This window comes from Bradyrhizobium sp. Gha (assembly GCF_900113735.1).
In the GTDB taxonomy this organism is placed as follows: domain Bacteria; phylum Pseudomonadota; class Alphaproteobacteria; order Rhizobiales; family Xanthobacteraceae; genus Bradyrhizobium.
In genome coordinates this window covers 226636-452432 of record NZ_FOQM01000003.1, presented here as the reverse complement: position 1 = coordinate 452432, position 225797 = coordinate 226636, and the positions used below count along the sequence as shown (strand labels likewise).

General features: G+C 63.8%; 213 protein-coding genes, 1 tRNA gene, 10 pseudogenes and 1 riboswitch (2 of these 225 only partly in view). Of the genes and pseudogenes, 103 read left to right on the top strand and 121 right to left on the bottom strand.

Translation table 11 applies throughout. The features are described 5' to 3' along the window. From BM222_RS07830 to BM222_RS07815, 4 genes are all read left to right on the top strand, one after another. Positions 1 to 398: the 3' portion of a GntR family transcriptional regulator gene (locus BM222_RS07830; protein WP_092227680.1), read on the top strand. It extends 283 nt beyond the left edge of the window; the window shows 398 of its 681 coding nt (coding positions 284-681); the start codon falls outside the window, past its left edge; it ends in the stop codon at positions 396 to 398. A 472-nt stretch (positions 399 to 870) separates the two neighbouring features. Next, a complete protein-coding gene (locus tag BM222_RS07825; RefSeq protein WP_244547031.1) occupies positions 871 to 1830 on the top strand; it encodes a TAXI family TRAP transporter solute-binding subunit in 960 nt (319 codons plus the stop codon). A gap of 34 nt (positions 1831 to 1864) precedes the next feature. Continuing rightward, on the top strand, positions 1865 to 2428 hold the full coding sequence (locus BM222_RS07820; RefSeq protein WP_092227775.1) for a hypothetical protein: 564 nt from the start codon (positions 1865 to 1867) through the stop codon (positions 2426 to 2428). A 321-nt stretch (positions 2429 to 2749) separates the two neighbouring features. After that, complete coding sequence (locus tag BM222_RS07815) at positions 2750 to 3727, top strand: hypothetical protein (protein WP_244547030.1); 978 nt, start codon at positions 2750 to 2752, stop codon at positions 3725 to 3727. A gap of 122 nt (positions 3728 to 3849) precedes the next feature. Here the strand turns inward: BM222_RS07815 and BM222_RS07810 are convergent, their stop codons facing one another. After that, entirely contained in the window at positions 3850 to 4674 is an 825-nt protein-coding gene (locus BM222_RS07810; RefSeq protein WP_092227677.1) for an NAD-dependent epimerase/dehydratase family protein, read from the bottom strand. A gap of 89 nt (positions 4675 to 4763) precedes the next feature. Here BM222_RS07810 and BM222_RS07805 point away from each other — a divergent pair, with 89 nt between their 5' ends. Beyond that, on the top strand, positions 4764 to 5741 hold the full coding sequence (locus BM222_RS07805; RefSeq protein ID WP_092227676.1) for an SMP-30/gluconolactonase/LRE family protein: 978 nt from the start codon (positions 4764 to 4766) through the stop codon (positions 5739 to 5741). Positions 5742 to 5922: 181 nt separating this feature from the next. Here the strand turns inward: BM222_RS07805 and BM222_RS07800 are convergent, their stop codons facing one another. Both BM222_RS07800 and BM222_RS07795 read right to left on the bottom strand, forming a co-directional pair. Next, the gene (locus BM222_RS07800; RefSeq protein WP_092227675.1) at positions 5923 to 7353 is read right to left on the bottom strand and encodes an aldehyde dehydrogenase family protein; all 1431 of its coding nucleotides are present in this window, start codon (positions 7351 to 7353) and stop codon (positions 5923 to 5925) included. A 186-nt stretch (positions 7354 to 7539) separates the two neighbouring features. Further along, positions 7540 to 9903 (bottom strand): thiamine pyrophosphate-binding protein, encoded by a 2364-nt coding sequence (locus BM222_RS07795; RefSeq protein ID WP_092227674.1) that lies wholly within the window; start codon positions 9901 to 9903, stop codon positions 7540 to 7542. Between the two features lie 135 nt (positions 9904 to 10038). Here BM222_RS07795 and BM222_RS07790 point away from each other — a divergent pair, with 135 nt between their 5' ends. Continuing rightward, positions 10039 to 10500, top strand: coding sequence for an Lrp/AsnC family transcriptional regulator (locus tag BM222_RS07790; protein ID WP_092227673.1), 462 nt, complete (start codon positions 10039 to 10041; stop codon positions 10498 to 10500). 139 nt (positions 10501 to 10639) lie between these two features. Here the strand turns inward: BM222_RS07790 and BM222_RS07785 are convergent, their stop codons facing one another. The 8 genes from BM222_RS07785 to BM222_RS07750 all read right to left on the bottom strand — a co-directional run bounded on the left by BM222_RS07785 (position 10640) and on the right by BM222_RS07750 (position 21128). Further along, positions 10640 to 11719, bottom strand: a complete 1080-nt coding sequence (locus BM222_RS07785; RefSeq protein WP_092227672.1) for a zinc-binding dehydrogenase — start codon at positions 11717 to 11719, stop codon at positions 10640 to 10642. 60 nt (positions 11720 to 11779) lie between these two features. Then, the gene (locus BM222_RS07780; RefSeq protein ID WP_177243074.1) at positions 11780 to 12724 is read right to left on the bottom strand and encodes a DMT family transporter; all 945 of its coding nucleotides are present in this window, start codon (positions 12722 to 12724) and stop codon (positions 11780 to 11782) included. Between the two features lie 185 nt (positions 12725 to 12909). Then, positions 12910 to 13749, bottom strand: a complete 840-nt coding sequence (locus BM222_RS07775; RefSeq protein ID WP_092227670.1) for an aldo/keto reductase — start codon at positions 13747 to 13749, stop codon at positions 12910 to 12912. Positions 13750 to 13998: 249 nt separating this feature from the next. Further along, positions 13999 to 16704, bottom strand: a complete 2706-nt coding sequence (locus BM222_RS07770) for a nitrate reductase (protein WP_092227669.1) — start codon at positions 16702 to 16704, stop codon at positions 13999 to 14001. A gap of 1 nt (position 16705) precedes the next feature. Then, positions 16706 to 17923 carry an NAD(P)/FAD-dependent oxidoreductase gene (locus tag BM222_RS07765; protein ID WP_092227668.1) on the bottom strand — a complete coding sequence of 406 codons (1218 nt, stop codon included), beginning with the start codon at positions 17921 to 17923 and terminating at the stop codon, positions 16706 to 16708. Between the two features lie 10 nt (positions 17924 to 17933). After that, a complete protein-coding gene (locus BM222_RS07760) occupies positions 17934 to 18362 on the bottom strand; it encodes a globin family protein (RefSeq protein ID WP_092227667.1) in 429 nt (142 codons plus the stop codon). A 122-nt stretch (positions 18363 to 18484) separates the two neighbouring features. After that, complete coding sequence (locus BM222_RS07755; RefSeq protein ID WP_092227774.1) at positions 18485 to 19876, bottom strand: MFS transporter; 1392 nt, start codon at positions 19874 to 19876, stop codon at positions 18485 to 18487. 334 nt (positions 19877 to 20210) lie between these two features. After that, a complete protein-coding gene (locus tag BM222_RS07750; protein WP_092227666.1) occupies positions 20211 to 21128 on the bottom strand; it encodes an intradiol ring-cleavage dioxygenase in 918 nt (305 codons plus the stop codon). A 160-nt stretch (positions 21129 to 21288) separates the two neighbouring features. On the opposite strand from BM222_RS07750, the gene BM222_RS07745 reads away from it, so the two are divergent. Continuing rightward, positions 21289 to 22563, top strand: coding sequence for a serine hydrolase domain-containing protein (locus BM222_RS07745; RefSeq protein ID WP_092227665.1), 1275 nt, complete (start codon positions 21289 to 21291; stop codon positions 22561 to 22563). A 242-nt stretch (positions 22564 to 22805) separates the two neighbouring features. Here BM222_RS07745 and BM222_RS07740 read toward each other — a convergent pair whose 3' ends face one another. After that, positions 22806 to 23039, bottom strand: coding sequence for a hypothetical protein (locus BM222_RS07740; RefSeq protein WP_092227773.1), 234 nt, complete (start codon positions 23037 to 23039; stop codon positions 22806 to 22808). A gap of 137 nt (positions 23040 to 23176) precedes the next feature. Here BM222_RS07740 and BM222_RS07735 point away from each other — a divergent pair, with 137 nt between their 5' ends. The 3 genes from BM222_RS07735 to BM222_RS07725 all read left to right on the top strand — a co-directional run bounded on the left by BM222_RS07735 (position 23177) and on the right by BM222_RS07725 (position 26467). Further along, entirely contained in the window at positions 23177 to 23521 is a 345-nt protein-coding gene (locus tag BM222_RS07735; protein ID WP_092227664.1) for a DUF1236 domain-containing protein, read from the top strand. Positions 23522 to 23859: 338 nt separating this feature from the next. Further along, positions 23860 to 25317 (top strand): sensor histidine kinase, encoded by a 1458-nt coding sequence (locus BM222_RS07730; RefSeq protein ID WP_092227663.1) that lies wholly within the window; start codon positions 23860 to 23862, stop codon positions 25315 to 25317. 16 nt (positions 25318 to 25333) lie between these two features. After that, positions 25334 to 26467: a mandelate racemase/muconate lactonizing enzyme family protein gene (locus BM222_RS07725; protein WP_092227662.1), complete on the top strand. Its 1134-nt coding sequence runs from the start codon at positions 25334 to 25336 to the stop codon at positions 26465 to 26467. A 161-nt stretch (positions 26468 to 26628) separates the two neighbouring features. Here the strand turns inward: BM222_RS07725 and BM222_RS07720 are convergent, their stop codons facing one another. The 3 genes from BM222_RS07720 to BM222_RS07710 all read right to left on the bottom strand — a co-directional run bounded on the left by BM222_RS07720 (position 26629) and on the right by BM222_RS07710 (position 28656). Beyond that, a complete protein-coding gene (locus BM222_RS07720) occupies positions 26629 to 27180 on the bottom strand; it encodes a hypothetical protein (protein WP_092227661.1) in 552 nt (183 codons plus the stop codon). 269 nt (positions 27181 to 27449) lie between these two features. Then, positions 27450 to 28181 carry a cytochrome c biogenesis CcdA family protein gene (locus BM222_RS07715; RefSeq protein ID WP_092227660.1) on the bottom strand — a complete coding sequence of 244 codons (732 nt, stop codon included), beginning with the start codon at positions 28179 to 28181 and terminating at the stop codon, positions 27450 to 27452. 208 nt (positions 28182 to 28389) lie between these two features. Continuing rightward, entirely contained in the window at positions 28390 to 28656 is a 267-nt protein-coding gene (locus BM222_RS07710) for a hypothetical protein (RefSeq protein ID WP_092227659.1), read from the bottom strand. A gap of 460 nt (positions 28657 to 29116) precedes the next feature. Between BM222_RS07710 and BM222_RS07705 the strand changes: the two genes are divergently transcribed. The 5 genes from BM222_RS07705 to BM222_RS07685 all read left to right on the top strand — a co-directional run bounded on the left by BM222_RS07705 (position 29117) and on the right by BM222_RS07685 (position 33718). Further along, positions 29117 to 30166 carry a LysR family transcriptional regulator gene (locus BM222_RS07705; RefSeq protein ID WP_092227658.1) on the top strand — a complete coding sequence of 350 codons (1050 nt, stop codon included), beginning with the start codon at positions 29117 to 29119 and terminating at the stop codon, positions 30164 to 30166. Positions 30167 to 30195: 29 nt separating this feature from the next. Then, a complete protein-coding gene (locus tag BM222_RS07700; RefSeq protein ID WP_020608151.1) occupies positions 30196 to 30567 on the top strand; it encodes a helix-turn-helix domain-containing protein in 372 nt (123 codons plus the stop codon). A gap of 401 nt (positions 30568 to 30968) precedes the next feature. Beyond that, positions 30969 to 32381 carry a L,D-transpeptidase family protein gene (locus tag BM222_RS07695; protein WP_244547029.1) on the top strand — a complete coding sequence of 471 codons (1413 nt, stop codon included), beginning with the start codon at positions 30969 to 30971 and terminating at the stop codon, positions 32379 to 32381. A gap of 122 nt (positions 32382 to 32503) precedes the next feature. Continuing rightward, positions 32504 to 33319: an enoyl-CoA hydratase gene (locus BM222_RS07690; RefSeq protein ID WP_092227657.1), complete on the top strand. Its 816-nt coding sequence runs from the start codon at positions 32504 to 32506 to the stop codon at positions 33317 to 33319. Positions 33320 to 33439: 120 nt separating this feature from the next. Next, a complete protein-coding gene (locus BM222_RS07685) occupies positions 33440 to 33718 on the top strand; it encodes a hypothetical protein (protein ID WP_092227656.1) in 279 nt (92 codons plus the stop codon). Between the two features lie 39 nt (positions 33719 to 33757). On the opposite strand, the gene BM222_RS07680 is transcribed toward BM222_RS07685, so the two are convergent. From BM222_RS07680 to BM222_RS07670, 3 genes are all read right to left on the bottom strand, one after another. Next, positions 33758 to 34837 carry an isocitrate/isopropylmalate dehydrogenase family protein gene (locus tag BM222_RS07680; protein WP_092227655.1) on the bottom strand — a complete coding sequence of 360 codons (1080 nt, stop codon included), beginning with the start codon at positions 34835 to 34837 and terminating at the stop codon, positions 33758 to 33760. 151 nt (positions 34838 to 34988) lie between these two features. After that, positions 34989 to 36056 carry an alcohol dehydrogenase gene (locus BM222_RS07675; RefSeq protein ID WP_092227654.1) on the bottom strand — a complete coding sequence of 356 codons (1068 nt, stop codon included), beginning with the start codon at positions 36054 to 36056 and terminating at the stop codon, positions 34989 to 34991. A gap of 83 nt (positions 36057 to 36139) precedes the next feature. Further along, positions 36140 to 37309 carry a CaiB/BaiF CoA transferase family protein gene (locus tag BM222_RS07670; RefSeq protein ID WP_092227771.1) on the bottom strand — a complete coding sequence of 390 codons (1170 nt, stop codon included), beginning with the start codon at positions 37307 to 37309 and terminating at the stop codon, positions 36140 to 36142. Between the two features lie 196 nt (positions 37310 to 37505). Between BM222_RS07670 and glgA the strand changes: the two genes are divergently transcribed. Beyond that, positions 37506 to 38921, top strand: coding sequence for a glycogen synthase GlgA (glgA, locus tag BM222_RS07665; RefSeq protein WP_092227653.1), 1416 nt, complete (start codon positions 37506 to 37508; stop codon positions 38919 to 38921). Positions 38922 to 39090: 169 nt separating this feature from the next. On the opposite strand, the gene BM222_RS07660 is transcribed toward glgA, so the two are convergent. From BM222_RS07660 to BM222_RS07635, 6 genes are all read right to left on the bottom strand, one after another. Continuing rightward, positions 39091 to 40041, bottom strand: a complete 951-nt coding sequence (locus BM222_RS07660) for an oxygenase MpaB family protein (RefSeq protein ID WP_177243061.1) — start codon at positions 40039 to 40041, stop codon at positions 39091 to 39093. A gap of 70 nt (positions 40042 to 40111) precedes the next feature. Further along, a complete protein-coding gene (locus tag BM222_RS07655) occupies positions 40112 to 41254 on the bottom strand; it encodes a patatin-like phospholipase family protein (RefSeq protein WP_092227652.1) in 1143 nt (380 codons plus the stop codon). Between the two features lie 158 nt (positions 41255 to 41412). After that, positions 41413 to 42723, bottom strand: a complete 1311-nt coding sequence (locus BM222_RS07650) for an MFS transporter (protein ID WP_092227651.1) — start codon at positions 42721 to 42723, stop codon at positions 41413 to 41415. A 22-nt stretch (positions 42724 to 42745) separates the two neighbouring features. Continuing rightward, positions 42746 to 43267, bottom strand: coding sequence for a PRC-barrel domain-containing protein (locus BM222_RS07645; RefSeq protein WP_177243060.1), 522 nt, complete (start codon positions 43265 to 43267; stop codon positions 42746 to 42748). A 23-nt stretch (positions 43268 to 43290) separates the two neighbouring features. Then, positions 43291 to 45495 (bottom strand): amylo-alpha-1,6-glucosidase, encoded by a 2205-nt coding sequence (locus BM222_RS07640; protein WP_092227768.1) that lies wholly within the window; start codon positions 45493 to 45495, stop codon positions 43291 to 43293. A 59-nt stretch (positions 45496 to 45554) separates the two neighbouring features. After that, positions 45555 to 47318: an ABC transporter ATP-binding protein gene (locus tag BM222_RS07635; RefSeq protein ID WP_092227650.1), complete on the bottom strand. Its 1764-nt coding sequence runs from the start codon at positions 47316 to 47318 to the stop codon at positions 45555 to 45557. 272 nt (positions 47319 to 47590) lie between these two features. Between BM222_RS07635 and BM222_RS07630 the strand changes: the two genes are divergently transcribed. Beyond that, the gene (locus tag BM222_RS07630; protein ID WP_092227649.1) at positions 47591 to 48661 is read left to right on the top strand and encodes a glycosyltransferase family 4 protein; all 1071 of its coding nucleotides are present in this window, start codon (positions 47591 to 47593) and stop codon (positions 48659 to 48661) included. Between the two features lie 82 nt (positions 48662 to 48743). Here the strand turns inward: BM222_RS07630 and BM222_RS07625 are convergent, their stop codons facing one another. The 5 genes and pseudogenes from BM222_RS07625 to BM222_RS07610 all read right to left on the bottom strand — a co-directional run bounded on the left by BM222_RS07625 (position 48744) and on the right by BM222_RS07610 (position 55028). Beyond that, a complete protein-coding gene (locus BM222_RS07625; RefSeq protein ID WP_092227767.1) occupies positions 48744 to 50675 on the bottom strand; it encodes an alkyl/aryl-sulfatase in 1932 nt (643 codons plus the stop codon). A 237-nt stretch (positions 50676 to 50912) separates the two neighbouring features. After that, positions 50913 to 52196, bottom strand: a complete 1284-nt coding sequence (locus tag BM222_RS42990) for a TRAP transporter large permease (RefSeq protein WP_349509850.1) — start codon at positions 52194 to 52196, stop codon at positions 50913 to 50915. Between the two features lie 234 nt (positions 52197 to 52430). Further along, positions 52431 to 52763 (bottom strand): annotated as a pseudogene (locus tag BM222_RS42985) (TRAP transporter small permease); the annotation flags it as partial. A gap of 276 nt (positions 52764 to 53039) precedes the next feature. Continuing rightward, complete coding sequence (locus BM222_RS07615; protein WP_092227648.1) at positions 53040 to 54041, bottom strand: DctP family TRAP transporter solute-binding subunit; 1002 nt, start codon at positions 54039 to 54041, stop codon at positions 53040 to 53042. Between the two features lie 216 nt (positions 54042 to 54257). Then, on the bottom strand, positions 54258 to 55028 hold the full coding sequence (locus BM222_RS07610; protein ID WP_092227647.1) for a methyltransferase domain-containing protein: 771 nt from the start codon (positions 55026 to 55028) through the stop codon (positions 54258 to 54260). Positions 55029 to 55169: 141 nt separating this feature from the next. Here BM222_RS07610 and BM222_RS07605 point away from each other — a divergent pair, with 141 nt between their 5' ends. The 16 genes and pseudogenes from BM222_RS07605 to BM222_RS07530 all read left to right on the top strand — a co-directional run bounded on the left by BM222_RS07605 (position 55170) and on the right by BM222_RS07530 (position 68229). After that, entirely contained in the window at positions 55170 to 55913 is a 744-nt protein-coding gene (locus BM222_RS07605; protein WP_092227646.1) for an SDR family NAD(P)-dependent oxidoreductase, read from the top strand. Positions 55914 to 56305: 392 nt separating this feature from the next. Next, on the top strand, positions 56306 to 57751 hold the full coding sequence (locus BM222_RS07600; RefSeq protein WP_092227645.1) for a glucan biosynthesis protein G: 1446 nt from the start codon (positions 56306 to 56308) through the stop codon (positions 57749 to 57751). Beyond that, a complete protein-coding gene (mdoH, locus tag BM222_RS07595) occupies positions 57739 to 59880 on the top strand; it encodes a glucans biosynthesis glucosyltransferase MdoH (RefSeq protein ID WP_244547027.1) in 2142 nt (713 codons plus the stop codon). The genes BM222_RS07600 and mdoH overlap by 13 nt, the downstream gene beginning before the upstream one ends. 251 nt (positions 59881 to 60131) lie before the next feature. After that, positions 60132 to 60341 (top strand): cold-shock protein, encoded by a 210-nt coding sequence (locus tag BM222_RS07590; RefSeq protein WP_008134109.1) that lies wholly within the window; start codon positions 60132 to 60134, stop codon positions 60339 to 60341. Positions 60342 to 60736: 395 nt separating this feature from the next. Then, the gene (locus BM222_RS07580; protein ID WP_092227643.1) at positions 60737 to 60970 is read left to right on the top strand and encodes a hypothetical protein; all 234 of its coding nucleotides are present in this window, start codon (positions 60737 to 60739) and stop codon (positions 60968 to 60970) included. A gap of 325 nt (positions 60971 to 61295) precedes the next feature. Next, positions 61296 to 61712, top strand: coding sequence for an NAD(+)--rifampin ADP-ribosyltransferase (gene arr, locus BM222_RS07575; protein ID WP_092227642.1), 417 nt, complete (start codon positions 61296 to 61298; stop codon positions 61710 to 61712). A gap of 326 nt (positions 61713 to 62038) precedes the next feature. Beyond that, entirely contained in the window at positions 62039 to 63436 is a 1398-nt protein-coding gene (locus BM222_RS07570) for an MFS transporter (RefSeq protein ID WP_092227641.1), read from the top strand. Between the two features lie 140 nt (positions 63437 to 63576). Next, positions 63577 to 63819: pseudogene (locus BM222_RS41935) on the top strand ((2Fe-2S)-binding protein); the annotation flags it as partial. Continuing rightward, positions 63813 to 64019: pseudogene (locus tag BM222_RS41930) on the top strand (hypothetical protein); the annotation flags it as partial. The pseudogenes BM222_RS41935 and BM222_RS41930, both read left to right, overlap by 7 nt. Next, a pseudogene (locus tag BM222_RS41925) lies at positions 64010 to 64165 on the top strand (cytochrome C); the annotation flags it as partial. The pseudogenes BM222_RS41930 and BM222_RS41925, both read left to right, overlap by 10 nt. 1 nt (position 64166) lies before the next feature. After that, positions 64167 to 64262: pseudogene (locus BM222_RS41920) on the top strand (cytochrome c family protein); the annotation flags it as partial. A 24-nt stretch (positions 64263 to 64286) separates the two neighbouring features. After that, a pseudogene (locus BM222_RS07550) lies at positions 64287 to 64569 on the top strand (thiosulfate oxidation carrier complex protein SoxZ); the annotation flags it as partial. Continuing rightward, positions 64554 to 65072: pseudogene (soxA, locus tag BM222_RS07545) on the top strand (sulfur oxidation c-type cytochrome SoxA); the annotation flags it as partial. The pseudogenes BM222_RS07550 and soxA, both read left to right, overlap by 16 nt. A 75-nt stretch (positions 65073 to 65147) precedes the next feature. After that, positions 65148 to 66473: an ABC transporter substrate-binding protein gene (locus tag BM222_RS07540; RefSeq protein ID WP_177243058.1), complete on the top strand. Its 1326-nt coding sequence runs from the start codon at positions 65148 to 65150 to the stop codon at positions 66471 to 66473. Beyond that, positions 66470 to 67408 carry a carbohydrate ABC transporter permease gene (locus BM222_RS07535; RefSeq protein ID WP_092227639.1) on the top strand — a complete coding sequence of 313 codons (939 nt, stop codon included), beginning with the start codon at positions 66470 to 66472 and terminating at the stop codon, positions 67406 to 67408. Before BM222_RS07540 ends, BM222_RS07535 begins: the two co-directional genes overlap by 4 nt. After that, positions 67405 to 68229: a carbohydrate ABC transporter permease gene (locus BM222_RS07530; RefSeq protein WP_177243057.1), complete on the top strand. Its 825-nt coding sequence runs from the start codon at positions 67405 to 67407 to the stop codon at positions 68227 to 68229. The genes BM222_RS07535 and BM222_RS07530 overlap by 4 nt, the downstream gene beginning before the upstream one ends. A 57-nt stretch (positions 68230 to 68286) precedes the next feature. Here BM222_RS07530 and BM222_RS07525 read toward each other — a convergent pair whose 3' ends face one another. From BM222_RS07525 to BM222_RS07515, 3 genes are all read right to left on the bottom strand, one after another. After that, complete coding sequence (locus tag BM222_RS07525; protein WP_092227765.1) at positions 68287 to 69954, bottom strand: regulator; 1668 nt, start codon at positions 69952 to 69954, stop codon at positions 68287 to 68289. 10 nt (positions 69955 to 69964) lie between these two features. Next, entirely contained in the window at positions 69965 to 70663 is a 699-nt protein-coding gene (locus tag BM222_RS07520) for a cysteine hydrolase family protein (RefSeq protein ID WP_092227637.1), read from the bottom strand. Positions 70664 to 70866: 203 nt separating this feature from the next. Continuing rightward, positions 70867 to 71823, bottom strand: coding sequence for a hypothetical protein (locus tag BM222_RS07515; RefSeq protein WP_092227636.1), 957 nt, complete (start codon positions 71821 to 71823; stop codon positions 70867 to 70869). Between the two features lie 162 nt (positions 71824 to 71985). Here BM222_RS07515 and BM222_RS07510 point away from each other — a divergent pair, with 162 nt between their 5' ends. Further along, on the top strand, positions 71986 to 75459 hold the full coding sequence (locus tag BM222_RS07510; protein ID WP_092227635.1) for an indolepyruvate ferredoxin oxidoreductase family protein: 3474 nt from the start codon (positions 71986 to 71988) through the stop codon (positions 75457 to 75459). A 136-nt stretch (positions 75460 to 75595) separates the two neighbouring features. Here the strand turns inward: BM222_RS07510 and BM222_RS07505 are convergent, their stop codons facing one another. From BM222_RS07505 to BM222_RS07490, 4 genes are all read right to left on the bottom strand, one after another. Beyond that, complete coding sequence (locus tag BM222_RS07505; protein ID WP_092227634.1) at positions 75596 to 77317, bottom strand: FAD-dependent oxidoreductase; 1722 nt, start codon at positions 77315 to 77317, stop codon at positions 75596 to 75598. Positions 77318 to 77376: 59 nt separating this feature from the next. Next, the gene (locus BM222_RS07500) at positions 77377 to 78396 is read right to left on the bottom strand and encodes a S1C family serine protease (RefSeq protein ID WP_092227633.1); all 1020 of its coding nucleotides are present in this window, start codon (positions 78394 to 78396) and stop codon (positions 77377 to 77379) included. A gap of 91 nt (positions 78397 to 78487) precedes the next feature. Then, positions 78488 to 78937, bottom strand: coding sequence for a hypothetical protein (locus BM222_RS07495; protein WP_092227632.1), 450 nt, complete (start codon positions 78935 to 78937; stop codon positions 78488 to 78490). A 7-nt stretch (positions 78938 to 78944) separates the two neighbouring features. Beyond that, positions 78945 to 80591 (bottom strand): GMC family oxidoreductase, encoded by a 1647-nt coding sequence (locus BM222_RS07490; protein WP_092227631.1) that lies wholly within the window; start codon positions 80589 to 80591, stop codon positions 78945 to 78947. Positions 80592 to 80744: 153 nt separating this feature from the next. On the opposite strand from BM222_RS07490, the gene BM222_RS07485 reads away from it, so the two are divergent. Continuing rightward, entirely contained in the window at positions 80745 to 81533 is a 789-nt protein-coding gene (locus BM222_RS07485) for a thermonuclease family protein (RefSeq protein WP_092227630.1), read from the top strand. Between the two features lie 254 nt (positions 81534 to 81787). Here BM222_RS07485 and BM222_RS07480 read toward each other — a convergent pair whose 3' ends face one another. The 6 genes from BM222_RS07480 to BM222_RS07455 form a co-directional block, all read right to left on the bottom strand. Beyond that, positions 81788 to 82399 (bottom strand): DedA family protein, encoded by a 612-nt coding sequence (locus BM222_RS07480; RefSeq protein ID WP_092227629.1) that lies wholly within the window; start codon positions 82397 to 82399, stop codon positions 81788 to 81790. Beyond that, positions 82396 to 82986, bottom strand: coding sequence for a class I SAM-dependent methyltransferase (locus BM222_RS07475; protein WP_092227764.1), 591 nt, complete (start codon positions 82984 to 82986; stop codon positions 82396 to 82398). Before BM222_RS07475 ends, BM222_RS07480 begins: the two co-directional genes overlap by 4 nt. Before the next feature lie 203 nt (positions 82987 to 83189). Beyond that, a complete protein-coding gene (cyoD, locus tag BM222_RS07470; RefSeq protein WP_092227628.1) occupies positions 83190 to 83579 on the bottom strand; it encodes a cytochrome o ubiquinol oxidase subunit IV in 390 nt (129 codons plus the stop codon). Beyond that, positions 83576 to 84217, bottom strand: a complete 642-nt coding sequence (locus BM222_RS07465) for a cytochrome (ubi)quinol oxidase subunit III (protein ID WP_092227627.1) — start codon at positions 84215 to 84217, stop codon at positions 83576 to 83578. Before BM222_RS07465 ends, cyoD begins: the two co-directional genes overlap by 4 nt. Then, positions 84217 to 86220: a cytochrome o ubiquinol oxidase subunit I gene (gene cyoB, locus BM222_RS07460; RefSeq protein ID WP_092227763.1), complete on the bottom strand. Its 2004-nt coding sequence runs from the start codon at positions 86218 to 86220 to the stop codon at positions 84217 to 84219. The genes BM222_RS07465 and cyoB overlap by 1 nt, the downstream gene beginning before the upstream one ends. Further along, a complete protein-coding gene (locus BM222_RS07455) occupies positions 86210 to 87043 on the bottom strand; it encodes a cytochrome ubiquinol oxidase subunit II family protein (RefSeq protein ID WP_092227626.1) in 834 nt (277 codons plus the stop codon). The genes cyoB and BM222_RS07455 overlap by 11 nt, the downstream gene beginning before the upstream one ends. A 253-nt stretch (positions 87044 to 87296) precedes the next feature. Between BM222_RS07455 and BM222_RS07450 the strand changes: the two genes are divergently transcribed. Next, entirely contained in the window at positions 87297 to 88097 is an 801-nt protein-coding gene (locus BM222_RS07450; protein WP_092227625.1) for an SDR family NAD(P)-dependent oxidoreductase, read from the top strand. Between the two features lie 19 nt (positions 88098 to 88116). Here BM222_RS07450 and BM222_RS07445 read toward each other — a convergent pair whose 3' ends face one another. Then, positions 88117 to 89418 carry a PQQ-dependent sugar dehydrogenase gene (locus BM222_RS07445; protein ID WP_502690874.1) on the bottom strand — a complete coding sequence of 434 codons (1302 nt, stop codon included), beginning with the start codon at positions 89416 to 89418 and terminating at the stop codon, positions 88117 to 88119. 205 nt (positions 89419 to 89623) lie between these two features. On the opposite strand from BM222_RS07445, the gene BM222_RS07440 reads away from it, so the two are divergent. The 3 genes from BM222_RS07440 to BM222_RS07430 all read left to right on the top strand — a co-directional run bounded on the left by BM222_RS07440 (position 89624) and on the right by BM222_RS07430 (position 92939). Continuing rightward, a complete protein-coding gene (locus BM222_RS07440) occupies positions 89624 to 90817 on the top strand; it encodes a urate hydroxylase PuuD (protein WP_177243056.1) in 1194 nt (397 codons plus the stop codon). Positions 90818 to 90962: 145 nt separating this feature from the next. Further along, entirely contained in the window at positions 90963 to 91817 is an 855-nt protein-coding gene (locus BM222_RS07435) for a VOC family protein (protein WP_092227622.1), read from the top strand. 165 nt (positions 91818 to 91982) lie between these two features. Then, positions 91983 to 92939, top strand: a complete 957-nt coding sequence (locus tag BM222_RS07430; RefSeq protein ID WP_092227621.1) for a lytic transglycosylase domain-containing protein — start codon at positions 91983 to 91985, stop codon at positions 92937 to 92939. 48 nt (positions 92940 to 92987) lie between these two features. On the opposite strand, the gene BM222_RS07425 is transcribed toward BM222_RS07430, so the two are convergent. Continuing rightward, positions 92988 to 94094, bottom strand: a complete 1107-nt coding sequence (locus BM222_RS07425; RefSeq protein ID WP_092227620.1) for a DUF1236 domain-containing protein — start codon at positions 94092 to 94094, stop codon at positions 92988 to 92990. Positions 94095 to 94207: 113 nt separating this feature from the next. Between BM222_RS07425 and BM222_RS07420 the strand changes: the two genes are divergently transcribed. The 3 genes from BM222_RS07420 to BM222_RS07410 all read left to right on the top strand — a co-directional run bounded on the left by BM222_RS07420 (position 94208) and on the right by BM222_RS07410 (position 95825). Further along, positions 94208 to 94657: an NUDIX hydrolase gene (locus tag BM222_RS07420; protein WP_092227619.1), complete on the top strand. Its 450-nt coding sequence runs from the start codon at positions 94208 to 94210 to the stop codon at positions 94655 to 94657. Between the two features lie 311 nt (positions 94658 to 94968). Beyond that, on the top strand, positions 94969 to 95565 hold the full coding sequence (locus tag BM222_RS07415; protein WP_092227618.1) for a hypothetical protein: 597 nt from the start codon (positions 94969 to 94971) through the stop codon (positions 95563 to 95565). Next, a complete protein-coding gene (locus BM222_RS07410) occupies positions 95562 to 95825 on the top strand; it encodes an HGGxSTG domain-containing protein (RefSeq protein WP_092227617.1) in 264 nt (87 codons plus the stop codon). Before BM222_RS07415 ends, BM222_RS07410 begins: the two co-directional genes overlap by 4 nt. Before the next feature lie 15 nt (positions 95826 to 95840). Here the strand turns inward: BM222_RS07410 and cax are convergent, their stop codons facing one another. After that, positions 95841 to 96944 carry a calcium/proton exchanger gene (cax, locus tag BM222_RS07405; RefSeq protein WP_092227616.1) on the bottom strand — a complete coding sequence of 368 codons (1104 nt, stop codon included), beginning with the start codon at positions 96942 to 96944 and terminating at the stop codon, positions 95841 to 95843. Between the two features lie 223 nt (positions 96945 to 97167). Between cax and BM222_RS07400 the strand changes: the two genes are divergently transcribed. After that, complete coding sequence (locus BM222_RS07400; protein ID WP_092227615.1) at positions 97168 to 97521, top strand: response regulator; 354 nt, start codon at positions 97168 to 97170, stop codon at positions 97519 to 97521. A 180-nt stretch (positions 97522 to 97701) separates the two neighbouring features. Continuing rightward, on the top strand, positions 97702 to 99219 hold the full coding sequence (locus tag BM222_RS07395) for a CYTH and CHAD domain-containing protein (RefSeq protein ID WP_092227614.1): 1518 nt from the start codon (positions 97702 to 97704) through the stop codon (positions 99217 to 99219). A 126-nt stretch (positions 99220 to 99345) separates the two neighbouring features. Here BM222_RS07395 and BM222_RS07390 read toward each other — a convergent pair whose 3' ends face one another. Next, a complete protein-coding gene (locus BM222_RS07390; RefSeq protein ID WP_092227613.1) occupies positions 99346 to 99798 on the bottom strand; it encodes a cupin domain-containing protein in 453 nt (150 codons plus the stop codon). A 538-nt stretch (positions 99799 to 100336) separates the two neighbouring features. Between BM222_RS07390 and BM222_RS07385 the strand changes: the two genes are divergently transcribed. Further along, on the top strand, positions 100337 to 100927 hold the full coding sequence (locus tag BM222_RS07385) for a hypothetical protein (RefSeq protein ID WP_143105907.1): 591 nt from the start codon (positions 100337 to 100339) through the stop codon (positions 100925 to 100927). A gap of 163 nt (positions 100928 to 101090) precedes the next feature. On the opposite strand, the gene BM222_RS07380 is transcribed toward BM222_RS07385, so the two are convergent. Next, positions 101091 to 102521: a TAXI family TRAP transporter solute-binding subunit gene (locus BM222_RS07380; RefSeq protein ID WP_177243072.1), complete on the bottom strand. Its 1431-nt coding sequence runs from the start codon at positions 102519 to 102521 to the stop codon at positions 101091 to 101093. A gap of 252 nt (positions 102522 to 102773) precedes the next feature. On the opposite strand from BM222_RS07380, the gene BM222_RS07375 reads away from it, so the two are divergent. The 6 genes from BM222_RS07375 to BM222_RS07355 all read left to right on the top strand — a co-directional run bounded on the left by BM222_RS07375 (position 102774) and on the right by BM222_RS07355 (position 109435). Next, the gene (locus tag BM222_RS07375) at positions 102774 to 104018 is read left to right on the top strand and encodes an MFS transporter (RefSeq protein WP_092227762.1); all 1245 of its coding nucleotides are present in this window, start codon (positions 102774 to 102776) and stop codon (positions 104016 to 104018) included. 67 nt (positions 104019 to 104085) lie between these two features. Then, positions 104086 to 105279, top strand: coding sequence for a M20/M25/M40 family metallo-hydrolase (locus tag BM222_RS07370; protein WP_092227610.1), 1194 nt, complete (start codon positions 104086 to 104088; stop codon positions 105277 to 105279). 18 nt (positions 105280 to 105297) lie between these two features. Continuing rightward, the gene (locus BM222_RS07365) at positions 105298 to 106326 is read left to right on the top strand and encodes a helix-turn-helix domain-containing protein (protein WP_092227609.1); all 1029 of its coding nucleotides are present in this window, start codon (positions 105298 to 105300) and stop codon (positions 106324 to 106326) included. A gap of 385 nt (positions 106327 to 106711) precedes the next feature. Further along, a complete protein-coding gene (locus BM222_RS40910; protein ID WP_177243055.1) occupies positions 106712 to 106888 on the top strand; it encodes a hypothetical protein in 177 nt (58 codons plus the stop codon). A gap of 118 nt (positions 106889 to 107006) precedes the next feature. Then, complete coding sequence (locus BM222_RS07360) at positions 107007 to 108095, top strand: mandelate racemase/muconate lactonizing enzyme family protein (RefSeq protein ID WP_092227608.1); 1089 nt, start codon at positions 107007 to 107009, stop codon at positions 108093 to 108095. A 191-nt stretch (positions 108096 to 108286) separates the two neighbouring features. Then, positions 108287 to 109435, top strand: a complete 1149-nt coding sequence (locus BM222_RS07355; RefSeq protein ID WP_092227761.1) for an amidohydrolase — start codon at positions 108287 to 108289, stop codon at positions 109433 to 109435. Between the two features lie 47 nt (positions 109436 to 109482). On the opposite strand, the gene BM222_RS07350 is transcribed toward BM222_RS07355, so the two are convergent. After that, on the bottom strand, positions 109483 to 109707 hold the full coding sequence (locus BM222_RS07350) for a DUF4349 domain-containing protein (RefSeq protein ID WP_092227607.1): 225 nt from the start codon (positions 109705 to 109707) through the stop codon (positions 109483 to 109485). Positions 109708 to 110033: 326 nt separating this feature from the next. On the opposite strand from BM222_RS07350, the gene BM222_RS07345 reads away from it, so the two are divergent. The 5 genes from BM222_RS07345 to BM222_RS07325 all read left to right on the top strand — a co-directional run bounded on the left by BM222_RS07345 (position 110034) and on the right by BM222_RS07325 (position 114435). Then, a complete protein-coding gene (locus BM222_RS07345) occupies positions 110034 to 110483 on the top strand; it encodes an Hsp20 family protein (RefSeq protein WP_092227606.1) in 450 nt (149 codons plus the stop codon). Positions 110484 to 110590: 107 nt separating this feature from the next. Beyond that, positions 110591 to 110932: a hypothetical protein gene (locus BM222_RS07340; protein WP_092227605.1), complete on the top strand. Its 342-nt coding sequence runs from the start codon at positions 110591 to 110593 to the stop codon at positions 110930 to 110932. A 209-nt stretch (positions 110933 to 111141) separates the two neighbouring features. Continuing rightward, entirely contained in the window at positions 111142 to 112569 is a 1428-nt protein-coding gene (locus BM222_RS07335; protein WP_092227604.1) for a sodium:solute symporter family protein, read from the top strand. Then, a complete protein-coding gene (locus BM222_RS07330; RefSeq protein ID WP_092227603.1) occupies positions 112566 to 113750 on the top strand; it encodes a sialidase family protein in 1185 nt (394 codons plus the stop codon). The genes BM222_RS07335 and BM222_RS07330 overlap by 4 nt, the downstream gene beginning before the upstream one ends. A 4-nt stretch (positions 113751 to 113754) precedes the next feature. Then, positions 113755 to 114435: an SDR family NAD(P)-dependent oxidoreductase gene (locus BM222_RS07325; protein WP_092227602.1), complete on the top strand. Its 681-nt coding sequence runs from the start codon at positions 113755 to 113757 to the stop codon at positions 114433 to 114435. A gap of 86 nt (positions 114436 to 114521) precedes the next feature. Here the strand turns inward: BM222_RS07325 and BM222_RS07320 are convergent, their stop codons facing one another. From BM222_RS07320 to BM222_RS07295, 6 genes are all read right to left on the bottom strand, one after another. Continuing rightward, the gene (locus BM222_RS07320) at positions 114522 to 115499 is read right to left on the bottom strand and encodes an ABC transporter substrate-binding protein (RefSeq protein WP_143105906.1); all 978 of its coding nucleotides are present in this window, start codon (positions 115497 to 115499) and stop codon (positions 114522 to 114524) included. Positions 115500 to 115688: 189 nt separating this feature from the next. Further along, on the bottom strand, positions 115689 to 118796 hold the full coding sequence (locus BM222_RS07315) for a DEAD/DEAH box helicase (RefSeq protein ID WP_092227760.1): 3108 nt from the start codon (positions 118794 to 118796) through the stop codon (positions 115689 to 115691). 363 nt (positions 118797 to 119159) lie between these two features. Then, positions 119160 to 119768: a cysteine hydrolase family protein gene (locus tag BM222_RS07310; RefSeq protein ID WP_092227600.1), complete on the bottom strand. Its 609-nt coding sequence runs from the start codon at positions 119766 to 119768 to the stop codon at positions 119160 to 119162. Next, entirely contained in the window at positions 119765 to 120793 is a 1029-nt protein-coding gene (locus tag BM222_RS07305) for an ATP-dependent DNA ligase (RefSeq protein WP_283810225.1), read from the bottom strand. Before BM222_RS07305 ends, BM222_RS07310 begins: the two co-directional genes overlap by 4 nt. A 30-nt stretch (positions 120794 to 120823) precedes the next feature. Next, positions 120824 to 121012, bottom strand: coding sequence for a hypothetical protein (locus BM222_RS07300; protein ID WP_092227598.1), 189 nt, complete (start codon positions 121010 to 121012; stop codon positions 120824 to 120826). A gap of 133 nt (positions 121013 to 121145) precedes the next feature. Further along, positions 121146 to 122333, bottom strand: a complete 1188-nt coding sequence (locus BM222_RS07295; RefSeq protein WP_092227597.1) for a CaiB/BaiF CoA transferase family protein — start codon at positions 122331 to 122333, stop codon at positions 121146 to 121148. Between the two features lie 156 nt (positions 122334 to 122489). Between BM222_RS07295 and BM222_RS07290 the strand changes: the two genes are divergently transcribed. Together BM222_RS07290 and dinB are read left to right on the top strand one after the other, a co-directional pair. Beyond that, positions 122490 to 123377, top strand: coding sequence for a VOC family protein (locus BM222_RS07290; protein WP_092227596.1), 888 nt, complete (start codon positions 122490 to 122492; stop codon positions 123375 to 123377). A gap of 52 nt (positions 123378 to 123429) precedes the next feature. Further along, positions 123430 to 124530: a DNA polymerase IV gene (dinB, locus tag BM222_RS07285; RefSeq protein WP_092227595.1), complete on the top strand. Its 1101-nt coding sequence runs from the start codon at positions 123430 to 123432 to the stop codon at positions 124528 to 124530. A 171-nt stretch (positions 124531 to 124701) separates the two neighbouring features. Here the strand turns inward: dinB and BM222_RS07280 are convergent, their stop codons facing one another. The 14 genes and pseudogenes from BM222_RS07280 to BM222_RS07215 form a co-directional block, all read right to left on the bottom strand. Next, positions 124702 to 125367 (bottom strand): trimeric intracellular cation channel family protein, encoded by a 666-nt coding sequence (locus BM222_RS07280; RefSeq protein ID WP_092227594.1) that lies wholly within the window; start codon positions 125365 to 125367, stop codon positions 124702 to 124704. A gap of 60 nt (positions 125368 to 125427) precedes the next feature. After that, positions 125428 to 126678 (bottom strand): M20 family metallopeptidase, encoded by a 1251-nt coding sequence (locus BM222_RS07275; protein ID WP_092227593.1) that lies wholly within the window; start codon positions 126676 to 126678, stop codon positions 125428 to 125430. A 383-nt stretch (positions 126679 to 127061) separates the two neighbouring features. Then, a complete protein-coding gene (gene mnhG, locus BM222_RS07265; protein ID WP_092227591.1) occupies positions 127062 to 127409 on the bottom strand; it encodes a monovalent cation/H(+) antiporter subunit G in 348 nt (115 codons plus the stop codon). Then, positions 127406 to 127687: a K+/H+ antiporter subunit F gene (locus tag BM222_RS07260; protein WP_092227590.1), complete on the bottom strand. Its 282-nt coding sequence runs from the start codon at positions 127685 to 127687 to the stop codon at positions 127406 to 127408. The genes mnhG and BM222_RS07260 overlap by 4 nt, the downstream gene beginning before the upstream one ends. Beyond that, positions 127684 to 128172, bottom strand: coding sequence for a Na+/H+ antiporter subunit E (locus BM222_RS07255; RefSeq protein ID WP_092227589.1), 489 nt, complete (start codon positions 128170 to 128172; stop codon positions 127684 to 127686). The genes BM222_RS07260 and BM222_RS07255 overlap by 4 nt, the downstream gene beginning before the upstream one ends. Continuing rightward, positions 128169 to 129785 carry a monovalent cation/H+ antiporter subunit D gene (locus BM222_RS07250; protein WP_092227588.1) on the bottom strand — a complete coding sequence of 539 codons (1617 nt, stop codon included), beginning with the start codon at positions 129783 to 129785 and terminating at the stop codon, positions 128169 to 128171. The genes BM222_RS07255 and BM222_RS07250 overlap by 4 nt, the downstream gene beginning before the upstream one ends. Then, positions 129782 to 130123 carry a Na+/H+ antiporter subunit C gene (locus BM222_RS07245; protein WP_092227587.1) on the bottom strand — a complete coding sequence of 114 codons (342 nt, stop codon included), beginning with the start codon at positions 130121 to 130123 and terminating at the stop codon, positions 129782 to 129784. Before BM222_RS07245 ends, BM222_RS07250 begins: the two co-directional genes overlap by 4 nt. Further along, positions 130123 to 133044 (bottom strand): monovalent cation/H+ antiporter subunit A, encoded by a 2922-nt coding sequence (locus BM222_RS07240; RefSeq protein ID WP_092227586.1) that lies wholly within the window; start codon positions 133042 to 133044, stop codon positions 130123 to 130125. Before BM222_RS07240 ends, BM222_RS07245 begins: the two co-directional genes overlap by 1 nt. Positions 133045 to 133281: 237 nt before the next feature. After that, the gene (locus BM222_RS42805; RefSeq protein WP_092227585.1) at positions 133282 to 133626 is read right to left on the bottom strand and encodes an NYN domain-containing protein; all 345 of its coding nucleotides are present in this window, start codon (positions 133624 to 133626) and stop codon (positions 133282 to 133284) included. 23 nt (positions 133627 to 133649) lie between these two features. Continuing rightward, positions 133650 to 133803, bottom strand: a pseudogene (locus BM222_RS43230) (cbb3-type cytochrome c oxidase subunit I); the annotation flags it as partial. Between the two features lie 62 nt (positions 133804 to 133865). After that, positions 133866 to 134636, bottom strand: coding sequence for an amino acid ABC transporter ATP-binding protein (locus BM222_RS07230; protein ID WP_092227584.1), 771 nt, complete (start codon positions 134634 to 134636; stop codon positions 133866 to 133868). A gap of 11 nt (positions 134637 to 134647) precedes the next feature. Continuing rightward, the gene (locus tag BM222_RS07225) at positions 134648 to 135310 is read right to left on the bottom strand and encodes an amino acid ABC transporter permease (protein ID WP_092227583.1); all 663 of its coding nucleotides are present in this window, start codon (positions 135308 to 135310) and stop codon (positions 134648 to 134650) included. Between the two features lie 6 nt (positions 135311 to 135316). After that, positions 135317 to 135979: an amino acid ABC transporter permease gene (locus tag BM222_RS07220; protein WP_092227582.1), complete on the bottom strand. Its 663-nt coding sequence runs from the start codon at positions 135977 to 135979 to the stop codon at positions 135317 to 135319. Positions 135980 to 136043: 64 nt separating this feature from the next. Next, positions 136044 to 136886: a transporter substrate-binding protein gene (locus tag BM222_RS07215; protein ID WP_092227581.1), complete on the bottom strand. Its 843-nt coding sequence runs from the start codon at positions 136884 to 136886 to the stop codon at positions 136044 to 136046. Between the two features lie 134 nt (positions 136887 to 137020). Between BM222_RS07215 and BM222_RS42800 the strand changes: the two genes are divergently transcribed. Beyond that, positions 137021 to 137155 carry a hypothetical protein gene (locus tag BM222_RS42800; protein ID WP_283810224.1) on the top strand — a complete coding sequence of 45 codons (135 nt, stop codon included), beginning with the start codon at positions 137021 to 137023 and terminating at the stop codon, positions 137153 to 137155. Between the two features lie 89 nt (positions 137156 to 137244). Further along, positions 137245 to 137694, top strand: coding sequence for a c-type cytochrome (locus BM222_RS07205; RefSeq protein ID WP_092227579.1), 450 nt, complete (start codon positions 137245 to 137247; stop codon positions 137692 to 137694). 82 nt (positions 137695 to 137776) lie between these two features. On the opposite strand, the gene BM222_RS07200 is transcribed toward BM222_RS07205, so the two are convergent. The 3 genes from BM222_RS07200 to BM222_RS07190 all read right to left on the bottom strand — a co-directional run bounded on the left by BM222_RS07200 (position 137777) and on the right by BM222_RS07190 (position 141261). Further along, complete coding sequence (locus BM222_RS07200; protein ID WP_177243053.1) at positions 137777 to 140068, bottom strand: heavy metal translocating P-type ATPase; 2292 nt, start codon at positions 140066 to 140068, stop codon at positions 137777 to 137779. 15 nt (positions 140069 to 140083) lie between these two features. Beyond that, on the bottom strand, positions 140084 to 140674 hold the full coding sequence (locus BM222_RS42980) for a c-type cytochrome (RefSeq protein ID WP_349509848.1): 591 nt from the start codon (positions 140672 to 140674) through the stop codon (positions 140084 to 140086). A 512-nt stretch (positions 140675 to 141186) separates the two neighbouring features. Beyond that, positions 141187 to 141261 (bottom strand) — tRNA-Gln (locus BM222_RS07190). Positions 141262 to 141502: 241 nt separating this feature from the next. Here BM222_RS07190 and BM222_RS07185 point away from each other — a divergent pair. Continuing rightward, positions 141503 to 143281 (top strand): acyl-CoA dehydrogenase family protein, encoded by a 1779-nt coding sequence (locus BM222_RS07185; protein WP_092227577.1) that lies wholly within the window; start codon positions 141503 to 141505, stop codon positions 143279 to 143281. Positions 143282 to 143397: 116 nt separating this feature from the next. Here the strand turns inward: BM222_RS07185 and BM222_RS07180 are convergent. Next, a pseudogene (locus tag BM222_RS07180) lies at positions 143398 to 144653 on the bottom strand (MFS transporter). A 300-nt stretch (positions 144654 to 144953) separates the two neighbouring features. Between BM222_RS07180 and BM222_RS07175 the strand changes: the two are divergent. From BM222_RS07175 to BM222_RS07140, 8 genes are all read left to right on the top strand, one after another. Next, positions 144954 to 145712: an enoyl-CoA hydratase-related protein gene (locus tag BM222_RS07175; RefSeq protein ID WP_092227576.1), complete on the top strand. Its 759-nt coding sequence runs from the start codon at positions 144954 to 144956 to the stop codon at positions 145710 to 145712. A gap of 49 nt (positions 145713 to 145761) precedes the next feature. Continuing rightward, complete coding sequence (locus tag BM222_RS07170) at positions 145762 to 147420, top strand: bifunctional metallophosphatase/5'-nucleotidase (protein WP_092227575.1); 1659 nt, start codon at positions 145762 to 145764, stop codon at positions 147418 to 147420. Between the two features lie 132 nt (positions 147421 to 147552). Beyond that, the gene (locus tag BM222_RS07165) at positions 147553 to 148482 is read left to right on the top strand and encodes a histone deacetylase family protein (protein WP_092227574.1); all 930 of its coding nucleotides are present in this window, start codon (positions 147553 to 147555) and stop codon (positions 148480 to 148482) included. Positions 148483 to 148555: 73 nt separating this feature from the next. Continuing rightward, positions 148556 to 148807 (top strand): exodeoxyribonuclease VII small subunit, encoded by a 252-nt coding sequence (locus tag BM222_RS07160; protein WP_092227573.1) that lies wholly within the window; start codon positions 148556 to 148558, stop codon positions 148805 to 148807. A 583-nt stretch (positions 148808 to 149390) separates the two neighbouring features. Further along, positions 149391 to 151319 (top strand): 1-deoxy-D-xylulose-5-phosphate synthase, encoded by a 1929-nt coding sequence (gene dxs / locus BM222_RS07155; RefSeq protein ID WP_092227758.1) that lies wholly within the window; start codon positions 149391 to 149393, stop codon positions 151317 to 151319. 183 nt (positions 151320 to 151502) lie between these two features. Next, positions 151503 to 152057, top strand: a complete 555-nt coding sequence (locus BM222_RS07150) for a nucleoside 2-deoxyribosyltransferase (RefSeq protein ID WP_092227572.1) — start codon at positions 151503 to 151505, stop codon at positions 152055 to 152057. A gap of 19 nt (positions 152058 to 152076) precedes the next feature. After that, a complete protein-coding gene (locus tag BM222_RS07145) occupies positions 152077 to 152811 on the top strand; it encodes a TlyA family RNA methyltransferase (protein WP_092227571.1) in 735 nt (244 codons plus the stop codon). Then, complete coding sequence (locus BM222_RS07140; RefSeq protein ID WP_092227570.1) at positions 152804 to 154051, top strand: class I SAM-dependent RNA methyltransferase; 1248 nt, start codon at positions 152804 to 152806, stop codon at positions 154049 to 154051. Before BM222_RS07145 ends, BM222_RS07140 begins: the two co-directional genes overlap by 8 nt. On the opposite strand, the gene BM222_RS07135 is transcribed toward BM222_RS07140, so the two are convergent. Next, the gene (locus BM222_RS07135; RefSeq protein ID WP_092227569.1) at positions 154048 to 154644 is read right to left on the bottom strand and encodes a hypothetical protein; all 597 of its coding nucleotides are present in this window, start codon (positions 154642 to 154644) and stop codon (positions 154048 to 154050) included. The two genes, BM222_RS07140 and BM222_RS07135, sit on opposite strands and share 4 nt — an antisense overlap. A 256-nt stretch (positions 154645 to 154900) precedes the next feature. On the opposite strand from BM222_RS07135, the gene BM222_RS07130 reads away from it, so the two are divergent. Continuing rightward, the gene (locus tag BM222_RS07130; RefSeq protein WP_177243052.1) at positions 154901 to 155959 is read left to right on the top strand and encodes a class I SAM-dependent methyltransferase; all 1059 of its coding nucleotides are present in this window, start codon (positions 154901 to 154903) and stop codon (positions 155957 to 155959) included. 241 nt (positions 155960 to 156200) lie between these two features. Here the strand turns inward: BM222_RS07130 and BM222_RS07120 are convergent, their stop codons facing one another. Continuing rightward, positions 156201 to 157073, bottom strand: a complete 873-nt coding sequence (locus BM222_RS07120; RefSeq protein WP_092227567.1) for a DUF1194 domain-containing protein — start codon at positions 157071 to 157073, stop codon at positions 156201 to 156203. Positions 157074 to 157326: 253 nt separating this feature from the next. Continuing rightward, a riboswitch (Fluoride riboswitch) is annotated at positions 157327 to 157405 on the top strand. 100 nt (positions 157406 to 157505) lie between these two features. Between BM222_RS07120 and BM222_RS07115 the strand changes: the two genes are divergently transcribed. From BM222_RS07115 to clpS, 5 genes are read left to right on the top strand one after another with little or no spacing between them, the layout of a single operon-like run. After that, positions 157506 to 158714, top strand: coding sequence for an MFS transporter (locus tag BM222_RS07115; RefSeq protein WP_092227566.1), 1209 nt, complete (start codon positions 157506 to 157508; stop codon positions 158712 to 158714). Beyond that, a complete protein-coding gene (gene crcB / locus BM222_RS07110) occupies positions 158686 to 159120 on the top strand; it encodes a fluoride efflux transporter CrcB (protein WP_092227565.1) in 435 nt (144 codons plus the stop codon). Before BM222_RS07115 ends, crcB (BM222_RS07110) begins: the two co-directional genes overlap by 29 nt. 6 nt (positions 159121 to 159126) lie before the next feature. Further along, complete coding sequence (crcB, locus tag BM222_RS07105; protein WP_092227564.1) at positions 159127 to 159549, top strand: fluoride efflux transporter CrcB; 423 nt, start codon at positions 159127 to 159129, stop codon at positions 159547 to 159549. A gap of 2 nt (positions 159550 to 159551) precedes the next feature. Further along, entirely contained in the window at positions 159552 to 159887 is a 336-nt protein-coding gene (locus BM222_RS07100) for a DUF190 domain-containing protein (protein WP_092227563.1), read from the top strand. Between the two features lie 48 nt (positions 159888 to 159935). After that, on the top strand, positions 159936 to 160241 hold the full coding sequence (gene clpS, locus BM222_RS07095) for an ATP-dependent Clp protease adapter ClpS (RefSeq protein ID WP_092227562.1): 306 nt from the start codon (positions 159936 to 159938) through the stop codon (positions 160239 to 160241). An 80-nt stretch (positions 160242 to 160321) separates the two neighbouring features. Here the strand turns inward: clpS and BM222_RS07090 are convergent, their stop codons facing one another. The 5 genes from BM222_RS07090 to fabI all read right to left on the bottom strand — a co-directional run bounded on the left by BM222_RS07090 (position 160322) and on the right by fabI (position 165986). After that, entirely contained in the window at positions 160322 to 161503 is a 1182-nt protein-coding gene (locus tag BM222_RS07090) for a radical SAM protein (protein WP_092227561.1), read from the bottom strand. Between the two features lie 563 nt (positions 161504 to 162066). Next, positions 162067 to 163257 (bottom strand): adenylate/guanylate cyclase domain-containing protein, encoded by a 1191-nt coding sequence (locus BM222_RS07080; RefSeq protein WP_092227560.1) that lies wholly within the window; start codon positions 163255 to 163257, stop codon positions 162067 to 162069. Positions 163258 to 163376: 119 nt separating this feature from the next. Further along, complete coding sequence (gene aroC / locus BM222_RS07075; RefSeq protein ID WP_092227559.1) at positions 163377 to 164465, bottom strand: chorismate synthase; 1089 nt, start codon at positions 164463 to 164465, stop codon at positions 163377 to 163379. Between the two features lie 87 nt (positions 164466 to 164552). Beyond that, positions 164553 to 165152 carry a histidine phosphatase family protein gene (locus tag BM222_RS07070; RefSeq protein ID WP_092227558.1) on the bottom strand — a complete coding sequence of 200 codons (600 nt, stop codon included), beginning with the start codon at positions 165150 to 165152 and terminating at the stop codon, positions 164553 to 164555. Between the two features lie 12 nt (positions 165153 to 165164). Continuing rightward, positions 165165 to 165986: an enoyl-ACP reductase FabI gene (gene fabI, locus BM222_RS07065; RefSeq protein ID WP_092227557.1), complete on the bottom strand. Its 822-nt coding sequence runs from the start codon at positions 165984 to 165986 to the stop codon at positions 165165 to 165167. Between the two features lie 173 nt (positions 165987 to 166159). On the opposite strand from fabI, the gene BM222_RS07060 reads away from it, so the two are divergent. Then, positions 166160 to 166648: a sigma-70 family RNA polymerase sigma factor gene (locus BM222_RS07060; protein WP_092227756.1), complete on the top strand. Its 489-nt coding sequence runs from the start codon at positions 166160 to 166162 to the stop codon at positions 166646 to 166648. 106 nt (positions 166649 to 166754) lie between these two features. Further along, complete coding sequence (locus tag BM222_RS07055; RefSeq protein WP_092227556.1) at positions 166755 to 167525, top strand: anti-sigma factor family protein; 771 nt, start codon at positions 166755 to 166757, stop codon at positions 167523 to 167525. 314 nt (positions 167526 to 167839) lie between these two features. Here the strand turns inward: BM222_RS07055 and BM222_RS07050 are convergent, their stop codons facing one another. Together BM222_RS07050 and BM222_RS07045 are read right to left on the bottom strand one after the other, a co-directional pair. Continuing rightward, complete coding sequence (locus tag BM222_RS07050; protein WP_092227555.1) at positions 167840 to 168799, bottom strand: DnaJ C-terminal domain-containing protein; 960 nt, start codon at positions 168797 to 168799, stop codon at positions 167840 to 167842. 109 nt (positions 168800 to 168908) lie between these two features. Next, complete coding sequence (locus BM222_RS07045; RefSeq protein WP_177243051.1) at positions 168909 to 169316, bottom strand: RT0821/Lpp0805 family surface protein; 408 nt, start codon at positions 169314 to 169316, stop codon at positions 168909 to 168911. Positions 169317 to 169429: 113 nt separating this feature from the next. On the opposite strand from BM222_RS07045, the gene pdxH reads away from it, so the two are divergent. Then, positions 169430 to 170071: a pyridoxamine 5'-phosphate oxidase gene (gene pdxH, locus BM222_RS07040; protein ID WP_092227554.1), complete on the top strand. Its 642-nt coding sequence runs from the start codon at positions 169430 to 169432 to the stop codon at positions 170069 to 170071. A 51-nt stretch (positions 170072 to 170122) separates the two neighbouring features. Next, positions 170123 to 170875, top strand: a complete 753-nt coding sequence (locus BM222_RS07035; RefSeq protein WP_092227553.1) for an SDR family NAD(P)-dependent oxidoreductase — start codon at positions 170123 to 170125, stop codon at positions 170873 to 170875. Positions 170876 to 171040: 165 nt separating this feature from the next. On the opposite strand, the gene BM222_RS07030 is transcribed toward BM222_RS07035, so the two are convergent. Next, positions 171041 to 171259: a hypothetical protein gene (locus tag BM222_RS07030; RefSeq protein ID WP_092227552.1), complete on the bottom strand. Its 219-nt coding sequence runs from the start codon at positions 171257 to 171259 to the stop codon at positions 171041 to 171043. Between the two features lie 203 nt (positions 171260 to 171462). Beyond that, positions 171463 to 172440 (bottom strand): magnesium transporter CorA family protein, encoded by a 978-nt coding sequence (locus BM222_RS07025; RefSeq protein ID WP_092227551.1) that lies wholly within the window; start codon positions 172438 to 172440, stop codon positions 171463 to 171465. Positions 172441 to 172773: 333 nt separating this feature from the next. Here BM222_RS07025 and BM222_RS07020 point away from each other — a divergent pair, with 333 nt between their 5' ends. Beyond that, a complete protein-coding gene (locus tag BM222_RS07020) occupies positions 172774 to 173454 on the top strand; it encodes a L,D-transpeptidase (RefSeq protein ID WP_092227550.1) in 681 nt (226 codons plus the stop codon). 37 nt (positions 173455 to 173491) lie between these two features. On the opposite strand, the gene BM222_RS07015 is transcribed toward BM222_RS07020, so the two are convergent. Continuing rightward, positions 173492 to 174571, bottom strand: a complete 1080-nt coding sequence (locus BM222_RS07015) for an extensin family protein (RefSeq protein WP_092227549.1) — start codon at positions 174569 to 174571, stop codon at positions 173492 to 173494. A 65-nt stretch (positions 174572 to 174636) separates the two neighbouring features. On the opposite strand from BM222_RS07015, the gene BM222_RS07010 reads away from it, so the two are divergent. From BM222_RS07010 to BM222_RS07000, 3 genes are all read left to right on the top strand, one after another. Next, positions 174637 to 176265, top strand: a complete 1629-nt coding sequence (locus tag BM222_RS07010) for a fatty-acid--CoA ligase (RefSeq protein WP_092227548.1) — start codon at positions 174637 to 174639, stop codon at positions 176263 to 176265. A gap of 150 nt (positions 176266 to 176415) precedes the next feature. Continuing rightward, positions 176416 to 177621, top strand: a complete 1206-nt coding sequence (locus BM222_RS07005; RefSeq protein WP_092227547.1) for an ABC transporter substrate-binding protein — start codon at positions 176416 to 176418, stop codon at positions 177619 to 177621. A 218-nt stretch (positions 177622 to 177839) separates the two neighbouring features. Further along, a complete protein-coding gene (locus BM222_RS07000; RefSeq protein WP_092227546.1) occupies positions 177840 to 178694 on the top strand; it encodes a DUF1499 domain-containing protein in 855 nt (284 codons plus the stop codon). Between the two features lie 66 nt (positions 178695 to 178760). Here BM222_RS07000 and BM222_RS06995 read toward each other — a convergent pair whose 3' ends face one another. The 3 genes from BM222_RS06995 to ribB all read right to left on the bottom strand — a co-directional run bounded on the left by BM222_RS06995 (position 178761) and on the right by ribB (position 182266). Beyond that, complete coding sequence (locus BM222_RS06995; RefSeq protein ID WP_177243050.1) at positions 178761 to 179678, bottom strand: MBL fold metallo-hydrolase; 918 nt, start codon at positions 179676 to 179678, stop codon at positions 178761 to 178763. Between the two features lie 166 nt (positions 179679 to 179844). Then, positions 179845 to 181059: an acyl-CoA dehydrogenase gene (locus BM222_RS06990; RefSeq protein ID WP_092227544.1), complete on the bottom strand. Its 1215-nt coding sequence runs from the start codon at positions 181057 to 181059 to the stop codon at positions 179845 to 179847. A gap of 130 nt (positions 181060 to 181189) precedes the next feature. Further along, complete coding sequence (gene ribB / locus BM222_RS06985; protein WP_092227543.1) at positions 181190 to 182266, bottom strand: 3,4-dihydroxy-2-butanone-4-phosphate synthase; 1077 nt, start codon at positions 182264 to 182266, stop codon at positions 181190 to 181192. A gap of 358 nt (positions 182267 to 182624) precedes the next feature. Between ribB and BM222_RS06980 the strand changes: the two genes are divergently transcribed. The 4 genes from BM222_RS06980 (at position 182625) to BM222_RS06965 (ending at position 185455) form a co-directional block, all read left to right on the top strand. Then, a complete protein-coding gene (locus BM222_RS06980) occupies positions 182625 to 183152 on the top strand; it encodes a DUF3124 domain-containing protein (protein WP_177243049.1) in 528 nt (175 codons plus the stop codon). Between the two features lie 233 nt (positions 183153 to 183385). After that, positions 183386 to 184618, top strand: a complete 1233-nt coding sequence (locus BM222_RS06975) for an aminotransferase-like domain-containing protein (RefSeq protein ID WP_092227541.1) — start codon at positions 183386 to 183388, stop codon at positions 184616 to 184618. 60 nt (positions 184619 to 184678) lie between these two features. After that, a complete protein-coding gene (locus tag BM222_RS06970; RefSeq protein WP_092227540.1) occupies positions 184679 to 185131 on the top strand; it encodes a hypothetical protein in 453 nt (150 codons plus the stop codon). 105 nt (positions 185132 to 185236) lie between these two features. Continuing rightward, positions 185237 to 185455 carry a hypothetical protein gene (locus BM222_RS06965; RefSeq protein WP_092227754.1) on the top strand — a complete coding sequence of 73 codons (219 nt, stop codon included), beginning with the start codon at positions 185237 to 185239 and terminating at the stop codon, positions 185453 to 185455. A 156-nt stretch (positions 185456 to 185611) separates the two neighbouring features. On the opposite strand, the gene BM222_RS06960 is transcribed toward BM222_RS06965, so the two are convergent. The 10 genes and pseudogenes from BM222_RS06960 to BM222_RS06920 all read right to left on the bottom strand — a co-directional run bounded on the left by BM222_RS06960 (position 185612) and on the right by BM222_RS06920 (position 194418). Further along, the gene (locus BM222_RS06960; protein ID WP_177243048.1) at positions 185612 to 186205 is read right to left on the bottom strand and encodes a hypothetical protein; all 594 of its coding nucleotides are present in this window, start codon (positions 186203 to 186205) and stop codon (positions 185612 to 185614) included. 406 nt (positions 186206 to 186611) lie between these two features. Beyond that, positions 186612 to 187607 (bottom strand): ABC transporter substrate-binding protein, encoded by a 996-nt coding sequence (locus BM222_RS06955; RefSeq protein ID WP_092227539.1) that lies wholly within the window; start codon positions 187605 to 187607, stop codon positions 186612 to 186614. 122 nt (positions 187608 to 187729) lie between these two features. Further along, the gene (locus BM222_RS06950; RefSeq protein WP_092227538.1) at positions 187730 to 188152 is read right to left on the bottom strand and encodes a cupin domain-containing protein; all 423 of its coding nucleotides are present in this window, start codon (positions 188150 to 188152) and stop codon (positions 187730 to 187732) included. Between the two features lie 316 nt (positions 188153 to 188468). Beyond that, a complete protein-coding gene (locus BM222_RS06945; RefSeq protein WP_092227537.1) occupies positions 188469 to 189287 on the bottom strand; it encodes an aldo/keto reductase in 819 nt (272 codons plus the stop codon). 319 nt (positions 189288 to 189606) lie between these two features. After that, positions 189607 to 190026: a hypothetical protein gene (locus BM222_RS06940; RefSeq protein ID WP_092227536.1), complete on the bottom strand. Its 420-nt coding sequence runs from the start codon at positions 190024 to 190026 to the stop codon at positions 189607 to 189609. A 107-nt stretch (positions 190027 to 190133) separates the two neighbouring features. Further along, positions 190134 to 190619 (bottom strand): annotated as a pseudogene (locus BM222_RS06935) (NAD(P)H-dependent flavin oxidoreductase); the annotation flags it as partial. A 287-nt stretch (positions 190620 to 190906) separates the two neighbouring features. Further along, positions 190907 to 192526 (bottom strand): DHA2 family efflux MFS transporter permease subunit, encoded by a 1620-nt coding sequence (locus BM222_RS06930; RefSeq protein ID WP_092227535.1) that lies wholly within the window; start codon positions 192524 to 192526, stop codon positions 190907 to 190909. Continuing rightward, the gene (locus tag BM222_RS06925; RefSeq protein ID WP_092227753.1) at positions 192523 to 193680 is read right to left on the bottom strand and encodes an HlyD family secretion protein; all 1158 of its coding nucleotides are present in this window, start codon (positions 193678 to 193680) and stop codon (positions 192523 to 192525) included. The genes BM222_RS06930 and BM222_RS06925 overlap by 4 nt, the downstream gene beginning before the upstream one ends. Before the next feature lie 180 nt (positions 193681 to 193860). Further along, on the bottom strand, positions 193861 to 194019 hold the full coding sequence (locus BM222_RS40905) for a hypothetical protein (RefSeq protein WP_177243047.1): 159 nt from the start codon (positions 194017 to 194019) through the stop codon (positions 193861 to 193863). Positions 194020 to 194043: 24 nt separating this feature from the next. After that, entirely contained in the window at positions 194044 to 194418 is a 375-nt protein-coding gene (locus BM222_RS06920) for a PRC-barrel domain-containing protein (protein ID WP_092227534.1), read from the bottom strand. Between the two features lie 153 nt (positions 194419 to 194571). Here BM222_RS06920 and BM222_RS06915 point away from each other — a divergent pair, with 153 nt between their 5' ends. The 6 genes from BM222_RS06915 (at position 194572) to BM222_RS06890 (ending at position 197916) form a co-directional block, all read left to right on the top strand. Beyond that, entirely contained in the window at positions 194572 to 194799 is a 228-nt protein-coding gene (locus tag BM222_RS06915; RefSeq protein WP_092227533.1) for a hypothetical protein, read from the top strand. An 88-nt stretch (positions 194800 to 194887) separates the two neighbouring features. Further along, positions 194888 to 195439 carry a DUF4142 domain-containing protein gene (locus tag BM222_RS06910; protein WP_092227532.1) on the top strand — a complete coding sequence of 184 codons (552 nt, stop codon included), beginning with the start codon at positions 194888 to 194890 and terminating at the stop codon, positions 195437 to 195439. 122 nt (positions 195440 to 195561) lie between these two features. Continuing rightward, complete coding sequence (locus tag BM222_RS06905) at positions 195562 to 196452, top strand: SDR family oxidoreductase (protein WP_092227531.1); 891 nt, start codon at positions 195562 to 195564, stop codon at positions 196450 to 196452. Positions 196453 to 196532: 80 nt separating this feature from the next. Further along, entirely contained in the window at positions 196533 to 197108 is a 576-nt protein-coding gene (locus tag BM222_RS06900) for a phosphatase PAP2 family protein (RefSeq protein WP_092227530.1), read from the top strand. After that, positions 197105 to 197452 (top strand): DUF3147 family protein, encoded by a 348-nt coding sequence (locus tag BM222_RS06895; RefSeq protein ID WP_092227529.1) that lies wholly within the window; start codon positions 197105 to 197107, stop codon positions 197450 to 197452. The genes BM222_RS06900 and BM222_RS06895 overlap by 4 nt, the downstream gene beginning before the upstream one ends. After that, complete coding sequence (locus BM222_RS06890) at positions 197452 to 197916, top strand: DUF3147 family protein (protein ID WP_092227528.1); 465 nt, start codon at positions 197452 to 197454, stop codon at positions 197914 to 197916. The genes BM222_RS06895 and BM222_RS06890 overlap by 1 nt, the downstream gene beginning before the upstream one ends. Here BM222_RS06890 and BM222_RS06885 read toward each other — a convergent pair. Continuing rightward, complete coding sequence (locus BM222_RS06885; protein ID WP_092227527.1) at positions 197910 to 198104, bottom strand: hypothetical protein; 195 nt, start codon at positions 198102 to 198104, stop codon at positions 197910 to 197912. The two genes, BM222_RS06890 and BM222_RS06885, sit on opposite strands and share 7 nt — an antisense overlap. Further along, a complete protein-coding gene (locus tag BM222_RS40900; protein ID WP_177243046.1) occupies positions 198088 to 198246 on the bottom strand; it encodes a hypothetical protein in 159 nt (52 codons plus the stop codon). The genes BM222_RS06885 and BM222_RS40900 overlap by 17 nt, the downstream gene beginning before the upstream one ends. Positions 198247 to 198419: 173 nt before the next feature. Here BM222_RS40900 and BM222_RS06880 point away from each other — a divergent pair, with 173 nt between their 5' ends. Continuing rightward, positions 198420 to 198656 (top strand): hypothetical protein, encoded by a 237-nt coding sequence (locus BM222_RS06880; RefSeq protein ID WP_092227526.1) that lies wholly within the window; start codon positions 198420 to 198422, stop codon positions 198654 to 198656. Between the two features lie 142 nt (positions 198657 to 198798). Here the strand turns inward: BM222_RS06880 and BM222_RS06875 are convergent, their stop codons facing one another. The 3 genes from BM222_RS06875 to BM222_RS06870 all read right to left on the bottom strand — a co-directional run bounded on the left by BM222_RS06875 (position 198799) and on the right by BM222_RS06870 (position 199622). Then, the gene (locus BM222_RS06875) at positions 198799 to 199005 is read right to left on the bottom strand and encodes a hypothetical protein (RefSeq protein ID WP_092227525.1); all 207 of its coding nucleotides are present in this window, start codon (positions 199003 to 199005) and stop codon (positions 198799 to 198801) included. Positions 199006 to 199092: 87 nt separating this feature from the next. Then, a complete protein-coding gene (locus BM222_RS42795) occupies positions 199093 to 199224 on the bottom strand; it encodes a hypothetical protein (RefSeq protein WP_283810223.1) in 132 nt (43 codons plus the stop codon). 119 nt (positions 199225 to 199343) lie between these two features. Then, positions 199344 to 199622: a hypothetical protein gene (locus BM222_RS06870; protein ID WP_502690872.1), complete on the bottom strand. Its 279-nt coding sequence runs from the start codon at positions 199620 to 199622 to the stop codon at positions 199344 to 199346. Positions 199623 to 199630: 8 nt separating this feature from the next. On the opposite strand from BM222_RS06870, the gene BM222_RS06865 reads away from it, so the two are divergent. Then, a complete protein-coding gene (locus BM222_RS06865; RefSeq protein WP_092227523.1) occupies positions 199631 to 200143 on the top strand; it encodes a DUF4142 domain-containing protein in 513 nt (170 codons plus the stop codon). A 5-nt stretch (positions 200144 to 200148) separates the two neighbouring features. Here the strand turns inward: BM222_RS06865 and BM222_RS06860 are convergent, their stop codons facing one another. Continuing rightward, positions 200149 to 200445, bottom strand: a complete 297-nt coding sequence (locus BM222_RS06860; protein WP_092227522.1) for a hypothetical protein — start codon at positions 200443 to 200445, stop codon at positions 200149 to 200151. A gap of 294 nt (positions 200446 to 200739) precedes the next feature. Here BM222_RS06860 and BM222_RS06855 point away from each other — a divergent pair, with 294 nt between their 5' ends. Together BM222_RS06855 and BM222_RS06850 are read left to right on the top strand one after the other, a co-directional pair. Beyond that, positions 200740 to 207033 carry a HAMP domain-containing protein gene (locus BM222_RS06855; RefSeq protein ID WP_092227521.1) on the top strand — a complete coding sequence of 2098 codons (6294 nt, stop codon included), beginning with the start codon at positions 200740 to 200742 and terminating at the stop codon, positions 207031 to 207033. Positions 207034 to 207046: 13 nt separating this feature from the next. Continuing rightward, positions 207047 to 208540 carry an HWE histidine kinase domain-containing protein gene (locus BM222_RS06850; RefSeq protein WP_092227520.1) on the top strand — a complete coding sequence of 498 codons (1494 nt, stop codon included), beginning with the start codon at positions 207047 to 207049 and terminating at the stop codon, positions 208538 to 208540. Here BM222_RS06850 and BM222_RS06845 read toward each other — a convergent pair. Further along, on the bottom strand, positions 208537 to 208830 hold the full coding sequence (locus BM222_RS06845; RefSeq protein ID WP_244547024.1) for a hypothetical protein: 294 nt from the start codon (positions 208828 to 208830) through the stop codon (positions 208537 to 208539). The genes BM222_RS06850 and BM222_RS06845 overlap by 4 nt on opposite strands. 71 nt (positions 208831 to 208901) lie before the next feature. Here BM222_RS06845 and BM222_RS06840 point away from each other — a divergent pair, with 71 nt between their 5' ends. Further along, positions 208902 to 209159, top strand: coding sequence for a hypothetical protein (locus tag BM222_RS06840; protein ID WP_092227519.1), 258 nt, complete (start codon positions 208902 to 208904; stop codon positions 209157 to 209159). 73 nt (positions 209160 to 209232) lie between these two features. Next, the gene (locus tag BM222_RS06835) at positions 209233 to 209466 is read left to right on the top strand and encodes a hypothetical protein (RefSeq protein WP_092227518.1); all 234 of its coding nucleotides are present in this window, start codon (positions 209233 to 209235) and stop codon (positions 209464 to 209466) included. A gap of 53 nt (positions 209467 to 209519) precedes the next feature. Here BM222_RS06835 and BM222_RS06830 read toward each other — a convergent pair whose 3' ends face one another. The 3 genes from BM222_RS06830 to BM222_RS06820 are packed head-to-tail and all read right to left on the bottom strand — an operon-like array spanning position 209520 to position 210221. Then, positions 209520 to 209720: a hypothetical protein gene (locus BM222_RS06830; protein WP_092227517.1), complete on the bottom strand. Its 201-nt coding sequence runs from the start codon at positions 209718 to 209720 to the stop codon at positions 209520 to 209522. A gap of 35 nt (positions 209721 to 209755) precedes the next feature. Continuing rightward, positions 209756 to 209965, bottom strand: a complete 210-nt coding sequence (locus tag BM222_RS06825) for a hypothetical protein (protein ID WP_092227516.1) — start codon at positions 209963 to 209965, stop codon at positions 209756 to 209758. 34 nt (positions 209966 to 209999) lie between these two features. Further along, positions 210000 to 210221, bottom strand: coding sequence for a hypothetical protein (locus tag BM222_RS06820; protein WP_092227751.1), 222 nt, complete (start codon positions 210219 to 210221; stop codon positions 210000 to 210002). A gap of 115 nt (positions 210222 to 210336) precedes the next feature. On the opposite strand from BM222_RS06820, the gene BM222_RS06815 reads away from it, so the two are divergent. Further along, positions 210337 to 210531, top strand: a complete 195-nt coding sequence (locus BM222_RS06815; protein ID WP_092227515.1) for a DUF3072 domain-containing protein — start codon at positions 210337 to 210339, stop codon at positions 210529 to 210531. A 70-nt stretch (positions 210532 to 210601) separates the two neighbouring features. Beyond that, on the top strand, positions 210602 to 210898 hold the full coding sequence (locus BM222_RS06810) for a DUF6496 domain-containing protein (RefSeq protein WP_092227514.1): 297 nt from the start codon (positions 210602 to 210604) through the stop codon (positions 210896 to 210898). An 11-nt stretch (positions 210899 to 210909) separates the two neighbouring features. On the opposite strand, the gene BM222_RS06805 is transcribed toward BM222_RS06810, so the two are convergent. The 8 genes from BM222_RS06805 to BM222_RS06775 all read right to left on the bottom strand — a co-directional run bounded on the left by BM222_RS06805 (position 210910) and on the right by BM222_RS06775 (position 216750). After that, positions 210910 to 211272, bottom strand: a complete 363-nt coding sequence (locus tag BM222_RS06805; protein ID WP_092227750.1) for a hypothetical protein — start codon at positions 211270 to 211272, stop codon at positions 210910 to 210912. A gap of 274 nt (positions 211273 to 211546) precedes the next feature. After that, positions 211547 to 213070, bottom strand: a complete 1524-nt coding sequence (locus BM222_RS06800; protein WP_092227513.1) for a Do family serine endopeptidase — start codon at positions 213068 to 213070, stop codon at positions 211547 to 211549. 148 nt (positions 213071 to 213218) lie between these two features. After that, positions 213219 to 213431 (bottom strand): hypothetical protein, encoded by a 213-nt coding sequence (locus BM222_RS06795; RefSeq protein WP_092227512.1) that lies wholly within the window; start codon positions 213429 to 213431, stop codon positions 213219 to 213221. Between the two features lie 170 nt (positions 213432 to 213601). Beyond that, complete coding sequence (locus tag BM222_RS40895) at positions 213602 to 213751, bottom strand: hypothetical protein (protein ID WP_177243045.1); 150 nt, start codon at positions 213749 to 213751, stop codon at positions 213602 to 213604. Positions 213752 to 214055: 304 nt separating this feature from the next. After that, positions 214056 to 214253: a hypothetical protein gene (locus tag BM222_RS06790; RefSeq protein WP_092227511.1), complete on the bottom strand. Its 198-nt coding sequence runs from the start codon at positions 214251 to 214253 to the stop codon at positions 214056 to 214058. A 136-nt stretch (positions 214254 to 214389) separates the two neighbouring features. Then, entirely contained in the window at positions 214390 to 214809 is a 420-nt protein-coding gene (locus BM222_RS06785; RefSeq protein ID WP_092227510.1) for a DUF4118 domain-containing protein, read from the bottom strand. Between the two features lie 137 nt (positions 214810 to 214946). After that, complete coding sequence (locus BM222_RS06780; protein WP_092227509.1) at positions 214947 to 216140, bottom strand: MFS transporter; 1194 nt, start codon at positions 216138 to 216140, stop codon at positions 214947 to 214949. Between the two features lie 55 nt (positions 216141 to 216195). Continuing rightward, positions 216196 to 216750, bottom strand: coding sequence for a TetR/AcrR family transcriptional regulator (locus BM222_RS06775; protein WP_244547023.1), 555 nt, complete (start codon positions 216748 to 216750; stop codon positions 216196 to 216198). A 369-nt stretch (positions 216751 to 217119) separates the two neighbouring features. On the opposite strand from BM222_RS06775, the gene BM222_RS06770 reads away from it, so the two are divergent. Both BM222_RS06770 and BM222_RS06765 read left to right on the top strand, forming a co-directional pair. Next, positions 217120 to 217344, top strand: coding sequence for a hypothetical protein (locus tag BM222_RS06770; protein WP_092227507.1), 225 nt, complete (start codon positions 217120 to 217122; stop codon positions 217342 to 217344). Positions 217345 to 217549: 205 nt separating this feature from the next. Then, on the top strand, positions 217550 to 217876 hold the full coding sequence (locus BM222_RS06765; RefSeq protein ID WP_092227506.1) for a hypothetical protein: 327 nt from the start codon (positions 217550 to 217552) through the stop codon (positions 217874 to 217876). A gap of 127 nt (positions 217877 to 218003) precedes the next feature. On the opposite strand, the gene BM222_RS06760 is transcribed toward BM222_RS06765, so the two are convergent. The 6 genes from BM222_RS06760 to BM222_RS06735 all read right to left on the bottom strand — a co-directional run. Then, positions 218004 to 219275: an MFS transporter gene (locus BM222_RS06760; protein ID WP_092227749.1), complete on the bottom strand. Its 1272-nt coding sequence runs from the start codon at positions 219273 to 219275 to the stop codon at positions 218004 to 218006. Positions 219276 to 219561: 286 nt separating this feature from the next. Next, positions 219562 to 220920, bottom strand: coding sequence for a sigma-54-dependent transcriptional regulator (locus BM222_RS06755; protein ID WP_092227505.1), 1359 nt, complete (start codon positions 220918 to 220920; stop codon positions 219562 to 219564). After that, the gene (locus BM222_RS06750) at positions 220917 to 222704 is read right to left on the bottom strand and encodes a sensor histidine kinase (protein WP_092227504.1); all 1788 of its coding nucleotides are present in this window, start codon (positions 222702 to 222704) and stop codon (positions 220917 to 220919) included. The genes BM222_RS06755 and BM222_RS06750 overlap by 4 nt, the downstream gene beginning before the upstream one ends. Positions 222705 to 222960: 256 nt before the next feature. Beyond that, positions 222961 to 224091, bottom strand: a complete 1131-nt coding sequence (locus BM222_RS06745; protein WP_092227503.1) for an ABC-type transport auxiliary lipoprotein family protein — start codon at positions 224089 to 224091, stop codon at positions 222961 to 222963. A 3-nt stretch (positions 224092 to 224094) separates the two neighbouring features. Beyond that, complete coding sequence (locus BM222_RS06740) at positions 224095 to 224874, bottom strand: ABC transporter ATP-binding protein (RefSeq protein ID WP_177243044.1); 780 nt, start codon at positions 224872 to 224874, stop codon at positions 224095 to 224097. Between the two features lie 2 nt (positions 224875 to 224876). After that, a protein-coding gene (locus tag BM222_RS06735; RefSeq protein WP_092227501.1) for an MlaE family ABC transporter permease crosses the window boundary here: on the bottom strand, positions 224877 to 225797 show its 3' portion. It continues 216 nt past the right edge of the window; the window shows 921 of its 1137 coding nt (coding positions 217-1137); its start codon lies beyond the right edge, outside the window — the gene reads right to left on this strand; the stop codon is at positions 224877 to 224879.

Sequence of the window (225797 nt, the reverse complement as noted above, 5' to 3'; positions counted from 1 at the left end):
TGCTGACGCGGCAGGCCGCGCTGATGATCGCCCTGCCCGCGCCGCAAGGCCTGATCGACGAACTGACCTCCTTGCAACGCGAGTATTGCGCCAGGGCTGACGTGAGCGACTTGCGCGGCATCCACGAAGCCAATGACGCCTTCCACCTCGCGCTGTTCTCCGCCTGCGGCAATCCTTATCTGGTGCGGTCGCTGCAGGACTACATGAACCTGACGTTGCCGATGCGCGCGAAAAACCTCGCCGACCGCGAGGGGCTCGCGCAGTCGCGCCGCCAGCACGAGCTGATGATCGAGCTGTTGAAAGGCCGTGATAGCTGGGCACTGGCGCAGCTGTGCGTGGACCACATGCAGTTCAGCAAGAAGGATTACCTGGCGCGGATTGCGGGGGAAGAGAGCTAGCGCGGCCCTCCCTTCCCCTCTTCTCGTTTGCGGGGACAGGGAGCGCACCTGCGGCGCGAGCGACCTGACGATCGGGATTGTCGGCAAACCTCCTGCGGTAGCCATCCATCACGGAACGCAGTTGCTCCGGGCGCGTTGGAAGGCGAAACCTCAGCCCTCGGTCTTGCTTCGGACGCGGCAGGTGGCAGTTTCCCCAGCCATGTCACGTCTTAGGGACTTCGACCGAGCAGCTTGAACAATGAGGGTCTGCGGAGCGATGCGGGCCGGTTTGTTCATCGCACTGCTTGCAGCGGCCTGGCTCGGCGGACAGGTCCAGGATGGCCTCGCGCAAAATCGGCGGTCCGCTGCTCCGAGCGAATCCGCGAAGCTGTCTCCGAGTAAGGAAGCCCCCCTAAGGAAGGAAACGGGTCGATCTGCGGACCCATTCACGGTGGGATTCGTAACCGGGACTCCGCAATGCACCGAATTCGCGATGACCCAGGACATTGCAGCCACGCTCGCCACCGGCCAAGAGACAGGCCCCCATGGCGAGGTCGCCTTGCGGGTTCTGCCGATCGTGGGAAACGGCGGCATTCGCAACGTCGTTGATGTGCTCACGCTCCCTGGTGCCGACGTGGCGATTGCGCCTGTCGTCCTCGTTGACCGGCTCCGGGAGGCCAGGACCTTCGGAGGTATCTCCGACAGGCTGACCTACATTGCCCCGCTCCATATCGAAGAGTTCCATGTTCTCGCGCGGCCGGAGATCGGAAGCCTGACCGAGCTAGCGGGCAAGAGGGTCAATCTCGGGGAGGACGGCAGTGCCAGCGCCATTCTCGGTCGCGACGTGTTCAACCGTCTGGGTGTCAAGATCAGCGAGTCGAACCTGGCGCCGGAGGCCGCGCTGGATGGTCTGAGGAAGGGAGATCTCTCCGCCGCTCTGCTGGTCTCGGGAAAGCCGGTGAGCTTGCTGACACAGGTCTCGCAGCTCGATGGTATTCGCCTCCTGCCCATCCCCTACTCCAAAGAGCTTCTGCAACAAGAATACCTGCCATCGACGCTTCGCCATCAGGATTACCCGAATATCATCGCGGCCGAAGCCAGCGTCGACACGATCGCGCTTAAATCCGCTCTCTTCGCCTACAACTGGCCGATCGGCAGCGAGCGATATCGGTTGCTGGATTTGTTCGTCCAGACATTCTTCGCGCGGTTTCCCGAATTTCTCGGCGGCGCGCATCATCCCAAATGGCGCGAGGTGAACCTGGCCGCGCAGCTGCCCGGATGGCAACGATTCCGACCCGCTGAGCGCTGGCTCCAGCAACAATCGGGAGGCGAGGCCGCGCTTCGCAAGGCGTTCGGCCGGTTCCTCGACGAAAAGCCAACTGCCAATCCGCCCGACCGCGAAGAATTGTTCCGGGACTTCCTGCGCTGGAGAGAACGCAATCCGGCCAAGTGAGCAGACTTGGGCAGCCAAAGCTCGGGAGATGTCGATGCGCAAATCGATCGTGAGCGCGGCCCTGATCGCGTTACTCGCCTTGATCGCCGATGTGAGGCGTCCCGCCGCCCAATTTGCTCCCTTCTGGCCATCGGCGCCGCAGCAGCTCCCACCGGCCGCCGCGGCACCGGCCGGCAATGTCGAGCAGACCAGGACAGCTCCTCATCGAGGCCGCAAGTCGCACAGAAAGCATGAAGTCGTTCGTCCGCCGCCAAATCAGCGGGAGGTCGCGGAAAGGAACGGATACAAGCGGGTCAGCGATCTCGTGAACTTCCCGAAGTTCTTTCCGGGTCTTGGTATCATCTTCGTCAAGCCCGACACTTTGCCGCTGGGTCCGTTCCTGTGCTTCGACCGCAGGGATCGTCCGGTCGCGACCGTGTATATGGTTCCGGTCAAGGACATCGACGATCACAAATCATTGGAGGCGGCGGGGTCCGCGTGGCCCGTCGACCACGTCAGCTTCTACTTCAACGCGGGTCACCCCGGTGTGGATGTGCCGCATTACCATGTGGTGCTCTGGCATGTGACCAAGAAGCAGGAAGCGCGCGTTGCGAAGTGACGACTGGTCCTTCTCGCCAACGTCGCCTCGGCGTCGCTGAGTGTTGCGGCCTGCGCCGATCCTGATACGAGCGCCGCGAGCATTACGACGACTGACGATTTGAATTTCATTGTCGTGATTCTCAATTCCGGGTCGTTACGAATCGAGAGCCAGACGACGTCAAGGCTGTCACCGCAATGATGTGAGACGAGCGATCGCGCGTCCACTTTCACCAATCCTCTCCACGAGCGAAGCTGGTCGGGCAAATTGTCGCAGTCGCCCGCCGATTAACCGCTCGTTAGAGTCCGCTACCCCAAATGGTTTCAGTTACGAATAACAACCATGCCGGGTTCCATTGCCCGGAACAATCACATGAATGTACCCGGTTTCCTGATCGCAGCGGCCTTCGGTGGAGCATTTTTCGCCATCGAGTACGGGCTGTACTACCAGCCCGACTTCATCAACGCGGACGTTCTGATCAGCACGTTCTCCACGGAACACAAGCGGGCCCGAGCCGCGGTCCGACATGCGCTGATCAATCCGGACTCGGCTCAATTCGGCACATTGCGTTCGGTCGACGCCGACGCGGCGCGGTATGTCTGCGGCACCGTCAGCGCGAAGAATAAGTCCGGACAATCCGTCAACGCCGCTTTCGTCTACACCGTGGCCGCCGATTTTGCGCGCATCGACGACGACGGACGGATCACGCAGTATCAGTCGGGATACAGGCCGTGCCCCACCGGAGAGCCCAAGGTCGCGCAGCAGCTGCCGGCCGGATCGCCCAGCCTGACGTCGGTCGCAACGGCCGTTCAGAAAGTCGCCCCTGAAGCACTGACGTCGGTTGCACCCGCGCTGACGATGCCCGCGTCTTCGACGGCCGGGTCGTCGTCTGGTGGAACGATGGAACAGCAGGTTCGCGAACTGGCCGCCCGAACCGTTCCGCCGGATGCGGCCAGGAGGCAGCAACCAAATCCGAGCGCCACGCGTGAGCTTGCCAACACGCATGAGATTGCCAAGGAGAGTGAGTGGCAGGCCGAGCGGCCTCCTGCCGCGTGGCCCAAATTCCCTCGGGATCACGCGCTTGCAAAGCCAACCCGGAAGCGAACCCCGTCCGAAGCGCTGAAGCTCGCGAGAGACGTGGAGGAGCGCTGGAAAAAGGCGGAGGCGTCGACGGACGTCTCGATGCGTCCTTCGGCGGACGACGTCGACGAGGCCTGCCGCGCGCTGCTCGCGATCGATCCAAAGGACAGCGAATATCCGAAGGCGTGGGCAGCTTTCACGCGATTGCAGAAGATAAGACGCGATATCGCCGCCGGTTGATGTCGATAGCTTGCGGAAATTCAACACGTCATTGCTAGCGGAGCGACGCAATCCAGAGTCTTTCCGCGGAGAAATTCCGGATTTCGTCGCTGCGCTCGCAATGACGGCTCACACGTCAAAGGCTACCGCTTATTCCAATCAACGATCCGGCCCACATCGCCGTCGAACTCGTTGCTGCAGAACGCGCCGCCCTGGAAATGGTCGCCGACTGGATCGGGCTTCAGCTTGGCCTGCTCGGCCATGGCGTGCGCCACGTGATCCTCCGAGCGACCGATGGGGCGATAGCCGAATTCGTAGGCGCGATGGTTGTCCCACCAGGCGCGCTCGTTCAGCGACACACCATAGAAGATCTCGAAATGAATGTCGGGATGTTCGAGGCCGATCCGGCAGAGCTGCACCAGATCTTCCGGCATCAGCCACATCGCGATGCGGCGGTGGTCGAGCGGCCGCTCGTCGCAATTGCCGATGCGGAGGCAGGTGACCTTCAGCCCGTGCTTGTCGGCATAGAGCGAACCGACGGCTTCGCCGAACACCTTGCTGACGCCGTAGCGTCCGTCGGGGCGCACGGTGACGTCGGTGTCGATCCTGCGGTGACGCGGATAGAAGCCGACCGTGTGGTTGGACGAGGCGAATACCACGCGCTTGACGCCCTTGCGATACGCGGCCTCGAACAGATTGTAGCCGCCGATGATGTTGGCCTGGAGAATGTCGTTCCATGGGCCTTCGACCGAATAGCCGCCGAAATGGATGATGCCGTCGATGCCTTCGCAGATCGCTTCGCACTGCGCGAGGTCCGACAAGTCCGCGGCCTTGAACTGCTCGTTCGGCCCGAGATCCTTGGGCGGACGGATGTCGCTGAGCAGGAGGTCCGGATAGATCGGCGGCAGCAATTTGCGCAGGCGCGTTCCGATCCCGCCCGAAGCTCCCGTCATCAAGATGCGCGACATGTTTTTCCTCGTCTTTGGCGACCGATTTGCGGTCACGTGTCCCTAATGATAGCAGGATTGTCCAGAGGGAACGAAACGAGAGAACCGACATGAATGGGGCATCGTCCCACACCCAGGAGCGGCCAGGCTGGCGGCCGGCGACCTATTACCCCGATCCCGCGATCAAAGCGCTCGATCCCCGCTTCGAGAAATACTGGTTGAAGCTTTCCGCCGTGGAGCGGCTGGCGACCGGCCTGCGCTGGGCCGAGGGCCCGGTCTGGTTCGGCGACGGACGATATCTGCTCTGCAGCGACATCCCGAACCAGCGCATCATCAAATGGGAAGAAGAGACCGGCGCGGTCTCGAACTTTCGAAAACCCTCCAATTTCGCCAATGGCAACACCAGGGATCGCCAGGGCCGGCTGGTCACCTGCGAGCACGGCGGCCGTCGCCTCACCCGCACGGAACATGACGGCGAGATCACCGTGCTGATGGATCGATTCAACGGCAAGCGTCTGAACTCGCCGAACGATGTCGTTGTTAAATCGGACGGCTCGATCTGGTTCACCGATCCCACCTTCGGCCTGCTCGGCAATTACGAGGGCTACAAGGCGGAGAGCGAGATCGAGCCGAACGTCTACCGGCTCGATCCCCTGACCCGCAAGGCGAGCATCGTCGCCGAGGGCGTGCTCGGACCGAACGGGCTGTGTTTCTCACCCGACGAGAAGATTCTTTACGTCGTTGAATCGCGCGGCGTGCCGAACCGAAAAATCCTCGCTTATGACGTCGCGGCTGATGGCACCACGATCTCCAACAAGCGCGTTCACATCGATGCAGGTCCGGGCACGCCGGACGGCATGCGCTGCGACGTCGACGGCAATCTCTGGTGCGGCTGGGGCATGGGCGATCCCGAGCTCGACGGCGTCGTCGTGTTCGCGCCCGATGGTGTCATGATCGGGCGTATCGCATTGCCAGAACGATGTGCCAATCTCTGCTTCGGCGGCGTCAAGCGCAACCGCCTGTTCATGGCGGCGAGCCAGTCGATCTACGCGTTGTACGTGAATACGCAGGGCGCGGTGGGGGGATAGGCGCGCCGCAAACACCGCAACTTTCTCCTCGTCATTGCGAGGAGCTCTTGCGACGAAGCAATCCAGATTATCGCTGTGGAGAGATTTCTGGATTGCTTCGCTTCGCTCGCAATGACCGGGAAAAACAAAAAACGCCGGAGCGGTTTTCCGCTCCGGCGTCATTTTGTTCAGCCGCTAAAACCTACGCCGCGTTGAAGCCGGCGACGGCCTTCACCTCGAGGAAGTCCTCCAGGCCGTACTTGCCCCACTCGCGGCCGTTGCCCGACTGCTTGTAGCCGCCGAAGGGCGCGGTGCGATCGTTCGGCACGCCCTGAAGGTTGACGTTGCCGGCGCGGATCTGGCGACCGACGCGCTTGGCGTCCTCCACCGACGGGCCCGAGACGTAGCCCGCGAGACCGTAGGGCGTGTCGTTGGCGATCTTGACGGCGTCGGCTTCGTCCTTGGCGCCGAGGATGGTCAGCACCGGTCCGAAGATCTCTTCGCGGGCGATGGTCATCTCGGGGGTGACATCGGCGAAGATGGTCGGGCGAACGTAGAAGCCCTTGTTGACGCCTTCGGGCAGGCCCGGGCCGCCGGCGACGAGCGTTGCGCCCTCGTCGATGCCCTTCTTGATCAGCGCCTGGATCTTGTCCCATTGGCCGCGGTTGACGACAGGGCCGATGGTGGTGCCTTCGGCGCGCGGATCGCCCGCCTTGGTCTTGTCGGCGACAGCCTTCGCGATCGCGGCGACTTCCTTCATCTTCGACAGCGGCACGATCATGCGCGAGGGCGCGTTGCAGGACTGGCCGGAGTTGTTGAACATGTGCATCACGCCGCCGGTCACCGCCTTCGTGAGGTCGGCGCCTTCGAGGATGACGTTCGGCGACTTGCCGCCGAGCTCCTGGCTGACACGCTTCACGGTGGGAGCGGCGCGCTTCGCAACATCGATGCCGGCGCGGGTCGACCCGGTGAAGGAGATCATGTCGATGTCGGGGTGCTCGCTCATGGCGGCGCCGACCTCGGGGCCGAGCCCGTTGACGAGGTTGAACACGCCCTTCGGCACGCCGGCTTCATGGAGGATTTCCGCAAAAATCAAAGCCGAGGTCGGCGTGAACTCGCTGGGCTTCAGGATCATGGTGCAGCCGGCGGCGAGCGCGGGCGCGACCTTGCAGGCGATCTGGTTCAGCGGCCAGTTCCAGGGCGTGATCATGCCGACGACGCCGACCGGCTCGCGCAGCACCATGGCGGTGCCGATGGGTTCCTCGAAATGATAGTTCTTGAGCACGTCGAGCGTGGTCATGAGATGGCCCAAACCAGCGCCGGCCTGGAGCTTCTCCGCCATCGGCAGCGGCGCGCCCATCTCGTCCGAGACGGCGGCGCCGATCTCCTTGAGACGGCCCTTGTAGACTTCGATGATCTTTGAGAGCAGCGCGACGCGCTCCTCGCGGCTGGTCTGGGAGAAGGTCGCAAAAGCGCGCTTGGCCGCAGCAACGGCCTTGTCCACGTCGGCCTTGGAGCCGAGCGCAACCTCGTACATTGCCTCTTCCGTCGCCGGATTGACGACCGGAGTTGACTTCTTGACGGCGGGATCGACCCAGGCGCCGTCGATATAGAATTGCATGCGATTGACCATCGTTAACCTCTTTTTGGGGCTTGGGGCGTTTCGGCAGGCATCCTTGCACGAAAGCGCCAGCAATTGAACCCGCCATATGCAGGGCCAGCGTTGCGGCGGACGGAGGCTATATGAGCCGATGGCGGGAACGCGGCAAGGTGACCCTGCCGCCATTCCGGGCGCGCATGATTGCTCCGGTTACCTCGACTACACCGCCATCTTGCGATGGAGCACCGGTGCGCCGGTGGTGAGGCTTTCGGCCGCATCGATGATCGCATTCGCGTCGATGCCGTGGTGGCGGTAGAGGTCGGCAATGGTGCCGGTCTGGCCGAACTGCTCGACACCGAGCGCCTCGACGCGGTGGCCCCGGACGCTGCCGAGCCAGCCGAGCGCGGAGGGATGGCCGTCGATCACGGTCACGATGCCGCAGTCGCGCGGCAGCGGCGCGAGCAGCTTCTCGATGTGGCTGAGATGCTGCACGCCGCGGCGGTCACGCCGCAGTTTCCGCGCGGCAGTCCAGCCCGAGTGAAGGCGATCCGCAGAGGTGATCGCGAGCAGGCCGACGTCGCGCCTGTCCTCGCCGATGAACCCGGTCGCCTCGATCGCTTCGGGCGCCACTGCGCCGGTATAGGCGATCACGACTTCGGCATTTGGGCCGGGCTCGCGCAACCAATAGGCGCCGTCGGTGATGCCTTGTTGCAGTTCCGGGGTCATGATCCGCTGCGCCTGCTCGATTGAGCGCGTCGACAGGCGGAGATAGACCGAGCCGCCCTCGCCCGGATCACGCTGCATGTGCTCGAAACCCCAACCCATGATCACCGCGAGCTCGTCGACGAAAGCCGGCTCGAACGAGGCGAGCCCGTCCTGCGCCATGCCGATCAGCGGTGTCGCGATCGACTGGTGCGCGCCGCCCTCGGGCGCCAGCGTGATGCCTGACGGCGTCGCCGCCACCATGAAGCGCGCATCCTGGTAGCAGGCGTAGTTGAGCGCATCGAGCCCGCGTTCGATGAAGGGATCATAGAGCGTGCCGACCGGCAGCAGCCGCGCGCCATTGATCTGATGCGACAGGCCGAGCGCCGAGAGCATGATGAACAGGTTCATCTCGGCGATGCCGAGCTCGAGGTGCTGGCCCTTCGGCGAGAACTCCCAATTGAAGGTGGACGGAATTTTCTCGCTGCGGAATAAATCCGCCTTCTCGCCGCGCGCGAACAGGCCGCGCCTGTTCACCCAGGGACCGAGATTGGTCGAGACCGTGACGTCGGGCGAGGTCGTGACGATGCGTTGCGCCAGCTCACTGTCGCCGCGCGCGATCTCGTTCAGCACCAAGCCAAAGCCCTGTTGCGTCGACATCTGCGGCGACGGCTTGAACGCGAGCTGCTGTGGGACGTCGACAACGGGCGCGGTGAGCCTGCGGCCGTCCCTGTTGAACGGTACGCGCGCGAGGAAGGCGTCGAGCTCAGCGGCGTCCTGCGTCAGGCCTTCGTACTTGTCCCATTCGTGGCCGGGGCGGATGTTCTGGCTGTCGCGATATTTCTCCATCTGCGTAACAGTCATCAGGCCGGCATGGTTGTCCTTGTGGCCTTGGAACGGCAGGCCGACGCCCTTGATGGTGTAGGCGATGAAGCAGACCGGGCGATCGTGGTCGATGGACTCGAACGCCTCGACCATGCTCGCCATGTCATGGCCGCCGAGATTCGACATCAGCGCCAGCAGCTCCTCGTCGCTGCGCTTGTCGATCAGCGCGGTGATCGGCCCCTGGTCGCCGATCTCGTCGTGCAGATGCTTGCGGAAAGCGGCGCCGCCCTGGAAGCACAGCGCGGCGTAGAGCGCGTTCGGGCAATTGTCGATCCAGCCCTTCAGCGCCTCGCCGCCGGGTTCGGCAAACGCCTCGCGCATCAGCCGGCCGTATTTCACGATGACGACGTCCCAGCCGAAATTGCGGAACATGGTCTCGAACTTTTCCCAGAGGCCTTCGCGCACGACGGCATCGAGCGATTGCCTGTTGTAGTCGACGACCCACCAGGTGTTGCGCAGGCCGTGCTTCCAGCCCTCGGCGAGTGCCTCGAAGATATTGCCCTCGTCCATCTCGGCGTCGCCGACGAGCGCGATCATCCGCCCCTCGCCGCGATCCTTCATCCAGCCATGGGCCTTGACGTAGTCCTGAACCAGGGAAGCAAACAGCGTCTGCGCGACGCCGAGACCGACCGAGCCAGTGGAGAAATCGACGTCGTCGACGTCCTTGGTACGCGACGGATAGGACTGCGCACCCTTGAAGCCGCGGAAATTCTCCAGCTTCTCGCGGCTCTGCCGGCCGAACAGATATTGAATGGCATGGAACACCGGGCTCGCATGCGGCTTCACCGCGACGCGATCTTCCGGGCGCAGCACATGGAAATACAACGCCGACATGATCGTCGCGAGCGAAGCCGAGGAGGCCTGATGGCCGCCGACCTTCAGCCCGTCCGTGTTGGGCCTGATGTGGTTGGCGTGGTGAATGGTCCAGGACGACAGCCACAGCGCCTTGCGGGCCAGCGCGGTCAAGGTATCGAGACGGGCGGAATCAACGGGCATGGCAAATGCTCCCGGAAAACAGGTCAGGCGATGATACGCCTGTGGGCGGCACCAGATTTTTCAATTTTTCGCGCCGTACGCGCAAATATTGGGATAGCATACCAAGAACTGCGCCAAGCCAAGGGTTTTATTCTAATGACTGAGCTGGACACCATCGACCGCAAGATCCTCGCTTTGCTGCAGACCGACAGCCGGCTGACCATGCAGGAACTCGCCGACAAGGTCGGGCTTTCGGTCTCGCCCTGCCATCGCCGGGTGAAACTGCTGGAGGAGCGCGGCGTGATCTCGCGGTACATCGCGACCGTGGACCAGAAGGCGCTGGGACTGCATGTCAGCGTCTTCATCTCGATCAAGCTGGCGCGACAGAAGGAGGAGGACCTCAACCGCTTCGCGCGCGCCATCTCGAAATGGGACGAGGTGCTGGAGTGCTATCTGATGACCGGCAATCGCGACTATCTCTTGCGCGTCGTCGCGGCGGACCTCGCCTCCTACGAGACCTTCCTGAAGACAAAACTGACCCGGCTCGACGGCATCGCCTCGATCGAGTCGAGCTTTGCGCTCAGCCAGGTCAAATATTCGATCGCGCTGCCGGTATGAGGCGACGCTCCCTCCTCGTCATTGCGAGCGCAGCGAAGCAAATCCGGACTGTGTCCGTGGAAAATTTCTGGATTGCTCCGTCGCACCAGCGCAAAATGGCTACGCGATTTTGTCGCGGGCTCCTCGCAATCACGGTGCACTACCGCCACGGCTGCACGATGATCTTGGTGTGCGCCTCGGGATTGGCGAGATCGGCGAAGGCCTTTGCGACGCCATCGATACCCACTTCCGCCGTCACCATGGCGGCGGCGTCGACCTGCCCTTCCGCGATCAGGCGCAGCGATGCCGCAAACTCCTCCGGCGTGTAGCCGAGCACGTACTGAACGTTGAGCTCCTTCATGATGCCGAGCATGGGCTCGTTGGTGTCGCTCTCCATGCAGACGCCGACCACGACGATCTTGGCATCGCGGGGCGCGCCCTCGAACACCTGTTGCAGCAGGCCGGGTACGCCGACACATTCGAAGATCACCGCAGGCTTCAAGGCCGGCAGCATGGCCTGGAACGGCGGCCGCGCCGCCTTCTCCGTCTCCGACATCTGCGCGTGCTCGGCCCAGGTCGCATAGGGCTGCGACACCCCGGGATCGACGACGATATCGGCACCGAGCTTTGCGGCAAGCGCACGCCGCGCCGGCGAATAGTCGGCGGCGACGATCGGGTGCAGGCCCTTGATCTTCAGCGCCGCGATCACCGCAAGCCCGACCGGGCCGCAGCCGATCACCAGCGGCACCTCACCGCCTTGGATATTTGCCTTCGCCACCGCGTGAACGCCGACGGCGAGCGGCTCGGTCAATGCGGCATGTTCCGGCGCGAGGCCGTTGGGCACTTCCAGCAGCAGCGCCTCGCTGAGCAGCATCGCTTCCGCATAGCCGCCGACAAAGTCGTTGGAATAGCCGATGCCTTTGATGCCGTCAGGCGTCAGCAGCGCCGGGAGCGAGCACACATGCGTGCCCGGCTTGAGGTTTCGCGCCGTACCCGGGCCGTAGTCGACGATCTCGCAGCAGAACTCGTGGCCGAACACGACGTCGCGCGACAGATCCATCGGCGTACGTCCGGTCTTCCTGGCCATCTCCACCATCCGCGGCGCATGCTGGCGCGCGTGCAGGTCGGAGCCGCAAATGCCGCAAGCGAGCGTCTTGACCAGCACCTGGCCGGGGCCGGGCTTCGGCTCGGCCATCTGGCCAACCACAATCTCACCGTTCCTGAAAATCGCAGCCCGCATCCGGCTCCTCCCGTCACGTTGGAGCCGTTGATAGCACGTATCAGGACGCGCAATCTTGCGTCAGGGGTTTGGAGAACGCGCAGCCTGCACCAGGAGCTGGGCACGGCGAATGCGCTCGCGATGGGCGATGTAGAGACCGCTGGCGACGATGAAGGCGGCGCCGGTGACGGTCCAGACATCAGGCACTTCACCGAACAGGAAGAAGCCCAGAATACTGACCCAGAGCAATTGCGTGTAGGAGAACGGCGCCAGCACCGAGGCGTCGCCGTAGCGATAGGCGAGCACGATGATCCACTGGCCGACGGTGGAGGCAACGCCGATCACGATGCCCAGGCCAATGCCGGTCCAGGTCGGCGTCACCCACACGAACGGCACCATCACGCTGAGGATCGCAACGCCCGTCAACGCCGAATATGCCATCGTCGTGAGAACGGCTTCGCGCCCGCTCATCATGCGCGTCATGATCAACGCGGCAGCCCAGCAGAAGGCAGAGACGATCGGAAAGAAGGCCGCAACATGGAACGCGCTCGAGCCCGGCCGCAGGATGATCATCACGCCCACGAGGCCGATCGCTGTTGCGATCCAGCGCCGCATGCCGACCTTCTCGCTGAGGAAGATGATCGAGAGCGCGGTGACGAACAGCGGCGAGACGAAACCGGTGGCAGAGGCCTCCGCGATGGGAAGGAAACGCAGACCGGTGATGAAGAACAGCGAGGAGCCGAGCAATGCGACACCGCGCATCAATTGCAGCCCCGGGCGTTCGGTGCGCATCGCATGCAGCGGCGAGCCCGGCAGCATCACCGGCACGAACATCAGCGCGAATGTCAGGAAGCGTATCCAGGTGATCTCGATCGACGGCAGGCTCGACGAAAGATATTTCGCTGTGACGTCGGAGCAACCGAGGAACACGGTTGACAGCAGCACCAGCGCGATACCTTTGAAGGGATGGTCGACGCGCCCAGGCGCACGGCGAGCCTCCTGCTTTTTCTCCGGCACGGCAGGCATGGCAATACTATCGAGCCTTGCGGCTGCGGCGGGCGGCGGTGTCACGGCTAAACCTGGGAATTTCGATTCGGGAACGATTGTAAAAAACGACAAATGGGCCGCTTTCACAACTTCCGAAAACAGGATGCCGATATGCGCTCACGTCCGCGCGCGTCAATACTCCATTAATAATGCAGGATTGTGCACTACAGCATGGGCAGGCTGCGCGGCTTCGGACCGCGCCGAAACGCCGCATCCAGCGCCGAAATCTCTTCTTTCGTCAAAACGAGATCGCCGGCGGCCGCATTTTCGCCGGCGTGTTCCGCGGACGACGCCTTCGGGATCGCAAACACCGTAGTGGTACGGGTGAGGAAACTCAGCGCGACCTGACGCGGGGTGGCGCGACGCGCCTCCGCAATGCGCGCCAGCACCGCGCCGCCCTTGCTGCGCTCGTCCGGAAAATCATCGTGCCCGAACGGCGAATAGGCGACGACCGCGACACCGTTCCGCTCGCACCACGGGATCACCGCATGCTCGATCGCGCGCTCCCTCAGGTGATAGAGCACCTGATTGCAGGCGATCTTGCCTTCGCCCGAAACCTCCAAGATTTCGTCGAGGTCGTCGGCGTCGAAATTCGAGACGCCCCAGGATTTGATCTTGCCTGATGTCACCAGCTCCTCGAATGCGGCGACGGTGTCTTCAAGATCATACGAACCGCGCCAGTGCAGCAGATAGCAGTCGAGCCGATCGGTGTTCAGCCGCTTCAGCGAGCGCTCGCAGGCCGTGATGGTGCCGCGGCGCGAGGCGTTGCTCGGCAACACCTTCGAGACCAGGAACACCTCGTCGCGGCGGCCCGCGATCGCATCGGCAATGACGAGCTCGGCATCGCCATACATCTCGGCGGTGTCGATATGGGTCATGCCGAGATCGAGCCCGCGCCGAAGCGCCGCGATCGCGCGTTTGCGGTCACCGTGATCGAGATACCAGGTCCCCTGCCCGATCACGGAGACGTTGGCGCCTGACTTGCCGAAGGGGTGCGTGTGCATGTTTGTCTCCGATCTCAGCTGCCCACGTCGTCCTGGTGGAAGCCAGGATCCACGGTAGATAGTGACCACACTGCGCTTCGACAACGCGGATCGGGGTAATGGGTCCTGACTTACGCACGACGATCGGCAGATCGCATTCACCTGCCTCAGCACCGTCATTGCGAGCGCAGCGAAGCAATCCAGAATCTTTCCGAGGTGGGACTCTGGATTGCTTCGCTGCGCTCGCAATGACGATGAAAAGAGCTGGGCCTACCCTGCCGCACCAGCGAGCTTGGCCTCTTTCACCGGCATCGCCTCGCTCGCTCCGATCAGGCGCTTCAGCTCGGGAATGCAGGAGCCGCAATTGGTGCCGGCGTTGAGCTTGGCTCCGATCTCGGCGGCGGTGCGCGCGCCTGCTGCGATGGTATCGCAAATGGTGCCACGGCCGACGCCGAAGCAGGCGCAGACGACCGGGCCGGTCGCCGCGGCGCCCTCGCCGGACTTGCCTGACAGCAGCAGGCGGCGCTGATCATCGGTGACGCGATCGGCCGCAAACAGGCTCTTGACCACCTCCCAGTCGCCCGCATCGTGCGCGGGGCCGACGAACAGGCAGGTCTCGATGCGATCTCCGGCGAATGACGCCGCACGATAAACGCCGCCGCCGAAATCTCGATAGTCGGCCACGTCCTCGCCAGCGAGGCCGTCGAGCCAGGCCGGCCAGCGCGACAGGTCCGCGTTGTCGGCGAAGATATAGCCGAACCCGCCGGCGACAGTCGCGCGGGTCCATAAAACGTTCGGCGGCAGCTGGAGCTGCTTCCGCGAGAGCGCAAAGCCGCGGAACACGAATTCATAGGGCGCGATCGCGGCCGGCGTGGCCTTCGATTCCGGCTGCCCCGAGAACGGATCGGTGAATGATGCGACCAGCGCACCGACGCGGCCGTGCGAGGCGTTCGTCCCGCTCCAGTGGATCGGCACGAACAAGGTACCGCGCTGCTGCCGTTCGCTGACGACGGCCTTCAGGATGCACTGACCGAAATCGGTGGTGACGCGGGCATAGCCGTCATGGGCAATGCCGTATTTGCTGGCGTCGTCAGGATGAATCTCGACGAACGGCTCGGGCAGATGCGCCCCCAGCCGCTGGCTGAGGCCCGTGCGCGTCATGGTGTGCCACTGGTCGCGGATGCGCCCGGTGTTGAGCCTGAGGGGACGCGACGGCCCGGTCTCGCTGCGCAGCGCCGGCACTTCAGGCGCGACGAAGCGGCCTTTGCCGTCGTTCGTGAAAAAGCCCCCCGTCGCAAAGAAGCGTTCGCCCGGAGCCTCGCCCTCGCGCGCGGGCCATTGCACCGGTGTCAGGGCATCGAAGGCTTCATCGGACAGCGACGTCAGCGCGCCAATGTCGAAATCGCGGCTGCCATTGTTCTCGAACGCCGAGAGCGCGGCGTGCTCGCGGAAAATCTCGGCGGCGGATTTGTAATTGAAACTGTCGCCGAAGCCGAGCCGCTTGGCGGTCTCACTCAAAATCCACCAGTCCGGCCGCGCCTCTCCCGGCGCCGGCAGGAACGAGCGCTGGCGCGAGATGCGGCGTTCGGAATTGGTCACGGTGCCCGACTTCTCGCCCCAGGCGAGCGCCGGCAGCAGCACATGCGGGCCGGCTTCGACCGTGTCGTTGGAGACCACGTTCTCGGAAATGACGAACAACTCGAGCTTCTTCAAGGCAGCGCGCACCATGTCCGCGTCGGGCAGCGACACCGCCGGGTTGGTGCCCATCACCCACAGCGCCTTGACCTCGCCGCGATTGATCGCCTCGAACAGCTGCACCGCCTTCAACCCCTCATGGGTGGCAATGCGGGGCGCCTTCCAGAACCGCCTGACGCGGTCGATGTCCGGCGGCGTGAAGCCCATATGCGCGGCCAGCATATTAGCGAGGCCGCCGACCTCGCGGCCACCCATCGCATTGGGCTGCCCCGTGAGCGAGAACGGCGAAGCGCCCGGCTTGCCGATGCGTGCCGTCGCGAGATGGCAGTTCAGGATCGCGTTGACCTTGTCGGTGCCCTGCGCCGACTGGTTGACGCCCTGCGAGTAGAGCGTGACGACGCGCTCGGTGTCGCGGAACATCCTGAAGAAGGTTGCGACGTCCTGCTCGGAGAGGCCTGTCGCCAGCGCAGTCGCCGTAACGCTGCCGGCGATGTTGCGCGCGCGTGCGAGGGCGTCGTCGAAGCCCGACGTGTTCTTCGCGATGTAACCGTGATCCAGCGCGCCGCTGTCGGCGAGGTGGACGAACAGGCCCGAGAACAGCGCGGTGTCGGTTCCGGGCTTGAGCCCGAGGAACAGATCGACGTCGCTCGCAGTATCGGTGCGCCGCGGATCGATCACGATCATCCGCGCGCCGCGCTCTTGCCGGTTCTTCAGCATGCGCTGGAACAACACGGGATGGCACCAGGCCGCATTCGAGCCGACGAAGATCAGCAGATCGGCCTGGTCGAGATCCTCATAGCAGCCCGGCACGGTGTCTGCCCCGAAGGCACGGCGGTGGCCGGCGACCGAGGACGACATGCAGAGCCGCGAATTGGTGTCGACATTCGCGGTGCCGACAAAGCCCTTCATCAGCTTGTTGGCGACGTAATAATCCTCGGTGAGGAGCTGGCCGGAGAGATAGAACGCGACCGCATCGGCGCCGTCGCGCGCGATGATGTGCTGCATGCGATGGGCGACGTGATCGAGCGCATCGCTCCAGGCAACGCGTTCCAGCACGCCCTTGCAACGGATCATCGGATGCAGCAGCCGGCTCTCGAGCCCGACGGTCTCGCCGAGCGCGGAACCCTTCGAGCACAGCCGGCCGAAATTGGCGGGATGCTCAGGGTCGCCGGCGATCGCCGCACCGCCGGCGCCGTCGGGCGTTGCGAGCACGCCGCAGCCGACGCCGCAATAGGGACAAGTCGTCTTGGTGGCGCGGAGCGCCGGATCGATCGCCGTCATGTCAGGCAGCCTTCGAAGGAATCGCGAGCGCGCGGCCGAACATCATGTCGGCGCGGAACCTCGCGATCTTCTCGCGGGTGCGGATCAGCTCGAGATACCAGAGTGCTTCCGCAGTATCGCCGATCAGCACGGCGCCGGTCAGGCATCCGTCGGCGATGACGAGCTTCTTGTAGGTCCCGCGCCTGCGGTCCGACAGCACGAGGCTCTCGCTGCCGTCGGCGCCCATGAAGTCGCCGGCGGAGAACACGCTGACACCGGACACTTTCAGATTGGTCGAGACCACGCTGCCCTGATAGGCGGCGGGCCGGCCACCGAGATGCCGGGCCAGCACGCGCGCCTGCTCGTAGGCGGGCTCGACCAGGCCATAACAGGTGCCGCGATGCTCGGCGCATTCGCCGAGCGCGTAGATGTCGGCAGACGCAGTCTGCATCACGTCGTTGACGACGATGCCGCGGTTGACCGCGATGCCGGCTTCCTTGGCGAGCGCAATGTTGGGCCTGATGCCGGCGGCGAAGATCACGGCGTCCGCCTCGATCCGGCTGCCATCGGCAAGCTCGACGGCCTCGACCTGGCGCTCGCCATCGATGCGGGCGGTCGAGGCGTTGAGCATGATGCGGATGCCCTTGCGCTCGACCAGCATCTTGAGCAGACCGGCAGCCGGCCCATCGAGCTGGCGCTCCATCAGCCGGTCCATCAGATGCAGCAGCGTCACGGGCGCACCGGCCTTGGCAAGACCGTAGGCCGCCTCAAGGCCGAGCAGCCCGCCGCCGACCACGACGACGCGCTTCTTCGCCGCTGCAAGCGTCAGCAGCAGGTCGACGTCGCGGGTGTCGCGAAAGGTGTGTACGCCGGCGAGATCGGCGCCCGGCACGTTCAGGCGCAGCGGCGTCGATCCCGTGGCGAGAACGAGCTTGGAATATTCCATGCTCTCCTCGCCGGCGATCTTGAGCTCGCGGCGGCCGGTGTCGATCTCGGTGACGCGATAGCCGTAGCGCACGGTGACCCCGCGATGACGCCACCAATCGGCTGGCCGGAGCTCGATCTCGTGCGAGCCGGTCTCGCCGGCCAGCACGGAGGAGAGCAGCACGCGGTTGTAAGCGAGCCGCGGCTCCTCGCCGATCACAGCGACCGCATAGCGGCCGAGCGCAGTCTTGGCGAGCTCGTCGACCAGACGCGCTGCCGCCATACCGTTACCGACGATGACCAGCGGTTCGCTCACAAGGCATCTCCTATTCGGCGGCCTGCGCCTCTGAGCCGTAGGCCTCGGATATCATGTAGCCGGACAGCACGTCGTAAGCGTCGGTCCAGGCGGTGGCGAGCTCGGGCGTCCAGGCCTCGCCAAGGCCCTTCTCCAGGGTCCACAGCAAGGTCGCGCCGACCACGGGATAGTGCTCGGCCTTGGCGCCGTAGGCGACGTGACGCTTGGCGAGCGCCGACGCCGCCGGAAGAATCGTTTCGAGATTCGACAGGCCGCCGACGACGGCGGCGAGCATGCCCATCAGCTTCTTGCGCTGCTCGGTCATGTCCTCGGGAAACATCGCGCGCACCGAAGGGGCAACTTCGAACAAGCGATCGTAGAACAGCTGCGAGGCAGCTTCTGAAATCGGCGCGACCTTGGAGAAGCTTTGCTGCACGAGGGCGATCTGCTGAGGAGTCATGATGTTGTCCTGTCTGTTTCGGTCTGCCTTCGTCCGCGCCGTTGCGGAAAAAGTTCATTGTTCAAACGTCATCAGAGCGGCTTCTCCCCGCGTGCGGAGAGAAGCGATTTTCGTAACGAGTGTCAGACGCGAGCCTCGGCGAGGCTTGGCGCGCCTGCAGCCTGCGGGCTGCGACGCAGATAGAACCACCAGGTCAGTCCAAGGCAGACGGCGTAGAAGGCGAGGAAGATGGCGAGCGCGACCTGCGGTCCGCCCGTCATCGCGATCGACTTGCCGAAGCTGCTCGGGATCAGATAGCCGCCGACAGCACCGACCGCACCGATGAAGCCGACAGCGGCGCCGCTCTCGATGCTCGCGGTCTTCAGCGCCATTGCCCGCGCTGCATCGCCCTTGCCGCGCACCTTGAACAGGTTTTGTTCGCGGAAGATCGAGGGGATCATGCGGTAGGTCGAGCCGTTGCCGATTCCCGTCGTCAGGAACAGGATCAGGAACATCGCAAGGAAGCCGGTGAAGTCCTTCTGCCCGACGAAGTAGAGCACGCCGATCGTAGCGGCCGCCATCGCGATGAAATTCCAGAAGGTGATGATGGAGCCCCCAACCTTATCGGCGAGCCAGCCGCCGAACGGACGCGACAGCGAGCCAACCAGCGGACCGAGAAACGCGATCGAGATCGTGACCGTGGGAAACTGCGTCTTGATCAGCAGCGGAAACGCGGCGGAGTAGCCGATGAAGGAGCCGAACGTTCCGATGTAGATGAAGGCCATGATCCACGTGTGCTTGCGCTTGACGATGGCAAGCTGGTTCTTGATCGACGACTTGGCCGAGGTCAGGTTGTTCATGAAGAACACCGCGCCGAACACCGCGATCGCGATCGGCAGCACCCACATCAGCCCTGCGTTCTGGAGATAGACGCCGCCGACCGGCGCTGCCTGGAACAGGTTGATGACGGCGAGCGTCATCAGGATCGGCGTCAGGAGCTGCACGCTGGAGACGCCGATATTGCCGCCGGCCGCATTCAGGCCGAGCGCCCAGCCCTTCATGCGATCCGGGAAGAAGAAGGAGATGTTGGTCATGCTGGAAGCGAAATTGCCGCCGCCGAGACCGGCGGTCGACGCAACGAGCAGCATCAGCCAGAACGGCGTGTCGGGGTGGCTCACGAAGTAAGCAAGCGACAAGGTCGGAATGAACAGGATCGCCGCGCTGAAGATGGTCCAGTTGCGACCGCCGAAGGTGGTGACCGCGAAGGTATAGGGAAAGCGCATCAACGCCCCGATCAGGCCGGGGACGGCGACAAGCTGGAACAGTTCGTCGGTCGAGTAGTGGAAGCCTGCCTGCGGCAGCTTGGTCGCGACGATGCTCCAGATCAGCCACACCGAGAAGCCGATATGCTCGGCCACGATTGACCAGATCAGGTTACGCCGGGCGACGGCTTTGCCGCCCGCATTCCAGAACGCCTCATCTTCGGGGCGCCAGTCAGAAATCCACGTCTGATTCAGAGACGGATCCTTCGTCATTGATAATCCCTTTTGGTCGCGCCGCTGCGTCGTTGCAGTCTGGGCCTCCGCGCGCGGAAGCATGCTCCGAGGCTTCACCCCGGCGGCGAGTTCACGATGCTGATTGATGATGTCGAGTGACGGCGTCGGTGGCGTCAGAGCCTGCTATTCAAGCTCTGTGCCAGCTCTCTCACTCTTAAGAAACCACCGAAAAACAATGACTTAGATTGTATGATGAAATATTGGGCGCGCCCAAAATTGCATCAAAAAGGCGCGGCGCGCCCAATTCTTGAATGACGATTCGCTCACTCCTTGTGCCACGCACAACAAATGAGCGAATGCCTAAAAAGTGTCGTCAGGCCGGCTCGGCCGCCTTGGTCCCAAGCGGCCGGGGCGCAATGCCGCCGCCCGGCTTGAGACGGAACTCATAGCTCATCAGATGCCATCGCCCGTTCGCCTTGGCACCGTCGGGCATCTCAGGGTCATTGCGCGGCTCGATCTTGGCGATGAGATCGTCCTTGACCCCGAACACGACGTCGGAATCCAGATATTTGTCGCCCTCCATGAAGACGTGCGTGATCAGCGGCTCATAACCGTTTGCATTGACCAGGAAGTGCACATGCGCCGGGCGCATCGGGTGGCGCCTGGTCTGCACGATCATCTCGCCGACCGGCCCGTCGGTCGGGATCGGATAGCTGCACGGCAGGATGGTGCGGAAGAAGAAGCGGCCGTCGCTATCGGTGATGAAGCGCGCCCGTGCCGAGGCACCGACCTCGTCATAGTTCGCCTTCTGTGAATCGTAGAAGCCGTCATCGTCGGCATGCCAGACATCGACCGGAACGTTCGCAAGCGGCTTGCCGTGAAGATCGGTAACGCGGCTCTGCACGAACATCCGCTCGCCCGTGAGATTGTTCGGCGAGATGTCGGTGCCGTGCGCGGTCACCTTGTGCTCGCCGACATAGAACGGGCCGAGCACGGTGGTCTGGGTGGCGCCGTCGCGGTCGCGATGGTTGACCGCGTCGACCAGCATGGAGACGCCGAGCACATCGGAGAGCAGGATGAACTCCTGGCGGGTGTCGGTGCATTTCTGGCCGGTGCGGGTCAGAAAATCGATGGCGTATTCCCATTCCTCGAAGGTGAGACCGGTCTTGCTCACGTAATCGTGCAGCGATTTCACCAATTCCTGGAGCAGGAATTTCGCACGCGCATCCGGGGTGTTGTCGAAGCTCTTGATGACGGCGTCGGTGAGTTCAGTCTCGTTGAACTGGGTCATGGTGCGTTTGCCCTCGGTTTTCTCGTTGGCCCGGTCGGGCTCCTTGGCGTCCCCGGCTGAAATCTACACCATCAGGCAGCCCAGCGTTAAGCGCGACCCGCTTGGAATGGGGCCATCATTTCGGCTATCAACGTCCGAGAAAAACTGCCCGGAGGAACTGATGCTCGCCCCGACCCCCGCCTCGCCCGAATCCGTGGGCCTGTCCAAGGCCGCGCTCGACCGTGTCGATGCCCATCTGAAGGTCAGGTACATCGATGCCGGCCGCTTCCCGGGCACGCATCTCCTGGTCTACCGCCGCGGCAAGATCGCCCACAGCTCGGTGCAGGGCCTTGCCGATGTCGAACGCAAGGTGCCGGTCAGGGACGACACCATCTATCGCATCTATTCCATGACCAAGCCGCTCACCAGCGTCGCTTTCATGATGCTGGTCGAGGAAGGCCTGGTCGCGATCGACGAGCCCGTCTCCAAGTACATTCCGGAATGGAAGAATTTGGGCGTGTACGTCGCTGGCACCCACCCCAACTTCCTGACCCGCCCGCCGTCCCGGCCGATGCTGATCGTCGACCTGCTGCGCCACACCTCCGGGCTGACGTACGGCTTCCAGCAGCGCTCCAATGTCGATGCCGCCTATCGCGCTGAGAAGATCGGCGAGGTCGAGAAATCGGGCACGCTCGATGGCATGATCGAGAGCCTCGCAAAAATTCCGCTGGAGTTCTCGCCGGGCGAGTCCTGGAACTACTCGGTCTCGACCGACGTGATCGGCTATCTCGTCGGCAAGATCTCGGGAATGCCGTTCGAGCAATTCCTGAAAACACGCATCCTCGATCCGCTCGGCATGACCGATACCGATTTTCATGTGCCGGCCTCGAAGGCGCATCGCTTCGCCGCCTGCTACAACGCCGATCCTAGCGGTGGCTTTACATTCCATGCCGGCCAGCGCCGCGAAGGCCTGACGCTCCAGGACGATCCGACCAAGAGCTCGTTCCTGTCCCCGCCATCCTTCATCTCCGGTGGCGGTGGGCTGTGCTCGACGATGGCCGACTATCTCACCTTCTGCCGCGCCCTGCTCAACGGCGGCGAGCTTGGCGGCGTACGCTTGATCGGACCGAAGACGCTGGCGCTGATGACCAGCAATCACATTCCCGGCGGACAGGCGCTGCCTGATGTGTCGCGCTCGCTGTTCTCGGAGGCGACCTACAACGGCATCGGCTTCGGCCTCGGTTTTGCGGTGACGATGCGTCCCGCCGAGACCCTGATCGCCGGCAGCCCCGGCGAATACAATTGGGGCGGCGCGGCGACGACCTCGTTCTGGATCGATCCGGCCGAGGAGCTGATCACCATCTTCATGACGCAGGTGCTGCCGTCGAGCGCCTACCCGCTCCGGCGCGAGCTGCGCAGCATGGTCTACGCCGCCATCACCGAGAGCAATCTCTGAGAGTCCAACATTCGTTGCAACAGGCGTTGCGAGCGATCGCAAAGCCTGTTGCTATTTGCCTAAAGCGCGATGAGATTGGGTCGAATCGTCATCGCGCTTTAGCTCCTTGTTTGCGTATGATTTTCGGAAAACTTTTCCGGATCATGCTCTAGTGGAAATGGCCGATCAAATAGATGCCGCCGCCGATCACCAGCACGGCGGGGACGGCCCACAAAATCAACACTGGCATTTTGTCGTCCTCCTCAGTTTGACGTGCAGACCTTGACGGTCTTCATGCTGCTCTCAGCCTCCGAGCGCGACTTGTAGACCGCGCCCGAGGGGCTGACGACGGTCATGCTCGTGTCGGTCGGCTTCTTGTCGACGACCGTGCACTTCTTGGTCTTGACGTCCTGCACGACGTAGAATTCGTCGGCCGCGAACGCCGGCACGGTGAATGCAGCAATCATCACGGCTGCGGTTGCGATCCTCAACTTCATTCTCTCCTCCTCCAATTGCCGGACATTCGGCGCCCGGTCCATCTACAAACAGGAAAAACTAGCAATTTGTTCCTATCGGCCGGGAACGTCAGCTGCGGTGAGCTGTTAGTGCGGGGCTTATTCGTGAGGAGGACAAAATGAAGAAGCTGTTCCTGCTGTCCGCAGCAGTGATGATGATCTCGACCGGCGCGTTCGCGCAATCGACCGTGGTGACGACGACCGGAACCAGTCATGCCGCGGCGGTTCAAATCGAGCCGCAATACCGGACGCGGATCAAATCCTACGTCACCGAACATCATCTGCGGCCGGTGACGACGAAGGAGAAGATCGTCGTCGGCGCCACGGTTCCGAGCGACGTCACGCTCGAGGCGGTTCCGGAAGATTGGGGTCCGTCCCTGACAAAGTATCGCTACGTCTATTCCGGCGATCGCGTGATGCTGGTGGATCCCGGCACGCGAGCGGTCGTGCAGGAAATTGATTAAGGCGTGACGCACGGGCGGCCGCCCCGAGAGGGCGGTCGCTCCTGCGGAGTTCATCACATGACATCGCATCGAGAAGCCCGCATCGCTGGGCTGAGCCTGGCGGCGGTGTATGCCGTGTGCCTGCTGCTCACCGCCATCAGCATGAGCTGAAGCGCCGGCGACTGCGCTGCAAAATGTCCCCGATCCGCTCCCCGGACACGAAAATCGTGGCGCAGCTCAGATACTGCCCGTATGGTTTGACAAAACCATAATCCGGCGCCGCAGCGCCGGAACCGGGACGCCCGCGTTTGTCAAAGCTCTCCCTGCCGGTCCGGCTCGCTCTCCTGGTCACGGGAACGATGTTGCCGCTGATCGCCTTTGCCGTCGGCCTCGCTTATTCCAACTATCGTCAGGACCGCAGCGATGCGACACGCCGGGTGCTCGAGACGGTGCGAAGCATGCGCCTCGTGCTCGATTCCGAGGTGCAGCGGATGACGGGCGGACTGCAGGTGCTCGCGCTCAGCGAGTCCTTGCGCAACGGAGACTTCGACGGCTTCCGCCGATTGGCCGTCGGCTTCATCAGTCAGTATGGCGAGGACAGCGTCCTGCTGCTGGCCGACAGGTCCGGGCACCAGCTGTTCTCGACGGCGACGACCGAAACGACGAACCTGCCGCCACGCAACAACCACGAGATCGTCGAGCGGGTGTTCGCGAGCAAGGCGCCGCAATATTCCGATCTGTTCATCGGGGCGACGAAGAAACGGCCCATTGTGACGGTCGAAGTCCCCGTGCTGCGCGATGGCGAAGTCGTCTATGCGCTGTCCTTCAGTCCACCCATTGCGATATTCCAGAAACTTGTCGAGCGGCAGCGGCCGAATGATCGATGGACCGTGTCGCTTCTGGACGCAAAAGGCCTGATATTTGCTCGGGCTCCCAACCCGGCCGAGACGTTCGGCAAGAGGGCGTCGGGCGCGCTGTACGACATCATGTTTCGCACGCCGGAAGCCACCCTCTCGACCGTTTCGCTCGATGGTGTCGCATTGTCCTCCGCCTATACGCGGTCGCAGCTGACGGGCTGGACGGTCGTTGCCGGCGTCACCGAGAGCTCGCTGATCGCGCCATTGTGGCGCAACATCGCGATCACCAGCCTGATCGGCGGCGTGCTGCTGCTTGTCGGCCTGACCTTTGCGGTCCGGATGGCGACAACGATCGCGCGCGGGGAGATGCTGCACAGTCTCTTGATCGAGGAGCTCAACCACCGCGTCAAGAATACGCTCGCCTTGATGCAGGCCATCGCGGTGCAGACGTTTCGCAGCGCAAGCCGCGACGAGCGAACGAAGTTCGAGGGCCGCCTTGGCGCGCTCGCCGAAGCGCACAATCTCCTCAGCCAGGAGAAGTGGGCCGGCTCGGAGCTGCGGGACGTGATCGCGCGCGCGCTCCGGCCGTTCCTGCTCGCAAATCCCGATCGAATCCGGATCGCCGGCCCCGCGGTGCCACTGTCGCCGCGACTTGCCGTGGTGCTGTCGATGATCGTGCACGAGATCGCCACCAATGCCGCGAAATACGGCGCGCTGTCCAACGAGATCGGCCGAGTGACGCTGGAATGGGAGGTCATGTCCGATGCGCCGAAGCCGCGGTTGCGGCTGATCTGGACCGAGCTCGGCGGCCCGTTGGTGACGGCGCCCGTGCAGCGCGGCTTCGGCTCGCGCCTGATCGAGCGCAGCGCACGCGATCAGCTCGGCGGCGAGGCAACGGTGGACTTCTTGCCGCGCGGCGTGATCTGCACGGTAATTTGCGCTCTGGATGGGGAGCGGTGAACGGAGGATATCGGCGATGAAGATCACGGCGGTTCGCAGCCACATCCTCGAGGCGAAGCTCTCGCAAGCTTTTGCCTATTCGCGGGCCTGGTACGACACCCGCACCGCGATGCTGGTCGAGATCGAGACCGACACCGGCCTGACCGGCTGGGGCGAATGCTACGGCCCGGCGCGGATGACGGCGGCCGTGGTGAACAACGTCGCATCCTGGCTGATCGGCGAAGATCCGCTGCGCACCGATGTGTTGTGGCAGACGATCTACGCGCGTTTACGCGACCACGGTCAGAAGGGCGTCGTGATCCAGGGCCTCAGCGGCATCGACATCGCGTTGTGGGACATCAAGGGCAAGCATTTTGGCGTGCCCGCGCATCAGCTGCTGGGCGGCGCGGCGCGCAATGAGGTGCAGGCCTATGCCACCGGACTTTACCGGCGCAAATCCGGCAATCCGCTCGTATACCTGCCGGATGAAGCGGCCTCCTATGCCGCGGAAGGCTTTCGCGCCGTGAAGCTGAAGGTCGGCTTTGGCATCGCGGAGGATGCCGCGGTTACGCGCGCCGTGCGCGAGGCGATCGGCCCTGATGTCGCGCTGATGGTCGATGCCAACCACGCCTATGACGCCGTCGCTGCGATCCGGCTCGGACGGCTGATCGAGGCCCACGACATCGAATGGTTCGAGGAACCGGTACCGCCGGAGGACGTTGCGGGCTATCGCGCGGTGAAATCCGGGCTGACGATCCCGATCGCCGGCGGCGAGTGCGAGTTCACGCGCTTCGGCTTCCGCGATCTGTTCGCCTCGCACGCGCTCGATATCGCCCAGCCCGACACCTGCGCGGCCGGCGGTCTCAGCGAATGCAAGAAGATCGCCGACATGAGCGAGGCCTTCGGCATCCGCTACAATCCGCATGTCTGGGGCACCGGCATCGCGATCGCGGCCTCGCTTCAGCTCCTCGCCGTGCTGCCCTCGCACACCCCGACCTCGCTGGCGCCGCTCGAGCCGCTGCTCGAATTCGACCGTACCGAACATCCGATCCGGCAGGAAATTCTGAAACAGCCGATCGAGCATGTGAAGGGCGTCGTTCGTGTGCCCGACGGTCCCGGGCTCGGCGTCGAGATCGACCGCAAGGCGCTGGCGCGGTTCGCGGTGAATTAGAACTGGGCTTAACGCTCTTCGTGTCCGCAGTTGTCGCAACAGGAGACATCATTCGGATACGAAGGCATGTCGTCCTTGGGCCAGAGGACTATCTGCCGAGTTGAAGTGGCACCCGGCCCACTATGAGGGCTGCAAGGGAGGTCAGATTGACCGAATTGCAATCATTTTTGAGGCACGACGCTTTCGATCGCACTCTTTGCGGCACTGAGGTTACTGATCACCTTTGTACTTTGCGCTGCAGCCGTCGTTCCTCTGCCACCCCAGATAGGAACTCCAGACGAGCCGCCCGAACAGTAGTTCCCGGTGAGTATAGTATTTACATCTTGCAGGTTCTTGATCGACTCCGGAATGACGGCTGCAATTCCAGACATAACTTGATGTGCGCGCGCCAAATCTTTCTCTAGGGCAAGCGATTTTTGTTGACATGCATCAGCATAACTCCTCGCCTTCTGCAGCTCTTGCTCGGTGGCGGGCTTACCTTGATTTGCTTGCTGCAATTCAACTTGCAGAGTGTTCACCTGCCTCTGCAGAGATCGCGCGTCGAACGCCATGTACTGCAATATGGCGCCGACCAAGACGAGGGCAAAGCAGAAAAACATGAAAACGTAAATAGGCGTACCTCTCGCGCCACCTCGTAGCAGGAGATAGGTCAAAAACGCTAAAAGAAAACCTAGGCCGATGGCACCGGCGCTCAATATCGCTGGAATGTCCATTAAAAGTAATCCTTCGCAAGGAGTCTTTGAAATGGCTCGCGCGGGACCGCAGAGGCTTGGCAGCGAATTTCCGCTCAAAGCAGTTTGCAACTCGTAACAGACTAAATCTACTACAGGTTGTATCGTGCTGCAAAGCTTGGCAAGCGGGAATGTGACCCTTCCGATAGTCAGGTTGATGGCGTCGGCTTTGGGCCCACAAGCCGACAATAACGATCGCCCGAAGCGCTTCGCTTTATTCTCGGAACGCGGCCCATGAGGAGCCGCGCGCCCTATCCGATCGTCTGCAGCGCCGGAAACGTCTCCAGCAGCCAGATGCTCACATTGGAGACCGCGCCGGTGAGGAAGCCGATCCCGGTGATCACCATCAGCACGCCCATGGCGCGCTCCACATTGACGAGCTGGCCCTTCATGCGGGCGAATAGTTTCGAGAATTGCTCGATCATCAGCGCTGCGATGAGGAAGGGAATGCCGAGGCCTGCGGAATAGACGGCGAGCAGCCCTGCGCCCTTCGTCACCGTCGCTTCGGCCGCGGCGATCGAGAGGATCGCGGCGAGGATCGGGCCGATGCAGGGCGTCCACCCGAATGCAAAGGCCAACCCCATCACATAGGCGCCCCACAGCCCGACGGGTTTTGGCGCGGTCAAGCGGCCCTCGCGCATCAACAGGCCGATCCGCGTCAGCCCGAGGAAGTGCAGGCCCATGATGATGATGACGATGCCGGCGAGGATCGACAGTTCCGCCGACCAGGCGCGGATCAGGGCGCCGATCAGGGAGGCGCTGGCGCCGAGCGCCACGAACACCGTGGAGAAGCCGAGCACGAACAGCAGCGCCGCCATCATGATCGCGCGCTTCGAGGCCGTATCTGGCTCATTGCTCTCGACATGCTCGATCGTGGCGCCGGTGAGATAGATCAGATAGGGCGGGACGAGGGGCAGGACGCAGGGTGAGAGGAAGCTGACGAGACCGGCAATCAGCGCGGCCGTAATCGAAACATGTTGCATGATGCAGTCGGAACCATCCCGGGCCCTCGGGCCGGGCGCGGGGAACGCGCGCGGGACCGGAGCCGAACCGGCTCTGGTGTAGCCGATGCCGGGGATTGCGCAACAGAGGCGCGATCAAACCAGGGCTCCTCCCGATGCCATCTGCGATCACAGATACGGCATCGGGACGCGCACAAATCTCGCCAAAAAGCGAGATCAGGCGGCGCGGCTATTTCACCACGCGGAGCAGCGGACGCCGGGGCTGGTCCTGCGTCTGCTTGGAGGGGGATAGCGGCTCGCTGGCAGCGCTCCGCAGCATTTCGTCGCACAGCGCCTTGAGGTCGGCACTGTCAATTCCTTTGAGCTTCATTCTCACGTCGAGGATGACGATCGAAAGCAGCTCAGCCGATTCACGGCTGTTGCTCTCGTTAAGAACTTTGCGGCACTCCTCGAGCGTCTCGAGCACCGACTGCAATTGTTGGTCTGAATGCGACACCGGAGTTCTTTCCGTTAGTTCGGGCTGCGAGACGTGCTTGAAGCGATCCCCTCGGCCCCCAAAGCGAACCGAGGATAGCACGGAGAGTCCGTGCCCTCGAAGACGATTTCAATGCGTTTTCGCGTCGAAACTGCGGTTCCAGACGGCATCGCTCTGCGGTTGATGCGGCGAAAGCCGATTACAGAGATGCGATGGATGCATTCCGGGGACACGCGCAAATCCCGCACGCCACCCTGCGGTCCGTAGGGACCCCGCAATTCCCGCAGCCATTCCAGGGCTCGCAATGGAATGCACGTCTACCCCTCTTCCGGGCAAGAATGAGCCCGATTCCCAGCTCCAGACACACCCAAATACCATCTCGGGCGCGGTAAGTATGGCGTTCAAAACTCGCCACCCCGCAACCCGCCGTGGTTGTGGTTTGCGCTAGATTCTGCCAGTTTAGCAAGCCGAAGGGACTTGTATGCACTCCTTAGCGGAAAGGGGCGTTCCACGGGAAGAACGCCTAAAGACAAACATCAGCGGCCTCTCCGATTGGGACGCGGCCCGCATTTTCCTGGAAGTCGTTCGATGCGGAAGTTTTCGCTCGGCGGCCGAACGCCTGTCCCTGTCGATCAATGCTGTGCGCCGGCGCATCGATGATTTCGAACGCCAGACCGGCACAACTCTTTTCACCCGCGACGTCCACGGCACCCACCTCACCGATGAAGGCGCACTGGTCGTCTCCGCCGTCGAGCGCATGGAGGCGGCGGCCTTCGACGTGCTGCGCACCAGCGATTCGACCGCCAACGCGCTCACCGGCGAGGTCCGCGTCGCCGTCACGGAAGGCTTGGGCACGTTCTGGCTCGCCCCGCGGCTCGTCGAATTCCAGCAGGCCTATCCGAATGTCCTGGTCGACCTGCACTGCGCGATGCGCTCGGCCGACGTTTCCCGCCACGAGGCCGACGTCGCTATCCATCTGTCGCGTCCCTCGGCGCTCGACGTCAAGCTGGTGCGGCTCGGCCGCATGCATTTGATGTTCTGGGCCTCCAAGGGTTACGTCGAGAAATATGGCGCGCCGCGCTCGGCTCTGGAATTGATCAAGCATCGCCTGGTGCTGCAATTCGCCGATCAGATCGCCGCGAAGGAAAGCTTTGAGAGCTTCTTCCCGGGCGTTCCGGAACGTGACCTTCTGGTCATGAAGACCAACGTCTCGAGCGCCAACTATTGGGCTGTCGCGAATGGCGCCGGAATCGGCGTATTCCCGAGTTACGCCATTGCGCTTGGCGGGAAACTGATTCCACTGGAGGTCGAGTTGAACCGACCGCTGGATATCTGGTTGTCGTACCATCCTGGTAGCGGCCGGATTCCCCGCGTGCGGCACATGATTGACTGGCTGATCGAAGCTTTCAATCCGGCTCGCTTCCCGTGGTTTAAGGAAGAATTCGTGCATCCGCATGAGTTCAAGGACTCGTATATGGGCGAACCCCTGACCCAGCTCTTCGGGGGATTTTCAACCGAAGAACAAAGGTGAAAACGAAAATGAAAGCAGCGGCGAAGAGAATGAAGCAGCGCAGCGCCGGCAAGCCGGACATCGAGCTTGGCAAGCGCATCCGTCTGCGGCGTGTCGAGATGAAGATCTCGCAGGCCGAGCTCGGCGAAAAGCTCGGGGTGAGCTTCCAGCAGGTCCAGAAATACGAGAAGGGCGTCAATCGCGTCGGCGCGGCTCGGCTTCAGCAGATCGCCTCCGCCCTCGATGTGCCGGTGACCTTCTTCTATGACGGCGACAACAAGGCCCGCGAAGTCGAAAGCCTCCTGTTCCTGGACTCGGCTTTCAGCCTCCGCCTGCTGCGCGCCTACAGCAAGATCAAGGATCAGACGGTGCAGCGTCAGCTCGTCTCGCTGATGGAATCGATCGCGGCCAACGAGAGCTGAGCCGGTCGAAGGTCCGGCCTTCATGGCCGATGTTCAATCCGCCGCGTCGCGGGCGCGGCTGGATTGGGCGAGACCTGATGCCTGGGACATGATGTCTGGGAGCATGATGTCTGGAAGTTGACGAGATCAGATTTGGTCTGCGCGCCACCTGTGCGCGAGCTTTGCTTCTTGGGGCGGCGTGGCCGCCCATTTTTTTTGCCTTCATTGGCTTTTTGACGGCCGTCGATCGCTGATTTCGCGAACCCGTCCCAGCCTTGCTGCGACCCAATCGAGAGAGCCCCCGGCGCAGCACGCGCGGGGCTTCGAGACGACTTGCTTAGTGGGACCGTAACCCCGATGCCCTAGCGTCCCGCCGATTTCAGCGAATCAGCGTCGGTGGCAAGGGCTGCCGAACATTGCCGATGCGAGCGCCCGTCGGGGGCCTCGACCTCACGGGAAAGACCAGACAGATGCCGAAATGCCATGCCTTGATCATTGCCATGAATCTGTTCGCGATGGGCCTCCTCCCCAGCGCGTCCGCATTCGCGCAGTCCGAGACCGCGGGTCAGGCCGGGCCCAAGGCCGCCGCCCCGTCCGGCACTGTCCCGGCCGCCGCCAACCCGGCCCACGCCGCCGTCCCGAAGGCCGCGGCTGCGGCAGCGGCCTCAACGGCCGAGAGTCGCTCGGCCGCAGCGCTGGCGCTGACCCATGAGCCGACGTTTGACGAGGGCACCGCCCAACGGATCAAGGACGCGGCGCTGAGCTATTCCGATCTGGCGGTGCGCGGCGGTTGGCCGACGATCCCCGCGGACGCCAAGTTCGCACCCGGCGTCCAGGGCCCCAATGACGATCTGCTGCGCAAGCGCCTGATCCTCACCGGCGACCTCGCGGCCGACAAGGCGAGCGGCGCCTTCGACCAGGATCTCTCCGATGGCGTGAAACGCTTCCAGGTCCGCCACGGACTTGCGCCGACCGGCACGATGACGCCGCGCACCCTCGCCGCGATGAATGTCCCGGTGCAGAAGCGCATTCGCCAGCTCGAGGCTTCGCTCGAGCGGCTCGAGAACACCAATTTCAGCTTCGGCCAGCGCTATGTCGTGGTCAACATCCCCGCGGCCTTTGCCGAAGCGGTCGAGAACGACGTCGTGGTGCGGCGCTATCGTGTCATCGTCGGCAAGACCGAAAAGCCCTCGCCGACGCTGACGGCGGAGATCACCGGCGTCGTCCTCAACCCGACCTGGACGGTGCCGTCCTCGATCACCAAGACCGAGATCTCCGCGCATATGCGCAAGGACCCCACCTATCTGTCGCGCATGCACATGGAGGTGCTCGACGGCCACGACAATCCGATCGATCCGCATTCGGTCGACTGGTCGGGCGCGCACACGCCCAATTTCACCGTGCGCCAGCAGAACGGCAGCTTCAACGCGCTAGGCGCGGTGAAGATCGACATGCCGAATTCGTATTCGGTCTATATGCACGACACCAACCAGCGCAGCCTGTTCAGCGACGATTACCGCTTCGATTCCCACGGCTGCTCCCGTGTCGACAATGTGCGCGATCTCGCCGCCTGGCTGCTCAAGGACCAGCCGAAATGGACGCGCGCAGCGATCGACGCCGAGATCGCGACCGGTCAGCATCAGGAGGTCGCCATGGCCAGGAAGGTGCCGGTGGCCTGGATTTATCTGACGGCCTGGATGACCAAGGACCAGACCATCCAGTTCCGCAACGACGTCTATAATCAGGACGAGCAGTTGCTGGAGGCGACGGCCGAAGAAGCGGCCTTCTTCAGCAATGCCGGCAACCATCCGCTGACCGCGCACATGGCCCAATAGGATGGCGCAGTAGGCATGCAATCGCGGGACGGGCGGATGCAAGCCTGCATCCCCCGCCACGATTGACCCGGGCCCCGGCCTGACAGCACATTACGCCTCGCCAACCGACGAGCGAGCGCGCGATGCCTGATCTGTCCCAAGAAACTCCCTATGCTGACGGCAAGATCCTCAAACAGGTCACCGACGGCGTCGGCATCATCACCTTCAACAATCCCGACAAGCGCAACGCGATGTCGCTGGAGATGTGGGAGGGATTTGGCGAAGCGCTGACGGCCTTGCGCGACGACGACGCGGTGCGCGTCGTGATCCTGCGTGGCGCCGGCGGCAAGGCGTTCGTGTCAGGCGCCGACATCAGCCAGTTCGAGAAGGTCAGGCATAACGCGGCGGCGTCCGAAGAGTATGGCAGGCGCAGCGCCGCCCAGCGCGCGCTGCTCGCCGATTACCCGAAGCCGACGATCGCATGCATCCAGGGCTTTTGCCTCGGCGGCGGCATGCAGCTCGCGATGCTCGCCGACATCAGGATATCGGCGCATGACAGCCAATTCGGCATTCCCGCGGCGAAGCTCGGCATCGCCTATGGCTATGACGGGTTGAAGCACCTGGTGTCGCTGGTCGGTCCGTCCTGGGCACGGCTCCTGATGTACACGGGCATGCGCATCGATTCCACGGAGGCGCTGCGCATCGGTCTCGTCGAACGCGTGATCCCGGACGAGCAGCTCTGGGGCGAGACCATGGCGATCGCCATCACGATCGCGCAGAACGCGCCGCTCGCGATCAAGGCCGCCAAGATCACCATCGCGCAGGTGCTGAAGGACGAGAGCGCTCGCGACATGGACGCCGTCAAGGCGATCGGCACGGCCTGTATGGACAGCAGCGATTTCCGCGAGGGCCGGCAGGCCTTCATGGAGAAGCGCAAGCCGCAGTTTTCGGGGAAGTGACGCTGAGGCGCGGGAAGCTGAACCTTCATTCACGAAGATTAAATTCCTCGCCGGACAGCGCTGCGACTGCAACCAACTGATTTGCCGCAAGTTCTCCCGGCACCAACGAGGGAGATCGCGATGAAACTCAAATTGGCTGTTCTTGGTCTGGCTGCCCTCGGCAGCGTGGCGCTGGCGTCGGGACAAGCGCTCGCAGCGATGCCGAACGGCATTCCGCAGGCCGACAAGGTCGCAAGCGGTCCGGCCGCCCCTGTCGATCAGGTGCGCTGGGTTTGTAATCCATGGGGCCGCTGCTGGTGGCGCCCGAACTATTACGGCGCTTATGGCTTCTACGCCCCTCGCCGGTTCTACGGCCCGCGTCCGTGGGGCTGGGGCCATCGCCACTGGCGCCGCTGGTGACGACGAAGGGGCCGCGAGGCCCCTTTCTCTTGCGGGGGGCTACAGCGCCGCGAGCACTGCCTTCGTGATGTCGGCCGTGCCGTTGCTGCCACCAAACTCGATCGGCTTGAGACCGTCGGCATAGACCCGATCCACCGCGCGCTCGATTCTTTCGCCCGCCTCCGTCGCGCTCTCGGCGCCGTGCTTGTCGGCAAGCCAGTCCAGCATCATCGCCGCCGACAGGATCATGCCCGTGGGATTGGCCTTGCCCTGTCCCATGATGTCGGGCGCGGTGCCGTGGCAGGGCTGGAACACGGCGTACTTGTCACCGATGTCGGCTGAGGGTGCCATGCCGAGGCCACCGATCAGGCTCGCGGTGATGTCGGAGACGATGTCGCCGAACATGTTCTCCATCACCATTACGTCGAAATCCCAGGGACGCTTGACCAGCATCGCCGAGCAGGCGTCGACATAGAGGCGATCGGTCTTCACATCAGGATGTTTCTTCGCGATCTCGTCGAAGATGCCGCGGAAGAAGGCGAACGCCTTGAACACGTTCGCCTTGTCGACGCAGGCAAGCGCGCCCTGCTTGCCGCGCGCCTTGCGCCGCTCGGCAAGGCGGAACGAGAAATCGAACAGCCGCTCGGAGGTCTTGCGCGTGATCACCATGGTCTCGCGCGCATCGTCATGCGTGACGACGCCTTTGCCCATCGAGGCGAACAGGCCCTCGGTGGACTCGCGGATCACGACGAGATCGATACCGCGCTTGTCGGCGCCGACGATCGGGCTCGGCACGCCGGGTATCAGCCGGGCCGGCCGCACGCCGGCATAGAGATCGAAGATGAAGCGCAGCTCGATCTGCGGCGCGATCTCTGTATTGTCGGGGTAACGCACCGACGGCAGGCCGCAGGCCCCGAGCAGGATCGCATCCGCCTCCTCGCAGAGCTTGATGGTCGAGTCAGGCATCGACTTGCCGGTCGCCACATAATTGTTGGCGCCGGCGGGCGCCTCGGTGAAGCGGAAGCGCAAGTCCGACTTCGCCTCGATCTTGCGCAGGACTTCGAGCGCGGGCGCCATGACTTCGGGACCGATGCCGTCACCGGCGAGCACGGCAATGTGGAAGGCGTTGTTTGCGGACATTTAAGAGGCCTCGAGGAAGGGAATTAGCCACGTCGTCTTGCGAGTCGTCATTGCGAGGAGCTCTTGCGACGAAGCAAATCCAGACTGCCCCCGCGGACGCATCTCTGGATTGCTTCGCTTCGCTCGCAATGACTGAGGAGAGAGCGCCGAACTACGGCGTCAGCACCGTGCGCCCGACCACCGCGCCCTGCTGCAGCTGCACCAGCGCCTCGTTGGCCTTGTCGAGCGGCGCCGTCGTCACCGGGATCGGCGCGATGTTCTTGGTGCGCACCAGATCGAGCAGTTCCTGGGTCTCGCGCAGATTGCCGACATAGCTGCCCTGGATCGTCACGGCCTTGATCGGGATCAGCGGCAACGCCCAGGTGGCACCCCCGCCGAACAGGCCGACGATGACGAGCTTGCCGCCTTTGGTCAGGCAGTCGAAGCCGAGCTGCGTCGTTGCGGCATTGCCGACGAGGTCGATCACGGCGCGGATGGGACCGCCCGCTTTCTTGGCCAATTGCTCCAGCGCGTCGCCCGCCTTGGGATCGACGGTCGCAAGCGCACCCGCCTTCTCGGCGGCTTCCCGCTTCCTGGCGTCGATGTCGACCACGATCGCGCCCTTGCCGCCCATTGCCTTCAGCAGCGACAGCGCCATCAGGCCGAGGCCGCCGGCGCCGAACATCACGATGGGCGTGTCAAAGTACTGCTCGACCTTCTTGAGCGCGCTGTAGGTGGTGACGCCCGAGCAGGCGTAGGGCGCGGCCGACGCCGGATCGAGCCCTTTGAGATTGAGCAGATAGCGCGGATGCGGCACCAGCATGTGATCGGAATATCCGCCGTCGCAATAGACGCCGAGCGAGCGCGGCGTCAGGCACATGTTCTCGTCACCGGCCAGGCACGTCGTGCATTTGCCGCAGCCGATCCAGGGATAGACCAGGCCGGTATCGCCGAGCCTGAGCTCGCCTTGATCGGTCGGCTTCACGTCCGGACCGAACGCCAGCACCTCGCCGACGGTCTCATGCCCCATGGTCAGCGGCAAATTGATGCCGCGATCTTTCAGCGACAGCGGCTTGCGGCCATGGCCGAGATCGTAGCCGCCTTCCCAGATGTGGAGATCGCTGTGGCAGACGCCGGCGGCCTTCACCTTGATCAGGACCTGCGTGCCCTGGGGTTGCGGCGTCGCCTCGTCGAACTCCTGCAGCGGCGCCTTGAAATCGGCGACCTTGAAACTCTTCATTGGAATCCTCCCGGCATGCTTCTCGTTATCGCTGCCACCATGCCATGGCCGGCGGAACGAGACAAACCCGCTAGCCGCGTCGCTTAAAGTGGCGCGGCCTCGCCGAGGCCGATCTCCTCGCGCAGTGCGCGCGTGTGCTCGCCGAGCTCGGCCATGGTCTTGCCTGGCGTGGTGTCGGCTCCCGTCATCCGGAATGGCAGATTGATCACCCTGAAGGCGCCGCCTCCATCCTCCACCGATGAGAGTGCCTGCCGGTGCGCGAGCTGCGGATCATCAAGGGCTTCCTTGATGGTGCGATAGGCCGAGGCCGGCACGCCGGCCGCGCTCAGGGCGACAAGACATGCGTCGGTCGACAGTTGTCGCGACCACGCTTCGACGCCGTCCATCATGTCGGCCCAGTTCTCGCGCCGCGGGGCATAGGAAGAGAAGCGTGGATCGGAGATCCATTCGGGCCGGCCGATCACGCCCATCAGGGACCGGAACGTCTTCTCGCTGGCGACCGTGATCATGACAAAACCGCTGGCGGTCTCGGTCGGGCCGAACATCGGGCGCGGCGGCGGCTTTACCGCGAATTGCGAGCTCTGCAATTCGATCACCATCAGCGTCAGCATCGATTCCAGCATGGAGACGTCGATGTGCTGGCCGAGCCCGGTCGCCGTGCGCTGATAGAGCGCGGAGGCGATCGCGCCAAAGCCGTATGTGCCAGTGACGACGTCGGCATGGTAGATGCCGCAATAGTCCGGCCTGTCACGGCCGGGCTGGTGGGCGAGATGCGCCATGTCGTAGCCGGAGGCCGCATGAATCACCGGCGCATAGGCCGGCAGCTCGGCGGACGGACCGCTCTGGCCGTAGCCGGAGATCGAGCAGTAGATCAGCCTCTCGTTGGCCGAACGCAGGCTGTCGTAGTCGAGCCGCAGGCGGCGCATCACGCCCGGGCGAAAATTCTCAACCAGGATGTCTGAAGTCGCCGCCAGCCGGCGCACCGCCTCTCGTCCGTCCTCGGACTTGAGATCGAGCACGACGCTCTTCTTGCCGACATTCAGCTGGCCGAAGACGGTGCTGCAGCCGTTACGCAGCGGGGGCCGGGTCCGCATCGTCTCGCCGCCATCGGTCTCGATCTTGATGACCTCGGCGCCCATGTCGGCGAGCATCCGCGCGCAGTGGGGGCCGGCGATGGTGGTCGAAAAATCCAGGACCCTGAGGCCCGCAAAGGGCTTTGTCGTCGTCCCCTCGTGCTTATCTGCTGGCTGCATGCCGGCCACGTCTCCCCTGGCGTCCCCGTAGGAACTATCGATGTGCCCTGTCGTTGTTGCCCGACCCTAGAGGGCGGCGGCTGAGTAGGAAAGTCTTTACCGAACCGATGCGTCTCGTGGGGGGCTTGAGATTTCCAGGGGCAACTGGACCCGATCTTGCATAGCAGCATTCGGGATCAGCAGAGGGCATTCGTTCTTGAGGGTCTTATTCGTCACGACAGAGATGGACGACTTCGTCCGCGTCGGCGGGCTCGGTGCCGTATCTGCTGCCCTTCCCCGAGCGCTACGCCCCTTCGCCGATATCCGGATCATGCTGCCCGGCTATCGCGACATCATCGAACAACTCACGCATATTCAGGTCGTTGGCCGTTGTCCGGCGTTTGCGGAGATGCCGGCCTGCTCGCTCGGCCGGGCCGCGACCAAGGACGGAATGCCGGTCTATGTGCTGTTGTGCTCACAGCTCTACGACCGCCCCGGCAACCCCTACGGCGACGAGTCCGGGCGCGACTGGCCCGATAACGATATCCGTTTCGCGCGTTTTGCCTCGGCTGCCGCCGAGCTTGCCATGGGCAAGCTGGACAAGAATTGGGCAGCAGACCTGATCCATGCCAATGACTGGCAGGCTTCGCTCGTGCCGGCCTATCTCGCCTGGCGCGGCAGCAATCTGCCGTCGATCCTGACCATCCATAATCTCGCCTATCAGGGGCTCTTCCCGAAGGAGTCGCTGCGCCGGATCGGCGTCCCCGAAAGCTCATTCCACATCGACGGCGTCGAGTTCTACGACCAGCTCTCCTTCCTCAAGGCAGGGCTGGTCTATGCCTCCCACCTCACCACCGTCAGCGGCACCTACGCCCGCGAGATCACCACGGCGGAATTCGGCTGCGGCCTCGAAGGCCTGCTGCGCGTCCGCTCCGATGCGGCCGAACTGACCGGCATCCTCAACGGCATCGACGAGAGCTGGGACCCGCGCTCCTGCGCCCAGCTCGCACAGCAATTCGGCGCCGGCGACTGGGTCGGCAAGCAAGCCAACGCCGATTATGTGCGCAAGCAGTTCGGGCTCGCTGTCTCGCGCGGGCCGATGTTCGCGATCGTCGCGCGCCTCGTGCACCAGAAGGGCATCGACCTCGTGCTGTCGGCCGCGGACGAGATTGTCGATGCCGGCGGGCAGATCGTCGTCACCGGCTCCGGCGAGCCCGCCCTCGAGCAGGCGCTGGTGGAGGCCCATCGCCGCCGCCCCGACGCGATCGGCGTCACTATCGGCTTCAACGACGCCCACGCGCGCCGCATTTTTGCCGGGAGCGATTTTACGCTGATGCCATCGCGCTTCGAGCCATGCGGCCTGAGCCAGATGTATGCGCAGCGCTTCGGCTCGCTGCCGATCGGCCACCAGACCGGTGGCCTGGCGGAAACCATCACCGACGGCGAGACCGGCTTCCTGTTCAAAAAACCCTCACACGAATCTTTCCTGGGCGGCGTCCGCCGCGCCTTCGAGGCTTTCATGGCCCAGGACCAACTCGACAGCATGCGCCGCAGCGCCATGGGCCGCTCGTTCTCGTGGAGCATCTCGGCGGGACGCTATAGCAAGCTGTATCGGAAGCTGTCGACGGCGTGAGGCTGGGACGAGATCCGTGCCTCAGACTCCGTCATTGCGAGCGAAGCGAAGCAATCCAGAAACCCCTCCGCAGAGGCAGCCTGGATTGCTTCGTCGCCAGCGCAAAATTGCGTTCGCAATTTTGTCGCGGGCTCCTCGCAATGACGATGTGGAAGCACTGTCTCGAACCTCACCCGTTCCCGCGCTGATCCATTTGCGGCCGGCCGATCCAGGCGCGGTTCAGGCAACGTGTCATCCAGTCTGGACGCGGCTCGCCGCGTAGCCGCGCCAGCGCTTCCTGGTAGGGGCCGACGTAACGCAGCCGATCCGGCAATTTCGGATAGACACGCTTGATCCATCGCAGCGCGTTGTCGGCTGCCCTCTTGTCGCACGCGTCGAGTTCAAATCCAAAACCCGCTCGCAGGCGTTCCGGCAAGAGGCTTGCAGTCAGCGCGCGGTACCATCGCGGCGGCCGCAGCCACGGTCGCGCGCCGCCAAAAATCTGCGCGGCGATCTCGCGCGCGGCCGGGCTGACGGTCAGCGTGTCCGACTGCGTCATCGCTGCGGTGTACGCTGCGAAGCCGGACCAGTCGGCGGGCAGATCATTCGGCGTCAATCCGAACAAGGCGCCAAACGTCCGGCTCTCGATCCAGTAGCGCTCGCGCTCCTCGGCCGTGAACGGCGGCAGGACCAGATCGTGCGCCATCAGCGCGGTCTCGACCAGCGTTGCGTGAACCCAGCGCAGCGACGGGATGTTGTTGGCGCAGTAACGCGAGCCGGCCGCGAATGGGCCAACAGTCTCCGGAATCTCGCCGACTATCATGGCGTGGCGCCGGTGCAACTGCCGCGACGACAGCATGGCCCGATCGAGCGAACCGAACACCATGGCGAAGACGATGTCGAAGGTGCGATGGAAGCGGCCGATCGGATCGGCAAAGGTCTTGGAATGCTCGGTGATGGCAGCGGCGACCCAGGGATGCGCGAGTTGCAGCAGCAGCGCACGACCGGCGCCGAGGAAGATCACGGCCTCCCGATCGATCCGCCAGGTCACCGTGTCGGGACCGAACACGCCCGGCAGCGGCCCTGCCGCATGAGCGCAGACCTGATCGAGAGCCGCTTCCAGATCGTTCGCGGATACCACTTGCAGAGTCTCTCCACGGCGGATCGGCCCCGACGATCCGCAAGGCCTTGGCAATTCAATGAAGCGGACGCTATTCCGCGGCCAGCTTCATCTCGTCGATGTACTCGTGCAGCACCACGCCCGACAGCGGATCGAATTCGCCGATCCACGGCGCGCGCGCCAGCACCGACCTCGTATGCGCGTAGCCGGCGTCCCAGCGCTGCATGATGCCGGACGGGCTGAAGTCGATGTCCTTGGTGTGGGTCTCGCGGTCGAGCTGCGGGGCCAGCATTCGGACCACATGCATGCGCGTCGAACAGCCATAGCCGATCAACTCCCTCACCGCGGGATCATTGCGCTCGCCCTCGGGCAACCGCGCCGCAAGCTGGTTGATGACGTGGCGCAGCCGATGAGCCTGCTGCTGGCGCTCGATCTGGCTTGCAATCCGGCTGGAATATTGCACGTCCTTGTGGCGGGTCAGCACCTCTCCCATCGTGGTCGGCTCGGCGCCGGCGGGATTCCACAGATGCACCGAGAAGATCAGCGAATCCCTGCGCGGATTGTCGTCGAACACGGCTTCCGTCGGTGAGTTCGACAGGATGCCGCCATCCCAATAGAGCTCGCCATCGATACGCACCGCCGGAAAGGCCGGCGGCAGCGCGCCCGAGGCCATCACGTGCTTCACCGTCAGCTCGCCATCTCGGCTGTCGAAATAACGCATCCGGCTGGAGCCGACATGCGCAGCACCAACCGTCAGGCGCGGCGCGCCGCAATTGGCGAGGCCGAAATCGACGAGCTCGCGCAGCGTGCTCTCCAGCGGCGCCGTCGAATAATAGCCTGCGCGATCGGCCCCGAGCGGGAAGGACCAGCCGGCATGCGCCAGCGGATTGGGTTGGAAGAAGCCGGCAATGCCGTGGGCGATGGTCGACCAGCATGCAAGCATGTCGTCGAGACCGGGAATGCCTGTCGGCAAGAGCCAGGCCGGCCTCTGCTCCATCCGTTTCCAGAATTCCCTCAGGCGCGCGAGCCGATGTCCGGGCGTATTGCCTGCGATCAGGCTCGCATTGATGGCGCCGATGGAGGTGCCGATCACCCAGTCGGGCTCGATGCCGGCCTCGTGCAGGGCCTGGTAGACGCCCGCCTGATAGGCGCCGAGCGCGCCGCCGCCTTGCAGCACCAGGACGATCTGGCCGGGCAGGTTGTTGGGCCTGCCCACCCCGGCATTTGCCTGCATGCCTGTCGCACTCCTGCTCCTGAGAGCCTTACGCAAGATCCTCGGGCATTGTTACGCCGGAGGAGGATCGGCCGTCCAGCAGACATCGTCCGGGAGGGGGTGCAGAAAGCTACGGAACCGAGGATGCGTTAGGTGAGACCGGCGCCGGCTGACCTGGCTCAGCCGGCCATTTCTTTTGTCGCGATACCCATGCGCCGCGTCTCCGGCATGACGAAAAGGATCAGCAAAAGCCCGGCGGCTGCGATGCCCGCCAGCCCCAAGAAGGCGGTGGCATTGCCGAACTTGTCGCTGACATAGCCGCCGAGCGCGGTGCTCAATGACGCACCGATGCCGGTCGCCGTGCCCACGATGCCCTGCGCCAGATTGAAGTGCCCGCTGCCGAAGGCGATATCAGCCACGACGAGCGGTATCATCACCGCGAACACGGCGGCCGTGAACCCGTCGAACACCTGCACCAGCACCAGCAGATACGGATCGCGCACCGTCGCGAACAGCAGGCCGCGGATCGTCAGCGCGCCGAGCCCGATCAGCAGCAGCGGCCGCCGACCCCAGAGCTGGGCCTTACGCCCGACCGACGGTGACAGCAGCGCCACGATCGCCTGGGGCACGACGATGCAGAAAGCGACCAGCACCGTCGCCCACTGGCTCGACCGCGCCGTCACCGCGCTTGCCATCAGCGGCATCATCGAGGCGTTGGCAAGCTGCAGTAGCAGAACGCTGAGCGCAAAGACGATGAGCGGCCGCTGTCTGACCAGATGCCAGACATTGGTGTCGCCGGGAATAGGCGCCTCGCGCGGCATCTCGCCGTGACAACGGGCGACGTCGACCTCCTCCTCGCGGATGCGCGACAGCGCGATCAGGGTCGGGATCGCGAGCACGAAGGTGACCAGGAACACCGAACGGCTCGAGAGCAGATAGCCGGCGGTGCCCATGACCGCGGCCGCGACGCCGTTTCCGAGCGAGGCGAAGCGCGCATTGCGGCCGAGCCTCTCACCGATCGCGAGCGGGCCGACCAGGCCCAGGCTGATCGCCGCAATCGCCGGCCCCAGCACGCAACTCGCCGCCGCATGCAGCGCGGCTGCGGTCACCACGACGGGGAAGATCGGCATCGCCGCATAAGCGAGCGCGCAGCAGCCGATGGTCACGATCGCGAGACCTGCGACCAGCCGCTCGGATTTCGCAGCGTCGATGATCGCCCCGCCTGGCATCTGCCCGATCAGCCCGACGATGCCGCCGATCGAGAGCACGAGTCCGATCTCGACCTGGGTCCATTTCTGCGTGGTCAGATAGACCGCAATGAAGGGGCCGAAGCCGGTCTGCACATCGGCGAGAAAGAAGATGAACCAGTCTAGGCCGCGGAGACTCCGGCGGGACGGCGCCGGAATGCCCGCAAGCACGGCCGCGGCGACGTTGTCCTGTTCAACGCGTCCCTGGTGCTTTTCATGATCAGGCTTTCTCGACAAGAGCACAGGCGGTCAGCCCTCCCCCTCCTCACTGGATGGCTTGCAGCGGTTGAAGACTGCCGGACGCCCCTAGCACGACCATCGGCGTGTCTTCCTTGTACTCCGGCGCGGCCGCGACCTGGGCCTTGGTCAATTCCAGCGTGATGCTGTCCTTCTTGTTGGCTATCTTGCCGAAACGGAGCGCATTCCAGTCGACCACGATCTTGCGACTGCCGACGCCGAGGAAGCCGCCGAAATCGATCACGGCGGCACGGACATGCCCCTCGCGATCGACGATGACGTCGACGATGCGTCCCATGTCCTCGTCCGCCGCGCTGCGCACGTCGCGGCCAAGCACGCCGTGGGCATCGCTGGCGCCAATGATGGTCACGGACGGCGGCGGCGCGGCATCCTTCGGCGTCACCGGCACGACCGAGGCAGGCGGCTGCACTGGCGTCGGCGCCTTCGCCTCGCTTGTGGCCGCAGGCGGCTCCTCGGCGGCCCGCGATACCGTAACTGTCGATCCCGCGACCATCGCCGCGCTCAAAGCCAACCACCCGGCGGTACGCATGACCTCCTCCTCGCGGCGCGCCGCTAGCGCGCCAGCACGATCGACACCTGGATCTGGCCGCGCGTACGCAGCACCTCCAGCGCCACGTCATGGCCATGGCGGCTGACGCGCAAATCGACGCTGGACTCGCTCAGCCGCAGATCGCGCAAGATGACCTCGTTCAAGAATGCCGGCAGATGCGGATTGCGGAGCCGGATCTCGCAGCGCGCGACGTCGAACTCGATGCCGAGCGCGGCCTCCAGAAGCGTGAACGGCGTCGCGCTGGCCCAGGCCTGCGGCGCGCAGGCCACCGGGTAGAGTGTCGGACCGCGCCGTTTCTCGCGGCGGAAGCCGCAGAACAGTTCGGGCAGGCGGCGCAGATCCATGTAGGTCGCGGCGTCGAACAGGCCCTTGAAGACATGCGCGACCGAGTGCTTGAGTCCGTATTGGGCAAGCCCAAGCGCGATCAGCGCGTTGTCGTGCGGCCAGACCGATCCGTCATGATACGACATCGGATTGTAGCGCACCTCGCCGCGCGCGACCGTGCGAATGCCCCAGCCCGAGAAGAAGTGCGGCTGCATGAGATCGGCGGCAACGAGACGGGCGCGGTCCTCGCGGATCATCCCGCTGAACAGCACCTGCCCGGCATTCGAGGTCCGGACCTCGCACCGCTGCTTCCTGCCGTCGAGCGCGAGCGCATAGGTGCCGAGCTCCTCGCACCAGAACGCCTTCTCGAACCGCTCTGCCAGCGCCTTGGCCTCCGTCTCGAGCTTCCTGGCAATGTCAGGCTTGCCGAGCCGCAGTGCGCATCGCGCGGCGAGTTGCTTGGCCGCGTAGACGTAGCCCTGGACTTCGGCGAGCGCGATATTGCCTTCGGCGAGCTTGCCGTCGGCATGGAAGATCGCGTCGTAGGAATCCTTCCAGCCCTGGTTGGCGAGGCCCTTTTCGGTGGCGCGCTGGTATTCGACAAAGCCGTCACGGTCGGGGTCGCCTGGTCCATCGATCCAGGCGAGCCCCGCCTCGATCGCGGGCCATAGCTCGACCAACGTCTTCTCGTCGCCGGTGCGCTCGAAATAACGCCCGGCAAGCATGACGAACAGGGCCGTGGAATCCACGCTGCCGTAATATTGCGAGAACGGCACTTCGCCCAGCGCGGCCATTTCGCCGCCGCGCATCTCGTGCAGGATCTTTCCCGGCGCCGCATCCGCTGACGGATCGACGGCCCTGGCCTGGAAATGCGCGAGCCGCCGCAGCACACCCTTGGCGACGCGGGGATCGACCCACAGCATCTGCAGCGCGGTGATCAGGCCATCGCGGCCGAAGGTCGTCGAGTACCAGGGAATGCCGGCATAGGGATAACGCCCCTGCGGCGTCTCGGTCATCAGCATGTTGAGGTCGGCCATGGCCTGGCACAGCACCTCGTTGAAGATGTTGTTGGAGGTCTCGATGCTGGCCGTACCGATCGTGGACTGCCGCATCTCGCGGCGATGCGCCAGCAGTCCCCTGAAGAAGCGCGCCGGCTTCTCCCCGACGGGGCGGTTGCAGGACACCGCAACGAACAGCGATTTCGACTCATGCGGCTCCAGCTCGAGCTGCCAGGTCGCGGCATTGACCGAAAGCCGCGTCGGACGCGGATCGAAATGCAAGCCGGTGGTGCGTTCGGCATCGTCGAGACCACGATACTCGAACAGCACGTCGGTCGGCCCGAGCAGCTTGCTGGTGCCGGTGCCGCGGCGCGGCCGCCGCTCGCCGCGCACTTCGAACAGATCGGCAAAGTCGTTGTCGAACAGCAGCGTCAGCTCGAAGGCTGCCGTCTGCTCGCCGTGGTTCTGCAGCCCGATGCGTTGATAGGCGGTGCCGCGCCACAGGAAGATCGTGCGCACGATGTGCAGCAGATCTTTTTGCAGGACGATCCGGCCGTCGCGATAAATATCAGGGTTGGTGAGATCGACGGTCAATCCCGAATTGTCGTCGCGCAGGTTCGACCCGAGCAGCAACGGCTGGAGATCGTCGAGCACGAGCTCCAGCCGTGCCAGATAGCGCGTGTCGTGGTTGAAAAGGCCATCCGGGCCGCCGGCGGAGGCGCCGATGTCTCCATGACTGTCCAGCACGATGAAGGTGTCGTCGTGCTTGAGCGACCGCCGCGGTCGCGCGGCGGGACCGGTCATCGGAATGTAGAACGGCTGTTCCGCGACGGGCTCCATCGTCTGCGGCACGGATTTGATCTTGGTTGCGGCTTCGGCTGCCATGAGCTGCTCCCCTGCGGCTTGTTTTTCGAACGCGACCAACGCAAACGCGACTGTTGGGTTTACGCGGCGAACTTCGCGAGCCGGCTCATTTCCTGCATCACCAGTTCACGATACGGACCATGAGCCTGCATCAGCCGGTCAGGCGCCCCGTCCTCGATGATCTTGCCGTGCTTGAGCACGATCACCCGGTCGAAATTGCGCAAGGTCGCCAGGCGGTGCGCAATCGCGATCACGGTGCGGCCCCGCATCAGCCGCGTCAGCGCCTCGCGGATGGCTTCCTCGGACTCACTGTCGAGCGCAGCCGTCGCCTCGTCAAGCAGCAGGATCGGCGCGTCCTTCACGAAGGCGCGCGCGATCGCGATGCGCTGGCGCTGGCCGCCGGACATCTTGACCCCGCGGTCGCCGACCATGGTGTCGAGACCTTCCGGCAGGCTGTCGATGAAATCGCAGCGGGCTGCGATTGCCGCCCGCAGCACCTCGTCGTCGGTCGCATTGGGCCGGCCGTAGCGGATGTTCTCTCTGATGGAGCGATGGAACAGGGAAATGTCCTGCGGCACCACGGAGATCGCCTCGCGCAGGCTCTGCTGCGTCACCATCGAGATGTCCTGGCCATCGATCGTCACGCTGCCCTCGTCCACATCGTAGAACCGCTGTAGCAGCGTGAACAGGGTCGACTTGCCGCCGCCGGACTGGCCGACCAGGCCGACGCGCTGGCCAGGCTGCAGCCGCAGGCTAAACCGCTCGAAGATCTTCTCGGCCCCGGGATAGCCGAACGTGACATTGTTGAACGCAATCGCCGCGCCGGTCTTGACCAGGGGGCCAGCCGCGGGATGATCGCGCAACTCGTGCGGAACGAGCAACGTCGCGATCGCCTCGGTCAGTCGGGCGACATGCTGGGTCACGTCGACCAGCGCCACGGCGAGGTCGCGCGTTGCATTCAGAATGGAGAGGCCGAGCGTGCAGACCAGCACGACATCGCCGGTCGTCGCCTCGCCGTCCTGCCAGAGCACGATGGCCCAGGCCATCAGCGCTATCGTCAGCACGACCGTAACGGCTGCATGCGTCAATCGCAGCTTCTCGAGATAACGCAGACTGCGGCTGCGCGCAGTGAGTTCCCGGTTGACGGTAGCGTCGAACCGCTCATGCTCGTGGCCGATGCCGCAGAATGCGCGGACCAGGGGCATATTGCTGATGACGTCGATCATCTCGCCGTCGACGACGGCGGCCTTGTCGGCGAAATCGTCATGGAGCGGTTTGCCGGCTGCGGCCAGACGGAACATCGCGAATACCATGCCACCGGCGATCACAATCAGGCCGAGCGCCATATAGGGACTCACGGTTCCGATCAGCGCAATGGCCGCCACCGTTGCGATGCAAGGCGGCAACACATTCCAGACGAACATGTTCTCGACCGTGAACACGGCGTTGGAGGTGGCCGTGATGCGGCTCGTCAGCATGCCCGGCATGCGATCAGAAAAATAACTCGGTGCGTGTCCGGTCAGATGACGGAATATGTCACGGCGTAAATCGCCCGTGACACGGACGAATGTGAAGCTCGCGGTCCAGCTCGCGATCCGCCACAGAAAATTGTCGGCGGCGATCAGCGACATGAGCAAAATGAATGCCAGCCATACGCTGCCGCCATGCGAAGTTCCCGCAGACAAGCTGTCGACGAGAGATTTGACGCCATACTGCGTGCCCACGGAACAGGCAACGGCGGCGACGACGGAGCCGAGGATCACCAGATGCGACGCCGATCGACGTCGCAGGTAGCGCAACACAAAGGCAAATGGCCTGCGCGCATATCCAGAAAGATGATCCATGTGACACTGACCCCGTCGTGATGATTCAACTGTTCTGCTGATCGACTGAACATCGACCAGTTCGGCTCGGTTCCCGGGCGAGCTCATCACGACATGCGGATGCGGACGATCTGAGAAGATCAGATGGCAGCATCGAGACATGCGCGCGATGTACGAATAAGTAACGTTTGAGGAAAGGAACTTCGCAACTGCGGGAACGTTCCCTTGTCGGCATGCCGGTGCCGAGACACGGCGGGGGTTTCAACCTTTATGATCGCAGAGGAGATGGTGAGATGCGCATCGCGCAGGTAGCTCCGTTGACGGAGGCTGTTCCACCCAAGCTGTACGGCGGCACCGAGCGGGTGGTGCATTGGTTGACGGAAGAGTTGGTTGCGCTCGGACACGACGTTACCCTGTTCGCCAGCGGCGACTCGCAGACCTCCGCAAAGCTCGATGCATTATGGCCGCGGGCGTTGCGCCTCGACGGTTCCGTGCGCGATCCCAACGCGCTGCACATGGTGCTGCTGGAGCACGTGCGGCAGAAATGTGACGACGAGGAGTTCGACTTCGTCCACTTCCATCTCGACTATTATCCGTGGTCGCTGTTCTACCGGCAGCCGACGCCGTTCCTGACCACGCTGCACGGAAGGCTCGATCTGCCGGAGCATCAGCCTGTTTTCAACACCTTCTCCAAGATGCCGGTGATCTCGATCTCGAACGCACAGCGGCGGCCGGTGCCGCAGGCCAATTGGGTGTCGACGATTCATCACGGCCTGCCGGAGAGTTTGCTGACGCCGAAGCCGGCGAAACAGGAATATCTCGCCGTGCTCGGCCGCATCGCGCCGGAGAAGGGCGTCGACCGCGCCATCAAGATCGCGATGCATTGCGGCATTCCGCTCAAGATCGCGGCCAAGGTCGACCGCGCCGACCAGGACTATTATGACGAGCTGATCAAGCCGATGATCTCAGGCAATCCGCTGGTGGATTTCATCGGCGAGATCGGCGACCACGAGAAGTCGGACTTCTTGAGCGGTGCGCTCGGCCTGCTGCTGCCGATCGACTGGCCGGAGCCGTTTGGTCTCGTGATGATCGAAGCCATGGCCTGCGGCACGCCGGTGGTCGCCTTCAACCGCGGTTCGGTACCCGAGATCATCGACGAAGGCCTCACCGGTTTCGTCGTCGAGGACGTCCTCAGCGCCGCCGGCGTCGTCGGTCGTCTCGCGCAATTGGACCGCTCTGCCATCCGCAAGCAGTTCGAGCAGCGCTTCACGGCGCGGCGCATGGCGCTGGATTATCTCGCGGCGTATCGGAGCCTGACCGAGGTCCAGGCGCCGCGGATCAAGCTGGTGAGCAGCGCCGAGTAAGGATCTCGACCCGCCACTCTCGTGTCCCGGACGCGCAGCAACGCCATTCGCGTTGCTGCGCTGCGTCCGGGGCACGCGCGCCCTACACCACCACCGACCGCTTCGGCTCCACGATCTCGAACATCCGCGGAAATTCGTCCATCAGTCCCATGAGCTCGGCGAGCTTCATCGGATTGCCCGACAGCTTGACCTTGCCGGCGGCGACCGCTTCCGGAAAGCTGGTCAGCTTTGCGATCACCTCGTCCAGCGTCGCCCGCGCGAGCGTGAAGCTGGCGTCGGCGTTTCCGGCCTGCACACCTTCGGTGTAGGTCAGCGCGCTGTTTTCGAGGTTCAGCACGAACGTCTCGCCGGTATCCGAAAAGCGCCAGTTCAGCACGATGTGCTTGCCTTCCGCCTTCGGTCCGTTGAGGCGGATGCCGAGCACGTCCCAGAGCTGCGAGGTGCGAAGAGCGGCCAGGGTCTCGCGCGGCATCGGTGCGCGCGGCGGCGTCTGGGGCATGCCTTGGCGGAGCTCCTGGGCGCCGAACAGATAGGCGTTGCGCCAGGTCGAGCTCTCGGCGGCATAGCCGAGCTGCTCCATCGTATCGGCGAGCAGTGCGCGCGCCGCCGCATTGTCCGGCTCAGCGAAGACGAGATGGCCGAGCGCCTGCGCCACGAAGCGGAATTCGCCCTTGTCAAAATCCACGCGCGCACGCGAGAGGATTGCATCCGCGCCGCCCATATACTCGACATATTTCTTGCCGGACTCGGCCGGCGGCAGTGGATCGAGATTGACCGGATTGGCGTCGTACCAGCCGAGATATTTCTGGTAGATCGCTTTCACATTGTGCCTGACGTGACCGTAATAGCCGCGGCCGTGCCAGGCACCGTCGAGGCTGCCCGGCAACCGGATCGCCTCGGCGATCTCGGCGGCGTTCAGGCCGTGATTCATCAGGCGAATGGTTTGGTCATGCGTGAATTTGTAGAGGTCGCGCTGCTCGCGGATCATGGTGTCGATGCGCTCGCGCCCCCACACCGGCCAGTGATGCTGGCCGCACATCGCCTCGGCCTTGCCGCCCCAGAGATGCAGGGCTTCGTTGAGGTACTTCGACCACGCCAGCGCATCGCGCACATCGGCGCCGCGGAACGGCAGCAGATTGTGGAAATTATGCGTGCAGTTCTCGGCGAGGTTCAACAGCTTGTAGCGCGGCAGGAAGAAGTGCATCTCGGCCGGCGCTTCGCTGTTCGGTGCCATCTGGAATTCGAACGCGACGCCGTCGATCACGCGCTTGTCGCCGGTCGCCATGATCAGATCGGTCGGGCGCAGCAACGCGACCGCGCCCGCGGCCATGGTCTTGCCGAGGCCGCAATCGACATGGCCGCGCACGCCCTTGGCGAGGAACGGTCCGAACTGGTATTGCGCCCGGCGCAGCATCGCGGGACCCGCGATGATGTTCTCGGAGACGGCGTGCTCCATGAACAGATCAGGTGCGATGATGGGCACGCTGGCCCTGGCGAGCGCATCCTCGTCCAGCACGCCGCGCGCGCCGCCCCAGTGATCGGTGTGGGTGTGGGTGAAGATCACGGCTGCGACCGGCCTCATGCCGCGGTGCTTGTAGTAGAGATCGAGCGCGGCGCGCGCGCCTTCGATCGAGGTCAGGGTGTCCACGACGATGACGCCGCTGTCGCCCTCGATCAGCGTCATGTTGGCGATGTCGAGCCCGCGGACCTGGTAGACCCCCGGCACCACCTCGAACAGCCCGTGCTGCATGTTGAGCCGCGCCTGCCGCCACAGGCTGGGATTGACGGTCGGCGGCGCCTGATCTGTAGACAAAAAGCCATAGGGCTCGAGGCTCCAGACCGTCCGCCCCTGCGGGTTCACGATCTTCGCGTGCTCGATCGTGCCGAGAAAGCCGCGCGCAGCGTCGTCGAAATCCCGTGTGTCGGAAAACGGCAGCGCATTCAGCACCGCCTGATGCTGCGCAATGACGGAAGGCGTTGCGCCCTTCGGCTCGCTGCTGGAGATTTCGGTCATCATGTCCTCCCGGCCTGATGCGTGGCATCTAACCGCATCGCGCGGTCGATTGCTACGCCGGGGCGGGAGGCAACAATGGTATCCTTCCCTTCTCCCCTTGTTGTGGGAGAAGGTGGCGCGAAGCGCCGGATGAGGGGTATGTCTCCACGCGGTGGACTGTTCGTGAGGAGAGATACCCTTCACCCGGCTTCGCTATCGCAAAGCCACCCTCTTCCACAAGGGCAGAGGGTTGCACCGTCAATGCATCCCCAGCACCCGCGGCAGCCACAGCGTCAGATCGGGCCAGTAGGTCACGATGACGAGGAAGCCGAGCATGGTGAGCAGCCACGGCATCACCGCGCCTGCGAGATCCGTGATGCGCATGCGTGCGATCATCGAGGCGACGTAGAGGTTCAAGCCGACGGGCGGATGGCAGAGGCCGACCTCCATGTTGACGTCCATGACGATGCCGAAATGGACGAGGTCGATGCCGAGCTTCTTGGCCGCCGGCGCCAGGATCGGCGCCATGATCAGGATGATCGAGTTCGGCTCCATGAAATTGCCGGCGAGCAGCAGCAGCACGTTGACGACCAGCAGGAAGCCGACCCAGCCGAGATTTTGCGCCGCGATCCAGTCCGCAAGGATCGTCGGGAGGTTCTCGTTGGCGAGCACGAAGGAGAACAGCACCGCGTTGGTGACGATGTAGAGCAGCATCGCGCTGGTGTTGGCGGCGCGCAGCAGCACCCGCGGCACGTCCTTCATGCCGATCGCCTTGTAGACGAACACCGCGATGACGAAGGAATAGACCGCGGCCATCGCGGCGGCTTCGGTTGCGGTGAACAGGCCGCTATAGATGCCGCCGATGATGATGACGACCAGCATCAATCCCCAGACGCTCTCGCGGAAGGCACGGATGGTCTCGCCCCAGGTCGCCTTCTTCAGCCGCGGATAATCGCGCGTTCGCGCGAGCCACCAGGTGACGATGCACAGCATCGACGTCAGCAGGATGCCGGGCAACAGGCCTGCGACGAACAGCGCGCCGATCGAGGTGTTGGTGGACACCGCGTAGACGATCTTCGGGATCGACGGCAGCATCAGGATGCCGAGCGAACCGGCGACGGTGATGATGCCGGCGCCGAAGCGCATGGGATAGCCGTGGCGGACCATCTCGGGCAGCACGATGGCGCCGATCGCAGCGACGGTGGCCACGCTCGAGCCGCAGACCAGGGCGAACATCGCGCAGGCCACGATGCCGGCGAGCCCAAGGCCGCCATGCCAATGACCGATCAGCGAGGTCGCGAAATTGATCATGCGCCGGGCCACGCCGCCATGGGTGAGGAAGTTGCCGGCGAGGATGAAGAACGGGATCGCCATGATCTCGAAGCCTTCGATGCCCGTGAACAGCTTCATCGAGACGGCTTCGATCGGAACCGCGGTCAGCGTGAACAGGAACGTCATCACGGTGAGACCGAGCGCGATCGAGACCGGGATGCCGGTCAGCATCAGCGAGATCAGGAGCCCGAACACCGTCGCAGCGCGCATCCATTGCGGCAGAGCGAACACGCCGAACTTCTCGGCAAGGCACATCGCGAAAATCAGGACCGGCGCCAGGATCAGGATCACGCCGAGCGGCGAGACTTTTCGGGAAGCCGCTCTGGTTGCGGCGCCGGCGGGCTGCGGATGCAGCGCCGGAGAGACATCGGCCTCCACGCCCTCGACGTGGGTCTCGTCATGATGCGGCAGCTCGCCGGTCCAGAAGTAGGACCATGAGACCTGGAGGAAGCGGAAGCACATCAATCCGGAGCCGAGCGGGATCGCCAGGTAGACGAACCACATCGGCGCTTCCAGATCGTTGGACTGCTGCCCGGTGTGGAACATCTCTCGCACGAAGGAGGCGCCGAAGGCGGCGATCATGCCGGTGAACAGCGCGCCGCACAGCAGCGAGAACAGGATGACATGCTTGCGCGAATGTTCGGGCAATCGGTTGACGAGCAGATCGACGCCGACATGGATGCCGGTTCGCACGCCATAGGCCGCGCCGAACTTCGCCATCCAGATGAACATGTAGATGCAGAGTTCCTGCGCCCAGGACAGATCCAGCTCGGACATGAAGGTGAACACGGCCATCGACGCCGATGCCAGCCAGGTCAGCCCGTGAGCGGCGGCCCATCGCGACAGATTGATCGATTCGCCCGCACCATAACGGTGCACGACGGCAATGAAGATCAGTCCGGTTGCAGCCGCAATGAGCGTCGCGATCAACCATTCTTCGAGATGATTGAGCAACTGGTTGAGCACGCGCAGCAAATCAGAATCCCCCTATCGACACGAAACGGTCGGGAGCCTTCACTCCCGACCGTTGGTACTGTTCTCCACGAAGGCGCGTCAGTTCATCTTGACGTCGAGTTCCTTGGCAATGACATCGAGCACCTCCTGCCCGACGCGGCCCTTTGCCCATTTATAAGTCGGCTGCATCGCTTCCTGCCATGCCTTGCGGTCGGCGTCGCTCAGATAATGCAGCTGCGTCTTGCCGGTCTTCTTGATCTCGGCCAGCGCGTCCTCGTTCTCCTGGTGCGCGATCTGGTTGGTGTAGTCGGTTGCGTCCGCCATCGCCTTCTCGAGCTGGGTGCGGATATCAGGCGGCAATCCGGACCAGAATTTCGAATTGACGATGACGGCGTATTGCAGATGCGCGTGATAGGACACGGTGATGTCCTTCTGCACCTCGTAGAATTTCTGGGTCAGATAGTTCGACGCGGTGTTCTCGCAGCCGTCGACCACGCCGGTCTGCAGCGCCTGGTAGACTTCGGAGAATGCCATGATCTGCGGGATCGCGCCGAGGATGCGGAAATACTGGTCCGCGATCTTGGATCCGGATATCCGGAATTTCAGGCCCTTGAAATCCTCCGGCTTGATCAGCGGTCGGTTCGACGACACCATGTGGAAGCCATTGTCCCAATAGGCGAGCCCGGTGATGCCCTTGGTCTCGAGCTTCTGGAACAACCACTTGCCGACCGTGCCCTTCATCGCGGCGGAGTAGGTCGCTTCGTCCTTGAACAGCCAGGGCAGGTCGAGTGCCTCGAACTCCTTGATGCCGAGCGGGGCGAATTTCGCAGTCGAGGGCGCGAGCATCTGCACCGAGCCGAGCTGGAGCGCCTCGATCTCCTCCTTGTCCTTGTAGAGCGAGGAGTTCGGATAAACTTCGACCTTGACCTTGCCGTCCGTATATTTCTCGGCGAGCTCCTTGAACTTCAGTGCGCCCTTGCCCTTCGGCGTATCATTGGCGACGACGTGGCTGAACTTGATGATGATCGGGCTCTGGGCCTGGGCAACCGCCGGGGCCAAAGCGAACGCGGCCGCAGCGACCGCAAAGAGCAATTTGCGCATGAAGGACCTCCCCAACAACCCTGGAAACCAGGTTCTTTTTTTGTTTGTGCAGGTCAGTAGTGGCAGCAATCGGCACCCCGAACAACTAGACCTAAGCCCAATTTGCCACAGCGAAGCTATGCCGCAGGGAAGCTATCTTGCTCGTGGTCGCATGCGCAACCCGGCGCCCGCTCCACTGACGGGAGCGAGCGCTTATGTCGCATCGCCGAAGGGCAGTTAACCTTTGCGCTGGGCGACCATGAACAGCCGCCGGAACGGGAACAGCGTCTGCCCCGCGCCATTCTTCGGATAGGCCTTCGCAACGCGCTCTCCATAGGCGGCTTCGAATGCAGCCTTCTCGTCGCCCTCGAGCACGTCGAGATAGCGCGTCAGCCAGGTGCCCTTGGTCCATTCCTTCACGGGATTTTCGCCTTCGAGCACCTGGAGATATTCGGTCTCCCAGATGTCGATATTCGTAGACAGCGGCGCGAGTACATCGTGATAGAAGGCGGGCCCCTCGACCGGCGGCGGCGTGACGAGGTGCTCGACCTTGGACCGCCAAGGCCCGTTCAGGGCCGTCTCGCCGATCAGCACGTGCGATGGCGCCAGGAAGTTGCGTGGCATCTGCACGGCAAGCATGCCGCCGGGCGCGACCTTCTCCATCAGCGAAGGGAAAAGTGCCGCGTGATGGGGCAGCCAGTGCAGTGCGGCATTGGAATAGACGACGTCATATTGCCTCGCGGGATGCCAATGGCCGAGGTCTTCATGTGACCATTCCACATTCGGCGCGGCCTTGCGCCCGGCAGCGACCATCTCGGCGGAGCCCTCGACACCCGTGACCGCAGCGGACGGCCAGCGCTCCTTGATCAGTTTTGTGACGTTGCCGGCGCCGGCGCCGAGATCGGCGACCGTGCGCGGGCCGATGTCGGGAATGCGCATCAGCAGGTCGACGGCGGGCCGGAGCCGGTGACCGGAGAATTTGAGATATTGCTGCGGATCCCAGACCATTGGTCGAGCCTTTTCTTTTTGGTGTTTCCTTTGCGAGGGGTCTTGGTTACCACTGCTCGTCCCGCTCAGGCAATTCGCTGGAGCCAGGACGGGCGGGAAGCGAAAGCAAAAAGCAAGAACCAATCAAGAGAGCGTGTGACCATGGATCTCGGGCTGAAATCGAAAACCGCTGTTGTCACCGGCGCCAGCATCGGCATCGGGCGCGCCATCGCCAAGGGCCTCGCTGCCGAAGGCGTGCGCGTGGTGGGCGTGGCGCGACGCACCGACCTGCTCGTCGAGCTGGTGAAGGAGGTCGGGGGCGGCCTGATCACGCCGTTCGAGCAGGATGTGATGGCGGAAGACGCGGCGGAGAAGATTTCCGCTTTCGCGCTGAAGGAGCTCGGCCATGTCGACATCCTCATCAACAATGCCGGCGGCAGCCGTCCCCTCCCCATCGATGCGCCCGACAGCAAATGGGACGAGGCGATCGCGCTGAATTTCACCAGCTACCGCCGCATCGCGCATGCGCTGCTGCCGCAGATGATCGAGCGCAAATGGGGCCGCATCGTCAACATCACCGGCAAGTCGGAGCCGGAAGGCCTCAACGCCGCGTTCGCAGCGAAGGCGGCGGTGCATGCCTGGGCCAAGGGCCTGTCGCGCGAGATCGGCGAGCACGGCATCACCATCAACTGCATCCCGCCCGGCCGCATCATGAGCGAGCAGATCCGCCGCAACTACGCGCCTGACTATCGCGAGCGCTTTGCCGAGGAAGAGATTCCGGTCGGCTACTGGGGCGAGCCGGAAGACCTCGCCGCGCTTGCGGTGTTCCTGGCGTCACCGGTGGCGCGCTACATCACGGGAACGGTGATCCCGGTGGATGGCGGGTTGAGACGGTATCAGTTCTAGGAGGCTGCTGATTCCGATGCGGCCCTAACGAGAGTCCGCTTAGACGTCGGGCGGAACAGATCGTTCGCAAGGCAATTGGTCCGCCACTGGCCACCCCAACATGACGCCAGCCGCGACTTGCGGCTCGCCGATATCCCATCACGCGACATCGCTGGCTTAACTTGATCGGTGATGGAGCAGACGGGCGGCTGCTTCGGATCCAAAGACGACCCCTGAATTCGCCCGATCATCCGCCAAAATTATCGCCGTCGCGCCACGTCGCCCAAGCGGAACTCCGGGGAACATGGGTCGTTTCCTCCCTTGGTTCGAACCGGGGAGATCCAAGCGTGAACCGCCGTCAACTTCTTCGCGCGTCGGCTGCTGTTTCAGCTGTCACTATACTGCCGCGTGCAATGGCGGGCGAGACGGGCTCCGCTCAGTCCTTCAGTCCTTCCTACGTACGCGAGCTTGCCCGCGCGCTTGCGGCCAAGCCGTTCGCGCCTGCCGACGAGAAGCTGCCGGATGCGCTGATGAATCTCAACTATGACCAATACCGATCCATTCGTTTCGCGCCCGAGAAGGCGCTATGGCGTGATGAGAAGCTGCCGTTCGAGGTGCAGTTTTTTCATCGCGGCTTCTTCTACAAGAACAGGGTCGAGATCTTCCAGGTCGCGGACAAAAGCGTCACGCCGCTTCCCTATCGGCGCGATGACTTTTCTTTCGGGGAAGGCCTTGGGCAATGGCCGGATCTCGACATCGGCTTTTCCGGATTCCGCGTCCACGCTCCCATCAACCGGCCGGATTATTACGACGAGGTTTGCGTATTCCTGGGCGCGAGCTACTTTCGCGCCGTCGCAAAGGGGCAGACATACGGCCTGTCGGCGCGCGGACTGGCGATCAATACCGGCGAAAGCAAGGGCGAAGAGTTTCCGGTGTTCAAGGCGTTCTGGCTGGAAAAGCCTGCGCCGAATGCCTCCTCCCTCGTGGTGCATGCGCTATTGGACAGCAAGAGCGCGGCAGCAGCCTACCGGTTCACCATTCGACCCGGCCAGACCACGGTCTTTGACGTCGAGATGGCCCTATATCCGCGGGTCGACCTCGAGCATGCCGGACTCGCGCCGATGACCAGCATGTTCTTCTTCGGGCCGAACGACCGCAAGGATTTTGACGATTTCCGCCCGGCGGTTCACGATTCGGATGGACTTGCGATCTTCAACGGCAGGGGTGAGCAGCTCTGGCGCCCGCTCAACAATCCGCACGATCTGCAGGTCAGCAGCTTTGCCGATCGCAATCCAAGCGGCTTCGGCCTGATGCAGCGGGAGAGGAATTTCGCCGCCTATCAGGATCTCGAATCCAGCTTCGAAAAGCGCCCAAGCCTCTGGTTCGAGCCGATCGGCGATTGGGGCGAAGGTGCCGTGAAACTGTTCGAAATTCCGACCAAGGAGGAGGTTCACGACAACATCGCCGCGCTTTGGCAACCCAAGCAGCCGTTGACGGCCAAGAGCGAGCACATCTTCACCTATCGGCTCCACTGGGGGCCCGACGCGCCGAAACCCGAAGCGCTGGCGCGGTTCACGCGAACCGGGATCGGCAGCCGGGGCGACGACAGCAAACTGTTCGTCCTGGAACTCATGGGCGATCAACTCAAGGCCGCGGATCCCAAGACCATGAAAGGAGTGGTGACCGCTGAAAAGGCCGAGATCAGCAACGTCGTCACCCAACCGAATCCCATGACAGGCGGATGGCGTCTGAGCTTTCAATGTGCGGTCAAGGGGCAGACGGCGATCGAACTGCGAGCCTTCCTGGCGCAGGGCGATGCGCCGGTCTCCGAGGTGTGGATCTATCGATGGACGCCCTGAAGCAGTTCCCATCGCCACCGCAGAGCGCCCTCGGCCGCCCGTTCCTGCCGCCGGAAAGTCCACTCCCGATGTTGCCGTGTCGGCTGGGCCGCGCGGCAGACTCCGGCCGGGATCCGGTTCGTCCCGGGGCCGCCCTGATAGTTCGACGCCTCTTCATCTTCGTCGGTACGGCTTTGCTGACGGCTGCCGGCGGCTACGGCATGTACGACGTGGTCGAAGTGGGTGGCGTGACCTTTCTCGAAGCGGTGCTGCTCGGCCTCTTTCTCGTGCTGCTCGCCTGGGTCGCGTTCTCCTTCATGTCCGCGCTTGCCGGATTTTTCGCGCTGCTGACGCGTCGGCCTGCCGGACTGCCGCTCGACACCACCGGCTCCTTGCCTGAGGTGACGTCGCGCACGGCGATGCTGATCCCGACCTATAACGAGGACCCGCATCATGTGATGGCGCGGCTGCGCGCGATGTATGAATCGGTCGACGCGACGGGATATGGGGAGAAGTTCGACTGGTTCTTGCTGAGCGACACGACTGACCCGGACATCTGGATTTGCGAGGAGATGACCTTCATCCAGCTGCGCCGCCCCTGCGGCTTGGATCGGTTGTACTACCGCCATCGCTCCGACAATACCGCACGAAAATCCGGCAACATCGCCGACTGGGTCAGCAGGTTCGGCGCAGGCTACGATCACATGATCGTTCTCGACGCAGACAGCCTGATGGAAGGCGATACCGTCGTGCGCCTTGTCCACGCGATGGAAACCGATCCCGCTGCCGCGCTGATCCAGACGCAGCCGGTCATCGTCAACGCGCGCACGCTGTTCAGCAGGTTGCAGCAGTTCTCGGGGCGCGTTTACGGCCCGATCGTCGCTGCCGGCAATGCCTGGTGGCACGGTGGCGACAGCAACTACTGGGGCCACAACGCCGTCATCCGCGTGCGGGCCTTCGCTGCGGAGGCAGGCTTGCCGGAACTGCGCGGCCGCAAGCCTTTCGGAGGCCACATCCTCAGCCATGATTTTGTCGAGGCCGCGTTGATGCGCCGCGCCGGGTGGAGGATCTATATGGCACCGAACATTGGGGGCAGCTTCGAAGAGGTCCCTCCGTCGGTGCTGGACTTCGCGGGGAGAGATCGTCGCTGGTGCCAGGGCAACCTGCAGCACCTCGCGGTCCTGCCGGCGCGCGGGCTATACTGGGTGTCCCGGCTGCATCTGCTGACGGGCATCGGCTCTTATCTCACCGCGCCGCTGTGGCTTCTGTTCCTGGTGCTCGGCCTGCTCATCTCGTTGCAGGCGCACTTCATCCGCCCCGAATACTTTCCGAAGGGCTTCAGTCTGTTTCCCACCTGGCCGCAACAGGACCCGGTGCTCGCGGCCCGGGTCTTTGCCGCCACGATGGGACTTCTGATCTTGCCCAAGCTGCTGGCCTATGTCTTGGTGATTAGCCATCGCGAGGGACGCATGGGTTTCGCCGGAAGCGTTCGCCTGCTGCTGGGGGTGTTTTGCGAAACTGTCCTCGCGGCACTGATCGCGCCGTGCATGATGATCTTCCAGAGCAAGGCGGTCGTCGAAATTCTCGTCGGGCGGGACGCGGGATGGCAGGTGCAGCGCCGAAGCGATGGAGAGCTTGCGCTCGGCGAGATCTATCGCAAGTTCGCCGGACCCACCCTGTGCGGCCTGGTCCTTGCGCTCAGCGCCTATGCGGTCTCTCTGCCGCTGCTGCTTTGGATGTCGCCTGTGGTGCTGGGTCTCCTGCTTGCAATTCCGCTGGGAATAATAACGTCGGTACGGTTGAAGGCGCCCGGAGTTTTTGCAACGCCGGAAACCAATAATCCGCCCGCCGTGGTGCTCCGCGCGAATGAATTGGCCGCATCGGAGCCCATCGAAATGGCCAAAGCCCTGCACCAGCTCAGCCGGGATCCGGAGTTGCTGGGCGAGCATCTGGATTCGCTCTCGCTTGCGAGCCCTCGCAAGTTTGGCCCTGTCCATGTGCCTCTGGCGACGGCACGCGCCAAGGTCGAGGAATGCGAAAGCTTCGAGGATGCGGCCGCGTGGCTCGACAAGTCTGAATTGCGGGCGGTTCTCAGCCATCCCACGCTGCTCCGGAGAGTCCTGGAGATGCCTCGTGGCAGGCAGGGATAGGGCGATGGCGAGATCGGCGAGCACGGCATCACCATCAACTGCCCTTTTCGGTGCGACATCGCGGCGGCCTGACCGAAGCAAATTCGCTTGCTCCTTGCAAAAGCCTGGAGTTGATATATATTGGTGGAGTTCGATCAGCCGCTGTGCCTTGTTGAATGCGCCCGCGGGCTCCTTTTCCAAAGACATCGTCGAAGTTGAAGATAATCGCGCGATTGTCGCGCGACATGCGCTTGCGCGCTTTGGAGAAGAGAATGCCGACAGGCACCGTTAAGTGGTTCAATGGCCAGAAGGGCTTCGGATTTATTCAGCCGGACGACGGCGGCAATGATGTGTTCGTGCACATCAGCGCGGTCGAACGAGCAGGCCTGGCGGGCCTCGCCGAAGGCCAGAAAGTCAATTTCGAGGCCAAGACCGACAAAATGCGAGGCAAAGTCAGCGCTGAAAATCTCTCGCTGGCTTGATATCGTGGCTCCGTTCCACGGATGTACTGGAACGGCGTCAAAGCCCGCTTGATCTTCGGATCGAGCGGGTTTCCTCTATCGAGGAGCAGCATGAACGATGAGCGCCAGGAAATCGGCCGGGCCTACGCCTGAGGCTATTGCGCGTTCCGACCGCAAGCGCTTGGCCGCCGAAGAGGGAGCGCAGGCTTTGGCTGATGTCGAAAGGCAGGCCCTTGCCGTCCGCGCGAACATGGCGCGGCTTCGAGAAGCGCGCGAGGCCAAGGAAGCGGCGGACGCAGTTCTTCAGCATACCTCGCGGCGCCCGCGCCCAGGAAGCGATCGAGAAAACCGCCGCGATAGTCATCTTCGAAGCCCTTCAACGGAATCCGTGGGCCGTCACATGCCGGAAAGCGCGGATGGTGCGTAGAATCAAATCGGACGGCGGAACGATCATTTTCTTTCTCGCCTTCGGCGCAAATCGGCAGATGTGCCGGCTCGCAACGACGTTTGCCACGCAGAAGCAGGCTTTGAGCTACCTGCAGAAGCATCGGACCGAGTTCGAGCGTGTGGCGCGTGCGCGCCTTGCTTCAGGAGAGCTCGAAGACGGGATTGTCGTGCTGTCGATGCTTGAGGCAGATCCGCCAGCTTGACCATCGTCGCATTGCTGGCACATGAATTCACCGCATGAGACAGGCGCGATCGTGCACCACCCTCAGTCACTGATGCCCGAAATCCGTACCGGCGATCCAGTCCAACTGGCAGACATCGACATCTGTTGCATCGGTAGATCGCGAACGGCAAAATAATCCCGCCCGGCTTGGCGCCGTTCGGTGAGAGCTATTGTGGAATTGCCTCTGCATTCCGCCGGCGGCATCTAGGTGCAGCGGGTGCTCGCTGTCGTGTTGGGCTTGGTCGTGACGGCACGACCCTCTCCCTTTCGCTGTGAGATCGCGCCACGAATTTGGGAATCGCCTTATGTCGACTGCCGCAACCATGTTCACGCAATCGTTCTTCCACGGCACACGCGCCGATTTGAAACCCGGCGACCTCATCGTCGTCGGCCACGCCTCCAACTTCACCGACATCGAGCCGCTGTCCTGGGTTTATTTCACGGCCACGCTGGACGCCGCGATCTGGGGCGCGGAGCTCGCCGCAGGCAGCGGGCCGGGGCGGATCTACGTCGTGGAGCCGACCGGGCCGATGGTCGACGATCCGAACGTCACGGACAAGAAGTTTCCCGGCAATCCGACGCTGTCCTATCGCTCCCGCGATCCGCTGCGGGTGATTGCCGAGGTGACGCGGTGGCAAGGCCATGCGCCCGAGCGGCTGCAGCAGATGACCGACAATCTCGCCCGCCTGAAGGCGGAGGGCATCAACAACATCATCGACTAGCCTCGCGAGACCAGTGGCCGCTCCGCACCAGCTGGCTTTGCCGCCATGATGACATCGTGCCGGTGTTTTGCCCGACGTGTCAACTTATCCGGCGCCGCGGAGGTCGCAACCGAGCCGGCTGAAAAACCCCTTCTCCATCAAGGGGCCTTCTACGGTGCATGGGGTTGTTTTCGGGCGCGCGGCTCACGCCGCCTGCAATGTCTCCGCGATCGCGGCGCCCGACCTTCGCGCATACAATGCATGCAAGCATATGCCTGTGGAAGGCGCCGCAAGCGTAGTAGACGCCAGAGATCGTCGAGGCCAGATCGCCGGAGCAAGCGCAAGGCATGACCATCACGTTACCTGCCGCTGCGCGCGAGCCCGATCATCCCAAAGCCGATGGCCTGCCGGCCGAGCAGCGCCGCTGGGCGATCGCGGCGATCTTCACGGCCCTGGCGATGGCCTCACTCGACACCGCGATCGCCAACATCGCGCTGCCCGCCATTGCCGCGGATCTGCATGTCAGCCCGGAGCAGTCGGTCTGGGTGGTCAACGTCTACCAGATCGCGCTGGTGGCCACGCTGCTGCCGCTCGGGGCGCTCGGCGAGATCGTCGGGCACCAGCGCATCTATCTCGGCGGTCTCATGCTGTTCACCATCGCCTCGCTGTTCTGCGCAGTGGCGTGGTCGCTGGACAGTTTGCTGGTCGCACGCACGCTGCAAGGCCTGGGCGCCAGCGGCATCATGAGCGTCAACACGGCGCTGGTGCGTTTCGTCTATCCCGGCCGGATGCAGGGCCGCGGTTTCGGCCACAATGCGCTGGTGGTCGCAACCGCCTTCACCTTCGGTCCCTCGATTGCGTCTGCGATCCTAGCGGTCGGCCCATGGCCGTGGTTGTTCGCGGTCAACATCCCGTTCGGCCTCGTCGCAACAGGCATCGGCCTTGCGATGCTGCCGAAGACGCCGCGCGCCGATCACGGCTTCGATTTCCTCGGCGCGCTGCTCGCTTCCGCCTGCCTCGGCCTGTTCATCACCGGCATCGGCAGCGCCGCGCACGATATGTCGCCGCTCGTCGTGGCCGTCGAGCTCGTCACGGCGCTCGCACTCGCCTTCGTCCTGACGCGGCGTCAGGCCGATCATCCCGCGCCGATGCTGCCGATCGATTTGTTCGCCAGGCCGATGTTCGCGCTGTCGGCGGCGACCGCGGTCTGCTCCTTCGCGGTGCAAGGCCTCGCTTTCGTCTCGCTGCCGTTCTATTTCGAGGACGTGCTCGGACGCTCGCAGGTCGAGACCGGCTTCTTCATGACTCCGTGGCCGCTGGTGGTCGGCGTCATGGCGCCAATCGCGGGCCGCCTCTCCGATCGCCATCCGGTTGGCCTGCTGGGCGGCATCGGTCTCATTCTGCTCGGCCTCGGCATGGCGCTGCTCGCATGGCTTCCGGCGAGCCCGAGCATCCCTGACATCGTCTGGCGGATCATGATCTGCGGCATGGGGTTCGGTTTCTTCCAGGCGCCGAACATGAAGGCGATCATGGGAAGTGCGCCACCGCATCGCGGCGGCAGCGCCTCGGGCATCGTCGCAACTGCGCGACTGACGGGGCAGACGACCGGTGCTGCGCTCGCCGCGGCCTGCTTTGCCATGGCGGGCCACAACGGCGCCGCGGTGGCGCTGACGTTGGGCGCAGGCTTTGCCGCACTCGGCAGTGTCATGAGCTTCCTGCGGCTGGCGGTGAAGTCAGACTCTTGATTTGAACCGTTCCAGTCTGGCGGACACATTGCGCCGCTGGGTCCATCGGTGGATGGGCCAATCAGGGGACGTGCGATGGCAAACCCAACAATCAACGGAAAAACCTTCACACTCGACGTCGAGCCGGATACGCCGCCGAGGGCAAGAAGATCACCACCATCGAGGGACTCGCGTCCGGCGGCACGCTGCACGAGGTGCAGCAGGCCTGGATCGCCAAGGACGTTCCGCAATGCGGCTCTTGCCAGAGCGGCATGATCATGGCCGTGGCGGCACTGCTGAACGACAAGCCGAAGCCGACCGATGCCGACATCGACGAGGCCATCACCAATATCTGCGACTGCGGCACCTTCCAGCAGGTGCGCGAAGCGATCCACACGATCGCGGCCAAGGCTCACTCACCGGCCTCGCCCAGCTCGTTGCCGAGGAGCTCGAATGCGACTGGTCGAAAGTCACGACCGAATCTCCGACACCTGGCCAGAGCGTCGCCCGCAAGCGCGTCTGGGGCGATTTCTCGACCGGCGGCAGCCGCGGCATCCGCAGTTCGCAAGACTATGTCCGCAAGGGCGTCACCGCGCGCATTATCTGAAAACGAAGAAGCCGCGCTCCAAAATCTTGATTCTCGATGCGAAGGACAATTTCTCGCAACAGCGGCTGTTCGCGAGGGCATGGAAGGAGCTCTACGGCGACATGATCGAACGCATCGCCCTGTCGCAAGGCGGCCGCGCCACCTGACCTCGCGCCGGATCTCACCGGCGCCGGGAACCGCTGGACGGTGAGCCAGTTGCGGCTTCGAATGGTTGACGCCTCGCGTTTCAACCCGGACACCCGCCTGCACTGACGAGATGAACTGATGGCCGCGCTCATCAACGTTCCCTCGAAGGCCAAACGCGGCGAGATCATCGAGATTCGTACGCTGACGCCACACCATGGACGGTGCAGTGGTGGCACGCGATATCATCACGAGCTTCAGCTGCCGCTACAACGGCACCGAGATCTTCCGCGCCGACCTGTTTCCGGCGATCGCTGCCAATCCCTATTTGTCCTTCTTCACGGTAGCCATGGAGAGCGGCAAGTTCGAGTTCGAATGGATCGGCGACAACGGCTATTCGTCGGCCGCGTCGCTGCGCGCTACCCCGCCTTCGACAAGGCGCTGGGGCGGCCCGTCACGCTCGATCAACGCATCAATCTCTGCCGCACGGATCAGCAGCAGGCGAGCCCGCTGCCCTACGAGAGCCGCGACATCCTGGCGCTATCCGCCTTCGTTGCCCATCAGTCTCGCGGAATCGCGATCACGGCAGGCGACGATCCGCAGCTTAAGCGTTTCGTCGAGCAGGGTCGCAATCTGTTCAGGCAGCGCGAAGGTCAGCTCAACCTGAGCTGCGCCAATTGCCATGACGACAACTTTGACAAGCACCTCGCGGGCTCGCCGATCACGCAAGCGCAGCCGACCGGTTATCCGCTGTATCGCCTGGAATGGCAGAGCTTGGCATCGCTGGAGCGGCGCTTGCGCAGCCGCATGACCGGCGTCCGTGCCCAGGCCTACGAGTACGGCGCGCCCGAGCTGGTCGCGCTCGAACTCTATCTGATGTCGCGGGCCCGCGGAATGCCGATGGAAACGCCGGCGGTGCGACCGTAACGCCCAAATTAGGGCTAGGCAGGCGTCGAACGGTCGCTAGTATCCCCCCAAATTGAGTCACAGGGAGGAATTAACGTGGCTGACCACAAAATCTCGCGCCGTACGCTTTTGACCGGCACCGCGGCAGCTGGCGCGCTCAGCCTGACAGGATTGCCGGCGCGCGCCGAGGTCAACTGGAAGAAATATGCCGGGACCAAGCTCGAGGTGATCCTCGCCAAGGGCCCACGCGGCGATAATCTGCAGAAATACGTCAAGGAATTCACCGAGCTCACCGGTATCGAGGTCGAATCCGAGCAGATTCCCGAGCAGCAGCAGCGCCAGAAATGCGTCATCGAGCTGACCTCCGGCCGGCCGAGCTTCGATGTCGTCCATCTCAGCTATCACGTGCAGAAGCGGCAGTTCGAGAAGGCCGGCTGGCTCGCCGACATGACGCCCTTCATGAAGGACCCGACGCTGACGGCGCCCGACCTCGTCGAGAGCGATTTCTCGGCCGCCGGCCTGCAATACGCCAAGAACGAGAAGGGCCAGATGCTGTCCCTGCCCTGGTCGGTCGATTATTTCATCCTCTACTACAACAAGGAGCTCTTCCAGAAGAAGGGCGTGGCCGTCCCCAAGACCCTCGACGAGATGGTCGCGGCTGCGGAGAAGCTCACTGACCCCAAGGAGGGAATCTACGGATTCGTCGGGCGGGGTTTACGCAACGCCAACATGACCTTGTGGACCAACTTCTTCCTCGATTATGGCGGCGAATTCCTCGATGCCAAGGGTAACATCCTGACCGACGGCCCTGAAGCGGTCGCCGCGACCAAACTCTATCAAACGCTGCTGACGAAAGTCGCGCCGCCCGGCGTCGCCGGCTTCAACTGGATGGAGTCGATGGCTTCGTTCACGCAGGGACGTTCGGCGATGTGGATCGACGGGGTCGGCTGGGCGCCGCCGCTGGAAGATCCGGCCGCATCGCGCGTGGTCGGCAAGGTCGGCTACACCGTCGTGCCGGCCGGACCGAAGGGCCAATATTCGGCAACCTATGGCGACGGCGTCGGCATTCCCGCTGCGAGCAAGAACAAGGAAGCCGCCTATCTGCTCTGCCAGTGGATTGTTTCCAAGAAGCAAGGCGCGCGGCTGTTGCAGGCTGGCGGCGGCGTGCCGTTCCGCAACTCGATCCTTGGCGATGCCGAGGTCCAGAGCGGTGTCAAGATGCCGAAGGAATGGCTGCAGTCGGTGATCGATTCCAGCAAGATCAGCAAGCTTGGTCTTCCCGTCGTGATCCAGGTTGCCGAATTCCGCGACATCGTCGGCGCGGCGCTCACTGCAACCTTGTCCGGCGCCGATCCCGCAGCCGAACTGAAGAAAGCGAACGATCAATTTCGTCCGATCCTGGAGCGTAGCGAAAAGGCGTGAGTGCGTTGACACAATCGACTCCGGCCGCGGCACGGTTTGATGCCGGGCCGGAGAAAGAGCTGCGGCCGCCGTCCTATTGGCCGTTCGTGGTGCCGGCGTTGCTCGTCGTGCTCGCGATCATCATCTTCCCCTGGGTATTCACCATCTGGATGAGCCTGAACGAATGGAAGGTCGGCTCGCCGACCACCTTCGTCGGATTCTCCAATTATCTGCGGCTGACCAGCGATCCCCGTTTCATCGAGGCGATCGGACACACGCTGGTCTACACTGTGTTGTCCGTGCTGCTGCCGCTCGTGTTCGGCACTTTCGCGGCTGTGGTGTTTCACCAGAAATTCGCCGGACGCGGTTTTCTGCGCGGTATCTTCATCATGCCGATGATGGCGACGCCGGTGGCGATCGCGCTGGTCTGGACCATGATGTTCCACCCGCAGCTCGGCATACTGAACTATCTGCTGTCGCTGGTCGGAATCCCGGCGCAGCTCTGGGTATTTCATCCGGCAACCGTCATTCCGTCGCTGGTGCTGGTCGAAACCTGGCAATGGACGCCGCTCGTGATGCTGATCGTGCTCGGCGGCCTCGCCGCGATACCGACCGAGCCCTATGAAAGCGCGCAGATCGATGGCGCCAATCTCTGGCAGGTGTTCCGCTTCATCACGCTGCCGCTGATCATGCCGTTCCTGTTCATCGCCGGCATGATCCGCATGATCGACGCGGTGAAGAGTTTTGACGTCATCTTCGCGATCACGCAGGGCGGGCCGGGAACGGCGTCGGAGACGATCAATATCTATCTCTACAGCGTCGCCTTCACCTATTATGACCTCGGCTACGGCTCGGCGATCGCGGTCGTATTCTTCCTGCTGATCGTCCTGCTTGCGGCGATAATGCTCTATGCCCGCCAGCGTATGTTGTGGACCGAAATCGCGAGCGACGCATGACACCACGTCAAATCATCGGCAAGATCAGCCTGTGGTTCGCGGTGCTCGTCATCGTGTCGCCGGCGATCCTATTCTTTCTCTGGATGGTGTCGCTCTCGCTGAAATTCGAGGTCGACAATGCGGCCTACCCCCCGGTGTTCATTCCCGAGCACTTCGCCTGGAAGAACTATGCCGACGTGCTCGCCTCCAACCGCTTCGTCACCTACTTCTTCAACAGCCTGATCGTTACCGGCAGCGCGACCGCGCTCGCGCTGATGGTCGGCGTCCCCGCCGGCTATGGCATCGCGCGCATGGCCGCCCACAAATCCGCGATCGTGATCCTGATCGCCCGCATCACGCCCGGCCTGTCCTATTTGATCCCGCTATTCCTGCTGTTTCAATGGCTGGGACTGCTCGGCACGCTGGTGCCGCAAATCATCATCCATCTGGTGGTGACGGTGCCGATCGTGATCTGGATCATGATCGGTTATTTCGAGACCACCCCATTGGAGCTGGAAGAAGCCGCGCTGATCGACGGCGCCACGCGCTGGCAGGTGTTCCGGCATGTCGCGCTGCCGATCGCCAAGCCCGGCATCGCGGTCGCCTTCATTCTCGCGGTGATCTTTTCCTGGAACAATTTTGTGTTCGGCATCGTGCTGGCCGGACGCGAGACCCGTACCCTGCCGGTCGCCGTCTACAACATGATCTCGTTCGACCAGCTGAGCTGGGGCCCGCTTGCCGCCGCCGCGCTGATCGTCACCCTCCCGGTGCTGTTGCTCACGGTGTTCGCCCAGCGGCAGATCGTGGCCGGGCTTACGGCAGGCGCCGTCAAGGGGGGTTAGAAATGAAACAGCCGGGCGATCAAACATGGCCCGGCTGCTTTTTATGTTTTGCCTCCGCTACTCCGCCGGTGCGGCCTGCATCTCCGGGTGCGCACCATAGTCTTCGGTGGCGCCGAGCTTGCTGGCTGCGAACAGGCCCGCTGCCATCACGGCATAGGCGAACGCCACCGCGGGCGTCACACCGAAGCCGCCACCGATGCCAACAGCTTCACCATGCATGAAGCCGAAATAGGTCAGCACCGCGCCGACGAGTGCGAAGGCTGACGCCTTTTCGAAGTCACGCTCGATGATGAACACGCCGATCGCCCCCAGAATGAGCCCGCCGAGGATGGAGCCGCCGCCCATGACCTCGAGCCCGTGATAGAACACGCCCTGCTGCGGCAGAGCGGCAATCGCTGCACTCTTCACTGCGGCGGCCTTGTCGGCGGCCATGCCGCCGACGGTAGCCGCCGCATTCATGGTCGAGCCGAGCATGGTGTCGATCTGGAGCTTGGCCCATGCGGCGAGATGCGGTGTAAAGGCCAGCGCCACGGCGGGCGCGTGCTTCGACGGCGTGGTCTGGAACGCCTGGGCGGTCATCAACATGCCGATATAGAGCAGGATCGGCGAGATCGCGACGACAGGCACCAGCGCCAGCAGCACCGAAATGACACCGAACCAGGACAGCACCACAACCATGATGCCGGTTGCGGCCGAATAGCCGATCCGGCCGCCCATCGCCTTCCAGCCGGGATGGCCGATATAGACCGCGTTGATGAAGGGATTGCCCATCAGGCAGCCGATCAGGCTGACGACGCCGTCGGCGGTCAGCACACGCGTGGTCGGATATTCGTCGCCCGCGGCCTCCGCGCTCTCGACGTTATCCATGGCCTCGACGAGATCATAGATGCCGAAGGGAATCGCGGTCACCAGGATGACTCCGAGATATTCGAAGCCGGAGAAGACGTAGTTCACCGCAGGAATCGGCACCGAGAAGCCGAAATTGGCGAAGGCATCACCGACGCCCTTGACGCTCAATCCTCCGAGGCCGAGACCAAACAGGTTCGAGCCCCATGCGATGATCATGCCGACCACGATCGCGATCAGACCGGCCGGAACGCTCTTCGGATATTTCACGCCGCCGAACCAGCTCACCAGAATGATGGCGAAGCAGACCAGACCGATCTGCGGAGTCATGTACATCTCGAGCGCCGGGCGCATCGCAATGAAGGTCAGCGAGACGCCTGCAAGCGTGCCGAGCAGCGCCGCGCGTGGCGTGATCTTGCGTATGAATGGTGCGATAAAGCCGCCGATCATCAGGATGAAGCTCTGGAAGAACACCCAGACCAGCCCCGCCGACCAGCCCTTGAGCGGATCGCCGGTCTTCAGCGTAACAGGCAGCATGATCACGAACGTGACAATGAACATGTGCGGCACGCTGACGCCGGACGGCAACGCGCAGACATCGCTGCGGCCGGTCTGCTGCGCGAGCCGATAGGCGAGGTATGCGTAGTAGAAAGTGGAGAGGCACATCATCAGCCCGAGCGCGGGCAGGATACGGCCAAACACGAGACTGTCAGGCATCTTCAGGACGAAGCGGAGCAAGCCCGTGAGCACCAGCATGTTGACGAGGATGTTGGTGCCGAAGCCGAAAAACGCGTTCCAGTCACCCGATGTCCAAAGTGCCGGCTTGAACTCGGACTTGTCGATCTCAGATTTGGCGGCCGTCCCCTTCAACGTGCTCATGGTCATACCCCTATGTGGTCGAAATCTTCATCGCCTCCAGAACTGCGGCCGAGTCTGCGACCCAGCCGAAGATGCCGCCCTGGGCCTTGATCATCTTCAGGCCCATCTCGTGAAATTCGGGGAAATAGGACGCGCAGCCGTCCGAAATGACGACGCAGCGATAGCCGCGATCATTGGCCTCGCGCACGGTGGTGTTGACGCATACCTCCGTGGTGACACCGCACACCAGCAAGTTCTCGATGCCGTATTTCTCGAGCACGTCTGTCAACTCGGTGGCGTAGAATGCGCCCTTGCCGGGCTTGTCGATCACGACCTCGCTGTCGAGCGGATAAAGCTCGGGGATGATGTCGTGACCGGCTTCCCCGCGAATGAGAATGCGGCCCATCGGACCGGCATCGCCGATGCGCAACGACGGCGCGCCGCGCTCGACCTTTGCAGGAGGCGCGTCGGAGAGGTCAGGCAAATGGCCCTCGCGCGTGTGAATCACCAGCATGCCGGTGTCGCGCGCGGCCTTCAGCACCGCACCGATCGGCTTCACGGCGCGCGCAAGCTGGCTGACGTCGTTGCCAAGCGTTTCGCCAAAGCCACCGGGCTCCATGAAGTCGCGCTGCATGTCGATGATCACAAGCGCTGTCGACGACCAATCGAGCTTGATCGGCTCGGGCTCGGCGCTGATGACGCCCAGTGTCGGCTTCGTTGAGTTCAACATGACGAGGCCCCGCGAGAACTCTCTTTGTCAGGAGTTCTGCAAGCGCCGTGCCATTGTGTACAATCGCGTGAGCGTCAGGGCCGCAAGGGAAATCGTTGTGCACTCAGAAGGTTACGTCAGAGATCGACTCCTGCTTATTCCCTGTGCGTCGGCTTTTGCGACGTGCATTTGCTTAAAGGATGAGCGGCCGTGAGGCGCACTTCTTAGCGGCCAGTATCACCATACAGCCGCCGATACTCCTCCTCATACGGCGCATAGGAGTCCTTCAGCGTCGCCATGTTGAGCAGCATCGTTGCGACCATCGCGCCCGCCTTGTCGAACACGCGCGTCTTCACCCAGGCGCTCTCGGTGCGGCGGCTGCCGGACAGCGCGACCACCTCGCGCTCCACCTCGTACTCCTCGCCGACGAAAAGTGGTCCCCTCACCAGCCGGATCTCCTGGTCGGCGAACAAGCCGACGGCCGGCCCCTTCGCCGGCAGCGGATCTTCCTTGGAGCGGTACTGGAACAGCACGCTCAGCATCTCCATCGGAATGATGGCTTGTCCCCAGGGATTGTCGGCGCCCGAATAGTAGGCCGAGTTCTCGGTGATGACAGCGAGCTTCTGCCTCAGCGAAAACGGATAGAGGTCGCCCATGTTCTGATCGAACGCCATCCGCACCGTCTGTCGCTTGCTGGTCTGCGCCACCTTGACGTCGCGCAGGATCACGGGATCGACGAGCGGCTTGAGCTCGGTCAGGCGCGCCTCGAGCGCTGTGGCATTGCCGGGATCACCGACCGACGCCGTGCCCCGCAGCACCTCGGTGCCGTCGCGCTTCACCATCTGGATCTGGCACTGGCTCGTTCCGGACAAAGGTTTTGACAGGATCGCCTGCACCTCCTCGCCCTCATAGCAGACGCTGCGATAATGCGCGGAGAGACAGCCGCTCTCAAACCACGCCTGCCCCCAGAGACGCGCACCGAGCGGCGCGAACTGGCTGAAATGCGTCGGCCCCTCGATGGTGCCACCCTTGAACCCGAGCTTCTGCGCGGTGGCATCGTCGTGGATGGACGCGTGTGCGTCGTACACCTGCGCGTGCAGCATCTGGCGCGGCTGACGCCACGGCCCGATCAGGGCCTCGGCGGTCTCGGTGATCTCAGTATTGAACACACTTGCAGTCATGGGCTCCTCCGCAGGCAGCCATGACTAGCAGGCCCGCCACGGATGCGGCCAGCGATATTGACTTCGGTGCCCCATGCTTTTGACTGGCAACACCCGCTTCGCAAGTCGCCGCTCTTTCCGTGGCGCAAAATTCCTACCGGACACGAGACAAGGACGCCTGAAATGACGCTGTTGCAGGTCGAGCTGGACGATAAATACCGGCTCGGATCGAAGCGGATATTCCTGTCCGGCACCCAGGCCCTGGTCCGCTTGCCCATGTTGCAGCGCGAACGCGACCGGCGCCAGGGGCTCAACACCGGCGGCTTCATCTCGGGTTATCGCGGTTCCCCGCTCGGCATGTACGACCACGCGCTGTGGCGCGCCAAGTCGCACCTCCAGCAGCACGACATCGCTTTCGTCCCCGGCCTGAACGAGGACCTGGCTGCGACCGCCGTCTGGGGCAGCCAGCAGGTCGGGCTGTTTCCGGGCGCCAAGGTCGATGGCGTGTTCGGCATCTGGTACGGCAAGGGCCCCGGCGTGGACCGCTCCGTCGATGCGCTCAAGCATGCCAACGCAGCCGGCACCTCGCTCAATGGCGGCGTACTGGCGCTCGCCGGCGATGACCATGGCTGCCAGTCTTCGACGCTGGCGCATCAGAGCGAGCAGGTGTTCGCTGCGGCAATGATCCCCGTGATCAATCCGGCCACGCTGCAGGATTACCTCGATCTCGGCCTCTACGGCTTTGCGCTCTCGCGCTTCTCCGGCTGCTGGGTCGGCTTCAAGGCGATCAGCGAGACGGTTGAAAGCTCGGCCTCGATTGAGAGCGACCCTGAACGCATCAAGATCGTGCTCCCCGACGATTTCGAGATGCCGCCGGGCGGCCTCAATATCCGCTGGCCCGATCCGCCGCTGGAGGCGGAGAAGCGCCTGTTCGGCCCGAAGATGGCGGCGGTGCAGGCTTTCACCCGCGCCAACCAGCTCGATCGCATCGTGCTCGATTCCAAGCCGGCGCGGCTCGGCATCGTCGCGACCGGCAAGGCATATCTCGATCTGCGCCAGGCACTCGCTGAATTAGGCATTACCGACAAGGATGCCCGGGATCTGGGCTTGCGCATCTACAAGGTCGCGCTGACCTGGCCGCTGGAGGAAAGCGGTGCCAAGCGTTTCGCCGAAGGGCTTCAGGACGTGCTGGTGGTCGAGGAGAAGCGCGGCTTCATCGAAGACCAGCTGATGCGCATCCTCTACAACATCGACGCCTCAAAGCGTCCGACGGTCACAGGCAAGCGCGACGAAAGCGGCGCGCCGCTGCTCCCGAGCGAAGGCGAACTGACGCCGACGATCGTCGCGGGCGCGCTGGTGGCGCGCTTGCGCAAGCTCGGGCATCACAGCCCGGTGCTGGAGCAGCGCCTCGCCCGGCTCGAGGCCTTCGACAATCCCGTCACGTCAAGCGCGCAGATCAAGCTCGCGCGTACGCCGTTCTTCTGCTCCGGCTGCCCGCACAATTCCTCGACCCGCGTGCCCGAGGGAAGTCGCGCCATGGCCGGCATCGGCTGCCACGGCATGGCGCTCAGCATGCCGACGCGCCGCACCGATCTGATCTCGCATATGGGCGCCGAAGGCGTGAACTGGATCGGCCAGTCGCCCTTCACCACCGAGAAGCACATTTTCCAGAATCTCGGCGACGGCACCTACACGCATTCCGGCTTGCTGGCGCTGCGCGCGGCATCGGCCGCCGGCATCAACATCACCTACAAGATCCTCTACAACGACGCGGTGGCGATGACCGGCGGCCAGCCGGCCGAGGGCGCCTTCAACGTTGCGCAGATCGCGCATCAGGTCTGGGCGGAGGGCGTCAAGCGGCTCGCGATCGTCTCGGACGACCCGACCAAATACCCTGAGGGCAATTACTTCCCGCAAGGCGCGACCATCCATCACCGCCGCGAGCTCGATGCGGTGCAGCGCGAGCTGCGCGATATCAAGGGCCTGACGGTCGTGATCTACGACCAGACCTGCGCCGCCGAAAAGCGCCGCCGCCGCAAGCGCGGGCTCTATCCCGATCCTGCCAAGCGCGCTTTCATCAACGAGCTCGTTTGCGAGGGCTGCGGCGATTGCTCGCAGGCCTCCAACTGCGTCTCGGTGCAACCGCTGGAGACCGAGCTCGGCCGCAAACGGCAGATCGACCAGTCGAACTGCAACAAGGACTTTTCCTGCGTCGAAGGCTTTTGCCCGAGCTTTGTCACCGTGCATGGCGGCTCGCTCAAGCGCATGAAGAGTTCGGCGCTCGATTCCGGGCAGCTCTTCGCGGACCTGCCGCTACCACCGGCGCGTGAGCTTGACGGTCCCTACAACATCCTCGTCACCGGCATCGGTGGCACCGGCGTCATCACCATTGGCGCCCTGCTCGGCATGGCCGCTCATGTCGACGGCCGCGGCTGTTCGGCGCTGGACTTCACCGGTTTGTCGCAGAAGAACGGCGCGGTGATGAGCCATGTCCGCATCGCGCCGAAGCCGGACGATATTTCGGCGGTCCGCATCACCACGGGCGGCGCCGACGTCATCCTCGGCTGCGACATGATCGTCTCGGCCGGCCCGACTGCGCTGAGCCGCGCCGAGCGTGGCGCGACCAGGGCCTATATCAACGCTGATTTGCAGCCGACCGCGAGCTTCGTGCAAAATCCAGACATCGATTTCGAGATGGGCGCGATGCAGACCGTGCTGCGCGACGCCGTCGGCGACAAGAACCTCGACATCATCGACGCCACAGGCATTGCCGCGGCGCTGATGGGCGACAGCATCGCGACCAATCCCTTCATGCTCGGCTTCGCCTTCCAGAAGGGCGCGATCCCGCTGTCGCTGGAGGCCCTGCTCCGCGCCATCGAGATCAACGGCGCCGCGATCGAGATGAACAAGCTCGCCTTCACCTGGGGCCGCCTCGCGGCCCACGACATGTCGCGGGTGCGCAGCGTGCTCCAGTTCAAGAGCCGCGCGTCGGTTTCGACTAGGTCGCTCGACGACATCATCGCGACGCGCGCGGAATTTCTGACCGGCTATCAGGACAAGGCCTACGCGGGTCGCTATCTCGCGGCCGTTGCCAAGGTCCGGAAGGCGGAGAGCGCGGCCTCGGCGTCCACGGAGCTGACCGAGGCGGTGGCGAAGAACCTGTTCAAGCTGATGTCTTACAAGGACGAATACGAGGTCGCGCGGCTCTATACCGACGGCAGCTTTGCCAAAAAGCTGTCGGAGAAATTCGACGGCGATTTCACGTTGAAGTACCATCTCGCTCCGCCGATTTTTGCGAGGCGCGACAAGACGAATGGCCGGCTTCAGAAGCAGGAGTTCGGCGGCTGGATCATCCATGCCTTCCGCATTCTAGCAAAGCTGAAATTCTTGCGCGGCGGAGCGTTCGACCCGTTCGGCCGCACCGAGGAGCGCCGCAGCGAGCGGAAATTGGTCGCGGATTACCTTGAGATGATCGATCAGCGGATCGTTGGGCTGAGGCCCGAGCAGATTCCGCTGCTGGCGCGGCTCGCCCGCGTGCCGGAGACGATCCGCGGCTTCGGCCACGTCAAGGAAGCCAACATCAAGCTGGCTGCGGCGGAGAAGGCGCGGCTGGAAGCAGAGCTGGAGAACAGCCGGTTTGCGGCGGCAGCGGAGTAGCGGTGAGGGACGCAAGTCTCCCTCCACGCGTCATTCCGAGGAGCCCTTGCGGCGAAGCAATCCAGGCTGCCTCCGCCGAGAGATTTGTGGATGCTTCGCTACGCTCGCAACGACGCGGATATAGCCGGGACGATTGTCAGACGGACACCTTCGTGGGACTCGTCGCTGCTGCCACCCCCTCCGCCAAATGCCGTCCCGCGATATACCCGAACGTCAGCGCCGGCCCGAGCATGATCCCCGGCGCCGGTTGGTTCCCGTTCATGATCGAGCCCATGTCATTGCCGCAGGCGTAGAGCCCCGCAATCGGCGTGCCGTCCTGGCGCAGCACCCGCGCCTGCGCATCGACCTTCATGCCGATCGCCGTGCCGAGATCGGCGGGGTAGATTCGCAGCGCGAAGAACGGTGCCCCAAGGATCGGCGCGACGCATGGATTGGGCTTGTGGCTGATATCACCGAGATGCCGCTGATAGAGGGTGCTGCCGCGGCCGAACTCGGGATCGCGCCCCTCCTTCGCATCGGAATTGTAGCTCGCAATCGTCGCGGCGAGCACGCTCGGCTTGATGCCGGTCTTCGCCGCAAGCTGCGCGATGTCGGGCGCCTCGATCAACTCGCCCTTCGCCACATAGCGCCGGAGATTGCGCGTGAACGGCTTGATGCGACCAAGGCCGTAGGTCCACAGGAACTGGCGATCGCAGACCAGATAGAACGGACGGTCCGGTTCGCCACTGCCATCGCGTAGCATGGCGAGCACGAACTCGTGGTAGGACAGCGCCTCGTTGACGAAGCGGCGGCCAGCGGCGTTGACAGCGATCACGCCGGGCTTGGCGCGCTCGGTGATCGTGTGCGGAAACACGCCGCGGCTGCCGTCGGCGCGACGGAACAGCGAGACGGGCACCCAATAGGCCGGGCTCGTCGCGTCGACGTTCAGCGCTGCACCGACTGCCGTCGCGAGGCGAAGACCATCCCCCGTGGCCGAGGTGTTCGTTGCCGAGACAAATCCAGCAGCAGGCGGGAAGAAGCGCTTGCGCAGGGTCGCGTCGTGCGAGAAGCCGCCAGTTGCGACCACCACGCCGCGGCGCGCCGCAATCCAGCGGTCACGTGCGCCATGGCGGATCACCACACCGCGGACGCCATCGCCCTGCACCGACAAATCCTCGACATCGGCGCTAAAGAGGATCTCGACCCGCCGCGTCAGCAGCGAGGCATAGAGCCGTGCCGCGAGCGCATTGCCGAGATGCAGTGTCGTTCCCCGCGGGCTGCGCAGCCGCTGCAGCGCGTACCCGGAAAGGAGCCGCGCCGCGCGCAAGGTCGGGCGCAGCGATTTTCCGGCCCCGCGCAGATGCAGGATGTCACGTCGATCGACCATCATTCCGCGGAATATTGTCAACTCCGGCATCGGCGCGCGCAGTCGCGCGAAATGCGCGCCCAGCCGGGTGCCGTCGAAGACGACCGGCTCGAGCACACGCCCCGACCTCGCGCCCAGCAGCTCCGGATAATGATCCGGATAGGCTTTTACCGGTTGAAGGCGCACTTCGGTGTTGGCCTCGAGCCAGGCGACCGCCTCCGGCCCGCGGGCGAGGAAGGCAGCGCGCAAGCCGGCATTGGTCGGCTCAGGCACCGTGCTCGACAGATAGCGAACGGCATCCGTAATGCTGTCAGACAGCCCCGCCTCTTTCATCTTTGGATTGGCGGGAATCCAGACCATGCCGTCGGACCACGCCGTGGTGCCGCCGACAAAGGCAGTCTTCTCGATCACGAGCACGCGCAGACCTTCGGTGGCGGCGACCGCCGCAGCCGTCATGCCACCGGCGCCAGCGCCGATGACAATGACGTCGTAGGTCTCATGCGCCGGCATCATGCGGCGGGTTTCCGAGGACAACGCATGGCACCGTCATACCTCGCCCGAGGGCACCCACGCTAGCGGGCCGGCTTGCGCTCGATCGGATCGATATCGATCGCCCGCAGGCGGCCGAGCCGCAGCACGTCCATGGCGAGGCGGCGGCCGATCCGGTCGCGGTCGAGCGCGCGGATCAGATCGTCGACGCCGTTGATGTCGACACCATCGAGCTTGATCACGACGTCACCGGGCAGCAGACCCGCCTTCGCCGCAGGTCCATCCGGCTCGATCTGCATAAGGAGCGCGCCCATCTCGTTCTCGACGCCGGCCAGCATCGCATGGCGGCGCGGCACCGGCGCGGTCTGCCCGGCAACGCCGATAAAGGCGCGGCGAACGTAGCCGTGACGGATGATCTCCGACAGCACGAATTGCGCCGTGTTGCTGGCGACCGCGAAGCATATGCCTTGCGCACCGTTGATGATGGCCGTGTTGATGCCGATCACCTCGGCATTCGACGACACCAACGGTCCGCCGGAATTGCCGGGATTGAGCGCGGCGTCGGTCTGGATCACGTCCTCGATGGTGCGGCCGCTGACCGAGCGGATCGAGCGCCCGAGCGCCGACACCACGCCGGCGGTGACGGTCGATTCAAAACCGAGCGGGTTACCGATTGCGATCACGAGCTGACCGCGCCGCAGCGTCTTGGAATTGCCAAGCGCGGCATAAGGCAGGTCGCGCACGCCGTTGGCGCGCAACAACGCGAGGTCCGTATCAGGATCGACGCCGAGCACCCGGGCGTCGCCCACATTGCCCTCGACGTCGCGCAGCCTGATCTCCCTGGAGGCGCCAACCACATGGCTGTTGGTGAGCACCAACCCGTCCGGCGAGATCACGATGCCGGAGCCGAGCCCGCCGCGCTCGCGGCCGTTCGGCACCTTTGGCCCGGTCTCGACACGCACGACCGCGGGGCCGACGCGGTCGGTCACGTCGATCACGGCATTGGAATAGGCGTCCAGCAGGGCCCGGTCATCGAGCGGAGCAGACGCTGTCGTTCGCGATGACGGCGCGTCATCGACGATGTCTGAAGTGAAATCCAGCATGGTAGGAGTCCTTGAGGCTCACACAGATGGTGGCCTGTTCCCTCTCGCGCAAGGTGCCTGCCCCGGACCCCGGGCTGGACTGCCCAGATGGCTAGGGCGCTCGCCGCAGCGATCCGCCCCTCGCCTTGACGGGATCGAGCAGCGACCAGTCGCCGTCCGGGAGCACATGGCCCCTGGGGAACGGTGCGCGCAGCTCGAGGCCGAGCGAGCGCAGCACGCGGTCGTCGCGATAGTAGCATTGCAGAACGACGCGAACGAGCGTTGCCGCGGCCGCGCCGCCGTGCTTGCGAAACTCCTGCGCCACTGCATCGCGCTTCGTAGCCTCGAGCTCCGCGAGCGGCCGACCTGCGAGCCGCGCCAGATGGTCCAGCGCCGTCGCGACCAATTTGGTGTCGCGGCCGAGCGTCGCAAGGATATCGGCCTGGATCGCGGCGTCGTCGGCGCCGGGCACCTTGTACTCGTCACTGGCGGGAACGATCATCCCCGCGACGGTGCGGAGGTCGTCGCGCTGCGCGCGCGTGAGCTGAAGACTTTCAGACATGAGGGCCTCAGTCGAACAAATTGGCGAGACGCTGCTTCATCTGGTCGGCGATGTAGAGCGCGAGGGCCTGGATGGTGGACGTCGGGTTCACGCCGCCCGAGGTGACGAAGATGCTGCCGTCGACGATGAACAGGTTTTTGACGTCGTGCGTGCGGCCCCACTCGTTGACGACTGAGCGCTTGGGATCGGTGCCCATCCGCGCGGTACCGAGCAGATGCCAGCCGCCCCAGGGGATCGGCGAGTTGACGCAGATGTCGGTTGCCCCCGCCGTCTCGAGGATCTCGCGTCCGCGGGCGAGCGCATGGTCCATCATCCTCTGGCTGTTCTCGCTGATCGTGTAGTTGATCTTCGGCGCAGGGATGCCGTGGCTGTCCTTCAGCACGGGATCGAGCGTGACCTGGTTGTGCTCCTCCGGCAGATCCTCGCAGATCGCGGAGAAGCCCAGCCGATGGCCGTTGAGCTTGCGGAAAACGCGGTGATGATCCTCGCCCCACGGCAGAATACCCTTCTGCTCGCTGACCACAGCCTCGAACACCGGCCCAGCCCCGCGCACGAACTGGACGCCATAGCCGCGCACGAAGCCGCGCGACAGGTCCGTGTCGTACCACTCCTTGCTCCACAGGCAGGTCGGCGGTGCACGGTTGGAGTCGGTCGGCTCCTTCACGTAGCCGTAGATCTGCGCGTAGGGATGGAACATCAGATTCTTGCCGACGAGGCCCGACGAATTGGCAAGACCGTTCGGAAAGCGATCGGACTTCGAGTTGAGCAGCAGCCGCGGCGTGCCGACGCCGTTGCAGGCGATGATCACGACATGCGCCGGCTGGAACTGCTCGATGCCGTCCTTGTCGTAATAGACCACGCCCGTGGCCATGCCGTTCTCGTCCGTGGTGATCTCGCGCACCCGGCAATGCGTGCGCAGCTCGACGCCGGCGCGGATCGCATGCGGCCAATACGTGATGTCGGTCGAGGACTTTGCGCCTTGCGCGCAGGCCGGTGTGCAATGACCGAGATTGATGCAGCGCGCCCGGCCCTCATAGTCCATCGTCGCCACCGTCGTGTCCGACGGCCACCAGTGCCAGCCGAGCTTGTTCATGGCCTTGGCAATGATGGCGCCGGACAGTCCCAGCGGCTGCTGAGGCATCGGCGGATGCGTCAGCGGGGATCGCGGATCGCCTGACAGGCCTGATGTGCCCATCATGCGGTCGTTCTCTTCGAAGAACGGCGTCAGCGTGTCATAGTCGATCGGCCAGTCGTCGGCGACGCCGTCGAGCGTCTTCACCTTGAAGTCAGAGGGATGCAGCCGCGGCCAGTGCGCCGTGTACATCACCGTCGAGCCGCCGACCGCGTTGTAATTGACGACCTTGATCGGCGAATTGTCGTCGTTAACAGGATAGTCCTCGGGCCGGCGACGGACGTTCGGGCTCGACGACCACTCGCCGTAGAACTTGGCCTCCCAGTCCCGGCCCGTACTGGGGTATTCCGCCGGGTTCATCCAGCCTCCCTGCTCCAGGCAGAGAATGTGCATCTTGGTCTCGGCCAACGACCACGCCACCGCGGCGCCCGAAGCGCCGGCGCCGATGATGAGGACGTCCACGGGGTCTTTCTTCAAAATGCCTTCCTCCCGCCCTCGCCGCTTCCCGGGCGATTCGGCCATTACGGCTCACAAAGCGGGGCAAACGATAGGGGCAGAGCGGCCGGCGAGTAAAGGCTCGCGCGCGAATGTCGCACTTCGCACAGCGCAGACCATTGGTCTCGCGACGCCCGGATGCTAGGAACGAGGGGCAAGAGCAATCGATAGCGAGAAATTATGTCCTCGAGGAATTCATTGGCCACCGCCCACGCGTTCGCGCTTGTTTCATTTCTCGCTCTGTCCGGATTCCTGATGACTTCCAGCCCCGCCGCCGCGCTGACTGCGGCTGCGACGGTTCGGGATGGCAATTCGATCCAGCTCGGCGATGTCACCTACCGGCTCGACGGCGTCGACGCGCCCGAGCTGGACCAGGTCTGCATCGACGACCACGCCGATCCCTGGACCTGCGGCATCGAGGCCCGCGACCAGCTCACCAAGCTGATCGGTGGCAAGCCCGTGCGCTGCGACGATGTCGGTCCCGAGAAGAACTTTGGCAAACGCCATCGCGCGATCTGCACGGTCGAGGGTGACAAGGTCTCGTTGAACGAGCAGCTGCTCAAGCTCGGCTTTGCCATCGCGCGCGAGCCGATCAAGGCCAACGTCAAGCCGGCGGCCGCCGAGGCGAAAAACGCGTCAACCGGTATCTGGAAAGGCTGCTTTATTGCACCGCAAGAATTCCGCACTGGCAAGAAGGACGGCCAGCTGCTCGGCAGCGCCTGCCGCTCCGATCGCGACAAGGAGATTCGCGCAGTCCTGTTTCCGGAGGACCTTACGGCCCCGCCGAGCTGCGCCATCAAGGGCAAGCTCGCAGTGCGGGCGCGGGTCACCGGCAATATCGGCATCTATCATTTGCGGGGTTGTCCGAGCTATGCCGCGACCACCAAGCCGGACCGCTGGTTCTGCTCGGAGGATGACGCGCAGGCCTCGGGCTTCCGCAAGGCCTACAATTGCCGTCGGCCAAAGTGAACATTTGGTTCACGCAACCGTGAGTGGTTGTCCGAGACCGTATTGATCCGGAATTGAACTCAAAGGCGAGTTGCTGCACCTATATATGTACGCTAGCGCTTTGCGCGAGCGTTTCCTTGGCGACGATCCGGCTTCGGTCCGATTGTTTTGCTCAGGCGTTTCCTCCCTAGACTTGGGCCGCTTGTCACGAACAAGCGGCCTTCCTTTATGGCCCGGCGCATCGCGATCGATCCCAGCCATTCGGCTGTCGCGGCTCAAGCCCGGCCGCGGATGAAGCGGAATGCGAGAGCAAACATGACCTCGACGACGACAATGCCGCTGATGGCGGTGGAGGCCGCCGTCGACGGATCGATATGACTTTCGCGCAAACCATAGCCCAGCATCAGAAATGGCGCGTTCCAGGCAAGAGCCCCGACGAAGGTCGCCGTCGTGAAGCACGTCAGTGGAATGGCCATCACCCCGGCAGGAAAAGCCATGTAGACGCGGACCAGGGGAATGACCTGGGAGCTCACGGTGATCCAGAACTGGTTGCGGTGGTATGAGCCCGTCAGTTGGCGATATTTTTCGACCCGAAGGCTCAGATAACATCCCGCGCGTTGCACCAATGCCTCACCGCGCTGAGGGCCGAACCACCTCCCCGCCGCGTACCAGATCAGCGAGCCGAGCGTAGAGCCGGCTGTAGTTGCCGCAAGGGCCCAGGGCAAACCGGCCACGTCCGGAACGACGAACATGCCGAGCACGATCAGCACGCCGTAGGACGGTACGATCGGGACAAGCTTTTCCATGGCCGCACACAACGTCAAGCCAAGAACCCCCCAACCGGCCAGATCGGAGACGAAGGCCGGCAAATCGGACAGGCCGGTCATATTCCACCCTCGCGCGATGTCAGCCGTTTGCGCCGGACGATCTTGTAGACCTGGGCGGGCGGAAAATTCCGCAGCACCCGGCCATGGAGACTCGCCTTGAGGCCGAGACGGTCGAGCAAGCGCCGCGGCACCGGGCAACGAACGCCATAGGTGAACTGGTAAAGTGCGCCGCCGTTGCGCAGCAGAGAAAACACGCCGATCAGGATGGCAGTGACCTTTCTGGCCGACATGTTCAGCAATGGCAGTCCGCTGATCGCGCAACCCAAAGATGCGTTGCCGAGCAGGCGGCTGACGCCTAGCCGCGCTGCATCCATCCGGAGCACGCGGGCTTCGGGGAAGCGCAATCGGAGGACACGGGCAAAATCGGAGCCGGATTCGATAAGCGTCAAATCGGTCTGACGGACGCCGCGGGCGAGCAGGGCCTCGGTAAAGACTCCGGTGCCGGGCCCGAGTTCAAGGACCGGTCCATCCGACGGATCGACCTCCCTCGTGATGAGATCTGCAAGCACCGGCCCAGAGGGGGCGATGGCGCCGACCATCAACGGATTGGACGCGAGCGCCCTGAAGAAGAGAAACGTATTGGACATGGAACTCCATCCGCGCACGCCGATCGATTCGGCAGCCTCAGCCAATGAGGGTTAAGGTGCGCGGATTGTGAGAACATTGCGCTTCTGCGCCACTTCGCCAGCCGGCGTCTCCAGCGCCCCGATCTGAATTGTCGAGCCGGACCGCGCTCCCGCCCCTTGTCGTGGGCCGGAGAGACGACATTGCGGATCGCCACGACTTAAGTTCAGCGCGGCATCTGCATGATCTGGTCCATCGGCGGCATGTTCTGGTTGAGATGCGCCATGATCCAGACAGTGCCCCCGACCACCAGGAAGACGACCAGAAGCCCGAAGGCCAACGCCAACACGTTGTTGGTGTTGTCGGGCCCCGTGGTGATGTGCAGGAAGAAGACGAGGTGCACGCCCATTTGCGCAATGGCCAGCACGATCAACGCGACGGGAATCGAAGGCTGCCAGACCAGATTGGTGCCGGCAATGAAGAACGAGGTTGCGGTGAGCAGCAGCGCGAGGCCAAGACCGACGACATAGCCGAGAATGCGCTCGCGGACACTGTGTTGCTCTTCATCGCCAGGCGCGATGTCGTGTTCGACGTGCATGTGCGTCTGATCGCTCATGCGCCACCTCCAAGCAGGTAGACGACGGAAAAAACCCCCACCCAGATGATGTCGAGCGCATGCCAGAACAGCGCAAAGCACATCATCCGGCGCAGGACGTCGGCCCGAAACCCCTTTGCGAACACCTGGGCCATCATGGTGAGCAGCCAGAGCACGCCAGCCGACACGTGCAATCCGTGGCACCCGACCAGCGAGAAGAATGCAGTCAAGAAGGCGCTACGCGAGGGGCCATAGCCGCGGGCGACGAGGTCGGCGAATTCCTTGAACTCGATGGCCAGGAAGATGAGGCCAAGCACGCAGGTGACGGCCATAGCCAGATAGAACCAGAGCCGGTTGCGAACGTCGGCCGCGATGCCGGCCATGCCGCAGGTGAAGCTCGAAAGTAGCAGGCAGACGGTCTCGATCGCGACGTTGCGCTGCTCGAAGATCTCCGAGCCCTTGGGGCCGCCGGCGGTCTGATCGACCAGCACGGCATAGGCCGCAAAGAAGCAGGAGAACATCACGATGTCCGAGAGCAGGAACACCCAGAAGCCGTAGGCGGTGACGATCCGCTTCGGCGCCGGACCCGGATGCTCGGTGGCGCGGCCAATATGATGCGGGTCGGCGTGAGCGTGCCCGAGGGTCGCGGTCATCGTCATCAGAGCGTCCCCGCCAGGCTTACGAGGTTGCGACGCTCCTCGATGTTGATGCGATCAATCCGTTCGACCTCGGCTGCCGGTATGACGTATTCGTCGTGATCACGCCACGCGAACACGACAAAGGTCGCGAACGCTCCGACACCGCCAAGAATGACCATCCACCAGATGTGCCAGATCAACGCAAAGCCCATCACGGTGGCAAAGAATGCGCAGACAAAGCCGGTCGGCGAATTCTTGGGCATCTCAATGTCCTGGTATTCCGGCCCGGAATGATCCTCGAGCTGCTGCTGCTTGGCGTGGTGCTTCAACGCCCAATAGGCATCCTCGCCACGAACATCGGGATCGAAGGCGAAGTTAAAGACCGGTGGCGGGGACGACGTCGCCCATTCGAGTGAACGGCCATCCCAGGGATCCCCGGTGCGATCCCGCAACGCTTCCCGGTTCCGGATACTGACGACGATCTGAGTGACCTGCGCAAGCACGCCGATCGTCAGTAACAACATGCCGAACGCGGCCACCAGCATCCAGGGCCGCCACTCCGCCACGTCGTAATGCTGCATGCGCCGGGTCATGCCCAACATGCCGGCGATATAAAGCGGCATGAACGTGACCCAGAAGCCGACAAAGGTGAACCAGAACCCCACCTTGCCCCAGCGCTCGTCGAGCCGGAAGCCAAACGCCTTCGGGAACCAGTATTCGAACCCCGCGAAAGCGGCGAAGAGGACGCCACCGATGATGACGTTGTGGAAATGAGCAACCAGAAACATGCTGTTGTGAAGCATGAAATCGGCTGGCGGTACCGCGACCAGAACGCCCGTCAGTCCGCCGATGATGAAGGTCACCATGAAGCCGACAGACCACAGCATCGGCGTCGCGAAGCGGATTCGACCGCCATACATGGTGAACAGCCAATTGTAGATTTTCACGCCCGTGGGCACCGCGATGATCATGCTGGCGATGCCGAATATGGCGTTGACATCAGGCCCAGCCCCCATCGTGAAGAAGTGATGCAGCCAGACCATGAAGGAGATGATGCAGATCGCCATGGTGGCGAGCACCATCGAGCGATAGCCGAACAGTGGCTTGCTGGAGAAGGTCGATACGACCTCGGAATAGACACCGAACGCCGGCAGCACCAGAATATAGACCTCGGGATGCCCCCAGGCCCAGATCAGGTTCATGAACATCATGACGTTGCCGCCAGCTTCGTTGGTGAAGAAGTGGAAGCCGAGATAGCGATCGAGCAGCAGCATCGCAAGCGTCGCGGTGAGGATCGGGAAGGCCGCAACGATCAGGAGGTTCGAGGCTAACGTGGTCCAGCAGAACATCGGCATGCGCAGATAGTTCATGCCCTTGGTGCGCAGCTTCAGCACGGTGGTGACGAGATTGATGCCGGCGACGAGCGTGCCGACGCCGGAAATCTGCAGCGACCAGGCGTAATAGTCGACGCCGACGCCCGGTGAGTAGGACAGCTCCGAAAGCGGCGGAAAGGCGAGCCAGCCGGTCCGGGCAAACTCACCGATCACGAGCGACAGATTGACCAGCAGCGCACCGGTCGCAGTCAGCCAGAAGCCGACGGAATTCAATGTCGGAAACGCGACATCGCGCACGCCGAGCTGGAGCGGCACCACCAAATTCATCAGCCCGATCACGAAGGGCATCGCCACGAAGAAGATCATGATGGTGCCGTGCGCCGAGAAGATCTGGTTGTAGTGCTCCGGCGGGAGATACCCCTGTGACTGGTAGGCAATCGCCTGCTGGATCCGCATCATGATGGCGTCGCTGCCGCCGCGCAGCAGCATCACCGAGGCCAACAGGATGTACATGACGCCGATGCGCTTGTGGTCGACGCTCGTGATCCATTCGTGCCAGAGATAGGGCAGATGCCCCTTCACCACGACCCAGGCCAACACGCCCAGGATCACAAGGAGCACCACGCCGCCCGCCGCAAGAGGAATGGGTTGATCCAATGGGATGGCCGACCAATCGAGCTTACCGAGCATCGTGGCCTCCACTGTGGGGACGGCCGGCATCGGAGACGAGCTCCGGCCCCGGTCCCGGCGGGATGTGCTGGGTGGCGATAAGGTCGAACAGGCGCGGGTCTTCCAGGCGATAGGTCGGTCTGCCCTTCTCGATTCCCTGCTGCATCAGCTTCTTGTAGCTGTCTTCGTTCAGCACGGCGTCGGTCTTCGCCGTGGTCGTGACCCAGTCTGGAAAGGCCAGCGGCGAGACGACGTTGACGTCGAACATCATGTCCGGAAAGCCGTCGCCGGAGAAATGCGCTGACAGGCCCTGCAGCTTGCCCTGATTGTCGGCGCGCAGGTTCAGCTTCGTCACCATGCCGTTCATGGTGTAGATCATGCTGCCGAGCTGCGGGATGAAGAACACGTTCATCACGCTGGACGACGTCAGCTGGATGTTCAGTTCGGCGCCGGCCGGCACCGTCAGCGAGTTGACCGTGGCGATGCGCTGGTCCGGATAGATGAAGAGCCATTTCCAGTCGAGCGAGACGGCCTGGATGCGCACGGGGCTGCCTGTGCCGGGAACGGGCGCTGCGGGATCGAGTTGGTGCGAGCCGATCCATGCGACGCCACCGAGCAGGATTACGGTGAGCGCGGGGATCGCCCACACCACCATCTCGACGCGGCCGGAATAGACGAAGTCAGGCCGGTAGCGCGCTTTCGTGTTCGAGGCCCGAAACCAGAACGCAAAAGCCAGGATCGCGAAGATGGTCGGCACCACGATCGCGAGCATGATGAAGACGGAATCAACCAATATGGTGCTGTTGGCCGCAGCCACGGGGCCTTGTGGATCAAGCAGATTCATCGGCAAGCCACTGGTGGTTGGGAATCCCCGGGACGGAGCCTAGCGCAGGACAGGCTCCGGCAGCAAACGCGGTCGCCTGAAGTCGGTTCCTGCGCGGCAGCAAGTCGTTGGCCCAGCATGTGCTTTCGCCGCCGTGCCACAGCCATGCAGGTTCAGTCGGACGGCGTGCGCCTGGCGGCCATCCCGCCGCATGATCCGTCTTCCGCCGCGATCGGCCCGTGCTATCGTGATGAAAAGGCAGGGAGAAAACGTAATGCGTCTGAGAGACAAGGTTGCGATCGTCGTCGGTGCCGGCCAGAGTCCGGGCGAAGGCATGGGCAACGGCCGCGCCACCGCGCTCACCTTCGCGCGCGAGGGCGCCAAGGTGCTGTGTGTCGACCATCATCTGGAGTCGGCCCAGGAAACCGTCGATCTGATCGCTGCCAATCAAGGCACCGCCGTGGCCTTCAAGGCCGACGTGACGAGCTCGGCCGACATCAAGGCGATGGTCGCCGATGCCACATCGCGCTGGGGCCGCATCGACGTGCTGCACAACAATGTCGGCGTCAGCCTGTCCGGCGGTGATGCCGAGCTGCTTCAAATCACCGAGGAGGCGTTCGATCGCGTCGTCGCCATCAATCTGAAGAGCTGCATTCTCGCGGCGAAGGAAGTCATTCCGATCATGCGCGCGCAGAAGAGCGGCGCCATCATCAACATCTCCTCGATGGCTGCGATCACGACCTATCCTTACGTCGCCTACAAGGCGACGAAATCAGCCATGATCGCCTTCACCGAACAGCTCGCCTATCAGAACGCCGAATACGGCATCCGCGCCAACGTCATCCTGCCCGGCCTGATGAACACGCCGATGGCGGTGGACACCCGCGCCCGCGAATGGTCCAAAACCCGCGCCGAAGTCGAAGCCGACCGCGACAGCAAGGTGCCGCTGCGCAAGAAGATGGGCACCGGGTGGGACGTCGCGAATGCCGCGCTGTTCCTGGCGTCGGATGAAGCCAATTTCATCACGGGCGTGACGCTGCCCGTCGATGGCGGCGCGAGCGTCAGGCGGGGGTAAGACGTTTCCCTCGCCCTCGCTAGTGAGTCACCCGCCAGATCGTGCCGCCGGTATCTTCCGAGATCAGCAGGGCGCCATCCTTCGCGACCGCGATGCCGACCGGGCGTCCCCACACCTGGCTGTCGTTCACGACGAAGCCCGTCACAAAGTCCTCATACTCGCCGGTCGGCTTGCCATCTTTCATCCTGATACGGATCACCTTGTAGCCGGTGCGCTTCGAGCGGTTCCAGGAGCCGTGTTCGGCGGCGAAGGCGTCGCCCTGATATTCCGATGGAAACTGCGTGCCCTGGTAGAAGGTCATGCCGAGCGAGGCCGAATGCGGTTGCACCAGCACATCGGGTATCGTCACCTTGTCCTTGAGGTCTGGCCGCGCGCCTGAAAGGCGCGGGTCTTCGTTGTTGCCGATGTAGAACCAGGGCCAGCCGTAGAAGGCGCCCTCCTTCACGCTGGTGACATAGTCGGGCACGAGATCGTCGCCGAGACCATCGCGCTCGTTGGTCGAGCACCAGGGCAATCCCGTCTGCGGCTGGATTGCAAGGCCGACGCAGTTGCGGATGCCGGTGGCGTAAAGCTTGCGATCCTTGCCTTCGGGATCGAATGATAGCACCGCCGCACGCCCGGCCTCATATCCCCAGGATGCACCGAGCGCCTGCGTGCGCGACCAGGCCTCTATGCCGCCTGGTGGGCTGCCCATGCCTTCGCCGACATTGCTGGCGGAGCCAACCGACACCAGCATGCGTTTGCTATCAGGCGTGAACACGATGTCGCGGGTCGAATGGCCCGATGCCTGCGCAAGGTTCGCGACGACGAGGTCAGGCTTGGCCGACGCCTTCAAGTCACCGGTGCGATAGGGAAAGCGAACGACATTGCTGGCAGTGGCGACATAGATCCATTGCGGATTGTCGCCGTTCGGGAAGAAGGCGATGCCGAAAGGACGGGTGAGCCCGCTGGCAAAGACATCGTTGGTCGCAAGCTTGCCGCCCTCCCCGAGACGCAGCGCGCGAATGCGCCCGGGTCCGGTCTCGGCAACGAAGATGTCGCCATTCGGCGCGACGCGCAGCACGCGTGCATCGGAGAGGCCCTCAGCCAACAGCTCGACCTTGAATCCCTCCGGCACGAGCGGCGTCATACGTCCGCGTGCGGTCACCCGCGCGGGGTTTGAGACCGATCGCGAGGCGCCGGGCTTGGCCAGATCCTGTGGGCGGATCAGCCTGACCGTGCCGGGCTTGTCGGCCTGCCAGCTGCCATAGGCGTCCTCGCCCTGCAGAACGGGTTCGGCTTGCGCGCCGGCGCTGGCGACCAAGAGCCATACGGGCACCATCATGTGCGAAACACGAGATATCACGTCGCCTTCCTCCCGGACTTCCCTGCCAAATCCCACGTCAGCTCGTGCCCGCACGATGTGCATTGGGGATGGCCCATCGTACTGGAAAATGGCGCGGATCAGTGCAACACATTGTGAGGGCACGGTCGCCGGCTGCATCATCGACGCTGGCGCATCGACACCACGATTTGATGGGGTGATCATGTGGGGATCGATCGTATCCGAATGGGCGAGCCTGCTGCTGCGCTGGGTGCACGTGGTCGCTGCGATCGCCTGGATCGGCAGCTCGTTCTATTTCATCGCGCTCGACCTCGGCCTCAAGCAAAAGAGCGACCTGCCTGACGGCGTGCAGGGCGAGGCCTGGCAGGTCCACGGCGGCGGCTTCTACCGGATCATGAAATATCTGGTGGCACCAAGCCGGATGCCTGACGAACTGACCTGGTTCAAATGGGAGGCCTACACCACCTGGCTGTCCGGCTTCGCTCTGATGGTGGTGGTTTATTATCTCGATGCCGATCTGTTCCTGATCGACAAGTCGATCCTCGATCTCACGCCATTCCAGGCCGGACTGTTCAGCTTCTCGAGCCTCGCGCTGGCCTGGCTGCTCTATGAGGCCGCCTGCCGCACCGGGTTGGCGCAGCGCGAGCTACCCTTTGCCATCGGCGGCTATCTGTTCCTGGTGGCGCTGACCTACGCCTTCGCCCATGTGCTGAGCGGGCGCGGCGCCTTTAACCAGATCGCGGCGATCATCGGCACCATCATGGTCGCCAATGTCTTTGCGCTGATCATCCCGAACCAGAAGAAGATCGTCGCCAGCCTGATCGCGGGACAGGCGCCTGATCCCAAACTCGGAAAAGCCAGCAAGGAGCGCTCGGTCCACAACAACTATCTGACCTTGCCGGTCGTCGTGCTGATGATCAGCAACCACTATCCCCTGCTCTACGCCACCCGCTTCAACTGGGCCATCGTCGCGATCGTGCTGGCATTGGGGCCCGTGATCCGGCATTTCTTCAACGAGGGCCATGCCGGCCGCAAATCGCCATGGTGGGTGTGGGGCGTGGCAGCAGCGGGCGCGATCGCGATCCTCTTCCTGTCCGCGGCCGGGCCGCGCGAGGTCAAGACGGGCGCGCTGTCGGCGCAGCCGACGCTCGCCGACGTCGAGGAGATCGTGATGTCCCGTTGCAGCATGTGCCACGCGGCCGAACCGGTATGGGCCGGCATCGTGACCGCGCCGAAAGGCATCTTGCTCGACGCGCCCGAGCACGTCCACCGCAACATCCGCCTGATCGGCCGTGTCGCCGCATGGTCCAATGCGATGCCGCCGGGGAACGTCACCGAGATGACCGGCGAAGAGCGCGCCGTCCTCGCCGCCTATATCGGCCAGCAGGATCGCTGACCCCACAACGCGCCGCCCGGCGTTTTCGCGGAATGAAATTCCCTGATCTCCCACTGAATTGAAAATGACTTGATCGCCTATCCGGCGTAGACAGGACAGCGGCCGCCCAGGCCGTCCAAAGTCATTTGCATTCGGGGAAATCACAGTGGCCCTCAAGAACGTCATCGGTATCGACCACGCCGTGGTCATGGTGCGGGACCTCGACAAGGCCGCCGAAAACTACAGGCAGCTCGGTTTCACCCTCTCGCCGCGCGGCACCCACAGCGCGCATATGGGCACCGGCAACTACACCATCATGTTCGACCCTGACTACATGGAGCTGCTCGGTGTGCTGGCGCCAACCGAACACAACGCACCTGCTCGCGCCTTTGTCGAGCGGCAAGGCGAAGGCATCGAGCGCGTCGCCTTCACCGCGATCGATAGCGCCGCCGGCGCCGAAGAAATCCGCGCACGCGGCCTGACGCCGATCGGTCCGACCGATTTCGAGCGGCCGGTGACGCTGCCCGATGGCACGGTCTCGGCCGCCAAATTCCGCACCTTCATGTGGCCGACCGCGGAGGCGCCCGGCGGCGCGCGCATCTTCGCCTGCCAGCACAAGACGCGCGAGACGGTGTGGATCCCCGAGCTGATGAGGCACGCCAATGCGGCGAAGCGGATCAGCGAGGTGCTGATCGCAACGCCCGAGCCCGCGAAGGACGCAGCGCATCTGGCGCGGCTGATCGATCGCGAGCCGAAAGCCGAGGCCGACGGCGCGGTGACGGTGCCATCGGGCGGCGGCCGCGCCGCCTTCGTCTATCTGACGCTGGACCAGCTCGGCAAACGCTATCCCGGAGTGCCGCTCGCAGGCCTGTCCGAACGCGGCGGCGCGGCGCTGGTGCTCGCCAGCGGCGATCTCGCGGCAACCGAGAAAGCGCTGGGTTCAGCGGGTGTCCGCAGCGGAGCCGCGATCGTGGTGCCGCCGGCCAGGGCCAATGGGACCCTGCTCGCCTTCATTGCCTGATGATTTGAACCAATTCTTTAACGCGCGTTTACCCGCCTGCGCCGGGAACACCGTACTAACACCGGCGGCCTCCCGAAATCGCAGCTTCGCCGCAATTACAGTTAAGAAGTCCTTGTTACCGGCGCTCCGCCGGTCGTTCCCCACAGTTCGAGGACTTTCACCGAGATGCGATTTCTCGTCGCGGCTTGCGCTGCGTTCCTGATTCTGATGTGCGACGTCAGCGCACCGCCGCCCCCGCAAACCTCCTCTTTCGATAATGCGACAGCAAAGTCCGATCGCGCGCCCTCGCTGGTTCCGCTCGTCGAACTGTTCCTCGCAAGCGTGCAGGCCATCGAGCTTGCCAATGCGCGCGCCTCGTACGAGGAGACGATCGAGCCGCCGCTGGCAACTGAAACCGCCGAGCAGGCGCCGGCGTCACCTTCGGAGCAATTCTGCCGCGCGTTGAAGCAAGCGGCCGAGGAGAGCGGCATTCCGGTGCCGTTCTTTGCCCGCCTGCTCTGGCAAGAGAGCCGGTTCAAGTCCAACGAGGTCAGCCAGGCCGGCGCGCAAGGCGTCGCGCAATTCATGCCCGAGACAGCTGCCGAGGTCGGGCTCGATGACCCCTTCGATCCCATGAAGGCGCTGCCGGCGTCGGCAAAATTCCTGCGCAAGCTCCGCGACGATTTCGGCAATCTCGGCCTCGCCGCGGCCGCCTACAACGCGGGTCCCGGGCGCATCCAGAAATGGCTCGCCAAGGAGAGCGACCTGCCGCGCGAGACGCGCGACTATGTCCGCATCATCACCGGCACCAAGGCCGAGGACTGGACCGAGCGCTCGGACGCGCTGGCGATCCGGATCGACCTGCCGCGCGAGGCGCCGTGCGAGGGTGTCGGCAGCCTGTCCAAGACCAAGGACGTCGCTTGGGTCCCGGTGAACCTCACGCCCTCGACCGCGACAATCATCCGGAAGGCCGAACAGTTGGCGGCGCGGCTCTCGGCCAACCGCGCCCGCAAGCGCCTCGTTGCCCTGCTGCACAAGAACGGCACAGCCCACGGCAAGGCGCGCAGCATGATCGCCGCGCGCGCAAAGGGTGCGAAGGTCCACGCTATCCGGGTCGCGGCGCGCGAGCGCTCTTCGGGCTGATGGAGCGACCAAGAAGCCGCTCGATGGAGCGGCTTCTTGCGGCGGCGGCTAATCGATTTCCTCGATCACGCGACGCTCGTGCGGCTCGACGACATAAGTCCTGCTGTCGCGATGGATGTAGCGGTACTCCCGCAGGTCCGGCGCATCCCGGTAGACGGTGCTCGGGAGTTCCTCGACTTCGACACTCTCGGGAACGCGATCACCGACATGGATCTCGGTGCGCGCGCTGCTGCCGGTGGTCCGCGGTTCGCGCCGCTCCTCTATGCGGGCCCTGGCATGCTTGCGGATCACCTCGCGATCGCGATCCGAGAACTTGCTGGCGCTGCGCTCGCGGGTCGTCGTCGTCGCGGTGGACTGCCCCGAATATGGAAGCACCGTTACGATCTTGTAGGTCGAGGGATCGACCACGACGATCTCGTCCTTGACCAGCGCAAAGCTGTAGCCGCGATATTGCGGCACGATCTCGACGACATCGGGCGGCAGCGTCGACAGCTGCACGTCGCGCGGCACCACCGTGCCGACGCTCAGCGAGAAATTCACGTTGGTCAGCGGCCGTACGTTCAGATGCGAGATCGAGGCACTGATCTTGGTCTCCTGCTGCCGATCGAGCTTGGCGTCGGGGCGGGCAGCCATTTGCGAATTGGTCCCTGTCCGTTCGCCCTGCGCCTGGTTGGTGGCCGGCGCCTGCTGGGTCTGATTGGCTCCGGTCGCGCTCGGCGCCTGTTGCGCCTGATTGCTGGTGGCGGGCGGTTGACTGGAGCGATCTTGCGCCTGGTTCGTGTTCGTCGCGGCCGGCGGGTTGGCGCTTTGCTGGGTCGCGGGTGGATTGGTCGTGCTCGAGCTTGCCGTACCGTTCTGCGGCCGTGACTGATTGTCAGCGCTGTTGGCGGCATTGGTGCTGGAACCGCTGGGTCCTGACGATGGTGCGGTGCTCTGCGTGTTCTGCGCCGATGGTCCCGAGGATTGCTGCGGCTGGGACGTGGTGGTCTGCTGCGACTGCGCCGCACCCGAGGGCGCGGTGGTCGACGGCGTTGCGGATTTGTCCTGGGATGGCGAGGATTGCTGAGACGTCGTGTTCGCGCTCGGCGGCGATTGCGCGAAGGCGGCGCTCGCCAGCACAAGTCCCAATGCGGTGGTTGCCAGCAGGCGGATCATGGTTCACTCCCTTTTGTTCGATCAAGCGTTCGCTACTAACCTGCGCTAAGAGGCGCGGTTCCAGATTTTTCCCGAACGAGAAGTTTGACCCTCTGCCTGCACGGAACCTTGCGATGCCATCGAGAAGCGCCGGAATCCTTGCCTATCGAAAACGTCGCACATGCGAGGTGCTCCTCGTCCATCCCGGCGGGCCCTTGTGGCGCAACAGGGATCTCGGGGCGTGGTCGATTCCCAAGGGCGAATATGCCGACGAGAACGCAGAGCTTGCGGCACGACGGGAGTTTGCCGAAGAGCTCGGAGTTGACGTGTCCGTGCCGCTGATCGCGCTCGGCGAGGTCAGGCAGCGCGGCGGCAAGATCGTCACTGCCTTCGCGGCCGAGCTGGATGTCGAGGCGGCCCAAATCCGCAGCAACACTTTCGAGATCGAATGGCCGCCGCGCAGCGGCAAGCGGCAAACCTTTCCCGAGGTCGATCGCGCCGAATGGTTCACCCTCGAGGAGGCGTACGCCAAGATCAACGAAGGCCAGCGCCCGCTGCTCGCGCGCCTGCCCCGCGGCAAGTGAGCGCGGCCGATCAGCCCAAACGACGAAAACAACCCCATGCACAGTAGCCGCGCCAGCCGGAACCGCGGCTTGGCCCGGTGAGGATGCTGAATATCAGAAATTTTGGTTTGACCCGTCGGGCAAAACAGGCGCATGATGGCATCATCGCGCGGTCAGCCGGTGGTCACCGACGCCCTCATGGGCGCCTTGACCTGGCTTGCACGAAAATTCCTTCCCGAGATCTGAAAATCAAAACCGCCGCGTCAGCAAGCGCGCGATCGGCTTCGCTCACAACGAGCCTTCGCGCTTTGCGCCGGCAAAGGACCCATCGCATGACGACATTCCTGACAACCACCGAGGCCATGCCCATTCCGACCGACGATCGCGGCCCGATCACCGCAGTCCCAAAGGTCAAACTCCGTCGCAGGCGCGTCGTGATCGACCACCCCGATCCGCACAGCGGCGAGAAGCTGCTGGGCGAGGCGCTCGGCGCCGCCGACCGCGACGCGCTGCACGGTCTCCTGAGCCAGCTCGTGAAAGCCAGCGCCGTCGCGCTCAAGCCCGACCAGGGCAATCTCTCCTTCATGATTTCGATGCTGAAGAGCATCGCGCCTAGGGATTCGCTCGAGGCCATGCTGGCGACGCAGATGGTGAGCATTCAGGTCGCGACAATGCGCTGCGCCTGCCGCCTCGCCTGCACCAACGAGGTGACGCAACAGGAAAGCCTGACGCGCGCCCTGACCCGGCTATCGCGCACCTTCGCGAGCCAGATGGAGGCCCTGAACCGCCATCGCAGCAACGGCGCGTGCGCGATCACGGTGCAGAATCTGTCCGTGCAGGATGGCGGCAAGGCCGTCGTCGGTCATTTCACACAGCACGCGAACATGATCGCTGCGCAGCAGGGCCTTGTGGACGCCGTCGGCGCATGAGCCATGCCCGCAACACCGGACCGATGCAAGAGAGCCCGCGCTGCGGCGCGCAAACACGCAACGGTGAGACCTGTCGCGCGCCGGCACTGCGCGGCAAGGCGCGCTGCCGCATGCATGGCGGGGCATGGGGATCGGGAGCGCCTGATGGGAACGGCAATGCGATCAAGCACGGCTACTATACCGGCGAGGCCATGAGCGAGCGCAGGCAAATCCGCGACTTGTTGAGCGAGACGCAAAAACTTCTGCGGGAGCTGAAGTGAGCGGCGCCTGAGGTGTTAGATGGGCCCGTGGGAGCCTGGAGGCACCATGTAGAGTGTCATCGCGAAGATGGCATAGATGCACAACAAGAGCGCACCGACAAACCAGGCCGACCGTCCACCGTTGGTGACGAAGCATGCGACGACGCTGGCGATCATCACCATGGTCACGGCTCCCGGCCAGAATTGCAGATCCATCGGCTTCGGTCCCACAAGATAGCTGAGGAGCACGAGGAGGGGCGCAACGAACAAGGCGATCTGGGAGGCACTCCCCAACGCGATGCTCACGCTCATATCCAGCCGGTTCCGCCGAGCGGCCGAGAATGCCACCGCCATCTCGGCTGCCGCGCCGACCAGGGCAACGACGATGAAACCGACGAACGCCGGTGTCATACCCAGTGTCTCGGCCGCCTTCTGGACCGACTCGACGAATATCTCGCTCACGAGCGCGACCAGAACGGTCACGACCAAAAGCGTCGGAACAGCTATCGAGATCGGCAGCACCAGGCCCGCCGCTTCGGCGTGCTCGCCGCTCACAAACAGCTCCTTGTGCGTGCGCAGCGAGAACAACAGGCTGAGACCGTAGGCGACAATCAGGAGAACAGCCAGCGCTGCACTCAGGCGATGAACGGCGGCCTCGATTCCCTGAAAGTTGAGGTCGGCCACCGCGGACGGCGAAAGCAGGGCAATCGTGGCCATCAGGAGCAACGCGGAGTGCAGCCGTCCCCCTGCGCGGTTGTAGTCCTGCACGTGATGCCTCAGTCCGCCCAGAAGCAATGATGCTCCCAGCATGAACAGCGAATTGGTGACGATGGCGCCGGCAATGGACGCCTTGACCAGCATGTACTCACCGGCACGCAAGGCCGTCACGGCAATGATGAGCTCCGTCAAGTTCCCAAGCGTCGCGTTCAACAGCCCGCCGACGGCGTCACCGGTCTTCTCCGCGACGGCCTCGGTCGCGTGGCTCAACAGGCTTGCGAGCGGAACGATGGCGATCACCGCCAGCACGAACAGCAGCGTGTGCGCGTTCGGCATGAGGTGGGCCAACACGATGACCACGGGAACGAAGACCAGCAGCCACAGCAGTGGACTGTGCCGGATTTCCTTGAGCAGCAGGTTCATGGACCGCCCTCCAGCCCTATCCTGACGACAGTGACCCGCCTGACGTTGATCTATCTCAAGCGGCGCATGCCGGAGATTCCGAGTGACCGGGATGCCCGTCAATCGGACGGCCCGTGGTCGCGTAACCCCCAAAGGCGAAACCGAGAGCGGAACACGGCACACCGCAGCCGGAACAGAATCACTGGCTTTGCACTTAACAAATGATATGAAGTGAGGTGCAACCATGGGCCAATCAAAGCCGATCCGGCCGACCGCAATCGTCGTCGAAGATGACGACATTCAGCGCGAAATGCTGGCGATGCTGCTCGAGGACAACAACTTCGAGGTGCTCCAATGCGAGGATGCGGAGACCGCCGCTCTGGCGGTGAAGGCACGGCACCCCTCCCTGATCGTCACGGACATCAGTCTGGTCGGGAAGATGAATGGCGTCGATCTCGCTCACTTTGCTCAACGGCAGGACGCCGATGTCCGGATCATCGTCATTTCAGGGCGGCCGCTACCCCGCCCTTTGCCGCCCGGGGCCAAATTCTTGGCCAAGCCGGTCTACCCGACAGCGCTGCTCGCCGAAGCGGCATGATCGCGCGACAGGCGAGCTGAGCTCTTTGCGGAAAATCCATCGTGGCCGCAAGGCATCAATGGGTTTCGCTTGTCTGCTCACAAGCGCCGCTTCGGATTGAGAACCCCCCATCGAAATGGCGGCCGCGGGCGGAACTTCCCGCGACTGCGCCACTTCTCAAGGGCAACGGGAAGTCGTCCGATGAGCGCAGAAACGGAACTGAAATTCCAGCTTTCACCGCGGAAATTGTCGTCCGTGCTGCCCAACGACGGTTCGCGTCAGCGGCGCCGCGACACGTCGCGGCACACGCTCGTGTCGACCTATTTCGACACGCCCAAGCGCAAGCTCAGGCGACATGGCCTGACGCTGCGGGTCCGCGAGGTCGACGGCCAGTTTGTGCAGACCGTGAAAGCGGGGGGCTCCGCTGGCATGACGCGCGGCGAATGGGAGGATGAAATTGCCGGCACGAAGCCGGACCTCGCCAAGACGAAGAATTCACCGCTCGGCGACCTCGCCCGCAGCAAGAAACTTGCTCGCAAGCTGAAGCCGGTGTTTCGGACCAATGTTCATCGTACGACCCAGGCAAGACGGGTCCGAAGCAGCCGGATCGAGCTTGCCATCGATCACGGCCGCATCGAGGTCGGAGGCCGCTCGCGTCCCGTTTCCGAGCTGGAGCTGGAATTGAAGTCCGGACAGGTCGCCGATTTGTTCCGTCTGGCGCGGACTCTCGAACGCAGAACGGGTGCGGAACTGGATCTGCGCTCGAAGGCTGATCGCGGCTTCCAGCTCGCGACGGGAACTGGTTTGGGTGCGCAGCGCGCCGAGCCGATCACGCTGGAGCGGGCGATGTCCCCTCGCGAGGCGTTTTCCGTGATCGCACATTCGACGATGCGTCAGATCACGGCGAATGCCGATCCGGTGCGCACGATGCAGTCCGAAGGGGTTCACCAGATGCGTGTCGGCTTGCGACGGCTGCGGGCCGCCATCTCCCTGTTCAAGGACGTGCTGCCGCGCGCGAGCACCGCGCGCATCAAGGCCGAGCTCAAATGGCTCACGAACGAGCTGGCGCCGGCGCGCGAGATCGACGTATTTCTGAAGGAGAGCATCGAGCCGGTCGCCGACCAGGGCGTCCCGAAGCGGGGCCTTCGTGCGATCCAGCGGAGGTTCGCCGGGCAGAGATCGGAAGCCTTCGACCGCGCGCGCAACGCGCTCGCATCGCCCCGGTACCGCCGCATGCTGATCGACGTGCTGCAATGGATCGAGGCCGGACGTGCTCACGCGGGCGATGACCGACCGATCGTCGCCTATGCCGCCGACGTGCTTGACCGGCGGATCCGGAAGGCGCGGAAGCAGGGCAAGCAATTGGGCGATCTCGACCCGCGACAACGCCACAAGCTGCGCATCCGAATCAAGAAAATCCGCTATGCCCTCGATTTCTTCGAGAGCCTCTATCGCGATCGCGACCAGAACGAGCTCGCTTCTCTCTCGGGTGTGTTGAAGCGCATCCAATCCGCGCTGGGATCGCTCAACGACTTCATGGCACACCGCGAGCTGGCGACGCAGGCGGCCTTGACCGCGCCGCCGGCGAACCGGCGCGCGCAGGCTTTTGTGTCAGGCTTCATCGCCGGCGAGGAACATGAGGCAGCACGTGGCCTGATGAAGGATGCCGCAAAGGAGCTGCATCGGTTGCACCGGCTGCGCATCGCGCCGGGCGGATGATCTTGGAGAACCGGCATGGCAAGAGCAGGTACGTCATGGGCAGGTACTTCATTGGCGGGACGTCATCTTGGCAAGAAAGGATATCCGGCGACGCCCACCGTCGGGCCAGCAGCCGAAGTGCGATCTTTACTTCGAAATGGCGACGGACGAAGCCGCGACGATCTTCGGCACGTTCCGCGTGATTAAGGACTTGACCTTGTTGACGACATGCATGGCGATACCGATCGGGGAATGGCGGAGGAAGGCGATCTTCCTCACATAGCCCTGGACGTGCCATTTGGCGTGCGCGCCTCTGCGAAAAATGATCACATCGCCAACGCCATATCGCTTCGGCGGCATCCCCTCGCTCTCGAGCATGATCCATCCTTCGAGGATCACGCTCGTCTCGTCACGATCGTAGTACCAGTTGAATTTGCCCTCGGTGCACGACCAGATCACGGTTTTGGCAGTGTTGCATGCACTTGCCGACAGCAGGCGCAAGCGAGCTTCCGGATTGCCTTCAATGATCCAGGATGGCTCAATCGGCGACGGCGCCAGATCATCCATTCTCCAATTCCAAATTTCAATTGGCACAGGCATTGGTCCAACACCTCCGAATTCCACGGCTTCAAACATGCCCGTAGCGCTGGTTGCCGAGTTTTGCCGGGCGCCTCCATAATTGAATTTTAGGCGGAAGGCGTGAAGAGCCAAGTTGTCGCAAGAGAGCCTTTCATTACGCTCAAAAGAGGTAGTCATTCTCCGCTGCAAAAAATAGGAACCACGACAAATCCGTTTCGCCGAGCCGAGGCAGAAGATGGGCCGCGGCCTGCTCTGGGTGGATCATCACCTTGGAACTCGCGTCTGCCAGAGCTCCATGCTCGTTCATGTCCGACTTGGATATGCCTGAGCGGATCACAACCGTGGATTTAGTCGCGTGCGGAGCTCGAAGAACGGCGAAGTCCGTCGTCTGTCGTGTGTACCTCTCGATGGGGGGTACTCCTTCTGGCCGGTCATTCCCTCGCGACTTTGCAGTAGACTCTTTGAGAACTGGAGATGGGCCCTGTGAGTGCGGGCCCGTTGTGGCGGGCGTTCGGGCTACGTGCGAACTGAAGCGACGTCGGGTGCCCAGGTGCAGAACATGCGATCCAGACCGGCAAAATCGTGGATCGGCTTGGCTTTTGCAGCCAGCCTGTTTTTGGCGGCTATCATACTCGTGGTCCGCGGCGCTGACGTGCACGGCACCAATGCCGCACTTTTCGCGACAGGACGCCTCCAGTTCCTTTGGTTCTGGGCGGCATATGCCGGAGGGCCATTGACGACGCTGTTTGGTGCGACGTTTCTGCCGTTGAAGCAGCGTGGGCGCGAGCTTGGCCTTGCCTTCGCAGCCGCACTCATTGTTCATCTCGGCCTTGTCAGCTGGCGTTGCTGGATTGGCGCAGTCCCGACCGTCGCTGTGTTCCTCCGTTTCGGAGCCGCTGCGGCTCTAACCATTCTTCTTGCCATTCTCTCCTTTGGAAACCTGCACGAGCTGCTCGGTCCAAAGAGCTGGAAATTACTGCGAATAATCGGAATGAATTACATTCTCTACGTGTTTCTCGTCGACTTCCAGAATCCGTTGGAACGAGGAATTATCCTATATTTGCCCTTCAGCGTGATGGCTGCCGCCGCCGCCTTGCTGCAGTTGGCGGCCTGGGGCGTCCAGCTACGCTCCGCTCGAACGGCGGTTTGAGCCGTGACGCGGGACCCGGCACAGTCTCGATGACATTGCTCGGTCGGACGGTCTTGGTACGTCAGCGTGCACTGCCCATCGGCGCAGACCGCTCTCGCCGAGGCCGACAGACTCGTCGGGCCTCGCGGAATTGGCAAGCCAAAGGGAGTCCCGACAGGCCGGTTTACGTGCCGCCTGATCCTCGCGACGCCGTCGTTGCCGCTCGAACCGTCTCGACATTGGCACGTGGCAACGTCGCCCGCCTCTCGGCGATGGCGTTGCGCAACAGATCGAGAACCAGCCCGAAAGCCGCGAGCTCCTCTTGCTCGATTGCACCGTCGTCGTAGCACGCGAGGGTTTCACGGATGATCTCGTCGGCCTCATGCTGGAGACCCAGAAGCTGCTGGTTGGACTCCGCGGTCCGCGCACTGGAAACCATCGCCAGGATTTTCTTGCGATGGCTGGTGTTTTCCTCCCTTTCGTCGCGGTTCAGATAGCGGCGCAGCCAAGCGGCGGCCGAGCCGACGCCGGAGAGAAGCAGGAGCCCGAACCAGAAGTAATCGCCGTAGCGGTCGAGAAACGTGCGTTCATTGCCGTCGATCACGGCCGCCGCTCCCCGATGGACCGGCAACTCGGTGTCCTTCTCGAGGTCCGGCTTGGTGATGTGAGAGGCGCCGGGAACCTGCTTCGCGATCGTCTGACGAACGGCAAAGAGCTGCCGGAAGAAAGCGGCAACGGTCGTTTCGGACAGAGTCTTTCTCGCCACGATGAGGTGGCTGACGCTGACCGTCTCGACCTTGTCGTCCGGCCAAGCCGGGTCCGCATTGAAGACGCTGGGCGGAATTTCCTCGGATTCATACCGGGGATGCTTCAAGGCGATCGCTTCGGATGTCTCGATGGCGAGAAACTTCGGCTCGCCTCGTATCCGCGCCGTTGCAGCGATGGCGTCAGATGTGATTTTGCTGTCGAGCGGCCCGACCGCCATGAAGGCATCGAGCTGGAGGTCGCGCGCCAGCTCGTCGAGGTGGTCCGTGCCGAAGTGCGTCACGGTGACCTTGTCCGCCTCAATCCCAGAGGCGCTCAGGATCACCCGCAGCAACGCGGCATTCGCCGCGGTCTTCCCGATGATACCGATATGACGCCCCGCGAGATCGGCAACCTCCTTGATTTTCGGCGTCTGCTTTCTTTTCGAGGTCTTGGTTGCACGTCCGGACGGTGTCCACAGAACGACGAAGTTCTTGCGCAAGACCGCGACGGTCTGTGCTTCGGCAGGCATCTCCAGGTCGCCGCGGCCAACGGCCAGATCGGCCTTGCCGGCGCCAAGCAGGGCAAGAGCCTCCGCCGCTCCCGCCGTTTTGATCGGCGACAGCCTGATGGTCCGGCTCTCGGTACGGAAGGCATCGGCTATCGCCTGAATGACCTTGTCGTCGTCGCTGCCAGGCGGTCCAACGGCGATCCGGAGCGTGTCCGGCCGCAACACGAAATAAAGTGCAGCCGATGCGACGGCAAAAACAAGAAATCCAACCCCGAGAACCAACAATAGGGAATTGCTTCTTCTCCGCACTCGGCGGGCCGCGTCACTGGTTGTCTGGCTTGTTCTCTCGGACACAGACATCACCGCTGCCGATCGCAGATGCTTCCACGTTCTCCCGAGTACAACGTCTTGACGGCCGCCGCGGTTCATCGGCCTGACGCCTGGAATGGCCGCCACCCGGATGAAGGCACGTTGTGGACGGCTCCCAAGCCCTCGTCATCGTGGTCTGCCTTCAGGGCTGGTCGGCCCTGCGCCAATGCCTCGCCCCCGGCTGTTGGCATGGGCCGTCCGATCGTGTAACGGCACAAAAAAACGCGTTGGGACGGGATGCCGATGAGTGCGGTTGCGACTGAAGAAGTGGGAAATGGCACCCGCGCGCTGATCCTTGCGCTGCTGGCGCTGGCCTGCGGGCACATGCTCTCGACGTTGCTGCGCACGATTCCGGCGGTCAGCCTCGACCTGATGGCCGCGGATTTCCGGATGGAGCCGCAGGCACTGGCGAGCCTCACCTCGGTCTATCCGTTCGCCTTTGCCGCCGCGCAGATTCCCGTGGGCGCTGCGATGGACCGCTTCGGCGTGCGGCCGGTGTCGCTGAGCCTGCTTGCGGGAACCGTGATCGGTGCGATCGCCTCGGGCTTTGCCACGGGGCCTTCGAGCTTCGCGATCGGGCAAGTGCTGCTCGGCATCGCCACCTCGGGCATGCTGATGTGCCCGATGACGCTGGCGGCCAAGCAATTGTCGGCCGCGCGATTCGGGCTGTGGTCGGGCGCGATCCTCTCGATCGGCAATGTCGGCATGCTGTTGTCGTCGAGCCCGCTGGCCTTCGTGGTCGATCATTACGGCTGGCGCGCCGGGTTCTGGATCGCAGGCCTCGGCGGCGTCCTCGTCGCGCTCGCCGTCTTCACGCTGGTGCCGAGCCAGCCGGCCGAGCACAAGGACGATTCCTCAGCCCTGTCGCAGATGATCGCGGTGCTCAGGCTCGGCCTGTCGCGGCCCCTGCGCGGCCTGATCGCGCTGGCGCTGGTGTCGCTGTCGACCTCGCTGGTGCTGCGCGGCCTGTGGGGCGGCCCGTGGCTGATGGACATCAAGGGATTGTCGCGGGTCGAGGCCGGCAACCAGCTCGGCGCGTTTACACTGGCGATGATCGCCGGTCCGCTTCTCGTCGGCATGATCGACCGCAAGCTCAGTCGTCGCCGCGAGCTGGTGGCGGGCTCGCATATGATCGGAGGTTTGCTGCTGGCTTTGATGGCGCTCGGCGCGCCGCATGATCTGGTGTCGATGCTGTTCGGCGTGCCCGTAATGCCGCCGCTCTATGATCTCGTGCTGTTCGTGCTCATTGGCATCGCGACCTCGGCGCAGCCATTGCTGTTCGGCATGTCGAGGCAGCTGGTCGACGCGCAAACCGCAGGCAAGGCGCTCGCGGCGATCAACCTCGCCTTCTTCCTCGGTGCCGCATTGATGCAATCGGTCACCGGCGCGGTGGCGGCGTTCGCGGGGCTGCCGGCGGTGCTGCTGTTCATGGCCGCGGCGCTGCTGCTGGGTGCAACGATCTTCCTCGCATATACGCGCAGCGTCTGAGGCCCTTGCACAACGCATCGGCGCGGGAGATGCTGGCGCGCAACCGTCCAGCAAGGGAATGATTTTGATGCCTGTCGACACCAAAGCCGCGACCGACCGCCTCATGCGCTTCCTCTCGGTGGAAGGCGTCACCGGACTGGAGGCGGCGATCGGGCGGGAGCTCACGGCCGCATTGAAGGAGAGCGGCGTGCCGGCGAAGGCGATCCGGCTCGACGACGCCAACACCCGCATTCCCGTGCCGACCGAAACAGGCAATCTGATCGTCGACCTGCCCGGCCGCGGCGCGCTGCACAACCAGCCGCGCATCATGTTCATGACCCACATGGACACCGTGCCGCTCTGCGCCGGCGCCAAGCCGAAGAAATCCGGCCGCAGAATCGTCAACTCCGCCAAGACCGCGCTCGGCGGCGACAACCGATGCGGCTGTGGCGTGCTGGTGACGTTGGCAGCGGAGCTGGAAAAGCAGAAGCTCGATCATCCGCCGATCACGCTGTTGTTCTGCGTGCGCGAGGAAAGCGGGCTCTATGGCGCGCGGCACGTCAAGCTGGACGAGCTGGGGTCACCGGTGATGGCGTTCAACTATGACGGCGGCTCGGCCTCCAACGTCGTGATCGGCGCCGTGGGCGCGGACCGCTGGACGGTCGAGATCATGGGCCGCGCCTCGCATGCCGGCGTCGCGCCCGAGCGCGGCATTTCCGCGACCATGATCATGGCGCTCGCGCTTGCCGACGTGAAGGCCGGCGGCTGGTTCGGCAAGGTGGTGAAGGGCAAAAGGCAAGGCACCAGCAATGTCGGCCCCGTCACCGGCGGCGCAGGCCGTCCCGCGGGCGATGCCACCAACGTCGTCACCGACTACGTGCATGTGCGCGGCGAAAGCCGCAGCCATGACGGAAAATTCTTCAAGGAGATCACCAAGGCCTACAAGGCCGCCTTCGAGAAGGCGGCGAAGAAGGTGACGAACGTCCAGGGCAAGTCCGGCAAGGTCAAGTTCAAGGCCGAGACCGATTATTATCCGTTCCGCATGAAGGACGGTCAGCCCGTCATCAAGCGCGCGGTCGAGGCCGTGTCCGCGGTCGGCGGCACGCCGAACGTCCGCACCGCCAATGGCGGCCTCGATGCCAACTGGATGGTTCGCCACGGCATTCCGACCGTGACCTTCGGCGCGGGGCAGAACGAGGCGCACACCATCGACGAGTGGATCAATCTCGACGAATATGACCGGGCGTGTGCGCTGGCCGTGCAGCTCGCGACGATGCGGTGAGCTGCCCGAGAGGCCGTCATGCGCAGCCGATCGGCGAACGGCTTGAGCTCAATCCTCAGCGCGACCGGCGGTATCGCCCGGCTCGCCTGCGCCCATCTGCGCCGCAAAGGCAGGGATCCGGCGCCGGTGCTCGCGCAAGTGGGCCTCACGCTCCAGGACATCGCGGATCCCAAATGCCGCGTCGCCGCCGCAGCGCAGGTCAGGTTGCTCGAGCTGGCAGCCGCGGAGCTGGAAGACACGCATTTCGGCTTGCACCTCGCGCGCGACTTCGAGCTCGGCCAGATCGGCCTGGTGTATTACGTCATGGCGTCGTCCGAACATCTGGCTGACGCGCTTGCGAACGCTGCACGCTATTGCGCGATCAACAATGAGGGCGTGCGATTGGAGGTGTCCGCCGGTCGCACGCTTTCGATCGGGCTGGAATACCTCGACCTCGATCGTTGCTCCGATCGTCATCATGCTGAATTCTGGGTGGTGACCCTGGTGCGCATCGCGCGTGCGCTGACCGGCGGCAGGCTCTCACCAGAACAGATCAGGTTGAGACACCGCAGACCACGGGTCCGCCCCGGCATCGACCTTGGCTGCGCCATCGACTATGGCGCCAATCGGGACGAGATCGCGTTTCCCGAACAGAGTGCCGCACTGCGGGTCACGAGTGCTGACACCCATCTCAACCGGATACTGCTCGAGTATGCCGACGACGCCTTGGGCCGCCGCAAGGCGCAGCGCAGCAGCTTGCGCGCGCGCATCGAGGACCAGCTGGTCCGGCTACTCCCCAACGGCAAGGCCAACGTGCTGGAGGTGGCGCGCCGCACAGGAATGAGTCGTCGCACGCTTGCCCGCGCTCTCTCGGACGAGGGCACGAATTTTTCCGCTGTGCTTTCCGACCTGAGACAAGCCCTCGCCAAACGCTATCTGCGCGATCAGGACCTGCCGGTCTCGGAAATCGCCTGGCTGCTGGGCTATCGGGAAGTCAGCTCCTTCAGCCACGCCTTCAGCGGCTGGACGGGAGTGACGCCGCGGCAATTCCGGAGTGCGGGTTCCTGATGGCGCGCCGCTTGGCGCGAAATCCCAAAGGATTGGCCCGAATCGACAAGCAAGCCCGCAGTGAATGCTCTAGTGAGTTGGCCGCATTTTGAGGTCAACGGCGCCGCGGGTTCATGCACCAATCTCTCGAAAGAGCGCCGCCGCGATGTTCCCGCTGCGGCTCCGAAACGCTCCGTCTGATCGTACGCTACAGCGATCCGCGGACGGACCACGTCGTGCGCCTGTTCAAGTGCCGGTGCGGCAACGAAGTTCGAGACGAGGTGGCTTCGACATGAGGTCCTGGGACGTCTGGTTCACGGCCTCGCTCGTGTGGCTCTTGCTTCTGCTCGCCATGTTCATCTGGATCGCAGCAGTCTGACGAAGCGGAACGTATCGAGATGGGCTTATGAAGGATTTCGTCGCTGCACTGGAAAAGCTGCGCAAGGACGCTGCCGAGGCCGCGCTGATCCGCGACCTCACCACCCGATCGTCCAAGCGGGACGTGTTCGACCGGCTGCATCGACACTACAGCCGTCTGGCCGACGAAGTCGAGCAGGCGATGAATCAGGCGGGCCTGCCGTAATGGATCCAGGCGCCCGCGCGATTCCCAACGTGCATGACGACGCAGCAGCATTGCCGCGAACGCAGTTGCCCGAGGCTCCATGTCAGCCTAGCCTGCAACGAAAATGCAGGGAGCAAACATGCCACGCATCGCGACGATCGAATCCGCGCTCTACCGGATCCCCCTCCCCGTCACGTTGTCCGACTCCACCCATGGTGACATGTCGGCTTTCGAGCTGATCACCTGCCGCGTCCGCGATGCCGATGGCGCGGAAGGCACTGGCTACACCTACACGGTCGGACGCAACGGCGGCGCCGTCGCAGACATTCTCAAGCGCGAGATCCCGCCGCTGGTCGACGGGCGCGAGGCTGAGGACACGGAAGCCCTCTGGCATCACGTCTGGTGGGGCCTGCATTATGGCGGGCGCGGCGGGCCGGCGGTGCTGGCGCTGTCCGCGCTCGATATCGCGCTGTGGGATTTGAAGGCGCGGCGGGCCAAACTGCCGCTGTTCCGCCTGCTCGGTGGTTTCGATGCGCGCGTGCCGTGCTACGCCGGCGGCATCGACCTCGATCTCCCGGTCGAGGCGCTGTTGAAGCAGACCGACGGCAATCTCGCCAAGGGCTTTCGCGCCATCAAGATGAAGGTCGGCCGGCCCGACCTCAAATCCGACGTCGCACGCCTGGCGGCGATGCGCCAACATCTCGGCGATGGCTTTCCGCTGATGGCGGACGCGAACATGAAATGGACGGTGGAGGAAGCGATCCGCGCCGCCCGCGCCTTCGCAGCTTACGATTTGACCTGGCTGGAAGAACCCATCATCCCCGACGATGTCGCCGGCCACGCGCGCGTCATGCAGGCCGGCGGCGTGCCGATCGCGGCGGGCGAGAATCTGCGCTCGCTGTGGGAGTTCAAGACCTACATCGTCGCGGGCGCGGTGTCCTATCCCGAGCCCGACGTCACCAATTGCGGTGGGGTCAGCGCCTTCATGAAGATCGCGCGGCTGGCGGAGGCCTTCAACCTGCCGGTCACCAGCCACGGCGCGCACGACATCACCGTGCATCTGCTCGCCGCCTGCCCGAACCGCTCTTATCTCGAGGCGCACGGGTTTGGGCTCGACAGGTACATCGAGCATCCGCTGCTGCTCGAAGACGGCAAGGCGCTGGCGCCGGACCGCGCGGGACACGGCATCAGCTTTGACTGGCAGGGGCTGGCGAAGTTGGCGGCGTAGGGCGGCTCCGCGGCCCGGAGGTGCGCCCTGTCTCCCGCTTGCGGAGAGGTGAAGTCGAGTACGCGGCGCGGTCGTCTGCCCGGCAATCATTGAACCTGTCGATGCACGCGAGGCATTCCGAGGCAATTGATGCGGCGCGCCGATAATCGGCTAGAGTGGTGACAGCCGTCATCATCCGAGAGATTCCTGCCTTGACCCCGGAGCTGCACCAGACACTGACCGCGTGGCGCCAGCATCTGCATGCCTACCCCGAACTGTCGTTGCAGGAAAAAGCGACCGCCGCCTTCGTGCAGGAGCGGCTCACCGAGCTCGGCATTCCCTTCGAGGCCAATATCGGCGGCCACGGCGTGGTCGCGACGCTGACGCGCGGATCGGCGCAAGGGCGCGTCGGCTTGCGTGCCGACATGGATGCACTGCCCATCACCGAGCATACCGGGCTGGCCTACGCCTCGAAAAATCCGGGCGTGATGCATGCCTGCGGGCATGACGGGCACACGGCCTCGCTGCTGGGTGCGGCCGCGCTGCTGGCGGCGGACACGGACTGGAGCGGCACCGTCCATTTCATCTTCCAGCCGGCCGAGGAAGGTTTTGGCGGCTCGCGCGCACTGGTCGCCGCCGGACTGTTCGAGCGCTTCCCGATGGAGCGCGTGTTCGGCTTCCACAACTGGCCCGGATTGGAGGCTGGCACCATCGCGGTCCACGACGGCGTGGTGATGGCCTCGGGCGGACGCGTCACCATCACCATCGAGGGCCATGCCGGACATGCCGGCATGCCGCATCTGACGCGTGATCCGGTGATGGCGGCCGGCCATCTGATCGTGGCGATGCAGGGGATCGTGTCGCGCAGCGTCGATCCGCTCGACACCGCCGTGCTCTCGCTGTGCACCATCGAGGGCGGCACCGCGCCCAATCAAATCGCGGGCAAGGTGGTGATCCGCGGCACGCTGCGGCATCATCGCAACGACGTCAAGGACGTCATCCTGGCGCGGATCGGCGAGATCTGCGCCGGGATCGCCACGAGCTTCGAGGTCAAGGTCACCCCTGATATCGTTATGGGCGTCGGCGCCACGGTCAATTCGACGGAGGAAGCGGGCCTCGCGCGCATGGCCGCACAGAAGGTGCGGGCACCGGTCAGGCGCGATCTCGCGCCCAGCATGGCCGCCGAGGATTTTGCGTTCTATCTCCAGCAGCGCCCCGGCGCGTTCGTGTGGATCGGCAACGGGCCCCTGCGCGACGGCGCCGAACTACACGGCCCGCGCTATGATTTCAACGACGCGATTCTCCCGGTAGCATCGAGCTGGATGGCGGAGGTCGCCAAGACGGCGCTGTCGGCGAATTAGAGCGGTGCGTTCTCACGCCGGTGCGGATAGGAGATTGCATACGTCGTTCACCGTTCGGCTCCCCGAAGGGCGGGGACCGCCGAGTCTCTCGGCAGTGTGAATGCGGCGGGAAGAGCGTCGGCAGTGAGAGCTTCGAGGGCAGCCTGCTCCTCGGCAAGGCGCCGCTCGATGAATCGACGTTCAAGCTCCGACAGCTTCGTCTTCAGCAGGCGTCGATAGCGGGAGATGTTGTTTCGGTGCGTGCGAATGCGGGCCAATTCCAGATCGAGCATCGTCGTCGCTCCTGACGGTCTTTCAAAGTCCTTTCGATTGTCCGGGGTGGAAGCGCAGACTTCCGGCGCAAAAAATATTCGCGCCTCTCGTGCTGTCAAGATTCTCTCACATCGCTGGTCCGGGTTCCCAAGCCGCCTCTCAATTTTTTTTACTGCCCCCTCTTGCAAGGCTCCTCCATCGCTCTAAGTCGTTTTTCGCCGCGAGAGCGGTGTGCCGGATGCCCGCCAGGGGTCCGGTGCGGGCGCCGGGCCAGGGTTCTTCGGATTCGGTCTGAACCCCCGTCTTGCGCTCCTTCTTAACCATCTTGCTCCTAGGAGGACTTGGTATGAGGACCAGCTTTGATTTCGCGCCCCTCTGGCGCTCCACCATCGGCTTCGACCACCTTGCCGACCTCGTGGACAGCACGTTGCGTCAGGCCGGCGAAGAGAACTATCCCCCCTACAACATCGAACGCTTCGGCGAAGACCAGTACCGGATCACGCTTGCCGTGGCAGGCTTTGGCGTCAACGACATTACGGTGACCGCCGAACAGAACACGCTGACCATCGAGGGCAAGAAGCCCGAGGCGGCCTCCGGCGAATATCTGTACCAGGGTATCGCGGCGCGGCCGTTCCGTCGTGTGTTCAATCTCGCCGACTACGTTCAGGTCAAGCAAGCCGCTTTCCAGGACGGTCTCCTGATCATCGAACTCCTGCGCGAGATTCCCGAGGCCATGAAGCCGCGCCGCATCCAAATCGCGAACACGCCACCGCAGATTGACCAGAAGGCGGCCTGAGCGTCGAAAGCTCTGGCCATTATTGAGACCAGCATGGCGGACGGCGGCGGCTCGCCGTCCGCCGGTAACGGCATCCCTTTTTGAAAGGAGTGGTGAGGGAGACGACAATGAATGCCAAAGCGAACGTGACCGGTTTCAAGCCGCTCTTCCATCCCGCAGCACACTATGCCTCTGCGAGCGCCGTTCTCGACGACCCCGGTCTTTCGACGCCGGAAAAGCGGATCATCCTGTCGTCCTGGGCTTCGGATATGTACGCCGTCGAATCCCAGCCCGCGCTACGCGAGATCCCCGGCATGGACCGTCCGATTCGACTGACGGACATCCTCGCCGCACTGCGCAAGCTCGATGATGATGACGATCCGCCGCCGCGCGGCGGCGCGGCGATGCGGTTGCGGCGGCCAGCGGCCGCCGCCTCGGGCCCTGAGCCCGCTCACGTCGGCACGACGTAACATCCTCCTCGCTGGAACCCCCTCAATATCACGACGAGATGACCGTTCGCGGGGTCGCCGTCCCGCGGACGCGCAGGCGTGCGCTTGACGCGCAGGCCGCGGGCGGGTTTAATGATCTTTAACAACAATTGTTCGCATTCCGAACATTTGCCGTCGGGCGAAAGCGGGCCTCAACACCGCGTCCCGCGCCACCAGAGGAAACGTTGGAGATGCAAGCTTTGCTCAACGGCGAAAGCACGCTCATCGTCACGATGATCGTCGCCTACATCGCCTTCACGTCCTGGCTCACGCTGAAGCTGCGCAGCCGGACCAGCGACCAGTTCATGACCGCCTCGCGCGCGATGCCCGCCGTCGTCGTCGGCGTGCTGATGATGAGCGAATTCGTCGGCGCCAAATCGACCGTCGGCACGGCACAGGAAGCGTTCCAGTCAGGCCTGGCGGCCGGATGGGCCGTGCTCGGCGCCTCGATCGGCTTCCTGCTGTTCGGCCTCCTGATGGTGAAGAAGCTCTACAATTCCGGCGAATACACCATCTCGGCTGCGATCGCGCAGAAATACGGCAAGTCGACCATGCTCACCGTCTCCGTGATCATGATCTACGCGCTGCTGCTGGTGAATGTCGGCAATTACGTCAGCGGCGCGGCTGCGATCGCCACCGCGCTGCATGTCAGCCTGCCGGTCGCGATGTGCATCATCGCCGTGGTCTCGACCTTCTATTACGTGTTTGGCGGGTTGAAGGGCGTCGCCTGGGTGACGATCCTGCACAGTGCCTTCAAGGTCGTCGGCGTCATCATCATCTTCGCGGTCGCGATGTCGCTCACCGGCGGCATCGCGCCGATGCAGGCCAAGCTGCCAGCCTATTATTTCAGCTGGGACGGCAAGATCGGCTTCACCACCATCTTCGCCTGGACCTTCGGCACCGTCGGAGCGATCTTCTCGACGCAATTCATCGTGCAGGCGATCTCCTCGACACCGAGCGCCGATGAGGCCCGCAGGGCGACCTATTACGCGGCGGCGTTCTGCCTGCCGCTCGGCTTCCTGCTCGCGCTGATCGGCGTTGCCGCAAAATATCTCTACCCTGACATGAACAGCCTCTACGCCCTGCCGGTGTTCTTGGAAAAAATGCCGCCGCTGGCCTCCGCCTTCGTGACGACGTCGCTGGTCGCCTCGATCTTCGTCAGCGTCTGCACCGTCGCGCTCGCGATCGCCTCGCTGGTGGTGCGCGACTTCTACGTGCCCTATTGGCAGCCGACGCCGGAGCGCGAGCTGAAGATGACGCGCGTGTTCTCGATCGTGATCGCGATCGTGCCGCTGCTCTTCGTGTTCTTCATCCCGGAGATCCTGAAACTGTCGTTCTTCACGCGCGCGCTGCGCCTGTCGATCACGATGGTGGCGATGATGGGCTTCTATCTGCCGCTGTTCGCCAGCAATCGCGGCGCCACCGCGGGCCTGATCGGCGCGGCAATCTCGACCACGGTCTGGTACCTGCTCGGCAATCCCTTCGGCATCGACAACATGTACGTCGCCGCCGCGACGCCGCTGCTGGTGATGGCGATCGAGCGCGTGGCGATGGGCCAGGCCCCCGCCACCCCGCAGGCCACGCAACCCAATGCATTCGTTGAAAGGACTTCGACATGATGGCCGACCTCGAGATCGCCGCCGACGGCGCCGTGCGTCAGGCGACCGGCGACCCTGACAGGTTCGAGGCTTTCATTCCCTCGCCTTGCGTGCAGAACCATGCCGCCAATCTGATGCCGCTCGCCAATGGCGATCTCGCCTGCGTCTGGTTCGGCGGCACGCAGGAGGGCATGTCCGACATCTCGGTGTATTTCTCGCGGTTGCCGCGCGGCGCGACAGAGTGGTCACCGGCGGAAAAGCTGTCCGATGATCCCGGCCGCTCGGAGCAGAACCCCGTGCTGTTCCCTGCCCCCGACGGCACGCTGTGGCTGATGTGGACGGCGCAGCTGGCCGGCAACCAGGACACCGCCATCATCCGCCGCCGCCTCTCGCGCGACAACGGCCAGAGCTGGGGCCCGATCGCGACGCTGTTCCCTGAATATCGCGGCCGCGGCACCTTCATCCGCCAGCCGATCGTCGTGCTCGACAATGGCGACTGGCTGTTGCCCGTATTCTATTGCCACAGCACACCGGGCCGGAAATGGAACGGCGACGGGGACACCAGCGCGGTGAAGATCTCCTCCGATGCGGGCGCCACCTGGCGCGACATCGAGGTGCCAGGCAGCCGCGGCTGCGTGCATATGAGCATCGCGCGCCTCGACGACGGAACGCTGCTGGCGATGTATCGCAGCCGCTGGGCCGACAACATCTATCAAAGCCGCTCCACCGATCACGGCCGCAGCTGGTCGGCGCCCGAAGCGACCGCACTGCCCAACAACAACTCCTCGATCCAGCTGACGCGACTCCACAACGGCCATCTCGCGCTGGTCTTCAACGATTCCAGCGCCAAGGATGCAACCGGCCGCCGGGTCTCGCTCTATGACGAAATCGAGGACGATCTTCCGCCCGTGCTCGCCGGCGACGGGAGCAAAGCGGGCGGACGCACCGCGTTCTGGGGCGCGCCAAGAGCGCCGATGACGCTGGCGATCTCGACCGACGGCGGGCGCTCCTGGGCCAAGCGCGACGTCGAGACCGGCGACGGCTATTGCATGACCAACAATTCGCGCGACCAGACCAATCGCGAGCTGTCCTACCCCAGCGTCAAGCAGACCGCCGATGGCGCGATCCACATGGCCTTCACCTTTCATCGCCGCGCGATCAAATATGTGAGGGTGACCGAAGCATGGGTGAAGCAGGGCTGAGGCGATGGAGAAGAGGCCGCATGCGCTCGTCACCGGCGCCAGCTCAGGCATCGGCGCGGCGATCGTCGAGCGCCTGCTGCGCGATGGCTGGCGCGTTACCGGTATCAGCCGGCGCGCTGTAACGTTCGATCATCCGGCATTCGAGCACCTGTCGCTCGATCTCGCCGATGTCGAAGCGATTGCAGCCGCCGTCGCCGATCTCGCGCCGACCGCGCTGGTTCATGCGGCCGGCATGCTGAAAGTCGCCCCGCTCGGATCGCTCGATCATGACGAGGGCGCCGCGATGTGGCGGCTGCATGTCGACGCGGCCGAACGCCTCGCCGATGCGCTGGCGCCACGCTTGCCGCAAGGCGGCCGCATCGTGTTCATCGGCAGCCGCACCGCAGCTGGCGCAGCCGGCCGCGGTCAATATGCCGCGACAAAAGCCGCGCTGGTCGCACTCGCGCGATCGTGGGCAGGTGAACTGGCGTCCCGCGGCATAACAGTGAATGTCATTGCGCCCGCCGCGACCGAAACGCCGATGCTCAACGATCCGGCGCGCGCCAACGTCACACCAAAGCTGCCACCGATCGGCCGCTTCATTCGGCCGGAGGAAGTCGCGGCTGCCGTCGCCTTCCTGCTTTCGGCGGATGCGGCCGCCATCACCGGGCAGCAACTCGTGATCTGCGGCGGCAGCTCGCTTTGAGCCAAGGCATGTACGACCGATATCCGGTCAATTTCCCGCACCGGACCGAGACCGGACATTCTCCGAGGTCGCAAACAGTCGCTGGCCTATTCGATGACTTCGTCCGCGAGCGCGGCCAGGGTCGACGGAATTTCGAGCCCTATCGACTTCGCGGTCTTTAGATTGATGACGAACTGGTAGCGTGTCGGCTGTTCTACCGGGAGGTCGGCTGGTGTCGTACCCTTGAAAATGCGATCGACCATCGCTGCAGCGCGTTCGAAGGATTCGCTTGAATCGGCTCCATAGGACATCAAGCCGCCGTCACGAACGATCGATTCTGCCTCGTAGATCGCCGGCAGCCGGTGTGTGGCGGCATAGTCGATCACTCGCTTGCGGTTGAGGAGAGTCAGTGAATCCGAAACCATCAAAATGGCATCGGGCGGATCGCGCGTCATCGCCTCGAAAGCTTCGTTGAAGTCATCAGGTTCCCGAACGCCAAGCGGCTGAACTGTAATCCCGAGCCCCTGAGCAGCCTTTGCCGATGTCTCGTAACGCATGGACATGCCGAGATCATCCTTGTTCCAAATCATCGCGACGTGGTGCAGTCTGGGCAACAAGGCCGTCAGCAGAGAAAGCCGTTTGGTGGAAAGGGTCGATGCGTCATCCGCTATTCCGGTCACGTTCCCGCCCGGATGCGCGAGACTTTCGACCAAGCCGGTCTTGACCGGATCGCCCGAGCCGGACGCGAGGACTGTCGGAACGCCCGATATTTTGGCGGCGGATGCGGCCGGATAGCTGATCGTGACAACAACGTCCACGCCCGCGGCCTTCAGCTCCTGCATCAGCTGCGGAACCAGCTCAAGCTTGCCCGACGCGCCACGCGCCTCGTGGACCAAATTGTGTCCAACCACGTAGCCACGTTTCGCCAGTTCGTCGAAGAAGACCTTACCACGATCCGCCGCAGCAGAGATCGGGGGGCCCGCAGTGAGTGTCCCAACGCGATAAACCCTCGCGGTCTGAGCACGCGCGGCAACGGGGCAAGCTGCCACGCAGCTTACAAGAGCAAGGAATTCCCGTCGTCGCATCTCCGCCTCCAAGGCAAGAACGGCCGGTGTATCCGTCTCAACTTAGCAGGTGCGGTAGCCATCGCGCGAAATAAGTTTGGTGGTCGCCGACCTTCGAGTTGAGGCAAAACCAGTAAAACTCAAACCCGGGCAGACGTTTTCTGCCTGGCCGTCAGCCGCCGCCATCACCTTTATGAGCACACGCCCGGCTCACGATTCGTCGAGAAGCTCCAGCAACTCGTCGACCCGCTCGAACGGCGCATCCCGCATCGGGCTGTGATAGACGACGCGATCGCCATCGCGTTGCAGCGACTTGCCCTTGGACTTCCGCAGCCGTCCCGGCAGGAACGTCGCGGCGACAGCGCTTTGGCCGACGTCCAGGCGAATGATGCCCCGGCGTTTGCAATCGAGCCTCAGCCGCGCGGCCGCAAAGACATCGCGGGCGGCCTGCGGCAATGGCCCGAAGCGGCGGGCGGTTTCCTCCTCGAGGTCGTCGAGCTCGTCCTCGCTGGCGCAACGCGCGGCGCGGGCATAGAGCTCGAGCCGTACGGGCGCGGATTGCACGTAGCTTGCGGGAAGCATGTCGGCGACCGGCAGGTTGAGATCGGGCACCCACACCACGGACATGCCGTCCTCGACCTTCTCCGAGGCCATCTTCAGGAGATGGCTGTAGAGCACGGGGCCGAACACCTGGACGTGGCCGGATTGCTGCTCCGAGAACAGATCGCCCGCGCCGCGGAGATCGAGATCGCGCTCGCTGATGGCGAAGCCCGCGCCCGGCCGGCTGAACTCCTCGAGCACGGCCAGTCGCTTCTCCGATTGCCCCGAGGTCGATTCCGTCAAGAGATAAGCGAAGGCGCGGATGCCGCCACGGCCGACGCGCCCGCGCAGCTGATGAAGCTGGGCGAGACCGAAATTTTCCGGCCAGCACACCACGATGGTGTTGGCGCGGGGGATGTCGAGGCCGCTCTCGACGATGTTGGTGGCAAGCAGCACATCGGCCTTGCCTTCGACGAACGTCATCATGCGCTCGTCGATCTCGTCCGCCGGCAATTTGCCGTGCAAACAGACGATCTTGAGATCGGGCGCGACCGCCTGTACGCGCGCCAGCATCGGCTCCAGATCCTGGATGCGCGGGCAGATCAGGAAACTCTGCCCATGCCGTCGCTGCTCGCGCAGCAAGGCCGAGGCGATGGCGGCATCCGACAGCGGCGCGATCTTGGTCGCGACCGGAAGACGGTGAACCGGCGGCGAGGCAATGACGCTGAGATCCCTGAAGCCGGCAAGGCCCGCGGCGAGCGTGCGCGGGATCGGCGTGGCGCTCATCCAGAGCGTATGGAGATTCCTGGCGAGACCGGAGAGCTTTGCCTTCTCGGCGGCGCCAAAATGCTGCTCCTCGTCGATGATGACGAGGCCGAGATCGTCAAACTTGACGTCCTTCGAGGTCAGCGCCTGCGTGCCGACCACGACCTTGATCCGGCCGCTGCGCAGGCCTTCCTTGGTCTCCCTGACCTCGGCAGCCGATGTCGCGCGCGACAGGCTGCCCACCTCGATATCAACTGGCGCGAAGCGCTTGCGGAAGGTCGCGACGTGTTGCCGCGCCAGCACTGTCGTCGGCACCGCGATCGCCACCTGCTTGCCTGACAGCACCACGGCCGCCGCCGCACGAAGCGCCACCTCGGTCTTGCCGAAGCCGACGTCACCGCAGATCACCCGGTCCATGGGATGGCCGGATGCCAAATCATCGAGCACGTCGTTGATGGCCTTGGCCTGATCGATGGTGGTGAAATAGGGAAAGCGTGCCACGAATTTTTCGTAGGCCGAGCCAGGCGGCACCAGCTTTGCCGCCTTCCGCCGCTTGCGCTGGCTGATGTGCTTGGCAAGCACCTTGCCCGCGACCTGAATCTCCTGCTCAGCCTCGCTGCGGCGGGCCCACCATGTGCTGCCATCCGCCTTGTCGAGCGCGAGCTTTCCGAGTTCCGTCGAATAGGGCCACATCAGCGCCAGATCAGGCGGCGGCACCAGGACCGCGTTGTCTCCCGCGAAGGACAGCCTGACCATCTCGCGCAAGGCGCCGCCGCCGGTGTTCACGGTCTGCAAGCCATCCAGCACGGCGAGACCGCGCTGAAGATGCACGACCACTGTTCCCTGTTCCGGCACGTCGGCATGATCGAAGGCCGCGCTCCAGCTTCGCGCCATCGGTTGCGGATGATGCGCACGGCTGCCGAGCACGTCGGTTGCCGTCAGAACGACGGTGGCTTTCCTGCCTGGAATGACGAAGCCGCCGTCGAGATCGGCCAGCAGCGCCACGTCGCGATGGCGGGCGTCCTCGGCCTCCGCCCAATCCGCGACGCGCTCCACCCGCACGCCGCTCATGCGCTCCATCGCGCGCAAATCCTCCTCCTGCGCCGCGGCGAAGATCAGGCGCGAACCGTCGTGCCTGACATCCTCGACGAAGGCGCGAAGCGCTTTCCTGGCGGATGACAGCTTTGAGAATTCAGGCGTCGGCTGGAACGGAGCATTGCGCGGCAGCACCTTCATGCCACGGGTCGCCTGCTTCCAGTCAGTGCGTCCCAGATATTCGCGCTCCCTGTCGGCGCGGCCGGCGGCCTCCTCGATCGTGCTCAGCCAGGCATCGGCATGATCAGACACGCCGGCATCCGCGATCCACTTGGCCTTTCCGCAATAGTCGAACAGCGTCGCGCGCCTGGCCCGCGCGCCTGACAGGGCTGTTCGTTCCGACATGGGATCGACCAGAAGCTCCCCGGTCTCGAAGATGATGTCGTGCTCTTGCGGATCGAACGCCACGATCCGCTTGATGGTGCGCGCCGAATGCTCCACCCGGAACGGACCCAGTGCTCCGGCCGGAAATATCTCGAAGGTCTGGCCGTGAAACAGGGCGCCGCCCGGATAATCCGGCTCGTCGTCGAGGTCATAGCCCAATTCTTCGAGACGAACGCGAAGCTCGCTCTCGGAGAAGGTGCCGCCGACTTTCAGCGCCGTGTTCAGCCGCAACAGGCTCGCGGGCGGCGGCAAGCGCTCCATCACGGCTTCCGCGGTCGAGACGAGAAAGATGGGATGCTTCGATTTCGCAAGCCGCCGCAGCACCGAGGCTCTGCGGCCGGCGATCTCGCGCGATGGTTCCAATTGATCGAACGGCAGGGTGTTCAGCCGCGGAAACACCAGAACTTCGCAGGACGGGTCGAGCGCATGAATAACGCTGCCGAGCCGCTCCGCCCTGTTCTCGCTTTCAGCGAGGAACACGAGACCGTTGCGGCCGGACTCCTTCCACTGCGCCAGCAGATGCAGCGCCATCATGCCGAGGGGCGATGACGATGCGATCGCGGCGCGTTGCGAAGCCTTGCCTGGCTTCGGCGCAGCCTTGCCAGGCGCGCGCCTGCTTGTCGAGCTCTTGGCCGGCGAGCGCTTCTTCGGCGATCGCCTGACCGACGAATTCTTCTTGAGCGCGCTCTTGTTCGGAGCACCTTTGGCCGCTGGCCGCGCTTTTTTGGAATGCCGCACGTTAATCCGTTTCTGGTCGCATACAGGCGTCGAAAGGCGAGCCGGATCCATCGCGATTCGGCTGCGCCTCGTCATCCATAGGGGATTTGCCGCGCGAACGCACGTGTCCAGACTTCACATCCGAACCCCAAAACCCCCGCGGACTTGGCCGGGCACCTTCTATTCTTGCCAAAACTCCGTCAGCTCCTCCGCGGTCGCGAGATCGACCTGACCGTGGAATCGGGTGCGGTACATCGTCATGAGTGCGTCGTGGCCGACGTCGGACGAGCTGCATAGCGCGTCCTGCACGATCACGACCCTGAACCCGAGATCGACGGCGCTCAGCACCGTCGAGAGGACGCAGACATCCGTCTCCGCACCGGTGATCACCACCGTGCCGACGTTCTTTTCCATCAGCAGGCTGCGGAGGCCTGGATTGCTGAACGCGGAATAGGCCGGCTTGTCGACCACGCGGGCCGGAGGAACGTAGCGCGCGAGCGCCGGCACCAGCTCGAGCGCGGATGCCGGCAGCTGCCGGCGGGTTGCCTGCCGCCAGCGCCGAAAATAACTCTGCCACTGTCCCGGGCGATCTTCGGGATCCTGCGGCGTGATGAAGCGCGAGAAGACGGTCCTGATCTGATGGCGGGAAACGATCGAGACGATCGTCGGCAACACCCTCTCCATCCACGGCGTTTGCCAGAGGCCGCCGGGCGCAAAGATATTCTGCATGTCGACGCAGAGGTGAACGGCATCACTGATGGGGGCGATCTCCGAGGTGCTATCTCTCATCGCCCTCCACCATTCGCTGATTTCTGCGCAAGCTGATCCATGCGGCATTGCGAGGGCTTCTTGTCGGGGCGCCAGCGCACGATTTTCGTGCCGTGGCGAAACCGGCCGCCGGTGACGTGGTCATAGGAAACCTCGACGACATGAATGGGGCGCACCGGCTGCCACTCGGCCGACCGCTTCGTCGACCATCGGCTCGGACCGCCGGGCGTCTTGCCGGTAAAGCTGCTGTCGCTCGCGATGGCCTCGAACGTCTCGGTCAAGCCCGGCCGATCGGCCGTTTTGATGGCCGAGGTGAAGCCGACATGGTGCAGCAGTCCGGAATCGTCGTACAGTCCGAGCAGCAGCGAGCCGATCACCTTTCGCCTGCCCTGCTTCTTCTCGCCATACCTGAAGCCGCCGACCACGCAATCGGCCGACCGCATCAGCTTGATCTTCTGCATTCCGTCGCGCGCGCCGCCGCGATAGGCGAGATCGAGACGTTTCGCGACCACCCCGTCGTGGCCTTCTTGGACGGATTGCAGCCACTTTTTCGCACCCGCGAGGCTGCGGCTGGCCGGCGACAGCGCAAACACGCGGGAGCCCCTGAAATAGCGCCGCGCGAATTGCTCGAGTGCGGACCGTCGCTCGTCGAGCGGAAGCGCGGTGAGGTCCCTGTCCTCCGATCGCAGCAGGTCGAAAGCCATGAAACTGGCCGGCGTCTCCCCGGCCAGGCGCTTCACGCGGCTGGCCGCCGGGTGGATGCGTTGAAGCAAGGCATCGAATGAGTATCCGCCCTCGAGCTCAATGATCAGCTCCCCATCGAGGATGAACGAGCCGGCGGATAGAGCTGATGCCGCGGATGCGATTTCAGGAAAATACCGCACGAGATCGCGATCACCCTTCGACTGCATGCTGACGCGCGTGCCGTCACGGATCAGCAGGCAACGGAAGCCATCCCATTTCGGCTCGTATTGCCATTGCGTCCCGCGGGGAAGCTCGGCGACGGACTCGGCTTCCATCAACTCCATGTTCGACACTCGAGGCAGGCTTGAAACGTCAACGCGCGGTCGCCTCTCTCAGGACGGCTTGGCGGGATGGGCGGTCCGCGGATGGCGATCATGCAGCAGCCGCGCAAGGGCTTCGCGATCGGAGGCGCGGCCTTTCATGGCCGTCTCGAACAGCGCCTCCTGGACCTCGCGCGGCATATCGCCCCAGACCTCCATGGCCGCGCGGCCCAGCAATTCGGCAAAGCGGTCGTCGGCCATGTCGATACTCCCTGTCCGCGCGCGCGCGCCCCGAGAGTAGGAACGGCAAGCGGCCGCCTGTGTTCCATCGCTTATCGGGCGATCGACGGACAGAGCGGCATTGGCGGGTCCGCAAGCGGCGCCGCTCGTGCGGCTAGATGATGCCGCTCCGCCGGAGCGCCGCGATCGCCGCCTTGTCGTAGCCGAGTTCCGCCAGGATGGAATCGGTGTGCTCGCCGAGCGTCGGCGGACGCGATGCGATCTCGCCCGGCGTTTCCGACAGGCGGATCGCAGCGCGGGCGACGGGCGCCTGTTTCGGCAGACCGGGATAGTCGACGTCCTGGAGGAAGCCGGCGGCGCGAACGTGCGGATGATCGAGCGCCTGCTGCGGGCTCAGAACAGGCCCGGTCGGAATCATGGCCTTGCCGAGCGTGTCGACCGCCTCCTGCGTGCTGCGCTCGGCGCACCAGCGTGCCATCCGCTCGCTGATGACAGGGCCATTGTTGCCGCGGCTGATGTCGTCGGCAAAGCGGGGATCGTTCAGCCACATCTCCTCCTCGCCCATCAGCCTGGCCCAGCGCTTGAACAGAGGATGGCCGGTGACCTGGCACAAGACCCAGCCATCTTTGGTGCGGTAGATATCCGCAGGCGCCGCAGTCTGGCCGAGATTGCCGGTCGGGACACGATTGACGTTGATGACGGCCTGCTCGATCAGCGTCGCATTGGTGAAGGACAAAGCGGTCGCCAGCAACGCGCCCTCGACGATCTGCCCGCGGCCGGATTTGCCGCGCTCGATCAGGGCCGCGAGCGTTCCGAACGCGCAATGCAGCGCGGTGCCGAAATCGACCCAGTTCACCGCCGCACGGTAAGGCGGGTCGCCGGCACCGGTCATGTAGACCGAGCCCGACATGACCTGGCCGACGCCATCGAAGCCGACGCGATCGGACCAGGGGCCCGGACCGCCGAACGCGGTGGCGGTGGTCAGGATGATGTCCGGCTTGATCGCCCTCAGCGAGTCGTAATCGAGCTTCATCGCGTGAAGCGTCTGCGGCGGCAGATTGGCGACGACGACATCGGCGGTCGCCACCAGCTTGCGCATCACCTCCTGGCCCTCCGCCTTCATCGGATCGAGCGTGATGCACTTCTTGTTGCGGTTGACCTGGAGGAACAGGGCGCCCTCGCCGCCTTCACCGACCGGCGCCACGAAGCGATCCTCGCTGCCGTCGCGCTTTTCGACCCTGATAACCTCGGCGCCGAACTCGGCCAGCAAGGTCGCGCAATACGGCCCCGCGATATAGCGCCCGAAATCAAGGACGCGCACGCCCTGCAGGACTCCCCCCATCGACCTCATTCCCTGTCTGTTTCTGCCGAGATTACAGGGAATGGCTGCGACGGCAAGGTGGCCCGCCCACGAGATGTGATCGGCCTAATGTTTCGGCTGGCGGAAATTCTGCTCTAGTATGGCGCGAGCAGTCCCTCCAGCGAGAAGCGCACAGCCATGCCGCAACGATTCGATCGATCCGCAGAAGATCTCGGCAACGCCATCCATTTCGAGCACGTCAACATCACCGTTCCGGACCAGCGCCTCGCCACGCTGTTCTACGTCACCGGACTCGGGCTGACGCGCGATCCCTATCTGATGGTGTCGGACACCAACATGTGGGTCAACGCTGGCCGGAGCCAGTTTCATCTGCCCCAGGGCAAGCCGCAGGTGCTGCGCGGCCATACCGGGCTCGTCATCGAGGGCCGCGAAGCGCTGCTGGCGCGGCTGGCTTCAGTCAAGAGCAAGCTCGAAGGCACAGCCTTCGCGTATGCCGAGCAGAACGATTACGTCGAAGCAGTCTGTCCCTGGGGCAACCGCATCCGCGTCCATGAGCCCGATGCGGCGCGCTTCGGACGCATCGCGCTCGGCATCCCCTATGTCGAGTTCGACGTACCGCCCGGATCGGCGCGGGCGATCTGCGCCTTCTATCCTGAGATCATGGGCATGCCCGCGCGCCTTCGGAACGGTGACGGCAAGGTTGCGGCGGTGCAGACCGGCCGCGACCAGCATCTCCTGTTCCGCGAGACCGATCGGCCACAGCCCGATTACGATGGGCATCATGTGCAGATGTACATCACCGATTTCTCCGGCCCCTATCGCAAGCTGCTGGCGCGCGACCTGATCTCGCGCGAGGACAATCAATATCAATACCGCTTCTGCGACATCGTCGATCTCGACAGCGGCAAGCCTCTGTTCACGGTCGAGCACGAGGTGCGCAGCGCGACGCACCCGATGTTCATGCGGCCGATGGTCAATCGCAATCCTGCGGTCAACAACCGCAACTATGCCTATGGCCACGATCAAGCATCATGGGCGATGGGGCCGGATCAATACGAGGGGTAGCTGTCCCATAGGCGACCTCGCGATTCTCGCGGCCCGATTGTAATATCCGCCCATGAGAGTCACCGAGACCGTGGAAGGCGAGGCAGCGCGCGTTCGCAAGATCATCCATATCGACATGGATGCCTTCTACGCGTCGGTGGAACAACGCGATCATCCGGAGCTGCGCGGCAAGCCGGTCGCCGTCGGCGGCTCGGCCGAGCGCGGCGTGGTCGCGGCGGCGAGCTATGAAGCGCGCAAATTCGGCGTTCGGTCCGCGATGCCGTCGGTCACCGCGAAACGGCAATGTCCCGACCTGATCTTCGTGAAGCCGCGCTTCGAAATCTACAAGGCGATCAGCCGGCAGATCCGCGAGATTTTCGCCGAGCACACCGAGATCATCGAGCCGCTGTCCCTCGACGAGGCCTATCTCGACGTGACGGAGAACCTGCAGGGCATTCCCCTCGCCCGCGATATCGCGCTGCGGATTCGCGAGAAGATCAAGGCCGAGACCGGCCTCAACGCGTCGGCGGGCGTCTCCTACAACAAGTTCCTGGCCAAGCTCGCCTCCGATCACCGCAAGCCAAACGGCCAGTTCGTGATCGCGCCCGAGATGGGAGCCGCCTTCGTCGAGACGCTGCCCGTCGGCAAATTCCATGGGATCGGACCGGCGACGAGCGCGAAGATGAACGCGCTCGGCCTGTTTACCGGTCTCGACATCCGCAACCAGACGCTGGAGTTCATGAACGCGAATTTCGGCAAGTCGGGCGCCTATTACTACTGGATCTCCCGGGGCGTCGACGAACGGCCGGTGCGGGCCAACCGGATCCGCAAATCCATCGGCGCGGAGACCACGTTCTCGACCGACCTCGACGACTTCGACGCGCTGGTCGTCAAGCTCAGTCCTCTCGTCGACAAGGTCTGGCGCCATTGCGAGACATCAGGCAGCCGTGGCCGCACCATCACCTTGAAGATCAAGTTCGCCGATTTCGAGATCATCACGCGCAGCAGGTCCGTGCCTGCACCGGTCGGAGGCCGGGACGAGTTGGAGCGCCTCGCCTGCGGCCTGCTCGAAATCGAGATGCCGTTGCCGAAGCGGGTCAGGCTCCTGGGGGTGTCGCTGTCGTCCCTGCAGGTCGGAGACGATGCCGAGCCGCAACTCACCTTCGGCATTTGAGCGAGACCGAGGCGCCAGGCGCAATCGTGCTGCATCGGCAGAACTGCCTTCGATGTGGTTCGAGTCATAGTGCAATGGAGCTATGACACCGGCACGTTTGCGTGGCGAACGTACCCTACTTGGCCGGCGGCCGTAGCGGGCTGTCCGCCCAGACACCGCCAGCGATGCCGTCTAGCGACGCCCCGCAGCCTTCGAGTCTTCCTTCTGGATCTCGACGTCCTGCCGTTCGACTCCTTTCGCGACCGGAAGCTGCCAACCACGTCTGATCGCCAAGACCCGAAGCAGGAAGCAGGAAATAAGCGCGAATGTCGTCACCGCGGCGACCGGCAGCTGCAGCATCTGGCCGATCACCACGATGGCAGCCGCCACTAGCGCCGCGACCGCGTAGAGGTCGGCGCGCAGCACGGTCGGTATCTCGGCGAGCAGCACGTCGCGCACCATGCCTCCGCCGATCCCCGTAACCATTCCAAGCACCGTAGCCATCACCGGATTGAGCCCAAACGACAGCGCCTTCGAGGAGCCTGTGACGGCAAACAGGGCGAGTCCCGCCGCATCGAAATACAGAACCGCGTTCGACATCCGCACGATGAGGGGTGAGAAGTAAAAGGTGATGCCCCCCGCCAGGAGCGAGACGCCGAGATAGCGCCAGTCGCCGACTGCTCCGGGAGGCACCGCGCCGATCATGAGGTCTCGGGTGATACCTCCCGAATTCCCCGCGGCGAAAGACAGGACCATGACCCCGAACAGGTCCAGACCGCGCTTGGTGCCCGCCAATGCCCCGCTCAATGCGAAGACGAAGGTCCCGGTCAGGTCGAGCACGATCGGCAGCTTGTCCATCACTCGGCTTTCCTTGCCTTAACCCTCAGGGCGCGAGCGCGGTCGGGCGCTTAGCATTCACTATGTCGGAAGCCAAGCGCGGGCCGCAACGACCAGCGCTTCGACGCCGGTCCGCAGTGTCGGATGCAGAACGGGCGCGAATTTCGGACTGTGGTTCACCGGAAGTTCATTTATCCTGTTCGACTTCTTGGCCTTCGCGTAGATTTCGGGATCGGTGCCGCCGACGAACCAGAAGACCGAGGGCACGTGCCATTCTGACCCAAACGAGCCGAAGTCCTCGCTGGCAGGGGCCGGCCCTGTCGCCCGGACACGATCGGCGCCAAAGTGTCCCCGGAATGCGACCACTACCCTGCTGGTGGCGTCCTGGTCGTTCACGTTCAGAGGGTACCGATCGATGGTCGTGATCTCCGGCGGCCGCGGCGCACCAGAAGCGGCTGCTTCGGCATTGACGATTCGCTCGATGGCAGCCAGCATCCGTGAGCGCACGCCGGCATCGAAGGTCCGGACGTTGAGCTTTATGATGGCCTCGTCTGGGATGACGTTTTCCTTGGTACCTGCCTGCAGGACGCCTACCGTCAGCACCGCAGCGTCCGCGGCGGCCAATTCGCGCGATACGATGGTTTGCAGCCTCAGCACGGTCGATGCCGCCATCACGACCGGATCAATGCTGGCCTGCGGCATCGAGCCGTGCGCGCCTCGTCCGAACAGGCGTATCTGCAAGCTGTCCGCCGCCGACGTGATCGCGCCGGCGCGGCCCGCGACCGTCCCGGAAGGACCAACCATGACATGCTGGCCCAGGATGACATCCGGTTTCGAAAAGCGCTTGAACAGACCGTCGGCAATCATGGCTTGCGCGCCTTCGCCCGTCTCCTCCGCGGGCTGGAAAACCGCCATGAGCGTGCCCCGCCAAGAGGTCTTGGCTTCCGCCATCAGTTTGGCGGCTCCCGCGAGCCAGGTGACGTGCATGTCGTGGCCGCACATGTGGGACACCGGCACCGTATTGCCCTCCTTGTCCGTGGCCGTCGCGTTGCTCGCGTAAGCAAGGCCGGTCGCCTCTTGGATCGGAAGCGCGTCCATGTCGGCGCGCAACATGACCGTGGGTCCCTCACCGTTTCGGAGAAGTCCAACGACACCGGTTTTACCTAAACCGGTCGTCACTTCGTAGCCGGCGGCGCGAAGCCGGTCTGCCGCCAATCCCGCGGTGCGAGTTTCCTGCATTGAGAGCTCTGGATGCGAGTGTACATCCTTATAGAGAGCTTCCAGATCGGGAAGCATTCCGTCCAGGGTTTGCAGAGCCTTGGTCTCGCTCATGGTTCCGATCCTTGTGAGATTTCGCCCAGTCGTAGCTTACCGCGGGCCGCGACAGTCCATGTCCCTTTTCCGTTACCGCTTGGTGTTGGCTACGATCCACGCTCCAAAACTGCTGCAGGAAATTGCGCGTCCCATCGTTGACGAGTTGCCATCGGCGTCGAGGATCCTCTGTTTGGAATGCCGCAGAGCTTCGAGCGACATCCGCAAGCTCGGGCCGCCGGCGAGGGCCGACGATCGGTGGCTGAAGTCGCGGCGAACGTGCACGCCGTTCAGCATCATGCTACAATGGACCTAAGTTTGCGCCGCGGAAGATCAATTGCGACATTCAGCCGGCCTTGCGCGGCAGCGCACCGTCTGGAACCGGCGCGTGAGCAGCTGCCGGCCTACTTGTCCTGTGGCTCCGCCGGCTGTGCCCGTTCGGCGGTGTCACGAAAGCGGGCTGCGCCGACGAGAATGGTCAGCGCGATCGGCGTGGTCACGATGCCCAGTACGACGATCAGGATTTCGTGCAGCACCGCTCTTGTCTGCAGAACCGAGAAGCAGATCATCGAAGCGGCGGCGATGAAGACAGTGCCGAGCGTCGTTCCGAGCGTCGGCGCATGGACCCGCTCGTAGAAGGTGCCGAGCCGCAAAAGGCCCAGCGAGCCGATCAGCGTGACGGCAGCGCCGGTCAACAGGAATACCGCTGTGAGGACGGCAGCCCAAGGCGGCAAGTGCTCGATGCCCTTCATTCGATCAACTCCCCGCGAAGCAGGAACTTGGCGAGCGCAACCGTCCCGACGAATCCGAACAGGCCCATGGCCAAGGCAGCCTCGAAATAGAGCGCCTCGCCGGTTCGAATCCCAACCGTCAGAAGCAACAACATCGCGTTGACGGACAACGTGTCGAAACCGAGAACGCGATCCTGCGCGCGCGGTCCTAGGAAGATGCGCAAAGCGCCGCAGCCGATCGCCAATTCCAGCAACGCTTGCGCGACAACGAGCGAGTAGGTCAGCATGAGCTGGCTCATTCGAATATCTCCAGCAGATGACGTTCGTAGCGGTCCCTGATCGTACGGACCCACTCCTCTTCATCGACGAGGTCCAGCACGTGGATGGTCAGCGCCCCTCTTTGGGCGTCGAAATTCACCCACAGAGTCCCTGGGGTCGACGTAATGATGCAGGCGAGCGAGGCCAGTCCGTACGGGTTGCGTATGTCGAGGGGAATCTCCACAAAGCCCGGCCTGCGCTGTCGGCGCCCAAAACCGAGAACAATTCGCCCTACCGCCAGGTTCGAGCGGACGATGTCCATCGTAACCAGCCCGAGCAACCGCAGAATGACGCCGGGTCGCCTGACCCGCACGGGCGGCAATTCCAAGACGGTCAGGATCCGTCCGCCGACAAGCGCGACCACGCAGCCAAGCAGGATGTGCCCGAAGCTGACCGCTTGATTGAGCAGCAGCCACAGCGCGAGCAGGCAGACGCTGACGATGGGAAAGGGCAGCAAGCGTGTCATTTGCCCTCCGCTTGTCGGCTGCTGGCGCCGGTGTCCAGGACGTCGCTGATGTAGTCCGCCGGCGAGTGGAGGGAATGCGCCGCGGCCTGCATGAAGCGGATCACCGGACCGGCCCAGACGGTTTGCGCAGCACAGATGAACAGCAGGAACATGATCGGCGCCATCTCGATCAGGCGCACGCGCGGCACAGTGCGATCGGGCGAGGCCCAGAAGATCCGAATCCCCGCGCGTGCCATCGCGACCAAGGTCGCGATGCCCGAGAGGATCAGCACCGCGAGGAGAGCCCATCCGCTGCCGGGAATGGCCCCTCCCGGCTGATCGGCCGGATGCAGCGCCGCCGCGAGCAGCGCGAATTTGGCGATAAATCCGGACAGCGGCGGCAAGCCGGCGATGACCAGCGCACAGCCGATGAAAGCGACGCCGAGCAATCCCATGGTGGCCACGATAGCGGTGCCGACGTCCTCCTCGACTTCGTCCCTCTCGTCCTCCTCTCCATAGGCTTCCCGCGTGACGGCGATCATGTCCGCTCCGGGTTCTCGTCCGCGCTCGATCAGCTCGACGAGGAGGAAGAAGGCGCTGATGCCGAGCGTCGAGCTGACCAGGTAGAAGAGCGCGCCACTGGTGACGCCGACCTGTCCCATCCCGGTGGCGGCGAGCACCGTTCCAGAGGATATCAGCACCGAGAAACCGCCGAGTCGGGCGGTGTCTTGCGAGGCCAGTGTGCCGATGGCTCCGAACAGGATCGTCGCCAAGCCGGCCAACAACAAGAACTCCCTGCCAAAGCCGGCCGATGCGCCGGCGTCCTCGCCGAACAGCAAAAGCGACAGGCGCAGCACGATATAGACGCCGACCTTCGTCATAATCGCGAAGATCGACGCCACTGGCGGACTTGCGGCGGCGTAGGCGGTCGGCAGCCAGAAGTTCAAAGGCCACATTCCCGCCTTGAGCAGGAAGGCAACCGCGAGCACGCCCGCACCTGCTTCGAGCAAGCCGCGGCTCTCGGCGCCGACCGCCGGCACGCGTGCCGCGAGATCCGCCATGTTGAGCGTTCCGGTCACGCCGTAGATCAGGCTGACCCCGATCAGAAACAACAGCGAAGCGGCGAGGTTGACGACGATGTAATGCAGCCCTGCCTTCACCCGTGCAAGGCCGGATCCGTGCAGCAGAAGGCCGTATGATGCCGCCAGCAGCAACTCGAAGAACACGAACAGGTTGAAGAGATCGCCCGTGAGGAAGGCGCCGTCGAGGCCCATCAGCAGGAATTGAAACAGCGAATGGAAATGCGCGCCTGCGCGGTGCCAGCGTGCAAGCGAGTACACAACCGAGGCCAGCGCGAGGATATTGGTCAGCAGCAGCATGAGAGCCGACAGCCGGTCGAGAACGAGGACAATTCCGAACGGCGCGGGCCAATTGCCCAGACGATAGACGTCCCTTGTGCCGGCATCGGAGATTCCGAGCAGGATCGTGGCGATGCAAACGAGGGCAACGGTTGCGCCGACGTTGAGGCTGGCGACGATCGGGCGGTGCCTCTCTCCGTTGAGCAGCAGCATGCAGGCACCTGCCAGCAGGGGCAGCAGGATCGGAGCAATGATCAAACTAGAGGCGCCGCTCACGCTTCCGGCTCCTGGCCGTCGACATGATCGGTCCGGGCCAGGCCGCGGGATGCCAGCAGCACCACGAGGAAGAGCGCGGTGGTCGCGAAACTGATGACGATTGCAGTCAGTACCAGCGCCTGTGGGAGCGGATCGGCATACCGCGCAGGATCTCCGGCCTCCTTTGCAATGAGCACCGGAGCCCCCGTCCGCACTCGCCCCATGGCCACGATGAACAGATTAACCGCGTAGGAAAGCAACGACAGCCCGATGATAACCTGAAAGGTGCGCGGCCTGAGGATCAGCCAAACGCCTGACGCGGCAAGCGTTCCGATACCGATTGCCAGCACGAACTCCATCAGACCAGTTCCTCCCTCGATGGCTCACTGGCCAAGCCTCGGCCGCTCTGAGGCGGAACTGCGTAGCGACGCCGCGATTGATGCGCGATCGCGATGAGCATCAGCACCGTGGCGCCGATCACGAGTGAGAACACGCCGACGTCGAAAAGGAATGCGCTCGCCGTGGGGACGAGGCCGACCAGCGGCAGCTCGGCATACGCAAAGTACGAGGTCAGGAACGGATATCCGAAAACGCAGGCGGCGGCTCCCGTGCAGGCGGCGAGCAGAAGCCCGATCCCCATCCAGCGTACCGGCATGACGCGCAGACGAGCTTCCACCCATGTCGTGCCGCGGGCCATGTATTGCAGGATGAACGCGGTCGCCATGGCGACGCCGGCCACGAAGCCTCCACCCGGAAGATCGTGCCCGCGCAACAGCAGGAAGACCGCCACGACACCGATCACGGGAAACATCAGCCTCATCATCAGCGTTGCCGTCTCCGTCGTATCCTTGGCGGTGTCACCCTTCTGTCGGTCGGGATGCGCCTCGTCGTGGCTGTCCTGGGCGTGCTGCTGTTCGGGCACGGGGATGCTCTCCGGCGCCGGACGGAAGCGGCGCAACAGCGCGTAGACGGTGAGCGCAACGACGGCGAGAACCGTGATCTCACCCATTGTGTCGAATCCGCGGAAGTCCACCAGGATGACGTTGACCACGTTGGTTCCGCCAGCTTTGGTATAGGCGTTTTCGACGAAGTAGCGCGAAATGCTGTTCGTATCGGGATGCTGCAGGGCTGCAAACGCGAGCGTCGCCAATCCGATGCCGACGGAGAGCGCGATCGCGAAGTCACGCACGCGGTGCCATCGAATCCTGCCGGCCGGCGCTTCCGCCCCGGCCGGTGCGATACGTTTCGGCAACCACCGCAAGCCGAGTAGCAGGAGCACCGTCGTGACCGTCTCGACGACGATCTGCGTCAGGGCCACGTCGGGAGCCGACAGCCACACGAAGGTGATGCAGGTCACGAGACCGGCAGACCCGAGCATGATCAGCGCGACGACGCGATGAAATTTGGCCTGGATCGCGGCGCCGACCGCGCAGGCGGCGCCGACCGTCCAAAGCAAAGCGAACGCAAGGTCAAATGTAGTCCGCAGGGGATCCGCCAGCGGGACGCCCCGCGAATAGAGCGGCAGCAAGGCGGCGAGGAACGCCGCACCGGCCAGGACTCTCAATTGTGGCTGGAGACGTCTCGTTCCGAGCTTGCTCTCGAGCCAGCGTGCAAGACGCCAGGACAGCGTCACCATCGTCCAGTCGAAGATCTGCTTCCCGCTGAACCGGCCGAGCAGAGGCGGCCCCTCGTGAACGAGAAGGTAGGAGCGCAGCATCACATAGACGCCGACGCCACCAACCATCGCAAGGCCGCTCATCAGCAATTCGGGCGTGAAGCCGTGCCAGATCCTGAGACTGTACTCCGGCATGTTCGAACCGAGCACGGCGCCAGCGGCGGTATCGAGCACCGGTGCAACGGTCAACGCCGGGGCGATGCCCACCACGACGCATGCAAGCACGAGAAGCTCGGCTGGAAGCCGCATCAGGAGGGGCGGCTCGTGAGGCGTGCGCGGAAGGCCGACAGCGGCGGGACCGAAGAACACGTCGCGAATGAAGCGGAGAGAATAGGCAACGGTGAAAGTGCTTGCCGCGGTGACGATGTAGGGAAGCGCCTGATCGACGAATGAATTGTCATGGACTTCGATTGTCTCGGCGAAGAACATCTCTTTCGAGAGGAAGCCATTCAGCAGCGGCACGCCGGCCATCGAGCCGGCCGCAACCATGGCCAGCGTCGCGGTGATCGGCATGAACGCGTAGAGACCGCTCAAACGCCTGATGTCGCGCGTGCCGGTTTCGTGGTCGATGATGCCCGCAGCCATGAACAGCGAGGCCTTGAAGGTGGCATGGTTCATGATGTGAAAGATCGCTGCGATCTGCCCGAACGGCGTGTCCAGTCCAGTCAAGAGTGTGATCAAGCCGAGATGGCTGATGGTCGAGTAAGCCAGCAGCCCCTTGAGATCCTGCTGGAATACCGCGAGAAACGCGCCCAGCAGAAAGGTAATCAGACCGGCCGATCCCACCAGCCACAGCCATTCGTTCGATCCGCCGAGGGCGGGCCAGAGCCTGACCAAGAGAAACACACCCGCCTTCACCATCGTTGCCGAGTGCAGATAAGCGGATACGGGAGTTGGAGCCGCCATCGCGTGCGGCAGCCAAAAATGGAAGGGAAATTGGGCGCTCTTGGTCAGGGCACCGAGCAGGATCAGCACGAGCGCGGGAACATAGAGCGGATGCGAACGGATCGCCTGTCCTGACGCCATTACCTTGTCCAGGTCGTAGCTGCCGACGATGTGGCCGATCAGCAAGACGCCGGCGAAGAGGCAGAGCCCGCCGCCCGAGGTGATCACCAGCGCCATCCGAGCGCCGTCACGCGCAGTCGAATTGTGATGCCAGTAGCTGATCAGCAGGAACGAAAACAGGCTGGTCAGCTCCCAGAAGAAAACGAGCTGGAGCAGATTGCCGGAGAGCACGATCCCCAGCATCGCCCCCATGAAGGCGAGCAGGAGAGAAAAGAACCGCGGAACGGGATCGCTGGGCGACATGTAATAGCGGGCGTACAGCACCACCAGAAATCCGATGCCGGTGACCAACATGGCGAACGCCCAGGCGAAGCCATCGAGTCTTAGCGCGAACGAAAGCCCAAGTTCGGCAACCCACTCCGTGCGCCAGCCGACGACCCCGCCGTGCGTCACGCTGGGATAGGCCACAGCAATGATGCAAAAGGCTGCAAGTGCAACTCCTCCGGCGAGCCATGCCGCAGCATTGCGCGCATGGGCCCGCAGGAGCGCCGCAATGAAGCTCCCGACGAAGGGAAGGACGAGAACGGCAAGGAGGAACATGCCTTCGCTGCCCCGGCTGCTAGATGGAGTTTTCGCGACCCAGCTTGCTTAGCCGAGACAGACGCACATCGCCACTGTAAGGTTGGCGCCGTTGTGCGAGGTCGACCGTGCCCCGGGGCCAGCCGCCGGCACTCGTTCACAATCGAACGGTTCAGATCCAATGGGGGAAAGAGCCGACCAAGGCAGCAATCGCGGCCGCAAGAGCGCCAAAAACCGCGTACAATCCGCAGAGCGCGATCACCCGCCAGCCGAAAGGAAAACTTCATCCACTCGCGGGGCGATCTCGAGCGCGTCAATGGCAAGGTCTATACCAATGCCGCGTCTCGACCTCCTGGTCTCATCCTCATGGCGCTTGATCAACTTCGTGCGGACGGTGAACCGATTGACCTCGAGCCAGTCAGTGAGACGCTGAACGCCGCCGGCCGCGCTCTCTCTTGTCGCCAAGTAGAAGTAAGAACGGACTGTGACTCCGGATTTTTCGAATTCCAGCAGCAATCTTGTGTAATCGATCTCGTAGCCAAGGTTTCTCGCTGTTCGATCCAGATTGGCTCCATCGATGAAGAGCGCTCTTCGTCCTGTCATGCCTCTTGCTTTCGCGGCGATCTGAATCCGACTGCCCACAGCATCGGCGTCCGAAAGGTTATTGGGCCGCCCCACATCGTCGCTATCCAGGAAAAGATCTTAATGCCCCGTCGGCACAGCGATAACCATGCTGAGCAAGGCGAAATACGCCTGCGCGCTGCTGGACATGCCGACGGTCGCGACACAACGGATGTGGAGGCCGGCTCCATAGCGCTTGAGAGCCATGCTGTATGTAGTTGTCAGTTGAAGCGGGAGGATTGGAGAAATGCGGCGAGGCGCTCGGTCTTCGGCGCGGCGAACATCTCGCGCGGGTTCCCCTCCTCGCCGATGCGCCCGCCGTTCATGAAGATGACGCGGCTCGACACCTCGTAGGCGAAACGCATTTCGTGGGTGACGAGAAGCATGGTCATGCCGTCCTCGGCGAGCGAGCGCACCACCTGCAGGACCTCCGCCACGAGTTCAGGGTCGAGCGCCGAGGTCACCTCATCGAACAGCATCAGGCGCGGGCTCATGGCGATGGCGCGCGCGATGGCCACGCGCTGCTGCTGGCCGCCGGAGAGCTTGGCGGGGTAGTGGTCCTTGCGCTGGAGGAGACCGACGCGGTCGAGCCAGTTTTCGCCGAGGGCCCGCGCCTCCTCGCGGCCCATCTTGCGCACGAGCGTCAGGCCGAGCGTGACGTTCTCCAGCGCCGTCATGTGCGGGAACAGGTTGAACTGCTGGAAGGCCATGCCGGTGAGCGCGCGCTGGCGGGCGATCTCCTTCTCGGCCTTGCGCTTGCGCTGGCCGCCGGCGGTGGAATAGCCGATCTCCTCGCCGTCGATGCGGATCGTGCCGCCCTCGAACTCCTCCAGCATGTTGACGCAGCGCAGAATCGTGGTCTTGCCGGAGCCCGACGAGCCGATGATCGAGATCACCTCGCCAGCCCGTACGTCGCAGTCGACGCCCTTGAGCACCTCGACCGGACCGTAGCTTTTGTGCAGGTCCCGGATTTCCAGAAGGTTCGCGGTCATGGAATCGCCTTTCACGCGAGGCTCACGCGGCGCTCGACGTACCGGCCGAGGCGCTCGATGGCGAAGTTGACGAGGAAGTACAGGAAGCCGGCGAGGAGATAGAACTCGAGGCTGTGGAAGGCGCGGCTGATGACCTCCTGCGTGCGCAGGAGAAGCTCGGCAACACCGATGACCGAGAGAAGCGTCGAGGCCTTCACCATCTCGGCCGCTGTGTTGATGAGCGGCGGGAGAGCCAGACGCAACGCTTGGGGGCCGAGCACGTAGCGAAAGGTTTGCCCGAACGTCAAGCCGATCGCCTTGGCCGCCTCCGTTTGTCCCTTGTGCAGGGTTTGCAGCGCCCCGCGTGTGATCTCGCCGACATGCGAGGCGCAGAACAGGGTGAGCGCAAGGACGCCAGCTTGGAAGGCGGACAGGTCGAGGCCGACCGTGCCGAGAATGTAGAAGCTCGCCAGCACCAGGACGAGGACCGGCGTTCCCCGGATCACGTCTGTGTAGACGCGGGCGATTCCTCGCACGGAGCGGTTGCCATAGGTCAGAGCGAGGCCAAGGCCGGTGCCGAGCACCGTGCCGCCCAGAATGGCGAGGGCGGAGATCGCGACCGTGGTGCCGAGGCCATAGAGCAACGGCCAGCGTGCGAGCCAGACGATGTCGAAGAAGGAGAGCGGAGGGTTCACGGGGCCTTACCTCGAAACGGCGAGCCGCACTTCGGCGCGGCGCAGAAGGGCGGCCAGGATCGAGCAGGTCGCGATGTAGAGCCCGCTCGCCACGATCCACGTCTCGATCACGCGGAAGGTCTCGACGTTGATCTTGCGCGCCTCGAAGGTCAGCTCGGGCACCGCGATCGCGGCGGCGAGCGAGGTGTCCTTGAACAGGCCGATGAAGGTGCTCCCGAGCGCCGGCAAGACGGCTCGGAACATCACCGGCAGGATGAGGCGCCAGCGGATCTGCCCTTCCGTCAGGCCGATAGCGAGGCCCGCCTCGCGCAGGCCCTTGGGCACGCCCAGAAGGCCGCCGCGGAACACCTCGGCCAGATAGGCCGCCGAATACAGGGCCAGCGCCAGCACGAACGAGTTCCCCTTCGACAGGCGCAGCCCAAGCTGGGGCAGCGCGAAGAAGGAGAACAGGACGATCACGAGAAGCGGCAGGTTGCGGAACAGGGTGACGTAGGCGCCCGAGGGCACTGACAGGAGCCGCGACCGGCTGATCCGCCCGAAGGCGAGTATCAGGCCGAGGGCGCAGCCGATCCCGATCGCCACAAAGGCCAGGGTGAGGCTGAGGCCCAGACCCCAGAGGAGGTCGTCAAAGTTCCGCCAGACGGCGTTGAAGTTCAGGGTGTATCCCATCGGGATCACTCGCTCGGGCGTGGAGGCGGTGCGGGCGCGGAGCCTGGACCGCCGGCTCAGTCGGTTACTTGAACTCGACCGGGAAGCCGATCGCCGGGGGCGGCAGATCCTTGCCGAACCACTTCTTGAAGGAGGCCGCATAGGTGTCGAACTCGACGCCGGTCATCGCCTCGTGCAGAGCGGTGTTGACGAAGTTCAACCAGTCCTGATCGCCCTTGGCGACGGCGCAGGCATAGGTCTGCGGGCTCCAGCCGTAACCGGCGTCCTTGTACTGGCCCGGGTTCTGCGTGACGTACCAGGCGATGGACGACTGGTCCGTGGCGGCGGCGTCCGCGCGGCCCGACTGGAGCGCCTGGTAAAGCAGGTCCTGCGACTCGTATTGGTCGACGCTCGCCTGGGGAAGCGCCTTGTGGACGAGTTCCTTGGCATAGACGTTCTGAAGAACGGCGATGGTCGCGGACGAGCCGGCCGCCTTCAGTGCGGCGTAGTCGGCGTATTGGCCGCCTTCCTTGAGCATCAGGCCAACGCCCTCGCGGTAGTACGGGATCGTGAAGTTGACCTGCTGGGCGCGCTCGCCGGTCACGGTCATGAATTGGCAGGTCATATCGACCTTGCCGGTGGTGATGTTGGGGATGCGCGCGTCAGACGACTGGTTGACGAACTCGACCTTCTTCGCGTCGCCGAACAGTGCCTTGGCGATGATCTTGGCCATGTCGATGTCGAAGCCCTGAAGGGTGTCGGACGCGTCCTTGAAGTGCCAGGGCGGGTTGGTCGAGCCGGTGCCCACCACGAGCTTGCCGCGCGCCAGCACGTCGTCGAGCTTGGCCGCCACCGCGCCGCTCGGGAGAAGGGCGACGGACGCGGTCGCCATGAGCCCCAGCACTACTGCCTTCACATTGATCGCCATACGTCACACCTCTATGTCCGTTATAGTAGACACAATACCGCTACAGCAGATTGCCTTATCAATGGTCATGCCTTGATCTTTGTCAACTGCTTTGGGCGCACACGGTAGAAGCTGAACTTGAGACCCGGCCGTGGGTGATCGATCTCGCCGTCGCACTGCTCCTGGAGGACTTTTGTGATCGCCTGCGCGAGAAGATCAAATCGCGCGGCTTTAGGACTCTCATCCTGCTCTTTGCGCTCGGCGCACTCAAACATCCGGCGCGCTGTTGAAAGCGTCGCGCTTGGTTGATGTGCATCAAACTGTCGGGATGCGAAGCCGCTAATAGTTTACATCTTCCCAGCCAGCGTCGGAGTGCGACATGGTAAGCTTTGGCGGAAAATGTTTGGTAGTGGCCGGTCTGACCGCTGGTTTCGCCGCCGCAGCCCAGGCTGAAGACCTCGATATGGGTAGGTCAGAGTTTCGATCTTCGTGCGCCAGCTGTCATGGTGCGGATGCGAGGGGCAAAGGACCGGTTAGCAACCAACTTAAGATACCGCCTCCAGATTTGACGATGTTGGCCAAGAATAACAACGGCGTATTTCCCACGAACGCTGTTTATGAAACCATAGAAGGATCGAAGACAATTCCAGCTCACGGCATTCGTGAAATGCCAGTCTGGGGAGAGCGATTCAACCCCATCGTCAACTTGCCTCACTATGTTGATCCGGATTATTGGAAGATGGCTGGACCTGAGCAAAGTCCGGAAGTCGTCGTACGAAAACGCATCCTCGCTGTTATCGATTATCTCAGCCGCATTCAGCAAGAGTAGCAAGCGACAGCCGCGCGGCACGTGCGCCCACGAAGAAGGCCTTCTTACTTCGGGCGCTCAGGTTGCGTAAAGCTCGCCAAGCTCATTGCTGCGCGGCCACGGATTCGTAAATGTCCTCCTCTTGGGCAGTATGCATGCGCACCAGCGTTTCGATCGCCTCGATTACACGTTGGGCGTCTCGGACAAAATAGCGGTCGATTTTTTCTGACGGCAGATCAGCCGAGATCCGCGCGAGCAACCGCGCAAGGTGCAAGATCTCACGATGCGCGCGGCTCATGGCCGAAAGGCCGTGGCGTTCACGCAGCACCTCTGCAATCTTCGGATAGACGCTGCCCTCGTCGTCGCGCTCGTGCGTCACTACACTGCCCTGAACCAGGCGATCAGCCTCTTCGATCAAGGCCGCCGCGGTGTTCGGTGGCACATCGTCGATCGCATCGACGATCTTGCGCAGCCGGTCGAGATCCCTGAACAGCGCCTGATGGTCGTGATGCAGCGCCTGGCCCTGCTCTGCGGATATCCGGCGACCAGCGCTCCCATGAGCCGGAGCAAGCGCACGCAGCGCGTTCAGGATGACGGCAACGTCAATCACCTCCTGTACGATCGCTGCCGGCACGGGATCGAGCCAGCCGACGGTGGCGGCCACCATGGCCGCTATCGACAATCCCATACCGACAGCGATGCTTTGAACGGCGATACGCCGTGCCCGCTGCGCAATGATGATCGCTTCGCCAACGCGATCGAGCCGGTCGGCCAGGATCACCACATCCGCGGCCTCCGACGAGGCGCTCGCGCCGCGCGCACCGAGCGCGACCCCGATATCGGCCACGGCCAGCGCCGGGGCGTCATTGATGCCATCGCCGACCATGATGGTCGGATGTAGCCGCTGCTCCGTGCGCACGGCCTCGACCTTGTCCGAGGGAACGCGGTCGGCCAGCACGGCATCGAGATCGAGCGCTGCTCCGATGGCTTGCGCCGCCGCGGCGCGATCGCCGGTGACCATCACCATTCGCGCGATGCCCGCATCGCGCAGCAGCCGGATCGCTCGCGGCGTATCAGCCCGGAGCTCGTCCGCCAGTAGCAGCGCACCGATCGGACGGCCGTCCACTGCGACAAAGACGGTCAGCGCCGAGCGCCACGATGCGCGCCGGAGTGCTCGCAGCTCCCACGGCGACAGCTCGGCACTCGACCGGAGCAGCTCTCGCGAGCCAGCGGTTATTCGCCGGCCGTCGATCAGGCCAGACAAGCCGGTGCCCATGGTCTCTTTGACCTGCTCTGGAGCTTTCAGCTTGAGGCCGCGATCAACGGCCGCAGCAACGACGGTCTTGGCGAGCACGTGATGCGAGGCCTGCTCAAGCGATGCCCCAAGCGTGAGGACCTCGTCCGGATTTTCCCCCGGCGCGACTTCGACCGAAAGCAACCGCGCACCTCCAACCGTAAGGGTGCCGGTTTTGTCGAACAGCACGGTGTGCGCGCGCGCCAGCGCCTCCAGTGCCCCTCCGCCCTTAGCCAAGATGCCGCGACGGGCCGCTTGCGCCACCCCGGCGATGAAGGCAACGGGTGCGGCCAGAATCAGCGGACAAGGCGTTGCCGCCACCAGCACAGCGAGGCTGCGGGTCAGATCACCCGAGATTAGCCACGCCAGGAAGGCGATGACGAGCGTCACCGGCAGAAAGATCAGCGCATAGCGATCGGCCAACCGCACAAAGGGAGCCTTCGCCGTTTGTGCCGCCGTCACCATGCGCACGATACCAGAGTAAGTACTCTCCCCAGCCGGGGCGGAAACGGTCAACTCGAACGTCTCACCCGCATTCAGCGAACCGGAAAAAACGGCGCTGCCGCGTGTCTTCTCGACGGGGATCGGCTCTCCCGTCACCGCGGACTCGTCGATCGTGGCCGTGGCCGAACAGACGATGCCATCCACTGGCACGATCTCGCCGGCCCGTACCAGGAGCTCTTCGCCAACCAAGACCGTCTCGATCTGAACCTCTTCGATCCGCTCGCCGGTCTTGCGCTGTGCCCGGCGCGGCGCACGATCGACGAGTGACCGCAGATCGTGCTCAGCCCGCGCGATCGCGATATCCTCCAGCACATTGCCGCCGGAATACATCAGCGCGACGACAGCCCCGGCAAGCGGCTGGCCGAGGGCCAACGCCGCGCTCATCGAAAGGAGTGCGATCGCGTCCACTCCCAGGCGGCCGCGCAGCAAATCTCTGACGATCGAGACCGCCAGTCCTCCTATCACGGGCGCCGTGCCGATTGCCCATGCGAGGCCGGCCAGATCAGGCCGCCCCGCGGCTCGCGCAAGAATACCCGCGCTCAATCCCGCGATTGCGATCGCAACCAGGGCCCAGCGCAGAACCCGCTCAAACAACATGGTCTCATGCCGCAGCTACTTGCGTCCCGGTTTAGGCGGTTCCTGAATTGATTTCATGTAGTTCAAGACTGCTACTGCATCATCCGTGTTGAAGCGGAAGGTCGGCATCGAGGGATGAATGCTGCTGTAGCCCTCCTGTAGTCGCTCCAGGAAGTCGCTATCGTAGAGCTTGGTTTCGCTAAAGCTGCGAAAGGGCGGCGCCTGCCTGTTAGGACTTGTCCCGGTCCTGCCAACTGAGTGACAGCGGGCGCACATTTTTTGCAGCAGCTCTTTGCCATGTTGCTGTTCCTCGTCGAGCGCGCGGGCGCCGGTGCTCCACGAGAGAATTATTGTCGAAAGTATCAGCAAGCATCGCATCGACGCAGTCGTTCCCGCGAAACAGTTCACCAGCGCGAGGTTGCCTTGCCGTAGACATAGAGAACAACCAACCCGACGGTCACCGCCGTCGAGAATATCAAGATGCTGCGATCCCAATCGACTCGCTCCTTCTCGGTTCTTCTGAAAGCCAGAGCCGAGAACAGAGCCTTCATGGCAAATCGGCGCATCGAAGCGGCCTCCTACCCGCACGATGTCACCGCCGTTGAAAGCCAGCTTGATGCAGCTCAAAGCGTGAGCCCGTTGTGATCGGGCTCGCTATGGCGACGCGTGATTGCCCTCAAGCGTATGGTGGCCGGTTGCGCCCAGGCTTGGCGGCCGTTCCTCCACATTGACCCGTCTCAAAACGTGCACGCTACTTCGGGGCTAAACTGACGGAGACAAGCGATGTTCAGGCGGAAAATCCTTCGGCTTCGTGATCAGCACCGGACCACCAGGATCGCGACGTTACGATCTGACGGCTGCCCTCGTCGATCCGTCAACGGAGAGCCAGGTAGTATTCTACCGGCTCGCAGCCTCGATGTTCCCTCCCTCTCAGTGATCGCGATGACAATTCAGCAAAGCATCTCCGGGGGTGCGATCGTGTGCGCTTCGCGCGCGCTAATCTCGCCCGACGGGACGAGCGCATCGGCCCCTCCTTCGAGCACGAGCGTGGCGCAGCGGATCCCAGAACATTGGCAAGCGCGCGCGGCGCTCGACGCCGCCATTAATGCACGAGAGTGATTCAGGCAGAGCGGGCAATCTGGCTGGGGCGGGAGGGATCGAACCTCCGAATGGCGGAATCAAAATCCGCTGCCTTACCGCTTGGCTACGCCCCATCGGGCCAGAAGGGCACTGCGGACGGACTGACACCCGCAGAATCCCTCTGGTCGCAGCCGGTCTATAGGGTGCGACGCGGCATTTCAACCGCCAGGAGGGGCAAAATACCACGGGAGCCGAGACCGGCCCAGCCACACTCATCATCGCCCCGATGCCGCGCCGCCCGCCTGCCTTCCCGGCCATTGAGACATCCCCCATTTCATGGGAATACGGCGCCAAACCTGTCCTCGGGAGTGAGCCATGACCTACCGCGCGCCGATTTCTGACATGCTGCTGTCGCTCAACCACGGCGCCGGCCTCAAGGCCGCGATGGACGCGGGCCATTACGGCGATTTCGACGGCGATATCGTCGCGGCCGTGCTGGAGGAAGCCGGCAAATTCGCGACCGACGTGCTGGCGCCGCTCAACAAGATCGGCGACGAGCACGGCATCAAGCTCGATGACGGCAAGGTCACGACCGCGCCGGGCTGGCCCGATGCCTACAGGCGCTGGACCGAGGGTGGCTGGAACGCAGTCTCCGGGCCTGAGGATTTCGGCGGCCAGGGCCTGCCGCTGGCGATCAACGCCGCCTGCACCGAAATCTGGAGCGCCTCCAACCTCGCCTTCGGCCTCTGCCCGCTGCTGACGGCCTCGGCGATCGAAGCGCTCGAGGCGCATGGCAGCGACGAGCTCAAGTCGATCTATCTCGAGAAGCTCGTCTCCGGCGAATGGACCGGCACGATGCAGCTCACCGAGGCGCAGGCCGGCTCCGACGTCGGCGCGCTGCGCACCCGTGCGGAAAAGCAGGCCGACGGCAGCTATCGCATCAAGGGGACGAAGATCTTCATCACCTATGGCGAGCACGACATGACCGACAACATCGTGCATTTCGTGCTGGCGCGCCTGCCGGACGCACCCGCCGGCACCAAGGGGATCTCGCTCTTCCTCGTGCCGAAATTCATGGTCAATGGAGACGGCTCGCTCGGTGCGCGCAACGATATCTTTGCGAGCGGCGTCGAGCACAAGCTCGGCATGCACGCGTCCCCCACCTGCACCATGACCATGGGCGATCATGGCGGCGCGATCGGCTTTTTGATCGGCGAAGAGAACCAGGGCATGCGCTGCATGTTCACGATGATGAACCAGGCCCGCCTCGGCGTCGGGCTGGAGGGCGTTGGCATCGCCGATCGCGCCTTCCAGCAGGCGCTGGCCTATGCGCAGGAGCGCAAGCAGGGCCGCGCCATCGACAAGAAGGGCAACGGCTCGGACGCGATCTTCGTGCACCCCGATGTCAAGCGCATGCTGATGCGGATGCGGGCGCAGACCGCCGCCGCCCGCACCATCTGTTACGCCACCGCCGTCGCGCTCGACGTCTCGCTGCGCGCGAAGGACCCCAAGGTGCGGGCTGACGCCGCCGCGCGCGCGGCGCTGCTGACCCCGATGGCCAAGGGCTATTCCACCGATATCGGCAACGAGGTCGCCTATCTCGGCGTGCAGATCCATGGCGGCATGGGCTTCATCGAGGAGACCGGCGCCGCGCAGCATTATCGTGATGCCCGCATCACGACGATCTACGAGGGCACCAACGGCATCCAGGCCATCGACCTCGTCACGCGCAAGCTCGCAGCCAATGGCGGCGCATCGGTGTGGACGCTGATCGAGGAATTGTCGGCAACCGTGAAGCAGGTCGAAGCCTCAAACGATCCCGCCTTCGGCACCACGGGCGTGAAGTTGCGCGAGGCGCTGGAGGCGCTGACGCGCACCAGCAAATGGCTGCTCGAACGCGTGACGACCGCACCGAACGAGGCGCTCGCCGGCGCGACGCCTTATCTGCAACAGTTCGGCGCGACGCTCGGCGGCTGCATGCTGGCCTCCGAGGCACTCGCCGCGAAGTCCGACGGCAACACCCATGCCGCACGCTACGTCGCGCTGGCGCGCTTCTTCGCCGAGAACATCACCGTACAGGCTGGCAGCCTCGAGCGCACCGTGACTGAGAGCGCGGAGTCGGTCGCGGCGGCGGATGCGGTGCTGCTGGGGTAAGAGGAATTGGTAGCGAGCGTCGGGTGGGTCAGCGCAGCGTAACCCACCGCCTGATATCCACGGAAACAGAAGTGGTGGGTTACGCCGAGCAGATGCGCGCGGGCGCATCTGCTCGTCTAACCCGCCCTACGATCCTGCTCAGGCGCTAGACCCCGCGAGCCTGCTCTCCCCGGCCGCCACAGCACTATGCCGGCCGCGATCACATCCAGCACCACGCACATCGCAAACGCCGTCCTGTAACTGCCGGTCATGCTGTGCACGAGGCCGACGATGCCCGGGCCGAATGCGCTGACCTGCCGCTGATCGACGTCCCCAACCCCATCGCGGCCGCGAAGGTCGCGCTGCCGATCTCGCGCTGGATGATCAAGGGTGGAAACGTGATCATGTTGCCGATCGAGAAGCCATAAGCGGCGCAGCAGGCGAGCAGCACGATCGGGCTCTCACTTTGCAGGAGAACGAACAACGCGGCCGCCTGGCTCGTCATCGAGGCGGCACAAGCGAGCCGCGGATCGAGCCGGTCCACGAACAAGCCGAGCGTCAGCCGGCCGACCACGGCCATCGTCGCCATGACGGTGACCGCGAGACCTGCACTGGCGCGGCCGATCAGCGGCTCGAGGAACGACACCTGATGGATGATGAAGCCCATCTGCGCCAGCAGCGCGATCGCGATCGGCAGCACCATGGTCCAGAAAGGCGCGCTGGCGAGCAACGCCTTGCGCGAATGTCGCGCTGCTTGGTCCCCGGGGACAGTTGCCGCCGCATGCCGGGGCGCCTCGACCGGCCAGCTGGTGAAGACCACGATCACGGGCAAGACCAGCACCACCATCACGACGGTGGCTCCCAGCATGGCGGAGCGGAAGCCGATACTGGCGCTCAACGCCAGCAGCGCCGGAACCAGGATGATGCCGCCGCAGGTGGCGCCATTGAAGGCAAGGCTCAGCGCGAGCCCGCGGCGCCGCTCGAACCAGGAATTCAGCACGGTCGCGATCACCACCGAGCCCATTCCGGTCCAGCCGACCGACATCAGCGCATAGGCGAGATAAAGCTGCCAGGGCGAGTGCATCAGCCCCAGCAGCGCAGTCGATGCACCGAGCGCCGCCAGCCCGAACAGGATCAGCGCCCGCAGCCCGAGGCGGGCGAGCAGATCGTCGGTGAAGATGACGAGCACGGAGGTCAACAGGAAGGAGAATGTGCTCGCCGCCGACACCAGCGTGCCGGGCCAGCCATGAGCGCGCTGCAGCTCGGCGAGATAGACGCCCTGGCCGTAGAGGCCGAAGCCGAACATGAAGAAGGCCATCAGGAAACAGGCCAGCACGACGCGCCAGCCGCGATAATGCAGCGAGGATTCGTCGGCCTCCGTTGCGACAATCATCGATCAACTATCGGCATAATGGAACGAGACGGCTGATCGTGCCGCACAACCACCGGTTTTTCAAATGAAAGATGTAGCCGATTGTTGCAGCGCGCAAAACGTCACGGAGAGATGCGACCTCGGTTCGAGCCGCAATTCCCCGCACGAAATGCAATATTCGCGCGGGTGTCATGCAACCGCTCACCGGTGTGACGGCCGAAATGGGTCAGCCGCAGGATTGGCACGCCTGACGGATCATGTAGGCTCAACATCGCAAGACTCGCCGTTGGCAGGCGCCGCGGCGGCCCGCAGGGAGTGCTCATGCCGAACGGCAACATCATCGTCACGGAGGACCGCGCGACCCGCGTGATCACCCTGCGCCGGCCGGGCAAGAAGAACGCGATCACGCAGGACATGTATCGCGAGATGAGCCGCGCGATCGATACCGCGCAGAACAATCCCGACATCCGCTGCATGATCATCACCGGCGGCTCGGGCGTGTTCACGGCCGGCGACGACGTCGACGATTTCATGAGGGCCGACGCCTCGCGTCCCGAAACGTTGTCGGACGGCGTCAAATTCCTCTATTCGCTGGCGCTCAACGTCAAGCCGATCATCGCAGCGGTCGACGGCGCCTCGATCGGCATGGGCACCGTGATGCTGTTTCACTGCGACTACGTGCTCGCCTCCAACGCCGCGACGTTCTCGGCGCCCTACATCAATCTCGGGCTGGTTCCGGTCGGCGCCGCCAGCCTGCTGATGCCGAGCACCATGGGCTACCAGCGCGCCTTTGCCATGCTGGTGATGGGCCGCAGCTTCACGGCCGCGGAGGCCCATGCCGCCGGCTTCGTCAACACCGTCGTGTCGCCTGGTCATACCGAGGTCGAGGCCCGCAAGGTGGCACGCGAGATCTGCCGGCTGCCGGCCGAGGCGGTCGCGACCTCGCGCAAGCTGCTGCGCGCTCCGCCGGAAGAGCTCACCCGCCGCATCGACCGGGAAGGCCATCTGTTCGGCGAGAAGCTGAAATCGGACGAGGCCGTCGCTGCGTTCAATGCCTTCGCGAACAGGAAGAAGCGGTAGGCAACGAGAACTTCGTGAAAACTTCGCGCGGAACGACTAATCTGGTTCCATGCGACATCTTCTCCGCCTGTCCGGCTTCGCCCTCGCGCTCGCCGCCCTCCCCGCCGCGGCCCAGACCGCAGCGCCCGTCGAGTTGCGCATTCTCGCGATCAACGATTTCCACGGCAATCTCCGTCCGCCGCCGGGCGGCATCCGCATCAATGACCCTGAAGACAAGAGCAAAAAGGTCATGGTGGCCGCCGGGGGCGCCGAATACATGGCGACGCTGGTGAAGCAATTGCGCGAAGGACACAAGAACACGATCTTTGTCGCGGCCGGCGACCTGATCGGCGCGAGCCCCTTCCTGTCGGCGATGTTTCACGACGAGCCGACCGTCGAGTCGCTCTCGATGATGGGGCTTGCGATCACGGCGGTCGGCAACCATGAATTCGACGAGGGTAAGGCCGAGCTGCTCAGGATGCAGAACGGCGGCTGCCATCCGGAGGACGGCTGTCAGGGGCCGCATCCGTTCGCTGGCGCCAAATTCCACTATCTCGCGGCGTCCACCGTGGAGGCCGCGACCGGCAAGAGCGTGCTGCCGCCCTACGAGATCCGGGAATTCGAGGGCATCCCGGTCGCCTTCATCGGGCTGACCTTGAAGGAGACCGCCGGCATCGTCTCGCCCAAGGGTATTGCGGGACTGGAGTTTCGCGACGAGGCCGAGACGGTGAATGCGCTCGTGCCGCAACTGAAAGCCCGCGGCGTCGAGGCCATCGTGGTGCTGATCCACCAGGGCGGCGAGCCGTCAGGCGACTACAATGAATGCCCTGATATCACCGGTCCGATCGTCGACATCGTGAAAAAGTTCGACCGCGCGGTCGACGTCGTCGTCAGCGGCCATACGCATCGCGCTTATGTCTGCAATATAGACGGGCGGCTCGTCACCAGCGGCGACAAATACGGCACGCTGGTCACCGCGATCGACCTCACACTCGATCCCATGACCCGCGACATCGTCGGCGCGAGAGCCGAGAACATCATCGTCGCCACGGCCTCGCTCGCCAGGAATCCCGAGCAGACCGCGCTGATCGAGGCCTATGACAAGCTTTCGGCGCCGATTGCCAACCGGCCGGCCGGATCGGTGACGCAGACGCTGTCCCGCGTGCCTGATGACGCCGGCGAAAGCGCACTGGGCGACGTGATCGCCGATGCTCAGCTGGCCGCGACCAGGGACGCCAAGGATGGAAGCGCTGTCATCGCGTTCACCAATCCCGGCGGCATCCGCACCGACCTCGTCCCGAAGGAGAACGGTGCGGTGTCCTACGGCGATTTGTTCGCGAGCCAGCCCTTCCGAAACCGGCTCGTCACCATGACGCTGTCAGGCAGCCAGCTCAAGGACATGCTCGAGCAGCAATGGCTCGATCCGAAGCGGCCGCGGATCCTGCAGGTGTCGAACGGATTCAGTTACACCTGGGACGCATCGAAGCCGTTCGGCGAGCGCGTCATGGCCGAGAAGATGATTCTCAACGGCAAGCCGATCGAGCCGGCCGCAGGGTATCGCGTCACCCTCAACGACTATCTGGCCGTCGGCGGCGACGGCTTTACGGTCGCGAAACAGGGCGCCTCGCCGCAATATGGCGGCTACGACGCCGACGCGCTGTTTGCCTTCTTCAAGGCACACGGTCCGATCGGTCCGCTGCCGCCGACCCGCATCCTGCGCGTGAATTGATCCGGATCAACGGGCCGTTGCGGACCAGTCTTTGCCATTCGCGTGGGAAGGCCTAGATTGGGAATGGCATTGCGTTTTGACGCCGGATGCGCCAAGCGAGGTCGAGAGTTCGTTCCCAGTGAGGCCGCCCTGATGAGCACGCTTCTTCTCTCCCACAAGGCTTGCCTCGACCATCTCACGCCGGCGGGACACCCTGAGAGGCCCGACCGCCTGCGCGCGGTGGAGGAAGCGCTGTCGCACGAACGCTTCCAGTTCCTGGCGCGCGACCTCGCGCCTGAGGGCGACCTCGATCTGGTCACGCTCTGCCACAACGAGCATTACGTCACCGAGCTGCGGCACATCGCGCCGACCAGCGGCCAAGTCTATGTCGACGGTGACACCTCGATGTCCCCCGGGACGTGGGAAGCGGTGATGCGCGGCGTCGGCGGCGCGGTGGCGGCGACCGAAGCAGTCATGAATGGCGAGCACCGCAACGCCTTCGTCGCGGTGCGACCGCCCGGCCATCACGCCGAGATCGGCAAGCCGATGGGCTTCTGCTTCTTCGACAATGTCGCGATTGCCGCCCGCCACGCGCAGCGCAAATACGGCATCAAACGTGCGGCCATCGTCGATTTTGACGTTCATCACGGCAACGGCACGCAAGACATCTTCTGGTCGGACCCATCAGTGATGTACTGCTCGACGCACCAGATGCCGCTGTTTCCGGGCACCGGCGCCAAGGGCGAGCGCGGCGATCACGACACCATCGTCAACGCACCGCTCGCCTCCGAAGACGGCGGTCCCGAGTTCCGTTCCGCGTTCGAGGATCTGATTCTGCCGCAATTGACGAAGTTCAGCCCGGAGCTGCTCATCATCTCGGCCGGCTTCGACGCGCATTACCGCGACCCTCTCGCCTCGCTGAACCTGCGCGCCGAGGATTACACCTGGGTCACGCGGAAGCTGATGGAGCTCGCCGACAAGACCGCGGGGGGCCGTGTTGTTTCTGTGCTGGAAGGCGGCTACGACCTGCAAGGATTGAAAGAATCTGTTACGGCGCATGTCGGCGCCTTGATGGGCGCTTGATCGACCCGCCACATTAAGCCCGCAAAACCCTGCTGTTTGGCAACAGTAGCGAAACGGGCAATCGGAAACTTATATGGCCGAAAACACCCAAATCGACGTCTCCAGGCTCACCTTCGAGCGCGCGATCGAGGAACTCGAAACGATCGTGAAGCGGCTCGAAGAGGGCAAGGTGCCGCTCGAGGAATCCGTGACGATCTACGAGCGGGGCGAAGCCCTGAAGCGGCGTTGCGAGGAGCTTTTGCGCCAGGCCGAAGCCCGCGTTGACAAGATCACCACCGATGCAAGCGGCCAGGCAGCCGGCACCGCGCCACTCGACGTGCAATAAGGACGCGAGCGGCCACCCGTCCTGCGCATCGGCAGCCCGCAATTTTTCGAGATCGCAGCCAGGCTTCTGGGCCCGGACGGGGCGAGCCGGCCTCAGGATTGAAGAATACCGTCGCGGGCGGCCTTTATCGTTGCGAATACCATCAAAAATGCTGTTCTTTCCCCCAGAATCCTGTCAAGGAACCGGGCAGGATTGGAACTTCCCTTCCGGCGCCGCGATTAACCAAGTTGGCCCGCCGGTTGCACGCGCATACCCGTAGGCGGCCGGGCGGGTTGGCTTTGGGCAAAGCTTTGGTGTAAAGCTGCGCGCAGTGTGGCTTTTTGTTAGCCTTGCGTAGGCATTGAACTCCGACGACAAGCGCTTCAAATTGCTAATGAAAAGGGCTGGGACGGACGAAGCCGATCTAAGTGACAGAGATCACAGAGACTGAACCGAAGCGCACTTCAGCCCACCTAAGCTTGAAGACGGGGCTCGACCCCATTGCAGGTGGCTCCGACGGTTTAAGGACTCGCGCTGCGCCGGTATTGTACAAACCCATCGCGCACCGGAACGAACTTCCGGCGCTGACAAATTGGAAATCGCTGTGAACGCATACAGTAAAACGCCGCTTCTCGACACCATCCGGACACCGGAAGACCTGCGCAAGCTCAAGATCGAGCAGGTTCGCCAGGTCGCCGACGAGCTGCGTCAAGAGACCATCGACGCCGTCTCGGTGACCGGCGGTCACTTCGGCGCGGGCCTCGGCGTGGTCGAGCTGACCACCGCGATCCACTACGTCTTCGATACCCCGCGTGACCGGCTGATCTGGGACGTCGGCCATCAGGCCTACCCGCACAAGATCCTGACCGGACGCCGCGACCGCATCCGTACACTGCGCACCGGCGGTGGCCTGTCGGGCTTCACCAAGCGCACCGAGAGCGACTACGATCCGTTCGGCGCCGCGCATTCCTCGACCTCGATCTCGGCCGGCCTCGGCATGGCGGTCGCGCGCGACCTCTCCGGTGGCAAGAACAACGTCATCGCCGTGATCGGTGACGGCGCGATGTCGGCGGGCATGGCCTATGAGGCCATGAACAATGCGGGTGCGATGAACTCGCGCCTGATCGTGATCCTCAACGACAACGACATGTCGATCGCCCCGCCGGTCGGCGCGATGAGCGCGTATCTGTCGCGCCTCTACTCCGGCAAGACCTATCGCACGCTGCGCGATGCGGCCAAGCAGATCAACAAGCGCTTGCCCAAGATCCTCGCCAACCGCGCCAACCGCGTCGAGGAATATTCCCGCGGTTTCATGATGGACGGCGGCACGCTGTTCGAGGAACTCGGCTTCTATTACGTCGGCCCGATCGACGGCCATAACCTCGACCATCTTCTGCCCGTGCTGAAGAACGTTCGCGACATGGAGACCGGCCCGATCCTGGTTCACGTCGTGACGCAGAAGGGCAAGGGTTACGGCCCGGCGGAAGCGTCCACCGACAAGTACCACGCCGTCGCCAAGTTCGACGTCGCCACCGGCACCCAGGCGAAAGCCAAGCCGAACGCGCCGGCCTACCAGAACGTGTTCGGCCAGAGCCTCGTCAAGGAAGCGCAGAAGGACGACAAGATCGTCGCCATCACCGCGGCGATGCCGTCAGGCACCGGCGTCGATATCTTCAACAAGGCCTTCCCCGACCGCACCTTCGACGTCGGCATCGCCGAGCAGCACGCGGTGACCTTCGCCGCCGGCCTTGCGACCGAGGGCTATAAACCGTTCTGCGCGATCTACTCGACCTTCCTGCAGCGCGGCTACGACCAGATCGTCCATGACGTCGCGATCCAGAACCTGCCCGTGCGCTTCGCCATCGACCGCGCCGGCCTCGTCGGCGCCGACGGCGCGACCCACGCCGGCTCGTTCGACAACGCCTATCTCGGCTGTCTGCCCAACATGGTGATCATGGCTGCAGCTGACGAAGCCGAGCTCGTGCACATGGTGGCGACCCAGGTCGCGATCAACGACCGTCCGAGCTCGCTGCGCTATCCGCGCGGCGAAGGCCGGGGCATCGAGATGCCCGACGTCGGCGTTCCCCTTGAAATCGGCAAGGGCCGCATGATCCGCCAGGGCAACAAGATCGCCCTGCTCTCCTTCGGCACGCGTCTGGCCGAATGCGAGAAGGCGGCCGACGAGCTCGCCGCACACGGCCTCTCCACCTCGATTGCCGACGCGCGCTTCATGAAGCCGCTCGATACCGAGCTGGTGCTCAGGCTCGCCCGCGACCACGACGTCCTCATCACCATCGAGGAAGGTTCGGTCGGCGGCTTCGGCTCGCATGTCGCGCAGTACCTGACCGATCAGGGCGTGCTCGATACCGGCCTGGTCAAGTTCCGTACGATGGTCCTGCCCGACGTGTTCCAGGATCACGACACGCCGGCCGCTATGTACGCTCGCGCCGGCCTCGACGCCAAGGGCATCGTCGCCAAGGTGTTCGAAGCGCTCGGCAAGGACGCCAAGGCCGAGACGGTCAAGCTCGCCTGAGAGTGAGTTCACCTCTCCCGCTTGCGGGAGAGGTCGGCGCAAAGCGCCGGGTGAGGGCTTTCTCCTCTTGGGGGGTTCTCGCGAGCGGAGATACCTCCCCCCGACCCTCCCCCGCAAGCGGGAGAGGGAGCAGAGCACGCGATGCGGCTCGCACTTTGATCCAAACTTGTCCGGCTTAGCTCCATGAAAATCTATCTGGCAGGTCCTGATGTGTTCCTGCCGGATGCGGTCGAGATCGGTCGCCGTAAGGCCGCCATCTGTGGCCGCTACGGCCTCACCGGCCTCTATCCGCTCGACAACACGGTCGACCTCACTGCGCCCGACGCTTCGCGGCAGATCTTCTGCGGCAACGAGGCGATGATGGATGCGGCCGACGCCATCATCGCCAACCTCACCCCGTTTCGCGGCGCCGGCGCCGATCCCGGCACGGTTTACGAGCTCGGCTACATGGCCGGCCGCCGCAGGTTTTGCCTGGCCTATTCCAACGATGGCGCCACCTATGCCGACCGCGTCGGCCGCTTCATGGATGTCGCCTCCGAGGAGGGGCGGCTGGTCGATGCGCAGGGGCTGACGGTCGAGGATTTCGGCCTCGTCGACAATCTCATGATCATCCATGCGCTGGAGCTGCATGGCTGCCCGCTTGTGACGCCGGCCAGGCAGCCGGTCGACATCTGGCACGATCTCGCCGCGTTCGAGACTTGCGTCCGGATGGCAGCCGCGCGATTGATCGCACCATAAATCGTTCGTCGGAGATCCGATGTCCCCTGCCCGCAAGCGCGCGGATGTTCTGCTGGTCGAGCGCGGCCTGTTCGAGAGCCGGGCGCGGGCGCGCGCGGCGATCGAGGCCGGGCTGGTCACGGCTGACGACAAGCAGGTGGCAAAGCCGTCGGAGACGATCGCCGAAGATGCCGTGATCCAGGCTGAGCCCGCGCACCCCTACGTCTCGCGCGGCGGCGTCAAGCTCGCCGGTGCGCTGGAGCGGTACCCGATCGAAATCGAGGACCATGTCTGCCTCGACGTCGGCGCCTCCACCGGAGGCTTTACCGAGGTGCTGTTGGCGAATGGCGCGAGCCTGGTGTTTGCGGTCGATGTCGGCACCAGCCAGCTGCACGCTTCGCTCCGCGGCCATTCAAAAATCGTGTCGATGGAAGAGACCGATATTCGCAGCTATGAAGGCAAGCGGCTGCCGGCGCGGCCCGATGTCGTCGTCATCGACGTCAGTTTCATCTCGCTCAAGGCAGTGCTGCCGGTGGCGCTATCGCTGGCTGCCGCCCCGATGAGCCTGTTGGCGCTTATCAAGCCGCAGTTCGAGGCTGACCGGAAGCACAACAAGAAGGGCATCATCCGCGACGCCGCCGTGCACAAGCAGATCTGCGACGACATCGCGGCCTTTGCCGCTTCGCTTGGCTGCACCGGTATCGAGGTGTTTCCCTCCTCGATATCGGGGGGCGACGGCAACATCGAATTCTTCCTGGGCGCGCGCCGTGGTTGAACGCGTCACGATCGATCACGTCGGCCATCGCGGCGACGGCGTCTCGCTCACGACGGGCGACGCGGTCTATGTGCCCTATACGCTTCGAGGCGAGACCGTCGAGGTCGATCACGTCGCCGGTCATCATCCTGACCGCCGCAAGCTGTTGGCGGTCGACGTCGCGAGCCCCGAGCGCGTTGAGCCGTTCTGTCCGCATTTCGGCATCTGCGGCGGCTGCGCGATCCAGCATTGGGCCGCGGAGCCGTATCATGCCTGGAAGCGCAACATCGTGGTCGAGACGCTGGCGCAGGCCGGCATCGAATGCGAGGTGACGCCGCTGCTCGATGCCCATGGCGTGGGCCGCAGGCGCGTCACGCTGCACGGACGGTTCGGCACGCATGACGTGCTCAAGGTCGGCTTCTCGGCCGCGAGCTCACACGATGTCATCCCAATTCATCGCTGCCCGATCCTCGATCCTGCGCTCGAAGGCGCCCTCGATGCCGCCTGGGCCCTCGCCGAGCCGCTGACGTCAAAAATGGCGGTGACGAAGCCGCTCGACATCCAGGTCACCGCGACCGCCAACGGCCTCGATGTCGATCTGCGCGGCTCCGGCCCGCTGCCGACACCGATGGTGACGGCGCTGTCGCGCGTTGCCGAGCAGCATCGCCTGGCGCGGCTGACGCGGCATGGCGAGCTGGTGCTGGAGCGCCTGCCGCCGACGGTGACGATGGGCCGCGCAGAGGTGACGCTGCCGCCGGGCTCGTTTTTGCAAGCAACCATTGCGGGCGAAGTGACGCTGGCGGCACTCGTTGCCGAACGCGTCGGCAAGGCCAAGGACGTCCTCGACCTCTTCTGCGGTGTCGGTCCGTTCGCGCTCAGGCTCGCAGAGAAGGCGCGCCTCACCGCATACGACAACGATGCCGGCGCGATTGCCGCGCTCGCAAAAGCTGCGCGCACGCCCGGGCTGAAGCCGATCAAGGCCGAGCCGCGCGATTTGTTCCGCCGCCCGCTGGTGCCGCCGGAACTACGCGATTTCGACGCCGTGGTATTCGACCCGCCGCGCCAGGGCGCGCAGGCGCAGGCGCTGAAGCTCGCGGCGAGCAAGGTGCCCGTGGTGATCGCCGTGTCCTGCAACGCCGCCACCTTCGCGCGCGACGCGCGGCTGCTGATTGACGGCGGCTATGAAATCGAGAGCGTCGTGCCGGTCGACCAGTTCCGCCACACGCCGCATGTCGAACTGGTGGCGAAGTTCACGCGCTAGCGCCGAAGCACGCCAAGCGCCGGCGACTCGCCGGGCAGCATGTCTGACCTGATATCGCTGTCCATGCGGCCCGAGTCCCGCTGGGTGAATCCGGCACCGAACGACAGGCTGAGGTTGGAGGTCGGCTTGAACTCGACGCCCCCAAATGCGCCGTAGCCCGGCGCGGCCGCGGAGGTCAGCGGCGCGACCGAGCTGCCGATGCCATTGCCGTATTTCATGGTGTCGACCCCGGCAAAGAACGTCACCGGCGAGCCGCCCGCGGTCTTCATGTTGTAACCGAACCGCGTGCTGTCGTAGGAGAGCGCGCTGAAATTGCCCGAAGATCCTGCCTGGCTGAAACCGCTCAAGCCGAGATTGCCGCGTTGGCTTCCGACAAAGAAGCCTGGGCGGAATTCATAACCGCTGTTGGCGTCGCCCGTATTGAAGCTCGGAAAATTACCGTAGGTGTCGGCGCTGCCGCCATAGCCGAATGCCCCGCCCGGAATCCAATATTGCAGGGGCGCGACCTGCGCGTGAGCTGGTGTTCCACCGAGGCAGAAGCTGAGCACTGCGAGAAGGGCTGCAAGACCGCAGGGACGAATAAGGCCGGGCATTCAGGTAACCGTCGGAATGAGCGCGAATTATACTCTCAGCCCCGTGCGAATGCCAGCGTTTGCGATCATGCCGATCAACGCCTCAGGTTCCAGATCGGTTCTTGCTGGCGCCTTGAACCTGCTTGCGGGCCGGACTGACACATCGAAAGGACGTGCAAGCTGAGGCCGCGGCTTCGACCGCAGAGGGCCTCTCACAGTCCGACCACGCGCAATTGCGCAGACCTTTGAAAATGCCTGACATTGCATGGAGGCTGTCATGGAGGTCAATTCCGACAGGTTGAATGCCTTTATGGGCAAGATGGTCACCGAAGTCGGCGCGGCGATGAACGCATCGCTGGTTCTGCTCGGGGACAAGCTTGGCCTGTACCGCACTCTCGCCGCCAAGGGGCCGATGAGTTCGGCCGAACTCGCGAGCGCCACCGGAACGGCGGAGCGCTATGTCCGCGAATGGCTGTCGAGCCAGGCGGCATCCGGCTACATCGAATACGATTCCGCATCGCGAAAGTTCTCGATGCTGCCGGAGCAGGCGATGGCGCTCGCCGACGAGGACAGTCCGGTCTTCCTCGGCGCCTTCGGCAACCTCATTGCTTCGACATTTCTCGACGAGCCGAAGATCTCGGATGCATTCAAGAGCGGCAAGGGCGTCGGATGGAACCGGCGCAGCGAATGCCTGTTCTGCGGCACCGCCCGCTTCTTCCGCACCGGCTATATGCATCACCTGGTGCAGGAGTGGCTGCCCGCGCTCGACGGCGTCGTCGACAAGCTGAAGCGCGGCGCCAAGGTCGCCGATGTCGGCTGCGGGCACGGCGTCTCGACAAGATTGATGGCGGAGGCTTTCCCGAACTCCCGCTTCTACGGCTTCGATTATCACGAGGGCTCGATCGAGGCGGCACGCAAGGCGGCGAGCGAGGCCAAGCTCGGCGATCGCGTCAGCTTTGCCGTGCATTCGGCCAAGACCTATCCGGCCGAGGGCTACGATCTCGTCTGCTTCTTCGACTGCCTGCACGACATGGGCGATCCCGTCGGCGCCATCAGCCATGTGCGCCAAACCATGGCGAAGGACGGCACCTGCATGCTGGTCGAGCCGTTCGCGGGCGACCGTCTCGAGGACAATCTCAACCCGGTCGGGCGGGTCTATTACGCGGCGTCGACGATGATCTGCACGCCGGCCTCGCTCGATCAGGAGGTGGGCCTCGCACTCGGCGCCCAAGCCGGCGAAGCAAGGCTGCGCAAGGTCGCCAGCGAAGGCGGCCTGTCGCGCTTCCGCCGCGCCGCGGAGACACCGTTCAACCTGATCCTGGAAGCACGGATCTGATCCCACCGGACGCCGCGGTCTGACCATGTCAGGCCGCGGCGTCCGTCCTCATCCCGAACGTGATCTGATTGCCGTCGGCATCGACCGCGCCGAAGTCGCGCATCCCATAGTCGCGATAAGGCCGCCCGGGGCAGAATGATTGAACCCACACAGCCTGTGCCGCCGTGGATCGTCGATGCCGCGTGGCTTTCGGTTGACGGACACAGGCACGATGAGGCGAATGGTCCAATCGGGAGGGGCTTCAGCGACCCGAGCGGTCCGACCAGATCTTCTCGCCGATCAGGCAACTGACGCGCGGCTCCTTGTCTGCGACGCGCATCACCGGTCGCTCGGGCATGCGCCCGGCAACCTCCATCAGCAGCTTGGTGCGGATCGCCTCCTTGAACTTCTCGCGATCCTTGATCGGAATCACGAAGGAGCCGGGACCGCCGATGACGCAATCCTCGTAGTAGTAATCGAGATTGTCGATATCCATGGTCGAATAGGACGGCTCCTTCACCATGATCGGCAGACCGTTGATGATGATGCCCTTCTCGATCGCGAGATCGCGTGCGACGGTGACCGGACCGCCACTGTTGTTGGGGCCATCGCCTGAAATGTCGATGACGCGACGGAGCCCGTGATAGGGATCCTCGTCGAACAGCGGCATCGCAAATCCGATCGCACCTGATATCGAGGTGCGCGAGGCGCGGCGGATCGGCGTCTTCAAGATCTCACCGGCAACCGCGTCCGCGCTCTCCGGTCCGTCGATGAGCCGCCAGGGGATGATGATCTTCTGGTCGCTGGATGCGGCCCATTCGAAATAGGTCACCGCGATCCTGCCGGTGGGCCCGGCCTTCAGCGCCTGCAAGAATTCCTTGGACTGGATCGCCTGCGCGTAACCCTCGCGCTGGACCGCAAGCTCATCCATGTCCATGGAGTAGGAGACGTCGACTGCGAGGATCAGCTCGATATCGACCGACTGCGCATCAAGCTCGGCTGCCTGTCGCTGCTGATTTGGCGGTTCGAATTTCGGCGGTTCAAGTTTAGGACTTGGTGCCGCGATGCCCGCGACGTCCCCTCCGGCAAGCATGCCGGCCAACAGCACAGCCCCGATCGAGAACAGCAACCGCATCGCAGTCTCCCGTCGTATGACGCGATGGTGACATGCAATTGCCTTGCCGCAAAGCGCGAAGATCGCCCGTGCTTCACATTCGAGTGCATCGCTGCCGCACGTTGCCGTCGTTTGGCCATAGCGATGACGCGGAAACATGCGGGCAAAACAAGAGCAGCGCAACTGCGGGAGCGATGCGCCTCCTCAAGCCGAACGACGCGCGGAGGCAGATCCCCCGCCCATTTGTTCTGCGCCAATTCCATGCTAGGCTGACGATACGGATGGGGATGGAGTCCCCCGACAACCGCCCGATGGTCGAATGACTGTGATGGGCTGATGACTCCTGCTCGAGGTGAGGCAGTCGGCCTCTGCCTTTGGCGGGAGCATGGAAAAACCCGCAGCTGGCGGGTTTTTTGTTGCCTGGAGGCGAAGGCGAAGGAGAAGTCTGCGAACGTGACGATCACATCGAATGCTGCGCGCAGGGGGCTGCCGAGAGCAATCTGGGTGCTCGGCTTCGTCTCGATGCTGATGGACATCTCTTCCGAGATGATCCACGCACTGCTGCCGGTCTATCTCGTCACCGTGCTCGGGGCCTCCACCCTCGCTGTCGGTTTCATCGAAGGCATCGCGGAGGCGACCGCCTCGATTACGAAGATCTTCTCCGGAGCGCTCTCGGACTGGCTGGGCCGCCGCAAGCTGCTCGCCACGCTCGGTTACGGGCTGGCTGCGGCGACGAAGCCGCTGTTCCCGCTCGCCCCCAACGTCGGCTGGCTGGTCGCGGCGCGCTTCATCGATCGCGTCGGCAAGGGCATTCGTGGCGCACCCCGCGATGCGCTGATCGCCGATATCTCCCCTGCCGGCCTGCGCGGCGCGAGCTTCGGCTTGCGGCAGTCGCTCGACACGATCGGCGCCTTCATTGGGCCGCTCGCCGCGATCGGCCTGATGTGGTGGACATCAGATCATTTTGCGACCGTGTTCTGGCTCGCCGTGCTGCCCGCATTCCTGTCCTTCGGACTGATCGCGTTCGCCGTGAGCGAGCCGGAGCCGGACGCGAACCGAGAGCCTGCGAAGAACCCGCTCAACACCGCCGCGCTGCGGCAACTCGGGCCCGTCTACTGGCGCGTCGTCGCGGTGGGTGTCGTCTTCACGCTCGCTCGTTTCAGCGAAGCCTTCCTGATCCTGCGCGCACAGAACATCGGCCTCAATGCGATGTGGGTGCCGGCGGTGCTGGTGCTGATGAACGTGACGTACGCGCTCTCGGCCTATCCGGCGGGCGTGCTGTCGGACCGGATCAACCGGACCGCCCTGCTCGCGCTCGGCCTCGTCTGTCTCGCCGGCGCCGACCTCGCGCTGGCGCTGCTGCCGAACCTGCACGGCCTCGCGTTCGGTGTGGTGCTCTGGGGCCTGCATATGGGACTGACGCAGGGCTTGCTCTCGGCGCTCGTCGCCGATACTGCACCGTCGGCGCTGCGCGGCACCGCGTTCGGCTATTTCAACCTGTTCACAGGCCTTGCGATGCTGGCCGCGAGCGTGATCGCCGGCGCGCTATGGGATGCCTTTGGTCCGGCCGGCACGTTTCTCGCCGGGCTCGGCTTCGTACTGACCGCGCTCGCGGGACTGCTTGCCGTCGGCAATGGGCTGGCGATGGAGAACAAGTCATGATGGGAGACTATTCATCGTGCTGACCGGATTGATCGCCATCGTGATCGGCAGCGTGCTGGGCGGCTGCGCCCGCTATTTCGTCTCCGGCGCGATCGCGCGCCGGCTGGGCGAGACGTTTCCCTGGGGCACCATGACCATCAATGTCACCGGCGCCTTCCTGATCGGTATCTTTGGCGCCCTGGCGACACATCCCGGATCTGCGTTCGCCTCGCCCAATCCGTGGCTGTTCGCGGTGACCGGCTTCCTCGGCTGCTACACCACGGTATCCTCGTTCAGCCTGCAGACGCTGACCCTGGCGCGCAACGGCGAGCCGGTGAACGCACTCGGCAACCTCGTGTTCTCGGTCGGACTGTGCCTCGCGGCCGTGAGCTGCGGCTTCCTCCTCGCCGACAGGCTTGGAGGCTAGAGGCAGATGACTCCTCCAGCAGACCGCCGGCGCACCGCGATGCTCTATGCCTGGGTTTCTGCCGGCAGCATCGTCGGCGCGCTGACGCGCTATCTGGTCGGACTTACCCTCGATACCGGCCCCGGCTTTCCCTTCGCGACGCTGTTCATCAACGCCACGGGCTCGTTGATCATCGGGTTCTACGCGACGCTGACCGGCCCCGACGGCCGCGTGCTGGCACGGCCGGAGCACCGGCAGTTCGTGATGACCGGCTTCTGCGGTGGCTACACCACCTTCTCGACCTTCAGCCTGGAGACCTTCCGCCTGTTCCACGGCGGCATGAAATTTACTGCCCTCGCCTATATCGCGGCGTCCGTCGTCTGCTGGCTGGCGTCGGTATGGGCGGGGCATATGATGGCGAGCCGCTACAATCGCTTGACGAGGAGCTGACCATGCAAATCCCCAATCAGGCTCTTTCGCTCCGGATCTTCATCGGCGAGAGCGATCATTACGGCGGCAAGCCGCTCTATGAAGCCATCGTGACAACGGCGCGCGAGCGGCATCTCGCCGGCGCCACCGTGCTGCGCGGTCCCATGGGCTTCGGCAAGTCGAGCCGGCTGCATACCTCGAAAATCCTGCGGCTCTCGGAGGACCTGCCGCTGCTGATCGAGATCGTCGACAGCGAGGACAACATCAACGCATTCCTGCCCATCCTGGATGGCATGATGTCGAGCGGGCTGATCACCTTGGAGAAGGTGCAGGTCCTGCAATATGGTGCGAGGCCGTGAGCTGATCGCGCCGGCCCGGAACCGAGCCTGCCGTATCAAGGAGGCGGAATGAACGACACCGTCACCAAGCCGAAAACCAGGACCAAGACCAAGGTCGAGCGGCCGAAGCTGCACAAGGTCATCCTGATCAACGACGACTTCACGCCGCGCGAATTCGTCACGATGATCCTCAAGGCCGAATTCCGCATGTCCGAGGATCAGGCCTACAAGGTGATGATCACCGCCCACAAGCTGGGCGCCTGCGTGGTCGCCGTGTTCACCAAGGACGTCGCCGAAACCAAGGCGACGCGCGCCACCGATGCCGGCCGCGCCAAGGGATATCCGCTGCTCTTCACGACCGAGCCGGAAGAGTAGGCCTCAGGCGTCTCTCGACTGCCACAGATCATCAGCAACACAGTAAAGCCGATGCGGGCCGGCCAACGCAGCCACGTCCACTAGGCGCCCGCCGGCGTGTCGCGCACGTTGACACGATTACCGTCCGGCTTGCTGACATAGAGATGGCTCTCCAATACGGATTGCATGTTCTCAAACATCGAATAGAGATCGTCGCAATATGCGGACGGATTGTCGTAGCCGTTTTTCTTGGAGAAACGATGCGGAAGATAGCCTCCCCCGCAGGCGTCCTTGAACTTGCATTGGCGACACTTCGCACAAAGGTTGATTGAGGCATGGCGTGCGGCTTTCCAGCGCGGCTCATTCCTGACCTCATCGATCGCGTGATCGAAGATGTTGAAACCGGTGTTGGTGAAGCCGTCGCCTGCGATCCGCAGCACATCGTGGGCCTCCACGGTGCCGTCGGTCATCACGGTGCAAAGCTCGACAGGCTTGTGGCCCACGCCCTCGGTCGGTGAATTGTTGCCAAGCAGGGCGGTGATCATGTCCGAGATGATGCGGATATCGGTCGTCGGCGTCGAGCGATTTGCCTCCAGCCACAGGTCGAACAGCCCCTTGTAGAACGCGGCAATGGACGGCGGCATCTCATCCACCGTCGCGTCGGGGATCATGATGTCGTAGTTGGAGATTCCACATGCGGCGAAAAAATCGACGTATTCCTGCGGCGTATAAGCGGGATTGCAGACGGCCAGGGCAATGACCCCAATGTTGCGCGACACCAGCATGCGAACGGCACGTTCGACGCTGGCATGAGTGCCCGTACCCTGAAACGTCTTGCGATGGAGGTCGTGAATATGGGCCGGCCCGTCAACGCTGATCGCAACCGAAATGTTGCGGGCCTCGAAGCACGCCAGCCATTCCTCATCGATCAACACACCATTGGTCGTGACCGCGAGAGGTATGTCGCATCCGGTCCGTGATGAAATGGCCTCGCAGGCCTCGGCAAAGCGGTGGAAGTTCTCGACGCCCCACAGCAACGGCTCTCCGCCGTGCAGAATGACAGGAAAATCAATCAGGGAAAATCGGACGACGTGCTCCTCGATGCGCTGCAGCAATCGATGCTGCACGTCAGGGCTCATCAGCTTCGGCTTGCTGTAAACGGACGCGTCGCGAAACCAGTAACAATAGGAACAGTCGATGTTACATCTCGTCGCGACCTTGACCAGCAATTGCGTGATCGGCTGATCCTGGAAGGCGACACAATCTAGACCGTCAGCCGACATGCCGACACCGAGACGAGCTGGAAGAAATTGATCTAGTACCCTCGAACGAATCCGCCTCGCCGGAACGCCCCGGCGCCCGGAGCGTATCCTCCCCTGCGAAAGGCGCCTGCGTTGGCGCCTTTGGCAAAAGCGCCCCGTCTGAAAGCAGCCTGGGTCACCACGGGTTCATCGGAGACAACGCCTTGCTCCGTACCCTGCCCACGAAGATCGTTCAGCAACGCGTCGATACCCTGATGGTCGCTCTGAATGGTTGCGCCAGGCCCATGCAATTGGATGAGGCTCGCCAAGACCTTCAGCGTCGTAATCGGCATGATTGTGCTCCTCTTTTCGCGACGCAGTGCAGAGATCGAACGAAAGACCGGCATATCGAGCCAGCTGAGCAATGACGAACACTATACCTTTTCCATTGTTGCGGCAATGTGCCGGGCGGCCTGGAGTCGACGGACCAATACAGACTTGCCGGGCTTGTCGGTGCCGGATCGAGATGTTTGCAGCCTCACTCCGAGCCCAAGGTGTCAGTCTGATCCATCTCAACGAGCAGACATGCGTCCTGGACAGATGCCCTAAGCCATCACCACCGGTGTCTCCTCCGCGAGCCCGTACACACGCTGCGCCTTGGAAAATCCCGCGATCGGGAATTCGCCGAGCGCGTGCCAGCCTTCGCGGCAGACATTGGCAAAGCCTTCCGAGGCGACGACGGTCCGACCCAGGCGCCCCGTGATCTTCTCCAGCCGTGCGGCGAGATTGACGGCGGGGCCGATGCAGGTGAAGTCGAGCCGGTTACCGCCGCCGATATTGCCGTAGAGGATGTTGCCGACATGGAGCGCGACGCCGAAGCGGAACCGCTCGATCACGCCGCTGACCGGAAAGGCCAGTGCCTCGACGCTTGCGCGGGATTCACGCGCGGCTTCCAGCACGCGCGTGCAGACATGGGCGACGTCGCCGACATATTCGTCGATCGGAAACACCGCGAGCAAACCGTCGCCCATGAACTTCAGAACCTCGCCGCCATGGCCGCGGATCGCCGTGACCTGACAGTCGAAATAACGATTGAGGATCTCGACCACGGTCTCGGCCGGTAGCCGGTCCGACAGTGCGGTGAAGCCGCGCAGATCCGACAACCAGATCGCCGCCTGCATGGTGTCGTTGTGGCCACGGCGGATCTGGCCGCCGAGGATGCGCGCACCGGCGCGGTTGCCGACATAGGTGTCGAGCAGCATCTCGGCGGTGCGGCGCAGGCTGACGATCTCGCTGACGCGGGCGAGGGGCGCCATGATCATCCTGATGGAAGCGATGTCGTCGTCACCGAAGCCGCCGGGCCGCCGCGTGACCCAGCTCGTCGCGTGGATCGAGCCATCGAGAAACGGCATCGGCATCGCAATATAGTCGGTCACGCCTTCGGCACGCATGTCGTCGAGAAACGGGAAGCGCCTGCTGTCGGGGTCGTCCATGCGGCTCCGCACTTCGATTCCCTGTTCGAACACGATACGAAGCGGGCTCCTTGCGAATTCGGGCGTCTGCAGAATTTCGAAATCGACCGTGCCCTCCTCGACCTTCTGGCCCTGCCGCCAGATGAAGTTGCGGCCGAAGATTTCCGGATGCAGCGTGCGGATGAACATGCCGAACCGCGTCAGCGGCAGGCCGGCCTCGACCAGCTTCTCGCAGACGGCGGCGATCATGTCGGCCGAAGTCCCCGAGGTCCTCCCGCCGTCAATCAGCCAGTTCAGGACACGCTGGAGGCCGGAGCTTTCCATGCCTGCATTTGCGGACGAAGACGTGGAATCGTCAAGCCGTGCGGTGGGCTAGTACCGCGACATTATATCTGGCGCATGATCTCTTCGGAAAACCGCTTCCCACTTTTCCGGAGCATGCGCTAGCGTCCCACCTGCCCGCGGTGGCGCAGGAAGTGGTCGGCGAGCACGCAGGCCATCATGGCTTCGCCGACGGGGACGGCGCGGATGCCGACGCAGGGGTCGTGACGGCCCTTGGTGAAGATCTCGGTATCGGCGCCCTTGCGATCGACGGTGAGGCGCGGCTGCAGGATCGACGAGGTCGGCTTCACCGCGAAACGCACCACGATCGGCTGTCCCGTGGAGATGCCGCCCAGAACGCCGCCGGCGTGATTGGACAGAAAGCGCGTGCCGTCATTGCCGGTGCGCATCTCGTCGGCGTTCTCTTCGCCGGTGAGCTCGGCGGCGCCAAAGCCGGCGCCGATCTCGACGCCCTTCACCGCGTTGATGGTCATCATCGCGCCCGCCAGATCGGAATCGAGCTTCGCATAGATCGGCGCGCCAAGTCCCGCCGGCACACCCTCGGCGACGATCTCGAGCACCGCGCCGATCGAGGAACCGCTCTTGCGGATGCCGTCGAGATAGGTCTCGAAGAACGCCGCCTTGTCCTTGTCAGGACAGAAGAACGGATTTTTCGCAATCTCGTCCCAGTCCCACTTCGCGCGGTCGATCTTGTGCGGGCCGATCTGCACCAGCGCGCCGCGTACCTTCACGTCGGGCAGCACCTTTCGCGCGATCGCACCGGCCGCGACGCGCATCGCGGTCTCGCGCGCCGAGGAACGACCGCCGCCGCGATAGTCGCGCAGGCCGTACTTCGCCTCATAGGTGAAGTCGGCGTGACCGGGGCGAAACTTGTCCTTGATCTCCGAATAGTCCTTCGAGCGCTGGTCGGTGTTCTCGATCAGGAGCCCGATCGGCGTGCCCGTGGTCACCTGCACGCCGGTCTCCGGATGCGCCATCACGCCAGACAGGATCTTGACCTGGTCCGGCTCCTGGCGTTGGGTCGTGAAGCGCGACTGGCCCGGCTTGCGGCGATCAAGGTCCCGCTGAATGTCGGCCTCGGTGAGCGGGATCATGGGAGGGCAGCCGTCGACCACGCAGCCAATCGCCACGCCATGGCTCTCGCCAAAGGTGGTGACGCGGAACATGTGGCCGAAGGTGTTGAAGGACATTGCTGCTCGCTGGCTCGTAAGTCAGTTCTGATTTGTGGTAGCGCCGGGGAACACGGCGTTCAACCCCTAGCATGACGGCCAATTGAGTTAGCTAAACTTCTCCAGCCGGCCGTCACGGAATACGTAGACGACGCCCTGCTCGATATAGAGCTCGGCGGCGCTGGCCGGCGTCTCCAGGCCGAGCGAGACCATCAGGGCGCGGCAGGTGCCGCCATGGGCGACCGCAACGGTGTCGGTCCGGATTTCGTCGTACCAGGCGCCGACGCGGAGCTGGACGTCGGCATAGGTCTCCGCGCCCGCAGGACCCACCGTCCATTTATCGGCCAGACGTCTCGCGTAGATTTCGGGATCCTGCGCTTCGCTCTCGGCGAGCGTCAGCCCTTCCCAGACGCCGTAGCCGATCTCGCGCAGGCGATCGTCCAGCGCATAATCGGTCACCGGCAATTCGAGCTTGCTGCGCGCGAGCTCCATGGTCTGGCGCGCACGGCCGAGCGGGCTCGACACATAGCGCAGCGCCGCCTTGTCGCGGCCGTCGCGCTCGAGGAGATCGGCCAGAATGAAGCCCGCCTGCAAGGCCTGGCCGCGGCCGCGCGCGTTCAGCGGAACGTCCCTGGTGCCCTGGAGCCGTCCGAGCGCATTCCACTCGGTCTCGCCGTGGCGAAGATAATAGATCGTGGGCACGGGCATTGCCGATGGTGGTCAGTCCTTGCCGCCGAGCGAGACATCAGGCGCGTCGGGCCGCTTCATGCCGAGCACGTGGTAGCCGGCATCGACGTGATGCACCTCGCCGGTGACGCCGCGCGACAGGTCGGACAAGAAATACAGCGAACTGTCGCCGACCTCCTCGATCGTCACGTTGCGGCGCAGCGGCGCGTTCACCTCGTTGTATTTGAGCAAAAGGCGCGAATCCGCAATGCCGGCGAACGCCAGCGTCTTGATCGGGCCCGCCGAGATCGCGTTGACGCGGATCGCCTTCTCGCCGAGATCGGCAGCCAGATAGCGGACGCTCGCCTCCAGCGCCGCCTTGGCAACGCCCATGACGTTGTAGTTCGGCATCCACTTCTCGGAACCGTAATAGCTCAGCGTGATGATCGAGCCGCCGTCGGGCATCAGCTTCTCGGCACGCTGCGCCACCGCAGTCAGCGAGTAGCAGGAGATCAGCATCGACTTGGAGAAATTGTCGGCGGTGGTGTCGACGTAGCGGCCCTCGAGCTGATCCTTGTCGGCGAACGCGATCGCGTGCACGACGAAATCGATCTTGCCCCATTTCTCCTTCAGCACGTCGAACACCGCATCGATGGTCGCGGCATCGGTGACGTCACAATGGCCGAGCATGAGCGCGCCGAGCTCGGCGGCGAGCGGCTCGACGCGCTTCTTCAGCGCATCGCCCTGATAGGTGAGCGCGATCTCGGCGCCGGCCGCCTGGCATGCCTTGGCGATGCCCCAGGCGATCGAGCGGTTGTTGGCAACGCCGAGAATGACCCCGCGCTTACCCTGCATCAGACCTGAATTCTGCGCCATTTCTTCATGTCCCGTCGAGCTGGATTGAGGTTTGGAGGTACACCAGCCCTCCCCTGCGGTACAGTCCTAATACGCGGCGTTAACGCTGTTTCCAGCGCCGGAATAGGCGTTCCGTTCGGGTGTTATGATCGCTATGGGCGCTCGCGCCTGATGTGAAGGACGTCATCACGGCAATGAGTGCGTTTCGCCAGAGCGTGGAAGCCATGATCCCGGCGTTGCGCCGCTACGCCCGCGCGCTGACGCGCGACGCGGATGCGGCCGACGATCTGGTGCAGGACACGCTGGTGCGCGCATTGCGCTCGGAGCGATTGTTTCTCGGCGGCGACGTCAGGAGCTGGCTCTACACGATCCTGACCAACCTCAACAAGAACCGGCGGCGCTCGCTGGCAAGGCGCCCGCAATTCATGCAGCTGACGGAGAACAATCCGGATGCCAGCGGGACGGAGGCCGAAGGCCGCGATATCGAACGGGCACTGTCGACGCTGGTCGAGGAGCAACGCTCGGTGCTGCTGCTGGTGATGCTGGAAGGCATGAGCTACCGCGAGGTCGCCGACATCCAGGCCGTGCCGATCGGCACGGTCATGTCGCGCCTGGCGCGCGCCCGCGCCCACGTCAAAGCCTCTCTGGAGGGTGAGCGCCCCGCGCTCAGGCGGGTGAAATGATGGCAGGATTGATGCGCCGCGCACGCCGCATGCGCTGCGCGAAGCGAGAAGCAGCGCAGCTGAACCGCGTGGAATATTTTGGGCCACAGAGCCAGAGACGACCGATATGAACGACCAGAGAATTTCAGTGACCGAGGACGAACTCCACGCCTATATCGACGGCGAGCTGCCGGCCGAGCGCCGCGCGGACGTCGAGGCCTGGCTCGCCGCCCATCCGGAGGATGCCGAGCGGGTGCAGTCATGGCGCGCCATGGCCGAGATGCTGCACGCGCGTTACGACAGCGTGGCCCAGGAGCCGGTACCAGTCCGGCTTGAGCTGGAACGGCTGGAGCGCCGTCCGCGGCAATGGTTCTTCGGCGTCGCAGCCGCCGTGCTCGTCGCTTTCGTCGCCGGCGGCACGGCCGGCTGGGTGGCGCATGACGTGAAGGCCGCCCCGTCGACCTTTCAGAGCTTCACGGAGGATGCGCTCGACGCTCACCGCCTCTACGTCGTGGAGGTCCGCCACCCCGTCGAGGTGCCCGGCAATGAGCGCGACCATCTCCAGGCCTGGCTGACCAAGCGGTGCGGCTGGACGGTGTTCGCGCCGAACCTCGAGGCGAGCGGGTTGAAGCTCGTCGGCGGCCGGTTGCTGCCGGGGCCGAGCGGCCCGGCGTCGTTTCTGATGTATGAGGGTCCCTCGGGCGAGCGTTTCACGATCTACACCGCCAAGACCGAGAGCGGTGCCACCCAGATGCGCTATGCCAAGGAGGACAAGGACGGATCGCTGTTCTGGGCGGATCGCGGCGTCGGCTATGTCGTCACCGGCGGCGCCGATCGCGATCGCCTGACGCAGGTGGCGCAGTCCGTGTACGACCAAGCCGAGAAGAACGGCGGCTAGACAACTGCGCAAGCGCGGTGCCCTGATTCCGTCATCGAAAATTTGGAATCAAGACATGTATGCGTCTCATTATCGCACCGGGTGCTCACGCGATTATGAGTGGCGTTCGATCCGCCGATCGACGCGGGCGGCCTCGATTGGGGTTTTTGGTACCGCGCTGGTCCCCCTCTCGAGGCCGCACCTTTTTGTCGGCGGCCCCGCCGGACAGCCGATAGGTCGAGCACATGAAGCGCTACCACGCTTCAGGCACATGATCAGCATCATCTCCGGGACGATGCGCTAGCTCTTTAGGAGAACCCCTTCGGTCGATCTCGTTAGCCAAGCCCGCTACGTGGATTGTAGGGGTGTTGGTTCCGCCACTTCTCCATCAATGCTTCAAGCTCGGCGTCGTTCCCATCCGGTAGCATAATCCTGACGGTGACAAAGAGATCCCCGGTTCCGCCGGATTTCGGCAAGCCCTTACCTTTGAGTCGGAAGGTCCGGCCGCTGGAGGTGTTTTTCGGGACCGACAGTTCCACGGCATTGCCGAGCGTGGGCACGCGGACCTTGGCCCCGAGGACGGCCTCGTAGAGCGTGACCGGCAGTTCGATCCTGAGATCGGCGCCCTCGGTCTTGAAGAACGCGTGCGGCGCGATGCCGATGGTGATCAGGAGATCGCCCGGTGGATGGCCCTGCGCGGTCTCGCCCTGCCCTCGCAACCGGATCTGCTGACCCTCGATGACGCCGGCCGGGATCTTGACGTTCAGTTCCTTGCCATTCGGCAACCGGACGCGCTTCTCGCCGCCCTTGACCGACTCTTCCAGCGAGACGGACATCGCGACGTTGACGTCGAGATCGAGACCGATCCCGCCGGTATCGAATTCGAAATGGGCGCCGCCGGCCCCGGGGCGCGCACCGCGCATGCCGGCGCCGAACATGCTGTTGAGGATGTCCTCGAACGCGCCCGCGCCCTGGCCGGGGCCCGCGCCGCCGCCACGGAAATTGTAGCTTTCGAACCCGCCGGGACCCGCACGCCCGCGCGGGCCGCCGCCCGGAAAGCCCTGGAAGCGTGGCTTGCCCTCGGCGTCAATCTCGCCGCGATCGAACTGCTTGCGCTTGTCCTCGTCGCCGATGATCTCGTTGGCCGAATTGATCTCGGAGAAGCGCTCTGCGGCCTTGGGATCACCCTTGTTACTATCGGGATGATGCTTCTTGGCCAGCTTGCGATAGGCGCTCTTGATCGCGGCAGCGTTCGCGCTCCGCGGCACCCCCAAGACCTCATAGGGGTCGCGCATCCGTCACGTCTCCTTCAAGAAATCGAATTGTTCAAAGGGCTCGCCGCCCCACCTGCGATCCATGTGGGGTTGGAGTGGTATTTTTGCAACTAGTCAGTCGAGCCGAATCCTAGCTGCGCCACGGCTTTAGCGTATGAATCTCCCAACGGCCATGGCTGCTTTGGCAGCCCGCGCCCTCGAGCCAGCTTTCGGTGTTGCCGTTGACGTAGCTCGCCAGGAAGTCGCGGCACTTGCGACCGTCCTCGGCGGCATAGGACTGCGCGATCGGCGTCACCGAACCGCGCGCGCCGGTTTCCGGATTCTCCCAGTGCTGGCTGGCGTCCTTGTCGCCCATGCTCAGCACGTCGGATGCGGCGTTGCGGGCGAAGGCGAGATCGCTCTCGGTCGGCGGAGTATCCTTCGCCGGTCGGGAGATCGAGCCGGTGAGGTCGTGGTCGTCGGTCTTGGCGTAGGCATTGATGTCCGGGCGGGACAGGCTGCAGCCGCCGGCGCCGAGCCCGACCAGAATCATCGCCATGGCAAGGCTCGAAAGCCGCATCGCCGATAGGCCAACGCGTTCCCATGCCCTATATAGGGCAGTAGCAGACAACAGCGCGCTTTGGGCCGCGGGACGCAATTCGGACTCCAGGCATGACCGACACGACCCCGATGAAACACCAGACACCCTTAACATCCGGTGATTTTACCGCCGCCGACGAGCCGTTCGCGCTGTTCGAGGCCTGGCTGAACGAGGCGATCAAGAGCGAGCCGAACGATCCCAACGCAATGGCGCTCGCAACCGTCGATCCGGACGGCCTGCCTGACGTGCGCATGGTGCTGATGAAAGGCTTCGATACCGAGGGTTTCGTCTTCTACAGCCATATCGCGAGCCAGAAGGGCCGCGAACTCGCCGCAAATCCTAAGGCAGCGTTACTGTTTCACTGGAAGTCGCTGCGCCGTCAGGTCCGCATCCGCGGCAACGTGACGCCGGTGACCGATGCCGAGGCCGACGCCTATTTCGCAACGCGGCCAAAGCAGGCGCAGATCGGCGCCTGGGCCAGCAAGCAGTCGCAAGAGCTGGAGAGCCGTTTCGCCTTCGAGCAGGCCATCGCCAAGGTCGCGGCCAGGCACGTGATCGGCGAGGTGCCGCGGCCGCCGGGCTGGAGCGGCTGGCGCATTGTGCCTTCGCGCATCGAGTTCTGGCACGACCGCCCATTCCGCCTGCACGACCGCATCGAATTTCGTCGTGACGCGGCCGGCCAGAAATGGTCCAAGACACGGATGTATCCCTAGAGCCTTCTCTCGATCCTTATCTTGATCTTTGGGCCGACCTGAAAGATATCCATGCCGCATTCGTCCAATGCGCCGCGCCGCACGCTGCTCCTGACCGGAGCGAGCCGCGGTATCGGCCACGCCACGGTGATCCGCTTCTCGTCGGCGGGCTGGCGCGTCATCACTTGCTCGCGGCATCCGTTCCCGGAGGATTGCCCGTGGGATGCAGGCCCCGAGGACCACATCCAGGTCGACCTCGGCAACCCCGCCGACACCGCTCGCGCGATCTCCGACATTCGCAGCCGGCTCGAAGGCGGCATGTTGCACGCGCTGGTCAACAACGCCGCGATCTCGCCGAAAGGTCCCGGCGGCTCCAGGCTCGGTTCAGTCGACACCGATCTCGATACCTGGACTCATGTCTTCCACGTCAACTTCTTCGCGCCGATCATGATCGCGCGCGGATTGATCGATGAATTGAAGGCGGCCAAGGGCTCGGTCGTGAACGTCACCTCGATCGCCGGCTCGCGCGTGCATCCCTTCGCGGGCGCGGCGTATGCGACCTCGAAGGCCGCGCTCGCATCGCTGACGCGCGAGATGGCCTCGGACTTCGGCCGCATCGGTGTCCGCGTCAACGCGATCGCGCCGGGCGAGATCGATACCTCGATCCTGTCGCCGGGCACCGAGAAGATCGTCGACCAGCAGATTCCGATGCGCCGCCTCGGTACGCCCGACGAGGTCGCCAAGATCATCTACGTGCTGTGCACGGACACCAGCTCTTACGTGAACGGCGCCGAGATCCACATCAACGGCGGCCAGCACGTCTAGGATCCGGTCACTGCGAACGAAGCAAAGCAATCCAGACTGCCTCAACGGAGACAGTCTGGATTGCTTCTCACTACTCGCAATGACGAATAGTGACATGGTCGGGGAAGCAAGGCGATCCAGACAGCGCCGCCGCAACACTGGATCGCCTCCCCTTCGTTCCGCTCCTCAATCCAGGCGAATGCGACGCCGCCGGTCGCGCAACCGCGGCGCGGCTGCGTTGAATGCGGTCGAGCAGTCGTCATCGTTCTCGCCATCGAGCAGCGGAGCACCACAGTGCCGGCACATGCGCGCCGACAATGACGGCGCCTTGCCGCTCGCCATGACCTGGCGATAGCTCGTCAGATCGATGACGTTGCGGGGCGTCGTTATTTGTTTTTCAACCATGGCTGTTCCTCGCGGCTAACCCGCTGCTTATCGCAGACAAGTTTCGCACAAACGTTCAGCCCACCACTCAAATTTTACCGGAGGAATTGGGGCACGGCACACACATCACGGCGCAGCCGCAATGACGCTCTATTCTGCGACACCATCCGCCCTGTCTCTGCAACCGGTGTAAGGTCTCGCTCACTATTTCCGAAAGCGCGCGCTCACAGCCACTTCTTCCACTTGAAGATCCAGTACGGGACGATCGCGGCAAACACCATCAGCACCAGCGCGAACGGATAGCCGTGTGCCCATTCCAGCTCCGGCATCGACTTGAAGTTCATGCCGTAGATCGAGGCGATCAGCGTCGGCGGCATCAGGACAACAGCCATGACCGAAAACAGCTTGATGATGTTGTTCTGCTCGAGATTGACGACGCCGAGCATGGCGTCGAGCACGAAGGTGATCTTGCTGGAGAGATAGGAGGCGTGGTCGGTCAGGGAAGCGACGTCGCGCTGCATGGTCTTGAGCTGCTCGCGCATGTCCTTGGACCATTTCACGCCCTCCACCACCGCCGACAGGAAGGTGACGACGCGGCCGATCGAGACCAGGCTCTCGCGGACCTTGGAGGTCAGATCGCCCTTGCGGCCGATCGAGATCAGGATCTGCGAGTATTGCTTGGCGTGGCCGTGGCGCTCGCTCTCGGGCTCGAAGATGTCGTGGCTGACCTGGTCGATCTCCATGCCGCAGCGTTCGAGAATATCGGCGCAACGGTCGATCACGGCATCCAGGAGCTCCATCAGCACCATCTCGCCGGTGATCGCGGGGGTGCAGGACCGCGCCAGCTTGTTCTCGACCAGGGCGAACGGCTTCGGCTGGTCGTAGCGCACCGTGACCAGGCGGTGATCGCCGAGGATGAAGGTCACCGCCGTGGTGCGGGGCATGTCGGTATCGGAGTGGCACATCAGCGTCGCGGTCATGTAGCGCGCGCTGTTCTCGATATAGAGGCGGCTGGAGATCTCGATCTCCTGCATGTCCTCCCGGGTCGGGATCGCGATCCCCAAGAGGCGCTCCACGGCCTTGTCCTCGGCCGCGGTCGGGTTGACCAGATCAACCCACACGGCGTGATCAGGCACGGCCTTGAGATCGTCGACGACGGCCTTCTTCAGGGAGGAGTCGGAGGGAACGAACACAGAAAACATGAACAACTCCAGGAGAGGGCCTGCGCCAGAATGACAGCCCTTAGCGCGATTCTGACAAGTTCATGATGACAAGCACATTAACGGAGCGGTTGCATTTGTGGCCGCAAAGCGGCTCGACTGTGGCAGGGAATCGACAACTAGGCTTTTCGCGCCAAAAAGGCCGCCTAAAGACGCAAAACTTGCGGCAAAAAAGCCACAGGTTGGGTCTCGCAGCGCGGGATAAGTCCCTAAATGCTGGAATTGTGGCAGATTTCAACCATAATGAAATCAACGGAGTCGAAGGCCTTGGCACACGCTTGAGGACCTGCGCGGTATTGTAATTGGAACCAAACCATGTCGTCGCTGAAAGTTATGTTGGGAGTGTTGGCTGCCGGCTTCATGCTGTCGGGCTGCATGCAGGCCACGCATTACGAAGCCACCAACACTCAGAATTTCAAGCCGAAGGACAAGGAACTCCTTGCCAAGATCCGGTATGAGAATACGCCGGTGGCAGAGCCTTTCCGTCGCGCCATCGTTGACTACCACCGCAAGGAAGCGCCGGGCTCGATCGTGGTCGATTCCGACAACCACTACCTTTATTACGTCATGGATGGCGGCAAGGCGATCCGCTACGGCATCACGGTCGGCGAAGAGGCCATGGCCTGGTCCGGCATTGCCAAGGTCGGCAGCATGACCGAATGGCCGGCGTGGCACCCGACCCCGGGCGAGATCTCGCGCCTCGGCGTTCCGACCTACGTCGCCCCCGGTCCGGACAATCCGATGGGCTCGCGCGCCATGTACCTGTACTCGGGCGGCAAGGACACGCTGTTTCGCATTCACGGCACCAACCAGCCTGAATATATCGGCGCCTCGATCTCGTCGGGCTGCATCCGCCTGACCAACGAGGACGCGATCGACCTCTATAGCCGCGTCAAGATCGGCACCATCGTCGTGGTGCTGGAGCCGAAGCACGGCGACTCGCCCTACAATTCGCGCCTCGCGCTCCAGGGCGGCGGTGTTCCGACCCCGAACTAACCTTCCTCTGATCAGAGATTTTTGAAAAGCGCCGGTTTTACCGGCGCTTTTTTGTTGCCGGCTTGCTCTTGCCGGACTCGGCTGCCGGCTTGTCCGCCGGCGCGGCAGGGTTGGTGCTTTCCCGACCGTCGCCTCCATCCTTGCCGTCCTCGTGTTTAGCCGCGACCTCGCGCGGCGGCGCCTGCTCGGGGCGCTCGGCCGGCAGCAGGGGCGCAACCTGGGGCAAGGGATCCCAGACGTTCCACTGGCAGATACGGTAGTCGTTGCGGCGCTGTGCGAGATCGAGGTGGACATGATCCTCGTGGTACCAGTCCGAACCGGGCCCTAGCACCGTGGAAAAACGCGAGCAGACCGAATGCAGCACGCGCTCGCGCACATCGCGCGACACGGTGCGGTCAGTCAGACCGATCGACTGCCCGTTGGCCAGTTTGAGCGAACGGACGTCGAGTGCATTGGCCTTGCCGTGCTCGGACAGCATCGCGCCGACGACCCGGTTACGGCCGCGGCACTCGAAGCTATCGAAATTGTCGAGTTCGGTGATGGTCGAGCCGAGGCTTGCGGCCAGCGGCACCATGTCGGTACGCACCCAATCCGCGATCGCCGATGCCATGGTGCAACGAAGGATCGCCGCCGGCTTGACCGCGACCCTGCGCTTGTCCGGCAGCACGATCGCTTCCAGCCGCACCAGATCCACACCGCCGCACGCGCCTGGGCCGTGGATATCGGGAATCGATGGCGCGATCGCGATGTCTTCGGTCAGCGCCAATCGACAGGCCGACAGCTGCTTCTCGGGAGGCGGCGCAGCCTCGGCCGGCTTCCTGACGGCGGGCTTGTCTGAGGTAGGCTTGTCGTCGGCCTCCGGCGCGGCCTCATCCGCTGCCTTGGGAGCCTCCTCAGGGCGAGGTCTTGGTAGCGGTACCTTGGTGGAATGAACGGACCTATGCCGGCGGGGTGCACCAAGACCAAAGATATCGAGCGGTGCAGCATGGTTTCTCGCCTCCGCCTGATCCGCGAGCACAAGCGTGAGCCCCACCGCGGCGGTAACCATCGCCGCGCCGGCGGACATATTGCCGCGACAAGACCATTTGCGGCGAAAGTCCGGCAGGCTAAAACTCATGACAATTCTTTGGCCCTGCGCTGAGAGCGACAATGCGCCCAGCGAATTCTCGGAGGAACGTCTGAATGCTCGGTTTGATGCAAGATTGGCCCCTGCTCTGCCACCGGATCATCGAACACGCCGCCAAGATTCACGGCAAGCAGGAGGTCGTCACGCGGTCGGTCGAGGGACCGATCCATCGCACCACCTACGCCGAAATCCACAAGCGCGCGCTCAAGGTCTCGCAGATGCTGGAGCGCGACGGCATCAAGCTCGGCGACCGGGTCGCCACGATCGCCTGGAACACCTGGCGCCATCTCGAGGTCTGGTACGGCATCATGGGCATCGGCGCCATCTGCCATACCGTCAATCCCCGACTTTTCCCCGAGCAGATCGCCTGGATCATCAACCATGCGCAGGACCGCATCGTGATGGTCGACCTGACCTTCGTGCCCGTGCTGGAGAAGCTCGCCGACAAGCTGCCGAGCGTCGAGCGGTACGTCATCCTCACCGACAAGGCGCATCTGCCCGAGACCAATTTGAAGAACGTCGTGGCCTACGAGGACTGGATCGCCGAGGCCGACGGCAAATTCAAATGGAAGGACTTTGACGAGAACACGGCGGCCGCGATGTGCTACACGTCGGGCACCACGGGCGACCCGAAGGGTGTGCTGTATTCGCATCGCTCCAACGTGCTGCACGCACTGATGGCCAACAACGTCGATGCGCTCGGCACCAGCGCCTCGGAGACGATGCTGCCGGTGGTTCCCCTGTTCCACGCCAACAGCTGGGGCATCGCCTTCTCCGCGCCTTCGCAGGGCACCAAGCTCGTCATGCCCGGCCCCAAGCTCGACGGCGCCTCGGTCTACGAGCTGCTCTCCACCGAGAAGGTGACGCACACGGCCGGCGTGCCGACGGTGTGGCTGATGCTGCTCCAGCACATGAGTGCCAATAACCTGAAGCTGCCGGACCTGAAGATGGTGATCTGCGGCGGCTCGGCGATGCCGCGCTCCATGATCGAGGCATTCCTGGACATGGGCTCGAACGTGCGACACGCCTGGGGCATGACCGAGATGAGCCCGATCGGCAGCGTCTCCGCGCTGAAGCCGCCGTTCCAGAACGCCACCGGTGATGCGCGTCTCGACGTCCTGCAGATGCAGGGCTATGCGCCCTTCGCAGTCGAGATGAAAATCACCGACGATGCCGGCAAGGAGCTCCCCTGGGACGGCAAGACCTTTGGCCGCCTCAAGGTCGCCGGCCCCGCCGTCGCCAAGGCTTACTACCGTGTCGATGCCAACATCCTCGACGAGGAAGGCTTCTTCGATACCGGCGACGTCGCGACCATCGACGAGGGCGGTTACATGCGGATCACCGACCGCTCCAAGGACGTGATCAAGTCCGGCGGCGAGTGGATCTCCTCGATCGACCTCGAGAACCTCGCGGTCGGCCACCCGGCCGTGGCGGAGGCCGCCGTGATCGGCGTCTTTCACCCCAAATGGGACGAGCGTCCGCTGCTGATCGTGCAGCTCAAGCAGGGCCAGCAGGCGACGCGCGACGACATCCTGAAGTACATGGACGGCAAGATCGCCAAATGGTGGATGCCTGACGACGTCGCCTTCGTCGAGGGCATCCCGCACACCGCGACCGGCAAGATCCTGAAGACCGCGCTGCGCGACCAATTCAAGGACTACCGCTTCCCGAACGCGGCAGCCTGACGCCCGCAGACAAACCAAAGTCGAATTCGGCCCCTGCCATCGCGCAGGGGCCTTTTAGGTTTGCGGTCACGCGACCAAAGACGAATTGGAGCCGCCGCGGGGGCTCCCTAACGTCGCGCCGCACTCCAAGCCAATAAGAGGAACGCTCAGATGAAATTTTCGCTGCGAATGCTGCCGTGGCTGCTGGCCGCGTCCATGGCGGCCATGACCGCCGCAAAGGCGGCCGATAACAAAGTCGTGATCGGCGATATCGATGATATGTCCGGTCTCTACGCGGACGTGATCGGCCCTGGCGGGGTCGAAGCCGCCAAGATGGCGATCGAGGATTTCGGCGGCAGTGTCCTCGGCAACAAGATCGAGTTCATGGTCTCGGATCATCAGAACAAGCCTGACCTTGGTGCGCAGAAATTCCGCGAATGGGCCGACCGCGACGGCGTCACCATGATCCTCGGCGGCTCGAACACCGGCGTCAGCCTGGCGATGAGCAACGCTGCCAAGGAAAAGAAAATTCCCTTCATCGCGATCGGCGCCGCCGGTGCATCGCTGACCGGCAAGGACTGCACGCCCTACACCGTGCATTACGTCTACGACACCACGTCGCTCGGCAACGGTACCGCCAAGACCATGGTGAAACAGGGCGGCAAGACCTGGTTCTTCCTGACGGCTGACTATGCCTTCGGCACGCAGTTGCAGGAAGCCGCCTCGAAGGTCGTCGAGGCCAATGGCGGCAAGGTGATCGGCGCGGTGCGCGTGCCGCTCTCGACCTCCGACTTCTCCAGCTATCTGCTTCAGGCCCAAAACTCGGGTGCGCAGGTGCTGGGCCTCGCCAATGCGGGCAACGACTTTACCAACTCGATCAAGGCCGCCGACGAATTCGGCATCGCCAAGACGATGAAGCCGGCCGCATTGCTCGCCTTCATCAGCGACATTCACAGCCTGGGGCTCAAGACCGCGCAGGGGCTCTATCTGACGACCGGCTGGTACTGGGATCTCAACGACAAGACCCGCGCCTTCGCCAAGCGCTATTTCGAGAAGACCAAGCGCGAGCCCACCATGAACCAGGCCGGCTACTATTCGGCCACCATGACCTATCTCAACGCGGTCAAGGCTGCCGGCACCACCAACTCCGACAAGGTGATGGCCGAGCTCAAGAAGATGAAGATCGACGACATGTTCACCAGCAACGGCAAGATCCGCGCCGACGGACTGATGGAGCATGAGATGTACATCATGCAGGTGAAGAAGCCCGAGGAATCCAAGCAGCCCTGGGACTACTACAAGCTGGTGCAGACCATGTCCGGCGAGGAGGCATTCGGCAAGCTGTCGGATTCGACCTGCCCCCTGGTCACGCACTGAAGCCTGGTCGAAAATCGAGAGCACATGAGAGAGGCGCACCTTGTGGTGCACCTCTCCAATGCGGCCCCTTGAAGGGGCCGGTTCTATCGCTCCCACCCGAACTTTCACCAGTTCAGAACCGGGACAAACCGCTTCACAGCCCAGCGGAAAATGCGCTAGGTCAGCTTGCTCCCGTCGCCAGGCTTTCGCCCGGCGGCTCACATCGTTGATGGAACAGCATGGCCCGCAGGTTTTCCGCTCCCTATCAGTCGGAGCCCGTGTCCAGCCTCGCGAGCTGGGCGCGCAACCTCGCCGTGTTCGCTGTGGTGGCAGTGGTGGTGTCGATCATCATCGTCCGTTTCGACTTCCTGGAGATGAAGCCGGCGCTGGCGACCTTCTTTGGCGGGCTCGCGATCGCCGGACTGTCCATCCTGTTCGGCCTCGCCGGCTTTGCCGCGATCTGGCAGAACGGCTCGCGCGGCATGGCGCGCATCCTGCTCGCCTTCCTGATCGACGGGGCGATCCTTGCCTATCCCGCGTATCAAGCCCTGCTCTATCGCAAGCTGCCGCCGATCCACGACATTACGACCGACCCGATCGACCCGCCGCGCTTCGACGCGTTGTCGCGCCTGCGCACCGGCGATGGCACCAACACCGCGGTTTATGCCGGCCTCTATTCGGCCGAGCAGCAGCGCCAATTCTACCCCGATATCGAGCCGATCGAGCTTGAGATCCCCGTCGACCGGGCGTACGCGATCGCGCGCAAGCTCGTCATCAAGCGCAAATGGACCATCATCGACGAACGCGAGCCGCAGCCGCCGCGACGCATGGGCCGCATCGAGGCCGTGGCGCGCACGCCGATCATGGGCTTTCGCGAGGACGTCTCGATCAGGGTCGTGCCTGATGGCGACGATTCCCGCGTCGATATCCGCTCCGCCTCGCGCTATTTCGAGCGCGACCTCGGCAGCAACGCGGCGCGGGTGACCAAGTTCATCGACGATCTCAACACCGCAGCCGATGCCGACGCGCTGAAACCGGTGAAGAAGACGCCGGTGGCGCCGCCGAAGCCGCCCGCGAAGACGGTGAAGAAATAGCGAATGACGACTCGCGAACAGCGAGTGAAAGCGCTCGTATTCGCCACTTCCTATTCGCCACTCGCCTCAAGCCATCCGGTACGTCCCGCCAATCACGGGATCGCCGTCGGTCGCGACAATTCCGCGCGCGACCAGGTCCTCCAGATGCGCCAACACGGAGTAGCCGGCGGCCGTCGTCAACCTGGGATCGATGCCGATATAGATCGCGCGGACCATGGTCGGAATGTCGGTCTCACCCTTGGCCAGGCGGTGCAGGATCGAGGCCTCGCGCGCCTTGCGGTGACGGATCAGGAAGCGCACGAAGCGCGGACCGTGCGGAATTTCAGGGCCATGGCCGGAGAAATACAGATCCTCCTCGCGCGCAGCCAGCCGCTCGAGCGAGTCCATGTAGTCGATCATCGAGCCGTCGGGCGGCGCCACGATCGAGGTCGACCAGCCCATCACGTGATCGCCGACAAAGTTGAATTTTCGCTCGGGCCAGGCGAAGGCGAGATGGTTTGCGGTGTGGCCGGGCGTGGCCACGGCCTCGAGCCGCCAGCCGGCGCCTTCGACGACATCGCCATGGGCGAGCCTGACATCGGGCACGAAATCGCGATCAGACCCGGATTCCGGATTGTGCTTCTCGCTCTCGAAACGCGGCCGCGAGGCGCGGTGCGGGCCTTCGGCATACACGCGCGCGCCGGTCGCCCGCTTGATCCGGCCCGTGTTGGGCGAGTGGTCGCGGTGAGTGTGGGTGACGAAGATATGACTCACCGTTTCGCCGCTGACAGCATCGAGCAGCGCGGCCGCATGCGCCTCGTCATCTGGACCGGGATCGATGATCGCGACGTTGCCTTGGCCCACGATGTAGCTGACGGTGCCGGTGAAGGTGAACGGGCTCGGATTGTTGCAGAGCACCCGCCGCACTCCGGGGCGGACTTCCTCGACGAGGCCGGCTTTCAGCGGAAAGTTGCGGTTGAACGGGACGTCATCGTTGTCGGACATGAGACTTCCTATGCACTGCTGCTCCACCCCTCGCCGTCATACCCCGCGAAGGCGGGGTATCCAGTACGCCGTGGCGTTCGTGGCGAAGGCGAGGTCTCTAGGATACTGGATCGCCCGCCTTCGCGGGCGATGACAGCGGAGCAAGGCAACCAGCCGCGAAGCTTGCTCAGAAAAACGCCTGAATGCCAGTGATCGCGCGGCCCAGGATCAGGGCGTGGACGTCGTGGGTGCCCTCGTAGGTGTTGACAGTCTCGAGATTATGGACGTGGCGCATCACGTGGTACTCGGCCGAGATGCCGTTGCCGCCGTGCATGTCGCGCGCGACGCGAGCGATGTCGAGCGCCTTGCCGCAATTGTTGCGCTTCATGATCGAGATCATCTCGGGGGCGAACTTGCCCTCGTCCATCAGGCGACCGACCCGCAGCGAACCGAGAAGGCCGAGCGCGATCTCGGTCTCCATGTCGGCGAGCTTCTTCTGCACGAGCTGGGTCGCGGCAAGCGGCTTGCCGAACTGCTTGCGGTCGAGCGTGTACTGGCGGGCGCGGTGCATGCAATCCTCCGCCGCGCCGAGCGCGCCCCAGGAGATGCCGTAGCGGGCGCGGTTGAGGCAACCGAACGGACCCTTGAGGCCGGAGACGTTGGGCAGCAGCGCGCTCTCGGGGACCACGACGCCGTCCATCACGACCTCGCCGGTGATGGAAGCGCGCAAGCTGAGCTTGCTTCCAATCTTCGGGGCGGAGAGGCCCTTCATGCCCTTTTCCAGCACGAAGCCGCGGATCTGGTTGTCGTGCTCGGCCGACTTGGCCCAGATCACGAAGACGTCGGCGATCGGCGCGTTCGAGATCCACATCTTGCTGCCGGTCAGGCGGTAGCCGTCCGAGACTTTCTCGGCGCGGGTCTTCATGCCGGCCGGATCGGAGCCGGCATCGGGCTCGGTCAGGCCGAAGCAGCCAACCCACTCGCCGCTGGCGAGCTTGGGCAGGTACTTCTTGCGCTGGCTGTCGTCGCCATAGGCGTAGATCGGGTACATCACCAGCGAAGACTGCACCGAGTTCATCGAGCGATATCCGGAATCGACCCGCTCGATCTCGCGCGCGACGAGGCCGTAAGCCACGTAGCTCGCATTGGCGCAGCCATATTCCTCAGGCAGCGTGATGCCGATGAGACCGAGCTCGCCCATCTCGTTGAATATCTCGCGGTCGGTCGTCTCTTCCAGATAGGCTTTGGTGACCCGCGGCAGCAGCTTGTCCTGGGCGTAGGCACGCGCCGTGTCCCGCACCATGCGCTCGTCTTCGGTCAACTGCTCGTCGAGCAGGAACGGATCGTCCCACTGGAAGGAGGCCGCAGCCGGCTTGTCCTTGGTCTGAGGGCGCACGCTCATGAAACGTCCTTTCGGTCTGGTTCCGTCAAGAAATTGCCGCACAAATTAAAACGCCGCGGCAACAAGTGCAATTACATCCTCGTCTCGTCATTCCGGGCGCGCAAAGCGCGAGCCGGAATGACGCCGCCTGTCAGCTTTCGAGCTGCTCGTTGGCGACGATCTCGATCCCGAAGCCCGAGAGGCCCTTGTAGTCGTGCACCGACGAGGTGAGATGGCGGATGGAGGTGACGCCGAGATCGCGCAGGATCTGCGCGCCGACGCCAACCTCGCGCCACTGGCGGTTGCGGTCGGCCTCGGTCTGCGTCTCGTCCGGCAGCGGCGACACGGGAACGCCGGCCGCGCCGTCGCGCAGATAGACCAGCACACCGCGACCGGATTTCTTGAAGTGCTCGAGCACGACCGCCATGCGCTTGTGGCCGGTAAACGTGTCCTTGACGATATTCGGCTTGTGAAAGCGCGTCAGCACGTTCTTGCCGTCGCCGACGCCGTTATAGACGAAGGCAACATGGGCGATGGAATCGAACGGCGAACGATAGGCGTAGCCCTGGAGCGGCCCGATCGGGCTTTCGGTCGTGAACGTCGCGACCCGCTCGATCAGCTTTTCGCGCGCCTGCCGGTAAGCGATCATGTCGGCGATTGTGACGTGCTTCAGCTTGTGCCTGGCGGCGAACTGCGCGACCTGCTCGCCCTTCATCACGCTGCCGTCGTCGTTCATCAACTCGCTGATGACGCCGACCGGCGGAAGCCCTGAGAGCTTGCAGAGATCGACCGCCGCCTCGGTATGGCCGGAGCGCAGCAGGACGCCACCATCCTTGGCGATCAGCGGGAAAATGTGGCCGGGACGGGCGAAGTCGTTGGCGCCCGCATTGGGGTTGGACAGCGCGCGGCAGCAGGAGGCGCGCTCCTCCGCCGAAATGCCGGTGCCGCCGTCAGGCTTGTAGTCGATCGAGACCGTGAATGCGGTGGTGTGGGCGGAATCGTTGTGGGCGACCATCGGATCGAGCCGCAACCGGCGCGCGTCCTCGGTGGTGATTGGCGCGCACACGATGCCGGAGGTATGGCGGATGATGAAGGCCATCTTTTCCGCCGTGCAGAATGAGGCGGCAACGATCAGATCGCCCTCACCCTCGCGATCATCGTCGTCGGTCACCACGACGAGTTCGCCTCGGGCAAAGGCCTGCAGGACTTCCTGGACGGTATCGGGCATTTCCCAATCTCTATCGGTTATGGGCCGGAGGCTTGACGGACGCCTTAGCCGGACTTGGGCCGAAGCGCTAGTGTCCTGGCTGCAACCGCATATGCCCGCGGGCCGCTGTCGGACGGGCCTTCAGGCTTGCATCGAAGAGGCCGCGACGCGATCCGGCCGGCGCCGAATGGACCTGTGCGGAGGCCGGCGATAAGGTAGGGCAGGATCAGCGGTTGCCCGGGGAGAATGGGCGAGCAGGCCCGGCATCCGGGCAGACAGGATACAGAGAGTGTCGCGAATGAGCTCGTGCATGCCAGGTTGGTCCGTTTTGCCGCCCCCTAGAGACCGGGTGCCGCGCGGCAAACGAGCAATTCGTCAGATGCAGGCGGCTCTCGCCACCGCAATGCTGCTATGCCCGCTCGCCTTCGCCGGGCAAGCCTCCGCCCAGCCCAAAGTGAACCTCGAACAGACTTTCGCCGATTCGCTTCAAGCCATGCCGAATGAGCAACTCGCTGTGACCGGCGGCTTCTACGTGCCGGCCTATTCCAGCGTCGCGATGAGCCAGGGCAGGCTGCGGGTCGATTTTTCGGTGACGCTGAGCGTCCACAATGCGTCCGAGACGCAAGCACTGGTGGTCAGGCGCATCGCCTATTTCGACACCGCCGGCAAGCAGGTCGAGAGCTATCTGAAGGCGCCGGTCGCCGTGAAGCCGCTCGCCACCATCTCGATCTTCATTCCGACCGATGACGTGCGCGGCGGGACCGGGGCCAATTTCATCGTCGACTGGGCCGCCACCGGCGAGATCGCCGAGCCGGCGGTCGAGGCCTTGATGGTCGGCGGCGTCGCCAATGCGCATTACGCTTTCATCAGCCAGGGACGCCCGACCCGGACCGTCGGCAAAAAGTAAAGCAGCTCGAGCGAGCGCTGTCGCGGCCCCCATCGAAAGCACAAAAACAACCCCATGCACAGTAGCCGGATCTACAAAATCAACGGCCTATCGGCCGCGCACGGCGCAAATGCTGATTTTACGAATTCCGTTTGACGCGTCGGGCAAAACACTGGCATGATGACATCATCGAAATCGCAGCGCCCGGCCGGAACCAGGCCGGGCGCTCAATAAAAACAACGAGGAACGCTCCCATGACGTCCAGCTTCGATTTCGGGCCCCTGTTTCCCGCAGGGCTGCCGGCCCCCTCTGCTCGCTGGACGGGCCTCGCCAAATACAGCTTCGTCGGCGGCAACAACGATTCCGAGCAGGTGCCGCTCGATGAGCTGATCGAGGCCGCCAGTCTGGCCCTGCAACGCGAGGGCCGTTCGCTCGCCACCTACGGACTGGCGCATGGGCCCCAGGGCTACGTGCCGCTACGCGAATTCCTGGTGACGAAACTGAAGCGCGATGCCGGCATCAGCTGCACGGTCGACGACCTCATGATCGTCTCCGGCTCGCTGCAGGCGCTCGACCTCGTCAACAACACGCTGTTGGCGCGCGGCGACACCGTGATCGTCGAGCAGGAGACCTATCAAGGGTCGCTCGACCGGCTCGCACGGCTGGGCGTCAACGCCGTCGGCGTTCCCCTCGACGAGCACGGCATGCGCATGGACGTGCTGGCCGCGGCGCTGGCGGAGCTGAAGAACCGCGGCATCCGGCCGAAATACATCTACACCATTCCGACCGTGCAGAATCCGACCGGCACCATCATGCCGGAGACGCGCCGCGCCGAGTTGCTGCGACTGTCCGCCGAGTACGGCGTCCCCGTCTTCGAGGACGATTGCTACAGCGATCTGGTGTGGTCGGGACAACGGCCACCGGCGATTTACGCGATGAGCCAGCACGGCGGCGTGATCCATATCGGCTCGTTCTCGAAGTCGATCGCGCCGGCGCTGCGCGTCGGCTTCATCGTGGCACCCTGGGATGCGATGTCCCGAATGCTGGCGTTGAAGACGGATGCAGGCTCCGGGGCGCTGGAGCAGATGGTGCTCGGCACCTATTGCGTTCAGCATTTCGCGAGCCATGTGCCGACGCTGACGAAAGCGCTACGCGGCAAGCTCGAGACGCTGATGGAAGCCCTCAACGAACAGTTCGGGACCGCGGCCGAATTCGAGGAGCCGAAGGGCGGCATCTTCCTCTGGCTGAAGCTGCCCGACCAGGTCGATACGCTCAAACTCCACAAGGCTGCGCTCGCCGCAGGCGTCGCGATCAATCCCGGACCGGAGTGGTCGACCAACAAGGCTTACGCCGGCTCGCGCCTCCGGATGTGCTTTGGGAGCCCCTCGCATCAGCAGATCCGCGAGGGCGTCGCGGTGCTCGCCGAGGTCTGCCGCAAGGAGTTCGGCGTGCCGGCGCGCAGCGCCAATGTCGAGAAGCGCGCCTAGAGGTCGCGACCGCGTCGGGATATACACTTTGGAATTCTTCGAGGCGGGGCTTTTCCGGACATGACGTGTTGTTTGAGCCGCTGGACCACGGCGGCGGTGCTTTGGATCGCGTTCGCGCCGCTCGCGCATGCCGAGACGCTCGCGGCGACGGTCGAGCAATGGGGCCTCCTCGGCTCGTGGGCGGTCGACTGTGCCGTCAGGCCGGACCGCGACAAGGGCGCGCTGCTGACTTACGAAATCCGCAAGGACGGCCGGGTGATGTACCGGCGCAATTTCGGCGACGCCAAGGACGAAAACGAGGTGGTGGCCGCCACGGTCGACGCCGAAGGCCTGCTCAATGTGATGGTCTATTTCCCCTCGCTTCGGCAGACGCGCGAATTCGGACTGATGCTTTCGAACGACGGCACCCTGCGCGCGATCTACAATCGCAGCGAACGCGGCGAGTACACGATCAAGGACGGCACATACGTCAAGACCGGCGCGCCCACGCCTCCGCAGCAGCGCTGCGATTGACGATTGTTTTGATCCTGAACATCCATTCAGAATTCTCTTCCCGTTCCTCCGGAACGTTCATGCGTATGCGCCGTTTAAATTTGCATTCGATTGGAGGAGGACATCATGAAGAAGCTTGGTTATGTCGTTGCCGCCCTGGGTGCGCTCGCGGTTGCGGCGCCGACGCTGGCAAGTGCTGAGACTGTGATCGTCAAGCACGGCCATCACGGCCCGTACGGCGCCCGCGCCGAATTCCGCGAGCATCGTGACTACGGCTGGCATCGCGGCTGGCACCATCGCGACAATGTCGTGGTGATCAAGCGTCATCATCGCCACTGGGACTAATGCGCAACGCAAACTGGAAATGGCCCCGCAAGGGGCCATTTTCTGTGCGCGCAAATCGGTACGCATCAATCTGCCAGGCCTGCTCTGCTCCAACGGCGGCCGAACAGCCGGCATCGATCTGCGTCGGCTATGGGCCAAGCTGACCTCGTGATTTGTTTATGGGCCCGGCACCATCATGGTCGGCTCTTCCAGCAGGGAAAAGTCGTAGCCCTCGCAGCTAACATTCGGATTGGTGGGCGCAAAGATGCCGAGCGGGTTCTCCTTGAACAACCAGGCATGCAGATCATAATGTACAAACTCCTTTGGAATGAGCGGCCAGTGTCCTTCCATCGGGCCCATGAAGGGCTGGTCGAAGAGAGAGGGGCGCTGCTTGGTATCGGCCGTTAGAGGCACCAGCCACTCGACAGCCACGAGCTTCAATTCCTTGCCCACGGGTTCGTAGATCAATACGTTGGGCTTCATCGGATCAGGAGCGCCCTGCACTGTGACATTGGCAAAGTGCACTCCCATAGCGCCTTTGGCATACTCCATGCGGTGCGGTACTTTCTCCCCGGAATAGTGCACGCAGCCCACCGTCGACAGGTAGCGGTCGCGCACGGCTGCCTTGTAGTCCTGATATTTCTCCAGCGATTTTCGCAAGGTGTCGAGTTGAGCCTTGTAAGGCTCTTCTGCTGCAATTGGTCTGAGGGTTGCACCGATAAAGGCAACACCTAGCACGGCGACAAAGGTACCACGGACGGATTTGCGCATGTTCCCTCCTTACTTTTCATCAATACGATGTCGTAATGAGTCGGCCTAACGAGACCGCGCTCCTGCGCCAGCAATGGCATCAGCCAAAGCCCCTCGCGGCGATCAGCGAAATCCAACGCCAGACCAGCACGGCACACTCTCCTTGCTGTCCCCGAACCAATATTAGCGTCCATGAATGTGAGTATGGTTCGGCTGCTGCGAGGTTCACGTATCAACTCAAGGCGCAGCAGGAATTTCGACCCGACCGATGTCGGGTTTGGGTCAATCGCGACGGTTTGGCCCGGTTTAAGTTAGGTCCTGTCTACCCCTGACAGCCGACATATTCTCGGCCGTGGGACGCGGCAGCGATGGGCCAGTAGGCGACGTCGCGCCCTTCGATCACGTTGGTTGCTATTGCTGGACCGGCTCATTCGATGATGGTGTCGGCGAATTGCTGAACTTGCAAAGGCACATCAAGCCCAAGCGCTTTCGCGGTCTTGAGATTGACCACAATCTCGAATTTCGTCGGATACTGCACAGGTAGTTCGGCGGGCTTTGCGCCCCTTAGGATCTTATCGACATAGACGGCGCCTTGCCGAAATTGCTCGCGCTCGTCGAACCCGTAAGAAATCAGCCCACCCTCCCTGGCAAAAAAAGCAAACGGATAAATCGAGGGCAACCGATACTTCGCGGCCAACGCTACAATGAGAGCGCTATTCGCGAAGCTAACGATATTGGGCGCGACGATCAAACCGCTGCGAGCGTCGCCTACAAATGTCGTGAAAGCGCTTTCAATTTCGGCGCGGTCATGCACCCTGAGATCAACCAGCCTCAAATTAAGCAACGGCGCTGCCTCTTGAGCCGACTTGAGATACCCGAGGTTTGGCGGCTCCGGGTGCAGAAGCAGTCCGACGCGCTCGGCCTGCGGCGCCACCTCGTGCAGTTTCTCCAGCCATTTGCTTCCCATGGAAGGCGGGAAATTGGCAAAGCCGGTGATGTTGCCGCCCGGTCTCGCCAGATCCTTGACAAAGCCGCTACCGACAGGATCGGAGACTGATACGAACACAAGCGGGATCGTGCGGACCTGCGTCTGAAGTATGGTAGTGACCAGGTTGGAATTGGACACAATCAAGTCGAGCCTCTGCCGGAGCAACTCGGCAGCCATTTCCCGAGCGCGCGCCGGATCACCCCTTGCATATCGAACGTCAATGGTGACATTGCTGCCCTCGATCCAACCAAGTTTCGGTAGATGTTCTCGGAAGGCCCCGATCTGTATCTGCCCGTTGGGGTCCTCCTCCGCGTAGGCCATCACGACACCGATCCGCCGCATGCGTTCGGGCGCCTCGGCGAAGGTGAGCAGCGGCCATGCCGCTGGCACGCTTCCGAGCAGGGCCAAGACGTCTCGCCGCTTCACTTGATTCATTCGGTCCCCCGGCGGCCGCGTGGAATGACGATCAGCGGGACATCGTGGGCAATCTACAGCTTATTGGGACCGATGGGTAGATGGCCAATTTCGGACTCCGCCCAGGCAAACTCACCCGGCTCCTAAGGCGCGGGTATTAGGCCGTAACGTTTCATGATCTCGCCCATCCGAGCAGGATCAGGAGGCACAGAACCGCTGACTGCTACGGCCATTTCCCGGAAGAATTCGGGCCCGAGAACTCCTGGCGTGAGAACGCAAAGCATTTTAGCAATGGCCTGCGTTTCGTTGACGAAACCGTGGACAACACCTCGCGGTATGAAGAGATCATCTCCTGGCCCGACCTCGATGCGCTTACCGGCGACCATCCAAGTGACGATGCCCTCAAGACCGTAGACCGTTTCTTCCCAGTCACGATGATAGTGCGGGACCGGCATGCGGGAATTTGGCGGGATCATCACCTCAAACAAATCAAGAGCACCGCTGGTATCATCCTTGGTTCGCAAAAATCGAAGTTGCATTGCGCCAACGTTGATGAGTTCGGCCATAGACGTGCCCTCGGTTGTTCGAAAACGGCTGCAACTCGTCCGCACTGAACTAGCGAAAGCTTATGGCCGAGCCACCGGAATGTCTACCAAGGCGATGATGTCCGAGAAGGGTCAGGTATGAGTCCGGCCATGCCACCGCTTCATCCGCGTGTTGATTCTGCCACGTGCGCTCCTGGGTGTGGGAGAAGGTGGCGCGAAGCGCCGGATGAGGGGTTCTTTCCATTCGAAACGCTGTCCGGATGGATAGAGACCCCTCACCCACCCGGCTTTGCTTCGCAAAGCCACCCTCTCCCACACGGGGAGAGGGTAGAGAGCCCTAATCCCAGGCCGGCGCGAAGCCCGGATTGACGCAGCGCCTGTCCTTCGGGAGCGCTGCGATCTTGTTGCGGTCGGCATCATCGAGCTTGATCTTCAGCGCATCCAGATTGGCCTGCTGGCTCTCGCGGCGTGACGCCTTCGGGATCGCGGCGACGCCATCCTGGTCGAGCAGCCATTTCAGCGCGACCTGCGCGGCGCTCGCATTGTGCTTCGCGCCGATTTCGGCAAGCACCGGGTCCGAGGCAAAACGCCCTTGGGCAAGTGGGCAATAGGCGACAAGCGGGATCGACTTCGCACCGAGATAAGCCAGCACCTTCGATTGATCCAACATCGCATGATATTCGATCTGATTGCAGGCGATCGGCGCCTTGACGTCCTCGACGGCGATCTTGAGCAGCGCCGTGGTAAAATTGGCAACGCCGATGGCGCGGGTGCGCCCCTCGTCCTTCAGCTTCATCAGGGTCTCGAACACCGCGCCCCAGTTCGCCGACTTCGAGGGCCAATGCACGAGATAGAGGTCGACGTGATCGAGCCTTAGCTTGTTCAGGCTCGCATCGAAGGCGCGGCGGATCGCATCCGGCGTCAGATTCTCGTGCCAGACCTTGGTCGTGACGTGCAGCTCGTCACGCGGCACGGACGCCGTCGCGAGCGCGGCGCCGATGGCATCCTCGTTGGCGTACATTTCGGCGGTGTCGATGTGGCGATAACCGATCGACAGCGCGGTCTCCACCGCTTCGCGGCAGGTATCACCCTGCATGCGGAAGGTGCCGAGGCCGAGCTTGGGCATGCTGATGCCCTGTGTTTTCAGATGGTCCATGGAACAGGCTCCTGAGGTATTTCAGCGGCCGGATGCACGCGGCGATGCCGCGTGAGCAGACTCTTCGATGATGGAAAAGAGGTGGCGGGAACGAGCATCATAGCGCGACAGGCATGTGACGGCCAATCAAGATCGGGTTAGCGTTGGGGGCACGATGCCTCCCCACCGTCATGGCCGGGCTTGTCCCGGCCATCCACGACCTGCTGCCCTGCACGTAGAACGTGGATGCCCGGGACAAGCCCGGGCATGGCGACCTGATTCAAACTTCAAATGCGATTGCCCTGCCGCAAGCGGGACGAGGTTGAGCAAAACAATGCGTCTAGCGCTTCCAGTTGCAGATGCCGCCGGAACGGCACGGCCAGGTCTGGATGCGCGTGTCCATCGCCTGCGCGTCCAGCGGGTTGCCGTGGCGGTGCGCGAGCCTGGTGCGCGCTGCGCCGCGCGGCTGAGTGCTCTTGGTGCGAGCGACCTTCGGCTCCGACACGTGCACGCGTTCGGCCGCAACCTTCTTCGGCACGTCGACGGGCTGGGCATGGGCCTGTGCTTCGTTGCCGCCCTTCGCCTCGAGCGCAACAGGCGCGAATTGCGTCTCCGGCCCGAGCCGCTTCGGCGACAGGACGGCCTTGGAGAGATCGAGACCAAAATATTCGTCGGGCTTGTAGTCGTCAGCGCGCGCGATACCGCCCACCGCAAGCACGAGCGCAATGGCGACCGCAACGGGAACGCTTTTCAGGACCACGGAGGCCTCCCGAAATTGATCGTGAAGGAGCAATTTGCTCCTATTTAGGAGGGGCCGCGCCTAATTCCAGCGCTCAATTGCCGCCGTGGTTAAGAAGTTTGGCGGCGTCAGGCGACCTTTCGCGTCGCACCTGTCCCATCCAGGAACCCGATCAGCCTGCTACGGATGATTTGTTCCGCCTCGCCCATGATGCGATCGACCAGTTCCTTGCAGGACGGGATATCGTGGATCAGGCCTGCGACCATGCCGCAGCTCCAGGCGCCGGCATCCATCTGCCCCTCCAGCATGATCTTGGGATAGACGCCCGCGACCTAGTCGTGGATGTCATCGATCGTGAGCTTGTCACCCCTGGCATGCTCGATCTCGAGCAGGCGATCGACATTGGCGTTCTTCAATACGCGCTCGGTATTGCGCAGCGCCCGCATGATCAGGCGGGTGTCGAGCTCGGTCGCCGCCACCAGCGCGTTCTTCACGTTCTGATGGACGGGCGCTTCCCTGGCCGCGATGAAACGCGTGCCCATGTTCATGCCTGATGCACCCAGCGACAGCGCCGCGACGAGGCTGCGCCCATCGGCCATGCCGCCGGAGGCCACTGCCGCCTTCGACGATGGCGGCGATGTATTCCGGATAAGGCGAACTCGCCCTCTCCACTCGCACAGCTGCGTTCCCTCCCCCCTTGCGGGGGAGGGTTAGGGAGAGGGGTATTCCACGGGGACTCTCTCGACGTTAGTGCCGACAACGCGCGCCTGTTGTTGATGGCAGCCCGTAAAATCGTTTCATGCCTTTTCCTGGGCCACCCCTCTCCCCCGCCCTCCCCCGCAAGGCGGGAGGGAGCGCAGTGTGCCCCGGAGCTCCATTCGCGCTAACGCAATACTGTCCCTCAATGCCCCCGCGACGGTGCGCCGAGATCGATCGGGCGCAGCACGGCGGCCGTCGGGATCATCAGCACCGCGATGATGGCGAGCGTCCAGAACACGTCGATATAAGCGAGGAAGTCGACCTGCTGCTGCAAGGTTTTGCCGACCCAGGCCACCGCTTGCGAAGCAGCATCACTCGCATTCGAGCCCTGAGCCTGGAAGTACCGCGTCATCGCATCGATGGTCTGCTGGTAACCGAGATCGGACGGCGCGGCGTGCTCGATCAGCCGGCTCTGATGGAATTGCTGGCGCTGCGCCAACACCGTCTGCGCCAGCGCGACACCCATGGACCCGCCGATGTTGCGGGCGACGTTGATCAGCGCCGAGGCCTGGTTGGTCTTGTCCGGCGGCACACCGTCATAGGACGCCGTCGTCACCGGCAGGAACAGGAAGGGCAGACCCAGCGCGAGGAAGATGCGCGACAGCGCCGCGTAGCCGTAGGTGATGTCGCCATTGATTCCGGTCAGATGCCACATCGACAGCGCAACGATGGCGGCGCCGAACATGATCAGATATTTCGGCTGCACCGAGCCGACGAGGCGGCCCACCACCGGCATCAATATCAAGGTCGCGATCCCGCCCGGCGACAAGGCGAGTCCGGCCAGCATGGCCGTGTAGTTCAACTCGGTCTGGAGCAACTGCGGCAGAAGCTGGGTTGTCGAGATCAGCACCGCGCCAGTGGCGAGCATGACCAGGAAGCAGGCGGCGAACTGGCGGCGGCCGAGCAGACGGAGGTCTACGATTGGATCCTCACGCGTCAGCTCCCATGGGATCAGCGCGAGCAGCGACACGGCCGACAGCACCGCGAAAACGATGATCATGTTCGAGCCGAACCAGTCGTTGCGCTGGCCTTCGTCGAGCACGAATTCGAGCGAGCCGAGCCCGATCGCGACCAGTGCGAAGCCGACATAGTCGACGCGCAGGCCCTTGCTCAGCAGTTCCTGCCGCTCCTCTTCTGCGCCGGACGGCTCCCTGACCAGCGTGCCGACCAGGAACAGCGAGAGCAGCCCCATCGGCACGTTGATCAGGAACACCCAGTGCCAGCTGTAGGTATCGGTGATCCAGCCGCCGAGCGTCGGGCCGATCACCGGCGCGACGACCACGGCGACGCCGTAGATCGCAAAGGCCTGTCCACGCTTCTGCGGCGGAAAGGAGTCGGCGAGGATCGCCTGCTCGCTGGTGGCCATGCCCCCGCCGCCGAGCCCCTGGAGAATCCGGAACAGCACCAGCGCCTCCAGATTCCAGGCGAAGCCGCACAGCAGCGACGCCACCGAAAACGTCGCCACGCAGATCATGTAGAAGCGCTTGCGGCCGATCACGGTCGACAGCCAGCCGGAGATCGACAGCACGATGGCGTTGGCGACGAGATAGCTGGTGATGACGTAGGTGCTCTCGTCGATGCCGACCGCAAGACCACCGGCGATGTGGCGCAGCGCGACGTTGGCGATGGTGGTGTCGAGCACCTCCATGAAGGTCGCGATCGAGACCACGAAGGCAATGAGATAAGGATTGTGCCCACCCGCCGCCGAGCGTTCCGGCGACCAGCCTCCGGCGGAAGCGCCGTCCTGCGTCGCGTCCGTCATCGCACCCTGGTCCAGGGCACGACCGACATGCCGGGACCAACGGGCAGATCGGCCGGCCAGTTGTCGACCACGATCTTCACCGGCACGCGCTGCACCACCTTGACGTAATTGCCGGTGGCGTTCTCGGCCGGCAGCAGGCTGAAGGCGGTGCCAGAGCCAGGCTGCACGGAATCCACATGGCCGGTCAGCTTGCGTGCGGGATAGGCATCGATGCGGATCTCGACCGGCTGGCCGGGCCGCATGTCGGCGAGCTGGGTTTCCTTGTAGTTGGCGACGATCCAGAGCTCGTCAGGCACGAACATCATCAGGCTCTGTCCTGCCGTGACGAAGGTGCCCTTGGCGCCGGAGAGCTTGACGACGCGGCCGGACTGCGCGGCGACGACGCTGGTGTATTGCAGGTTCAGCCTGGCCTGATCGAGCTGCGCCTGCGACTGCTCGAGCTGCGCCTTGGCCCCTTCGAGCTGGGCTTGCAGCGTCTTGATGCCGACCTGCGCCGCCAGCACCGCTGTCTTGGCGCGCTCGGTGTTGGCCTGCTGGGCCTGCAGATCGGAGCGGGTCTGCTGCTGGCGCTGCACGGTGCCCGCGCCCTTCTCGACCAGATCCTGGGCGCGTGCGGATTCCTCCTGCGAGAATTGGAGCTGGGCCTGGGCCTGTTCGAGCTGGGCCTGCGCCTGCTTGATCTGCTCCTTTTGGGAATCGATTTGCGCCTCGACATTGGCAATGTTCGCCTTGGAAACCTCGACCTGCGCGGCGGCCTGATCGACGGCGATGCGGTAATCGCGCTCGTCGATCTTGGCGAGGAGATCGCCGGCGCTGACGTGCTGGTTGTCCGTGACCGGAATGTCGGTCACGTAGCCGCCGATCTTCGAGGCCACGGAAAAGCTGCGCGCGGCGACGAACGCGTCGTCGGTCGATTCATAATGGCGGACATCCAGCCAATAGAGCAGAGCGCCGACCAAGGCTGCGATCAGCACGATGGCGCCGACGGTTGCGAGCAGCCAGTGCGCGGCAAGCCGGTCGCGCAGCGACGGCGTCTTGTCCGCCTTGCCCGATTGCTCCCTGGTCGGCTGCTTTGATTCAGGCGAGTTCTTCGGAGCTTCGACCTTCTGCGGTTGCTCCGCGGACGGCCCACGCTCCCGGGTTCGAGCATCCACTGCGAGCACCTCGATCGGACTTTTTCGGCAAACGGCCTGGCCATGCGCCGCCGGGAGGCCTAACCGCAGCATGGAAGCATGGTTCCGCGCCTTGCGCGCCACGCCGCTATTCGTGATTGCATTGCGCAAAAAAGAAGCGCGTCACCGGGGGTGCCGCGCGTCACCAATCCCGCGCCCCTCTCAGTGCGTGTTCGATTCCTGCCACTTCTCGAGATCGGGCTTTACCTTGTCCGATCCCTGTTCTTTCTCCGGAGTGCCCTTCCAGGGCGTGTCGGTCTGCCTGTGCGAACCCCAGTCAGTCCGATCCCGGGGATCGTCAGTGGGCCGTTCCTTGCTCATCGATGTCCCTTTCTGCAGAAACGTTCAAGCGACGGGAACGCCGTAATAGGCGTTGATCCCGCGCAGCGCAGCATCGTCGCCCCAGTTCCAATCGCTGCTCTCGGCATATTTGGGGGCGCCTTCGAGGGACTTGGCAGTGATGCCCGTGACATAGCCGCCGAGCTCGGTGTCGTATTTCAGCGATTGCCACGGCAGGGGATAATGGTCGTTGCCGAGGCCCAGAAATCCGCCGAAGCCGAGCACGGCGTACGATACCCTGCCGCTGACCTTGTCGATCATCACACGTTCGATTGAACCGATCTTGTTGCGATCGGCGCCGTAGACCGACGTTCCCTCGACCTTGTCGCTGCCGATCAACCGGCCCATCTCGCTGCGGTCCAGCTCACCTTGATTCAACATTTCGATTCTCCAACTCGGACAATGTATGGATCAACGGGCTCGAACGGGTGATCGTTCCTGAAGGCATCTGCGACCAAACAGGAACATCGCCGGGAACGCGCCGTTCTTGATTTCAGCAAAGAAGCCCGTGATGTCCTAAGGACGAGGTGAACCATGAGCGATTTTCGTGACACCCGGCACGGCGTGAATGACCCGGTCGGCGGCCTCGACGTGAAGCGGCAGATCAACGACAACCGCACTTCGCATGAGCAGGCGCAGCACCATGCGGATGTACGCGCCGAAGCGACGGCGACCCCCGCCGAACCGTTCCTGCCGGAACGGCTGCGCCGGAAGGCCACCGATCCGATCAATCCACGTACCGGCAGGAACCCGGCCGATTAGCTGATAGGAACCTCCTCCTCAAGCCGGTGTTGGTCGGCGCAACATCGCGCGGCCCTGATGGCCGCGCCTCAATCCGGAGGGTCCGCCCGTGAAACGATCCATCATCGTCGCCGCCTGCGTGCTGCTCGCAACCCCAGCCCTCGCCCAGTCGCTCGGTGAGAAGACCGGCGTCAACTCCGCGCTGGGAGTAGCGCCCGCCACCGCTGACTTCGTCAAGGAAGTCGCCATCAGCGACATGTTCGAGATCGAATCGAGCAAGCTCGCCGAGCAGAAGGGCAACGCGCAGGAGAAAACCTTCGCGCAACAGATGGTCACTGACCACACCAAGACCAGCAGCGAGCTCAAGGGCCTCGTCAATGATGGCAAGGTGCAAGCCACGTTGCCGACGGCGCTCGACAGCTCGCACCAGAGCAAGCTCGACAAGCTCAAGAGCGCCTCGGGCAAGGATTTCAGCTCGGACTACAATTCCTACCAGGTCAGCGCACACGAGGACGCGGTCTCGCTGTTCGATCGCTACGCCAAGGGCGGTGACAATTCCGCGCTGAAGGACTGGGCCGGCAAGACCCTGCCGACGCTCAAGCACCATCTCGACATGGCCAAGGAACTCGGCAAGGCGCCGAGCGTCGGTCAGTCGAAGTAAACCTCGCACGAGGACGCCGGCTGCACCGGCGTCCTCCCTGCCTTTGGACAAGACTCAATATCCCGCCGGCAGGTCGTCTGGGCCGCGAGCATCACGCTCGCTGGCGAAAAGGAAGTACTGACATGGCCGCACACGACCTGATCGATCCCCTCACCCGCTATCCGAAGCCGCCGTTCAAGAAGCAGTCGCAGCCGTGGCCCGGTCTCGCCGGCAAGATGGAGCCGCCGCCCGACCACGGCGAGACCAGCTACAAGGGCTCTGGCCGCCTTTCCGGCCGCAAGGCGCTGATCACCGGCGGCGATTCCGGCATGGGCCGCGCTGCTGCGATCGCGTATGCGCGCGAAGGCGCCGACGTCGCCATCAACTATCTGCCCGCGGAGGAGCCGGACGCCCAGCAGGTGATCGCGCTGATCAAGAAGGAGGGACGCACCGGGCTTGCGATTCCCGGCGACCTCAAGGACGAAGCTTTCTGCAAGACGTTGGTCGAGCGCGCCGTGCAGGGCCTCGGCGGGCTCGATATCATCGTCAACAACGCGGCACGGCAGCAGACGCGCGCTTCCGTCCTCGAGGTCTCGTCGGAAGATTTCGACGCGACCATGAAAACCAACATCTATGCGCCATTCTGGATCATCAAGGCGGCGCTGCCGCATCTCAAGCCCGGATCATGCATCGTCGGCACGACATCCGAGCAGGCTTATGACCCCTCACCTGATCTCTACGACTATGCGCAGACCAAGGCCGCGACCATGAATTACGTGAAGTCGCTGGCCAAGCAGCTCGCGTCCAAGGGCATTCGCGTCAATGGCGTAGCCCCAGGACCGATCTGGACGCCGCTGCAGGTGTCAGGCGGCGCCACGATGGAGAAGCTCGAAAAGTTCGGCGGCATGACGCCGCTCGGCCGCCCCGGCCAGCCTGCCGAACTCGCTTCGATTTACGTGCAGCTCGCGGCCGCCGATGCGAGCTACGCGACGGGACAGGTGTATGGCGCAGCCGGTGGATCCGGGCAGCCATAAGGGAACCGGTGGGCCGGAGTATCCGTTGTCACACGAGCGTAACGCAACTGTCATGATGATAGCTCGTTCACATTGGATCAATGGCACTCTTCACGGTAACACCGACACGCGCGGATAATGCGATCGCCACGCAGATCGCGAACCACACAAACGCGAGACTGGAGCATGCAGCCGAGGCGCTGACCTGGGGAGCCGATGAGCATGTTCTGATAGGGCTTGCCCTGGCTGGATGGGTCTATGCCCAGCTGCGCGAGCCCAGGCAGCGTCCGACCGCAAATCACATCTTGCTGGTGTCGCTGGTGACGGCCGCGCTGCCGCATGTGCTGAAGTCGGTGTTCGATCAGACGCGGCCGGATCGGCTGACGGCTCTGGGCCATTGCCGAGGCGTTCCCTTATCGGGGCGATCGCGAGATGCATTTCCGTCCGGCCACGCCGTCCACATGGGCGCCCTCGCCTCCGCTGCTGGCCTGCTTCCGACAGGGCTGCGGCGGATGGTTCGCGCTCTCGCCGTGGGGCTCTCGCTGACGCGCGTGGTCCTGCTTGCGCATTGGGCGAGCGATGTGCTGGCCGGCTTTAGCTTGGGCATCGCCATCGAGAGAATTCTACGCCCGCTTACGCTCGGCCGATCACGCATGGCGTCGCGGGCTCGGCGATGAGCGAGTATCTCCTGCGCTTCATCGCCGGCGGCATGATCGTGTCGGCCTTCGCAATCCTCGGCGACATGTTGCGGCCCAAGAGCTTTGCCGGCCTCCTCGCCGCGGCGCCGTCAGTTGCGCTGGCCACGCTGAGCATTGCCGTCGTCCAACACGGCCCGCGACATGCTGCGGCGGAAAGCTGGACCATGATCTATGGGGCAATAGCCCTCGCCTGCTACAGCCTTGCGGTCTGCCAACTCCTGATGAGGTGTCGTTTCGCGGCTCTGCCTGCCACCATCATCGCCTCCATCGTGTGGCTTGCGGTCGCCTTCGGCCTGCTCGCGGGCCTCGGGGGCAACGCCTGATGCTGGTCAAACTATCATCGTCGGCCCTGAAGCAAACGCGTTGGTACGAGTACGGCATCCGCTTCCTGCTCGGCGGATTGGCGACGGTTTTCGCAGGCGCCGTGACCGCACGCTATGGCCTCGCCGTCGGCGGGCTCTTTCTCGCGCTCCCTGCCATCTTCTGCGCCAGTGCGACGCTGATCGAAAGCCACGAGCGCCAGGCCAAGGAGAAGGCGGGTCTCTCGGGACGAAGGCGCGGGCAGCAGGCCGCAGCTCTCGACGCTGCGGGTGCCGGCTTGGGGAGCATTGGTCTTGTGGCGTTCGCCGCGACCTTCTACGCTCTGGTTGCGGCCAGCGTGATCGGGGCATTCGTGGCCGCCATCCTGGCCTGGGCGGTCGTCTCGGTCTCCGCATGGTTATTGAGGCGAAAGCTCCGCATCACTTCTCCCACGGTGCAGGCGGAACGCTCAGAGCGCACTCAGTGAGACGTGGCAGCCTCGTCCCGCGGCATCAAAAAATCGTACATCGCCGCAGCAATCTGAAGCTGCTCGATACGTGCGGCAACGGCATCGCGCTCACTGCCCTCCGACAGGCCCGACAGCTCCTTCTCGAGCCGCAGCCTCTGTGCGTCGAGTTGCTGTTCGAACGTGTGCGGCTCAGATCGCTTTCGCATCGTCCTTCCTCGGTGGCTGCAGGCCAGGGCTGTTGGCCCAGCGCTCGACCTGATCGATGACCTTCTGGTGACTGGGACGCACCGGCTTTGATGCTTCGGACTCATCGGAAAGCTTGCGGGGCAACCTGACTTCGTCTGTCATGGCCTATCTCCCTTTCCTGGAGAATGCGCCAATGCCCCCATGGTTCCAACAATAAGCTATTGATCTTGCTTGAGATTATTACTCATTTGACGAATCTTGGGACTGTTGCGGAACTCGCATCAAAGTCATTCGTTGAGCAAGCTACTCAATCTGCTCAATTTATGTGATTGACCATGAACGACCTTCGCGCCGAGCGGCTTCAGGTCATGCTCTCGCCGGAAGAACTGTCCGCCATTGACGACTTCCGATTCAGGCACCGCATGCCGACGCGAGCGGCAGCGGTCCGCGAACTGCTCAGATCCGGTCTTGCCGCCGTGGGTGTCGATGCAGGGGCCGGCCTGAAGTCGAGCAGCTTCGGCGTATTCGGCCGAGGCCCTGACGGACACACTGAGGCCGGCACGGAAGACTGATCCAGACACGCTGTCACCATGCAAAACGGCCCTGGCACGGGGGGTGCCAGAGCCGCTCTTGGAGACTGCTTCCGGGGCACCGGGGGCATGTCACCGGAAGCAATCTGTCGACTCCTCGTCAGAGGAATGGTTCCTCGCCTAATCAGCCGCTCGGCGCCGCTCCGGAATCGTCCGACGTCATGCCGGAGCCCGGTGTCTTGCTGTCGTCGTTGAGCTTGGGATCGCGCGTCGCCTCACGCGACGGCGATCCCTTTTGGTCCGTCTTGTGCACGGCCTGCGCGCGCCGCTTGTCGCGCGGCTGCTCCTCCGCGCGCTTGTCCTTGACGATGCCCTGGTCGGAATGTGCCATGATGTCCTCTCGCTTCTTCCGATAGTTCGAAGCGCCTACGCTTCGACGCGTCGAATGTTCCGAGGGAAGCGCGAGAGATGCGGGGCGCTAACTATGGGCCGAATGCACCGCAACGGATGCATTTTCGTGATGCACCTGGCGAACTGTCGTCACCGCCGCAAACGCGACCGAGACACCAAAGGCCAGGATGAGTGAAAGAAGTGCCAGACGCGGAGCCATCGCAAAACCTCCTTCTGGAATGAAAAATCAGGCGATCGACTGTTCCCTGATGATTGTAGATCGGTGCCGCTCATTCCGTGAGCGGCCTCACACGCAGATTCGCGAAAAAAAGAGAGTGGTCAGGCACTCTGGCTTCGGATGCCGACCTTGACGGGCGGAACTTCGCCATCGAGCCAATCCTGCTCCTTTGCCAAAGCCGTCCAGGCGTCCGCCATGCGCAAATAGCGCCGATAGGCGGGCTTCCCTTCCGAGCGCTCGGCCAGTTGCAGGCAATTCTCGGCATTATCCCTGAAGATGTCAGACTGTTTCATCGACAAGACGTGGGTACTGAACCCCGGCCCCGCAACCGCCGTTACGGGATCGTAACGTCCGCCGGAACTTGGCGCAGCATCGGTCATTGGTCTGCATGCGGATATTTGTGGCTGTTGTCCTGGCCTTCATCAGCACCGCGGCGCTTGCCGACAGCACCGGCGAGCAAGTCCGCGGCGATCGCGCGCCGGATGCGAGTGATGTCATCAGCGGCCTCTACGCATTCAGTCGCTTCCAGCAAGGCCTGCTGGAGAGCACCGATCTGAAAGGCAATGCCGAGGTCAAGAATCTCGCCGCGCTCCGCGCCGATGAAGCGGCCAAGCGTGACAAGGCATTGAAGGAGATTCAGGACGCCATCGGGACCGAACCGCGCGTCAGCAAGACAAAAGCAGCCGGCGTCGGCATCGCCAAGCCGGATGACACGGAGGGACCGGCTTATGTCCGAAGTTTCTATGCGGCGCAGATCCCCGAATATGAATCCGTCATCAACCTGCTCGAACGCTATTTGAAGGTCGCCGACAATTCAGCCCTTGCAGCGTTCGCGCGCGACCAGCTCCCGACGCTCCGCTCCCAGCTGAAGGATGCCGAGCGCACGATGGCCGACAAATAGCGGCCTTACTTGTTGTCCTCCGGATGAGGCTGCGGATTCATCGGCCTCACGTTGCGATTGCTGTCAGGCATTCTGTCCCGGCCGGCGTCGCCATTTGCATCCTTACCGCCGGAGGTCGGCGTGCCGCTACCGCTGGGGTTCGACCGGGCGGTACCCGTCGTTGGCGAGTCCGCTGACGGGGTGGCGGAGCTGGCGGCCGGATCGCCGGTCACGGCCCCGCGCCCGCTTGGCGCCCCGGTCTGGGCGAGCGCCGACCCGGCGGCGAACAGTACGGCGATGAGAACGGCCAGTCCGGCTTTCATTTGAGCTCTCCCTGTGTTTGCGAGCTAACCGCGCGGCCCGTGCGGGCGTTCCTGGCCACTGTCCCGGGAGTTTCGGAATTGGAACAAGATTAGCCTCGGTTAAGGGATGGGAATTTTTACGCAATCCATTGGAACTCTCGGGAACCTTCGCGGTTACTTTAGCCGGGCTGAGCACGGCGAGTTCCAATTCCTGGCGTCACAACCGTGGCGCTTGATTTCGAATTTGGCTGACGCTCTATTTTGAACAGTCGCGTCACGCCATGGATTCGGCCGATGCCTGCGGGGGAAATTAGTATGAGCGACCTCGATCCCGGAACAACATCACGCTCCGGTCGTCGCGTCCCAAAAGCCAAGCCCAACGGCACCTCGGAGCCGGATTCCCGAGCCGAACTGCTGCTCGCGCTTCAGGCGATGCGCAGCGGCGATTTTTCGGTGCGCATGAGCGGCGATTATCTCGGCATCGACGGCAAGATTGCCGACACTTTCAACGAAATCATCGCGGCCAACCAGCGCATGGCGCAGCAGCTGGAGCTGGTCGGCCAGGTGGTCGGACGCGAAGGCAAGACCCGGCAGCGCGTGAAGTTCGGGCTCGCCAGCGGCTCCTGGGCCGACATGGAAGGCTCCGTCAACACGCTGATCGACGATCTGTTGTGGCCGACCCGCGAGGTGACGCGCGCGGTCGCGGCCGTGGCACAGGGCGACCTGATCCAGACCGTCAAGCTCGACGTCGAGGGCCGCCCGCTGCGCGGTGAATTCCTGCAATCGGCAACCATCGTCAACACGATGATCAAGCAGCTCGGCGTGTTCACCTCCGAGGTGACGCGCGTGGCGCGCGAGGTCGGCACCGAGGGCAAGCTCGGCGGGCAGGCCCAGGTGCCTGAGGTGACCGGCGTCTGGAAGGACTTGACCGAGAGCGTCAACTCCATGGCGAACAACCTGACCAACCAGGTTCGCAACATCGCCGAGGTGACGATCGCGGTCGCCAACGGCGACCTCTCCAAGAAGATCACGGTCGACGTCCGCGGCGAGATCCTTCAGCTCAAGGAAGCCATCAACACGATGGTGGACCAGCTGCGCTCCTTTGCATCCGAAGTGACGCGCGTGGCGCGCGAAGTCGGCACCGACGGCAAGCTCGGCGGTCAAGCCATCGTGCCAGGTGTCGCCGGCACATGGAAGGACCTCACCGATTCCGTCAACGCGATGTGCGGTAACTTGACCGCACAGGTCCGCAACATCGCCAACGTGACCACCGCCGTGGCGCGCGGCGACTTGTCCCGCAAGATCACGGTCGACGTGCGCGGCGAAATCCTCGAGCTGAAGGACACCATCAACACCATGGTGGACCAGCTCAACTCCTTCGCCTCCGAGGTGACGCGCGTGGCGCGCGAGGTCGGCACCGAAGGCAAGCTCGGCGGCCAGGCGCAGGTGCCGGGCGTCGCCGGTACCTGGAAGGACCTCACCGACAACGTCAACTTCATGGCGTCGAACCTGACGGCGCAGGTCCGCAACATCGCCGACGTCGCCACGGCGATCGCGGGCGGCGACTTGTCGAAGAAGATCACCGTGAACGTGTCGGGCGAGATCCTTCAGCTGAAGGAGACGCTCAACACCTGCGTGGACCAGCTCAACGCGTTTGCCGGCGAAGTCACGCGTGTCGCCCGCGAGGTCGGCACCGAGGGACGATTGGGTGGCCAGGCCAACGTGCTCGGCGTTGCCGGCACCTGGAAGGATCTCACGGAGAGCGTGAACTCGATGGCGTCGAACCTGACCGCTCAGGTTCGCAACATCGCCGAGGTGACGACGGCCGTCGCCGGCGGCGATTTGTCCAAGAAGATCACCGTGGACGTGCGCGGCGAAATTCTGGAGCTGAAAGACACCATCAACACGATGGTGGACCAGCTCAACGCCTTCGCCGGCGAAGTCACGCGCGTCGCGCGGGAGGTCGGCACCGAAGGCAAGCTCGGTGGTCAGGCCCAGGTGCGCGGCGTCGCCGGCACCTGGAAGGACCTGACCGACTCCGTCAACTCGATGGCCTCGAACCTGACCGGTCAGGTCCGCAACATCGCCGAGGTCGCCACTGCCGTCGCCAAGGGCGATCTGTCCAAGAAGATCACGGTGAACGTATCGGGCGAAATCCTTCAGCTGAAGGAAACGCTCAACACGATGGTGGACCAGCTCAACGCCTTCGCCGGCGAAGTCACCCGCGTCGCGCGCGAGGTCGGCACCGAAGGCAAGCTCGGCGGTCAGGCCCAGGTGACGGGCGTCGCCGGCACCTGGAAGGATCTCACCGACAACGTGAACTCGATGGCGGGCAACCTCACGGCCCAGGTCCGCAACATCGCCGAGGTCGCGACCGCGATCGCCGGCGGCGACCTCTCGCGCAAGATCACGGTGGACGTGCGCGGCGAGATCCTTCAGCTGAAGGACACCCTCAACACGATGGTCGACCAGCTCAACCGCTTCGCCGGCGAGGTGACGCGCGTCGCGCGCGAGGTCGGCACCGAAGGCCGTTTGGGGGGCCAAGCCAACGTGCCCGGCGTCGCCGGCACCTGGAAGGATCTGACGGATTCCGTGAATTCGATGGCCGGCAACCTCACCGCGCAGGTCCGCAACATCGCCGAGGTGACGACAGCCGTGGCGCGCGGCGACTTGTCGCGCAAGATCACCGTCGACGTGAAGGGCGAAATCCTCGAGCTGAAAAACACCATCAACACCATGGTGGACCAGCTCAACGGGTTTGCCGGCGAAGTCACGCGCGTCGCACGCGAGGTCGGCACCGAAGGCAAGCTCGGTGGCCAGGCCGAAGTGCCAGGCGTTGCCGGCACCTGGAAGGACCTCACCGACAACGTCAACTTCATGGCCTCCAACCTGACGGCCCAGGTCCGCAACATCGCCGAGGTCGCGACGGCGATCGCCGGCGGCGATTTGTCGAAGAAGATCACGGTGGACGTGCGCGGCGAAATCCTGCTGCTCAAGGACACCCTCAACACCATGGTGGAGCAGCTCCGCTCCTTCGCCGCCGAAGTGACGCGCGTCGCGCGCGAGGTCGGCACCGAAGGCCGGCTCGGCGGTCAGGCCGTGGTGCCCGGCGTCGGCGGCACCTGGAAGGACCTCACCGACAACGTCAACCTGCTCGCCGCAAACCTCACCACGCAGGTCCGCAATATCGCCGAAGTCACCACTGCCGTGGCGCGCGGCGACTTGTCGCGCAAGATCACCGTGGACGTGAAGGGCGAGATCCTCGAGCTGAAAAACACGATCAACACCATGGTCGACCAGCTCAACGCCTTTGCCGGTGAAGTCACCCGCGTGGCGCGCGAAGTCGGCACCGAAGGCGAGCTCGGGGGTCAGGCGCAGGTGCCCGGAGTGGCCGGCACCTGGAAGGATCTCACTGACACCGTCAACTTCATGGCGGCGAACCTGACCGAGCAGGTCCGCGGCATCGTCAAGGTGGTGACCGCCGTTGCCAACGGTGATTTGAAGCAAAATCTCACCGTGAAGTCGAAGGGCGAAGTCGCAGCGCTTGCCGATACCATCAACAACATGACCGAGACGCTCGCGACCTTCGCCGATCAGGTGAGCTCGGTGGCGCGCGAGGTCGGCGTCGAAGGTCGATTGGGCGGTCAGGCCGACGTGCCCGGCGCGGCCGGCACCTGGAAAGACCTGACCGGCAACGTCAACCTGCTGGCAGCCAACCTCACCTCGCAGGTGCGCGCGATCGCGGAAGTGGCGACCGCCGTGACCAAGGGCGACTTGACGCGGTCTATTCAGGTCGACGCCCGCGGCGAAGTTGCCGAGCTGAAAGACAACATCAACACGATGATCACGAACCTCCGTCTGACGACGGAGCTGAACACCGAGCAGGATTGGCTGAAGACCAACCTCGCGAAATTCACCAACATGCTGCAGGGCCAACGCGATCTGACCACCGTCGGCCGGCTGCTGCTGACCGAGCTGTCGCCATTGGTGAACGCGCATACCGGCGTGATCTACCAGGTCGAGAGCGAGGACAATCCGCGGCTGCTGCTGCTCGCCTCCTATGCCGGGGACGGCATTTATCCCTATCCGCGCGTGGTGCCGTTCGGCGATGGCCTGATCGGCCAGTGCGCGGTCGACCGGCGTCCCCGCGTGGTCGCCGACATTCCCGCCGACGTGGTGCCGATCAATTCGGCGCTGCTCCGCGTCGCGCCGAAGAACCTCGTGGTGCTGCCTGTGCTGTTCGAAGGCCAGGTCAAGGCGGTGATCGAGCTCGCCTCGCTCACCTCGTTCACGACCTCGCAGATGACGTTCCTGGAGCAGCTGACGGACTCCATCGGCATCGTGCTCAATTCGATCGAAGCGACGATGCAGACCGAGGGCCTGCTCAAGCAGTCGCAGCAACTCGCCGGCGAGCTGCAGACGCAGCAGCGCGAATTGCAGCAGACCAACGACCAGCTCGAGCAGAAGGCCCAGCAGCTCGCCGAGCGTAACGTCGAGGTCGAGCGCAAGAATCAGGAAATCGAGCAGGCCCGCCGCGCGCTCGAGGAAAAGGCGACCGAGCTCGCCCTGACCTCGAAGTACAAGTCGGAATTCCTGGCCAATATGAGCCACGAGCTGCGCACGCCGCTGAACTCGATCCTGATCCTCGGCCAGCAGCTCACCGACAATCCGGACGGCAACCTCTCCGCCAAGCAGGTCGAATTCGCCCGCACCATCCATGGCGCCGGCACCGATCTCCTCAACCTCATCAGCGACATTCTCGATCTCTCCAAGATCGAATCCGGCACGGTGACCGTCGACGCCGAGGAAATCCTCACGACGAACCTGCTCGAGACGGTCGGGCGGCCGTTCCGCCATGAGGCGGAGAACCGCAATCTCTCGTTCAAGATCGACGTCGATCCGAACCTCGCGCGCAGCATCGTCACCGACTCCAAGCGCTTGCAGCAGGTGTTGAAGAACCTGCTCTCCAACGCCTTCAAGTTCACCGCCGAAGGCGAGGTACGGCTGAAGGTCGCCGGCGCGCTCGGCGGCTGGAGCACGGATCATCCGGTGCTGAACGCCGCGGCGGCCGTCATCGCCTTCGAGGTCTCCGATACCGGGATCGGCATTCCGCCGGAGAAGCAAAAGCTGATCTTCGAGGCGTTCCAGCAGGCGGATGCCGGCACCAGCCGCAAATACGGCGGCACCGGTCTCGGCCTTGCCATCAGCCGCGAGCTCGCGAGCCTGCTCGGCGGCGAGATCCATCTGCGCAGCTTCCCGGGCAAAGGCTCGACCTTCACGCTGTATCTGCCGCTGAAATATTCGGGCCCGACATTGGCGTCCCGCGCGACGCCGGCGCAGCAATACAATCAGACGCCGGCGCTTCAGCCGATCGCCGCTGCGCCCGAACGCGTCATCGAGCAGCTACCCGACGACCGGCTCAATCTCGAACCCGGCGACAGCATCCTCCTGATCGTCGAGGACGATCCGCACTATGCCCGCATCCTGGTGGATCTTGCGCGCGACAAGGGGTTCAAGGTGCTCGTGGCCGCGCGCGGCGCCGAAGCGCTCGAGCTTGCCAAGCAATACCAGCCGAGCGCCGTTTCGCTGGACGTGTTCCTGCCCGACATGCTCGGCTGGACGGTGCTGAGCCAGCTCAAGCACAACCCGCTGACGCGCCACATTCCCGTGCAGATCATTACCCTGGACGAGGACCGCCAGCATGCGCTGGCCCGCGGCGCGTTCTCCTTCGTCAACAAGCCGACGACGACCGAGGGCGTTGCCGCAGCGCTGACCCAGATCAAGGAATATGCGCGTCCCAGGCGCAAGCGGCTCCTGATCGTCGAGGACAATGAAGCCGAGCAGCTGTCGATCCGGGAGCTGCTGCATCACGACGACATCGAGATCGTCACCACCGACACCGGTGCCGGCGCGCTCTCGACGCTGCGCGAGGTGCCCTGCGATTGCGTGGTGCTCGATCTCAGGCTGCCCGACATGAGCGGCTTCGAGGTGCTGGACCAGATCCGCCGCGACGATGCGCTGTCGAACGTTCCCGTGGTGGTGTTCACCGGCCGTGAGCTTTCCGCGGAGGAGGATGCCGAACTCCACACCATGGCGCGCAGCATCGTGGTCAAGGGCGTGGAATCGCCCGAGCGCCTGCTCGACGAGACTGCGTTGTTCCTGCATCGCGTCATCACGGAGCTGCCGGTCGAGAAGCAGCGCATGCTGGAGAAGCTGAACAGTTCCGACGAGGATCTGATCGGCAAGACGGCACTGCTCGTCGACGACGATGCCCGCAACATCTTCGCGCTATCGAGCGTGCTGGAGCGGCGCGGCATGAAAGTGCTGACGGCGACCACCGGCCGCGAGGCGGTGACGCTGGTCGAATCCAACCCGGAAATCGCCATCGTGCTCATGGACATCATGATGCCGCAGATGGATGGCTATCAGACCATCGGCGTGATCCGGGAGAACCCGGCCTTGCTGCGCCTGCCGATCATCGCGCTGACGGCGAAGGCGATGAAGGGCGACCGCGAGAAATGCCTCGAGGCCGGCGCCTCGGACTATCTGGCAAAGCCCGTCAATACCGATCAATTGCTGCTTGCAATCCGCATGTGGCTGCATCGCTGAGTGGGATCCGCGAATGGACCATGAAAAGGTCAATATCCTCCTCGTCGACGACCAGCCGGCCAAGCTGCTTGCTTACGAGGTGATCCTGAAGGAACTCGGCGAGAACCTCGTGATCGCCTCGTCAGGCCGCGAGGCGCTGGAGGTGCTGCTCAAGACCGAGATCGCGGTGATCCTGGTCGACGTCTGCATGCCCGAGCTCGATGGCTTCGAGCTCGCCGCGATGATCCGCGAGCATCCGCGCTTCCAGAAGACCGCGATGATCTTCATCTCGGCGATTCAAGTCAGCGACATCGACCGCTTGCGCGGCTACGAGATGGGTGCGGTCGACTACGTGCCGGTGCCCGTCATACCGGAGGTGCTGCGTGCCAAGGTCAAGGTGTTTGCCGAGCTGTACCGCAAGACGCGCGAGCTCGAACGGCTGAACCAGGACCTCGAGGATCGCGTCCGCGCCCGCACGGCCGAGCTCGAGAATTCCACCGCAAAGCTGCGCGAGAGCGAAGAGCGTCGCAGCATGGCGATCGCTGCCGGCAAGATGGGATCCTGGGATTGGGATTGGATCAACGGCGACTGGATGTGGGACGAGGGCCAGTACCGCATTTTCGGCGTGACGCCGGAGACCTTCAACGTCACCTCGGCCAACGTCCAGGCACTGCTGCATCCCGACGACGCCGACCAGTTCAGCCGGGCCATTGCCGCCTTCAACACCGGCTCTCACGCCTATGAAGGTGAGTTTCGTATCCGCCGGCCGGATGGCGAGGTGCGCTGGTGCGTCGGCACGGCGGCCGCCACCGTTGATCCCAACGGCCGCGTCGTGCGGGTGAGCGGCGTCACGGTCGACATCACCGAACGCAAGCGCGCCGAGGAGCGGCAGAACCTGCTGGCGCGTGAAGTCGATCATCGCGCCAAGAACGCACTCGCGCTCGCACAGTCGATCGTGCGCCTGACCCGCGCCGACGAGGTCAAGGCTTATGTCAACGCGGTCGAGGGCCGCATCAACGCGCTCGCGCGCGTGCACACCATCCTGTCGCTGTCCAGCTGGCGGGGCGCCGAGCTCTCGAGGCTGATCGAGGAAGAGCTTGCACCCTACTCGCTGAGCGGACAGATCAAGTTTGCGGGCCCGGAGGTGCAATTGCTGCCGGCGACGGCGCAGACACTTGCGCTGGCGCTGCACGAGCTCTTCACCAATTCGGCGAAGTATGGCGCGCTCTCGACACGGTCGGGACGGCTCACGATCGGCTGGCAGGCCGAGAACGATCTCCTCACCTTGACCTGGGAAGAAACCGGCGGTCCCCTGGTCAGAGCGCCGAAAGCGCGTGGCTTCGGAACGAGAAGCCTGCTGGCCAGCGTGGAATCCCAGCTCGGCGGACAGGCGCAATTTGATTGGCGTTCGGAGGGCCTGTTGTGCCGCCTCGATGTTCCGTTGACGCGCAAGAGCGCGGCAACATCGGAAGCGCTGGACAAGTTTGAGGCCAGCGACTCTCTGGAGCTTCAGCGCGCCTCGGGTTAACGCGACGCCGCGAGTTTCAATCGGGACATCGGCCGCGGCTCGTCGGCGACGCGTCCCTCGAGCCAGGCTTCCGTCTGCGCAAGATCGCGCAAGGCCGTCGCATAACGGAGGGCCGCGCTGCGCTCGGGACCGCGCGGCAGCTTGCGGGCCTTGCGCAGCATGTCGGCCGCCGCGTTACGGTAGGCCAACGAGCGATAGAGAAAGACCACTTTACCCATCTCAGATGTTCCCGTGTTGACGCCGATCCATCTTCGCAAGGCCGGGATGAACGCCGCATGAAAACGGGTCATGACAATTCTTTCATGCGGACGGAACCCGCGATCGCGACTCGCGTTTCCATGCCAGATCGAGCGGCAGAGCCATGCGCGCAAAAAAATCCTCAGGCCTGATCTCTTCCACCGGCATCATCAAGTTGATGACGCACGCGATGATGGGCGCGGCACTCGGTCTTGCCTTCACGCTCGCGCTCATTCTGGCCAATCCTGCGGTCGCCGAGTTGCTGAACCAGGGCGGTAGCTCGGCTGTCTTCGTCTTCGCCGCGACGTTCGTGACGACGTTTGCGATTGGCGCAGCGCTGACGGGAATTGTATTCATCCTGAGCGAAGACAAGCAATCTTGACACTTTGTTCGGAACTCCTGCGACCGCAAGCGGTTGGCTGCCTGCGTCAATTCAACCCAGGGAGTTCCTTCACATGAAGACGACCAAGCTCGCTCTTGCCGTGATGCTGGCCACCGGCCTCGCCGCCGCGCCGTTCGCCGCGCAGGCCAAGTCGCACAAGAAGCACCATTCCTCGATGTCGCAGACCACGACGGGAGCAAACATGAAGAAGAACGTTGCTCCCGACGCGTCCGGCCAGGGTGGCGCCGGCCCCGGCAGCGACCAGGGCGGCAGCATGACCAAGCCCCAGAACGGCATGAGCAAGTAAGCGCCGCAATAGAAGCCCCGCGGTGACGCGGGGCTTTCCGGCCGGAATTCCCCTTAACGCCACATCGTCGGCGGGCGGGTCAGAGCGTGCCGGGCGGCCTGTTTCAAATCCTCAAGAGAGCAATTGTGCTCGCGCGCGACTGCACGCAATCTCGCGGCGACGCGCTCGCGCAGCGTCGTATCCCACGGGGGAATGTCCGCGCAGACTTCATCGAGCACCGCCTGCAGCGCGGCGGTCATGTCGGCATGCGGCATGGACGAGCTCCAGCATGTCGCGTTACGCGACCGCTTTAGCTGCGTCGGATGTCAGTGATGTTAAGGGAGCCGCCCGCGGAGGCTGTCTTGACGAGATGATCAAGCTGGGCCCGCTTGCGCATGATCAGGATCTGGGCCGCAGCATCATCGAGGCCCTCGCGCTGCAACTGCCGGATCGCGGAGCCCAATTCGAGGATCTCGGCGCGCAGTTTCAGAATCCGGTAGGTGTCCGGGCCTTCCTCCACCACAAGCCTCCATCCACCACATGCGTCGTCTGCTTCAGCGCCGCGCAGCCACGCTTGCCGCTTTGCTCTCGCTCTTCGGCGGACCAAGGCGCGCCCGGTCACGGATGTCGGGCAACACCTCGCCGCCGCCTGCGGCTTTCCATTCGGCGATCAGCAGAGTGATTTTCCGGCGCAGATCCATCTGCGCCTGAACCCGTTCGGTGCAGTCTCGGTCGCGATTGACGAGATCGCGCACGGTCGCCTCGATATCGGCCATCTCAAGCCTGAAGGCCCTGATTTTGCGTCGAATTTCATTGATTCGGTTGTCCATGGCTTGTTAGAACAAAATAAGAACATATAGTCAAGCCACGATTTCGAGATGGAGAGCGGACATGCAAGTTCACGGTCAATATCAGGCCAAGGCTTTTCTCACGGAGCAGATGACCCGGGCGCAGGGGCTGCGGCTGAAACGGCTCAGCGAAGAGGCCTACCAGCCAGCCCAGTACGATCGCGCTCTGTCTTTTGCCGAAGCCGCGCGCCGCATCCAGGTGCTGGAGGCGGAGATCGAGCTCGCGAACTCGTTCTGAAGCGCTGCCGGCGCCCTTGGAACGTTGCGTCAGCAATACGGTTCTTTCCCTGGGCCAAGGGAGAGAGTTGATGGCACGCAAGGCAAAGAAGCGCCGCTACTCACGCAGTGCCGGCAGCGACGTCGAGCGCGAGATGCGCCGCTACAAGAAGGGGACCGCCAAGAGCGGACCGGGCGGTCGCGGCGGACGCGTGAAGAGCCGCAAGCAGGCGATCGCAATCGGTCTGTCGGAAGCGCGCGCGAAGGGCAAGAAGGTCCCGAAGAAGGCATCGAAGCGGAAGACGTCCAAGAAAAAGAAGACGTCCAAGAAGGCGACCAAGAGAAAGACGACCAGGAAGAGCTCGAAGCGCAAGTCCAGCAAGCGATGACGCTGGCGGCGTCAGATCATGCTGCCGGGCATGAAGCAGCGGATCGAAACACCGAAAACCGTCTTGACCGGCCAGACCATGGTGCGGCCGGCGCGGTTCGGCTCGGTGATCACGGCTTCGTCGGGCACCTCCACCCACTCCCCGTCGAGGCGGACTCGATAGTGCCCATTGTGGGATTCCCAGTCGGGATCGGCCACGGCAACGCCGTCGGCATCGGAGCAGCACGGACCAAGATGGCTGCGCAGGCTGTCGAACCAGGGCTTGAGCGGCGAGTCGGTGAAGCGGCCGTCATCGCGCCCCAAGGCGCTTCCAGTCCACAGCACAAGCGGCGCTACGAGCAGCGCAAGCTTCAGCGAGAGCTTCAATCGATCCATGTCGGCACCGATCAAATGCGAACCGCCGGTCGGTTCCACAAAACAGCCGGACGTGACGTTTCACTCTTGCAATTCACCTCGGCGGCTTCATTGCAGCCGAAGCACAACACACTATTCCGAAAGTCTGACTTGCGAACGCGGCTTTTTCGGGCGAACCGGTCACCATTGCTGCCGTTAACGAGAATGTTATCGATGCCCTGTGGGTATCTCGCGGGCGCGCACGAAAAAGGCGGCCCACAGGCCGCCTTTTGACTTTGCCGTCGCGAGCGCGAGACTATGCGAGCGGCACTGCGACGAAGCGGGTCGCCTCCGCGTTCTTCACCTGCAACAGCACGGTTTTCTTGCCCGATGATTTGGCCTGCGCCAACTCGGAGCGAACGTCGCCGACATTGGCGACCGCCTTGCCGCCGACATTGAGAATGACGTCGCCGGTCTGGATGCCATGCTGTGCCGCCGGTCCCTCCGGATCGACCTCGGTGACCACGACGCCCTTCTGGCCTGCGCCCTGAACCTCGCCGGCCGGCGCCAGGCTGAGGCCGAGGCGCGGCGTGCCGGGCGCCTGCTGCGTTTTGCCCTCGTCGGCTTTGGCCTGCCGTTCATTCGGCAGCTCGCCAAGCGCAAGGGTCACGGTCTTGCTGTCGCCCTTGTGGATGACGTCGAGCTTCACCGATGTGCCCGGCGCCAACCCGGCGATGGTGCGCGCGAGATCGCGGGAGTCCTTGATCGCCGTGCCGTTGACGGCGGTGATGACGTCGCCCGCCTCGATGCCCGCCTTCGCCGCCGGGCTGCCATCCTGCGGGTTGTCGACGATCGCGCCGCGCGCCGCCTTGAGGCCGAGGCTGTCGGCGATCTCCGCGGTCACCGGCTGCACCTGCACGCCGAGCCAGCCGCGGGTCACTGAACCCTTGTCCTTCAGCTGCGCGACGACAAGCTTTGCAGTCGCGGACGGAATATCGAAGCCGATGCCGACCGAGCCGCCCGACGGCGAATAGATCGCAGTGTTCACGCCGATCACATTGCCGTTCATGTCGAAGGCCGGACCGCCGGAATTGCCCTTGTTGATCGGCGCATCGATCTGGATGAAGTCGTCGTAAGGACCGTTGCCGATATCGCGGCCGTTGGCCGAGACGATGCCGGCCGTCACGGTGCCGCCGAGACCGAAGGGATTGCCGACAGCGACCACCCAGTCGCCGATCCGCGGCTTCTGATCGGAGAATTTCACGAACGGGAAGTTCGTCTTGCCCTCGACCTTGATCAACGCGAGATCGGTCTTCGGGTCGGTGCCGACCACCTTCGCGGTGTAAATCGTGCCATCGTCCGTCGTCACCTGCACCGACTCGGCGTGGTCGACGACGTGGTTATTGGTCACGGCATAGCCGTCTGCGGAGATGAAGAAGCCGGAGCCCTCGCCCGTGATCACCTGATGATGCTGGTGCGGCATGCCATTCATCCCACCCGGGAAGCGGAAGCCGAACTGCTCGAACGGAGAATCCTCGTCCTGATCCATCCGGTTCTGTTGCAGCATCGCGCTCTTGTCGTTGTCGCGGTCGATCTTCACCCGCACGGAGATGACGGCCGGCTTGACCTTGCTGACGAGGTCGGCGAAGCCGGGCGGCGTCGCTGCGCTGTCAGCCGCCTGCGCCGGCGAAATCAGGGAACTCACGCCGAACGGCGTTGACGCGGGAGAAGCAACCAGCACGGCCATGCCAAGCGCGGCCACGGTGCCGAGCAGCGCAAGCCGGCGGGGCTTCAGGATTCTACGGGTCCTGGTGGTGTCGGAATTCTCGCGATCGGTCATGTCGAAATCTCCATGTTTGGGTAAGTCGCCTTGCACCCAACATGGAGATCGTCACCTTACGACGTCCCGTCCACGCGATTAATTCTTGGCAAAGGTCGTGCGGCGGGCCGCCGCAGGGGAATTCTTTCGAGCCATGACGAAAGCACCCTCAGGCCGCAGCGGGATGTTCCCATGCCGCGCCGCCGGTGGCGTCCTCTTCGGGTTGCGCATTGCACGCGTCGAAATGCGCCTTCAATGCGATCTCGGCGAGATGTTCGAAATGTTCGGCCTGACCGAGCAGCTGCCAGTTCTGGAGCGGCCGATAGGCCGCCTGCTGGCGACAGAGGGACGCCAGCGCGCGGTAGCGACGTACGTTCTCCATGAGACCCTCCCTCGCAATTCCAGATCTTATTACCCTGATTTGCGTCACGCCGATGGCGGTTGTGCAAAACATTTTTTGCGCGCCCATCGCTTAACCTGCGTTAACTTTTGGGAAATGCGCAGAGGCGCATTGGTTCCTATCGGACGACGCGATCGGAACTCACAAGGTGTTTAGGCGTAGCGGCGGCGTTCGACGTTGAGGCCGATCAAATCGAAATAATGTTCGATCGGTCGGGGCGGGCGATGAGATAGCCCTGCATAAGCCGCGCGTCGATGGTTCCGGCGCAGCAGCGCTTCGAATCCGATGATCTCGCTGTCCATCCGCGCCTGCGGCTGCAAGTAGAGAGGCGGCGATCGCGGGGCTCGGCATCGCTTCATCTCGGCGCACACGTGTCCGAGGTGCCCGATCTCGGCGAGCGATAGCGCTTCCGCGAGCGTTCAGGCCATCAGCTTCATCGCGATCGTGGCCGCCAGAATGACGATGATCTGGAGCAGGCGCTCTGTCGTGAAAATGCGGTTGAAGGTGGTCATCGCGCGTCCCGGCCGTCGTGGAGATCCCGGCAGGTCGCTAGCACACGCAGATGCCGGGGTAACTCCGTAATAGCCACGGGTATGGGCCAACGCTTCAGGCAGCGCGCGGAGCAGCGTGATCGGCGCGGGCGGCGAAATAGGCTTCCAGCTCCGAGAGCGCGCGAGCTTCCCACTCGCCGGCCTGCTGCAGCAGCGACCAGCGCTGGCCCGGCCGAAACGCCGCGGTCTGGCGATAGAGCGATGCGATGCCGCGATAGCGGCGCACGTTCTCGAAAATGGCGGGTCCGTTCATGTCGAAAGCTCCCTCGTAATCCCGCGGGAGAAATTGCGGCCAAATCTTTTTTGAAAAGTTAGCGCCGCGATGCAGCTCTGCGCATGGTTGCCGGACTGTTGCGCAAGCGCAACGCGCCCTCTGCACCTGCAGCTTTTTACTGCGAATTCGTGGCCGCGCTCTCGCCCGACGACTTCAAGCCGCCGCTCCCGTTGATGGTCATGCTCACGCGGCAGAGATCGGCAAGGCCGATCAGGAGCACGGCCAGGAGGCAGAACAGATTGACGGAATCCGCATTCGCGCTGGAGAGCGGCGTGAACTCGAAGAATGGCGGGATGAACGCCCACCATACCAGGGGAATGGTGAGCAGCGCCGCGAACACCGCTGCCGGTGCGCCCGCGACGATACCGAGCACGAACAGGCTCGGCAGGAACGCCGCGAAATAGAGCTTTGCGCCGAGCGCGACGCAGACGCCTTGAAGCGCAGCCGATGCTGCGACGACCACAAATCCGAGCAGAAATGCCTGCCACGACCATGGCCGTACTCGCGGTACGCCAACCAGTCCCGCACGCCTCATAAGGCCTCCCGTGCCGCCGTTAACCCGGCCGCTTGCGACCAAAGTACTACAGATGCTGGGAAATCGCGAGATGGAAATTGCCTCCTCCAAACCGCCCGATCCCGTGCTTGGTAAACGGTCCCCGCACAATCGTACCGCTATTCGGTGGCCGCGTAGAGCAGGCTGGCGACCGGCACCGCAAGGCCAATGGCCGAGGCCAGCGTCCAGCCGCCTTGCGCGAACGCCCAGGTGCCGAGCGCGGATCCGGCCGCGCCGGCGGCGAAGAACGTCGCCATATAGAGCCCGTTCAGGCGGCTGCGATGCTCGTGCCCGAGCACGAAGATGGCACGGAAGCCGAGCACGACATTGCCCTGCACGCCGAAATCGATCGCGATGGCGGCCGCCGCGAGACTGGCGAGGTTGAGCATCGATCCGGCCGCGCCGATATGGGTCGTCAGGAAGCCAAGCGCGACGGACAGCATCGCGGCGATCGTGGCGCTGCGGCTATGACCACGATCGGCCAGCCGTCCCGCGATCGGCGCCGCGAACACACCGGAGACGCCGGCGAGCGCGAACAGCGCGATGCCGCTCTGGGTGAAGCCGAATTGGCTCGCGAGCTGGAGCGGCACCACCGTCCAGAACAAGGTGAAGGCGCCGAACAGGCCGGCCTGGTAAAGCGCGCGCCGCCGGAGCAGCGGCATGGTGCGCACCAGATGCGGCATCGACAGCAGCAGCGTGCCGTAATGCATCCGCGCAACCGGTTTGCGCTTCGGCAGCGTGAGGCGAAGCACAGCAATCAGTGAGACCATCAATGCTGCCGAGCAGAAGAACACCGCGTGCCAGGACAGCGCCGCGGTGACGAAGCTCGAGGCCGGTCGCGCCAGCATGATGCCCAGCATCAACCCGGTCGAAACGTTGCCGACGACGCGGCCGCGAATGGCTTCCGGCGCGAGATGCGCGGCATAGGGGATGATGATCTGCACCGCGACCGAGCCGAGCCCGATGAACAGCGCCGCGATCAGGAACGGCAACGCATGGGTCGTAAACCCGGCCGCGACGAGGGCCGCCGCGCCGAGCGCAATGACGGTGCAGATCAACGTTCGGTTCTCGACGAGATCGCCGAGCGGCACGATGAAGAGCAAGCCCGTGCCGTAGCCGATCTGCGTCATGGTCACGATGAGGCCGGCGGCGGCATGCGACAGGCCGAGCGCGGCACTGATCGGGGCGATCAGCGGCTGGGCATAGTAGATGTTGGCGGCGACCATGCCACAGGCCGCGGCGAGCACGAAGGTCAGTCGCTGCGACACCGCATCCGTCTCTGGCGTGGCGTCGATCGTGGCATTCATCGTCATTCCAGAGTCTCCGATTTCCTTATAGGAAACGTTCATTCCCTAATTTTTCAAAAGTTCAGGCGAGCAGCTTCATCGCGACGCCGACCAGGCGGTCGCCGTCGAGCGGCACGCGTGCCTTGCCGACGACGCGCAGGCCCTGCGTCATGCAGATCATCAGCCGCGCGGTGGCCTCGGCTTCGACACGGTCCGGAATCGAGCCGTCAGCCTGGCCTTCGCGAATCAGACTGGCGATGAAGTCCTCGTTGGTCTTGAGCTGCGCCGTGACGCGCGCACGCATCACCGGATCGACCGCCGACAGCTCGATCGCACTGCCGACCACGATGCAGCCGCGGCGTCCCTCGCTGCCCTGGGAGTGCTCGACATAGGACAGGAGCAGATGGCGCACCTTGTCGCGGCCGTTCGCACCGCTCGCGGCCGCCCTGCGGGTTTGCTCCCCACGCACCGCGACGTAACGCTCGAATGCGGCCAGGAAAACGGCATGCTTGTCGCGAAATGCCTTGTAGACGCTGCCCGTCGCAAGACGCATGGCCGCGGTGAGGTCTCCGATCGAGGTGGCATGATAGCCGCGCTCGCAAAATACCCTGATGGCACCGTCCAGCGCGGTATCCATGTCAAACTCCCGGGGGCGGCCGGGCGGATGGGTTGATGGCGCGGACTTTGCGGCGACTTTTTGCATTGCGAGATATTAGGAAACGATCGTTTCCGAATAAAGACACGACGTTGTGATTGCTTCTGCCGGACCCGTCGTCCTGAGGGCCGAGTGGCGCGATGCACCAGCATCGCGCCGGGAGCCTCGAAGGGTGAACGGCGCCCGATGCAGCCGGGCCGTCCTCCGGGGGTCACGGCCCCTGCTCGCGCGGAGCGCCGCGTCCGTTGCCGATCTGCAACGGTTCCCGACGATCTAAGACTGGACAAAAGAAACGCCCATTGCCGCCACGAACCCTGCTCACAAGACCGTGAGACTTTCAGGGGAATGAGAATGCGTGCACAGCGCGTTTGGAACGTGAATGGGGCCGCCAGCATCGGGCAGCTTCAATCGAAATTGGACGATTTGAACAAGCGTCTCCGTCAGCTCGAAAACCAGCATCCGGAAAGCTGGAAGATCGACGAGCTGAAATCGAGCGCGCTCAGCCTGTCGCGGGAGATCGACGACATCCGCTGCGCGGAGGCGACGGCGGCGCTGGGGGAATTGCTGCGGAAGTAGTCAGGCCGCGATGATTCGGCTCGGCTCAGGGAACCAACATCCAGCCCGGCCATTTCCATGGTGAGCATGGAGCAGAATCATGACCAGGCACCTGACGCGAGCCCATCTCGCACGCGGTGTGGCCGGCGCGGTTTCCACGCTGGTGCTATGTGCGACGATGGTTTTCACCATCGCGCGCCACTTCGCGCTGTGAGGAAACAATCGCATGACCTCCGACCCCGAGGAATTGGTAAGGCTGCAAGGTTACGGCGAGATGACGTTGCGCACAGCGGTTGCGACGGTGATGCCGCTTGCGCCGCGCCAACGTGCGGATGCGGCGATCTTCCGTGTCCGTGACGGCGTGCGCCTGGCCGCAAGCGAAATCGCCGACCTGGCATCAGAGTGGGGCATCAAGCCGGTCGCCGAAGTCAGGTCGCCGAGACTCGTTCCGGATCAGCACTGGTCCGACATCGTTCGCGGCATGGTGCGAGAGGCGCCGCTGCCATCTTTGATGGTGGCGTTCCTGATGGGCGTATTGGTGGCGCGCAGATGACGTCGCGCGCTCGGCGAATGCTCGCATAAAGGGATCGCGGCGTCCGGGCGCGTGCACCGCGACCGGGGTTCAGGACGGCGCGGTCGATCTCGGCCGCGCCGTTTGCCTGGACAAACCTATTACGCACCTATTCGTGGCGGTCCATCGCAGACATCGTCCTCGTGTCCCGCATCGTCAGGTAGACCAGCAGCGACACTGCGATGCAGCCGGTCAGGTACCAGTAGAACCAGCTTTCGTGCCCGATGGACTTGAACCACAAGGCAATCGATTCGGCGGTGCCGCCGAAGATCGAGACCGTCAGCGCATAGGGCACCCCGACCCCCGTCGCGCGGACGCTGGTCGGAAACAGCTCGGCCTTCACCACCGCATTGATCGCGGTGTAGCCCGACACGATCATCCAGGCGGCGGCAATCAGCAGGAACGCCGAAAATGCATCGTGAGCGGACTGCAGCGACGTCAACAAGGGGATGGTGAACAACGTGCCCGACACACCGAAGCCGATCAGCAGCCATTTGCGCCCGATGCGGTCGGAGATCGCACCATAGACCGGCTGCAGCACCATTGCGAAGACGAGGCTGCCCGCCGTCACCATGGTGGTCTGATCATCCGTCAGCTTCACCGAGAGACGGAGAAATTTCTGCATATAGGTGGTGTAGGTGTAGAACGCCGCCGTGCCGCCCATGGTCAAGCCCACCACCAGCATCAGCTCGCGCGGATAGTTCAGCAATGCGCGGATGGAGCCTGATCTCTTCGTCGCACCCTGGCTGCTCCTGAAGGCATCGGTCTCGTGAAGGTTGCTCCGCATCAGTGCGGCGACGACCGCGAGCACGGCGCCGAAGGCGAACGGCACGCGCCAGCCCCAGGCGCGGATCTCGTCGGTCGAGAGAAACACCTTCTGCAGGAGAAGCAGCACGAGGATGGCGCAGAGCTGTCCGCCGATCAGCGTCACGTACTGGAAGCTGGAGTAGAAGCCGCGGTTCTTCGCGTCGGCGACCTCGCTGAGATAGGTGGCGCTGGTGCCGTATTCGCCGCCCAGGCTCAGCCCCTGCAGGACTCGCGCAAGGCCGAGGACGATAGGAGCGGCCAGGCCAATCGAGGCATAGGTCGGCGTCACCGCGATGATCAGCGAGCCGAAGCACATCATCACGACGGACAGTGTCAGCGCATTGCGCCGGCCGTGGCGATCAGCGAGATGGCCGAACAGCCAGCCACCGAGCGGGCGCACCAGAAAGCCCGCCGCGAACAGCAGCGCCGCATTGAGCTGTTGCACCACCTCGTCGCCATCAGGGAAAAACGCCTTGGCGAAATAGAGCGAGAACGCCGCATAAGCGTAGAAATCGTACCACTCGACGAGATTGCCGACCGAGCCGACGAAGATCGCGCGCAGCCGGCGCTTCATGTCGGCGGTGTTCGCGCGCCCCTCCGTGACGGGTGCGCCGACAGTTTGAATTGAGGCTTCCTGTGAACTCACGACATTCCTCCGCTGATTTATTGGAAAACCGGATGGTTTCGTCGCTGCTTCAGCAACGGCCATGCCAAGCGTGAGGGGCGCGGCGGAAACACGGACGTTTGCTGGAAATTGGGTAGATTTTCGAGAAGGATCGCCTCGCGAGGGCCAAAGCATCGGCAAGAATCCGCCGATGCGAATGCCGCCGTCGGCGGATTTCCGCCGACGGCTTCCCGGCTCAGGGCTCCTTGCGGCCGGGCCGCGCCAAGGCGTATTTCGCCATCTTCTCGTTCAGGGTCCGGCGCGGCACGCCGAGCTCCTCGGTGACGGCGGCAATCGACCAATCGTGCTCGCGCAAGGCGGCCTCGATCAGCGCGCGTTCATAGGCCGCGACACGATCGGCGAGCGACCGCTGCGGCGCTCCCGGCTCGCCGCGCCGAAGGATCTCGGCAACGCTGCGGCCGGTCGCCGCGAGCCCCAGCGCATAACGCTCGGCAACGTTCTTCAACTCGCGCACATTGCCCGGCCAGTCATGGGCGAGCAGCGCATCGAGATCGTCCGCCCGCAGCGGCGACAGCGCGCGACCCGCGCCCTTGGCTGCAGCGGCGGCAAAATGCTCGAACAGCAGCAGGACGTCGTTGCCGCGCTCGCGCAATGGCGGCAGGTGGATCTCCGCCGCCGCAAGTCGGAAATAGAGGTCGGAGCGAAAGCGTCCCTGGCGGCTCGCGGCCGAAAGATCGCCCTTGGCGGCCGCGACCACGCGAACATCGACGGGCAGGAGCTTGTTGGAGCCGACCCGCTCGATCGTGCGCTCCTGGAGGGCGCGCAGGATCTTGGCCTGGAACGGAAGCGGCATGCTCTCGATCTCGTCCAGCAGCAGCGTGCCGCCATGGGCGTGCTCGAATTTTCCGATGCGCGGGCCACGTGCGCCGGTGAAAGCGCCGGCCTCATGGCCGAACAATTCGCTCTCGAACAGCTCGGCCGGAATCGCGGCGCAGTTCACGGCGACAAACGGGGCCTTCGCGCGCGGCCCGAAATCGTGCAGGGCCCGCGCCACCACCTCCTTGCCGGTCCCGGTCTCGCCGGTGATGATCACGTCGCGATCATGGCTGGCGAGCTCGAGCACGCTGGCCCGCACCGCTTCCGTCGGCTTGGACAGGCCGATCAGGCGCGCATCGATCGCGCCGGGCGCGGCGAGACGATCCGCGAGCTGGCGAAGCTGCAATTTCAGCTGCCGCCGCTCGACCGCGCGCGTCATGACCGCCGAGAGCAGCTCGGGATCGTGAGGCTTCTGCAAGAGATCGTAGGCGCCGTCGCGCATCGCGGCCACCGCCAGCGGCACGTCGCCATGCGCGGTCAGGAGCACCACGGGAATATCAGGGTCGGCGCGGTGAATGTCGCGCATCAATTCAAGGCCGGATCGCTGCGGCATGCGAAAATCGGTCAGGACGGCGTCGGGCGGGAGGTCTTTCACCAGGCGCATGGCCTGGTCGGCGCCGGCGGCGGCGCGAACCGTGAAGCCGCCGAGTTCCAGCCATTGCCGCACCGAATTGCGGACGATCTCCTCGTCATCGACGACGAGCACGGAGCCGCTCATGCCTGCACTTCCTGTCGCTGCGCACCCGGCGCGATATCCATGAGCGGGATGACGATCTTGAAAGTCGAGCCCTTGCCCGGCGCGCTGTCCACCAAGATATCTCCTCCGAATTCCCTGACGATCCCGTACGAGATCGAGAGCCCGAGGCCAAGCCCCTCGCCGGTCTCCTTGGTGGTGAAGAACGGGTCGAACAGCGCCTTGAGGTGCTCGGGTGCGATGCCGGCGCCGGTGTCGCCGACCTCGATCATGGCACGGGTACCTTCGCTGCCGAGCGCGATCCGGAGCACCCGCCGGTCGGACTCGCGCATCGCATCGATCGCATTCGACAACAGATTGACCACGACCTGCTCGAGCCGGATCGGGTTGGCGAGGCTATAGAGCGGCTCGGCCGGCGCGGGGCGCTCCACCTCGATCTGCTCGTGGTCGATGCGGTATTGCAGCAGGCGGACCGCGTTGTCGATGACGGGCGCGAGCGCGACGGCGCTGCGCGTTCCGGTTTCCTTGCGCGCGAACGTCCGCAAATGATCGATCAGCGCCTTCATGCGTTCGGCGATCGACGACATCAGATCGAGGTTTTCGGCCGCCCGATCGACCTCGTTGCGGCGGAGCAGGACGCGGCTGCTCGCCAGGTACGTGATCAGCGCCGCCAGCGGCTGGTTGATCTCGTGCGCGACACCGGCAAGCGCCTGACCGAGGCTGGCGAGCTTGGCGCTCTGTACGAGGCTTTCCATCGTGCGGCGCAGCTCCTCCGTGCGCTCGGCTACCCGCCGCTCGAGAACGTCATGCGCGTCGAGCTTGGCCCTGACGACCTGACGCCGCTGATAGGCAACCAGCACCACCAGCAGCGACGCGATGAGGGCGAACATGCCGGCGATCGCGACGGTCGCCGCGTTGCGCCTGGAGTCCACGACATCAGAGAACAGCAGCAGCTTCCAGCCCTGGTCGCCGGGACGGATCTGAAGCGCGTACTCACCGAGCTCGATATTGCCGCGGCCGCGCGCGTGACCGATCTGGATGCGTTGACGATTGCCCTTGGGCACGAAGACCGGCGCGGGGTCGATGGCCTGACCGAATTGCTGCACAGCGTTCAGCTCTGCGAGGCGCGCGGCGGGGACCGGTACCAGCGGGCGATATTTCCAGTCCTCGCGGCTTGCGAGAAAGATCACGCCGTTCTCATCCTCCATCGCCACGAGGTCGCCCGCACGCGCCCACTCGGCCTCGAGCGCGGAGAGATCGATCTTGACCACGGCGACGCCGAGGGTCTTGCCGCCCTCGGTGATCCGATGCGACAGGAAATAGCCGGGCTGTCCGGTCGTTGCACCGACCGCGTAATAATGGCCCTCGCCGGAGCGCATGGCATCGACGAAGTAGCCGCGGAAGGCGTAGCCGTGCCCGACGAAACTGGACTCCTGATCGAAATTGCTCGCTGCCAGCGCGAGGCCGGTGCTGTCGAGCACATACAGCTCCGCGGATCGCGCACTCTGGTTGAGGGATTGCAGGTAGCGATTGGCGGCGGCGATCGCCGCGGCGTCGTTTGGCCTGCGATAAAGCTCACGGATGGGATCGGCGAGCGACAGCACCGCCGGCAGATAGCGATACCGCGCGACCGTCGCATCGAAGGTGCTGGCGATCAGCGCAAGCCTGTCATTGGCCTCGCGCTGCATGCGCGCAAAGCCGGCATCGAGCGCCAGAACGTAAGCCAGCCAACCCGCCGCCGCGATCGCCGCGAGTGCGAATATTGCGATCAGCGCGTGTCTTAGCAGGGCTGGACGTGGAGGTTGCATCGAGGCTTCCGAACCAAAGGCGATGTCGCTAGGTAGCACATCGCGAGGCGCGCTGGCGGCCAGTCGCCAAGCCTTTGGAAAACGTCGACTTTTGGGACAATGGTCGGAGTGGCAGCATTCTCCCCCCCTGCGTCCCGAACGTACCGGCTTGGCGGACCATCACCGATGTACGCTGCCGATGCAATCGCGGCTTACGAACAGTTGTTGGCGCAACGGCCCCTTCCAGGCCGCTCGCGATCAGAAGCACAAAGCAAGCCTATTCTTTGATTGCGCTATCCTTCATCACGGCTGACGCCACGGTCCAATGAACTAACTCCTTGGCGATGCGCGCAAACGCGGAGTCGAATGCCTCAACTGAAGCGGCAGGCTCGACCTTTTCGAGCTTCTCGCTCCGCTCGATGATGCGTGATGCGATCACCCCGCCGTTCTTGTCGACGATCCGCACCGACAGCCCTATCTCCGCTCGCGGCTCGTCATCCGCGGCGATGCGGAAGCGCCTGATATCGATCAGCAGCTGATAATCCGGCTGGCCGAGGTCCGTCGTGCGCAACGGAGCGTGGGCAATGTCGTAGTTCTCGAAACTGTCGATCAGACGCGCCTGCACCAGCTTTGGAATGCTGTCGGACCACAGGAACTCGGCAAAGCCCGGGACGTCCCGAACCGGTGAGAACAGCATGCGTTGCGTCTGGAGCATCGCGACCGCGGTCGGCTCGGGAATTGCCAGGGAGGCGGAAAGCGTCTTGCCGACCGGCCCGATATCCTGGGGTGCGCGCAGGTCATAGGTTATCTTCGGCGCCGAAGCTCCGCCACCCGTCATCTTCTCGATGCCTGCAACGATGCCGTCGAGCTTGCCGGTGTTACGCGCAAGCCCGTCCGAGAACGTCTTGAAATTCGCGATCGTATCCTTCAGCGGACCGGCGTTGTCCTCCAGCACGGAATCGACCCGCCGCAGCGCATCGCGCGCCGCCTGAGTCATGCTCTGCCCCGCGCCGGCGTCGGCGATCAAGGTTCCAACCTCGCCCGGCTTGGCGAGGCTCGTGCCGCCTTCCAGCGCCACCACCGGCACGCCGGTCAGCCCCTGGAAATCGAGGCCAACCCTCGTGTCGGCCCGTACGGGGGTCGCAGACGCGACCGAAATCGTCGCATTGACGAAACGCGGATTGTCCTGCGCGAGACCCAGTTCGGTTACCTCGCCGACGCGGATGCCGTTGAACAACACGCCGGCGCCGACCAGGAGGCCGGGCACCGGTCCCTGAAACTGCACCCGATAGGTCGTGCGCGGCCCAATGCCGCCCGTATTGTTCAGCCAATAGACGAAGCCGAAGACCGCAAGGATCGCAGCCAGCACGAAGGCGCCGATCAGCACATAGGGAGCGCGGGTTTCCATGTCTCATCTCATGTGAGGTTGCAGCATCTGGGAACGCTTGCCGTGGAAATAGGCACGCACCCAGGGATGCTCGGATTGAAGAAGTTCGCGCATCGGACCGATCGCCACGATCTTGCCGTCGGCCAGCGCCGCGACGCGGTCGCAGACTGTGGTCAAGCTCGCGAGATCATGGGTCACCATGAGCACAGTGAGCCCCAGGGTCTTCTGCAAGGTCTTGATCAGGACATCGAAGTCACCGGCCGCAATCGGATCGAGACCGGAGGTCGGCTCGTCCAGGAACAGGATTGGCGGATCGAGCGCCAGGGCGCGCGCCAGCGCGACGCGTTTGGTCATGCCGCCGGACAGCTCGGACGGATATTTGTCGGCGTCCTCCGCCCGTAGTCCGACCATCTCGAGCTTGGCGATCGCGATTTCGTCCATCAGATCCTGAGACAGGACGAGGTTTTCGCGTAGCGGAAACTGGATGTTCTGCCGGACCGTCAGCGAGGAGAACAGCGCGCCCTGCTGGAACAGGATGCCCCATGTGCCCGCCGCTCCATGTGCGCTGCGGTCGTGCGCACTTCCAATCGGCTGCCCCATGACTTCGATAGTGCCCCCTCGTCGCGGAACGAGCCCGATGATGGTGCGCATCAGGACCGACTTGCCGCCGCCGGAAGCTCCGACCAGACCCAGGATTTCCCCGCGGCGGACGTCAAGCGACAGATCGTCCAGCACGGTCTGCCGACCGAATCCGACCACGAGGTCACGGACGCGGATCGCAGACTCCTGCACTGAATCCAACATCGTCACATTCCGATCGAGGCAAAAAAGATCGCGAACAGGCCGTCGAGCACGATCACCAGAAAGATCGACTTCACCACCGAGGTCGTCGTCTGCCTGCCAAGCGATTCAGCGCTGCCTTTGACGCGCAATCCCTCACTGCAGGCGACGATCCCGATCACCAGCGCCATGAACGGCGCTTTCAGGATGCCGACCTCGAAATGGGTGACGGAAATGGCCTCATGCAGGCGCGCAATGTAGATTGCCGGGCCCATGTCGCCGTAAAGCTGCGCGACCAGGCCGCCGCCATAGAGCGCCGCGATCGAGCCGATGAAGGCGAGGATCGGCAGTGCGATGACCAACGCAGCCACCCGGGGTAGGATCAGGACATCGACCGGATCGAGCCCCATGGTCGAGAGCGCATCGATCTCCTCGCGCATCTTCATCGAGCCCAGCTCAGCTGTATAGGCGCTGCCCGAGCGCCCGGCGACCATGATGGCGACAATCAGGACGCCGAGCTCGCGCAGCACCAGGATGCCGACCATATCGACCGTGTAGGACTCGGCGCCGAACCTGCGGAAATGAAAAAAGCCCTGCTGCGCGATGATCGCGCCGATCAGGAAGGTGATGAGCATCACGATCGGGATCGCCTGCCAGCCGATCCGATAGAGCTGGTAAACCAGCGACGTCAGCCGCAACGACCGCGGCCGGCGCAGGACCGCCGCCACAGACATGAACAGTGCGCCGAGCATCTGAAGGAAGATCCTGATGTCTTCCCGCGCATCGACCGTCGACTTGCCGAGATCGTGCAGCCCGTGCAAAACCGGGTTGGGCGTCGGTGGCGGCACTGGATTGTGCCGATTGACCTGACGCACTTCGTCCAGCAGGCCGGCGAAATTGTCGGCTATTCCGACCACCTCGACCGATCGGCTGGAGGATGCAGCCCT

What these genes read in the sequence shown, in the direction of transcription:
- BM222_RS07825 (WP_244547031.1), top strand. Translation starts at nt 871, where the DNA reads ATGACCCAGGACATTGCAGCCACGCTCGCCACCGGCCAAGAGACAGGC.
- BM222_RS07820 (WP_092227775.1), top strand. Translation starts at nt 1,865, where the DNA reads ATGCGCAAATCGATCGTGAGCGCGGCCCTGATCGCGTTACTCGCCTTG.
- BM222_RS07815 (WP_244547030.1), top strand. Translation starts at nt 2,750, where the DNA reads ATGCCGGGTTCCATTGCCCGGAACAATCACATGAATGTACCCGGTTTC.
- BM222_RS07810 (WP_092227677.1), bottom strand. Translation starts at nt 4,674, where the DNA reads ATGTCGCGCATCTTGATGACGGGAGCTTCGGGCGGGATCGGAACGCGC.
- BM222_RS07805 (WP_092227676.1), top strand. Translation starts at nt 4,764, where the DNA reads ATGAATGGGGCATCGTCCCACACCCAGGAGCGGCCAGGCTGGCGGCCG.
- BM222_RS07800 (WP_092227675.1), bottom strand. Translation starts at nt 7,353, where the DNA reads ATGGTCAATCGCATGCAATTCTATATCGACGGCGCCTGGGTCGATCCC.
- BM222_RS07795 (WP_092227674.1), bottom strand. Translation starts at nt 9,903, where the DNA reads ATGCCCGTTGATTCCGCCCGTCTCGATACCTTGACCGCGCTGGCCCGC.
- BM222_RS07790 (WP_092227673.1), top strand. Translation starts at nt 10,039, where the DNA reads ATGACTGAGCTGGACACCATCGACCGCAAGATCCTCGCTTTGCTGCAG.
- BM222_RS07785 (WP_092227672.1), bottom strand. Translation starts at nt 11,719, where the DNA reads ATGCGGGCTGCGATTTTCAGGAACGGTGAGATTGTGGTTGGCCAGATG.
- BM222_RS07780 (WP_177243074.1), bottom strand. Translation starts at nt 12,724, where the DNA reads ATGCCTGCCGTGCCGGAGAAAAAGCAGGAGGCTCGCCGTGCGCCTGGG.
- BM222_RS07775 (WP_092227670.1), bottom strand. Translation starts at nt 13,749, where the DNA reads ATGCACACGCACCCCTTCGGCAAGTCAGGCGCCAACGTCTCCGTGATC.
- BM222_RS07770 (WP_092227669.1), bottom strand. Translation starts at nt 16,704, where the DNA reads ATGACGGCGATCGATCCGGCGCTCCGCGCCACCAAGACGACTTGTCCC.
- BM222_RS07760 (WP_092227667.1), bottom strand. Translation starts at nt 18,362, where the DNA reads ATGACTCCTCAGCAGATCGCCCTCGTGCAGCAAAGCTTCTCCAAGGTC.
- BM222_RS07755 (WP_092227774.1), bottom strand. Translation starts at nt 19,876, where the DNA reads ATGACGAAGGATCCGTCTCTGAATCAGACGTGGATTTCTGACTGGCGC.
- BM222_RS07750 (WP_092227666.1), bottom strand. Translation starts at nt 21,128, where the DNA reads ATGACCCAGTTCAACGAGACTGAACTCACCGACGCCGTCATCAAGAGC.
- BM222_RS07745 (WP_092227665.1), top strand. Translation starts at nt 21,289, where the DNA reads ATGCTCGCCCCGACCCCCGCCTCGCCCGAATCCGTGGGCCTGTCCAAG.
- BM222_RS07740 (WP_092227773.1), bottom strand. Translation starts at nt 23,039, where the DNA reads ATGAAGTTGAGGATCGCAACCGCAGCCGTGATGATTGCTGCATTCACC.
- BM222_RS07735 (WP_092227664.1), top strand. Translation starts at nt 23,177, where the DNA reads ATGAAGAAGCTGTTCCTGCTGTCCGCAGCAGTGATGATGATCTCGACC.
- BM222_RS07730 (WP_092227663.1), top strand. Translation starts at nt 23,860, where the DNA reads ATGTTGCCGCTGATCGCCTTTGCCGTCGGCCTCGCTTATTCCAACTAT.
- BM222_RS07725 (WP_092227662.1), top strand. Translation starts at nt 25,334, where the DNA reads ATGAAGATCACGGCGGTTCGCAGCCACATCCTCGAGGCGAAGCTCTCG.
- BM222_RS07720 (WP_092227661.1), bottom strand. Translation starts at nt 27,180, where the DNA reads ATGGACATTCCAGCGATATTGAGCGCCGGTGCCATCGGCCTAGGTTTT.
- BM222_RS07715 (WP_092227660.1), bottom strand. Translation starts at nt 28,181, where the DNA reads ATGCAACATGTTTCGATTACGGCCGCGCTGATTGCCGGTCTCGTCAGC.
- BM222_RS07705 (WP_092227658.1), top strand. Translation starts at nt 29,117, where the DNA reads ATGCACTCCTTAGCGGAAAGGGGCGTTCCACGGGAAGAACGCCTAAAG.
- BM222_RS07700 (WP_020608151.1), top strand. Translation starts at nt 30,196, where the DNA reads ATGAAGCAGCGCAGCGCCGGCAAGCCGGACATCGAGCTTGGCAAGCGC.
- BM222_RS07695 (WP_244547029.1), top strand. Translation starts at nt 30,969, where the DNA reads ATGCGAGCGCCCGTCGGGGGCCTCGACCTCACGGGAAAGACCAGACAG.
- BM222_RS07690 (WP_092227657.1), top strand. Translation starts at nt 32,504, where the DNA reads ATGCCTGATCTGTCCCAAGAAACTCCCTATGCTGACGGCAAGATCCTC.
- BM222_RS07685 (WP_092227656.1), top strand. Translation starts at nt 33,440, where the DNA reads ATGAAACTCAAATTGGCTGTTCTTGGTCTGGCTGCCCTCGGCAGCGTG.
- BM222_RS07680 (WP_092227655.1), bottom strand. Translation starts at nt 34,837, where the DNA reads ATGTCCGCAAACAACGCCTTCCACATTGCCGTGCTCGCCGGTGACGGC.
- BM222_RS07675 (WP_092227654.1), bottom strand. Translation starts at nt 36,056, where the DNA reads ATGAAGAGTTTCAAGGTCGCCGATTTCAAGGCGCCGCTGCAGGAGTTC.
- BM222_RS07670 (WP_092227771.1), bottom strand. Translation starts at nt 37,309, where the DNA reads ATGCAGCCAGCAGATAAGCACGAGGGGACGACGACAAAGCCCTTTGCG.
- BM222_RS07655 (WP_092227652.1), bottom strand. Translation starts at nt 41,254, where the DNA reads ATGCAGGCAAATGCCGGGGTGGGCAGGCCCAACAACCTGCCCGGCCAG.
- BM222_RS07645 (WP_177243060.1), bottom strand. Translation starts at nt 43,267, where the DNA reads ATGCGTACCGCCGGGTGGTTGGCTTTGAGCGCGGCGATGGTCGCGGGA.
- BM222_RS07640 (WP_092227768.1), bottom strand. Translation starts at nt 45,495, where the DNA reads ATGGCAGCCGAAGCCGCAACCAAGATCAAATCCGTGCCGCAGACGATG.
- BM222_RS07635 (WP_092227650.1), bottom strand. Translation starts at nt 47,318, where the DNA reads ATGGATCATCTTTCTGGATATGCGCGCAGGCCATTTGCCTTTGTGTTG.
- BM222_RS07630 (WP_092227649.1), top strand. Translation starts at nt 47,591, where the DNA reads ATGCGCATCGCGCAGGTAGCTCCGTTGACGGAGGCTGTTCCACCCAAG.
- BM222_RS07625 (WP_092227767.1), bottom strand. Translation starts at nt 50,675, where the DNA reads ATGACCGAAATCTCCAGCAGCGAGCCGAAGGGCGCAACGCCTTCCGTC.
- BM222_RS42990 (WP_349509850.1), bottom strand. Translation starts at nt 52,196, where the DNA reads ATGCGCGCTGCGACGGTGTTCGGGCTCCTGATCTCGCTGATGCTGACC.
- BM222_RS07615 (WP_092227648.1), bottom strand. Translation starts at nt 54,041, where the DNA reads ATGCGCAAATTGCTCTTTGCGGTCGCTGCGGCCGCGTTCGCTTTGGCC.
- BM222_RS07610 (WP_092227647.1), bottom strand. Translation starts at nt 55,028, where the DNA reads ATGGTCTGGGATCCGCAGCAATATCTCAAATTCTCCGGTCACCGGCTC.
- BM222_RS07605 (WP_092227646.1), top strand. Translation starts at nt 55,170, where the DNA reads ATGGATCTCGGGCTGAAATCGAAAACCGCTGTTGTCACCGGCGCCAGC.
- BM222_RS07600 (WP_092227645.1), top strand. Translation starts at nt 56,306, where the DNA reads ATGGCGGGCGAGACGGGCTCCGCTCAGTCCTTCAGTCCTTCCTACGTA.
- mdoH (WP_244547027.1), top strand. Translation starts at nt 57,739, where the DNA reads ATGGACGCCCTGAAGCAGTTCCCATCGCCACCGCAGAGCGCCCTCGGC.
- BM222_RS07590 (WP_008134109.1), top strand. Translation starts at nt 60,132, where the DNA reads ATGCCGACAGGCACCGTTAAGTGGTTCAATGGCCAGAAGGGCTTCGGA.
- BM222_RS07580 (WP_092227643.1), top strand. Translation starts at nt 60,737, where the DNA reads ATGGTGCGTAGAATCAAATCGGACGGCGGAACGATCATTTTCTTTCTC.
- arr (WP_092227642.1), top strand. Translation starts at nt 61,296, where the DNA reads ATGTCGACTGCCGCAACCATGTTCACGCAATCGTTCTTCCACGGCACA.
- BM222_RS07570 (WP_092227641.1), top strand. Translation starts at nt 62,039, where the DNA reads ATGACCATCACGTTACCTGCCGCTGCGCGCGAGCCCGATCATCCCAAA.
- BM222_RS07530 (WP_177243057.1), top strand. Translation starts at nt 67,405, where the DNA reads ATGACACCACGTCAAATCATCGGCAAGATCAGCCTGTGGTTCGCGGTG.
- BM222_RS07525 (WP_092227765.1), bottom strand. Translation starts at nt 69,954, where the DNA reads ATGAGCACGTTGAAGGGGACGGCCGCCAAATCTGAGATCGACAAGTCC.
- BM222_RS07520 (WP_092227637.1), bottom strand. Translation starts at nt 70,663, where the DNA reads ATGTTGAACTCAACGAAGCCGACACTGGGCGTCATCAGCGCCGAGCCC.
- BM222_RS07515 (WP_092227636.1), bottom strand. Translation starts at nt 71,823, where the DNA reads ATGACTGCAAGTGTGTTCAATACTGAGATCACCGAGACCGCCGAGGCC.
- BM222_RS07510 (WP_092227635.1), top strand. Translation starts at nt 71,986, where the DNA reads ATGACGCTGTTGCAGGTCGAGCTGGACGATAAATACCGGCTCGGATCG.
- BM222_RS07505 (WP_092227634.1), bottom strand. Translation starts at nt 77,317, where the DNA reads ATGATGCCGGCGCATGAGACCTACGACGTCATTGTCATCGGCGCTGGC.
- BM222_RS07500 (WP_092227633.1), bottom strand. Translation starts at nt 78,396, where the DNA reads ATGCTGGATTTCACTTCAGACATCGTCGATGACGCGCCGTCATCGCGA.
- BM222_RS07495 (WP_092227632.1), bottom strand. Translation starts at nt 78,937, where the DNA reads ATGTCTGAAAGTCTTCAGCTCACGCGCGCGCAGCGCGACGACCTCCGC.
- BM222_RS07490 (WP_092227631.1), bottom strand. Translation starts at nt 80,591, where the DNA reads ATGGCCGAATCGCCCGGGAAGCGGCGAGGGCGGGAGGAAGGCATTTTG.
- BM222_RS07485 (WP_092227630.1), top strand. Translation starts at nt 80,745, where the DNA reads ATGTCCTCGAGGAATTCATTGGCCACCGCCCACGCGTTCGCGCTTGTT.
- BM222_RS07480 (WP_092227629.1), bottom strand. Translation starts at nt 82,399, where the DNA reads ATGACCGGCCTGTCCGATTTGCCGGCCTTCGTCTCCGATCTGGCCGGT.
- BM222_RS07475 (WP_092227764.1), bottom strand. Translation starts at nt 82,986, where the DNA reads ATGTCCAATACGTTTCTCTTCTTCAGGGCGCTCGCGTCCAATCCGTTG.
- cyoD (WP_092227628.1), bottom strand. Translation starts at nt 83,579, where the DNA reads ATGAGCGATCAGACGCACATGCACGTCGAACACGACATCGCGCCTGGC.
- BM222_RS07465 (WP_092227627.1), bottom strand. Translation starts at nt 84,217, where the DNA reads ATGACGATGACCGCGACCCTCGGGCACGCTCACGCCGACCCGCATCAT.
- cyoB (WP_092227763.1), bottom strand. Translation starts at nt 86,220, where the DNA reads ATGCTCGGTAAGCTCGATTGGTCGGCCATCCCATTGGATCAACCCATT.
- BM222_RS07455 (WP_092227626.1), bottom strand. Translation starts at nt 87,043, where the DNA reads ATGAATCTGCTTGATCCACAAGGCCCCGTGGCTGCGGCCAACAGCACC.
- BM222_RS07450 (WP_092227625.1), top strand. Translation starts at nt 87,297, where the DNA reads ATGCGTCTGAGAGACAAGGTTGCGATCGTCGTCGGTGCCGGCCAGAGT.
- BM222_RS07445 (WP_502690874.1), bottom strand. Translation starts at nt 89,418, where the DNA reads ATGGTGCCCGTATGGCTCTTGGTCGCCAGCGCCGGCGCGCAAGCCGAA.
- BM222_RS07440 (WP_177243056.1), top strand. Translation starts at nt 89,624, where the DNA reads ATGTGGGGATCGATCGTATCCGAATGGGCGAGCCTGCTGCTGCGCTGG.
- BM222_RS07430 (WP_092227621.1), top strand. Translation starts at nt 91,983, where the DNA reads ATGCGATTTCTCGTCGCGGCTTGCGCTGCGTTCCTGATTCTGATGTGC.
- BM222_RS07425 (WP_092227620.1), bottom strand. Translation starts at nt 94,094, where the DNA reads ATGATCCGCCTGCTGGCAACCACCGCATTGGGACTTGTGCTGGCGAGC.
- BM222_RS07420 (WP_092227619.1), top strand. Translation starts at nt 94,208, where the DNA reads ATGCCATCGAGAAGCGCCGGAATCCTTGCCTATCGAAAACGTCGCACA.
- BM222_RS07415 (WP_092227618.1), top strand. Translation starts at nt 94,969, where the DNA reads ATGACGACATTCCTGACAACCACCGAGGCCATGCCCATTCCGACCGAC.
- BM222_RS07410 (WP_092227617.1), top strand. Translation starts at nt 95,562, where the DNA reads ATGAGCCATGCCCGCAACACCGGACCGATGCAAGAGAGCCCGCGCTGC.
- cax (WP_092227616.1), bottom strand. Translation starts at nt 96,944, where the DNA reads ATGAACCTGCTGCTCAAGGAAATCCGGCACAGTCCACTGCTGTGGCTG.
- BM222_RS07400 (WP_092227615.1), top strand. Translation starts at nt 97,168, where the DNA reads ATGGGCCAATCAAAGCCGATCCGGCCGACCGCAATCGTCGTCGAAGAT.
- BM222_RS07395 (WP_092227614.1), top strand. Translation starts at nt 97,702, where the DNA reads ATGAGCGCAGAAACGGAACTGAAATTCCAGCTTTCACCGCGGAAATTG.
- BM222_RS07390 (WP_092227613.1), bottom strand. Translation starts at nt 99,798, where the DNA reads ATGCCTGTGCCAATTGAAATTTGGAATTGGAGAATGGATGATCTGGCG.
- BM222_RS07385 (WP_143105907.1), top strand. Translation starts at nt 100,337, where the DNA reads ATGCGATCCAGACCGGCAAAATCGTGGATCGGCTTGGCTTTTGCAGCC.
- BM222_RS07380 (WP_177243072.1), bottom strand. Translation starts at nt 102,521, where the DNA reads ATGTCTGTGTCCGAGAGAACAAGCCAGACAACCAGTGACGCGGCCCGC.
- BM222_RS07375 (WP_092227762.1), top strand. Translation starts at nt 102,774, where the DNA reads ATGAGTGCGGTTGCGACTGAAGAAGTGGGAAATGGCACCCGCGCGCTG.
- BM222_RS07370 (WP_092227610.1), top strand. Translation starts at nt 104,086, where the DNA reads ATGCCTGTCGACACCAAAGCCGCGACCGACCGCCTCATGCGCTTCCTC.
- BM222_RS07365 (WP_092227609.1), top strand. Translation starts at nt 105,298, where the DNA reads ATGCGCAGCCGATCGGCGAACGGCTTGAGCTCAATCCTCAGCGCGACC.
- BM222_RS40910 (WP_177243055.1), top strand. Translation starts at nt 106,712, where the DNA reads ATGAAGGATTTCGTCGCTGCACTGGAAAAGCTGCGCAAGGACGCTGCC.
- BM222_RS07360 (WP_092227608.1), top strand. Translation starts at nt 107,007, where the DNA reads ATGCCACGCATCGCGACGATCGAATCCGCGCTCTACCGGATCCCCCTC.
- BM222_RS07350 (WP_092227607.1), bottom strand. Translation starts at nt 109,707, where the DNA reads ATGCTCGATCTGGAATTGGCCCGCATTCGCACGCACCGAAACAACATC.
- BM222_RS07345 (WP_092227606.1), top strand. Translation starts at nt 110,034, where the DNA reads ATGAGGACCAGCTTTGATTTCGCGCCCCTCTGGCGCTCCACCATCGGC.
- BM222_RS07340 (WP_092227605.1), top strand. Translation starts at nt 110,591, where the DNA reads ATGAATGCCAAAGCGAACGTGACCGGTTTCAAGCCGCTCTTCCATCCC.
- BM222_RS07335 (WP_092227604.1), top strand. Translation starts at nt 111,142, where the DNA reads ATGCAAGCTTTGCTCAACGGCGAAAGCACGCTCATCGTCACGATGATC.
- BM222_RS07330 (WP_092227603.1), top strand. Translation starts at nt 112,566, where the DNA reads ATGATGGCCGACCTCGAGATCGCCGCCGACGGCGCCGTGCGTCAGGCG.
- BM222_RS07325 (WP_092227602.1), top strand. Translation starts at nt 113,755, where the DNA reads ATGGAGAAGAGGCCGCATGCGCTCGTCACCGGCGCCAGCTCAGGCATC.
- BM222_RS07320 (WP_143105906.1), bottom strand. Translation starts at nt 115,499, where the DNA reads ATGCGACGACGGGAATTCCTTGCTCTTGTAAGCTGCGTGGCAGCTTGC.
- BM222_RS07315 (WP_092227760.1), bottom strand. Translation starts at nt 118,796, where the DNA reads ATGATGGCGCTGCATCTGCTGGCGCAGTGGAAGGAGTCCGGCCGCAAC.
- BM222_RS07310 (WP_092227600.1), bottom strand. Translation starts at nt 119,768, where the DNA reads ATGAGAGATAGCACCTCGGAGATCGCCCCCATCAGTGATGCCGTTCAC.
- BM222_RS07300 (WP_092227598.1), bottom strand. Translation starts at nt 121,012, where the DNA reads ATGGCCGACGACCGCTTTGCCGAATTGCTGGGCCGCGCGGCCATGGAG.
- BM222_RS07295 (WP_092227597.1), bottom strand. Translation starts at nt 122,333, where the DNA reads ATGGGGGGAGTCCTGCAGGGCGTGCGCGTCCTTGATTTCGGGCGCTAT.
- BM222_RS07290 (WP_092227596.1), top strand. Translation starts at nt 122,490, where the DNA reads ATGCCGCAACGATTCGATCGATCCGCAGAAGATCTCGGCAACGCCATC.
- dinB (WP_092227595.1), top strand. Translation starts at nt 123,430, where the DNA reads ATGAGAGTCACCGAGACCGTGGAAGGCGAGGCAGCGCGCGTTCGCAAG.
- BM222_RS07280 (WP_092227594.1), bottom strand. Translation starts at nt 125,367, where the DNA reads ATGGACAAGCTGCCGATCGTGCTCGACCTGACCGGGACCTTCGTCTTC.
- BM222_RS07275 (WP_092227593.1), bottom strand. Translation starts at nt 126,678, where the DNA reads ATGAGCGAGACCAAGGCTCTGCAAACCCTGGACGGAATGCTTCCCGAT.
- mnhG (WP_092227591.1), bottom strand. Translation starts at nt 127,409, where the DNA reads ATGAAGGGCATCGAGCACTTGCCGCCTTGGGCTGCCGTCCTCACAGCG.
- BM222_RS07260 (WP_092227590.1), bottom strand. Translation starts at nt 127,687, where the DNA reads ATGAGCCAGCTCATGCTGACCTACTCGCTCGTTGTCGCGCAAGCGTTG.
- BM222_RS07255 (WP_092227589.1), bottom strand. Translation starts at nt 128,172, where the DNA reads ATGACACGCTTGCTGCCCTTTCCCATCGTCAGCGTCTGCCTGCTCGCG.
- BM222_RS07245 (WP_092227587.1), bottom strand. Translation starts at nt 130,123, where the DNA reads ATGGAGTTCGTGCTGGCAATCGGTATCGGAACGCTTGCCGCGTCAGGC.
- BM222_RS07240 (WP_092227586.1), bottom strand. Translation starts at nt 133,044, where the DNA reads ATGTTCCTCCTTGCCGTTCTCGTCCTTCCCTTCGTCGGGAGCTTCATT.
- BM222_RS42805 (WP_092227585.1), bottom strand. Translation starts at nt 133,626, where the DNA reads ATGACAGGACGAAGAGCGCTCTTCATCGATGGAGCCAATCTGGATCGA.
- BM222_RS07230 (WP_092227584.1), bottom strand. Translation starts at nt 134,636, where the DNA reads ATGACCGCGAACCTTCTGGAAATCCGGGACCTGCACAAAAGCTACGGT.
- BM222_RS07220 (WP_092227582.1), bottom strand. Translation starts at nt 135,979, where the DNA reads ATGGGATACACCCTGAACTTCAACGCCGTCTGGCGGAACTTTGACGAC.
- BM222_RS07215 (WP_092227581.1), bottom strand. Translation starts at nt 136,886, where the DNA reads ATGGCGATCAATGTGAAGGCAGTAGTGCTGGGGCTCATGGCGACCGCG.
- BM222_RS07205 (WP_092227579.1), top strand. Translation starts at nt 137,245, where the DNA reads ATGGTAAGCTTTGGCGGAAAATGTTTGGTAGTGGCCGGTCTGACCGCT.
- BM222_RS07200 (WP_177243053.1), bottom strand. Translation starts at nt 140,068, where the DNA reads ATGTTGTTTGAGCGGGTTCTGCGCTGGGCCCTGGTTGCGATCGCAATC.
- BM222_RS07185 (WP_092227577.1), top strand. Translation starts at nt 141,503, where the DNA reads ATGACCTACCGCGCGCCGATTTCTGACATGCTGCTGTCGCTCAACCAC.
- BM222_RS07175 (WP_092227576.1), top strand. Translation starts at nt 144,954, where the DNA reads ATGCCGAACGGCAACATCATCGTCACGGAGGACCGCGCGACCCGCGTG.
- BM222_RS07170 (WP_092227575.1), top strand. Translation starts at nt 145,762, where the DNA reads ATGCGACATCTTCTCCGCCTGTCCGGCTTCGCCCTCGCGCTCGCCGCC.
- BM222_RS07165 (WP_092227574.1), top strand. Translation starts at nt 147,553, where the DNA reads ATGAGCACGCTTCTTCTCTCCCACAAGGCTTGCCTCGACCATCTCACG.
- BM222_RS07160 (WP_092227573.1), top strand. Translation starts at nt 148,556, where the DNA reads ATGGCCGAAAACACCCAAATCGACGTCTCCAGGCTCACCTTCGAGCGC.
- BM222_RS07150 (WP_092227572.1), top strand. Translation starts at nt 151,503, where the DNA reads ATGAAAATCTATCTGGCAGGTCCTGATGTGTTCCTGCCGGATGCGGTC.
- BM222_RS07145 (WP_092227571.1), top strand. Translation starts at nt 152,077, where the DNA reads ATGTCCCCTGCCCGCAAGCGCGCGGATGTTCTGCTGGTCGAGCGCGGC.
- BM222_RS07135 (WP_092227569.1), bottom strand. Translation starts at nt 154,644, where the DNA reads ATGCCCGGCCTTATTCGTCCCTGCGGTCTTGCAGCCCTTCTCGCAGTG.
- BM222_RS07130 (WP_177243052.1), top strand. Translation starts at nt 154,901, where the DNA reads ATGGAGGTCAATTCCGACAGGTTGAATGCCTTTATGGGCAAGATGGTC.
- BM222_RS07120 (WP_092227567.1), bottom strand. Translation starts at nt 157,073, where the DNA reads ATGCGGTTGCTGTTCTCGATCGGGGCTGTGCTGTTGGCCGGCATGCTT.
- crcB (WP_092227565.1), top strand. Translation starts at nt 158,686, where the DNA reads ATGGGCTGGCGATGGAGAACAAGTCATGATGGGAGACTATTCATCGTG.
- crcB (WP_092227564.1), top strand. Translation starts at nt 159,127, where the DNA reads ATGACTCCTCCAGCAGACCGCCGGCGCACCGCGATGCTCTATGCCTGG.
- BM222_RS07100 (WP_092227563.1), top strand. Translation starts at nt 159,552, where the DNA reads ATGCAAATCCCCAATCAGGCTCTTTCGCTCCGGATCTTCATCGGCGAG.
- clpS (WP_092227562.1), top strand. Translation starts at nt 159,936, where the DNA reads ATGAACGACACCGTCACCAAGCCGAAAACCAGGACCAAGACCAAGGTC.
- BM222_RS07090 (WP_092227561.1), bottom strand. Translation starts at nt 161,503, where the DNA reads ATGTCGGCTGACGGTCTAGATTGTGTCGCCTTCCAGGATCAGCCGATC.
- BM222_RS07080 (WP_092227560.1), bottom strand. Translation starts at nt 163,257, where the DNA reads ATGGAAAGCTCCGGCCTCCAGCGTGTCCTGAACTGGCTGATTGACGGC.
- aroC (WP_092227559.1), bottom strand. Translation starts at nt 164,465, where the DNA reads ATGTCCTTCAACACCTTCGGCCACATGTTCCGCGTCACCACCTTTGGC.
- BM222_RS07070 (WP_092227558.1), bottom strand. Translation starts at nt 165,152, where the DNA reads ATGCCCGTGCCCACGATCTATTATCTTCGCCACGGCGAGACCGAGTGG.
- fabI (WP_092227557.1), bottom strand. Translation starts at nt 165,986, where the DNA reads ATGGCGCAGAATTCAGGTCTGATGCAGGGTAAGCGCGGGGTCATTCTC.
- BM222_RS07060 (WP_092227756.1), top strand. Translation starts at nt 166,160, where the DNA reads ATGAGTGCGTTTCGCCAGAGCGTGGAAGCCATGATCCCGGCGTTGCGC.
- BM222_RS07055 (WP_092227556.1), top strand. Translation starts at nt 166,755, where the DNA reads ATGAACGACCAGAGAATTTCAGTGACCGAGGACGAACTCCACGCCTAT.
- BM222_RS07050 (WP_092227555.1), bottom strand. Translation starts at nt 168,799, where the DNA reads ATGCGCGACCCCTATGAGGTCTTGGGGGTGCCGCGGAGCGCGAACGCT.
- BM222_RS07045 (WP_177243051.1), bottom strand. Translation starts at nt 169,316, where the DNA reads ATGGCGATGATTCTGGTCGGGCTCGGCGCCGGCGGCTGCAGCCTGTCC.
- pdxH (WP_092227554.1), top strand. Translation starts at nt 169,430, where the DNA reads ATGACCGACACGACCCCGATGAAACACCAGACACCCTTAACATCCGGT.
- BM222_RS07035 (WP_092227553.1), top strand. Translation starts at nt 170,123, where the DNA reads ATGCCGCATTCGTCCAATGCGCCGCGCCGCACGCTGCTCCTGACCGGA.
- BM222_RS07030 (WP_092227552.1), bottom strand. Translation starts at nt 171,259, where the DNA reads ATGGTTGAAAAACAAATAACGACGCCCCGCAACGTCATCGATCTGACG.
- BM222_RS07025 (WP_092227551.1), bottom strand. Translation starts at nt 172,440, where the DNA reads ATGTTTTCTGTGTTCGTTCCCTCCGACTCCTCCCTGAAGAAGGCCGTC.
- BM222_RS07020 (WP_092227550.1), top strand. Translation starts at nt 172,774, where the DNA reads ATGTCGTCGCTGAAAGTTATGTTGGGAGTGTTGGCTGCCGGCTTCATG.
- BM222_RS07015 (WP_092227549.1), bottom strand. Translation starts at nt 174,571, where the DNA reads ATGAGTTTTAGCCTGCCGGACTTTCGCCGCAAATGGTCTTGTCGCGGC.
- BM222_RS07010 (WP_092227548.1), top strand. Translation starts at nt 174,637, where the DNA reads ATGCTCGGTTTGATGCAAGATTGGCCCCTGCTCTGCCACCGGATCATC.
- BM222_RS07005 (WP_092227547.1), top strand. Translation starts at nt 176,416, where the DNA reads ATGAAATTTTCGCTGCGAATGCTGCCGTGGCTGCTGGCCGCGTCCATG.
- BM222_RS07000 (WP_092227546.1), top strand. Translation starts at nt 177,840, where the DNA reads ATGGCCCGCAGGTTTTCCGCTCCCTATCAGTCGGAGCCCGTGTCCAGC.
- BM222_RS06995 (WP_177243050.1), bottom strand. Translation starts at nt 179,678, where the DNA reads ATGTCCGACAACGATGACGTCCCGTTCAACCGCAACTTTCCGCTGAAA.
- BM222_RS06990 (WP_092227544.1), bottom strand. Translation starts at nt 181,059, where the DNA reads ATGAGCGTGCGCCCTCAGACCAAGGACAAGCCGGCTGCGGCCTCCTTC.
- ribB (WP_092227543.1), bottom strand. Translation starts at nt 182,266, where the DNA reads ATGCCCGATACCGTCCAGGAAGTCCTGCAGGCCTTTGCCCGAGGCGAA.
- BM222_RS06980 (WP_177243049.1), top strand. Translation starts at nt 182,625, where the DNA reads ATGCAGGCGGCTCTCGCCACCGCAATGCTGCTATGCCCGCTCGCCTTC.
- BM222_RS06975 (WP_092227541.1), top strand. Translation starts at nt 183,386, where the DNA reads ATGACGTCCAGCTTCGATTTCGGGCCCCTGTTTCCCGCAGGGCTGCCG.
- BM222_RS06970 (WP_092227540.1), top strand. Translation starts at nt 184,679, where the DNA reads ATGACGTGTTGTTTGAGCCGCTGGACCACGGCGGCGGTGCTTTGGATC.
- BM222_RS06965 (WP_092227754.1), top strand. Translation starts at nt 185,237, where the DNA reads ATGAAGAAGCTTGGTTATGTCGTTGCCGCCCTGGGTGCGCTCGCGGTT.
- BM222_RS06960 (WP_177243048.1), bottom strand. Translation starts at nt 186,205, where the DNA reads ATGCGCAAATCCGTCCGTGGTACCTTTGTCGCCGTGCTAGGTGTTGCC.
- BM222_RS06955 (WP_092227539.1), bottom strand. Translation starts at nt 187,607, where the DNA reads ATGAATCAAGTGAAGCGGCGAGACGTCTTGGCCCTGCTCGGAAGCGTG.
- BM222_RS06950 (WP_092227538.1), bottom strand. Translation starts at nt 188,152, where the DNA reads ATGGCCGAACTCATCAACGTTGGCGCAATGCAACTTCGATTTTTGCGA.
- BM222_RS06945 (WP_092227537.1), bottom strand. Translation starts at nt 189,287, where the DNA reads ATGGACCATCTGAAAACACAGGGCATCAGCATGCCCAAGCTCGGCCTC.
- BM222_RS06930 (WP_092227535.1), bottom strand. Translation starts at nt 192,526, where the DNA reads ATGACGGACGCGACGCAGGACGGCGCTTCCGCCGGAGGCTGGTCGCCG.
- BM222_RS40905 (WP_177243047.1), bottom strand. Translation starts at nt 194,019, where the DNA reads ATGAGCAAGGAACGGCCCACTGACGATCCCCGGGATCGGACTGACTGG.
- BM222_RS06920 (WP_092227534.1), bottom strand. Translation starts at nt 194,418, where the DNA reads ATGTTGAATCAAGGTGAGCTGGACCGCAGCGAGATGGGCCGGTTGATC.
- BM222_RS06915 (WP_092227533.1), top strand. Translation starts at nt 194,572, where the DNA reads ATGAGCGATTTTCGTGACACCCGGCACGGCGTGAATGACCCGGTCGGC.
- BM222_RS06905 (WP_092227531.1), top strand. Translation starts at nt 195,562, where the DNA reads ATGGCCGCACACGACCTGATCGATCCCCTCACCCGCTATCCGAAGCCG.
- BM222_RS06900 (WP_092227530.1), top strand. Translation starts at nt 196,533, where the DNA reads ATGGCACTCTTCACGGTAACACCGACACGCGCGGATAATGCGATCGCC.
- BM222_RS06895 (WP_092227529.1), top strand. Translation starts at nt 197,105, where the DNA reads ATGAGCGAGTATCTCCTGCGCTTCATCGCCGGCGGCATGATCGTGTCG.
- BM222_RS06890 (WP_092227528.1), top strand. Translation starts at nt 197,452, where the DNA reads ATGCTGGTCAAACTATCATCGTCGGCCCTGAAGCAAACGCGTTGGTAC.
- BM222_RS06885 (WP_092227527.1), bottom strand. Translation starts at nt 198,104, where the DNA reads ATGCGAAAGCGATCTGAGCCGCACACGTTCGAACAGCAACTCGACGCA.
- BM222_RS40900 (WP_177243046.1), bottom strand. Translation starts at nt 198,246, where the DNA reads ATGACAGACGAAGTCAGGTTGCCCCGCAAGCTTTCCGATGAGTCCGAA.
- BM222_RS06880 (WP_092227526.1), top strand. Translation starts at nt 198,420, where the DNA reads ATGAACGACCTTCGCGCCGAGCGGCTTCAGGTCATGCTCTCGCCGGAA.
- BM222_RS06875 (WP_092227525.1), bottom strand. Translation starts at nt 199,005, where the DNA reads ATGGCACATTCCGACCAGGGCATCGTCAAGGACAAGCGCGCGGAGGAG.
- BM222_RS42795 (WP_283810223.1), bottom strand. Translation starts at nt 199,224, where the DNA reads ATGGCTCCGCGTCTGGCACTTCTTTCACTCATCCTGGCCTTTGGTGTC.
- BM222_RS06870 (WP_502690872.1), bottom strand. Translation starts at nt 199,622, where the DNA reads ATGACCGATGCTGCGCCAAGTTCCGGCGGACGTTACGATCCCGTAACG.
- BM222_RS06865 (WP_092227523.1), top strand. Translation starts at nt 199,631, where the DNA reads ATGCGGATATTTGTGGCTGTTGTCCTGGCCTTCATCAGCACCGCGGCG.
- BM222_RS06860 (WP_092227522.1), bottom strand. Translation starts at nt 200,445, where the DNA reads ATGAAAGCCGGACTGGCCGTTCTCATCGCCGTACTGTTCGCCGCCGGG.
- BM222_RS06855 (WP_092227521.1), top strand. Translation starts at nt 200,740, where the DNA reads ATGAGCGACCTCGATCCCGGAACAACATCACGCTCCGGTCGTCGCGTC.
- BM222_RS06850 (WP_092227520.1), top strand. Translation starts at nt 207,047, where the DNA reads ATGGACCATGAAAAGGTCAATATCCTCCTCGTCGACGACCAGCCGGCC.
- BM222_RS06845 (WP_244547024.1), bottom strand. Translation starts at nt 208,830, where the DNA reads ATGACCCGTTTTCATGCGGCGTTCATCCCGGCCTTGCGAAGATGGATC.
- BM222_RS06840 (WP_092227519.1), top strand. Translation starts at nt 208,902, where the DNA reads ATGCGCGCAAAAAAATCCTCAGGCCTGATCTCTTCCACCGGCATCATC.
- BM222_RS06835 (WP_092227518.1), top strand. Translation starts at nt 209,233, where the DNA reads ATGAAGACGACCAAGCTCGCTCTTGCCGTGATGCTGGCCACCGGCCTC.
- BM222_RS06830 (WP_092227517.1), bottom strand. Translation starts at nt 209,720, where the DNA reads ATGCCGCATGCCGACATGACCGCCGCGCTGCAGGCGGTGCTCGATGAA.
- BM222_RS06820 (WP_092227751.1), bottom strand. Translation starts at nt 210,221, where the DNA reads ATGGCCGATATCGAGGCGACCGTGCGCGATCTCGTCAATCGCGACCGA.
- BM222_RS06815 (WP_092227515.1), top strand. Translation starts at nt 210,337, where the DNA reads ATGCAAGTTCACGGTCAATATCAGGCCAAGGCTTTTCTCACGGAGCAG.
- BM222_RS06810 (WP_092227514.1), top strand. Translation starts at nt 210,602, where the DNA reads ATGGCACGCAAGGCAAAGAAGCGCCGCTACTCACGCAGTGCCGGCAGC.
- BM222_RS06805 (WP_092227750.1), bottom strand. Translation starts at nt 211,272, where the DNA reads ATGGATCGATTGAAGCTCTCGCTGAAGCTTGCGCTGCTCGTAGCGCCG.
- BM222_RS06800 (WP_092227513.1), bottom strand. Translation starts at nt 213,070, where the DNA reads ATGACCGATCGCGAGAATTCCGACACCACCAGGACCCGTAGAATCCTG.
- BM222_RS06795 (WP_092227512.1), bottom strand. Translation starts at nt 213,431, where the DNA reads ATGGAGAACGTACGTCGCTACCGCGCGCTGGCGTCCCTCTGTCGCCAG.
- BM222_RS40895 (WP_177243045.1), bottom strand. Translation starts at nt 213,751, where the DNA reads ATGGACAGCGAGATCATCGGATTCGAAGCGCTGCTGCGCCGGAACCAT.
- BM222_RS06790 (WP_092227511.1), bottom strand. Translation starts at nt 214,253, where the DNA reads ATGAACGGACCCGCCATTTTCGAGAACGTGCGCCGCTATCGCGGCATC.
- BM222_RS06785 (WP_092227510.1), bottom strand. Translation starts at nt 214,809, where the DNA reads ATGAGGCGTGCGGGACTGGTTGGCGTACCGCGAGTACGGCCATGGTCG.
- BM222_RS06780 (WP_092227509.1), bottom strand. Translation starts at nt 216,140, where the DNA reads ATGACGATGAATGCCACGATCGACGCCACGCCAGAGACGGATGCGGTG.
- BM222_RS06775 (WP_244547023.1), bottom strand. Translation starts at nt 216,750, where the DNA reads ATGGATACCGCGCTGGACGGTGCCATCAGGGTATTTTGCGAGCGCGGC.
- BM222_RS06770 (WP_092227507.1), top strand. Translation starts at nt 217,120, where the DNA reads ATGCGTGCACAGCGCGTTTGGAACGTGAATGGGGCCGCCAGCATCGGG.
- BM222_RS06765 (WP_092227506.1), top strand. Translation starts at nt 217,550, where the DNA reads ATGACCTCCGACCCCGAGGAATTGGTAAGGCTGCAAGGTTACGGCGAG.
- BM222_RS06760 (WP_092227749.1), bottom strand. Translation starts at nt 219,275, where the DNA reads ATGAAGCGCCGGCTGCGCGCGATCTTCGTCGGCTCGGTCGGCAATCTC.
- BM222_RS06755 (WP_092227505.1), bottom strand. Translation starts at nt 220,920, where the DNA reads ATGAGCGGCTCCGTGCTCGTCGTCGATGACGAGGAGATCGTCCGCAAT.
- BM222_RS06750 (WP_092227504.1), bottom strand. Translation starts at nt 222,704, where the DNA reads ATGCAACCTCCACGTCCAGCCCTGCTAAGACACGCGCTGATCGCAATA.
- BM222_RS06745 (WP_092227503.1), bottom strand. Translation starts at nt 224,091, where the DNA reads ATGGAAACCCGCGCTCCCTATGTGCTGATCGGCGCCTTCGTGCTGGCT.
- BM222_RS06740 (WP_177243044.1), bottom strand. Translation starts at nt 224,874, where the DNA reads ATGTTGGATTCAGTGCAGGAGTCTGCGATCCGCGTCCGTGACCTCGTG.